218 protein-coding genes, 6 tRNA genes, 1 other RNA gene and 9 pseudogenes (2 of these 234 running past the window's edge) are annotated in these 226907 nt (G+C 61.9%); 167 read left to right on the top strand and 67 right to left on the bottom strand.

Going from position 1 to position 226907, the window contains the following annotated elements:
- The 6 genes from aruF to astE form a co-directional block, all read left to right on the top strand.
- Positions 1 to 667, top strand: partial view of an arginine/ornithine succinyltransferase subunit alpha gene (gene aruF, locus GYA95_RS15825; protein WP_013973652.1) — the 3' portion only. It extends 353 nt beyond the left edge of the window; 667 of the gene's 1020 nt are visible here — the last part of the coding sequence; its start codon lies beyond the left edge, outside the window; its stop codon occupies positions 665 to 667.
- Positions 668 to 745: 78 nt separating this feature from the next.
- A complete protein-coding gene (gene astA / locus GYA95_RS15820) occupies positions 746 to 1774 on the top strand; it encodes an arginine N-succinyltransferase (RefSeq protein ID WP_013973651.1) in 1029 nt (342 codons plus the stop codon).
- Positions 1775 to 3238 carry a succinylglutamate-semialdehyde dehydrogenase gene (gene astD / locus GYA95_RS15815; protein ID WP_015271267.1) on the top strand — a complete coding sequence of 488 codons (1464 nt, stop codon included), beginning with the start codon at positions 1775 to 1777 and terminating at the stop codon, positions 3236 to 3238.
- 23 nt (positions 3239 to 3261) lie between these two features.
- Positions 3262 to 4611, top strand: a complete 1350-nt coding sequence (gene astB, locus GYA95_RS15810) for an N-succinylarginine dihydrolase (RefSeq protein ID WP_015271266.1) — start codon at positions 3262 to 3264, stop codon at positions 4609 to 4611.
- Between the two features lie 14 nt (positions 4612 to 4625).
- Entirely contained in the window at positions 4626 to 4916 is a 291-nt protein-coding gene (locus tag GYA95_RS15805; protein WP_003256592.1) for a topoisomerase II, read from the top strand.
- A gap of 10 nt (positions 4917 to 4926) precedes the next feature.
- Positions 4927 to 5934 (top strand): succinylglutamate desuccinylase, encoded by a 1008-nt coding sequence (gene astE, locus GYA95_RS15800; protein ID WP_015271265.1) that lies wholly within the window; start codon positions 4927 to 4929, stop codon positions 5932 to 5934.
- Between the two features lie 21 nt (positions 5935 to 5955).
- Here astE and GYA95_RS15795 read toward each other — a convergent pair whose 3' ends face one another.
- Positions 5956 to 7236, bottom strand: a complete 1281-nt coding sequence (locus GYA95_RS15795) for a M91 family zinc metallopeptidase (protein ID WP_015271264.1) — start codon at positions 7234 to 7236, stop codon at positions 5956 to 5958.
- Positions 7237 to 7501: 265 nt separating this feature from the next.
- On the opposite strand from GYA95_RS15795, the gene alaS reads away from it, so the two are divergent.
- The 9 genes from alaS to mgtE all read left to right on the top strand — a co-directional run bounded on the left by alaS (position 7502) and on the right by mgtE (position 14566).
- Positions 7502 to 10126, top strand: a complete 2625-nt coding sequence (gene alaS, locus GYA95_RS15790; RefSeq protein ID WP_015271263.1) for an alanine--tRNA ligase — start codon at positions 7502 to 7504, stop codon at positions 10124 to 10126.
- 84 nt (positions 10127 to 10210) lie between these two features.
- Positions 10211 to 11446, top strand: a complete 1236-nt coding sequence (locus GYA95_RS15785; RefSeq protein ID WP_013973645.1) for an aspartate kinase — start codon at positions 10211 to 10213, stop codon at positions 11444 to 11446.
- A 166-nt stretch (positions 11447 to 11612) separates the two neighbouring features.
- On the top strand, positions 11613 to 11801 hold the full coding sequence (csrA, locus tag GYA95_RS15780) for a carbon storage regulator CsrA (protein WP_003254503.1): 189 nt from the start codon (positions 11613 to 11615) through the stop codon (positions 11799 to 11801).
- 72 nt (positions 11802 to 11873) lie between these two features.
- A tRNA-Ser gene (locus tag GYA95_RS15775) sits at positions 11874 to 11964 on the top strand.
- A gap of 106 nt (positions 11965 to 12070) precedes the next feature.
- A tRNA-Arg gene (locus GYA95_RS15770) sits at positions 12071 to 12147 on the top strand.
- 71 nt (positions 12148 to 12218) lie between these two features.
- Positions 12219 to 12295: transfer RNA gene (locus tag GYA95_RS15765), tRNA-Arg, on the top strand.
- 71 nt (positions 12296 to 12366) lie between these two features.
- Positions 12367 to 12443 (top strand) — tRNA-Arg (locus tag GYA95_RS15760).
- A 72-nt stretch (positions 12444 to 12515) separates the two neighbouring features.
- Positions 12516 to 12592 (top strand) — tRNA-Arg (locus tag GYA95_RS15755).
- Positions 12593 to 13123: 531 nt separating this feature from the next.
- Positions 13124 to 14566: a magnesium transporter gene (gene mgtE / locus GYA95_RS15750; protein WP_015271262.1), complete on the top strand. Its 1443-nt coding sequence runs from the start codon at positions 13124 to 13126 to the stop codon at positions 14564 to 14566.
- 81 nt (positions 14567 to 14647) lie between these two features.
- On the opposite strand, the gene GYA95_RS15745 is transcribed toward mgtE, so the two are convergent.
- Positions 14648 to 14974, bottom strand: coding sequence for an Arc family DNA-binding protein (locus GYA95_RS15745; protein ID WP_015271261.1), 327 nt, complete (start codon positions 14972 to 14974; stop codon positions 14648 to 14650).
- Between the two features lie 345 nt (positions 14975 to 15319).
- Here GYA95_RS15745 and phnN point away from each other — a divergent pair, with 345 nt between their 5' ends.
- On the top strand, positions 15320 to 15913 hold the full coding sequence (phnN, locus tag GYA95_RS15740; RefSeq protein ID WP_043935818.1) for a phosphonate metabolism protein/1,5-bisphosphokinase (PRPP-forming) PhnN: 594 nt from the start codon (positions 15320 to 15322) through the stop codon (positions 15911 to 15913).
- A 111-nt stretch (positions 15914 to 16024) separates the two neighbouring features.
- Positions 16025 to 16101: transfer RNA gene (locus tag GYA95_RS15735), tRNA-Arg, on the top strand.
- A 74-nt stretch (positions 16102 to 16175) separates the two neighbouring features.
- Here the strand turns inward: GYA95_RS15735 and GYA95_RS15730 are convergent.
- Both GYA95_RS15730 and GYA95_RS15725 read right to left on the bottom strand, forming a co-directional pair.
- Positions 16176 to 16502, bottom strand: a complete 327-nt coding sequence (locus tag GYA95_RS15730) for an AzlD domain-containing protein (RefSeq protein ID WP_015271259.1) — start codon at positions 16500 to 16502, stop codon at positions 16176 to 16178.
- Positions 16499 to 17233, bottom strand: coding sequence for an AzlC family ABC transporter permease (locus GYA95_RS15725; RefSeq protein WP_015271258.1), 735 nt, complete (start codon positions 17231 to 17233; stop codon positions 16499 to 16501). Before GYA95_RS15725 ends, GYA95_RS15730 begins: the two co-directional genes overlap by 4 nt.
- Positions 17234 to 17354: 121 nt before the next feature.
- Here GYA95_RS15725 and GYA95_RS15720 point away from each other — a divergent pair, with 121 nt between their 5' ends.
- Positions 17355 to 18233 (top strand): LysR family transcriptional regulator, encoded by an 879-nt coding sequence (locus GYA95_RS15720; protein ID WP_015271257.1) that lies wholly within the window; start codon positions 17355 to 17357, stop codon positions 18231 to 18233.
- A 93-nt stretch (positions 18234 to 18326) separates the two neighbouring features.
- Positions 18327 to 19325 (top strand): sensor domain-containing diguanylate cyclase, encoded by a 999-nt coding sequence (locus tag GYA95_RS15715; protein WP_015271256.1) that lies wholly within the window; start codon positions 18327 to 18329, stop codon positions 19323 to 19325.
- Between the two features lie 179 nt (positions 19326 to 19504).
- On the opposite strand, the gene lpdA is transcribed toward GYA95_RS15715, so the two are convergent.
- Genes lpdA through GYA95_RS15695 form a run of 4 tightly spaced genes read right to left on the bottom strand, consistent with a single transcriptional unit; the run spans position 19505 to position 24466 of the window.
- On the bottom strand, positions 19505 to 20884 hold the full coding sequence (gene lpdA / locus GYA95_RS15710; RefSeq protein ID WP_061304395.1) for a dihydrolipoyl dehydrogenase: 1380 nt from the start codon (positions 20882 to 20884) through the stop codon (positions 19505 to 19507).
- A 2-nt stretch (positions 20885 to 20886) separates the two neighbouring features.
- A complete protein-coding gene (locus GYA95_RS15705) occupies positions 20887 to 22173 on the bottom strand; it encodes a dihydrolipoamide acetyltransferase family protein (protein ID WP_015271254.1) in 1287 nt (428 codons plus the stop codon).
- Positions 22174 to 23232 (bottom strand): alpha-ketoacid dehydrogenase subunit beta, encoded by a 1059-nt coding sequence (locus tag GYA95_RS15700; protein ID WP_015271253.1) that lies wholly within the window; start codon positions 23230 to 23232, stop codon positions 22174 to 22176.
- A 1-nt stretch (position 23233) separates the two neighbouring features.
- Entirely contained in the window at positions 23234 to 24466 is a 1233-nt protein-coding gene (locus tag GYA95_RS15695; protein ID WP_013973636.1) for a 3-methyl-2-oxobutanoate dehydrogenase (2-methylpropanoyl-transferring) subunit alpha, read from the bottom strand.
- 198 nt (positions 24467 to 24664) lie between these two features.
- Between GYA95_RS15695 and bkdR the strand changes: the two genes are divergently transcribed.
- Positions 24665 to 25150 carry a Bkd operon transcriptional regulator BkdR gene (bkdR, locus tag GYA95_RS15690; RefSeq protein ID WP_012273540.1) on the top strand — a complete coding sequence of 162 codons (486 nt, stop codon included), beginning with the start codon at positions 24665 to 24667 and terminating at the stop codon, positions 25148 to 25150.
- Between the two features lie 24 nt (positions 25151 to 25174).
- Here the strand turns inward: bkdR and GYA95_RS15685 are convergent, their stop codons facing one another.
- Positions 25175 to 25759, bottom strand: a complete 585-nt coding sequence (locus GYA95_RS15685; protein WP_102059496.1) for a hypothetical protein — start codon at positions 25757 to 25759, stop codon at positions 25175 to 25177.
- 250 nt (positions 25760 to 26009) lie between these two features.
- On the opposite strand from GYA95_RS15685, the gene GYA95_RS15680 reads away from it, so the two are divergent.
- Positions 26010 to 27350, top strand: coding sequence for an MFS transporter (locus tag GYA95_RS15680; protein WP_015271251.1), 1341 nt, complete (start codon positions 26010 to 26012; stop codon positions 27348 to 27350).
- 56 nt (positions 27351 to 27406) lie between these two features.
- Here GYA95_RS15680 and GYA95_RS15675 read toward each other — a convergent pair whose 3' ends face one another.
- The 5 genes from GYA95_RS15675 to flgA all read right to left on the bottom strand — a co-directional run bounded on the left by GYA95_RS15675 (position 27407) and on the right by flgA (position 30676).
- Positions 27407 to 27985, bottom strand: a complete 579-nt coding sequence (locus GYA95_RS15675) for a hypothetical protein (protein WP_015271250.1) — start codon at positions 27983 to 27985, stop codon at positions 27407 to 27409.
- 119 nt (positions 27986 to 28104) lie between these two features.
- A complete protein-coding gene (locus tag GYA95_RS15670; protein WP_015271249.1) occupies positions 28105 to 28848 on the bottom strand; it encodes a flagellar brake protein in 744 nt (247 codons plus the stop codon).
- Between the two features lie 79 nt (positions 28849 to 28927).
- Positions 28928 to 29395, bottom strand: a complete 468-nt coding sequence (locus GYA95_RS15665) for a flagella synthesis protein FlgN (protein WP_015271248.1) — start codon at positions 29393 to 29395, stop codon at positions 28928 to 28930.
- Positions 29396 to 29444: 49 nt separating this feature from the next.
- Entirely contained in the window at positions 29445 to 29759 is a 315-nt protein-coding gene (gene flgM / locus GYA95_RS15660) for a flagellar biosynthesis anti-sigma factor FlgM (protein WP_015271247.1), read from the bottom strand.
- A 164-nt stretch (positions 29760 to 29923) separates the two neighbouring features.
- Positions 29924 to 30676, bottom strand: coding sequence for a flagellar basal body P-ring formation chaperone FlgA (gene flgA, locus GYA95_RS15655; RefSeq protein ID WP_015271246.1), 753 nt, complete (start codon positions 30674 to 30676; stop codon positions 29924 to 29926).
- 77 nt (positions 30677 to 30753) lie between these two features.
- On the opposite strand from flgA, the gene GYA95_RS15650 reads away from it, so the two are divergent.
- The 63 genes from GYA95_RS15650 (at position 30754) to GYA95_RS15340 (ending at position 99824) form a co-directional block, all read left to right on the top strand.
- Positions 30754 to 31683, top strand: a complete 930-nt coding sequence (locus GYA95_RS15650) for a chemotaxis protein CheV (protein ID WP_015271245.1) — start codon at positions 30754 to 30756, stop codon at positions 31681 to 31683.
- Between the two features lie 51 nt (positions 31684 to 31734).
- Positions 31735 to 32562 carry a protein-glutamate O-methyltransferase CheR gene (gene cheR / locus GYA95_RS15645; RefSeq protein ID WP_015271244.1) on the top strand — a complete coding sequence of 276 codons (828 nt, stop codon included), beginning with the start codon at positions 31735 to 31737 and terminating at the stop codon, positions 32560 to 32562.
- A gap of 521 nt (positions 32563 to 33083) precedes the next feature.
- On the top strand, positions 33084 to 33494 hold the full coding sequence (gene flgB / locus GYA95_RS15640) for a flagellar basal body rod protein FlgB (RefSeq protein ID WP_015271243.1): 411 nt from the start codon (positions 33084 to 33086) through the stop codon (positions 33492 to 33494).
- Between the two features lie 2 nt (positions 33495 to 33496).
- Positions 33497 to 33940 (top strand): flagellar basal body rod protein FlgC, encoded by a 444-nt coding sequence (gene flgC / locus GYA95_RS15635; protein ID WP_003257260.1) that lies wholly within the window; start codon positions 33497 to 33499, stop codon positions 33938 to 33940.
- Between the two features lie 15 nt (positions 33941 to 33955).
- The gene (gene flgD, locus GYA95_RS15630; RefSeq protein WP_003257261.1) at positions 33956 to 34660 is read left to right on the top strand and encodes a flagellar hook assembly protein FlgD; all 705 of its coding nucleotides are present in this window, start codon (positions 33956 to 33958) and stop codon (positions 34658 to 34660) included.
- Between the two features lie 31 nt (positions 34661 to 34691).
- A complete protein-coding gene (flgE, locus tag GYA95_RS15625) occupies positions 34692 to 36047 on the top strand; it encodes a flagellar hook protein FlgE (RefSeq protein WP_015271242.1) in 1356 nt (451 codons plus the stop codon).
- A 72-nt stretch (positions 36048 to 36119) separates the two neighbouring features.
- Positions 36120 to 36305 (top strand): hypothetical protein, encoded by a 186-nt coding sequence (locus tag GYA95_RS15620; protein WP_015271241.1) that lies wholly within the window; start codon positions 36120 to 36122, stop codon positions 36303 to 36305.
- 273 nt (positions 36306 to 36578) lie between these two features.
- The gene (locus GYA95_RS15615) at positions 36579 to 37319 is read left to right on the top strand and encodes a flagellar basal body rod protein FlgF (protein ID WP_015271240.1); all 741 of its coding nucleotides are present in this window, start codon (positions 36579 to 36581) and stop codon (positions 37317 to 37319) included.
- A 47-nt stretch (positions 37320 to 37366) separates the two neighbouring features.
- The gene (gene flgG, locus GYA95_RS15610; RefSeq protein WP_015271239.1) at positions 37367 to 38152 is read left to right on the top strand and encodes a flagellar basal-body rod protein FlgG; all 786 of its coding nucleotides are present in this window, start codon (positions 37367 to 37369) and stop codon (positions 38150 to 38152) included.
- A gap of 50 nt (positions 38153 to 38202) precedes the next feature.
- Entirely contained in the window at positions 38203 to 38898 is a 696-nt protein-coding gene (flgH, locus tag GYA95_RS15605; protein WP_015271238.1) for a flagellar basal body L-ring protein FlgH, read from the top strand.
- A 12-nt stretch (positions 38899 to 38910) separates the two neighbouring features.
- On the top strand, positions 38911 to 40020 hold the full coding sequence (locus GYA95_RS15600) for a flagellar basal body P-ring protein FlgI (RefSeq protein WP_015271237.1): 1110 nt from the start codon (positions 38911 to 38913) through the stop codon (positions 40018 to 40020).
- 11 nt (positions 40021 to 40031) lie between these two features.
- Entirely contained in the window at positions 40032 to 41186 is a 1155-nt protein-coding gene (gene flgJ, locus GYA95_RS15595) for a flagellar assembly peptidoglycan hydrolase FlgJ (protein WP_015271236.1), read from the top strand.
- Positions 41187 to 41198: 12 nt separating this feature from the next.
- Positions 41199 to 43232: a flagellar hook-associated protein FlgK gene (gene flgK / locus GYA95_RS15590; RefSeq protein ID WP_015271235.1), complete on the top strand. Its 2034-nt coding sequence runs from the start codon at positions 41199 to 41201 to the stop codon at positions 43230 to 43232.
- 13 nt (positions 43233 to 43245) lie between these two features.
- Positions 43246 to 44829, top strand: coding sequence for a flagellar hook-associated protein 3 (locus GYA95_RS15585; protein WP_015271234.1), 1584 nt, complete (start codon positions 43246 to 43248; stop codon positions 44827 to 44829).
- Positions 44830 to 44905: 76 nt separating this feature from the next.
- Positions 44906 to 48481 (top strand): glycosyltransferase, encoded by a 3576-nt coding sequence (locus GYA95_RS15580; RefSeq protein WP_015271233.1) that lies wholly within the window; start codon positions 44906 to 44908, stop codon positions 48479 to 48481.
- 54 nt (positions 48482 to 48535) lie between these two features.
- Positions 48536 to 51280 (top strand): glycosyltransferase, encoded by a 2745-nt coding sequence (locus GYA95_RS15575; protein WP_043935795.1) that lies wholly within the window; start codon positions 48536 to 48538, stop codon positions 51278 to 51280.
- A gap of 127 nt (positions 51281 to 51407) precedes the next feature.
- Positions 51408 to 52088, top strand: coding sequence for a WbqC family protein (locus GYA95_RS15570; RefSeq protein WP_223997984.1), 681 nt, complete (start codon positions 51408 to 51410; stop codon positions 52086 to 52088).
- On the top strand, positions 52085 to 52720 hold the full coding sequence (locus GYA95_RS15565; protein WP_015271230.1) for a class I SAM-dependent methyltransferase: 636 nt from the start codon (positions 52085 to 52087) through the stop codon (positions 52718 to 52720). Before GYA95_RS15570 ends, GYA95_RS15565 begins: the two co-directional genes overlap by 4 nt.
- Positions 52721 to 52756: 36 nt before the next feature.
- Complete coding sequence (locus GYA95_RS15560; protein ID WP_003257274.1) at positions 52757 to 53524, top strand: class I SAM-dependent methyltransferase; 768 nt, start codon at positions 52757 to 52759, stop codon at positions 53522 to 53524.
- 11 nt (positions 53525 to 53535) lie between these two features.
- Positions 53536 to 54915, top strand: coding sequence for an NAD(P)/FAD-dependent oxidoreductase (locus GYA95_RS15555; RefSeq protein ID WP_015271229.1), 1380 nt, complete (start codon positions 53536 to 53538; stop codon positions 54913 to 54915).
- A 22-nt stretch (positions 54916 to 54937) separates the two neighbouring features.
- Positions 54938 to 56092: a dTDP-4-amino-4,6-dideoxygalactose transaminase gene (gene rffA / locus GYA95_RS15550; protein WP_015271228.1), complete on the top strand. Its 1155-nt coding sequence runs from the start codon at positions 54938 to 54940 to the stop codon at positions 56090 to 56092.
- A 43-nt stretch (positions 56093 to 56135) separates the two neighbouring features.
- Complete coding sequence (locus GYA95_RS15545) at positions 56136 to 59678, top strand: glycosyltransferase (protein ID WP_085721200.1); 3543 nt, start codon at positions 56136 to 56138, stop codon at positions 59676 to 59678.
- A 249-nt stretch (positions 59679 to 59927) separates the two neighbouring features.
- On the top strand, positions 59928 to 60863 hold the full coding sequence (locus GYA95_RS15540; protein ID WP_015271226.1) for a ketoacyl-ACP synthase III: 936 nt from the start codon (positions 59928 to 59930) through the stop codon (positions 60861 to 60863).
- 255 nt (positions 60864 to 61118) lie between these two features.
- A complete protein-coding gene (locus GYA95_RS15535) occupies positions 61119 to 61967 on the top strand; it encodes a flagellin domain-containing protein (RefSeq protein ID WP_015271225.1) in 849 nt (282 codons plus the stop codon).
- Between the two features lie 69 nt (positions 61968 to 62036).
- Positions 62037 to 62396, top strand: a complete 360-nt coding sequence (locus tag GYA95_RS15530; protein WP_015271224.1) for a flagellar protein FlaG — start codon at positions 62037 to 62039, stop codon at positions 62394 to 62396.
- Between the two features lie 78 nt (positions 62397 to 62474).
- On the top strand, positions 62475 to 63893 hold the full coding sequence (gene fliD / locus GYA95_RS15525; RefSeq protein WP_015271223.1) for a flagellar filament capping protein FliD: 1419 nt from the start codon (positions 62475 to 62477) through the stop codon (positions 63891 to 63893).
- 134 nt (positions 63894 to 64027) lie between these two features.
- Entirely contained in the window at positions 64028 to 64423 is a 396-nt protein-coding gene (fliS, locus tag GYA95_RS15520) for a flagellar export chaperone FliS (RefSeq protein ID WP_003257284.1), read from the top strand.
- A 14-nt stretch (positions 64424 to 64437) separates the two neighbouring features.
- Positions 64438 to 64734, top strand: coding sequence for a hypothetical protein (locus GYA95_RS15515; RefSeq protein WP_003257286.1), 297 nt, complete (start codon positions 64438 to 64440; stop codon positions 64732 to 64734).
- Positions 64735 to 64900: 166 nt separating this feature from the next.
- Entirely contained in the window at positions 64901 to 66376 is a 1476-nt protein-coding gene (gene fleQ / locus GYA95_RS15510) for a transcriptional regulator FleQ (protein ID WP_015271222.1), read from the top strand.
- 520 nt (positions 66377 to 66896) lie between these two features.
- The gene (locus tag GYA95_RS15505) at positions 66897 to 68114 is read left to right on the top strand and encodes a sensor histidine kinase (RefSeq protein ID WP_015271221.1); all 1218 of its coding nucleotides are present in this window, start codon (positions 66897 to 66899) and stop codon (positions 68112 to 68114) included.
- Positions 68114 to 69469, top strand: coding sequence for a sigma-54-dependent transcriptional regulator (locus GYA95_RS15500; RefSeq protein ID WP_015271220.1), 1356 nt, complete (start codon positions 68114 to 68116; stop codon positions 69467 to 69469). Before GYA95_RS15505 ends, GYA95_RS15500 begins: the two co-directional genes overlap by 1 nt.
- 224 nt (positions 69470 to 69693) lie before the next feature.
- Positions 69694 to 70026: a flagellar hook-basal body complex protein FliE gene (gene fliE, locus GYA95_RS15495; RefSeq protein WP_013973606.1), complete on the top strand. Its 333-nt coding sequence runs from the start codon at positions 69694 to 69696 to the stop codon at positions 70024 to 70026.
- 15 nt (positions 70027 to 70041) lie between these two features.
- Positions 70042 to 71820: a flagellar basal-body MS-ring/collar protein FliF gene (gene fliF, locus GYA95_RS15490; protein WP_015271219.1), complete on the top strand. Its 1779-nt coding sequence runs from the start codon at positions 70042 to 70044 to the stop codon at positions 71818 to 71820.
- Positions 71813 to 72832 (top strand): flagellar motor switch protein FliG, encoded by a 1020-nt coding sequence (gene fliG / locus GYA95_RS15485; protein ID WP_003257289.1) that lies wholly within the window; start codon positions 71813 to 71815, stop codon positions 72830 to 72832. The genes fliF and fliG overlap by 8 nt, the downstream gene beginning before the upstream one ends.
- A gap of 101 nt (positions 72833 to 72933) precedes the next feature.
- Positions 72934 to 73728: a flagellar assembly protein FliH gene (fliH, locus tag GYA95_RS15480; RefSeq protein WP_015271218.1), complete on the top strand. Its 795-nt coding sequence runs from the start codon at positions 72934 to 72936 to the stop codon at positions 73726 to 73728.
- A complete protein-coding gene (gene fliI, locus GYA95_RS15475; RefSeq protein ID WP_015271217.1) occupies positions 73718 to 75076 on the top strand; it encodes a flagellar protein export ATPase FliI in 1359 nt (452 codons plus the stop codon). The genes fliH and fliI overlap by 11 nt, the downstream gene beginning before the upstream one ends.
- A 6-nt stretch (positions 75077 to 75082) precedes the next feature.
- A complete protein-coding gene (gene fliJ / locus GYA95_RS15470; protein ID WP_015271216.1) occupies positions 75083 to 75535 on the top strand; it encodes a flagellar export protein FliJ in 453 nt (150 codons plus the stop codon).
- Positions 75536 to 75779: 244 nt separating this feature from the next.
- A complete protein-coding gene (locus GYA95_RS15465) occupies positions 75780 to 76085 on the top strand; it encodes an STAS domain-containing protein (protein ID WP_015271215.1) in 306 nt (101 codons plus the stop codon).
- An 8-nt stretch (positions 76086 to 76093) separates the two neighbouring features.
- Positions 76094 to 77785, top strand: coding sequence for a fused response regulator/phosphatase (locus GYA95_RS15460; RefSeq protein ID WP_161551428.1), 1692 nt, complete (start codon positions 76094 to 76096; stop codon positions 77783 to 77785).
- A gap of 48 nt (positions 77786 to 77833) precedes the next feature.
- Positions 77834 to 78181 (top strand): Hpt domain-containing protein, encoded by a 348-nt coding sequence (locus GYA95_RS15455; RefSeq protein WP_043935791.1) that lies wholly within the window; start codon positions 77834 to 77836, stop codon positions 78179 to 78181.
- A 72-nt stretch (positions 78182 to 78253) separates the two neighbouring features.
- Positions 78254 to 79516 (top strand): flagellar hook-length control protein FliK, encoded by a 1263-nt coding sequence (locus GYA95_RS15450; RefSeq protein ID WP_015271212.1) that lies wholly within the window; start codon positions 78254 to 78256, stop codon positions 79514 to 79516.
- A 186-nt stretch (positions 79517 to 79702) separates the two neighbouring features.
- Positions 79703 to 80200, top strand: coding sequence for a flagellar basal body-associated protein FliL (gene fliL / locus GYA95_RS15445; RefSeq protein WP_015271211.1), 498 nt, complete (start codon positions 79703 to 79705; stop codon positions 80198 to 80200).
- A 9-nt stretch (positions 80201 to 80209) separates the two neighbouring features.
- Positions 80210 to 81178 carry a flagellar motor switch protein FliM gene (gene fliM / locus GYA95_RS15440; RefSeq protein WP_013973595.1) on the top strand — a complete coding sequence of 323 codons (969 nt, stop codon included), beginning with the start codon at positions 80210 to 80212 and terminating at the stop codon, positions 81176 to 81178.
- Between the two features lie 47 nt (positions 81179 to 81225).
- The gene (gene fliN / locus GYA95_RS15435; RefSeq protein WP_003257291.1) at positions 81226 to 81696 is read left to right on the top strand and encodes a flagellar motor switch protein FliN; all 471 of its coding nucleotides are present in this window, start codon (positions 81226 to 81228) and stop codon (positions 81694 to 81696) included.
- Positions 81697 to 81708: 12 nt separating this feature from the next.
- Complete coding sequence (gene fliO / locus GYA95_RS15430; RefSeq protein WP_043936227.1) at positions 81709 to 82143, top strand: flagellar biosynthetic protein FliO; 435 nt, start codon at positions 81709 to 81711, stop codon at positions 82141 to 82143.
- Positions 82143 to 82898, top strand: coding sequence for a flagellar type III secretion system pore protein FliP (gene fliP / locus GYA95_RS15425; protein WP_003257293.1), 756 nt, complete (start codon positions 82143 to 82145; stop codon positions 82896 to 82898). The genes fliO and fliP overlap by 1 nt, the downstream gene beginning before the upstream one ends.
- 21 nt (positions 82899 to 82919) lie before the next feature.
- Positions 82920 to 83189 (top strand): flagellar biosynthesis protein FliQ, encoded by a 270-nt coding sequence (gene fliQ, locus GYA95_RS15420; protein WP_003257294.1) that lies wholly within the window; start codon positions 82920 to 82922, stop codon positions 83187 to 83189.
- A 7-nt stretch (positions 83190 to 83196) separates the two neighbouring features.
- Complete coding sequence (fliR, locus tag GYA95_RS15415; protein ID WP_015271209.1) at positions 83197 to 83973, top strand: flagellar biosynthetic protein FliR; 777 nt, start codon at positions 83197 to 83199, stop codon at positions 83971 to 83973.
- Positions 83974 to 83975: 2 nt separating this feature from the next.
- The gene (gene flhB / locus GYA95_RS15410; protein ID WP_015271208.1) at positions 83976 to 85118 is read left to right on the top strand and encodes a flagellar biosynthesis protein FlhB; all 1143 of its coding nucleotides are present in this window, start codon (positions 83976 to 83978) and stop codon (positions 85116 to 85118) included.
- A 462-nt stretch (positions 85119 to 85580) separates the two neighbouring features.
- A complete protein-coding gene (flhA, locus tag GYA95_RS15405) occupies positions 85581 to 87710 on the top strand; it encodes a flagellar biosynthesis protein FlhA (RefSeq protein ID WP_015271207.1) in 2130 nt (709 codons plus the stop codon).
- Between the two features lie 11 nt (positions 87711 to 87721).
- Positions 87722 to 89029, top strand: a complete 1308-nt coding sequence (gene flhF / locus GYA95_RS15400) for a flagellar biosynthesis protein FlhF (protein ID WP_015271206.1) — start codon at positions 87722 to 87724, stop codon at positions 89027 to 89029.
- Positions 89030 to 89122: 93 nt separating this feature from the next.
- On the top strand, positions 89123 to 89956 hold the full coding sequence (gene fleN / locus GYA95_RS15395) for a flagellar synthesis regulator FleN (protein ID WP_003254408.1): 834 nt from the start codon (positions 89123 to 89125) through the stop codon (positions 89954 to 89956).
- Complete coding sequence (gene fliA / locus GYA95_RS15390) at positions 89953 to 90693, top strand: RNA polymerase sigma factor FliA (RefSeq protein WP_003257298.1); 741 nt, start codon at positions 89953 to 89955, stop codon at positions 90691 to 90693. The genes fleN and fliA overlap by 4 nt, the downstream gene beginning before the upstream one ends.
- Before the next feature lie 103 nt (positions 90694 to 90796).
- On the top strand, positions 90797 to 91171 hold the full coding sequence (locus GYA95_RS15385; RefSeq protein ID WP_161551427.1) for a chemotaxis response regulator CheY: 375 nt from the start codon (positions 90797 to 90799) through the stop codon (positions 91169 to 91171).
- Between the two features lie 20 nt (positions 91172 to 91191).
- Positions 91192 to 91980: a protein phosphatase CheZ gene (locus tag GYA95_RS15380; protein ID WP_015271204.1), complete on the top strand. Its 789-nt coding sequence runs from the start codon at positions 91192 to 91194 to the stop codon at positions 91978 to 91980.
- 12 nt (positions 91981 to 91992) lie between these two features.
- Positions 91993 to 94233 carry a chemotaxis protein CheA gene (locus GYA95_RS15375; RefSeq protein ID WP_015271203.1) on the top strand — a complete coding sequence of 747 codons (2241 nt, stop codon included), beginning with the start codon at positions 91993 to 91995 and terminating at the stop codon, positions 94231 to 94233.
- Positions 94234 to 94279: 46 nt separating this feature from the next.
- On the top strand, positions 94280 to 95407 hold the full coding sequence (locus GYA95_RS15370; protein WP_015271202.1) for a protein-glutamate methylesterase/protein-glutamine glutaminase: 1128 nt from the start codon (positions 94280 to 94282) through the stop codon (positions 95405 to 95407).
- Entirely contained in the window at positions 95407 to 96147 is a 741-nt protein-coding gene (locus GYA95_RS15365; protein WP_015271201.1) for a flagellar motor protein, read from the top strand. The genes GYA95_RS15370 and GYA95_RS15365 overlap by 1 nt, the downstream gene beginning before the upstream one ends.
- Before the next feature lie 3 nt (positions 96148 to 96150).
- On the top strand, positions 96151 to 97008 hold the full coding sequence (motD, locus tag GYA95_RS15360; protein WP_013973579.1) for a flagellar motor protein MotD: 858 nt from the start codon (positions 96151 to 96153) through the stop codon (positions 97006 to 97008).
- 216 nt (positions 97009 to 97224) lie between these two features.
- Positions 97225 to 98013, top strand: a complete 789-nt coding sequence (locus GYA95_RS15355) for a ParA family protein (RefSeq protein ID WP_013973578.1) — start codon at positions 97225 to 97227, stop codon at positions 98011 to 98013.
- Positions 98013 to 98906: a CheW domain-containing protein gene (locus GYA95_RS15350; protein ID WP_015271200.1), complete on the top strand. Its 894-nt coding sequence runs from the start codon at positions 98013 to 98015 to the stop codon at positions 98904 to 98906. Before GYA95_RS15355 ends, GYA95_RS15350 begins: the two co-directional genes overlap by 1 nt.
- A 41-nt stretch (positions 98907 to 98947) precedes the next feature.
- Complete coding sequence (locus GYA95_RS15345) at positions 98948 to 99427, top strand: chemotaxis protein CheW (RefSeq protein WP_003254393.1); 480 nt, start codon at positions 98948 to 98950, stop codon at positions 99425 to 99427.
- A 1-nt stretch (position 99428) separates the two neighbouring features.
- Entirely contained in the window at positions 99429 to 99824 is a 396-nt protein-coding gene (locus tag GYA95_RS15340) for a DUF2802 domain-containing protein (protein ID WP_015271199.1), read from the top strand.
- A 56-nt stretch (positions 99825 to 99880) separates the two neighbouring features.
- Here GYA95_RS15340 and GYA95_RS15335 read toward each other — a convergent pair whose 3' ends face one another.
- Complete coding sequence (locus GYA95_RS15335) at positions 99881 to 102745, bottom strand: dermonecrotic toxin domain-containing protein (protein WP_015271198.1); 2865 nt, start codon at positions 102743 to 102745, stop codon at positions 99881 to 99883.
- The gene (locus GYA95_RS15330; protein ID WP_015271197.1) at positions 102742 to 105495 is read right to left on the bottom strand and encodes a dermonecrotic toxin domain-containing protein; all 2754 of its coding nucleotides are present in this window, start codon (positions 105493 to 105495) and stop codon (positions 102742 to 102744) included. The genes GYA95_RS15335 and GYA95_RS15330 overlap by 4 nt, the downstream gene beginning before the upstream one ends.
- A 233-nt stretch (positions 105496 to 105728) precedes the next feature.
- On the opposite strand from GYA95_RS15330, the gene GYA95_RS15325 reads away from it, so the two are divergent.
- The 6 genes from GYA95_RS15325 to GYA95_RS15300 all read left to right on the top strand — a co-directional run bounded on the left by GYA95_RS15325 (position 105729) and on the right by GYA95_RS15300 (position 110887).
- Positions 105729 to 106304 carry a GNAT family N-acetyltransferase gene (locus GYA95_RS15325; RefSeq protein ID WP_015271196.1) on the top strand — a complete coding sequence of 192 codons (576 nt, stop codon included), beginning with the start codon at positions 105729 to 105731 and terminating at the stop codon, positions 106302 to 106304.
- Positions 106305 to 106377: 73 nt separating this feature from the next.
- Positions 106378 to 107100, top strand: coding sequence for a TenA family transcriptional regulator (locus tag GYA95_RS15320; protein ID WP_015271195.1), 723 nt, complete (start codon positions 106378 to 106380; stop codon positions 107098 to 107100).
- Positions 107101 to 107123: 23 nt separating this feature from the next.
- Positions 107124 to 108353, top strand: a complete 1230-nt coding sequence (locus GYA95_RS15315) for an MFS transporter (RefSeq protein WP_015271194.1) — start codon at positions 107124 to 107126, stop codon at positions 108351 to 108353.
- A gap of 50 nt (positions 108354 to 108403) precedes the next feature.
- Positions 108404 to 109669, top strand: coding sequence for an aminotransferase class I/II-fold pyridoxal phosphate-dependent enzyme (locus GYA95_RS15310; protein ID WP_015271193.1), 1266 nt, complete (start codon positions 108404 to 108406; stop codon positions 109667 to 109669).
- A complete protein-coding gene (locus tag GYA95_RS15305) occupies positions 109662 to 109889 on the top strand; it encodes a hypothetical protein (protein WP_015271192.1) in 228 nt (75 codons plus the stop codon). Before GYA95_RS15310 ends, GYA95_RS15305 begins: the two co-directional genes overlap by 8 nt.
- Before the next feature lie 71 nt (positions 109890 to 109960).
- Positions 109961 to 110887 (top strand): dienelactone hydrolase family protein, encoded by a 927-nt coding sequence (locus tag GYA95_RS15300; RefSeq protein WP_015271191.1) that lies wholly within the window; start codon positions 109961 to 109963, stop codon positions 110885 to 110887.
- Positions 110888 to 110899: 12 nt separating this feature from the next.
- On the opposite strand, the gene GYA95_RS15295 is transcribed toward GYA95_RS15300, so the two are convergent.
- The 3 genes from GYA95_RS15295 to fliK all read right to left on the bottom strand — a co-directional run bounded on the left by GYA95_RS15295 (position 110900) and on the right by fliK (position 113859).
- Positions 110900 to 111871 carry a GlxA family transcriptional regulator gene (locus GYA95_RS15295; protein ID WP_015271190.1) on the bottom strand — a complete coding sequence of 324 codons (972 nt, stop codon included), beginning with the start codon at positions 111869 to 111871 and terminating at the stop codon, positions 110900 to 110902.
- 90 nt (positions 111872 to 111961) lie between these two features.
- Complete coding sequence (locus tag GYA95_RS15290; RefSeq protein ID WP_015271189.1) at positions 111962 to 112306, bottom strand: EscU/YscU/HrcU family type III secretion system export apparatus switch protein; 345 nt, start codon at positions 112304 to 112306, stop codon at positions 111962 to 111964.
- Positions 112303 to 113859, bottom strand: a complete 1557-nt coding sequence (gene fliK / locus GYA95_RS15285; protein WP_015271188.1) for a flagellar hook-length control protein FliK — start codon at positions 113857 to 113859, stop codon at positions 112303 to 112305. Before fliK ends, GYA95_RS15290 begins: the two co-directional genes overlap by 4 nt.
- Positions 113860 to 114125: 266 nt before the next feature.
- On the opposite strand from fliK, the gene ccmA reads away from it, so the two are divergent.
- The 16 genes from ccmA (at position 114126) to GYA95_RS15205 (ending at position 126582) form a co-directional block, all read left to right on the top strand.
- On the top strand, positions 114126 to 114758 hold the full coding sequence (ccmA, locus tag GYA95_RS15280; RefSeq protein ID WP_013973564.1) for a cytochrome c biogenesis heme-transporting ATPase CcmA: 633 nt from the start codon (positions 114126 to 114128) through the stop codon (positions 114756 to 114758).
- Positions 114746 to 115423: a heme exporter protein CcmB gene (gene ccmB / locus GYA95_RS15275; protein ID WP_013973563.1), complete on the top strand. Its 678-nt coding sequence runs from the start codon at positions 114746 to 114748 to the stop codon at positions 115421 to 115423. The genes ccmA and ccmB overlap by 13 nt, the downstream gene beginning before the upstream one ends.
- 46 nt (positions 115424 to 115469) lie before the next feature.
- A complete protein-coding gene (locus tag GYA95_RS15270) occupies positions 115470 to 116237 on the top strand; it encodes a heme ABC transporter permease (RefSeq protein ID WP_012273476.1) in 768 nt (255 codons plus the stop codon).
- Complete coding sequence (gene ccmD / locus GYA95_RS15265; protein ID WP_003257324.1) at positions 116234 to 116410, top strand: heme exporter protein CcmD; 177 nt, start codon at positions 116234 to 116236, stop codon at positions 116408 to 116410. The genes GYA95_RS15270 and ccmD overlap by 4 nt, the downstream gene beginning before the upstream one ends.
- Positions 116407 to 116862 (top strand): cytochrome c maturation protein CcmE, encoded by a 456-nt coding sequence (gene ccmE, locus GYA95_RS15260; protein ID WP_015271187.1) that lies wholly within the window; start codon positions 116407 to 116409, stop codon positions 116860 to 116862. Before ccmD ends, ccmE begins: the two co-directional genes overlap by 4 nt.
- A gap of 11 nt (positions 116863 to 116873) precedes the next feature.
- Positions 116874 to 118847, top strand: coding sequence for a heme lyase CcmF/NrfE family subunit (locus tag GYA95_RS15255; RefSeq protein ID WP_015271186.1), 1974 nt, complete (start codon positions 116874 to 116876; stop codon positions 118845 to 118847).
- The gene (locus GYA95_RS15250; RefSeq protein ID WP_015271185.1) at positions 118844 to 119380 is read left to right on the top strand and encodes a DsbE family thiol:disulfide interchange protein; all 537 of its coding nucleotides are present in this window, start codon (positions 118844 to 118846) and stop codon (positions 119378 to 119380) included. The genes GYA95_RS15255 and GYA95_RS15250 overlap by 4 nt, the downstream gene beginning before the upstream one ends.
- The gene (locus GYA95_RS15245; protein WP_003257333.1) at positions 119377 to 119865 is read left to right on the top strand and encodes a cytochrome c-type biogenesis protein; all 489 of its coding nucleotides are present in this window, start codon (positions 119377 to 119379) and stop codon (positions 119863 to 119865) included. The genes GYA95_RS15250 and GYA95_RS15245 overlap by 4 nt, the downstream gene beginning before the upstream one ends.
- Positions 119858 to 121048 carry a c-type cytochrome biogenesis protein CcmI gene (gene ccmI, locus GYA95_RS15240; RefSeq protein ID WP_015271184.1) on the top strand — a complete coding sequence of 397 codons (1191 nt, stop codon included), beginning with the start codon at positions 119858 to 119860 and terminating at the stop codon, positions 121046 to 121048. The genes GYA95_RS15245 and ccmI overlap by 8 nt, the downstream gene beginning before the upstream one ends.
- Before the next feature lie 12 nt (positions 121049 to 121060).
- Complete coding sequence (locus GYA95_RS15235; RefSeq protein ID WP_013973557.1) at positions 121061 to 121477, top strand: hypothetical protein; 417 nt, start codon at positions 121061 to 121063, stop codon at positions 121475 to 121477.
- A gap of 644 nt (positions 121478 to 122121) precedes the next feature.
- Positions 122122 to 122352: a hypothetical protein gene (locus tag GYA95_RS15230; RefSeq protein ID WP_161551426.1), complete on the top strand. Its 231-nt coding sequence runs from the start codon at positions 122122 to 122124 to the stop codon at positions 122350 to 122352.
- 54 nt (positions 122353 to 122406) lie between these two features.
- Entirely contained in the window at positions 122407 to 123345 is a 939-nt protein-coding gene (locus tag GYA95_RS15225; protein WP_015271183.1) for a 2-hydroxyacid dehydrogenase, read from the top strand.
- 50 nt (positions 123346 to 123395) lie between these two features.
- On the top strand, positions 123396 to 124184 hold the full coding sequence (locus GYA95_RS15220) for a PhzF family phenazine biosynthesis protein (protein WP_015271182.1): 789 nt from the start codon (positions 123396 to 123398) through the stop codon (positions 124182 to 124184).
- A 174-nt stretch (positions 124185 to 124358) separates the two neighbouring features.
- Entirely contained in the window at positions 124359 to 124766 is a 408-nt protein-coding gene (locus GYA95_RS15215) for a GFA family protein (protein ID WP_015271181.1), read from the top strand.
- Positions 124767 to 124878: 112 nt separating this feature from the next.
- Positions 124879 to 125217 (top strand): FKBP-type peptidyl-prolyl cis-trans isomerase, encoded by a 339-nt coding sequence (locus tag GYA95_RS15210; RefSeq protein ID WP_003254365.1) that lies wholly within the window; start codon positions 124879 to 124881, stop codon positions 125215 to 125217.
- Positions 125218 to 125919: 702 nt separating this feature from the next.
- Positions 125920 to 126582 carry a hypothetical protein gene (locus tag GYA95_RS15205; RefSeq protein ID WP_015271179.1) on the top strand — a complete coding sequence of 221 codons (663 nt, stop codon included), beginning with the start codon at positions 125920 to 125922 and terminating at the stop codon, positions 126580 to 126582.
- A 138-nt stretch (positions 126583 to 126720) separates the two neighbouring features.
- On the opposite strand, the gene GYA95_RS15200 is transcribed toward GYA95_RS15205, so the two are convergent.
- The 3 genes from GYA95_RS15200 to GYA95_RS15190 all read right to left on the bottom strand — a co-directional run bounded on the left by GYA95_RS15200 (position 126721) and on the right by GYA95_RS15190 (position 129991).
- The gene (locus GYA95_RS15200; RefSeq protein WP_015271178.1) at positions 126721 to 127449 is read right to left on the bottom strand and encodes an aspartate/glutamate racemase family protein; all 729 of its coding nucleotides are present in this window, start codon (positions 127447 to 127449) and stop codon (positions 126721 to 126723) included.
- Between the two features lie 16 nt (positions 127450 to 127465).
- Positions 127466 to 128998 carry an NCS1 family nucleobase:cation symporter-1 gene (locus GYA95_RS15195; RefSeq protein ID WP_015271177.1) on the bottom strand — a complete coding sequence of 511 codons (1533 nt, stop codon included), beginning with the start codon at positions 128996 to 128998 and terminating at the stop codon, positions 127466 to 127468.
- Between the two features lie 555 nt (positions 128999 to 129553).
- The gene (locus GYA95_RS15190) at positions 129554 to 129991 is read right to left on the bottom strand and encodes an Lrp/AsnC family transcriptional regulator (RefSeq protein ID WP_003260363.1); all 438 of its coding nucleotides are present in this window, start codon (positions 129989 to 129991) and stop codon (positions 129554 to 129556) included.
- A 134-nt stretch (positions 129992 to 130125) separates the two neighbouring features.
- Here GYA95_RS15190 and GYA95_RS15185 point away from each other — a divergent pair, with 134 nt between their 5' ends.
- On the top strand, positions 130126 to 131025 hold the full coding sequence (locus GYA95_RS15185) for a DMT family transporter (protein WP_015271176.1): 900 nt from the start codon (positions 130126 to 130128) through the stop codon (positions 131023 to 131025).
- A 246-nt stretch (positions 131026 to 131271) separates the two neighbouring features.
- Complete coding sequence (locus tag GYA95_RS15180) at positions 131272 to 132198, top strand: class I SAM-dependent methyltransferase (RefSeq protein WP_043936224.1); 927 nt, start codon at positions 131272 to 131274, stop codon at positions 132196 to 132198.
- A 124-nt stretch (positions 132199 to 132322) separates the two neighbouring features.
- Here the strand turns inward: GYA95_RS15180 and GYA95_RS15175 are convergent, their stop codons facing one another.
- Together GYA95_RS15175 and GYA95_RS15170 are read right to left on the bottom strand one after the other, a co-directional pair.
- Entirely contained in the window at positions 132323 to 133324 is a 1002-nt protein-coding gene (locus GYA95_RS15175) for a sulfate ABC transporter substrate-binding protein (RefSeq protein ID WP_015271174.1), read from the bottom strand.
- A gap of 216 nt (positions 133325 to 133540) precedes the next feature.
- Positions 133541 to 134362, bottom strand: coding sequence for an ion transporter (locus GYA95_RS15170; RefSeq protein WP_015271173.1), 822 nt, complete (start codon positions 134360 to 134362; stop codon positions 133541 to 133543).
- Between the two features lie 158 nt (positions 134363 to 134520).
- Between GYA95_RS15170 and GYA95_RS15165 the strand changes: the two genes are divergently transcribed.
- Positions 134521 to 135342 carry an RHS repeat-associated core domain-containing protein gene (locus GYA95_RS15165; protein ID WP_015271172.1) on the top strand — a complete coding sequence of 274 codons (822 nt, stop codon included), beginning with the start codon at positions 134521 to 134523 and terminating at the stop codon, positions 135340 to 135342.
- 15 nt (positions 135343 to 135357) lie between these two features.
- Here the strand turns inward: GYA95_RS15165 and GYA95_RS15160 are convergent, their stop codons facing one another.
- From GYA95_RS15160 to gcl, 6 genes are all read right to left on the bottom strand, one after another.
- Positions 135358 to 136233, bottom strand: a complete 876-nt coding sequence (locus GYA95_RS15160; RefSeq protein ID WP_015271171.1) for an urea transporter — start codon at positions 136231 to 136233, stop codon at positions 135358 to 135360.
- 212 nt (positions 136234 to 136445) lie between these two features.
- Positions 136446 to 137861 (bottom strand): pyruvate kinase, encoded by a 1416-nt coding sequence (gene pyk, locus GYA95_RS15155; protein ID WP_015271170.1) that lies wholly within the window; start codon positions 137859 to 137861, stop codon positions 136446 to 136448.
- Positions 137858 to 139132, bottom strand: a complete 1275-nt coding sequence (locus GYA95_RS15150) for a glycerate kinase type-2 family protein (RefSeq protein ID WP_015271169.1) — start codon at positions 139130 to 139132, stop codon at positions 137858 to 137860. The genes pyk and GYA95_RS15150 overlap by 4 nt, the downstream gene beginning before the upstream one ends.
- Positions 139133 to 139390: 258 nt before the next feature.
- The gene (locus GYA95_RS15145; protein ID WP_003259509.1) at positions 139391 to 140284 is read right to left on the bottom strand and encodes a 2-hydroxy-3-oxopropionate reductase; all 894 of its coding nucleotides are present in this window, start codon (positions 140282 to 140284) and stop codon (positions 139391 to 139393) included.
- Between the two features lie 74 nt (positions 140285 to 140358).
- The gene (gene hyi / locus GYA95_RS15140) at positions 140359 to 141141 is read right to left on the bottom strand and encodes a hydroxypyruvate isomerase (RefSeq protein WP_003259508.1); all 783 of its coding nucleotides are present in this window, start codon (positions 141139 to 141141) and stop codon (positions 140359 to 140361) included.
- A gap of 68 nt (positions 141142 to 141209) precedes the next feature.
- Positions 141210 to 142985, bottom strand: coding sequence for a glyoxylate carboligase (gcl, locus tag GYA95_RS15135; RefSeq protein WP_015271168.1), 1776 nt, complete (start codon positions 142983 to 142985; stop codon positions 141210 to 141212).
- A 257-nt stretch (positions 142986 to 143242) separates the two neighbouring features.
- Here gcl and GYA95_RS15130 point away from each other — a divergent pair, with 257 nt between their 5' ends.
- Entirely contained in the window at positions 143243 to 143683 is a 441-nt protein-coding gene (locus GYA95_RS15130; RefSeq protein WP_013973539.1) for a GlcG/HbpS family heme-binding protein, read from the top strand.
- Between the two features lie 139 nt (positions 143684 to 143822).
- On the opposite strand, the gene GYA95_RS15125 is transcribed toward GYA95_RS15130, so the two are convergent.
- Complete coding sequence (locus tag GYA95_RS15125; RefSeq protein ID WP_015271167.1) at positions 143823 to 144434, bottom strand: TetR/AcrR family transcriptional regulator; 612 nt, start codon at positions 144432 to 144434, stop codon at positions 143823 to 143825.
- Between the two features lie 132 nt (positions 144435 to 144566).
- Here GYA95_RS15125 and GYA95_RS15120 point away from each other — a divergent pair, with 132 nt between their 5' ends.
- Positions 144567 to 145481 (top strand): DUF808 domain-containing protein, encoded by a 915-nt coding sequence (locus GYA95_RS15120; protein WP_015271166.1) that lies wholly within the window; start codon positions 144567 to 144569, stop codon positions 145479 to 145481.
- Between the two features lie 137 nt (positions 145482 to 145618).
- On the opposite strand, the gene GYA95_RS15115 is transcribed toward GYA95_RS15120, so the two are convergent.
- The 7 genes from GYA95_RS15115 to puuE all read right to left on the bottom strand — a co-directional run bounded on the left by GYA95_RS15115 (position 145619) and on the right by puuE (position 152649).
- The gene (locus GYA95_RS15115; protein WP_003259506.1) at positions 145619 to 146401 is read right to left on the bottom strand and encodes an outer membrane protein OmpK; all 783 of its coding nucleotides are present in this window, start codon (positions 146399 to 146401) and stop codon (positions 145619 to 145621) included.
- A 351-nt stretch (positions 146402 to 146752) separates the two neighbouring features.
- Positions 146753 to 147538 (bottom strand): outer membrane protein OmpK, encoded by a 786-nt coding sequence (locus GYA95_RS15110; RefSeq protein WP_015271165.1) that lies wholly within the window; start codon positions 147536 to 147538, stop codon positions 146753 to 146755.
- Between the two features lie 140 nt (positions 147539 to 147678).
- A complete protein-coding gene (locus GYA95_RS15105; RefSeq protein WP_015271164.1) occupies positions 147679 to 149034 on the bottom strand; it encodes a nucleobase:cation symporter-2 family protein in 1356 nt (451 codons plus the stop codon).
- 225 nt (positions 149035 to 149259) lie between these two features.
- Positions 149260 to 150588, bottom strand: coding sequence for a urate hydroxylase PuuD (locus GYA95_RS15100; RefSeq protein ID WP_015271163.1), 1329 nt, complete (start codon positions 150586 to 150588; stop codon positions 149260 to 149262).
- Between the two features lie 59 nt (positions 150589 to 150647).
- The gene (locus GYA95_RS15095; protein WP_003259500.1) at positions 150648 to 151151 is read right to left on the bottom strand and encodes an ureidoglycolate lyase; all 504 of its coding nucleotides are present in this window, start codon (positions 151149 to 151151) and stop codon (positions 150648 to 150650) included.
- A gap of 56 nt (positions 151152 to 151207) precedes the next feature.
- Positions 151208 to 151723 carry a 2-oxo-4-hydroxy-4-carboxy-5-ureidoimidazoline decarboxylase gene (uraD, locus tag GYA95_RS15090; protein ID WP_013973532.1) on the bottom strand — a complete coding sequence of 172 codons (516 nt, stop codon included), beginning with the start codon at positions 151721 to 151723 and terminating at the stop codon, positions 151208 to 151210.
- Entirely contained in the window at positions 151723 to 152649 is a 927-nt protein-coding gene (gene puuE / locus GYA95_RS15085; RefSeq protein WP_013973531.1) for an allantoinase PuuE, read from the bottom strand. The genes uraD and puuE overlap by 1 nt, the downstream gene beginning before the upstream one ends.
- Positions 152650 to 152724: 75 nt before the next feature.
- Between puuE and GYA95_RS15080 the strand changes: the two genes are divergently transcribed.
- The 3 genes and pseudogenes from GYA95_RS15080 to GYA95_RS27940 form a co-directional block, all read left to right on the top strand.
- Positions 152725 to 153030, top strand: a complete 306-nt coding sequence (locus tag GYA95_RS15080; protein ID WP_137188562.1) for a hypothetical protein — start codon at positions 152725 to 152727, stop codon at positions 153028 to 153030.
- Positions 153031 to 153047: 17 nt separating this feature from the next.
- Positions 153048 to 153401, top strand: a complete 354-nt coding sequence (gene uraH / locus GYA95_RS15075) for a hydroxyisourate hydrolase (protein WP_003259496.1) — start codon at positions 153048 to 153050, stop codon at positions 153399 to 153401.
- A 179-nt stretch (positions 153402 to 153580) separates the two neighbouring features.
- Positions 153581 to 153823: pseudogene (locus tag GYA95_RS27940) on the top strand (RHS repeat-associated core domain-containing protein); the annotation flags it as partial.
- Between the two features lie 485 nt (positions 153824 to 154308).
- Here the strand turns inward: GYA95_RS27940 and GYA95_RS15065 are convergent.
- On the bottom strand, positions 154309 to 155658 hold the full coding sequence (locus tag GYA95_RS15065) for an NCS2 family permease (RefSeq protein WP_013973528.1): 1350 nt from the start codon (positions 155656 to 155658) through the stop codon (positions 154309 to 154311).
- Positions 155659 to 155940: 282 nt separating this feature from the next.
- Between GYA95_RS15065 and GYA95_RS15060 the strand changes: the two genes are divergently transcribed.
- Positions 155941 to 156696: a GntR family transcriptional regulator gene (locus GYA95_RS15060; RefSeq protein ID WP_015271161.1), complete on the top strand. Its 756-nt coding sequence runs from the start codon at positions 155941 to 155943 to the stop codon at positions 156694 to 156696.
- Positions 156697 to 156930: 234 nt separating this feature from the next.
- Positions 156931 to 157629, top strand: a complete 699-nt coding sequence (gene aqpZ / locus GYA95_RS15055; protein WP_013973527.1) for an aquaporin Z — start codon at positions 156931 to 156933, stop codon at positions 157627 to 157629.
- On the opposite strand, the gene guaD is transcribed toward aqpZ, so the two are convergent.
- The 4 genes from guaD to xdhA all read right to left on the bottom strand — a co-directional run bounded on the left by guaD (position 157626) and on the right by xdhA (position 163804).
- Positions 157626 to 158930, bottom strand: a complete 1305-nt coding sequence (guaD, locus tag GYA95_RS15050; protein ID WP_015271159.1) for a guanine deaminase — start codon at positions 158928 to 158930, stop codon at positions 157626 to 157628. The two genes, aqpZ and guaD, sit on opposite strands and share 4 nt — an antisense overlap.
- Before the next feature lie 10 nt (positions 158931 to 158940).
- Positions 158941 to 159786, bottom strand: a complete 846-nt coding sequence (gene xdhC / locus GYA95_RS15045) for a xanthine dehydrogenase accessory protein XdhC (RefSeq protein ID WP_015271158.1) — start codon at positions 159784 to 159786, stop codon at positions 158941 to 158943.
- Between the two features lie 171 nt (positions 159787 to 159957).
- Positions 159958 to 162357, bottom strand: a complete 2400-nt coding sequence (gene xdhB / locus GYA95_RS15040) for a xanthine dehydrogenase molybdopterin binding subunit (RefSeq protein WP_015271157.1) — start codon at positions 162355 to 162357, stop codon at positions 159958 to 159960.
- On the bottom strand, positions 162350 to 163804 hold the full coding sequence (gene xdhA, locus GYA95_RS15035) for a xanthine dehydrogenase small subunit (RefSeq protein ID WP_161551425.1): 1455 nt from the start codon (positions 163802 to 163804) through the stop codon (positions 162350 to 162352). Before xdhA ends, xdhB begins: the two co-directional genes overlap by 8 nt.
- A 268-nt stretch (positions 163805 to 164072) precedes the next feature.
- On the opposite strand from xdhA, the gene GYA95_RS15030 reads away from it, so the two are divergent.
- From GYA95_RS15030 to GYA95_RS14985, 10 genes are all read left to right on the top strand, one after another.
- A complete protein-coding gene (locus GYA95_RS15030) occupies positions 164073 to 164732 on the top strand; it encodes a GntR family transcriptional regulator (protein WP_015271155.1) in 660 nt (219 codons plus the stop codon).
- 3 nt (positions 164733 to 164735) lie between these two features.
- Entirely contained in the window at positions 164736 to 168224 is a 3489-nt protein-coding gene (gene smc, locus GYA95_RS15025) for a chromosome segregation protein SMC (RefSeq protein ID WP_015271154.1), read from the top strand.
- Positions 168225 to 168429: 205 nt separating this feature from the next.
- Entirely contained in the window at positions 168430 to 169320 is an 891-nt protein-coding gene (gene zipA / locus GYA95_RS15020; protein ID WP_015271153.1) for a cell division protein ZipA, read from the top strand.
- Positions 169321 to 169558: 238 nt separating this feature from the next.
- Entirely contained in the window at positions 169559 to 171889 is a 2331-nt protein-coding gene (gene ligA, locus GYA95_RS15015; protein ID WP_015271152.1) for an NAD-dependent DNA ligase LigA, read from the top strand.
- Positions 171890 to 172219: 330 nt separating this feature from the next.
- An RNA gene (gene ffs / locus GYA95_RS15010) (signal recognition particle sRNA small type) lies at positions 172220 to 172316 on the top strand.
- 265 nt (positions 172317 to 172581) lie between these two features.
- A complete protein-coding gene (locus tag GYA95_RS27680) occupies positions 172582 to 173106 on the top strand; it encodes a hypothetical protein (RefSeq protein WP_170304000.1) in 525 nt (174 codons plus the stop codon).
- 635 nt (positions 173107 to 173741) lie between these two features.
- Positions 173742 to 173984, top strand: coding sequence for a hypothetical protein (locus GYA95_RS15000; protein ID WP_161551424.1), 243 nt, complete (start codon positions 173742 to 173744; stop codon positions 173982 to 173984).
- A gap of 16 nt (positions 173985 to 174000) precedes the next feature.
- A complete protein-coding gene (locus tag GYA95_RS14995) occupies positions 174001 to 174252 on the top strand; it encodes a hypothetical protein (RefSeq protein ID WP_161551423.1) in 252 nt (83 codons plus the stop codon).
- A gap of 74 nt (positions 174253 to 174326) precedes the next feature.
- Positions 174327 to 174746: a hypothetical protein gene (locus tag GYA95_RS14990; RefSeq protein WP_161551422.1), complete on the top strand. Its 420-nt coding sequence runs from the start codon at positions 174327 to 174329 to the stop codon at positions 174744 to 174746.
- Complete coding sequence (locus GYA95_RS14985; protein ID WP_103462245.1) at positions 174743 to 175123, top strand: hypothetical protein; 381 nt, start codon at positions 174743 to 174745, stop codon at positions 175121 to 175123. Before GYA95_RS14990 ends, GYA95_RS14985 begins: the two co-directional genes overlap by 4 nt.
- 231 nt (positions 175124 to 175354) lie before the next feature.
- Here the strand turns inward: GYA95_RS14985 and GYA95_RS14980 are convergent, their stop codons facing one another.
- Together GYA95_RS14980 and GYA95_RS14975 are read right to left on the bottom strand one after the other, a co-directional pair.
- Positions 175355 to 175999, bottom strand: coding sequence for a recombinase family protein (locus tag GYA95_RS14980; protein ID WP_161551421.1), 645 nt, complete (start codon positions 175997 to 175999; stop codon positions 175355 to 175357).
- A 328-nt stretch (positions 176000 to 176327) separates the two neighbouring features.
- On the bottom strand, positions 176328 to 177170 hold the full coding sequence (locus tag GYA95_RS14975; RefSeq protein WP_049275859.1) for a helix-turn-helix transcriptional regulator: 843 nt from the start codon (positions 177168 to 177170) through the stop codon (positions 176328 to 176330).
- Between the two features lie 75 nt (positions 177171 to 177245).
- On the opposite strand from GYA95_RS14975, the gene GYA95_RS14970 reads away from it, so the two are divergent.
- The 4 genes and pseudogenes from GYA95_RS14970 (at position 177246) to GYA95_RS27790 (ending at position 179071) form a co-directional block, all read left to right on the top strand.
- A complete protein-coding gene (locus GYA95_RS14970) occupies positions 177246 to 177821 on the top strand; it encodes a carboxymuconolactone decarboxylase family protein (RefSeq protein ID WP_003464997.1) in 576 nt (191 codons plus the stop codon).
- A gap of 27 nt (positions 177822 to 177848) precedes the next feature.
- Positions 177849 to 178397: pseudogene (locus GYA95_RS14965) on the top strand (cytochrome P460 family protein).
- Positions 178398 to 178425: 28 nt separating this feature from the next.
- Positions 178426 to 178746, top strand: a pseudogene (locus GYA95_RS28485) (uracil-DNA glycosylase family protein); the annotation flags it as partial.
- 61 nt (positions 178747 to 178807) lie between these two features.
- Positions 178808 to 179071 (top strand): uracil-DNA glycosylase family protein, encoded by a 264-nt coding sequence (locus GYA95_RS27790; RefSeq protein ID WP_003830781.1) that lies wholly within the window; start codon positions 178808 to 178810, stop codon positions 179069 to 179071.
- 183 nt (positions 179072 to 179254) lie between these two features.
- Here GYA95_RS27790 and GYA95_RS14955 read toward each other — a convergent pair.
- Positions 179255 to 180138, bottom strand: a pseudogene (locus GYA95_RS14955) (LysR family transcriptional regulator).
- A 114-nt stretch (positions 180139 to 180252) separates the two neighbouring features.
- Here GYA95_RS14955 and argC point away from each other — a divergent pair.
- From argC to GYA95_RS14940, 4 genes and pseudogenes are all read left to right on the top strand, one after another.
- Entirely contained in the window at positions 180253 to 181182 is a 930-nt protein-coding gene (gene argC, locus GYA95_RS14950) for an N-acetyl-gamma-glutamyl-phosphate reductase (protein ID WP_049275860.1), read from the top strand.
- A 413-nt stretch (positions 181183 to 181595) separates the two neighbouring features.
- A pseudogene (locus GYA95_RS27930) lies at positions 181596 to 181751 on the top strand (OmpA family protein); the annotation flags it as partial.
- Positions 181752 to 182165: 414 nt separating this feature from the next.
- A complete protein-coding gene (locus GYA95_RS14945) occupies positions 182166 to 182792 on the top strand; it encodes a DNA methyltransferase (RefSeq protein WP_003465024.1) in 627 nt (208 codons plus the stop codon).
- Between the two features lie 24 nt (positions 182793 to 182816).
- Positions 182817 to 183845, top strand: a complete 1029-nt coding sequence (locus GYA95_RS14940) for an IS30 family transposase (RefSeq protein WP_003465026.1) — start codon at positions 182817 to 182819, stop codon at positions 183843 to 183845.
- On the opposite strand, the gene GYA95_RS14935 is transcribed toward GYA95_RS14940, so the two are convergent.
- From GYA95_RS14935 to GYA95_RS14920, 4 genes and pseudogenes are all read right to left on the bottom strand, one after another.
- Positions 183834 to 184094: a hypothetical protein gene (locus GYA95_RS14935; protein WP_047296649.1), complete on the bottom strand. Its 261-nt coding sequence runs from the start codon at positions 184092 to 184094 to the stop codon at positions 183834 to 183836. The genes GYA95_RS14940 and GYA95_RS14935 overlap by 12 nt on opposite strands.
- 41 nt (positions 184095 to 184135) lie before the next feature.
- Positions 184136 to 184507 (bottom strand): hypothetical protein, encoded by a 372-nt coding sequence (locus GYA95_RS14930; RefSeq protein ID WP_052959448.1) that lies wholly within the window; start codon positions 184505 to 184507, stop codon positions 184136 to 184138.
- Positions 184508 to 184907: 400 nt separating this feature from the next.
- Entirely contained in the window at positions 184908 to 185384 is a 477-nt protein-coding gene (locus GYA95_RS14925; RefSeq protein WP_011711661.1) for a DM13 domain-containing protein, read from the bottom strand.
- A 154-nt stretch (positions 185385 to 185538) separates the two neighbouring features.
- Positions 185539 to 185775 (bottom strand): annotated as a pseudogene (locus tag GYA95_RS14920) (IS3 family transposase); the annotation flags it as partial.
- 99 nt (positions 185776 to 185874) lie between these two features.
- Between GYA95_RS14920 and GYA95_RS14915 the strand changes: the two are divergent.
- From GYA95_RS14915 to GYA95_RS14880, 8 genes and pseudogenes are all read left to right on the top strand, one after another.
- Positions 185875 to 187077: an ISL3 family transposase gene (locus GYA95_RS14915; protein WP_161551420.1), complete on the top strand. Its 1203-nt coding sequence runs from the start codon at positions 185875 to 185877 to the stop codon at positions 187075 to 187077.
- 369 nt (positions 187078 to 187446) lie between these two features.
- A pseudogene (locus GYA95_RS14910) lies at positions 187447 to 187605 on the top strand (MerR family transcriptional regulator); the annotation flags it as partial.
- 91 nt (positions 187606 to 187696) lie between these two features.
- A pseudogene (locus GYA95_RS14905) lies at positions 187697 to 187894 on the top strand (SDR family oxidoreductase); the annotation flags it as partial.
- A gap of 69 nt (positions 187895 to 187963) precedes the next feature.
- Entirely contained in the window at positions 187964 to 188641 is a 678-nt protein-coding gene (locus tag GYA95_RS14900; RefSeq protein WP_016487046.1) for a GntR family transcriptional regulator, read from the top strand.
- 81 nt (positions 188642 to 188722) lie between these two features.
- Positions 188723 to 189313, top strand: coding sequence for a TetR/AcrR family transcriptional regulator (locus GYA95_RS14895; RefSeq protein ID WP_003465041.1), 591 nt, complete (start codon positions 188723 to 188725; stop codon positions 189311 to 189313).
- 90 nt (positions 189314 to 189403) lie between these two features.
- Positions 189404 to 190105, top strand: coding sequence for a cysteine hydrolase family protein (locus GYA95_RS14890; RefSeq protein ID WP_003465039.1), 702 nt, complete (start codon positions 189404 to 189406; stop codon positions 190103 to 190105).
- Between the two features lie 54 nt (positions 190106 to 190159).
- Positions 190160 to 190384 (top strand): DUF2798 domain-containing protein, encoded by a 225-nt coding sequence (locus tag GYA95_RS14885; protein ID WP_003465037.1) that lies wholly within the window; start codon positions 190160 to 190162, stop codon positions 190382 to 190384.
- A gap of 280 nt (positions 190385 to 190664) precedes the next feature.
- Complete coding sequence (locus GYA95_RS14880; protein ID WP_049273834.1) at positions 190665 to 191138, top strand: extracellular solute-binding protein; 474 nt, start codon at positions 190665 to 190667, stop codon at positions 191136 to 191138.
- Positions 191139 to 191140: 2 nt separating this feature from the next.
- Here the strand turns inward: GYA95_RS14880 and GYA95_RS14875 are convergent, their stop codons facing one another.
- Both GYA95_RS14875 and GYA95_RS14870 read right to left on the bottom strand, forming a co-directional pair.
- Positions 191141 to 192343: an ISL3 family transposase gene (locus tag GYA95_RS14875; RefSeq protein WP_003464938.1), complete on the bottom strand. Its 1203-nt coding sequence runs from the start codon at positions 192341 to 192343 to the stop codon at positions 191141 to 191143.
- 290 nt (positions 192344 to 192633) lie between these two features.
- Positions 192634 to 193560: a LysR family transcriptional regulator gene (locus tag GYA95_RS14870; RefSeq protein WP_003464940.1), complete on the bottom strand. Its 927-nt coding sequence runs from the start codon at positions 193558 to 193560 to the stop codon at positions 192634 to 192636.
- 80 nt (positions 193561 to 193640) lie between these two features.
- Here GYA95_RS14870 and GYA95_RS14865 point away from each other — a divergent pair, with 80 nt between their 5' ends.
- A complete protein-coding gene (locus GYA95_RS14865) occupies positions 193641 to 194963 on the top strand; it encodes an MFS transporter (protein ID WP_049273832.1) in 1323 nt (440 codons plus the stop codon).
- Between the two features lie 26 nt (positions 194964 to 194989).
- Positions 194990 to 195919, top strand: coding sequence for a carbon-nitrogen hydrolase family protein (locus GYA95_RS14860; RefSeq protein WP_003464945.1), 930 nt, complete (start codon positions 194990 to 194992; stop codon positions 195917 to 195919).
- A gap of 363 nt (positions 195920 to 196282) precedes the next feature.
- On the opposite strand, the pseudogene GYA95_RS14855 reads toward GYA95_RS14860, so the two are convergent.
- Positions 196283 to 197179, bottom strand: a pseudogene (locus tag GYA95_RS14855) (DEAD/DEAH box helicase); the annotation flags it as partial.
- A gap of 117 nt (positions 197180 to 197296) precedes the next feature.
- Between GYA95_RS14855 and istA the strand changes: the two are divergent.
- The 8 genes from istA (at position 197297) to GYA95_RS28480 (ending at position 204143) form a co-directional block, all read left to right on the top strand.
- On the top strand, positions 197297 to 198796 hold the full coding sequence (istA, locus tag GYA95_RS14850) for an IS21-like element ISPst3 family transposase (RefSeq protein ID WP_110992713.1): 1500 nt from the start codon (positions 197297 to 197299) through the stop codon (positions 198794 to 198796).
- Entirely contained in the window at positions 198789 to 199592 is an 804-nt protein-coding gene (gene istB / locus GYA95_RS14845; RefSeq protein ID WP_071890699.1) for an IS21-like element ISPst3 family helper ATPase IstB, read from the top strand. The genes istA and istB overlap by 8 nt, the downstream gene beginning before the upstream one ends.
- Positions 199593 to 199946: 354 nt before the next feature.
- Positions 199947 to 201068, top strand: coding sequence for an ISAs1-like element ISPa60 family transposase (locus tag GYA95_RS14840; protein WP_076611919.1), 1122 nt, complete (start codon positions 199947 to 199949; stop codon positions 201066 to 201068).
- Positions 201069 to 201350: 282 nt separating this feature from the next.
- On the top strand, positions 201351 to 201794 hold the full coding sequence (msrB, locus tag GYA95_RS14835) for a peptide-methionine (R)-S-oxide reductase MsrB (RefSeq protein ID WP_003464965.1): 444 nt from the start codon (positions 201351 to 201353) through the stop codon (positions 201792 to 201794).
- Position 201795: 1 nt separating this feature from the next.
- A complete protein-coding gene (gene msrA / locus GYA95_RS14830; protein ID WP_003464967.1) occupies positions 201796 to 202335 on the top strand; it encodes a peptide-methionine (S)-S-oxide reductase MsrA in 540 nt (179 codons plus the stop codon).
- A 140-nt stretch (positions 202336 to 202475) separates the two neighbouring features.
- Positions 202476 to 203180, top strand: coding sequence for a glutathione S-transferase N-terminal domain-containing protein (locus GYA95_RS14825; RefSeq protein ID WP_003464969.1), 705 nt, complete (start codon positions 202476 to 202478; stop codon positions 203178 to 203180).
- Positions 203177 to 203830 (top strand): CorA family divalent cation transporter, encoded by a 654-nt coding sequence (locus GYA95_RS14820; protein WP_457852356.1) that lies wholly within the window; start codon positions 203177 to 203179, stop codon positions 203828 to 203830. The genes GYA95_RS14825 and GYA95_RS14820 overlap by 4 nt, the downstream gene beginning before the upstream one ends.
- Positions 203831 to 203951: 121 nt before the next feature.
- Complete coding sequence (locus GYA95_RS28480; protein ID WP_457852355.1) at positions 203952 to 204143, top strand: CorA family divalent cation transporter; 192 nt, start codon at positions 203952 to 203954, stop codon at positions 204141 to 204143.
- Positions 204144 to 204347: 204 nt separating this feature from the next.
- Here the strand turns inward: GYA95_RS28480 and GYA95_RS27750 are convergent, their stop codons facing one another.
- The gene (locus tag GYA95_RS27750; protein ID WP_016487060.1) at positions 204348 to 204515 is read right to left on the bottom strand and encodes a hypothetical protein; all 168 of its coding nucleotides are present in this window, start codon (positions 204513 to 204515) and stop codon (positions 204348 to 204350) included.
- A gap of 75 nt (positions 204516 to 204590) precedes the next feature.
- Between GYA95_RS27750 and GYA95_RS14815 the strand changes: the two genes are divergently transcribed.
- The 3 genes from GYA95_RS14815 (at position 204591) to GYA95_RS14805 (ending at position 206460) form a co-directional block, all read left to right on the top strand.
- Entirely contained in the window at positions 204591 to 205604 is a 1014-nt protein-coding gene (locus GYA95_RS14815) for a zinc-binding alcohol dehydrogenase family protein (protein ID WP_002118279.1), read from the top strand.
- 72 nt (positions 205605 to 205676) lie between these two features.
- Complete coding sequence (locus GYA95_RS14810) at positions 205677 to 206108, top strand: GlcG/HbpS family heme-binding protein (RefSeq protein ID WP_005006001.1); 432 nt, start codon at positions 205677 to 205679, stop codon at positions 206106 to 206108.
- A 58-nt stretch (positions 206109 to 206166) separates the two neighbouring features.
- Positions 206167 to 206460, top strand: coding sequence for a DUF1330 domain-containing protein (locus GYA95_RS14805; RefSeq protein WP_010591688.1), 294 nt, complete (start codon positions 206167 to 206169; stop codon positions 206458 to 206460).
- A gap of 325 nt (positions 206461 to 206785) precedes the next feature.
- Here the strand turns inward: GYA95_RS14805 and GYA95_RS14795 are convergent, their stop codons facing one another.
- A complete protein-coding gene (locus GYA95_RS14795) occupies positions 206786 to 207256 on the bottom strand; it encodes a TlpA family protein disulfide reductase (RefSeq protein WP_003464979.1) in 471 nt (156 codons plus the stop codon).
- A 422-nt stretch (positions 207257 to 207678) separates the two neighbouring features.
- Here GYA95_RS14795 and GYA95_RS14790 point away from each other — a divergent pair, with 422 nt between their 5' ends.
- From GYA95_RS14790 to GYA95_RS14770, 5 genes are all read left to right on the top strand, one after another.
- Positions 207679 to 208326, top strand: coding sequence for a sulfite oxidase-like oxidoreductase (locus GYA95_RS14790; RefSeq protein ID WP_002118288.1), 648 nt, complete (start codon positions 207679 to 207681; stop codon positions 208324 to 208326).
- Positions 208319 to 209065: a ferredoxin reductase gene (locus GYA95_RS14785; protein WP_002118292.1), complete on the top strand. Its 747-nt coding sequence runs from the start codon at positions 208319 to 208321 to the stop codon at positions 209063 to 209065. The genes GYA95_RS14790 and GYA95_RS14785 overlap by 8 nt, the downstream gene beginning before the upstream one ends.
- A 453-nt stretch (positions 209066 to 209518) precedes the next feature.
- Positions 209519 to 209791 (top strand): glutaredoxin 3, encoded by a 273-nt coding sequence (gene grxC, locus GYA95_RS14780; protein ID WP_005005995.1) that lies wholly within the window; start codon positions 209519 to 209521, stop codon positions 209789 to 209791.
- A gap of 67 nt (positions 209792 to 209858) precedes the next feature.
- A complete protein-coding gene (locus GYA95_RS14775; RefSeq protein ID WP_003464986.1) occupies positions 209859 to 210140 on the top strand; it encodes a DUF427 domain-containing protein in 282 nt (93 codons plus the stop codon).
- A 169-nt stretch (positions 210141 to 210309) separates the two neighbouring features.
- A complete protein-coding gene (locus GYA95_RS14770) occupies positions 210310 to 210576 on the top strand; it encodes a hypothetical protein (RefSeq protein WP_003464988.1) in 267 nt (88 codons plus the stop codon).
- An 860-nt stretch (positions 210577 to 211436) separates the two neighbouring features.
- Here GYA95_RS14770 and sdhC read toward each other — a convergent pair.
- Together sdhC and GYA95_RS14760 are read right to left on the bottom strand one after the other, a co-directional pair.
- On the bottom strand, positions 211437 to 211811 hold the full coding sequence (sdhC, locus tag GYA95_RS14765) for a succinate dehydrogenase, cytochrome b556 subunit (RefSeq protein ID WP_005005993.1): 375 nt from the start codon (positions 211809 to 211811) through the stop codon (positions 211437 to 211439).
- A gap of 110 nt (positions 211812 to 211921) precedes the next feature.
- Positions 211922 to 212848 (bottom strand): recombinase family protein, encoded by a 927-nt coding sequence (locus GYA95_RS14760; RefSeq protein WP_004574516.1) that lies wholly within the window; start codon positions 212846 to 212848, stop codon positions 211922 to 211924.
- A 201-nt stretch (positions 212849 to 213049) separates the two neighbouring features.
- Between GYA95_RS14760 and GYA95_RS14755 the strand changes: the two genes are divergently transcribed.
- Genes GYA95_RS14755 through GYA95_RS14745 form a run of 3 tightly spaced genes read left to right on the top strand, consistent with a single transcriptional unit; the run spans position 213050 to position 216699 of the window.
- Positions 213050 to 213289: a ribbon-helix-helix domain-containing protein gene (locus GYA95_RS14755; protein ID WP_004574517.1), complete on the top strand. Its 240-nt coding sequence runs from the start codon at positions 213050 to 213052 to the stop codon at positions 213287 to 213289.
- Positions 213289 to 213699, top strand: coding sequence for a putative toxin-antitoxin system toxin component, PIN family (locus GYA95_RS14750; RefSeq protein ID WP_004574518.1), 411 nt, complete (start codon positions 213289 to 213291; stop codon positions 213697 to 213699). The genes GYA95_RS14755 and GYA95_RS14750 overlap by 1 nt, the downstream gene beginning before the upstream one ends.
- A gap of 3 nt (positions 213700 to 213702) precedes the next feature.
- Positions 213703 to 216699, top strand: coding sequence for a Tn3 family transposase (locus tag GYA95_RS14745; protein WP_004574519.1), 2997 nt, complete (start codon positions 213703 to 213705; stop codon positions 216697 to 216699).
- A 137-nt stretch (positions 216700 to 216836) separates the two neighbouring features.
- On the opposite strand, the gene GYA95_RS14740 is transcribed toward GYA95_RS14745, so the two are convergent.
- From GYA95_RS14740 to merT, 8 genes are all read right to left on the bottom strand, one after another.
- Positions 216837 to 217049 (bottom strand): DUF3330 domain-containing protein, encoded by a 213-nt coding sequence (locus tag GYA95_RS14740; protein WP_004574520.1) that lies wholly within the window; start codon positions 217047 to 217049, stop codon positions 216837 to 216839.
- A 123-nt stretch (positions 217050 to 217172) separates the two neighbouring features.
- On the bottom strand, positions 217173 to 217409 hold the full coding sequence (gene merE, locus GYA95_RS14735; protein ID WP_004574521.1) for a broad-spectrum mercury transporter MerE: 237 nt from the start codon (positions 217407 to 217409) through the stop codon (positions 217173 to 217175).
- The gene (merD, locus tag GYA95_RS14730; RefSeq protein WP_004574522.1) at positions 217402 to 217764 is read right to left on the bottom strand and encodes a mercuric resistance transcriptional repressor MerD; all 363 of its coding nucleotides are present in this window, start codon (positions 217762 to 217764) and stop codon (positions 217402 to 217404) included. Before merD ends, merE begins: the two co-directional genes overlap by 8 nt.
- Positions 217764 to 218180: a hypothetical protein gene (locus GYA95_RS14725; protein WP_004574523.1), complete on the bottom strand. Its 417-nt coding sequence runs from the start codon at positions 218178 to 218180 to the stop codon at positions 217764 to 217766. The genes merD and GYA95_RS14725 overlap by 1 nt, the downstream gene beginning before the upstream one ends.
- A 20-nt stretch (positions 218181 to 218200) precedes the next feature.
- Entirely contained in the window at positions 218201 to 219883 is a 1683-nt protein-coding gene (gene merA / locus GYA95_RS14720; protein ID WP_004574524.1) for a mercury(II) reductase, read from the bottom strand.
- A 12-nt stretch (positions 219884 to 219895) separates the two neighbouring features.
- Positions 219896 to 220327, bottom strand: coding sequence for an organomercurial transporter MerC (merC, locus tag GYA95_RS14715; RefSeq protein WP_004574525.1), 432 nt, complete (start codon positions 220325 to 220327; stop codon positions 219896 to 219898).
- 12 nt (positions 220328 to 220339) lie between these two features.
- Positions 220340 to 220618 carry a mercury resistance system periplasmic binding protein MerP gene (gene merP, locus GYA95_RS14710; RefSeq protein WP_004574526.1) on the bottom strand — a complete coding sequence of 93 codons (279 nt, stop codon included), beginning with the start codon at positions 220616 to 220618 and terminating at the stop codon, positions 220340 to 220342.
- A 13-nt stretch (positions 220619 to 220631) separates the two neighbouring features.
- The gene (gene merT, locus GYA95_RS14705) at positions 220632 to 220982 is read right to left on the bottom strand and encodes a mercuric ion transporter MerT (protein ID WP_004574527.1); all 351 of its coding nucleotides are present in this window, start codon (positions 220980 to 220982) and stop codon (positions 220632 to 220634) included.
- Positions 220983 to 221053: 71 nt separating this feature from the next.
- Between merT and merR the strand changes: the two genes are divergently transcribed.
- Positions 221054 to 221473, top strand: coding sequence for an Hg(II)-responsive transcriptional regulator (gene merR / locus GYA95_RS14700; RefSeq protein WP_004574528.1), 420 nt, complete (start codon positions 221054 to 221056; stop codon positions 221471 to 221473).
- Between the two features lie 152 nt (positions 221474 to 221625).
- Here merR and GYA95_RS14695 read toward each other — a convergent pair whose 3' ends face one another.
- Positions 221626 to 221844, bottom strand: a complete 219-nt coding sequence (locus GYA95_RS14695) for a co-regulatory protein PtrA N-terminal domain-containing protein (RefSeq protein WP_004574529.1) — start codon at positions 221842 to 221844, stop codon at positions 221626 to 221628.
- Between the two features lie 185 nt (positions 221845 to 222029).
- On the opposite strand from GYA95_RS14695, the gene GYA95_RS14690 reads away from it, so the two are divergent.
- The 3 genes from GYA95_RS14690 to GYA95_RS14680 all read left to right on the top strand — a co-directional run bounded on the left by GYA95_RS14690 (position 222030) and on the right by GYA95_RS14680 (position 226727).
- Positions 222030 to 222632, top strand: coding sequence for a recombinase family protein (locus tag GYA95_RS14690; RefSeq protein ID WP_010465829.1), 603 nt, complete (start codon positions 222030 to 222032; stop codon positions 222630 to 222632).
- On the top strand, positions 222616 to 225645 hold the full coding sequence (locus GYA95_RS14685; RefSeq protein WP_024015041.1) for a Tn3 family transposase: 3030 nt from the start codon (positions 222616 to 222618) through the stop codon (positions 225643 to 225645). The genes GYA95_RS14690 and GYA95_RS14685 overlap by 17 nt, the downstream gene beginning before the upstream one ends.
- Before the next feature lie 236 nt (positions 225646 to 225881).
- On the top strand, positions 225882 to 226727 hold the full coding sequence (locus GYA95_RS14680) for an AraC family transcriptional regulator (RefSeq protein WP_003464995.1): 846 nt from the start codon (positions 225882 to 225884) through the stop codon (positions 226725 to 226727).
- A 29-nt stretch (positions 226728 to 226756) separates the two neighbouring features.
- Here GYA95_RS14680 and GYA95_RS14675 read toward each other — a convergent pair whose 3' ends face one another.
- Positions 226757 to 226907 carry the 3' portion of a YkgB family protein gene (locus GYA95_RS14675; protein WP_003464991.1) on the bottom strand. The gene runs 368 nt beyond the window's last position, so the window shows 151 of its 519 coding nt (coding positions 369-519); the start codon falls outside the window, past its right edge; its stop codon occupies positions 226757 to 226759.

The following is a 226907-nucleotide window of genomic DNA, read 5'->3' as shown; positions in this document are numbered from 1 at the left end:
CGGCAACAGCCTGCTGACCAGCTTCTATGTGCTGCCGGAACTGGTGAACAGTGGCTGGGCCGAGCTCAATTCGCGTGGCCGCCTGCTGTTCATGGCCGCTCACCCGGAGCGTTTCGCCGACTCGGTGGTGACCGAGATCGTCGGCTACAGCGACGAGCAGGGCGAATCGCCGTTCTGGGATGCCATCGGTCGCAACTTCTTCGACCTCAACTACGCCGACGCCGAGCGCCTGTGCGGCCTGAAGAGCCGCACCTTCCTCGCCGAACTGATGCCGCACTACCCGATCTACGTGCCGCTGCTGCCTGACCTGGCTCAGGAAGCCATGGGCCAGGTGCACCCGCGGGCGCAGATTACCTTCGACATCCTCATGCGCGAAGGCTTCGAGACCGAGCACTACATCGACATCTTCGACGGTGGCCCGACCCTGCATGCGCGTACCTCGGGTATCCGCTCGATCGCCCAGAGCCGGGTTGTGCCGGTGAGGCTCGAGGAAGCCCCGGTCAAGGGCGGGCGCCCGTACCTGGTGTGCAACGGCCAGTTGCAGGACTACCGCGCGGTGCTGCTGGACCTGGACTGGGTGCCCGGCAAGCCGGTCAGCCTGAGCCCGGCAGCCGCCGAGGCGCTGGGGGTGGGCGAGGGTGCCAGCGTGCGCCTGGTTGCGGTCTGAGGTCTGGCAACAGACGTTTCGGGATTGATGCGTTAGAAGAGTTTCGCGCCGGCCGCCGCCGCCGCAAAAGGAGATAGCATGATCGTTCGTCCTGTACGCAGCAGCGATTTGCCTGCGTTGATCGAATTGGCACGCAGCACCGGTACCACCGGGCTGACCACGCTGCCGGCCAACGAAGAGCGCCTGGGGCATCGCGTTGGCTGGGCGGAGAAGAGCTTCCGCGGCGAAGCCGAGCGTGGCGACACCGACTACCTGTTCGTGCTGGAAAACGACGAAGGCATGGTGGTGGGCATCAGTGCCATCGCCGGTGCCGTCGGCCTGCGCGAGCCCTGGTACAACTATCGGGTCGGGCTGACCGTCAGCGCCTCGCAGGAGCTGAAGATTTACCGCGAAATCCCCACCTTGTTCCTGGCCAACGACCTGACCGGCAACTCCGAGCTGTGCTCGCTGTTCCTGCGCAGCGACTACCGCTCCGGCCTCAACGGCCGCCTGCTGTCGCGGGCGCGCATGCTGTTCATCGCCGAGTTCCCCGAGCTGTTCGGCAAGAAGATCATCGCCGAAATGCGCGGCATGTCCGACGAGCAGGGCCGCTCGCCGTTCTGGGAAAGCCTGGGCCGGCACTTCTTCAAGATGGAGTTCAGCCAGGCCGACTACCTCACCGGCGTGGGCAACAAGTCGTTCATTGCCGAACTCATGCCGAAGTTCCCGCTGTACACCTGCTTCCTGTCCGAGGCGGCGCGCAACGTGATCGGCCGCGTGCACAAGGACACCGAGCCGGCGCTGGCCATGCTCAAGCAGGAAGGCTTCAACTACCAGGGCTACGTCGACATCTTCGACGCCGGCCCCGCCATCGAGTGCGACACCTCCAGGATCCGCGCCGTGCGCGAGAGCCAGACCCTGGTGCTGGCGGTGGGCACGCCGGGCGATGACGCGACGCCTTACATCATCCACAACCGCAAGCGCGACGACTGCCGCATCACGGCCGCACCTGCGCGGCTGGCTGCCGGTACCCTGGTGGTCGACCCCTTGACCGCCAAACGCCTGCGCATGGGCGCCGGCGACAACGTGCGCGCCGTGCCGCTGTCGGCAAGCCGGGAGGCCCAGTAAATGACCACGCATTACATCGCAGGCAATTGGCAGGTTGGCCAGGGCGAAACCCTGCAGTCGCTCAACCCGGTGACGCAAGCCGTCGTCTGGCAGGGGCAGGGCGCTGACGCCAGCCAGGTGGGTGCCGCCGTGCAGGCTGCGCGTCAGGCCTTCCCGGCCTGGGCGCAATTGAGCCTGGAGGCGCGTATCGATGTGCTGGAGAAGTTCGCCGCGCAACTGAAAGCGCATGCCGAAGCCATGGCCCAGTGCATCGGCGAGGAAACCGGCAAGCCCCTGTGGGAGTCGGCGACCGAAGTCACCAGCATGATCAACAAGGTCGGGATCTCGGTGCAGAGCTACCGCGAGCGCACCGGCGAGAAGAGCGGCCCGCTGGCCGATGCCACGGCCGTGCTGCGGCACAAGCCCCATGGCGTGGTGGCGGTGTTCGGCCCGTACAACTTCCCTGGTCACCTGCCCAACGGCCATATCGTGCCAGCGCTGCTGGCTGGCAACTGCGTGGTGTTCAAGCCCAGTGAGCTGACGCCCAAGGTGGCCGAACTGACCGTCAATTGCTGGATTGCCGCCGGGCTGCCGGCGGGTGTGCTCAACCTGGTGCAGGGTGCGCGCGAAACGGGTGTGGCGCTGGCCGCCAACCCAGGTATCGATGGCTTGTTCTTCACCGGCTCCAGCCGCACCGGCAACCTGCTGCACCAGCAGTTCGCCGGCCGCCCGGAGAAGATCCTGGCCCTGGAAATGGGCGGTAACAACCCGCTGGTGGTGGACGAGGTCAAGGACCTCGATGCGGCGGTGTACACCATTATCCAGTCGGCGTTCATTTCCGCCGGCCAGCGCTGCACCTGCGCCCGTCGTCTGCTGGTGCCCCAAGGCGCCTGGGGTGATGCGCTGATCGCGCGCCTGGTCGAGGTGAGCAGATCCATCACGGTCGGGGCGTTCGACCAGCAGCCGGCGCCGTTCATGGGTTCGGTGATCTCGCTGCAGGCGGCGCGGGCGCTGATTGCGGCCCAGGCCGAATTGGTCGCCAAGGGCGCCGTGAAGCTGCTGGAAATGACCCAGCCACAGGCCGATGCCGCACTGCTGACCCCGGGCATTGTCGATGTCACCGCTGTGGCCGAGCGCCCGGACGAAGAGTTCTTCGGCCCGCTGCTACAGGTGATCCGCTATGCCGACTTCGATGCCGCCATCGATGAGGCCAACAACACCCAGTACGGCCTGGCCGCCGGCTTGCTGTCCGACTCCCACGCCCGTTACCAGTACTTCTGGCTGCGCAGCCGCGCCGGCATCGTCAACTGGAACAAGCAACTGACCGGTGCCGCCAGCAGTGCGCCGTTCGGCGGCGTGGGTGCCAGTGGCAACCACCGCGCCAGCGCCTACTACGCAGCGGACTACTGCGCTTACCCCGTGGCTTCGCTGGAGACCGCCAGCCTTGCCTTGCCGGCAACCTTGACGCCGGGCGTCACCCTATAACAACAGGTCACGGAGCCTAGCCGATGAAATCCTACGAAGTGAATTTTGATGGCCTGGTGGGGCCTACCCACAACTATGGCGGCCTGTCCTACGGCAACGTGGCTTCGCAGAGCAACAGCCAGCAGGGTTCCAACCCGCGCGAAGCCGCGCGCCAGGGCCTGGCGAAGATGAAAGCGCTGGCCGACATGGGCTTCAAGCAGGGCGTGCTGGCGCCGCAGGAGCGCCCGGACGTGGCTGCACTGCGCCGCCTGGGCTTCAGCGGCAGCGATGCCGAAGTGATCCAGCGTGCCGCCAAGGAGGCCATGCCATTGCTGGTGGCCAGTTGCTCGGCTTCGAGCATGTGGGTGGCCAACGCCGCCACGGTCAGCCCCAGTGCCGACACTGCCGATGGCCGCGTGCATTTCACTGCTGCCAACCTCAACTGCAAGTACCACCGCAGCATCGAGCACCCGACCACCAGCCGCGTGCTGGGGGCCATGTTCAGCAACGACAAGCACTTTGCCCACCACGCGGCACTGCCTGCCGTGGCACAGTTCGGTGACGAGGGGGCGGCCAACCACACGCGCTTCTGCCGTACCTATGGCGAGGCCGGCGTGGAGTTCTTCGTCTACGGCCGCAGCGCCTTCGACAGCCGCTACCCGGCGCCGCAGAAGTACCCGGCCCGGCAGACCCTGGAAGCCTCCCAGGCCGTGGCCCGGCTGCATGGTCTGGGCGATGACGGCGTGGTCTACGCTCAACAGAACCCGGCGGTGATCGACCAGGGCGTGTTCCACAACGATGTGATTGCGGTGGGCAACGGCGAGGTGCTGTTCTACCACGAGGACGCTTTCCTTGAGACGGACGCGGTACTTGGCCAGCTGCGAGCTAAACTGGCCAGCAAGGGTGGCAACTTCCAGGCCATCTGCGTGCCGCGGGCGGCGGTGACGGTAGAGGACGCAGTGCGTTCATACCTGTTCAACAGCCAGTTGCTCAGCCGCGACGACGGCTCCATGCTGCTGGTGGTGCCGGAAGAGTGCCGCAACAACGAGCGGGTCTGGGCCTATCTGGGCCAGTTGACCAGCCAGGGCGGCCCGGTGCGGGAGGTGAAAGTGTTCGACCTCAAGCAGAGCATGCAGAACGGCGGTGGGCCGGCTTGCCTGCGTTTGCGCGTGGCGTTGAAGGAAACGGAACTGGCAGCGGTCAACCAAGGCGTTATCATGACCGCCTCGCTGTACGACACCCTGTTGCAGTGGGTCGACAAGCATTACCGCGATCGCCTTGGCGAGGCGGACCTGGCCGACCCGCAATTGCTGGTGGAATGCCGTACGGCACTGGACGAATTGACCCAGATCCTGAAGTTGGGCTCGGTGTATCCGTTCCAACGCCAACCTTGAAGAGAGACTTTGCAATGACCGACGCCCTGCGCCTTATCCTGGAAGATGAAGACGGCACTCAGCTGGAAACTTCCTGCACCCGCTTTGCCGTTGTCTGGCAAGGCAAGGAAGTGTGGATTCAGCAGGATGGTCGTGGCCAGCTGCTGATCGGCGTGGATGTCGAGGAAGACGACACCGAGTACGCCAACCTGCTGCTGCGCCCGATGGCCACCAACCTGGTCAGCCTGCAGCTGGAAATGGAACCGGCGGAGGTCGGCGAAGACGACGATCACGTCCATGGCCCCGATTGCGGCCACCACCACTAAGGAAGTACCTATGCTCGCCCTTGGCAAATTGCTTGAGCTGACCCTCACCGATCACGAACCGGCCGAGAAGACCCAAGTGACACCCAAGGGCGCGCGTTTGCGCTGGCTGGGGGAGGGCGCGCTCGAAGTGCGCCCGGCCGAAAACGAGGATTGCGGGCTGGACCTGCTGCTGTCCGCCGGCATCCACGGCAACGAAACGGCACCGATCGAGTTGCTCGAGCGGCTGCTGCATGGCGTGGCCAACGGCAAGATCAAACCCAAGGCCCGGGTGCTTTTCCTGTTTGGCAACCCCGCAGCGATCCGCAAGGGCGAGCGCTTCATCGAGCAGGACATCAACCGCCTGTTCAACGGCCGCCACGAGCTGTCCAGTGGCTTCGAGGCATTGCGTGCCGCCGAGCTGGAACAGTTCGCCCGGGTGTTCTTCAGCAAGGCGGGGCGCAGCCGCCTGCACTACGACCTGCATACCGCCATCCGCGGCTCGAAGATCGAGCAGTTCGCCTTGTACCCTTATAAAGAGGGGCGCAAGCATTCCCGTCGCGAGCTGGCACGCCTGGCGGCGGCGGGCATGGAGGCGGTGTTGTTGCAGAGCAAGTCTTCCATCACTTTCAGCGCCTTCACCTATGAGCAGTTGGAGGCAGAAGCCTTCACCCTGGAGTTGGGCAAGGCCCGCCCGTTCGGCCAGAACGAGGAGGTCAACCTCGACAAGCTGGAGGAGCGGCTGATCAGCATCATCGAAAACACCGAGCCCGAAGGCGAAGGTTCGCTGGATGGCCTGCAGCTGTTCAGCGTTTCCCGCGAGATCATCAAGCACAGCGACAGCTTCCACCTGCACCTGCCTGCAGACATCGAGAACTTCTCCGAGCTGAGCAAGGGCTACTTGCTGGCCGAGGACCTGGCCGAGACGCGTTGGGTGGTCGAGGAGGAGGGCGCGCGCATCATCTTCCCCAACCCCAAGGTCAAGAATGGCCTCAGGGCGGGGATTCTGATCGTTCCCGACTCCGGCCAGCGATTAGGCTGAGCTGGCCCCGATAGCCTGGGTTCACGGCTGTGTGCGCAGCTCCAGTTGCAACGCCTGACGCAGCCCGTTTTCAGTGAAGGCGGGTGGGTTGGTGTTCAGGGCGGTGCTGCCGCCGAATGTGAACCTGCAATCGGTGGGCAAGCCGATGCTCTGTAGCAGCAGGTTGTCCACCGGATAGGCGCCGTTTTTGCCTTGAACCTCGGTCTGGCCCGGAAACACGGTGCCTGACATCGAGTTCCAACCTTGGCACAGGCAGCGGTACAGGTCGAGCAGTGGCAGTTGCGCAGCGGTCGACCAGCCTGGGTTGTATGCCAGTGTGCCGCCGCTGTATCCCCAGCTACTCTGGTTTTCGTCGATGATGAAGTGGCCTTCGTCTTCATCTTCTTCGTGGTCGCTGGGTGTATAGGTCGTGAATTGGTGTCTGGCTGCTTCGATCACGCTGATCGGGGCTCCGGACTGCCCGGCCTTTTTATCCAGGGCCGCCAGTAGCGCCTGGCCACAGGGTAGTTTGCGCAGCAGTTCCAGCGCGTCCTCTGCCGCTTGCCTGAATTGGTCGCTACCCGTCACTTGCACGCCGATATTGCCCAGGGCCTGATGTTCGTCCATCACGGGCCGGGCCAGTCGTGCATCGTTTTCGGCATTGCGGTAGAGCTCGACCCTGGAGGACTCGCGGCCAAGCAGGCGGTGCCCCGTGACGTTGACAACCGCGTCGCCCTTGTCGATGAGTACCGGGCCGCTACCGACCACAATCTGGTGCGTGCCGGTATGGGCGTCGATGTGGACGATACCTGCGCCGGTCTCGATCCTGTTGCCGGTCCCTATCATGTCGATCAGCACCGTCTTCTTCACCTCCGGGGCGATGACCACGTGGTGATTGCCATCGGTGAGGCGAATGGCAATGGCTTGGGCGGTATGCGCGGGGACCATGAATACCGCATCGTTGATGGTAACTTCCAGCAGGCATTCGCGCGGGGCGATACGTACGCGCTTTTGCTGTTCATTCGCGCGCAGCGCACGCGGGGCCACGTTGAAGACCAGCAACTCGCTGTTCGGGGTGCTGCGGCGATAGCGCCGGCCCAATGGATAGGCGCGTTCGAGGGTGATTCGCACATTTTCGTCGGCCTGGATGTACTTGACCTCGGTCTGCTGCCGAGGGTTGTCTTCGTTATTGTCGAAGGCGGTTTGCGAGTGGCCGGGTTCCCGGGCGTCGATGTAGTAGATCGGTCTCGGGTTGGTCTGCATGATGCCGTGGGGTAGCGGATGCGGGTCCGAGTGGAGTTTGGATATGTTCAGCTCAGGCATGGAGTGCTCCGGTAGCGAGGGTGGGTCGGCAGGATCCCGTTCCACTGCCCGGGTCAGGTGTTGCTTATGTACCGCATGGGTGGGCCCGCAGGTCTGCTTTTCCGCCCTGGTCGTGCTAATGAACGGCTTTTCATCCGCCGATTGCTGTTCTGGTGTACAAACACACTGTATCTCCCGTTCAGGCTGGATATAATGGCGCCCTTTGCCGTCGTTTCGTCGATTCGACGTATTAGCCCAAACGGCCGCCGTTTCCGTGGAAGAACCTATGAAAAGCGCAGAAATCCGTGAAGCCTTCCTTCGCTTCTTCGAAGAGCAGGGACATACCCGAGTCGCCTCCAGTTCGCTGATCCCGAACAACGACCCGACCCTGCTGTTCACCAATGCCGGCATGAACCAGTTCAAGGACTGCTTCCTCGGTGCGGAGAAGCGTGCCTACACGCGTGCCGTCAGTAGCCAGAAGTGCGTGCGCGCAGGTGGCAAGCACAACGACCTGGAAAACGTCGGTTACACCGCGCGTCACCACACCTTCTTCGAAATGCTGGGCAACTTCAGCTTCGGTGACTACTTCAAGCGCGACGCGATCACTTTCGCCTGGACCTTCCTGACTTCGGAAAAATGGCTGAACCTGCCCAAGGAAAAGCTCTGGGTCACCGTCTACGCCACTGACGACGAAGCCTACGATATCTGGACCAAGGAAGTCGGCGTGCCGGCCGAGCGCATGGTGCGCATCGGCGACAACAAGGGCGCCCCGTACGCTTCCGACAACTTCTGGACCATGGGCGACACCGGCCCATGCGGCCCGTGCACCGAGATCTTCTACGACCACGGCCCGGACATCTGGGGCGGCCCACCCGGCTCGCCGGAAGAAGACGGCGATCGCTACATCGAGATCTGGAACAACGTCTTCATGCAGTTCAACCGCACCGCCGACGGCGTGCTGCACCCGCTGCCAGCGCCGTCTGTGGACACCGGCATGGGCCTGGAGCGCGTCAGCGCCGTGCTGCAGCACGTGCACTCGAACTACGAGATCGACCTGTTCCAGAACCTGCTGTCGGCCGCGGCCAAGGCCATCGGTTGCAGCAATGAGGGCCAGGCCTCGCTGAAAGTGGTCGCCGACCACATCCGTTCGTGCGGCTTCCTGATCGCCGACGGCGTGCTGCCGTCCAACGAAGGCCGTGGCTACGTGCTGCGCCGCATCATTCGCCGCGCCTGCCGCCACGGTAACAAGCTGGGCGCCAAAGGCAGCTTCTTCTACCAGATCGTTGCCGCGCTGGTCGCTGAAATGGGCGAGGCCTTCCCGGAACTGAACAGCCAGCAGGCGCACATCGAGCGCGTGCTCAAGGCTGAAGAAGAACAGTTCGCCAAGACCCTGGAGCAGGGCCTGCGCATCCTTGAGCAGGACCTGGCCCAGCTCGAGGGTGATGTGGTGCCGGGCGACGTGGTGTTCAAGCTGTACGACACCTACGGCTTCCCGATGGACCTGACCGCCGACATCGCCCGTGAGCGCGAGCTGACCATCGACGAAGCCGGTTTCGAGCGCGAGATGGACGCCCAGCGTGAACGTGCCCGTTCCGCCAGCGCCTTCGGCATGGACTACAACAGCCTGGTCAAGGTCGACAGCGCCACCGAGTTCCTCGGCTACGAGGCCACCGAAGGCCAGGGCAAGATCATCGCCCTGTACAAGGACGGCCAGGCCGTCGACCAGCTGGGTGAAGGCGAGCAGGGCGTGGTCGTGCTCGACCGCACGCCGTTCTACGCCGAATCCGGTGGCCAGGTGGGCGACACCGGCTACCTGCAGGCTGGCGCTGCGCGCTTCGACGTGCGCGACACCACCAAGACCGGTGGTGCCTTCCTGCACCACGGCGTGGTTGCCAGCGGTGCGCTGGTGATCGGCTCCCCGGTCGAGGCCAAGGTCGATGCCGACGTGCAGCACGCCACCTCGCTGAACCACTCCGCCACCCACCTGCTGCACGAAGCGCTGCGCCAGGTACTGGGCGAACACGTACAGCAGAAAGGCTCGCTGGTCGACAGCCAGCGCCTGCGTTTTGACTTCAGCCACTTCGAGGCGGTGAAACCGGAGCAGATCAAGGCCCTGGAAGACATCGTCAACCGTGAAGTGCGCAAGAACACTGCGGTGGAAACCGAACTGACCGACATCGAAACCGCCAAGGCCAAGGGTGCCATGGCGCTGTTCGGCGAGAAGTACGGCGACACCGTGCGTGTGCTGAGCATGGGCGGCGATTTCTCGGTGGAGCTGTGCGGCGGTATCCACGCCAAGCGCACCGGTGACATCAGCCTGTTCAAGATCATCAGCGAAGGCGGCGTGGCCTCTGGCGTGCGCCGTATCGAAGCGGTCACCGGCGCTGCTGCGCTGGCCTACCTGAACGCTGCCGAAGAGCAGGTCAAGGAAGCCGCGCAGCTGGTGAAGGGTAACCGCGACAACCTGATCGACAAGCTGTCGGCTGTGCTCGAGCGCAACCGCCAGCTGGAGAAGCAGCTGGAACAGCTGCAGGCCAAGGCCGCCAGCGCCGCCGGGGATGATCTCTCCAACGCGGCCGTTGAGGTCAAGGGCGCCAAGGTGCTCGCCGCCCGCCTGGATGGACAGGACGGCAAGGCACTGCTGGCGCTGGTCGATCAGCTGAAGAACAAGCTCGGCCACGCAGTGATCCTGCTGGGCAGCGAGCATGAGGGCAAGGTTGTGCTGGTGGCCGGCGTGACCAAGGACCTCTCCAGCCAACTCAAGGCTGGCGATCTGATGAAACAAGCCGCTGCGGCGGTGGGTGGCAAGGGCGGTGGTCGTCCGGACATGGCTCAGGGTGGCGGCGTCGACGTCGCCGCACTGGACCAGGCCCTGGCGCTGGCCGTGCCATTCGCAGAGCAGGGACTTTGAGATGAGGGGGCCGGCGGTCTAGTCGCCGGCCTCTTCATGTTGGATTGTTTTTTGGGGCCCTGTATGGGCTGAGGCACCATTGAAATGGCGTTGATCGTACAGAAATTTGGCGGCACCTCTGTCGGTTCCATCGAGCGGATCGAGCAGGTAGCCGATAAGGTCAAGAAACACCGTGAAGCGGGCGACGACCTGGTGGTTGTGCTGTCGGCAATGAGCGGTGAAACCAATCGCCTGATCGACCTGGCCAAGCAGATCACCGATCAGCCGGTTCCGCGTGAGCTGGACGTGATCGTGTCGACCGGTGAGCAGGTCACCATTGCCTTGCTGACCATGGCCTTGATCAAGCGCGGTGTGCCAGCGGTGTCCTACACCGGCAACCAGGTGCGCATTCTCACCGACAGCGCACACAACAAGGCGCGCATCCTGCAGATCGACGACCAGAAGATTCGTGCCGACCTCAAGGAAGGCCGCGTGGTCGTGGTAGCAGGCTTCCAGGGCGTCGACGAGCACGGCAGCATCACCACGCTTGGCCGTGGCGGCTCCGACACCACGGGTGTGGCCCTGGCGGCTGCGCTGAAGGCTGACGAGTGCCAGATCTACACCGACGTCGATGGCGTCTACACCACCGACCCGCGTGTTGTGCCGCAGGCCCAGCGCCTGGAGAAGATCACCTTCGAAGAGATGCTGGAAATGGCCAGCCTCGGTTCCAAGGTGCTGCAGATCCGTTCGGTGGAGTTCGCCGGCAAGTACAACGTTCCGCTGCGCGTGCTGCACAGCTTCAAGGAGGGTCCGGGTACCCTCATTACCATTGATGAAGAGGAATCCATGGAACAGCCGATCATTTCCGGTATCGCCTTCAACCGTGATGAAGCCAAGCTGACCATTCGCGGCGTGCCGGACACCCCGGGCGTGGCCTTCAAGATCCTCGGCCCGATCAGTGCCTCGAACATCGAGGTCGACATGATCGTGCAGAACGTTGCCCACGATAACACCACCGACTTCACCTTCACCGTGCACCGCAACGAGTACGAGAAGGCGCAGAGCGTGCTGGAAAACACTGCCCGCGAAATCGGTGCCCGTGAAGTGATCGGCGACACCAAGATCGCCAAGGTCTCGATCGTCGGCGTCGGCATGCGTTCGCACGCCGGTGTTGCCAGCCGCATGTTCGAAGCCCTGGCCAAGGAGAGCATCAACATCCAGATGATCTCCACCTCCGAGATCAAGGTTTCGGTCGTGATCGAAGAGAAGTACCTGGAGCTGGCCGTGCGCGCGCTGCACACCGCGTTCGAGCTCGACGCCCCGGCACGACAGAGCGAGTAATACGCTGCCTGGAAGGGCGCGGCTTGCCGCGCCCTTCGCGTTTCTGCTCGCCACGCAGGCCCGTCCTGCCCTGTGTGGCGATCAACCAGGCCCAGGTCGTCGTCCACGACCAGGCCGCGACACCCAAGACTGTTACCCCCTGAATGTTCTGCGTAAGGAGAAAGCTATGTTGATTCTGACTCGTCGGTGCGCCGAGAGCCTGATCATTGGAGACGGCGAGATCACCGTGACGGTGCTCGGCGTAAAAGGCAACCAGGTGCGTATTGGCGTCAGCGCCCCGAAAGAAGTGGCTGTACACCGCGAGGAAATCTACCTGCGGATCAAGAAAGAGAAGGACGAGGAGCCAAGCCTTTAATTTTTTTGAAGTTTTTTTCAAAAAAAGGGTTGCAAACGAGGAAGAGCCTGTTTAATATTCGCCTCGTGTTGCGGTGAGGTGGCCGAGTGGCCGAAGGCGCTCCCCTGCTAAGGGAGTATACCTCATAAGGGTATCGGGGGTTCGAATCCCCCCTTCACCGCCATTATTCGCTTAGGGCGCTGTAAACGGTAAGAACGCTAAGTAGTTGATTTTAAACGAAAAAGTTCTTGCAAAAATGTTTCAGCGACCTATAATGCGCGGCAAGACACGGACTCATAGCTCAGCTGGATAGAGTACTCGGCTACGAACCGAGCGGTCGGAGGTTCGAATCCTCCTGAGTCCGCCACTTTTGAAGTGGCTTTGCTTGCAAGGCTGCTTCAATCAACCAGTGGTAATCTGGTCTAAAACTACCATCGCGGACTCATAGCTCAGCTGGATAGAGTACTCGGCTACGAACCGAGCGGTCGGAGGTTCGAATCCTCCTGAGTCCGCCACTTTTGAAGTGGCTTTGCTTGCAAGGCTGCTTCAATCAACCAGTGGTAATCTGGTCTAAAACTACCATCGCGGACTCATAGCTCAGCTGGATAGAGTACTCGGCTACGAACCGAGCGGTCGCAGGTTCGAATCCTGCTGAGTCCGCCACTTTTTGAAGTGGCTCTGCTTGCAAAGGCACTTCAACCAACCAGTGGTAATCTGGTCTAAAAATACCACCACGGACTCATAGCTCAGCTGGATAGAGTACTCGGCTACGAACCGAGCGGTCGGAGGTTCGAATCCTCCTGAGTCCGCCACACCAAATCAAGAAGCCCGCTCAGTTGAGCGGGCTTTTTGTTTTTCTACGCCAATGAATTGTTGCTGATGTCGATCTACGCTCTTCTGTAATGATTGTGGTGTAGCTTGGGGTCGCCATGCGGCCCATCGCCGGCAAGCCAGCTCCCACAGGTATCGCGCTGCTCTCTGGACTGTGTTGTCCCTGTGGGAGCTGGCTTGCCGGCGAAAGGGCTGCAAAGCAGCCCCGAATTCGATCAGGTATCGCATACACATCCAGGCACACAACAAATGTGCTTTAACCGCCAGACCCACCGTCGCACTGATAGCTTCGAGCGTTGTCCCAGCTTTATCACGCAAACGATTGTTCTGGCCAAAAATTTTAAGCGATCTGACAGCTTTAGCAGTGTATGATTGCGCCCGTCAGCCCCGCCGGGGCTTGTGGAAAACCACCATGGACTTACCCAGTAGTTACTCGCTAACAAGATTCATACAGAAAGATCTGACCGATTGATTCTCCCGGCGTGCTCCGCTGCTGGGAGTGGAGTTCGCCTATGACTGAAGTAGAAGTAAAAAAAGCGCAGGAAAGCCTGCAGGACCGCCTGGCCCAGGTGGTCGAACTGCTGCAGCGCCAGCGCGTGGTAGAAGACCTGACCCACCGTCAGGAAGGCGCCCACCACGACCTGGTGGAAAACCTGGTCCACCGCCAGAACCTCGTCGAGCTGCAGCGCAAACTCGACGACCTGCACCCCGCCGACATCGCCTACATACTCGAAGCATTGCCCCTGGAAGACCGCCTGACGGTCTGGCAGCTGGTGCGCTCGGATCGCGATGGCGACATCCTGCTGGAAGTGTCCGACGCCGTGCGGCAATCGCTGATCGCCGACATGGACGATCACGAGCTGCTCGCCGCCGCCAAGGAAATGGACGCCGACGAGCTGGCCGACCTGGCTCCAGAGCTGCCGCGTGACGTTGTTCACGAGCTGATGGAAACCCTCGATGCACAGCAACGCGAGCGCGTGCGTTCGGCGCTTAGCTACGACGAGGAGCAGGTTGGTGCGCTGATGGACTTCGAGATGGTCACCATCCGCGAAGACGTCAGCCTGGAAGTGGTGTTGCGCTACCTTCGCCGCCTGAAAGAGCTGCCGAACCACACCGACAAACTCTTCGTGGTCGACTATGACGGCATTCTCAAGGGCGTATTGCCGATCAAGCGCCTGCTGGTCAACGACCCGGAGAAGAAGGTGGCGGAGGTCATGGCGACCGATCCGGTCTCCTTCCACCCCGAGGAAGATGCCTATGATGCGGCGCAGGCCTTCGAGCGTTACGACCTGGTATCTGCGCCAGTTGTGGACAAGAACGAACGCCTGATCGGCCGCTTGACCATCGACGAAATGGTCGACCTGATTCGTGAGGAAAGCGAAAGCGAAGTGCTGAACATGGCCGGTTTGCGCGAGGAAGAAGACATCTTCGCCTCGGTCTGGCGTTCGCTGCGCAACCGCTGGGCCTGGTTGGCCATCAACCTGATTACCGCTTTCGTTGCCTCGCGAGTGATCGGCCTGTTCGAAGGTTCGATCGAGAAACTGGTGGCCCTGGCCGCACTGATGCCGATTGTGGCAGGCATTGGCGGCAACTCCGGTAACCAGACCATCACCATGATCGTGCGTGCCATGGCGCTGGACCAGGTGTCACCGGGCAACACCAGCCGCCTGATGCGCAAGGAGCTGGCGGTATCGCTGCTCAACGGCCTGATCTGGGGCGGGGTGATCGGTGCGGTGGCGTTCTGGTTGTATGGCAGCTGGTCGTTGGGCCTGGTGATGACTGCGGCGATGACCTTGAACCTGCTGTTGGCGGCCTTGATGGGGGTGTTGATTCCGATGACCCTGACACGCCTGGGGCGCGACCCGGCGATGGGCTCCAGCGTGATGATTACCGCGGTGACCGACAGTGGTGGGTTCTTCATCTTCCTCGGGCTGGCGACAGTGTTTCTGCTGTAACCCGCGGATCGCGTCTCTTGCAGGGACACCACCTACAAAAAAGCCAGCTTACGCTGGCTTTTTTGTGTTCGGCTGCAAACCTCAGGAGGCGTCGGCAGCCATTTCCACATCGTGAGCGATGAGGGCCACCAGCGCGTTCTGCTGGCGGTGCGACAGTTGGCGGAAGCGTTGCAGCAACTCGCGTTCATGCAGGGACAGTTCGGGGCTGTCCAGGCGCATGCTCAAATCGTCACCCAGCGCACCTTCCTGGATAAGGCTCTGTTCCAGGCGCGCGATGATTTCGGAGTTCATGCTGCGGTGATGGTTGCGCGCTACCTCGGCAATGCGCTCACGCATCCCGTCGGGCAGGCGGACGACGAACTTGTCAGCGGTGCGGCTCGAATAAATAGCCTGTTTCATTGGGCGCATATAAATTGACCGGATTTTGGTTCAGGGGAAGCGGTTCTCAAATTGGCCGCACGGGGTGGTAGTACGACCGTGGCGACGACGAAATGTTCAACCGTCTGTGAAAAATGGATGCTCATCTTGCCTCATGGTCGCCGTTTCCTTGGCGTCAATTCTGTGACAAATAGTGAGCCGGATAAAGGCTTTGTGCCAGTACCAATTATCAGAAATGAGTACTGGTTTGAAAAGTTTTACATGCACCGGCTTGCCCAATCGTCAGACTCTTGCCGTCAAAAACTGGTAAAACGCAGCAAAAGGCTGGGAATATCCCTAGAATGTGCGGGTTTTCCTCCATAGAGCATAGTGGCTATGCAACATGATGCAAGCGACCGCCAATCAGGCACAGGCCGGTTGATATATCTGATAGGACCGTCGGGTTCCGGGAAAGATTCCCTGATTGACGCTTCCCGTCAGCGGCTTTCAGCCGCCGGGGTGGAAATCGCTCGTCGCGTCATTACCCGTTCGGCTGAAGCCAAGGGCGAAGCCGCCCATGGCGTAACGGCCGAACAGTTCGAAGCAATGCGAGCACAGGGCGCGTTCGCCATGCATTGGCGCGCCAATGGCCTGGATTACGGCATTCCACTGCAGGTGGATCAGTGGCTGGCGGCGGGCAGGTCGGTGCTGGTGAATGGTTCGCGGGCTTATCTCGCCGAGGCGCGCCGGCGCTACCCGAACTTGTTGGCAGTGCTGGTGGAGGTCAGGCACGGAGTGCTGCGCGAGCGCCTGTTGGCCCGCGGCCGGGAAAGCGCAGAGGAAATCGAGCAGCGCCTGGCACGTAATGCACGCTTGCAGGCGCTGGCTGATCCGTCGCTGCATGTGCTGGACAACTCCACCACTTTGGAAACCGCAGTCGCGGCATTGTTCACGCTGCTGCATGATGAAGGTGTGCTGCCGCAGGTGTAGCATTGGCAGAAAAGGATTACGCGAAAAAGCCCGCTTTAGGCATGACAAACGCCAGCATGCTGGTTAACATGCTGGCCGTCCTGCTATGCAGCGTTCGCTGCCGGCACTTGCGTCTCAGTAGCTCAATTGGATAGAGCATCCCCCTCCTAAGGGGAAGGTTGCAGGTTCAATTCCTGCCTGGGACGCCATTTCCTTTCGTTCCCTTACCGCGTTCACCCGGTGTTGGTGACGCGAAATCGGGAAGCCTTGAAGCTGCGTATTCCTACATCCCCAGATGCTTCAAGGCCCACAGCACTCCCATGCCTACAATCAGCGTCAGCATCGTGCTGCGCGTACGCCACGCCACCAGCGCGGCAAGTATCGCCGCTGGTATCTGTGGGTTCATCCAGTCGAACCCCGCCTGCCGGTCCGGGAATACCACGGCCGGCAGTACCAATGCGGCCAACACGCTGGCTGGCACATACGCCAGGGCGCGGCGAAACAGTGGGGGGATGCGCAACACCGTGTGCAACTCGATGAACGACAGGCGGATGGCGAAGGTGCCCAGGCCGATCAGAATGAAGGTCATCCACTGGGTCGTTTCGCTCATGATGCTTCCTGCTCGGTATTGGCTTCTGCCGCAGTTTGCTGTTTTTGCCAGTTCTCGATGGCCAGCCCGGCGATGATGCCGCCCAGCGCGCCAGCCAGCAGGCCGAGGTTGTAGGGCAGGTCGACGGCCAGTACGGCGAGCACACCGCCGGTCAGCGCTGCGCCAAGCGTGGCTGCATTGCGAATGCCGGGTATCAACAGGGCCAGGAACGACAAGGGAATGGCAAAGCCGAGCGACCAGTCTTCAGGAATGCTCGCGCCCAGGTACATGCCCGCCAGCACCGAGAGGTTCCAGCCAAAGAACATGGTGATTGCCGTACCGGCATAGTAGGGGTAGGCATACTGTCCCAGCCCGCCCGTGCCCATCTTCAGCATGCACAGGGCGAAGGACTGGTCCGACAGCATGTACGCCATCGGCCACTTGCGGCGGCGGGGCAACTGGCCCAGGTGCGGGGCCAGGCTGGCGCTGTACATCAGGAAGCGCAGGTTGATCACCAGCGCGGTGACTACCATGGTCACCGGCAGGGCGGCGCTTTGCATCAACTGCATCACCACCATCTGCGCCGAACCGGAGTAGAACAGCAAGGTCATGCCGATGGCATCGGTTGGCGACAGGCCCATGCCGATCGCCGTGACCCCGGTGATCAGGCCGAAGGGCACTATGCCGGAGGTCAATGGCAGGGCGCTGTGGGCACCTTGCCTGAACGCTTGGGGCGCGCTTGGATACGGCATTTGAAATCCTTGAAAGTGTGCAGGCGGTACAAGGGCGGCACGTCCACGTTAATGCGCGCGACAGTTGGCCACAACGTCAGATTTCTGAAATAGTAGGCCTAAAAAAAATAGGCCTGAAACCGTGTACCTCGACACCCCTACCCGGCACTCGCTGCAGCTCAATGCCTTGCGTGCCTTCGAAGCGTCAGCCCGCCTGGGCGGTTTTGCCCGTGCCGCACTCGAACTGAAGGTGACACCGGGGGCCATCGCCGCCCTGGTCAAGACCCTGGAGAACGAATACGGCGCGGCCTTGTTCGAGCGCCATGCCAAAGGCGTACGGCTGACGCCCTTGGGCGAAAGCGTGAAAGGCCAGTTCACCGAGGCATTCGACGCCGTGGAAGCCGCTGCGCGCGCACTGCGCCGCCTGGCGGCACCGCAGCGGGTGCATATCGTCACATCGCCTGCTCTGGCGCAGTTGTGGATCGGGCCACGCCTGCCGGAACTGACCCGCTTGCTGGCACCCATCGAGATCTCGGTGACTGCGGTGGATGAGCCGCCCAACCTGAAGCGCAGCCCGTTCGACCTGTGCCTGTTCTACACCGAAAAGCCCGAGCGCTGGCAACGCAGGATAGCCACGGAAGAAATCCTGCCCGTGTGCGTGCCGGCCCTGGCCACCAGCATCACCAAGCCCGAGGACCTTGCCGACGCCCGTTGCATCGCTGACGTGGGCTGGAACGACTGGGCGGTGTGGACGGGGGCGGTGATGCCCGGGCACAAGTTCGTTGCCCGTGGGCCGGGTTTTTCCCTGTACTCGATCGCCCTGCAGCAAGCCTTGCTGGCCGCCGGGGTGCTGATAGGGCGCAAAAGCCTGGTGCAGCGCTACCTGGACAGCGGTGAACTGGTCGCCCCCATCGACCGCGCTGTGCCACTGGGTGTGACCATCGCCGCATGGCGGCTGCCGGGTGCCAAGGGCAACCAGGTGGTTGCCGCGGTGGAGGAGGCGCTGTTGCATCTGGCTTGAGCGTCCTAGATCCATGCCTGCTTTCACAGCGCCGCAAAAACAGGGCGTCGGGGCTATTCTGTTCGGGTGCGCCAGCCGTCAGGGAGAGCGTCAATGAGTCAGGAAACCCGGCCGGTACCTGCCGGCTTCAGTGAGCAGCAGTTGCGTACGTTGTTCGATCTTATCAGCGATGGTATCTGGGACTGGAATGCCAATACCGGCTACGTCTATCGCAACCCGGGCTGGTACGCCATGCTTGGCTACCCCAGCCACTCCATGGCCAACTCGGTGCTCACCTGGGAAAGCGTGATCCACCCGGAGGACTACCCACGGGTGATGGCGCATTTCGAGGCGTACATCAACCAGCGTAACGAGCACTATCAGGTCGAATACCGCTGCCGTTGCCAGGATGGCAGCTATCTGTGGATAGAAGACAGCGGTTACATCATCGCCCATAACGAGGACGGCTCGGTGGCGCGCATGCTTGGTGCCCACCGCAACATTGACGCCAACAAGCGCCTGGTGGCGCAACTGCAGCAGAGGAACCAGTCGCTGGAAAGCCAGGTGGCCGAACGCACTCGCGAGCTGTCCTGGGTGAACCAGCAGTTGCAGCGGCAGCTGGACGAAAACCGCGAGCTGGCCGAGCGTGATGCGTTGACCCGCATTGCCAATCGCTATCGGCTGGAGAAGGCGTTACAACTGGAGTGCGAGCGTGCCCAGCGCTTTCGCCAGCCGTTGTCGCTGATAGCCATGGATCTGGATGACTTCAAACCGATCAATGACCGCTATGGCCATGCCCATGGCGATGCGGCGCTGTTGCGGGTGGTCGACGTCCTGCGTGCCTGCCTGCGGGAGCAGGACCTGCTGGCGCGCTGGGGTGGGGACGAGTTCGTCATCGTATTGCCGCAGGAGTCGCTGGGCGAGGCACTGGAGGTGGCTGCACGCTTGCGCCAGGCGATGGCGCAGATAGAGCCGGTGGGCGATTGCCGGCTGACCATGAGCTACGGTGTGGTGCAACGGGAGGAAGGGGAGGACCAGCATGCACTGCTGGCGCGTGCCGACAAGGCGCTGTACCGGGCCAAGGGGAGCGGCAAGAACGCCATTGCCGAGTAGTCAGTGCCGGCCTCTTCGCGGGTAAACCCGCTCCCACAGGGACATCACTGCCCGTGAGAGCAGTGGCGCACCTGTGGGAGCGGGTTTACCCGCGAAGAGGCCGGCACTGACTCGCCCCTGAAAAAAGACCCGCAACGCCAGGGGCGCTGCGGGCCAAATCGGCCTCGGCCGCTTCAGTGTCAGATATGCAGGGCGTGGCCCAGCGCGCGCAGCGCCGCTTCCTGTACCGCCTCACCCAGTGTCGGGTGGGCATGAATGGTGCCGGCCACATCTTCCAGGCACGCGCCCATTTCCAGCGACTGGGCAAACGCCGTCGACAACTCGGAAACCGCCACGCCAACCGCCTGCCAACCCAGGATCAGGTGGTTGTCACGGCGCGCCACCACCCGCACGAAACCGCTTTTCGATTCCAGGCTCATGGCCCGGCCATTGGCGGCGAACGGGAACTGCGCGACGATGCAGTCCAGCCCTTGCTGGCTGGCTTGCTCCGGGGTCTTGCCGACCACCACCACTTCCGGGTCGGTGAAACACACCGCGGCGATCGCGCTGGGTTCGAAACGGCGCGCCTTGCCGGCGATGATCTCGGCGACCATCTCGCCCTGGGCCATGGCCCGGTGCGCCAGCATCGGTTCGCCGGCCACGTCGCCGATGGCCCAGACGTTGCGCATGCTGGTCTGGCAGCGCTCGTCGATGGCGACGGCGGCGCCGTTCATCTTCAGGTCCAGGCACTCCAGGTTGAAACCTTGCGTGCGTGGCCGGCGGCCCACGGCCACCAGCACCTGGTCGGCTTCCAGGCGCAGTTGGCCGCCCTGGCCATCACGGGCCAGCAGGCAGCCGCCTTCGTAACCTTCGACGCTATGCCCCAGGTGCAGGGTGATGCCCAGCTTCTTCAGCGATTCGGCCACCGGGGCGGTCAGCTCGCTGTCGTAGGTTGGCAGGATGCGCTCGCGCGCCTCCACCACGCTGACCCGGGCGCCCAGCTTGCGGTAGGCGATGCCGAGCTCGAGGCCGATGTAGCCGCCGCCCACCACTACCAGGTGCTGCGGCAGGGTTTTCGGCGCCAGGGCTTCGGTCGAGGAAATGATCGGCCCGCCCAGCGGCAGCATTGGCAGTTCGATGCTGCTGGAGCCAGTGGCCAGCAACAGGTGCTCGCACTGGATACGCTGGCCATCGACCTCGACCTGCTTGCCGTCGAGCACCTTCGCCCAGCCATGGATCACCTTGACTCCGTGCTTTTTCAGCAGGGCTGCGACGCCGGTGGTCAGGCGGTCGACGATGCCGTCCTTCCAGGCCACGCTCTGGCCGATGTCCAGGCGCGGCGAGGCGACGCTGATGCCCAGCTCCGACGGGCCGGCAAAGCGCGAGGTCTGGTGGAACTGCTCGGCCACGTGGATCAGCGCCTTGGACGGGATGCAGCCGATGTTCAGGCAGGTACCGCCCAGTGCCTGGCCTTCCACCAGCACGGTGGGGATGCCCAGTTGCCCGGCGCGGATGGCAGCCACGTAGCCGCCAGGGCCACCGCCGATGATCAACAGGGTAGTCTGGATAGTCTGTTGCATGCTCACTCCACGAACAGGCAGGCGGGTTGTTCGAGCAGGCCGCGCACGGCCTGGATGAACAGCGCGGCGTCCATGCCATCGACCACGCGGTGGTCGAACGAGCTGGACAGGTTCATCATCTTGCGCACGACGATCTGGCCGTCGATCACCACAGGCCGCTCGACCATGCGGTTGACGCCGACGATCGCCACTTCCGGGGTGTTGACCACCGGCGTGCTGACGATGCCTCCCAGTGCGCCCAGGCTGGTCAGGGTGATGGTCGAACCGGACAGCTCATCGCGGCTTGCCTTGTTGTTGCGAGCAGCGTTGGCCAGGCGCGAGATCTCGCCGGCATTGCTCCACAGGCTGCCAGCTTCGGCATGGCGCAGTACCGGTACCATCAGGCCGTTGTCACCCTGGGTGGCGATGCCCACATGCACCGCGCCATGGCGGGTGATGACCTGGGCTTCGTCGTCATAGGTGGCGTTGATCTGCGGGAAGTCGCGCAGTGCCACGACCAGGGCGCGCACCAGGAACGGCAGCAGGGTCAGCTTGCCGCGGCTGTCGCCGTGCTTGCTGTTGAGCTGCTGGCGCAAGGCTTCCAGGGCGGTGACGTCGATTTCTTCCACATAGCTGAAGTGCGCGACGCGGCGCTTGGCGTCCTGCATGCGCTGGGCGATCTTGCGGCGCAGGCCTATCACCGGTACCTGCTCGCTGTCGGTGCGCTTGGCATAGCCGCTCGGCGCTTGCCCGCCAGCGCTGTGCGGCTTGCTCATGAAGGCGTCGAGGTCTTCGTGCAGGATGCGCCCGGCCGGGCCGCTGCCATGCACGTAACGCAGTTCGATACCGGCATCCAGGGCACGCTTGCGCACCGCCGGCGAGGCCAGCGGCTTGTCGCCTGGCTGGCGCGGCACGATCGGGGCTGCTTCGTGGTTGACAGGCGCCTGGCAAGCGGCCGGTCTTGCTTCCTTCTGCGGCTCTGGCTTGGCGGCTACCGGGGCCGCGGGGGCCTCGACCTGTTCGGGCTTTTGCACATCCTTGGTGGGCACATCCACATGGTTGCCGCTGCCTTCCACTTCGATGCGGATCAGCTCGCTGCCGACCGCCATCACTTCACCGGGCTGCCCACCCAGGGCAAGCACCTTGCCGCTGACCGGCGAAGGGATTTCCACGGTGGCCTTGTCGGTCATGACGTCGGCCACCACCTGGTCTTCGGCGATCATGTCGCCGACCTTGACGAACCACTCGACCAACTCGACCTGCGCGATGCCTTCGCCAATGTCAGGCATCTTGATGACGTGCGTGCCCATTCAGACCTCCATGACCTTTTTCAATGCCGCACCTACCCGCGAAGGCCCTGGGAAGTAAGCCCATTCCTGTGCGTGGGGGTAGGGGGTGTCCCAACCGGTGACGCGCTCGATCGGCGCCTCCAGGTGGTGGAAGCAGTGTTCCTGTACCAGCGACACCAGTTCGGCGCCGAAGCCGCAGGTGCGGGTAGCTTCGTGTACCACCACGCAGCGGCCGGTCTTTTTCACCGACTCGACGATGGTCTCCAGGTCCAGCGGCCACAGGCTGCGCAGGTCGATCACCTCGGCGTCGACGCCGGTTTCTTCGGCGGCCACCTGGGCCACGTACACCGTGGTGCCGTAGGTCAGCACGGTCACGTCATTGCCGGGACGGGTAATGGCTGCCTTGTCCAGCGGCACGCTGTAGTAGCCATCGGGTACGGCGCTTTGCGGGTGCTTCGACCAGGGGGTGACAGGGCGGTCGTGGTGGCCGTCGAACGGGCCGTTGTACAGGCGCTTGGGTTCCAGGAAGATCACCGGGTCATCGCATTCGATCGAGGCGATCAGCAGGCCCTTGGCGTCATACGGGTTGGACGGCATGACAGTGCGCAGGCCGCACACCTGGGTGAACATCGCTTCCGGGCTCTGGCTGTGGGTCTGGCCACCATAGATCCCGCCACCGCAGGGCATGCGCAGGGTCAACGGGGCGATGAACTCGCCGGCCGAGCGGTAACGCAGGCGCGCCATCTCGGAAACGATCTGGTCGGAGGCCGGGTAGAAGTAGTCGGCGAACTGGATTTCCACCACCGGGCGCAGGCCATAGGCACCCATGCCCACGGCGGTGCCGACGATGCCGCTCTCGGAGATCGGCGCGTCGAACACACGGGACTTGCCGTACTTGTTCTGCAGGCCTTCGGTGCAGCGGAACACGCCGCCGAAGTAACCGACGTCCTGGCCGTAGATCACCACATTGTCGTCGCGCTCGAGCATGACATCCATGGCCGAGCGCAGGGCCTGGATCATGGTCATGGTAGTGGTGGCCATGGCGGTTTCCGGGTTGATGCTGTTGTTGTGGTCGTTCATCTCAAACCCCCAGTTCCTGGCGTTGACGGCGCAGGTGGTCGGGCATTTCCTTGTACACGTCCTCGAACATCGAGGCTGCACTCGGGATGTGACCGTTGGCCAGCGTGCCGTACTGCTCGGCTTCCTTCTGCGCGGCGATCACCGCGGCTTCCAGTTCGGCAGTGGTGGCCTGGTGTTCTTCCTCGGACCAGTGGCCGATCTTGATCAGGTGCTGCTTCAGGCGGGCGATCGGGTCGCCAAGCGGGAAGTGGCTCCAGTCATCGGCCGGGCGGTACTTGGACGGGTCGTCCGAGGTCGAGTGCGGGCCTGCACGGTAGGTGACCCACTCGATCAGGCTCGGGCCCAGGCCACGGCGGGCGCGTTCGGCGGCCCAGCGCGAGGCAGCGTACACGGCGACGAAGTCGTTGCCATCGACCCGCAGCGAGGCAATGCCGCAACCCACGCCACGGCCGGCGAAGGTGGTCGACTCGCCACCGGCGATGGCCTGGAAGGTGGAGATCGCCCACTGGTTGTTGACCACGTTGAGGATCACCGGGGCGCGGTACACGTGGGCAAAGGTGAGGGCGGTGTGGAAGTCCGACTCGGCGGTTGCGCCGTCGCCGATCCACGCCGAGGCGATCTTGGTATCGCCCTTGATCGCCGAGGCCATGGCCCAGCCGACCGCCTGCACGAACTGGGTCGCCAGGTTACCGCTGATGGTGAAGAAACCGGCCTCGCGCACCGAATACATGATCGGCAACTGGCGGCCCTTGAGCGGGTCGCGCTCGTTGGACAGCAACTGGCAGATCATCTCGACCAGCGACACGTCGCGGGCCATCAGGATGCTTTGCTGGCGGTAGGTGGGGAAGCACATGTCGGTGCGGTTCAGCGCCAGGGCCTGGCCGCTGCCGATGGCTTCTTCACCCAGGCTCTGCATGTAGAAGGACATCTTCTTCTGGCGCTGGGCGACCACCATGCGGCTGTCGAAAATCCGCGTCTTGAGCATGGCACGCATGCCCTGGCGGAGAACCTGCGGGTCGATGTCTTCGGCCCACGGGCCTTGTGCATCGCCTTGCTCGTCGAGCACGCGGATAAGGCTGTAGGACAGGTCGGCGGTGTCGGCAGCGTCGACATCGACTGGGGGTTTACGGGCTTGACCTGCATCGTTCAGGCGCAGGTAGGAGAAATCGGTCTGGCAGCCTGGCCGGCCGGTAGGCTCGGGCACATGCAAACGCAGGGGGGCGTACTCGTTCATGCTTTTTACGCTCGCTCGGGTATTTGTTTTTGTGAGCTCTGAAGCGGCCGCCGCTGAGTACCGGCTTGTGACTGGTAGGTCAGCGTCCCCTACATCTTAGTGGTCCGGCAGGAGAATTTTTCTCTCAAGTTGGTTGCCTTTGCCGAGCAGGGCAGATAAACATTCCGCATAAACACAAAAAACCGGTGATTTTGTCTCATGCGCAAACTCGATCGTACCGATATCGGCATTCTCAACAGCCTGCAGGAAAATGCCCGCATCACCAACGCCGAACTGGCCCGCTCGGTGAACCTGTCTCCCACGCCCTGCTTCAACCGGGTTCGGGCCATGGAGGAGTTGGGGGTGATACGCCAGCAGGTGACCTTGCTGTCACCCGAGGCGTTGGGGCTGGATGTGAACGTGTTCATCCATGTGAGCCTGGAAAAACAGGTCGAGCAGTCGTTGCATCGATTCGAGGAAGAGATTGCCGAACGGCCCGAGGTGATGGAGTGCTACCTGATGACCGGCGATCCGGACTACCTGTTGCGGGTACTGCTGCCCAGCATCCAGGCGCTGGAACGGTTCCTGGATTACCTGACGCGGTTGCCAGGGGTGGCCAACATCCGTTCCAGTTTTGCCTTGAAGCAGGTGCGCTACAAGACGGCCTTGCCGCTGCCGGCCAATGGCATGACCTTGCGGGAGTAGCCGTCCGAGTACTGCACTTGCTGGTCAGGTCAGCTGAATATCGCGCAGGAAGAATTCGAGCACGTCACCGGTACGCTCGCCGGCGTTGAGGTAGTACTGGCGGCCCAGGTCAAGTACCGGGACATTGTCCGAGAGCGACTCCGCAACACGGTAGCCGTTCATGTCCCGCAGGTAGAAGGGAACCAAGCCGGCGCTCTCCACTGTGCCGTCCCATGGCTGGAGCGTTTCGATTTTCCAGTAGGGCCGGGTACGTAGCAGGTTGTACGGATGTGGGGCGTTGAGCACATCCCGGACCCGCCCGGCCACATGCGTACCATACAGGCCTAGCCAGCCATTGGAACTGCTTTCAAGCCTGGCGCCAATATAGGCCCAGTGTTCTGCGCAGGTAATGTAGTAGTGCGTGCGGTCTTCACGGTGCTCGATGAATTCGAAATGGAATGCAAGTCGTTGGAATTCATCCGCACTGCGTGGCACGCTCCTGCGCGCGGCAGTCGTGCACAGCCAGCCGTCTTCATCCAGGCCAAGCACTGGGTGTACGTTGTTGTCTGCAACAACGATCTGGCCACGGTGGACGTTATGAAGTGTAGCGGTGAAATTGGCCCTTATCATGTAAGTCTCCGATGATTGCTGAGGCGGTAGCCCAGGCTAAGGCACTGCCTGTCGACTTGGGACATGGATGCGTTTCAGCCAACGGAAGAGGGTGCCTGTCAGCCTGCTGTACAGGCCTGATCGCGACATGACCTGCACCGGACGCGCCCCGGCAACAGCATTTTACTCGCCACCGCACTCATTCCCTGGCATTTGCCCTTATGCTTGTCTGCAACCCATCGCCACCTGACCCGGGAGCCGCAAGGGACTTATGCGAAATATCTGGAAGCCGTTTCAGTCGTTGTATTTCGCCGCGCTGATGATGTTGATCGGCTCGGGCCTGCTCAGTACCTACCTGGCCCTGCGCCTGGCAGCCGATCATGTCGACAGCCTGTGGGTGGGTGCCTTGATGGCGGCCAACTACTTTGGCCTGGCGGTCGGCGGCAAGGTCGGCCACCGGTTGATTGGCCGGGTAGGGCACATTCGCGCCTACGCCACTTGCGCTGGCATCGTCGGTGCGGCGGTGCTCGGCCATGGTTTGACCAGCTGGTTGCCGGCCTGGGTCGGGCTGCGGATGATCGTCGGCCTGGGGATGATGTGCCAGTACATGGTCATCGAGAGCTGGCTGAACGAGCAGGCCGACGTCAAGCACCGCGGCGCGGTGTTCAGCGGCTACATGATCGCCTCTTACCTGGGCCTGGTGCTCGGCCAGCTGATCCTGGTGGTGCACCCACAGCTTGGCCTGGAGCTGCTGATGCTGGTGGCCATGTGTTTCACCCTGTGCCTGGTGCCGGTGGCCATGACCCGGCGCATTCACCCCGCACCGTTGCGCCCGGCACCGATGGAGCCGAAGTTCTTCATCAAGCGGGTGCCGCAGTCGCTCAGCACGGTGCTGGGTTCGGGGCTTATCGTCGGCTCGTTCTATGGTCTGGCGCCTTTGTATGCCTCCAGTCAGGGCATGACTACCGAGCAGGTCGGTCTGTTCATGGGTAGCTGCATTTTTGCCGGCCTGCTGGTGCAGTGGCCGCTGGGCTGGTTGTCTGACCGCTACGATCGGGCGGTGCTGATCCGCAGCGTGGCCGTGGGGCTTGCGCTGGCCTCGGCGCCACTGGCGATGCTGCCCAGCGTTCCGCTGGAGTTGCTGTTCGGCATAGGCTTCGTGATTTCGTTGCTGCAGTTCTGCCTGTACCCGCTGGCGGTGGCGTTTTCCAACGACCATGTGGAAAGCGAGCGGCGGGTGTCGCTGACCGCGATGCTGCTGGTGACCTACGGTGTGGGCGCGTGTATCGGGCCGCTGGCGGCAGGCGTGCTGATGAAGGTGCTGGGCCCGCAGATGCTGTATGCCTTCTTCGTGTTCTTTGCCCTGGTGCTGGTGTGGCGCATTCGGCCGAAGGCGGTCACCGGGCTGCACCAGGTGCAGGATGCGCCTTTGGGCCACGTTGCGATGCCGGCTGCCGGTTCGCCACTGTCGGCGGCGCTGGACCCACGGGTGGATGAGCAGACGGTACAGGAGGTGATGCAGGCACCGGTGGCGGCGGAGGATACCGAAGACGAGCCCCGCCAGAATGAGGAGCAGGGCAAGCCCCAGGCCGAGATCAACTCTGCGGTCTGACGGCCTGTTGGCCTGCCCCTCGAAGGGTGCCGGTCATGTCCGGTGCCCCTGGCGAGTCAGGCTGGCTTTATGTTCTTCAGGTTGAAGACCAGTATCTCGCCCTCTTTGGTACTGGCATTGAGGAACCAGTAATGGCGCTTGACCTTGTCCCGGGTATAGGTGGACCTGGCCAGCGCCACCCGGTAACCGTTCAGGTCACGCAGGTAGAAGGGCACTTCTTCGGCTGTTTCCAGGCGGCCGTCCCAGGGGCTGAGCGTTTCGATCTTCCATTGCCCTTTGCCCTCTATGGCCTCATAGAAAGCCTCTGCGAGATTGGCGTTGCCGATGATCCGGCCAACGATATGCGTCGCATAAAAGCCTACCCAGCCATTGCGGTTGCGCTCCAGGCTCGAACCAAAATATTCCCAGGTCTCGGCGCCGTTGATCGCATAGTGCGTTCGCTCGCCCTGGTGCTTCAGGAAACGGAACGCGAAAGTGATGGGCTTGAAGCTCGGGCTGTCCCCGCGCTGGTGCTCTGTGCATAGCCAGCCATCCTGATCGAGGGAGAATAGGGGGTGAACGTACAGCGGGGTGTCGACCACTCCCACCTGGCCATGCTGGCAGTGGAGTTCGGCGGTGAAATTGGCTTGGATCATTGTGGGCTCCTCGGCGGTCGCTTGGGTACAAGTACACTAAGCAGCCGCGGAGCCATAGGTAACCTGGAAGCGCACCACGCCCAGGTGCTGTGCGCTACACCCGCACAGTGGGCCTGCACTCAATAATCGTCTTTGTCGAAGCGCCGTGCCTCACGCTGCAGCTGGTAGACAAAGCTCTCGACCTTGCGCTGCGCCTGCCCGGTAAGGTTATGGAAGCGCACGCCGGCAAAGGTGGTGTTGATCCGCTCTTCATAGTGCAGGTGGCGCAGCTCGACCATGGTATCGACCAGGCCCAGCGGGTTGGCCGCCTTGAACCGCTCGTACACCTGGCCCAGTTGCAGGCGATCCTCGACATTGCCCTCGAACCGCAGTTTGCAGCCGGTGGCTGAGATGTCCAGCAGCTTGCCACGCAGGGCGCCGTTGCCCTTGAGGTGGGTGCCATCGAGGATGATATCGACCAGCTGCGACAGCTTCAGCGCGGCGCGGAAGGCATTGCGGCGCTGGTGGTAGGTCATTTCCAGGGGCATGGCGCCGCGGTAGCAGCGGTGACCGTCGACTTCGCTGATCTTCAACTCGTGGTTGCAGTCCCAGGCGATGCGCACACCATCGTGGAAGCCTTCGACGCGGAAGTGTTCGCCGTTCTCGATGAACTTCTCACCGTCGCGCGGGATCATTTCGTCCAGCGCCAGGGTATTGCTTTCACGGTCCACGTGCACCACGTAGCTCTGGAAGCGCTGGCTGCGGTCGTGGAAGGTGATGATCAGGGGGTCGTGGCTTTCCTGCAGCTGCCGCAAGTTGGCCGCAATCTCCAAAGGGGTGTTCAGCACCTTTGGCGGCTGCGGGGCATCGGATTCATTGAACACGGCTTATCGTTCTCCAGGCAAAAGCGACACACGCAATTAACGGCATTTTGCCAGTATGTTCCGTGCCTTGATAGAAAAATCACACTTGGCTGAGCGCCCGTGGCTTGGCCAGCGGCGAGGTGCTGCCGCGGCTGTCGTAGAGCGACGGAGAATCGCCGCCCATGAGGATCCGGATCTGGTTGTTGGTGACGTGCTGCTGCACCTGGATGATCCGGCCATTGGTCTCGTTGAGCTGCTGGCAGGCTTGCATCAGCTGGCTGATCACATCGAGTTGCTGCAGCAGCAGTTCACCGTTCGGCGATTGTGCCGCCACGGCCTCCACTCCGGCGCGATCAGGGCTCAGGCCAAGGCTGGCAAGCAAGTTGTTGCGCCGCAGGCCTTGCTGCTCCAGCAGCACAATCAAAGACTGCTTGCGGGCCAGGATATTCTCCAGTGGCGCCATGTCGCGGCCATGCAGGGCGACCGCTTCCTTTTGCAGAAGGTCCAGCAGTTCCTGCATAGGGGCAATGTCATCTTCGATCAGTTGCAGCAAGGTGGTGTCGTGCATGGCTAACTCTTGGCTTTTCTAGCGTCCGTGAAGTCAGCGCGCCGAACGGTCAGCGCTGGGCTTCGAAATCGAGCAGTTTGCTGGCGACCCGGCCGGCATCGACCTGGTAGCTGCCGTCGGCGATCGCCTGTTTCAACTGGGCCACACGGGCACTGTTGACCACCGGCTCGTCGCGCAGCTTGTCGCTGATCTTCTGCAACTGCTGGGCCTCTTGGCTGAGGTGTACCGCTTCTCCGCTGGCGCTGGTGGCGGTTGCCGCTTCCTGGCTGGCTGCCGGTTTTTCGGCGCTGCCGGACGCGGTGTTGCCGCGCACGCCGCCCGTGACGGACGGAGAGTTATTCAAACGACTGAAGTCGATGACCATGATCAGAAACCTCTGGGTATTTGGACGCTTGCCTTGTTTTCGGCCAACCCGAAAGAAACTTTAGGCACAAATGCATAGCCGCCTGTCAGCAAGCTCGCGAACCCGTTTTCTGACACAGTTTAGGAAAAGCGGTTCCTCACCGCCAGCGCAAATCAGTGGGCTGGCTACATACTTACCTCGACCTGCCCAGGGCCGGTCACCCTGGCCTTGATCACCCGTTTGGAATTGAGGTTGCGCACCCGGATCTGTTCGCTCAGGCCACCCTTGCTCAGGGCTTCTCCGGGCATGCGCACACTCAGGCTGCCACTGCGGGCGATGATCACCACGTGGTCACCCTTGCGCACCACCTCGGCCTGTTCCAGGTGTTGCGGGGTGAGTACCTGGTCGATCACCGTGGGGCGCAGCATCTTCATGCCCACCGCCTGTTCCAGTTCGGTCAGGAAGCCTTGCCCCAGGGTGCCGACATCCCGCTCGCGCAGGGCCACATCGCCTTCGCCCACCACGTTGTCGCGCTTGAGCGGCCGGGTCACCACCACCACGTCGCGGAACAGCCGCACGGTGGCCGGCACGAACACGGTCCAGGGCGCTGAGCCTTCGCAGCGTACCTTCACCGTGACGCGGCCCAACGGCTGAGCCGGGCTTTCCAGCGAGGCGTCCAGCTGCTGGCTGCACAGCGGCATACGCAGGCGCGGGTCCAGCGGATTGACCTGGATCTCGTAACGGCCGGCGGTCTGGGTGGTGGCCAGATAATCTTCGACGCTGAATTCAAGAAACCCTTGAGTGACACCGATAAGCTGTTCAGGCAAGGTAAACGCGTCCGCTACCGTGCGAACGCCGGGCACCAGAAGGCACAGCATGGCCAGCGAGCCAGTCAGCAGGCGCGTCAATCGTCGGAAAAATGTCGTTTTCGTGTACATGGCGCTCAAAAAAGCAAAGCCCGTGCCGACTCGCTACCTGAGTTGCAACGAAAGGCTGAAACATAAAGGAGTCTGGCATGGCAGGTGTTATGGATTCGGTCAACCAGCGCACGCAGCTGGTGGGGCAGAATCGCCTGGAATTGCTGCTGTTCCGCCTCAATGGCGAGCAGTTTTACGGCATCAACGTATTCAAGGTCAGGGAAGTGCTGCAATGCCCTGCGCTGACCCTGCTGCCCAAGGCGCACCCGGTGGTGCGTGGTGTTGCCAATATTCGCGGGGCGACCATCCCGATCCTCGACCTGTCGATGGCCACCGGGTTGCGGCCGCTTCAGGAAGACACGCGCAACAGTTTCGTGATCATCACCGAGTACAACACCAAGACCCAAGGCTTCCTGGTGCATTCGGTGGAGCGGATCGTCAACATGAACTGGGAAGAGATCCATCCGCCACCCAAGGGCACCGGCCGCGACCACTACCTGACCGCGGTCACCCGGGTGGACAACCGCATGGTCGAGATCATCGATGTGGAGAAGGTGCTGGCCGAAGTGGCGCCGTCCTCCGAGTCGGTGTCGGCCGGTGTGATCGATGCCGAGGTGCAGGACAAGGCCGTGCTGCTTCGGGTGATCACCGTCGACGATTCGTCGGTGGCGCGCAAGCAGGTCAGCCGCTGCCTGCAGACCGTGGGGGTCGAGGTGGTGGCGCTCAATGACGGTCGTCAGGCCCTGAACTACCTGCGCCAGCTGGTGGATGAGGGCAAGAAGCCGGAAGAAGAGTTCCTGATGATGATCTCGGACATTGAAATGCCGGAAATGGACGGCTATACGCTAACGGCGGAGATCCGCAGCGATCCGCGCATGCAAAAATTGCACATCTGCCTGCATACTTCGCTTTCCGGGGTGTTCAACCAGGCGATGGTCAAGAAGGTCGGTGCCGATGACTTCCTGGCCAAGTTCAAGCCGGACGACCTGGCCCAGCGGGTGGTCGACCGGATCAAGGCAACGCATTGAAGCAGCCGGGGGCAGGCCCCCGGCACCAGTGATTTAAAAGAGGCGGCAGTAGTGTCTACGGGTAATTTGGATTTCGAACAGTTCCGGGTCTTCCTGGAGAAAGCCTGTGGCATCCTGCTGGGCGAGAATAAGCAGTACCTGGTCTCCAGCCGTCTCAACAAGCTGATGGAGCAACAGGGCATCAAGAGCTTGGGCGAGCTGGTGCAGCGCATCCAGGCCCAGCCGCGCGGCGGCTTGCGCGAGCAAGTGGTCGATGCCATGACCACCAACGAGACCCTGTGGTTTCGCGATACCTATCCGTTCGAGGTGCTGAAGAACAAGGTCATCCCCGAGTTCATCCGCAACAACCCCGGCCAGCGCCTGCGCATGTGGTCGGCGGCCTGTTCATCGGGGCAGGAACCGTATTCCATCTCGATGGCCATCGACGAGTTCGAGCGTAGCAACCTCGGCCAGTTGAAAATGGGCGCGCAGATCGTTGCCACCGACCTGTCCGGCACCATGCTGACCAACTGCAAGACCGGCGAGTACGACAGCCTGGCGATTGCCCGTGGCTTGTCCCAGGAGCGCCTGCAGCGCTACTTCGACACCAAGGGGCCGGGGCGCTGGGCGGTCAAGCCGGCGATTCGCAGCCGCGTCGAGTTCCGCTCGTTCAACCTGCTCGACAGCTATGCCAGCCTGGGCAAGTTCGATGTGGTGTTCTGCCGTAACGTGCTGATCTATTTCTCGGCGCAGGTGAAGAAGGACATCCTGTTGCGTATCCACAGTACCTTGAAGCCGGGTGGGTATCTGTTCCTCGGGGCTTCCGAGGCGCTGAACGGGTTGCCGGACCATTATCAGATGGTGCAGTGCAGTCCGGGGATCATCTACCAGGCGAAGTAGGGGCGGGGTCAAGGTTTGTTGCGTCTGTGAGATCGAGCGCCGCCCGCGCGGCGCTTCGCGGGACAAGCCCGCTCCCACATTTGTTGCAGCGTGCCAAACCTGTCAGGCCATGGTTGTCAGCCTTGTTGCCTTGACGCGGTTTCCGGGCTGGCGCTACAGCCGTCTCGCCAGTCTCAAACACTTCACCAAGGCGGGCAACGCCTATCTCACAGGCATGGCCACGTTGCAACAAATGTGGGGGCGGGCTTGTCCCGCGAAGCGCCGCGCGGGCGGCGCTCGATCTCATAGGCGCAACACCTCTATCGCAAAACACTGACGTCAATTTTTTGTTTTGCCGCTTTTGCCGCCCGGCAATTGCCGCTTTCGCGCCCGAAGGCGGAAGGCCTTTGCCGCTTTTCTGGCATCACTCTGACAGCACCTTGCCCTGCAAGCCCGTATTTCCGGGCTTTCTATTGGTTGGCACAGCCCTTGCTATACCTTGCCCAACGATATTCCGGTCAACCTCCGAAGGTTTCCCCGACATGAGCATCAGCTTCGACAAGGCGCTTGGTATTCACGAAAAGGCCCTGGGCTTCCGCGCCCAGCGCGCCGAAGTGCTGGCCAACAACATCGCCAACGCCGACACGCCCAACTACAAGGCGCGCGACATGGATTTCGCATCGGTGCTCGCTGCCGAGAGCGACAAGCAGCAGAGCGGCGGCCGTTTCAGCCTCGATCGTACCAACAGCCGCCATATCGAGGCCGAGGGCCTGGCCATGGCCGACGATACCCTCAAGTACCGTACGCCAACGCAGCCGTCGATCGACCAGAACACCGTGGACGCGCAGATCGAGCAATCGAACTACACCGAAAACGCCGTCGGCTTCCAGGCCAGCTTCACCTTGCTCAACAGTAAATTCAAAGGGCTGGTTTCGGCCCTGCGGGGAGAATGATCATGTCCCTTTCCAGCGTCTTCAACATTGCCGGTAGCGGCATGAGTGCGCAGAACACGCGCCTGAACACCGTTGCTTCCAACATCGCCAACGCCGAGACCGTATCTTCGAGCATCGATCAGACCTACCGCGCCCGCCACCCGGTGTTCGCCACCACCTTCCAGGACGCACAGGCCGGCGGCAGCCAGTCGCTGTTCGAAGACCAGGGCGAAGCAGGGCAGGGCGTGCAGGTAAAAGGCATCGTCGAGGATCAGAGCAATCTGGAGGCCCGTTACGAGCCCAACCACCCGGCGGCGAACAAGGACGGCTACGTCTACTACCCGAACGTCAACGTGGTTGAAGAGATGGCTGACATGATCTCCGCCAGCCGCGCGTTCCAGACCAACGCCGAGCTGATGAATACGGCCAAGGCCATGATGCAGAAGGTCCTGACCCTCGGTCAGTGATAAGGAAACCAGAGCATGGCAATCGATACCAACGGTGTGAACCTCAACGACGTGCTCGCGGCGTCTGGTGTAGGCACCAGCACCAAGAAGACCACGGACACCGCATCCAAGACCGGCAACGACTCGCTCGGCAAGGACGCGTTCCTGCAGTTGCTGGTCACCCAGATGCAGCACCAGAACCCGCTGGACCCACAGGACAACGGTGAGTTCGTTGCCCAGTTGGCGCAGTTCAGCAGCCTGGAAGGCATTACTTCGCTGAACGAATCGGTCAACTCCATCACCAGCGCCATGGCCTCGTCCCAGGCCCTGCAGGCGTCGTCGCTGGTCGGGCGTTCGGTGGTAGTGCAGAACGACAAGGCCGTGGTCGACACCGCAGAAAGCTTCAATGCGCAGTTCGTCGTGCCGCAAGCCATCGGCGAAGCGAAGATCACCATCAAGGACAAGGACGGCAATACCGTCAAGACCATCGAGCTGGGCGAGCAGAAAGCCGGTTACGCCGATTTCATCTGGGACGGTACCAACAGCAGTGGTGAGAAAGTCGATCCTGGTACTTACACCTTCACTGCCACCACCACGGTGGATGGCAAGTCGGTGCAGATGAACACGCTGTTGCCAGCCAAGGTGACCAGCGTCAGTTTCAGTGCCGCCGGCGAAATGGTGCTCAACCTCGCCGGTGTTGGCAAAGTGTCCCTCTCCGACGTGCAAACCATCGGTATCTAAGGCCCGCTAGAGCGGCAAAAGGAGCGAATTCATGTCTTTCAATATCGGCCTTAGCGGTCTGTACGCAGCAAACAAGCAACTGGATGTCACCGGCAACAACATCGCCAACGTCAACACCAATGGCTTCAAGTCGTCGCGTGCCGAGTTCGCCGATGTCTATGCAGGTTCCAACCGCCTGGGTGTTGGCAAGAACCAGGTGGGTAACGGCGTGCGCCTTGCAGCGGTTTCCCAGCAGTTCACCCAGGGTGACGTCAACACCACCGGCAACGTGCTGGATATGGGGATCCAGGGGCAGGGCTTCTTCGTGCTGTCCGATAACGGCTCGCGCGTGTACACCCGTGCGGGTGCTTTCCAGGCCAGCAAGGACAACTTCGTGGTTACCTCGGACGGCCTGCGCCTGCAGGGCTATGCCGCCGACTCGACTGGCAAGATCCAGAAGGGCGTGCTGACCGATTTGCAGATCGATACGTCGGCGCTGCAGCCAAAGGCAACATCGCTGATCGACCAGGGCATCAACCTGAATTCTTCGGCCGCCGACATCCCGTTGGAAGTGGACGATGGCACTGGCGTGATGGTGCCGAACCTGCCGTTCGATCCTTCCGATCAGACGACTTACACCAAGTCTTTCCCGACCAAGGTGTACGACAGCCAGGGTAACGAGCACACCATGGAGCAGTTCTATCGCAAGACTGGCACCAATGAGTGGACCATGTACACCCTGGTCGATGGGCGCAACCCGTTTTCCCCATCCTCCACCGTGCCGCTGACTGGCACCATCAGCTTCAACAGCGATGGCTCGGTCAAGAGCATGACTGCGGACAATACCGGGCACCCGGCGGGCTCGTCGTTCACCGTGACCAACAACACCTTCACCATGACTGGCTGGGTGCCGGCGGTGGAGGATTCTGCGGGTAACTGGATCTCCAATGGCGCGGTAGGCAATGCCGATGGCATGCGCCTGGCGATGAACAGCACCACTTCCTACAACACCGAGACCGCGCGCATGTCGCAGTCTCAGGACGGCTACGCGACCGGTATCCTGTCGAGCCTGAGCATCGACTCGACGGGTGTGCTGTTCGCCAGCTTCAGCAACCAGCAATCCCGCGCCATTGGCCAGGTGGCCCTGGCCAGCTTCGCCAACGAGCAGGGCCTGCAGCAGATTGGTGGTACCCGCTGGACCGAAACCTACACCTCCGGCATCCCAGGCATCGATGCACCGAAGACAGGTACCCTGGGTAGCGTCGAGTCCAACGCGCTGGAAGGCTCGAACGTGAACCTGACTCAGGAATTGGTCGAGCTGATCAAGGCGCAGAGCAACTACCAGGCGAACGCCAAGACTATCTCCACTGAAAGCACCATCATGCAGACCGTCATCCAGATGGCCTGATGGTTGCTGGCTGAGTGTATGTGGGCGAACCCCTTTGTCATGAAGGGGTTCGTCGTCTTTGCCGGAGGAGTCATGAAAAGGCTGGTTGTCACATTGGTCGCTGCTTTCTGCCTGTACCAGGCCCAGGCCGGTACCGCGCCCTGGTGGCGCTGGGAAAGCCAGGTGGACGGGCGCCTGGTCTGCTCGCAATGGCCGCCGGGGGATGGCTGGAAGAAGTTCGCCGGCCCCTACAGCAACGGCGCTTGCCGCGAGCCTTGAATAAACCTGTACTGGCCTCTTCGCGGGTAAACCCGCTCCACAGGTGTCGCGCTGTGCCTGTGGGAGCGGGTTCACCCGCGAAGAGGCCGGTACAGGTTTGCCGTCATCGGCAACCAAGCGCCGGATAACCGGCGTCCAACACGTCGACTGCCCCCTCGAAAGCCCGTATCCACGGGCTTTTTCATGATTTCGCAAAGTTGGTTCGGAACTTGCTTTCTAGCTCGCATAGCAACGGCGAGCGGCAAACGACCGCCAGTGCAATGGAGGATGACTGTGGACAAGATGCTTTACGTGGCCATGACCGGCGCGAGCCAGAATGCGCTGGCCCAGAAGGCGCACGCCAACAACCTGGCGAACATTTCCACCAACGGTTTCCAGCGAGACCTGGAGCAGGCCCGCTCGATGCCGGTGTTCGGCGACAGCTTTCCGTCGCGCGCCTTTGCCATGACCGAGCGCCCGGCCACCGACTTCAGCGAAGGTCCGATGGTGGAAACCGGCCGCGATCTGGATGTGACGGTGACCGGCAAGGGCTTCATCGCCGTGCAGGCGCCCGATGGCAGTGAAGCCTACGTACGCACCGGCAGCCTGAACATCGATGCCCTTGGTGTGCTGCGTGCCGGCAACGGCATGCCGGTGATCGGCAACGGCGGCCCGATTGCGATTCCGCCAGAGCAGAAGGTCGAAGTCGGCGCCGATGGCACCATCAGCATCCGCTCCATGGGGGAAGACCCGCGCGTGATGGCCGAAGTCGACCGCATCAAGCTGGTCAACCCCGATACCAAAGGCCTGACCAAGGGCCTGGATGGCCTGATCCATACCCGCGACGGCCAGCCGGCAGACGCCGACGTCAACGTGCGGGTGGTGTCGGGCTTCCTGGAAGGCAGCAATGTCAACGCCGTGGAAGAAATGACCTCGGTGCTGGCGCTGTCCCGTCAATTCGAACTGCACGTGAAGATGATGAACGCGGCCAAGGAAGGCGACGAAGCCATGGCGCGTGTTTTGCAAATCGGCTAATCACTTTTGAACGAGTGCCGTAAAACAGGCGCACGAGGAGAACTTACATGCTTCCGGCTCTTTGGGTCGCTAAAACCGGCCTGTCCGCCCAGGACACCAACCTGACGGTCATCTCCAACAACCTGGCCAACGTCTCGACCACCGGCTTCAAGCGTGATCGCGCCGAGTTCCAGGACCTGCTGTACCAGATCAAACGCCAGCCGGGCGCGCAGTCCACCCAGGACAGCGAGCTGCCTTCCGGCCTGCAGGTCGGTACTGGTGTGCGCATCGTCGGCACCCAGAAGAACTTCCAGACCGGCAGCCTGCAAACCACGGAAAACCCGCTGGACATGGCGGTCAACGGCCGTGGTTTCTTCCAGGTATTGCAGCCGGACGGCACCGTTTCGTATACCCGTGACGGTACCTTCCACCTGAACTCCGACGGCCAGATCGTCACCGCCAACGGTTTCGCCCTGGAACCTGCCATCGTCGTGCCGAACGACGCGCAGACCTTCACCGTCGGCCAGGACGGCACCGTGTCGATCACCACCGCGGGCAACCCGGCTGCGCAGGTGATCGGCAACATCCAGACCGCCGACTTCATCAACCCGGCCGGCCTGCAGGCGATTGGCGACAACCTGTTCCTCGAAACCGCCGCCAGTGGCGCGCCGCAAGTCGGCACCCCGGGCCTGAACGGTTTCGGCACCACCCTGCAGCAGACCCTGGAAAACTCCAACGTCAGCACCGTGGAAGAGCTGGTGAACATGATCACCACCCAGCGTGCCTACGAGATGAACTCCAAGGTCATTTCCACGGCTGACCAGATGCTGTCGTTCGTTACTCAACAGCTCTGAAGCAGGCAGCTCTAACCCCGTCACTCCGTTGCACCCGTGAGGTAAGCGTCATGAATCGTCTGTTGTCCGTTTTCGCCCTGGGGGGGGCGGTGTTGCTGGCAGGTTGCGTCGCGCCGACGCCCAAGCCCAACGACCCGTACTACGCGCCGGTACTGCCGCGCACCCCGTTGCCGGCAGCGGCCAACAACGGTTCGATCTACCAGGCCGGCTTCGAGCAGAACCTGTACAGCGACCGCAAGGCGTTCCGGGTGGGTGACATCATCACCATCACCCTCAACGAGCGCACATCGGCCAGCAAGAACGCCGGCTCGCAGATCCAGAAAAACAGCAACGCCAACATCGGCCTGACATCGTTGTTCGGCACTACGCCGAACACCAACAACCCGTTCGGCAGTGGTGACCTGTCGCTGGAGGCCGGCTACAGCGGCGAGCGCGCCACCAAGGGCGACAGCAAGGCCACTCAGGGCAACACCCTGACCGGTTCCATCACCGTGACCGTGGCCGAAGTGCTGCCCAACGGCATCATCGCCGTGCGCGGCGAGAAATGGCTGACCCTGAACACCGGCGAAGAGCTGGTGCGCATCGCCGGCATGATCCGCGCCGACGACATCGCCACCGACAACACCGTGCCGTCCACTCGCGTGGCCGACGCGCGCATCACCTATTCCGGTACCGGCTCGTTCGCCGATGCCAGCCAGCCCGGGTGGCTGGACCGCTTCTTCATCAGCCCGCTTTGGCCTTTCTGAGTACGGATGACCATGTTCAACGTGAGGCAGCTGATTGCCGCAACCCTGCTCCTGTCCTGTGCCTTCGGCGCCCAGGCCGAGCGCCTGAAGGACATCGCCAGCATTTCTGGCGTGCGCTCCAACCAGCTGATCGGTTACGGCCTGGTGGTGGGGCTCAATGGCACGGGTGACCAGACCACCCAGACGCCGTTCACCCTGCAGACCTTCAACAACATGCTGTCGCAGTTCGGCATCAAGGTGCCGGCCGGCTCCGGCAACGTGCAGTTGAAAAACGTTGCGGCAGTGTCGGTGCATGCCGACCTGCCGGCGTTCGCCAAGCCAGGCCAGGTGGTGGACATTACCGTGTCCTCGATCGGTAACTCCAAGAGCCTGCGCGGCGGCAGCCTGCTGATGACCCCGCTCAAGGGTATCGACGGCAACGTCTATGCCGTGGCCCAGGGTAACCTGGTGGTGGGCGGCTTCGATGCCGAGGGCCGTGACGGTTCGAAGATCACCGTCAACGTTCCGTCGGCCGGTCGTATCCCTGGCGGTGCTACCGTCGAGCGTGCAGTGCCGAGCGGCTTCAACCAGGGCAACAGCCTGACCCTGAACCTCAACCGCCCCGACTTCACCACTGCCAAGCGCATCGTCGACAAGGTCAACGACCTGCTCGGCCCGGGCGTGGCCCAGGCCGTGGACGGCGGTTCGGTACGGGTCACTGCGCCGATGGACCCGAGCCAGCGCGTGGACTACCTGTCGATCCTCGAGAACCTCGAGATCGACCCGGGCCAGGCGGTCGCCAAGGTCATCATCAACTCGCGCACCGGCACCATCGTCATTGGCCAGAACGTCAAGGTGTCGCCGGCCGCGGTGACCCACGGCAGCCTGACCGTGACCATTACCGAAGACCCGATCGTCAGCCAGCCGGGGCCGTTCTCCAATGGGCAGACCGCCGTGGTGCCGCGCTCGCGGGTCAACGCCGAGCAGGAAGCCAAGCCGATGTTCAAGTTCGGCCCGGGCACCACGCTGGATGAAATCGTCCGTGCGGTGAACCAGGTGGGCGCAGCGCCCAGCGACCTGATGGCCATCCTCGAAGCCCTGAAACAGGCCGGCGCCCTGCAGGCCGACCTGATCGTGATCTGAGGACGGCGCGGATGAACAGCAAAAGCCTGGTTTCCGGCAGCGCCGACAGCGGCGCCTACACCGACCTCAACCGCCTGAGCTCGCTCAAGCATGGCGATCGCGACAGCGACGCCAACGTGCGCAAGGTGGCCCAGGAGTTCGAGTCGCTGTTCATCAGCGAAATGCTCAAGGCCTCGCGCAAGGCCAGCGACGTGCTGGCCGACGACAACCCGATGAACACCGAAACGGTGAAGCAGTACCGCGACATGTACGACCAGCAACTGGCCGTGAGCATGTCTCGCGAAGGCGGCGGTATCGGGCTGCAGGACGTACTGGTGCGCCAGCTGTCGAAGAACAAGGGCACGCCGGCCAACACCAGCCCGTTTCCGCGCATCGAGGGCAATGCCCCGACGCTGTGGGGCAACAAGGTGGCCGAGCCCATGCATGCCGCCCAGTCGACCGCCACCCGCAACGACGTCGCCGCGCTCAATTCGCGACGCCTGGCGCTGCCGAGCAAGCTCACCGACCGCCTGATGGCCGGCATCGTGCCGTCGGCGGCCAGCACCAATACCGCAGCCGTGCCGGCCCGTGACGGCCAGCAAGTGGCCAAGGCCTTCGCCGTGCCGGACAACGGCCTGCGCATCCTCGGGCGCGCCGTGGCCCAGCCACCGCTGGCACCGAAAAAGGCCTTTGCCGACTGCGACGAGTTCGTCGCCACCATGCTGCCGATGGCCGAGCAGGCGGCCAAGCGCATCGGTATCGACCCACGCTACCTGGTGGCGCAGGCCGCCCTGGAAACCGGCTGGGGCAAATCGGTCATGCGCAACACCGATGGCAGCAGCAGCCACAACCTGTTCGGCATCAAGGCAACCGGCAACTGGGAAGGTGGCGAGGCGCGGGCGATCACCAGCGAGTTCCGCGATGGCCAGTTCGTCAAGGAGACGGCGGCGTTCCGCTCCTACGATTCCTACCAGGACAGCTTCCACGACCTGGTCAGCCTGCTGCAGAACAATTCGCGCTATCAAGATGCGGTGAAGGCCGCCGATAAACCAGAGCAGTTCGTGCAAGAGTTGCAAAAGGCCGGGTACGCCACCGACCCGAATTACGCCAGCAAGATCTCGCAGATCGCAAGACAGATGAAGTCGTACGAGCACTACGCAATGCTCGGTACCGCAACGAAACTTTAAGGGCATGGAACCATGGCGAGTCTGATCAACATTGGTATGTCGGGGCTTGGCGCCGCGCAATCGGGGATGTACACCCTCGGTAACAACATCGCCAACGCCGATGTCGAAAGCTACTCGCGCCAGCAGAACGTGCAGAAGACCAAGGGCGGGCAACAAGTCGGCCAGGTGTTCATCGGCAGCGGTACTACCCTGGCGGATGTGCGCCGGGTCTATAACGCGTTCCTCGAGAACCAGCTGCGCAGCACCACCTCGCTGAGCAGCGATGCCACCTCGTACCTGAACCAGATCACGCCGCTGGATACCGCCCTGTCGAGCAGCGACACCGGTATCACCGCTGCACTGAAAAGCTTCTTCAGCGCCATGCAGGATGCTGCGGCCAAGCCGAGCGAGGACGCCTCGCGCCAACTGCTGCTGACCAGCGCGCAGTCCCTGGCCAAGCGCTTCAATACCCTGTCGGCGCAGCTCAACCAGCAGAACAGCGACATCAATGCCAACATGGCGTCGATCGCTGACAAGGTCAACGCCCTGACCCAGTCGATTGCCGACCTCAACGGCCAGATCTCCAAGATGACGGCCGTCAATGGCCAGCCCAATGACCTGCTCGACCAGCGCGACGGCGCGGTGCGCGAGTTGTCGGCGCTGATCGGTGCCGACGTTGTGGAGCAGAAGAACGGCAACTACGACATCTACCTGAAGAACGGCCAGGCCCTGGTGCTGGGCAACACCACCCAGACCATCGGCGTGCAGCCGAGCGCCACCGACCCGACCCGCATGAGCCTGATCCTCAATCGCGGCTCGACCAAGATGGACATCACCAGCACCACTACCGGTGGTGAACTTGGCGGCCTGATCCGCTACCGCAAGGATACCCTCGACCCGGCGCTCAACGAGCTCGGTCGCGTGGCCCTGGTAGTAGCCGATGCGATCAACAGCCAGCTGGCCCAGGGCATCGACAAGAACGGTGACTTCGGTGCCACCCTGTTCGGCGATATCAACAGCGCCGCTGCCATCAGCCAGCGCAGTGTCGCCAAGACCGGCAACAGCGCCGGCTCCGGCAACCTCGATGTGACCATCAAGGACACCGGCAAGCTGAGCACCAGCGATTACCAGGTGACCTTCACCAGCGCCACTGGCTACAGCGTGCGCAAGTTGCCGGAAGGCACCGACATGGGCAGTTTCGACCTTACCGACACGCCGCCTCCGGTGATCGACGGGTTCACCCTGTCGCTCAATGGTGGCGGCCTGAGTGCTGGCGACAGCTTCAAGATCACCCCGACCCGCAATGCCGCCGCAGGCATCGACACTGTCCTGACCGACCCGAAGCGCCTGGCCTTGGCTTCGCCGCTGACCGCCACCAGTGGATCGGGCAACAAAGGTACCGGCGTCATCACCCAGCCGACGCTGACCTCGGAAATGGACATCTACGATGCCGCCCAGCGTTCGCAATTGCAGACTGGACTGAAGTATTCGACCCCGGTCAAGCTGGTGTTCGGCGATGACACCAGTTCGCCCCAGGCCTACAAGATGTACGACGCCAAGGGCACCGAAATCGGCAGTGGCACCATCGTGCCGGGGCAGGAGAACAAGTTGCAGCTGTCGGTGCCGATGGTCGATGGCAGCGGCAATTCGCTGGGTGGCAATTTCACCTTCGAGATGAGCGTTTCCGGCGCGCCGAAGAACGGCGACAGCTATACCGTGGCGCTGAGCGGCGCAGGTTCGGCGGACAACCGCAACGCCTTGTCGGTGATCGACCTGCAGACCAAGTCCACGGTCGAGGTTGGCGCCAACGGCAAGGGCATCAGCTTCACCGATGCCTACGCCAAGCTGGTCTCCAATGTTGGCGGCAAGGCCGGCCAGGCGCAGATGGACAGCGATGCCACCACTGCCCTGCATGCCTCGGCAGTGGAAAGCCGCAACGGCCTGTCGGGTGTGTCGATCGATGAAGAGACCGGCAACCTGGTCAAGTTCCAGCAGTACTACACCGCGTCGTCGCAGATCATCAAGGCGGCCCAGGAAACCTTCGCCACCCTGATCAACAGTCTTTAAGGAGCCGTAGATCGTGAGCGTACGCATCTCTACTTCGCAGTTCTACAACACCAACCAGGCCAACTACCAGAGCAACTTCGCCAAGACGGTGAAGAGCCAGCAGGAGGCAAGCGATGGCATTCGCGTGCGTTCGGCCAAGGATGACCCGGTGGGTGCGGCGCGTCTGCTGCAACTGGAACAACAGCAGAACATGCTGAAGCAGTACAGCGGCAACATCGTCAACGTACGTAACGCCCTGGGCACTGCCGAAAGCACCCTGAACTCCATCGGCACCATCCTGCAGCGGGTCAACGAGCTAGCGGTGAGCTCTGGCAACGGTACGTTCACCGATGCCGACCGCAAGGCCAACGCCGACGAACTGGCGTCGCTGGAAGACCAGCTGTTCTCGTTGATGAACAGCAAGGACGAGAACGGCAAGTACATCTTCTCTGGCTCCAAGGGCGATACCCCGCCTTACGCGCGCAATGCCGATGGCACCTACAGCTACCAGGGCGACCAGGGCAAGCTCAACCTGCAGGTGGGTGACATGCTCAGCCTGGCGGCCAATGAAACCGGCTACGACGCCTTCGAGCAGGCGCTCAACACCAGCCGTAGCCAGACCAGCCTGACCGCGCCGGCCACCGACGATGGCCGCGTCAGCCTGTCCAACGGCCAGGTCTCCGGCAACAGCCTGTACAACGATCGCTTCCGCAGTGGCGAGCCATACACCATCGAATTCCTCAGCAGCACCGAATACAAGATCACCGATGTCGACGGCAATGACGTCACGCTCGAGGCCAGCCAGGGCGGCAAGTTCGACCCCAATGGCGACAACACCAGCATCAGCTTCCGCGGTGTCGATCTGCGCCTGGACATCACCTTCAAGGACGGCGACAAGGGTAATGAAGATGCCGCTATCGCAGGGCATACGTTCAACCTGAGTTCCAAGGCCGATGAGGTTTCCGGCACCCGCAGCCCTGGCAATACCTCCTCCGAGCAGGTGACGGGCGCGACCATCACCGATCAGGCTGCCTACAAGGCCGCTTTCCCGGGCGGTGGCGCGGTGCTCAAGTTCACCGGCAGCAGCACCTTCGAGCTGTACGCCGCACCGGTCACTGCTGACAGCCGTCCGGTGGCATCGGGTGCGCTGGGCGGGCCGAACGGCACCACCGCTACCGCGGCAGGGGTCAGCTTCGAGCTGTCCGGCGCACCGAATGCCGGGGACTCGTTCGCGGTCAAGGTCGATACCCACCAGACCCAGAACATCCTCGACACCATCGGCAAGCTGCGTACCGCGCTGACCAGCCCGGTCGACAACGACCCAGTGGCACGGCAGAACTTCCTCGCCGCGCTGGATTCGGCCGTTGGCAACATCGCCAGCGCCACCAACCAGGTGTCGTCGTCGGTCAGTGCGATCGGTGGCCGTGGCCAGGCGCTGGATGTGCAGTCCGAAACCAACGAGGCGCTGAGCACCGAGAACACCAAGACCCAGAGCTCGATCCGCGAAAGCGACCCGGCTGAAGTGATGCTGCGCCTGCAGATGCAGACCAACATGCTGCAAGCTTCGCTGCAAGCCTATGCCAAGGTCGCCAGCTTGTCGTTGGTCAACTACATCTGATTCCACCCCTCTCGCGTCATCCGGTGTGTGCCAGCCCGTTCGGTGCTGGCCACGCCACCTCTTCAAGGTCTTCGCCGTGAATCAACAGACCCTCGTCAGCATCGCCATCCCAGCCTTCAACCCCGAGTTCTTCCGCGCCACTTTGCTCAGCGCGCTCAACCAGGATTACTCGACGCTGGAGGTGCTGGTCTGCGATGACAGCCGGGGCCTGGAGATCCAGCGTATCGTCGACGAGGTGGTGCGCGAGACCGGCAAGCCGGTGCGCTATGTGCGCAACCCACAGACCCTTGGGTTCGCCCGCAACGTGCTGGCGTGCCTGGAGCATGCTGAAGGGCCGCTGATCAAGTTCCTCTGTGACGACGACCGACTGTTCCCCGAATGTGTCGGCCTGCAGGCCGCGGTCATGGAACAGCATGCCGATGTCAGCATGACCATCTGCCAGCGCATGCTGTGCGCGGCCGACGATGCCTTGCTACCGCCGCGCATGCTCAATGCGGTGATGTGCCCGGAGGATGCGGTAGTCAAGGGCAGCGACTTGCTGGAAGCGTTGGAGACGAACGCCCCCAACCTGTTCGGCGGCCTCAGCCATGCACTGATGCGCCGTGACCTGGTGGCCGAGTTCCTGCCGGCGTTGGTGCAGGAGGGCAGCGGGTTCGCCGCGCGCCTGGACATGGCGCTGTACATTTGCCTCATGCGCCGAGGCAATCTGGGGCACCTGTCACGCTTTCTCAGCATGGAGCGCCTGCACCCTGCGCGCCTGAGTCACCAGGCAGGCATGACCTTGGCCTTCCCCATCGAGACCGACTGGATAAAGGCAATGCTGGCCGCGCGGGCAAGCGAGGCCGCTCCGGCCAGTGGCTGGGTGCGCTATCTGTCGCTGGAGCGATACCAGGGCGAGCAGGGCGCGCCGTGGGACGAGTACGAACTCAACCGCCTGTACGGGGCTCAGCAGGCCCGCCAGGCGCAGCAGGTTGGCACTGACTGCCTGTCGTTTGAAGAGGTATATGCCCAGTGGCTGGAGTGCCGTGACCTGTCGGCTGCACAGCTCAAGGCGTTGCCCAAGCGCTTCGAGCAGTGGCCCCGGCAGCCGCGTATCGTGCCGGTGATCTGGGCCGAGGCGGGTGAGGAACTGGCCCTGCGCGCGACCCTCGACAGCCTTGCTGCGCAGTCCTGGTCCGCGGCCGGCTGCTGGCTGCTGGCGCCGGCGGCGCTGGAATTGGTGGGCCACCCGGTCGCGGTTGAACGCATGCTCGTGCAGGGCAATGGCCTGGCCCAGCTGCAGGCGCGCCTGGCGCGTGCCGACGATGCCGACTGGATCCTGCTGCTGCGCGCTGGCGACCGCCTGGTGCCCCATGCTCTGGCGATCATGGGCGAGCGCATGGCACTTCGCGAGCGGGCCTGCATCTATGTCGACGAAGGTAGCCATGACGGGCTGCGCCCGACAACACCCATCTTCAAGCCGGACTTCAACCTCGACCTGATGCGCAGCCTGCCGTATGTAGGGCGCGTACTGGCATTCAACTGTGCCGCTCTGCGCGAGGTCGGCGGCTTCGACCCGGACTTCGATACCCTTGCACCCCACGACCTGCTGTGGCGCCTGGCGGAACGCCAGGGCCTGCAGGTCATCGAGCACATCGACGAACTTCTGGTGCATTGCCAGCACGACTTTGGCCAGTGGCTGCACGACCCGCGCTGCACACAGCAGGCGCCACGCGTGGTGCGGGCCCATCTGCAGCGGCTGGGCGTCGATGCCGAGGTTGTCGGTGCCGAAGGCATGTCATTGTGCCAGGTGGCGTACCGGCACCCGGAGCAAGCCCTGGTCTCGATCCTGGTTACGCTCGGGGAAGATCTGAGCGCGGCGATGCGTTGTGTCGAGTCTCTGTTCGAACACACCCGGTATGGCCATTTCGAGGTGCTGCTGATCGCCTCGCCGGATACGCCTGCCGACCTGCGTCAATGGCTGCAGGCCATGCAGGGGCTGGGCAGCAGCCAATTGCGGGTGATCGAAGTGGACAGCGGCAGCCAGCTGGCGCAGTTGAACCAGGCCAGCGAGGCTGCCCGTGGCGACTACCTTCTGATGCTCGACAGCGCCTGCGCCGCCTTCGACCGGTCCTGGCTGGAGCAGTTGATGGCCCAGGCCCAGCGCCCGGAGGTCGGCGTGGCGGCGCCCAAACTATGTACCCAAAGCGGCGAGATCTTTGGCGCCGGGCTGGTCCTGGGGCTGCATGGCGGCGTCAGCAGCCCGTTCGTTGGCATGCCGGCCGACAGCGGCGGCTACATGCTCCGGCTCAATGCCGTGCAGAACTGGAGCGCGCTGAGCCTGGACTGCCTGCTGGTGCGCCGCGAGCTGTTCGCCACGCTGGGCGGTTTCGATGTGCAGGGCCTCAAGGGCGGCCTGCAGGACGCCGACCTCTGCCTGCGCATCCGCGAACAAGGCTATCTGGCGGTGTGGACGCCCCATGCGGTGCTCGTTCGCTTCGCTTCGACCCGCGACGTGCGGACCAACAGCCAGCGCAAGGTAATGGACAAGGACATCTTCCATGAACGCTGGTTGGCCAAGGTTGCCCGCGACCCCGCCTACAACCGCAACCTGAGCCTGAAGATGGCCAGTTTCAACCTTGATGCCGGACAGCGTAGTGGCTGGGACCCGTTCATCAGCCGTGTGCTGCCGTCGGTGTTGGCGTTGCCGATCAACACCTCGGCGGTTGGTCACTACCGGGTGGCACAGCCGTTCACCGAGCTGGAACGCGCTGGCTGGATCCAGGGGCGGCTTGATTACAGTACCCCGGAGATGATCGAGATCGAGCGCGAGAAGCCCGATGTGATGATCTTGCAGTGTCGCTACACGGTCAATTCGATCGATGAAATGACGCGCTTCAAGCGCCTGTCGAACGCCCGGCGCATCTACGAGATCGACGACTACATCATCGAGGTGCCGGAAAAGAACGCCCATGCGCGGAACATACCGGCCAACATGCGCGAGCTGGTCACCCAGGGTATTGCCTTGTGCGACCGCGTGGTGGTGTCGACCCAGCCGTTGGCCGATGCACTGTCGAGCATGCACCACGATATCCGGGTAGTCCCCAACATGCTCGCCGCCCCGCTGTGGGCCGGGCTGGCCAGCGAGCGCCAGACTAGCGCGCGGCCGCGTGTGGGTTGGGCGGGGGGCACCAGCCACCGGGGCGATCTTGAGCTGTTGCTGGACGTCATCAAGACCCTGGCCGACGAGGTCGACTGGGTATTCTTCGGCATGTGCCCGGATGCCCTGAGGCCTTATGTGAAGGAATTCCACAAAGGCGTGCCCTTGGCGTTGTACCCGCAGAAGCTGGCCAGTCTCAACCTCGACCTGGCACTGGCACCGCTCGAACAGAACCTGTTCAACGACTGCAAGAGCAACTTGCGCCTGCTTGAGTATGGTGCGTGCGGCTTCCCGGTTATCTGCACCGACACCAAGGCCTATGACGGCTACCTGCCTTGCACACGGGTGCGCAACAACACCTCGGAACAGTGGCTGGATGCGATCCGCATGCACCTGGCCGACCCCCAGGCCAGCTACCGCCAGGGTGATGCCCTGCGTGAGGCGGTGCTGCGGGACTACGTATTGATGCCGCAACATTTGCAGCAATGGGCGAATGCCTGGCTGGCGGATTGATTTTTTTCGCGTTCGTTGCGAGCGGGCGCCCAACTCTCCCTTCGAAGGTGCTTTATGGTCGATATCGCAAGCGGATCGCGCAGTGACGTTACGGTAGTGTTGCTGGGGCATAATCAGGCCGCTCATCGTGAGCGAGCGTTGCACTACTACCGTCAGGCGGGCATTGCCTGCCTGGCTCTGGAGGCCCTTGAGACCCATAGTCCGGGCGCTCTGTGCAGCGCACGCCTGAGTCAGGCGCTGCAGCAGGTTGCCACGCCGCTGGTCAATATGGCCCTGGATGCTGACTTCGTGCAGGCACCGGCACTGGACAGCGCTGCTGAATGCCTGAGCGCCAATCCGCTGGCGCTCGGTGCCCAAGGCTATGCCTTGGGGTACGTTCCGGGTAATGGTCAGGTGGCCTACTACAAGTTGGGCCACCCTTTTCCGGCGCTGGAGGGAGAGGGGGCCTCGGCGCGCATTCGGTCGCATGCGTTGGCGAACCAGCCGGCCTGGCGCGCCGTGGTCAGGGTCGAGAGGCTGCGTTCGGTGCTGGCCGACTTGCCGGAGGATCTGGATTTCGCCAGTTGGCGGGTTGCGCTGTCGTTGGCGTTGCTGGCCGACGGGGCCATCATCCAGCTCGACCAGACCGACGTCCTCTGTGAATTGGCGCCGCGCACTTTGTCGCTGACAGCCCGGGAAGAGCAACTGGTGCGGACTGTGCGTCTGTTGCGCGCGTGGGACGCCGAACGCCATGGTGTATGCGCCGGCGACGCGGGCTTTGTCGTGCTCAACCGCTTGGTGCGTGGCAGCTACGATGCAGGCGAGCCGACGTTGCTGTTCACCTCGCGCTGGACCAGTGTGATCGGCGACCCGGACCGCCAGTTCGAACCCCGGCAGTACATGGAAATGCCTTACTACCAAAAGGGCCTGTTCCAGCGCCTGGCGCAGTTTGAATTTCTTTGCCACGGCTGGCCAACCGGACGGGAGCATCGTCATGCACTGGAAGGCACCTGGGTGCGTCAGCGTGAACTGCTCGAAGTGCACCCCAACGACACCAAAGAGAGCCTGCAGCAGCGTTATTGGCAGGCCTTGGCATTGGGCTTGTTCAGCCGCGAGGTCTGCGAGCGTCTGCTGGCAACCCTGGAGGTCGAAGTGCACGCGGAAAAAGTCCGCGAATTGAGTGCCTGGCTTGAGCGCCTCGACAGCATTCCGGGTCAGGATGTGCCCGGGTGGCTGGCAACTACCGGCTCGGGCCGGCTGTTGCAGGTGTTGGCGGATGCAACGCCAGGGTCTGAGGTGCGTCAACGCGTGCTTGCGCAACTGGCCAAGCGGCCCGGCCCGCAAATCGGTTTCGTGGTCGCGGACTTGAAGGACGATGACCTTGCCCTGCAGGCGACCTTCGACAGCCTGCTGGCTACCGGGCTGCGCAATTTCAAGCTGGTAGTCCTCAAGGCCGGGAAACCACCGGCTATCACGACGGCGCGGGACACCTTGCATTTTGTCCAGGTGGAACCGGGTAACTGGGTTTCACACCTGAATCAGGCGCTGCGCCAGTTGCCGAGTGAATGGATGATGTTGCTGCAGGCAGGAGACATCCTTGCCGGTGGTGGCCTGCTGCGTCTGCAGTTGGAGCTGGGTGAGTCTCCGGCCTGCGATGCCATTTGTGCCGACGAGATACAACGCGATGAAGAGGGGCGTTTGCTGGGGATCATGCGCCCCGGTAGCGATCTCGACCTGTTGCGTAGCCAGCCGGCCCTGATGTCGCGTCACTGGTTGCTTCGCCGCCAGGCTGTGCTTGACCTGGGTGGCTTCGATAGCCGTTTTGGCCACGCGCTCGAATACGATCTGTTGCTGCGTCTTGTGGAAGAGCGCGGGGTCGGCGGCATGGCGCACATGGATGAGTATCTGGTGATCGGAGGACAGGCGCCGGAGCCGATGCGTTCCGAAGCGCTGGACATTCTCGACCGCCACCTGAAGCGACTGGGCTATCGGGGGCAGGTCAGCGATCAGGGTGCTGCCGGGTTGACCATCGATTTCCGGCACAACTCGACGCCGCTGGTCAGCATCCTGATGGTTCATGAGGGCGACCGCTCTGCGCTTGAGCGCAGCCTGAGCAGTCTGTTCCAGCGTACTCGCTACCCTCGCTACGAGATCGTGCTGGCCTGTACCCAGGATCAACATGGCCTGCTGTCCGACGCGCTTCGATCGTTCGCCGGCCGTCTGCGTCTGATCGTGACCGAGGTGGGAGAGAACCTGTTCAATCAGGCTGCACGACATGCGCGCGGTGAATACCTGGTGTTGCTGAGCGAACGTTGCCAGGTGATCTCCCCGGCCTGGATCGAGGCGATGCTCAACCAGGCACAACGGCCGGAGGTTGGGGTGGTCGGCGCGCGCCTGGTTGGCGCCGATGGCAGTCTCGCGCATGCCGGTTACGATTTGCTTGCAGGGCCGCGGTTGCATGCGCCCTGGACCGGCCTGCCCGGGGAGCACGCCAGCCAGGATCACTGGTCTTGCGTTGTGCGCGGTTGCCCAGCTGTGTCGGGGGATTGCTTGATGGTACGTACCGGCGTGTTCGAGCACTGCGACGGGTTGCAGGGCGGAATGGCGGCCGATGTCGATCTTTGCCTTGCCGCCACCGCTGCTGGCAGCCTGGTGGTATGGACTCCACAGGCGCAACTGATGATTGATGGTGCAGTTGCTCCAGCCCCCGAGGCGGTACAGGGGTTGCTGGCGAAGTGGCCGAGCGCGTTTACCCGTGAAGTGGCAGTCGATGGCCGGTGGGCTGGTGCCGAGGCGGGCTGGTTGACCCCGTTCAAGTAGCTGGCGCGGGAATTGCAAAAGCCGGGCAGGAGCCCGGCTTTTTTGCGCCTGGCGGCAAATAATTGACAGGCGTGGCGCCTGGTTTCACGTGGTGTGGACGAGGTTGTGAATGCAAAAGAAAGTGGCTGTGCTGCAGTCCAACTACATTCCCTGGAAAGGGTACTTCGACCTCATCGGCAGCGTCGATGCGTTCATCCTCTTCGATGATGTCCAGTACACGCGCCGCGACTGGCGTAACCGCAACAAGATCAAGACTGCCCACGGAGAGCATTGGCTGAGCATCCCGGTGAAAAACAAGGGGCGCTACGACCAATTGATCAACGAAGTTGAGATCAGTGAGCCTGGCTGGGCGGCTGCCCACTGGAAGACCATCGAAATGAGCTACCGTCGCGCGGCCTGCTTCCAGCAGATGGAAGGGCCTGTCAGGGCGCTCTTCGAGCAGGCCGCCGAGCTCACTCATCTTTCGCGTATCAATCACCTGTTCATCGCCGGCCTGTGCCCCCTGCTGGGTATACGAACGCCGCTTTATCGTTCCGAAAACCTGGGCCATGCAACCGGCAAGAATGAGCGTCTGATCCAGTTATGCCAAGCAGTAGGTGGTACGCATTACCTGTCGGGACCGGCAGCCAGCTGTTACCTGGACGAGGCCGCGTTCGCTACTGCCGGGCTTGGCCTTTCGTACATGAGTTATGACGGCTATCTCGAATACCCGCAACTGTACGGCGAATTTCAGCACGCGCTGAGTGTCATCGACCTGCTGTTCAACACCGGCGCCGACGCGCCTGCCTTCCTGGAGCGGCGACCATGAGCACGACCATTTTGCGAGAAGTGGAACAGTACTATTCCTCGCGTATTCGCGAGCATGGCGCCACTCCGGAAGGGGTTGACTGGAACGGTACTGCTTCCCAGCATCTGCGCTTCGAACAGCTGCTCAAACTGGTGTCGCAGGAAGAATGGCAGCGGGGTTTCAGCCTGGTCGACGTGGGTTGTGGTTATGGGGCATTGCTCGACTGGCTGCGCGAACGCGGCGGCGTAGTGGACTATCACGGCTATGACCTGTCACCCGAAATGATTGCGTCGGCCCGCGCCACGCATGGTGAGGACCAGTTCACCTGTTTCGAGGTCGCCGACCGGCCCACCCGGACGGCCGATTACGCGGTAGCCAGCGGCATTTTCAACGTGTCCCAGCAGACGCCACGGGAAGCCTGGGAAGAATATATTGCCGAGGTGCTTCGCACCATGGATGCGTGCTCGACCAAAGGCTTTGCCTTCAACTGCCTTACCAGCTACTCCGACGCGCCATTCATGCGCGACTACCTGTATTACGGTGACCCGTGCTTCTACTTTGATCTGTGCAAAAGAACCTACTCCAGGCAGGTGGCACTCTTGCACGACTATGGCTTGTACGAATTCACCCTCCTCGTGCGCAAGGCCCCGTGACCTGCCATTCGACTTCCCTGTTTCCTGGAGATATCCATGCTCAAGAAAGGCTCTACTTCCGTTACCCAGTCCAGCGACAGTCAGCTAGAGGCACGGGAACGACTCTGGCAGTCCTTTGCCAATGCACCGCTCGATGACGCCGAAAAGGAGCGCAACCTCGGCCTGTTCATCCGCTCGGCCTCCCTTGCGCGGATGCTGGCGATTTCCGACCTGTACCGCGAGATCGTCTCGCTGCCCGGCTCGGTGCTCGACTTCGGCACCTGGCGCGGCCAGAACGCCGTGCTCTGCGAGAATCTGAGGGCCATATTCGAGCCGTTCAACAAACAGCGACGCATTGCGGCATTCGATACCTTCGCTGGCTACAAATCGCACGCCAGCGACAGCAAAGTGACCAACGAAAATTTCCAGGACGGTTGCTACGATACCGGCAGCGGTTATGCCGATTACCTGCGCCATCTGCTTGCATTGCACGAGAGCATCAATGCCTTGCCACAGGTTTCCAGCGGCCATCAGGTGGTCGAGGGCGATATCAAGGATACCTTGCCACGTTTCATCGAGGAGAATCGCAATCTGCTGGTGGCGTTGGCCTTTTTCGACATGAACCTGGAAGGGCCGACCCGGTTTGCCTTGGAACAGATCCTGCCGCGCTGTGTGCCGGGTTCGCAGCTGGTGTTCTTCCAGTTGCAGCGTGATTTCCTGCCAGGCGAGGGTTACGCCTACGTAGCTGAAGTGCTGGGCAAGGTTCGTCACGAGATCAAGCGCTCACAGACCTACCCGTCCCTGTGCATCGTCAAAGTGCTGTAAGAGGGCATGCCATGTTCCTGATCATTGGTAACGGCATGGTTGGCCTGGCGATCGCCGCCGGCCTTTCCCGTTCGGTACCCGCCGAGCGCATTACAGTGGTAGGCCCGATGTCGCGGCCCTACAGCGCCTCGATGGCTGCTGCAGCCATGCTCAACTCGTTCGCGGAGCTGGAGCCGGGTGCGTTGGACAAACCGCGAGACCGCCTCAAGTTCGAGTTGAGCCAGGCTTCCGCGCGGTTGTGGGGGGCGTTTGTCGAAGAGTTCGAGATACCCGCCGAGCATTACCGTTTGGGTACCGTGCTGGTCAACAACAATGCCTCCAACAGGTTCGAGGACCAGGCGTTCGACGCCATCGCCGATTATCTCGAAGAGTTTGCCGAGCCGTATGAGCGGATCGAGCCGACCCTGGAACCGGCCTATTCACCGGCTTCGGCCTATCGCAGTCGCAATGCCCTCTTCCTGCCCCGCGAAGGCGTGGTCAACCCAGATGGTGTCATCCAGGCCCTGCAACAGACGCTGGCAAGGCGCGGTGTACGCTTTGTCGAGGGTGTGGTGGAGTCTCTCGACAAGATCGGTGGCCGAACCTGCGGGGCTCGCCTGGCCGATGGTCGGGTGCTGGCTGCGGAGCGTGTGGTCCTCGCCAATGGCAGCAAGGCGACCCGGCTGTGGGCCGAAGACGACTGCATTCGGGTCATCAACGGCGTCGGCGCTACTGTTGTTCTGAAGAACCCGGGGATCCAGGGTCGTTACGTGCTTCGCACGCCAAATCGTGGCGGCGCCTGTGGTATCTACCATGCGCCCTATCAGGACGATCTGTTCGTGGTAGGGGCGACAAACCTGATCACCACTGTCGATGAACAGGTCCCACGTGCCGAGTCCGTGGCGGCCCTGATAAATGGTGCGATCAATCAGGTCAACCAGATGCACCGTGCCAGCGGCTTCGTGCGATACAACTTCGGCTATCGACCGGTGAGCCTGGATGGCTATCCGGTAATCGGCCAGCTCAATGACAACACATTCATTGCGACCGGTACGCGGCGGGATGGCTATCACTTTGCGCCTTGGCTGGCTGACAACCTGGCGGCGCTGTTGCAGGGGGTGCAGCTCTCGCCCCAGGCGCGTGCGTACTTCGAATACACCCGGCCACATCGGCGCGCAATGCTTGATGATTCGGTCGAAGCGTGCTGCCGCAAATACGCGGCAGTCAAATGTTCGGCGCTTTCCCAGCATGGCTATGACGCGGGGCATACCGATGCCGACCAGGCGCTCGAGGGCCACTACTACCAGCGCGCGAGGGATTTCTTTGCCCGTAACGGCCTTGAGAAGGCAGTACAGGTCGAGTTTCTCGATGCGCTCATTGGCGGCTACCTGCCGCTGAGCGATTTCACCTGACCACGTGCTGGAGAATACGAACGTGAGCAAACAGGTCATACCTTTCAACAAGCCTTTCGTCGTTGGCAAGGAATTGTTCTATATCGCCCAGGCAGTGATGAACGGCGGCATCGCTGGCGACGGACAGTTCACTCAATCGTGTCAGCAATGGTTGGAAGACAACCTGGGATGCCCCAAGGCGCTGCTGACCCATTCCTGTACCGCGGCGCTGGAGATGGCGGCGATCCTGGCTGATGTCGGGCCGGGGGATGAGGTCATCATGCCGTCGTTCACGTTCGTATCTACCGCCAATGCTTTCGTGCTGCGCGGTGCGGTTCCGGTATTCGTGGACATACGCCCGGACAGCCTCAACCTTGACGAGCGTCTGGTCGAAGCCGCGATCACCGAGAAAACCAAGGCGATCGTGGCGGTGCATTATGCAGGGCAGCCTTGTGACATGGACGCGCTGCTGCGTATCTGCAACAACCATGGCCTGATGCTTATCGAAGACGCTGCTCAGGCGATTCTCGCCAGGGAAAAGACCCGTGCACTTGGTACCATCGGGCACCTCGGTTGCCTGAGTTTCCATGAAACCAAGAACGTCATCAGTGGTGAGGGAGGGGCGTTGCTGATCAACGACCCGAAACTGATCGAGCGTGCAGAAATCATCTGGCAGAAGGGGACCAACCGCAAGGCGTTCGCCCGGGGTGAAGTCAGCAAATATACCTGGGTCGATGTCGGCTCTTCGTTCCTTCCCAGCGAATTGACGGCCGCCTTCCTCTATGCACAGCTGGAGCAGGGCGAAAGCATCAACTCTCATCGGCGTGGTTTGTACGAGGCTTATTACAATCAGTTGCAGGCGCTGGAAGCCGATGGCTTTTTCCAGCTTCCCCGTACGCCAGGGGGGCGGCCAGCCAATGCGCACATTTTCTACCTGTTGATGCGCAACAACCAGGAACGCAGCGAGCTGATCCAGTTCTTGCGTGAACGGGATATCCATGCAGTGTTCCACTACGTACCGCTGCACGATTCACCTGCCGGCCTGCGGTATTCCCGCAGCATCGGAGAGCTGCCGGTAACCTGTGATGTTGCCCAGCGTCTGGTGCGCTTGCCACTTTACTCGGACATGACTGCTCGCCAGGTTGCCCGAGTGTGCGCAGCAATCGCCCAGTTCTTTGCCGAGCCTCGCGCTGTCTGAGGCCGGCTTGCCTGTATTTTCCTGATTCTGGAGTTTCCAAGCGATGCCCAATTCTGCCGGGGTTGACGCCCATTCGCTCGACCAGGCACTGACGCGCCTGAGGTTGATGTATGCCAAGCCGGAGCATCCGTACTACATCCTGGCACCCGACTACCGGGAAACCTCCTCGGGCGTCGCGTCGCTGCACTATCTTTGCCACGTGCTCAACCTGAACGGGCGCGAGGCTTATATCTGTGGCGGTCAGGTGGTCAATCCGGACCTAAAAACGCCATTGCTGGACCCGCTGACGCAGAAGCGGCATCAGGCCGAAGGCAAGGTGCCGATAGCTGTCTATCCGGAAGTGGTGGTGGGCAACCCGCTTGGCTGCGATGTGGTGGCGCGTTTCCTGCTGAACTTCGAGGGTTTTCTTACCGGCCAGAGCATGCAGGCCGCTGGCAGAGACCTGTTGTTCTATTCCGGCGCCCTGATCGCCGCACGGCATGGCTATCCGGATGGCGACTTGCTGTGCCTGCCGACGATCGATGTCGAGCTGTTCAGCGCGCCGGCACCGGGCACGCTGCGGGAAGGTAAGTACCTTTACCAGAATCGCCACCCGCTGGAGCAGATCGACTATTCGCAGTTGCCTGACGATATCCAGCTGCTGAGCATGGCCAATGCCCTGACATTACCCGAGCTGGCAGTGCTGCTGCGTAAGGCCGAAGTGCTTTATACCCACGAATGGTCGATGACCTGCGTGATCGCGGTCCTTTGTGGCTGCCCGGTGATCTTCATTCCAGGGCACGGCATCGACGAGCAGTTTCTTGAGGCCAGCTTCATCGGCAGCCAGGGTTTCGCCATGCTCGATCGGCCCGGCGCATTCGAGCGTGCCAGCGCAGGGCTGGAAGGTGCCCTGCAGCGTTATGTGGAAAGAACGGCACCCTTCTGGCAACACCTCGAGGTGTTCATCGCCAAGACCCAGTTTGCAGCCCGTCGCGAGGCGGCCGGCAATCACAGCGGTATGCTGGCATGGCTGCGTCAGCGTTACCCGCTGCCGCAGCAGTTACAGTTGATGCAGGACCGGCTGGTGGCGCCCGATGCGCCCTCGATCGCCGTCTTGGTGCGGGATCACGGCGACCCGGGAGCCCTGGCGCGTACCCTGGGCAGCCTGGACGACTTACTGTACCAACGCATCCAGGTCTGTGTGCTGGGTGCGGTGGAGCCGCGTCGCCCGAACGTGCAGTGGTTGCCAGCTGATGCTCGAGCGCCGCTGGCCGCCATCAATGGCCTGCTGGAGAGCAGCCCCTGTGATTGGTGCATGCTGGTAGACGCGGGCGTGGAATTTACCGCCAGTGGCCTGCTGGTGGCGGCTCTCGACCTGGCACAGGCTCCGGTGACGTTTGGTGCGGTGTTTGCCGACGAGGCCGTGCGAGGCGCCGATGACAGCGTTGAAGCCCGTCTGCGACCCGACCTCAATCTGGACATGTTGCTGGCGCACCCGGCCGCATTGTCGCGGCACTGGTTGTACCACATGCGCACGCTCGTGCAGCAGGGTGGGTTCGACCCGGCTGCAGGGGGGGGCTTCGAATTGGCCTACCAGCTGCGATTGATTGTCGACCATGGCCTGGGGGTTGTGGGTCATATCAGCGAGCCGCTGTTGATCTCCAGTCTGCCGGACCTCACTGTATGCGACGATGAGCGCACGGTCATCCAGAAGCATCTGTTGGAGCGTGGTTATCCTGATGCGCAGGTTCGTTCGATCGAGCAAGGGGCGAATTGCTACCAGATCGACTATGGGCATTCGCGGCCAGCCTCGGTGAGTGTGATCCTCTACATCGAAGGCGACCTGTCACGGTTGCAGCGCTGCCTTGAACAGTTGTTGCAGAACACGGCAGTTGTCCCGCATGAAGTGCTGTTGGTAGAACCAGGCAATGACGATCCGGTGCTGCTGCAGTGGCTGGACATGCTGAGCCAGGTTGAGCCAGGACGAGTCCAGGTATTGCGTTTCATGCCGGGGCAGCCTCGTGAGGCCATGCGCAACGCCGCGGCGCAGGAGGCGCAGGGCGAGTTTTTGCTATGGCTGGATGCTACCGCCATGGTCAGTGATGGTGATTGGCTGCCAGCCTTGCTAAACCATGCACAGCGCCCTGAGGTCGGGGCTGTGGGGTGCATGCTGGCGAGCGCCGATGGGGTGATTCAGCAGGCAGGTCTGGTACTTGGGCTGGGTGGCAGCGTCGGTCCTGCATTCGCCGGGCATGTACTCGGCGATGAGGGTGCTCTGTCGGCGCTGGTGACCGAGCGTAACGGTGTAGCCGTGGGGGATCGTTGTCTGATGGTGCGGCGTGAAACCTTCCTTCAATCGGGTGGTTTCTCCGTCGACCCGTTATTGGCGCCCTGGGCTGAAGCCGACCTGTGCCTGCGCCTGCAGCAGGCCGGCTATCTGAATGTCTGGACGCCACGCGCCAGGCTGCTGCTGGAAGCAGCTCCCGCTGCTGCGATCAGTGCTGAACAGGAGGATGCGCTTTACGCTCGCTGGTTGCCGCAACTGGTCAGCGATCCCTCCTACAACGCCAACCAGTCATTGCTCGCCGGCCACAGCCATGCGCGGCAGGACAACGGTCTGTGCTGGCGGCCATTGCAAGGCATTGCTCCGACGGTGCTGGCCTTCGCTGCCGACCAGCAGGCGGCCGGGCAGGCCCGCGTAATACAGCCCCTCATGGCGATGCGCAACGCCGGCTTGATCGATGGTTCGGTAACCATGGGGGTTCTGACCCTGGTGGATATCCAGCGCTATGCGCCCTCGAGTATTGTCTTGCAGCGCCCGCTGGCGGATGCGGGGTTGCAGACCTTGCGTCGTCTGCGCGCATTCTCCCAGGCATTCAAGGTGTATGAGCTGGACGGTTATATCCCGGAATTGGGGTTCGACGCCGGCCTGAGTGCGGATGAATTACTGCAGCGCATGAGCCATGGGCTGATGCAGGCAGACAGAGTGGTCGTTGCTGCCCCGGCGTTGGCGGAGCTGTTGCAAGGACAGCACGATGACGTGCGCTTGCTTGAAAGCGCGCTACCTGCTGCCTGGGGCCAGTTGCAAGGTTTGCGGCGCATGGCGCAAAGGCCGCGTCTGGGCTGGATCGGCAACAAGGATGCTGCCTTGCTGGCCGAGGTGGTTCCGGCGATGGCGCATGAGGTCGATTGGATCGTCCTGGGCGACTGCCCGCAAGCGCTGCGGCCGTTCGTCCGAGAGCACCACCCGCAGGTCACTGGCGAAATGCTGGGCAATAGCCTCGCTGCCCTGAATCTCGACCTGGCGCTGGTGCCGATGGCCGAGACCTTGGGCAGCGCCTGCTCAGCCGATCTGCGGGTGCTCCAGCACGCTGCTTGCGCACATCCTGTGATCTGTAGCCGAGTCGCCGGTTTCGCTGGCGCAGATACCTTGCCGTTGTCGAGGGTGGAAAACCAGACGGCTGACTGGCTACGGGTCATTCGTCTGCATCTGGACGACCGCGACGCGTCGGCAGCGTTGGGTGATGCCTTGCAGAATGCCGTCCGGGCGAACTGGCTGCTTCAGGGGGAGCGCCTGGAGGCGTGGCGCCGGGCCTGGCTGGCCTGAGTCACGGTCGTATGCCGGGTGCCCGCGCGATGCGGGTGCCTGGCAGCGCACGCCGGGTCATGGTTGCGCACGAGGGGCATTGATCTTGTCGGGCGATTGGCCGATCGTATGAACAACCGTGACTTGGCAGTCGAAACGTGCATCTCTAAGCTATCGAGTCTGCGGGCAGTCTCGTCGTCTTTTCACCCGAGGTATCTGAACCCGGCGCGAAAGCCCGCGAATTTTCGCCATATCTATCGGGAAGCCACAATGATTGGCATCAAAAGCATCGCCAGTTACGTACCTGTCGAGGGCGTCGACAATTACGCGCAGGGCGCGAAATTCGGCAAGGACCAGGATTTCATCTTCGGCAAGATCGGTTCGACCTTCCTGCCGCGCAAGGAAGCCTCCCAGGAAACCTCTGATCTTTGCGTGGAGGCAGCAAAAAACCTGTTTGCTGCCAATCCTGGTCTTGATCCTGCGTCCATCGATGTCGTGATCGTCGTGACCCAGAACGGCGACGCCGAAGGCTTGCCGCATACCGCTGCCATCGTGCAGCACAAGCTGGGGCTGACCACCCAGGTCGCAGCTTTCGATATCTCCCTGGGCTGCTCGGGCTATGTCTACGGCCTGTATGCCATGAAGGGCTTCATGGAAGCGGCAGGGCTGAAAAACGGCCTGTTGATCACCGCAGACCCGTACTCGAAGATTGTCGACCCCGAAGACCGTAATACCACCATGCTGTTTGGTGACGCCGCCACTGCAACCTGGATGGGAGAGGGCGCGGTATGGCAGCTTGGCAAGTCGCTGTTTGGCAGCGACGGAGCAGGGGCCGAGCACTTGCGTACTACCGACGGCAAGTTCTTCATGAATGGTCGTCAGGTCTATAACTTTGCCCTGGTCAAGGTGCCTGCTCACCTTCAGCAGTTGCTCGATGCCAGCGGCCTCAAGGCCGGCGACATCGACCTTTATTGCCTCCACCAAGGTAGCGCGGCAATCGTCGACGCGGTGTCGGCGCGCTTTGTAGAGGGCGAGTACAGGCAGCGGTTCGTCAAGGACATGGTCGAGACCGGCAATACCGTCTCTTCGAGCATTCCGTTGTTGCTGGAAAAGCATGTGCTGGGTTCGCAGCACCAGCGGGTTGCCCTGAGCGGTTTCGGCGTAGGCCTTTCCTGGGGTTCGGCAATCATCGAGCGCTGTGATTGACCGGCCCTCATCGATTACAAGACGCCGCCGCTTCAGGGCGGCGTTTTCTTTTCTCTGCTGCGCAGCGAGTGCGCCTGTAATCTGGCGTCAAACCCTTGATTTCATTGGGATGGCCGGATGCCAGCAAAAAAAGTGAGAAAACGCCCTAAAGCAAACTGCCCTGACGACGATAAACATTACGAAGGTTCTCTGTGCCACACCCGGCGAATTGCCAAGGCCGGAAGCCGTAGTACCCAATCCAACGAGGAATTCGTCATGGCTTTGACTGTTAACACCAACACCACCTCTCTGGGCGTTCAGAAAAACCTGAACCGTGCTTCCGATGCGCTGAGCACCTCGATGACCCGTCTGTCCTCCGGCCTGAAAATCAACAGCGCCAAAGACGACGCCGCCGGCCTGCAGATCGCTACCCGCATGACCTCGCAGATCCGTGGTCAGACCATGGCTATCAAAAACGCCAACGACGGTATCTCCATCGCCCAGACCGCTGAAGGCGCGATGCAAGAGCAGACCAACATCCTGCAGCGTATGCGTGAACTGGCCGTTCAGTCCCGAAACGACTCGAACAGCACCAACGACCGTGTCGCTCTGGACAAAGAATTCCAGTCGATGGCTTCGGAACTGACCCGTATCGCCAACAGCACCCAGCTGAACGGTAAGAACCTGCTGGACGGTTCGGCTTCGGTCATGACCTTCCAGGTTGGTTCCAACACCGGTTCCGCCAACCAGATCACCATCGACCTGAGCGCCAAGTTCACCGCTTCGGACCTGGGCGTTACCTCCTCGATCAACATTCAGGGTTCCGACACCACCACCGCCGAAGCCAACTTCAGCGCTGCTGTTTCGGCCATCGACGCCGCTCTGCAAACCATCAACAGCAACCGTGCTGACCTGGGTGCCGCGCAGAACCGTCTGACCAGCACCATCAACAACCTGCAAAACATCAACGAAAACGCCGAAGCTGCTCGTGGCCGTGTACAGGACACCGACTTCGCTGCTGAAACTGCCCAGCTGACCAAGCAGCAGACCCTGCAGCAAGCTTCCACCTCGGTTCTGGCCCAGGCCAACCAGCTGCCGTCGGCAGTACTGAAGCTGCTGGGCTAATCTGCCTGGTTGCTGGCGGGGAAGTGCTGGTAAGGCACTTCCCCGCCTTTTCATTGCGAGGTGGTGGGCATGGACATGAGCGTCAAGCTGAACCTGTCTTATCCGGCCGCACGTCCGGCCGAGCAGGTTGCCGAAAAACCGGTTGCCCGGTCGACGGAAAACGTAAAACCCGAAGACGACAAGAAAGACGCCAAGGCGGTGCAGGATGCCGACAAGGTCAAACATGCCGTTTCGGAGATCGAAAAGTTCCTGAAGGCGTCGCAGCGTAATCTGGAATTTTCCACGGATGAAGAATCCGGCAAGATCGTGGTCAAGGTCATCGCGACCGACAGTGGTGAACTGATTCGCCAGTTGCCCTCGGAAGAGGCCCTGCGGATCGCTCACAGCCTGAGCGATGTCAAAAGTGTTCTGTTCGACGCCAAGGTATAGTTGGCGGCGAACACCAATGAAGTGATGCATGTCTGTCCCGCAGGAGCGGGTTGACGCGTTGATGAGAGGGACTACAGCATGGCAAGCCCGATTACTTCCAGTACAGGCCTGGGTTCTGGTCTCAACATTACCGAGATCGTGACCGCGTTGGTCAAGGCCGATACATCCGCCAAGCAGGCGCAGATCACTCGGCAAACCAGCAACAACACTGCGATGATTTCGGGTATCGGCTCGCTGCGCAGTGCCCTCACGGCATTCCAGGACGCCATGAAGGCGCTCAACAACAAGGATGCACCGTCGTTCAACGCCTATGCAGCGACCTCGGCCAACGAGTCGGTGGTCAAGATCAAGTCGAGCAACTCGGCGGTAGCGGGTAGCTATGACATCGTGGTAGACAAGCTGGCCACCAGCTCGAAAGTGGCCAGCCAGCAGTTCAGCGGTGGGGCCACCAGCCCGATCAGTGCTGGCCAGCTGACCATCAGCCAGAACGGCAAGACCTACAACCTGGACGTGGCCAGTGGTGCGACGCTGCAAAGTGTGCGCGACCAGATCAACAAGGAAATGAGCGCGAACGGCATTTCCGCCAACATCGTCAACGAGGAAGGCGGCTCGCGCCTGGTGCTCAGCTCTACCACCACAGGTGCGGGGACTGACATCTCCCTGAGCGGTATCGCCGAGCTGGCAATCGATGGCACCACGCAGATGTCCGGGACCGGTGCGGGCTTCATCACTGCCAAGGCCCAGGATGCCGAACTGACCATCGATGGCTTGAAGGTCAAGAGTGCCTCCAACACGCTCGATAGCGCCATCAGCGGCATGACCCTGGAGTTGACCGGGGTCAGCCCCAAGGCCAGCGGAGCTACCACTGGTACGCCGACTGCGGTCACCGTTGCAGCGGACAACGATGGCCTGAAGAAGTCGGTGCAGAGCTTCGTCGATGCCTACAATACGCTGCAGAAGGCGATCACTTCGCTGACGTCGACCAGCCGTGATGACGATGACAAGCTGGTGCTCGGCCCGCTCACCAACGACCCTACCACCCGCTCTTTGCTGGGTGATGTGCGCAAGGTACTGAGTGAGGTAGGGGCCGGCGACCAGCTGACCACGCTGAGCCAGTTGGGTATCAACACCCAGAAGGATGGCACGCTCGAATTCAACAGCAGCAAGTTCACCGCCGCGATGAACGACAAGAAGCTCGGCCCGGAAGTGCAGGAGCTGTTCACCGGTACCGACGGCATCTTCGAGCGCATGAACAAGGCCATCGATCCTTACAACAAGACCGATGGCAGCCTTGCAACGCGCAAGTCGAACCTCGACAAGGCGGTCTCGGAGCTGGCGAACCAGCAGGCCGCGCTTGATCGCCGCACCGAGTCCCTGACCGAATCGCTGACCAAGAAGTACGTGGCCCTGGACACCGCCCTGGGCAAGATGAAAGCCCAGGCCGACCAGATCACCTCGATCTTCGAAGCGATCAACGCCCAGGCCAAGAAATCCTGATCGGCTGAGCATGCCAAAAGCCCGGCGGCGTCCGCGAGACGTCCCGGGCTTTTTGCTTTTCCCCTAAAGTTTTTTGACGTACAGGCGATACAGCAGGTACAAGCAACTTTTTACCGCAGCAACGAGGCAGATCCATGAACCCGATGTTGGCCCTTCGGCAGTACCAGAAAGTCAACGGCGCAGCGCAGACGTCCGAAGCCAGCCCGCACCGCCTGGTGCAGATGCTCATGCAGGGCGGCCTTGATCGCATGGCGCAGGCCAAGGGCGCCATTGCCCGCAACGACATCGCGCAAAGGGGCATCCTCATCGGCAAGGCCATCGACATCATCGGCGGCCTGCGTGAAGGCCTGGACCTGGAAAACCATGCCGATAGCCTGGCTGAGCTGGACAGCTTGTACATGTACATGAGCCGTCGCCTGATCGAGGCCAACGTCAAGGGTGACCCGGCCATCATCGACGAGGTCGCGCGCCTGCTGATCACTGTGAAGGAAGGTTGGGACGCAATCGGCGATCAGTCGTCGGCTTCCTGATAAAGGAGGATGACATGAGCGAAGTAATCGCCCGGATCGAGCAGACCCGGGAAATGCTGCTGGCGGCGCTGGCCGAGCGCAACTGGGAAGCGGTGGGGGAGCTGGACCTGGAATGCCGCTTGCGCATCGGTGACATGGTCAGTGAGGCGAAGGGCAATGAGGCCGATGTCAGTGCCAGCCTTGAGCAGTTGTTGGCCGTATACCGTCAACTAATCGATGTTGCAAGTGGCGAACGTCAATCCTTGGTGGATGAAATGACGAAAATCCGTCAGGCGAAGAACGCGGCAAAGGTATACCATTTGTTCACCTGACCACAGATGTTGCCAAAAGCCATGCGCCATTAATTTGACTGGCTGGTGTTTTTTGACTTTACTAGTGGCTGTTTTCGAATTTCAGACGTCCGAACACTGACCATTCAGTCGGAATGATGTCGAGCACGCCCTCGGGCGCCGATATGACTAGGGAAGTTGCTATTGCATGTGGCGTGAAACCAAGATTCTGCTGATCGACGACGACAGCGCACGCCGCCGCGACCTGGCGGTGGTGCTTAACTTCCTCGGCGAAGAAAACCTCGCTTGCTCCAGCCAGGACTGGCAGCAAGTGGTCGAGCCGTTGTCTTCGAGTCGCGAAGTGCTGTGCGTGCTTATTGGCACTGTAAATGCCCCGGGCAGTGTGCTTGGGCTCGTTAAGACAGTGACTGGGTGGGATGAGTTCCTTCCGGTTCTGCTTTTAGGTGAAATTTCTTCTGCGGAGTTCCCGGAAGACCTTCGCCGCCGGGTGCTTTCCAACCTGGAAATGCCGCCAAGCTACAGCCAGCTGCTGGATTCGCTGCACCGTGCCCAGGTCTATCGCGAGATGTACGACCAGGCGCGCGAGCGTGGTCGCCAGCGCGAACCCAACCTGTTCCGCAGCCTGGTCGGCACCAGCCGTGCCATTCAGCACGTGCGGCAGATGATGCAGCAAGTGGCCGATACCGATGCCAGCGTGCTGATCCTGGGTGAGTCCGGCACCGGCAAGGAAGTGGTCGCGCGCAACCTGCACTACCATTCCAAACGCCGCGAGGCGCCGTTCGTGCCGGTCAACTGCGGCGCGATCCCGGCCGAGTTGCTGGAAAGCGAACTGTTCGGCCACGAGAAGGGCGCCTTTACCGGGGCGATCACCAGCCGTGCCGGGCGCTTCGAGCTGGCCAACGGCGGTACCCTGTTCCTCGACGAAATCGGCGACATGCCGTTGCCGATGCAGGTCAAGCTGTTGCGCGTGCTGCAGGAGCGTACCTTCGAGCGCGTGGGCAGCAACAAGACCCAGAGCATCGATGTGCGCATCATTGCCGCGACCCACAAGAACCTCGAGACCATGATCGAGGAGGGCACGTTCCGCGAAGACCTGTACTACCGCCTGAACGTGTTCCCTATCGAGATGGCGCCGCTGCGTGAGCGGGTGGAAGACATCCCGCTGCTGATGAACGAGCTGATCTCGCGTATGGAGCACGAGAAGCGCGGGTCCATCCGCTTCAACTCCGCGTCGATCATGTCGCTGTGTCGCCACGGCTGGCCGGGTAACGTGCGCGAGCTGGCCAACCTGGTCGAGCGTATGGCGATCATGCACCCGTACGGGGTGATTGGCGTTTCCGAGCTGCCGAAGAAATTCCGTTACGTCGATGACGAAGACGAGCAGATGGTCGACAGCCTGCGCAGCGACCTGGAAGAGCGCGTGGCGATCAATGGCCATACGCCGAACTTCAGCAACCACGCCATGCTGCCACCTGAAGGCCTGGACCTGAAGGACTATCTGGGCAGCCTGGAGCAGGGCCTGATCCAGCAAGCGCTGGACGATGCCAACGGTATCGTTGCGCGTGCGGCTGAACGTTTGCGCATTCGCCGCACCACCTTGGTCGAGAAGATGCGCAAGTATGGCATGAGTCGCCAGGGCGGCGAGGAACAGGCGGAGGATTGACGGCTGGGGCGGGGCGTTCGGCTTGGCGTTGATGGTGTCTGTTAGGTCGAGCGCCGCCCGCGCGGCGGTTCTCGAGTGTTTGCCGTTGTACTTTCTGCGCCTGTGAGATCGAGCGCCGCCCGCGCGGCGCTTCGCGGGGCAAGCCCGCTCCCACATTTGTTGCAACGTGCCGAACCTGTCAGGCCATGGTTGTCAGCCTTGGTGGGATGGCTGTATTTCTGGGTTGGCACTACTGCCGCCCCATTGCCTCAAGCCTTGCACCAAGGCTGGCAACGCCTCTCCCACAGGCATGGCCACGTTGCAACAAATGTGGGAGCGGGCTTGTCCCGCGAAGCGCCGCGCGGGCGGCGCTCGATTTCACAGGCGCAGAAAGTGTCAAGGCGTATATACCCGCGGCGGCGCACGATATGCGCCCCACCAAAATCTCAAACCCTGCATTAAACCCCATCTCCGGCACGGCTATTGCTACACCGCTGGCAACACACCGTTTTTATGACGGTCAGCCATGCGAGAGAGCAACATGCCCCAGGCCGCCCACATATCCCTAGCCCCCGGTCCGCAGGGGCAGCCCCCGATCGAGCAGGACAGCCGCCAGGGTGTCGAGCAGGCCTTCGCTCTGTTCAATCAGGTCTCGAGCCAGCTGAGCCAGTCCTATAGCCTGCTGGAAGCCCGGGTCAGCGAACTCAAGGGCGAGCTGGCGGTGGTCAGCGCCCAGCGCATCGATGAACTGAGCGAAAAGGAACGCCTGGCCAACCGCCTGCAGAACCTGCTGGACCTGCTGCCCGGCGGGGTGATCGTGATCGATGGCCAGGGCCTGGTACGCGAAGCCAACCCGGCCGCCTGCGAATTGCTCGGCGAGCCGCTGGTCGGCCAGCTGTGGCGCCAGGTGATCGCTCGCAGCTTTGCCCCGCGCAAGGATGACGGTCACGAAGTCTCGCTGCGCGACGGCCGCCGTCTGTCCATTGCCACTCGCTCGCTGGATGCCGAGCCTGGCCAGTTGGTGTTGCTCAACGACCTGACCGAAACCCGTCGCCTGCAAGACCAGCTGGCTCGCCACGAGCGCCTGTCTTCGCTGGGGCGCATGGTCGCCTCGCTGGCGCACCAGATCCGCACGCCACTGTCGGCGGCGATGCTCTACGCCAGCCACCTGGCTGATCCCGAACAAGACCTGAGCGCGGAAACCCGCCAGCGCTTTGCCGGGACCCTGAAAGAGCGCCTGCACGAATTGGAACACCAGGTGCGCGACATGCTGGTATTCGCTCGGGGCGAGCTGCCGCTGAATGATCGAGTCACGCCAAAAGCCTTGTTCCAGGCCCTGCAGCAGGCTGCCCAGGCGCATGTGCAAGGGCACGCCGTGCGCTGGCAGTGCGACAGCCACCTGGGTGAGCTGCTGTGCAACCGCGACACCCTGGTTGGTGCATTGCTCAACCTGATCGAAAATGCGCTGCAAGCCAGCGACGGCCCGGCGCGACTGAAGGTGCACCTGTTCCGTCGCGAGCGCAGCCTGCACCTGTGTGTAAGCGACGCCGGCAGTGGCATCGATGGCGACCTGCTCGGCCGCCTGGGCGAGCCGTTCCTGACCACCAAGGCCACTGGCACCGGCCTGGGCCTGGCCGTGGTCAAGGCCGTGGTGCGCGCGCACCAAGGTGCGCTGCGCCTGCGCTCCAGGGTTGGCCGTGGCACCTGTGTGCGGGTGGAGCTGCCGTTGATCGACGGGCAGCTGGCGGAGGGCATGTAATGACGATCAAGGTGCTGCTGGTCGAGGACGACCGCGTATTGCGCCAGGCGCTGGGCGATACCCTGGAAATCGGCGGCTTCGCCTATCAGGCGGTGGGCAGTGCCGAAGAAGCGCTGGAAGCGGTGCTGGAGGAGGCCTTCAGCCTGGTAGTCAGCGATGTGAACATGCCAGGCATGGATGGGCACCAACTGCTGGTCCAGCTGCGCCGCCAGCAACCGCAACTGCCCGTGTTGCTGATGACTGCGCATGCCGCGGTGGAGCGTGCCGTCGAGGCGATGCGCCAAGGCGCCGCCGACTATCTGGTCAAGCCGTTCGAGCCCAAGGCGTTGCTCAGCCTGGTCGAGCGGCATGCCGCCGGGCGCGTGGCTGAAGAAGAAGGCCCGGTGGCCTGCGAACCAGCCAGTCGACAGTTGCTGGAGCTGGCCGCGCGGGTGGCGCGCAGTGACTCGACCGTGCTGATTTCGGGCGAGTCCGGCACCGGCAAGGAAGTGCTGGCGCGCTTCATTCATCAGCAATCGTCGCGGGCGGCGCAGCCCTTTGTGGCGATCAATTGTGCTGCCATCCCCGACAACATGCTCGAGGCCACGCTGTTCGGCCACGAAAAGGGTGCCTTCACTGGCGCCATTGCCGCCCAGGCCGGCAAGTTCGAGCAGGCCGAGGGTGGCACCTTGCTGCTTGATGAGATCTCGGAGATGCCGATGGCCTTGCAGGCCAAGCTGCTGCGGGTGTTGCAGGAGCGCGAGGTGGAGCGGGTGGGTGGGCGCAAGCCGATCAGCCTGGATATCCGTGTGCTGGCTACTACCAACCGTGACCTGGCTGGCGAAGTGGCGGCCGGGCGTTTCCGTGAAGACCTCTACTACCGCCTTTCGGTGTTCCCCCTGGCCTGGCGCCCACTGCGCGAACGCCCGGGTGACATCCTGCAACTGGCCGAGCGCCTGTTGGCGCGTCACGTGGCCAAGATGAAGCACGCCCCGGTGCACCTGTCGCCCCAGGCCCGGGCCTGCCTGCAGGCGTATGCCTGGCCGGGCAACGTACGCGAACTGGACAACGCCCTGCAGCGGGCGCTGATCCTGCAGCAGGGCGGGGTGATCGAGGCGGCGGATTTTTGTCTGGCAGGCGCCATTCCATTGTCAGCCGGCATCGAGCCATCACCCGAGGTGGTGGCCGAGCCTGGCGGGCTGGGCGATGACATGCGTCGTCATGAGTACCAGATGATCATCGACACCCTGCGCGCCGAGCGCGGCCGCCGCAAAGAGGCGGCCGAACGCCTGGGGATCAGCCCGCGTACCTTGCGCTACAAGCTGGCGCAGATGCGCGATGCCGGGTTTGACGTCGAGGCCAGCCTGTTCGGCTGACAAAAACCTCAGAGCTTGCGCAGCCTTTGTAGGAGCAGCCTTGTGCTGCGAAGAGGCCAGCAAGGCAGAAGGTGGTCTGTTGCATCAAAGGCCCCTTTCGCAGCACAAGGCTGCTCCTACAGTGAACCAAGGTGCGCGTGCCAAGGCTGGCACCTTTGTTGCTTTAGGTTGGCTATCCGCCGCATCACTGTCAAAAAAATGCGGCCGCAGGAGAGAGAAGGGTCATGAGCCAAGGTGTTGAATTCAATCGTCTGATGCTGGACATGCGGGCCATGCAGGCCGATGCCATGTCGCTGCCCAAGGTGGCCGCCGCTCCCGAGCTGGCACCGGGGCAGAGTACCTTTGCCGACATGCTCGGCCAGGCCATCGGCAAGGTGCATGAGACTCAGCAGGCTTCGACCCAGCTGGCCAACGCCTTCGAGATCGGCAAGAGTGGTGTCGACCTGACCGATGTGATGATCGCTTCGCAAAAGGCCAGCGTGTCGATGCAGGCCCTGACCCAGGTACGCAACAAGCTGGTCCAGGCGTACCAGGACATCATGCAGATGCCGGTTTGAGGACGGACGTAAACCATGGCTGAAGCAGTCGTCGACAACGCCCCTGCCAAGAGCGGCCCGCCCGCGGCCAAGCCGCCGCTGTTCGGCATGGCGTTTCTGGAAAATATCGCGCAGATGCCCATGCTGCGTCAGATCGGCCTTCTGGTCGGCCTGGCCGCCAGCGTGGCGATCGGCTTTGCCGTGGTACTGTGGTCGCAACAACCTGATTACCGTCCGCTGTACGGCAGCCTGGCGGGCATGGACACCAAGCAGGTCATGGATACCCTGGCCGCTGCCGACATCCCCTACAACGTCGAGCCCAACTCCGGGGCTCTGCTGGTCAAGGCCGACGACCTCTCCCGTGCGCGCCTGAAACTGGCGGCCGCCGGCGTGGCGCCAAGCGATGGCAACGTCGGTTTCGAATTGCTCGACAAGGAGCAGGGCCTGGGCACCAGCCAGTTCATGGAAGCCACCCGTTACCGTCGCAGCCTGGAAGGCGAGCTGGCGCGTACCGTGTCCAGCCTGAACAACGTCAAGGGCGCGCGCGTGCACCTGGCCATCCCGAAAAGCTCGGTGTTCGTGCGTGACGAACGCAAGCCCAGCGCCTCGGTACTGGTCGAGTTGTACCCGGGCCGTGCCCTGGAAGCCGGGCAGGTGATGGCCATCGTCAACCTGGTCGCCACCAGCGTGCCGGAACTGGACAAGTCCCAGGTCACCGTGGTCGATCAGAAGGGCAACCTGCTGTCCGAGCAGATCCAGGACACCGCCCTGACCCAGGCAGGCAAGCAGTTCGACTACAGCCGCCGGGTAGAAAGCATGCTCACCCAGCGGGTACACAACATCCTGCAGCCGGTGCTGGGCAATGACCGCTACAAGGCCGAAGTGTCTGCCGACCTCGACTTCAGTGCGGTCGAGTCCACCTCCGAGCAGTTCAACCCCGACCAGCCGGCACTGCGCAGCGAGCAGTCGGTCGACGAACAGCGTGCCAGCAGCCAGGGGCCGCAAGGTGTCCCCGGCGCACTGAGCAACCAGCCGCCAGGCCCGGCCTCGGCACCGCAGACCACCGGTGGTGCCGCTACCCCGGCCGCGGCCATCCAGCCTGGCCAGCCGCTGGTGGATGCCAACGGCCAGCAGATCATGGACCCGGCCACCGGCCAGCCGATGCTCGCGCCGTACCCGTCGGACAAGCGCCAGCAAAGTACCAAGAACTTCGAGCTGGACCGCTCCATCAGCCACACCCGCCAGCAGCAGGGGCGCATGACCCGCCTGTCGGTGGCGGTGGTGGTGGACGACCAGGTCAAGATCGACCCGGCCACCGGCGACGCCACCCGTGCGCCATGGGGCGCCGAGGACCTGGCACGCTTCACTCGCCTGGTACAGGACGCGGTCGGCTTCGATGCCAGCCGTGGCGACAGTGTGACGGTGATCAACGTGCCGTTCGCCGCCGACCGTGGCGAAGAGATCGCCGATATCGCCTTCTACCAGCAGCCGTGGTTCTGGGACATCGTCAAGCAAGTGCTGGGCGTGGTGTTCATCCTGGTGCTGGTGTTCGGTGTGCTGCGCCCGGTGCTGAACAACATTACAGGGGGCGGCAAGCAGGCTGCCTCGGATAGCGACATGGAGCTGGGCGGCATGATGGGTCTGGATGGCGAACTGGCCAACGACCGCGTCACTCTGGGTGGCCCGACAAGCATTCTGCTGCCTAGCCCGAACGAGGGTTACGAGGCACAGCTCAACGCAATCAAAGGCCTGGTGGCCGAAGACCCGGGCCGCGTTGCCCAGGTCGTGAAAGAGTGGATCAACGCCGATGAGTGATAACCGAGCCGTTACCGCCAAGCTGAGCCGCGTCGACAAGGCGGCGATCCTCCTGCTTTCGCTGGGCGAGACCGATGCCGCCCAGGTGCTGCGGCACATGGGGCCCAAGGAAGTGCAGCGTGTGGGTGTGGCCATGGCGCAGATGGGCAATGTGCACCGTGAACAGGTCGAACAGGTGATGAGCGAGTTCGTCGAAATCGTCGGCGACCAGACCAGCCTGGGCGTGGGCTCCGATGCCTATATCCGCAAGATGCTCAATCAGGCCCTGGGCGAGGACAAGGCCAACGGCCTGGTCGACCGCATCCTGCTCGGTGGCAACACCAGCGGCCTGGACAGCCTGAAGTGGATGGAGCCGCGCGCCGTTGCCGACGTGATCCGCTACGAGCACCCGCAGATCCAGGCCATCGTGGTTGCCTACCTCGACCCCGACCAGGCTGGCGAAGTGCTGAGCAACTTCGACCATAAGGTGCGCCTGGACATCGTCCTGCGCGTGTCGTCGCTGAACACCGTGCAGCCGGCGGCGCTGAAGGAGCTGAACCAGATCCTCGAGAAGCAGTTCTCGGGCAACTCCAACGCGGCGCGTACCACCTTGGGTGGCATCAAGCGCGCCGCCGACATCATGAACTTCCTCGACAGCTCGGTGGAAGGTGCACTGATGGACGCGATCCGCGAAATCGACAGCGACCTGTCGGAGCAGATCGAAGACCTGATGTTCGTCTTCAACAACCTGGCCGATGTCGACGACCGTGGCATCCAGGCACTGCTGCGCGAAGTCTCGTCCGATGTGCTGGTGGTGTCGCTCAAGGGCGCCGACGAGCGGGTCAAGGACAAGATCTTCAAGAACATGTCCAAACGTGCCTCGGAGCTGTTGCGCGACGACCTGGAGGCCAAGGGGCCGGTACGGGTCAGCGATGTGGAAACGGCGCAGAAGGAAATCCTCACCATCGCCCGCCGCATGGCCGAGGCCGGCGAGATCGTGCTCGGCGGCAAGGGCGCCGAGGAAATGATCTGAGGTATTCGCGATCTGAAGGCCGACGCCGCCCCTTGTGGGAGCGGGTAAACCCGCTTCCATAAGGACCGTGTCGGCTGAACATGGTTTGAGAACATGACAGCATGCCCACCAAAGAACATCACCCCAGCGACCTGATCCGCGCCCGCGACCTCGAGGGCGTGGACGTATGGGCGCTGCCCAGCTTCGACCCGGAACCCGAGCCTGAGCCCGAACCGGAGCCGGAACCCGAGGTAGTCGAGGAAGAAGTCGAGGAAGTGCCGCTGGAAGAAGTCCAGCCGCTGACCCTGGAAGAACTCGAGGCCATCCGCCAGGAAGCCTACAACGAAGGCTTTGCCACCGGTGAGCGCGAGGGCTTCCATAGCACCCAGCTCAAGGTCCGCCAGGAAGCCGAAGAGGCCCTGAAGACCAAGCTGGAAAGCCTCGACCGGCTGATGACCAACCTGATGGAACCGATCGCCGAGCAGGACACGCAGATCGAGAAGGCACTGGTCCACCTGGTCGCTCACATGACCCGCCAGGTAATCGGTCGCGAACTGCGGAGTGATTCCAGCCAGATCACCCAGGTACTGCGCGAAGCGCTCAAGCTGCTGCCCATGGGCGCTGACAATATCCGCATCCATCTCAACCCGCAGGATTTCGAGCTGGCCAAGGCCCTGCGCGAGCGCCATGAGGAAAGCTGGCGGCTGCTAGAAGACAGCGCGCTGCTGCCGGGCGGCTGCCGTATCGAGACCGCGCACAGCCGCATCGACGCGACCATGGAAACCCGCATCGAGAAAGCCGTGGCGCAACTGTTCGATCAGTTGCACGACCATTCGCTGCACCCGGCAGCGCCGGACATGTCGGTAGACCTGGACAGCCTGCCAGAGCGTGCCGTGGGTAGCCCGGATGCATCTTGAACGCACCAGCTTCGGCAAACGCCTGGGCAGTTATGCCGAGGCCATCGAACTGCCGGCCCAGCCCATCGTCGAAGGCCGCCTGCTGCGCATGGTTGGCCTCACCCTGGAAGCCGAAGGCCTGCGCGCTGCAGTCGGCAGCCGCTGCCTGGTAATCAACGACGACAGCTACCACCCGGTGCAGGTGGAGGCCGAAGTCATGGGCTTTGCCGGGCCCAAGGTATTCCTCATGCCGGTCGGCAGCATTGTCGGCATCGCCCCCGGCGCGCGGGTGGTGCCGCTGGATGACAGCGGCCGCCTGCCCATGGGCATGAGCATGCTCGGCAGGGTGCTCGACGGCGCCGGTCGCGCGCTGGATGGCAAGGGCGGGATGAAGGCCGAGGACTGGGTGCCGATGGACGGCCCGGTGATCAACCCGTTGAACCGCGACCCCATCAGCAAGCCGCTGGACGTGGGAATTCGCAGCATCAATGGCCTGCTCACGGTCGGTCGCGGCCAGCGCTTGGGCCTGTTCGCCGGTACCGGTGTGGGCAAGTCGGTGTTGCTGGGCATGATGACCCGCTTCACCGAAGCCGAAATCATCGTCGTCGGCCTGATCGGCGAGCGGGGTCGCGAGGTCAAGGAATTCATCGAGCATATCCTGGGTGAGGAAGGCCTCAAGCGCTCGGTGGTGGTCGCTTCGCCCGCCGACGATGCGCCGCTGATGCGTCTGCGCGCCGCCATGTACTGCACACGTATTGCTGAGTACTTCCGCGACAAGGGCAAGAACGTGCTGTTGCTGATGGACTCGCTGACCCGTTTCGCCCAGGCCCAGCGTGAAATCGCCCTGGCCATCGGCGAGCCGCCGGCCACCCGGGGTTACCCGCCGTCGGTGTTCGCCAAGCTGCCCAAGCTGGTGGAGCGGGCCGGCAACGGCGAGCCAGGTGGTGGTTCGATCACCGCGTTCTATACCGTGTTGTCCGAGGGCGACGACCAGCAGGACCCGATTGCCGACGCGGCGCGTGGTGTGCTCGATGGCCACTTCGTGCTGTCGCGGCGGTTGGCCGAGGAAGGCCATTACCCGGCTATCGACATCGAAGCCTCGATCAGTCGGGTCATGCCTCAGGTGGTCGATGCCGACCATTTGCGCCAGGCGCAAAAGTTCAAGCAGCTGTGGTCGCGCCTGTCGCAAAGCCGTGACCTGATCAGTGTGGGGGCCTACGTGGCGGGTGGCGACCCGGAAACCGATCTGGCCATTGCCCTGCAGTCGAAGCTGGTGGAGTTTTTGCGCCAGGGCCTGCGCGAGAGCGTGGGCATGGCGCAAAGCCGCGAACAGTTGGGGGCGATCTTTGCGCCCCCGGCGGGCGGTTGATAGGCCATGGCGCTGCCCGGACGTGCCGCGCGCCTGGCGCCGGTGGTGGACATGGCCGAAGAGGCCGAGCGCCAGGCGGCCCAGCGCCTTGGGCAGTTCCAGCAGCAGGTGGCCGCGGCCCAGGCCAAGCTTGCCGAGCTCGAGCGGTTTCGCGAGGATTACCAGTTGCAGTGGATCAACCGCGGCGGGCAGGGGGTAAACGGTAGCTGGCTGGTCAATTACCAGCGCTTCCTCGGGCAGCTGGAAACGGCCATGACCCAGCAGCGCCAGAGCCTGGTCTGGCACCAGAACAACCTCAACAACGCCCGAGGCACCTGGCAGCAGGCCTATGCCCGGGTGGAAGGCCTGCGCAAGCTGGTACAGCGCTATCTGGAGGAAGCCCGGCGGGCCGAAGACAAGCGCGAGCAGCGCTTGCTTGACGAGCTGTCACAACGCCTGCCGCGGCAGAATCACCTTTAAGCTGCCCATTGGGCTTGCGCGGTACCCTGTAGGAGCGGCCTTGTGTCGCGAAAGGGGCGCGCAGCGGCCCCAGGATTTCAGCTTCGCAGCAAATATCGCCGGGGCCGCTCTGCGGCCCTTTCGCGACACAAGGCCGCTCCTACACTGGGTGCACCGCCTGTGGGAATGGCATGCTTGCCACCCCCGGCATCGCCTGCTAAACCTTTAAGGAGTTGCATCCGCCATCATCGAAGGAATCGCTAGCATGGCAGTCGAGACGGATTTTTCGCAGGACGGGAAAAAGCTGACAATAAAGATCAAGGGGCGCTTCGATTTCGGCAAGCACCAGGAATTTCGCGACGCCTACGAACGCCAGCCCAACCGGCCAGATTCGGTGGTCGTCGACCTGAAGGACACTACCTACCTCGACAGTTCCGCGCTCGGCATGCTGCTGTTGCTACGTGACCATGCGGGCGGCGATGAGTCGGATGTGCGTGTGGTGCATGCCAGCTCCGACGTGCGCAAGATCCTCGCCATCTCCAATTTCGAAAAGCTCTTCGATATCAGTTGAGCGCCGACATGCCGGCCGAACAGGCGTTGACCGTGCTGGTGGCTGAAGACGGTGCCGCCGACCTCCTGCTGCTGGCGCAGATCGTGCGCCGTCAAGGTCATCAGGTACTTACCGCGGAAAACGGCGAGCAGGCGGTGGCGTTGTTCGTCGAGCGGCGCCCGCAACTGGTGCTGCTGGATGCGCTGATGCCGGTGATGGACGGCTTCGAGGCGGCGCGGCAGATCAAGGCCCTGGCCGGCGAAGCGCTGGTGCCGATCATTTTCCTGACTTCATTGAACGAGGAGGAAGGCCTGGTGCGCTGCCTGGAGGCAGGGGGCGACGACTTCATGGCCAAGCCCTACAGTGCGGTGATTCTCGGCGCCAAGATCCGCGCCATGGACCGCCTGCGCCGGCTGCAGGCCACCGTGATGGAGCAGCGTGACCAGATTGCCCGGCACCACCACCACCTGCTCAACGAGCAGCGGGTTGCCAAGGCGGTGTTCGACAAGGTGGCCCATTCCGGCTGCCTTGCCGCGCCCAACATCCGCTACCTGCAATCGCCGTATGCGCTGTTCAATGGCGACCTGATGCTGGCCGCGTTCACTCCGTCCGGTGACATGCGAGTGCTTCTCGGCGATTTTACCGGCCACGGCCTGCCAGCGGCGGTAGGGGCGATGCCGCTGGCTGAAGTGTTCTACGGCATGACTGCCAAGGGCTACGGCATGGCGCAGGTCCTGCGCGAGATGAACGCCAAGCTCAAGCGCATCCTGCCGGTGGACATGTTCTGTTGTGCGCTGCTGCTCAACCTGAGCATGCAGCGCGGTTCGGTGGAGGTGTGGAATGGCGGCATGCCTGATGGCTATCGCCTGGCAGTAGATGGCCAGGTGCTGTCGGCGCTGGGTTCGCGGCACCTGCCGCTGGGCATCCTGAACGCCGAGCGTTTCGATGACAGTACCGAAGTGTTGCCGATGGCGCCGGGTGAACGCCTGCTGCTGCTGTCGGACGGCGTGCTCGACACGGCCGACGACCAGGAGCGCCTGTTCGGTGTGCAGCGCCTGCACAGGGTGCTGGCCGACAACCGTGACCCGGCGCGGCTGTTCGACGAAGTGATGCAGGCTCTGGAGCGCTTTGGCGGGCGCCCGCGCGATGACATCAGTCTGTGCGACATTCGTATGTTCAGTGCCGAGGAGCGGGTGCCGGCGCCGATGATCTACTCTGATAGCGGTCGTTCCAGCCCGCTGGACTGGTCGCTGGGGTTCGAAGTGCGGGGCGAGAGCCTCAAGCGCTTCAACCCGGTGCCGTATCTGGTGCAGTTTTTGCAAGAGATTCACGGCCTGCGTGCGCGCACCGGCAACCTGCACAGTGTGCTCAGCGAGCTGTATTCAAACGCCCTGGAGCATGGCGTGCTGGGTCTGGACTCGCAGCTCAAGCGCGATAGACAAGGCTTTGCCGACTATTATCAGGAACGCGCCCGGCGCCTTGGGGTGCTGACCGACGGTTACGTGCGCATCGATTTCAAGGTTGAACCGCATGCCGACGGCGGGCGTCTGATGATCGAGGTCCGTGACAGTGGTGCCGGGTTCGATGTGCAGCGCGTGCTGTCGCGGCCCACGCTGGAGCAGGGGCTGAGTGGGCGTGGCCTGAATTTGGTAAGGCGGCTGGCCAGCAGCGCTTGCTGGAGTGAGGGCGGGCGTTGCGCGCATGTGGAGTTCGTCTGGTGAGCCACGGGTTGGCTCGGGCATAATCTGGCTTGATCAAGGAGTGAACAAGTGACTGACATGCATATTGACCATAAGGTACTCAGCGACCTGCGTGAGGTCATGGAAGATGGCTACCTGCAGTTGGTGCAAACCTTTCTTGACGACTCCGAACGGCGCCTGGGCCAGCTGCATGCGGCCAAAAGTGCCGAAGAGCTCGGTTCTGCGGCCCACAGTTTCAAGGGCAGCAGCAGCAACATGGGCGCGATTGCATTGGCCAGCCTGTGTCAGCAACTGGAGGAGCGCGCGCGGCGGCCTCCGCTGTATGGCATCGAGGACCTGATCAACCGCATCGACCTGGAGTTCGTCGAGGTGCAGCGCTTCTACCGAGGTGAGCAGCAACGCATTTCGGCGGGTTGATACACGACTTGGCGCGAGTCTTGCCTGTCTCTGGCTGGATGATTTTTTTGTTTCTGGCGCGGAGACCGCTCGATGCCTGTCGCACCCAACCCATTGTTGCAAGGCAACGCCATTGCCAACACCTCGCGTTCTGCCGCCGCACAGGCCGACAAGCCGCTGCAGGCGCCGGGCGACAAGGGCGACGGCTTTGGCCAGGTGATGGCCCGGCAGGGCCGCGACAAGGCCGCGGGGCAGGACGACAAGGTCGCTCAGGCCAAGCCCAAGGACAAGCTTGAAGCGGCACAGGGCGGCAAGAAAGGCGCTGCCGACAAACCCGCGGTTGCCGATGACGGCAAACAATTGCCAGCCGACGACCAGACCCAGGCCGACACCGGCTTGCGCGATGCCAGCCTGGTGGCCGGCCAGGTAACCGACGCCCAGCCTGGCGCTCAGCTGATCCAGGCGCAGGCCGAGGCGGTGGCGCCGGTGTTGCAGGCCGCCGCAGCGCAGGTCACCGCCGAGCTGCCCGAGGAGCCGGCCGCCGAGGAAGCCTTCGATCCCGACGCCGACCCTCTGGCCAACCTGCCGACCTTGCGCCTGGCGCTGGAGCAAAGTGCCCAGGCCAAGGGGGCGACCTCGGCACATGCCCTGGATCCTTCGCAGGCTCAGGGCGAGGAGGGTCAGGCCGCCGTCAATACCTTGGCGAATCTGGTCGAGAATGCCGAGGGTGAAACGGGCGAGCCTGGCGACAAGGCCTTTGCTGCCTTGCTCGAAGATGGTCTGAAGGACACCAAGGGCGCTGGCAGCGATACGCGCATCGACGATTTCGCCAACCGCCTGGCCAGCCTGACCCAGGCCGCGACGGCCAAGACCGCCAATGCCGTGCCGGCCAACGCCAGCCCGTTGCGCCAACCGCTGCCGATGAACCAGAACGCTTGGGCCGAGGGCCTGGTCAACCGGGTCATGTACCTGTCCAGCCAGAACCTCAAGTCGGCGGATATCCAGCTGGAGCCAGCGGAACTGGGCCGTCTGGACATTCGCGTCAATGTTGCGACGGACCAGTCGACCCAGGTCACCTTCATCAGCGGCCACGCCGGCGTGCGTGACGCCCTCGACAGCCAGGTGCACCGGCTGCGCGAGCTGTTCGCCCAGCAGGGGCTGGCACAGCCGGATGTCAACGTGGCCGACCAGTCGCGCGGGCAGCAGCAACAGCAGCAGGGGCAGGCGCAGGGCAGCAACCTGTCCGGGGTGGCGGCGCGCCGGGCCGAGCAGGGCGGGGCAGAGGCAGTCGATAGCGCCCGGCCTGTGGAGCAGCAGGTGGTTGTTGGCGACAGTGCGGTCGATTATTACGCCTGATGTTTCTTTTTTCCGAACCGACCTCTTCGCAGCACAAGGCTGCTCCTACAAAGGAATGCGTTCCCTGTAGGAGCAGCCTTGTGCTGCGAAGAGGTCGGTTCAGGCATTCCAGTTCCATTCTGGCATAACACTTGCTCAAGCCAAGCCATCCTCCCTTGAACCCCCGATGGACGACGGATTATTGGCATGGCGAAGAGCGAAGCAGTCAAAGACCCCGCCACTAAAGGCAAACTCAAGCTGATCCTGCTGGCAGTAGTGGGCCTGTTGCTGGCGATCGGCCTTTCGGTGGGCGCTACCTGGTTCATCATGCACAAGAGCGAGCCAGCCCCAGCCGCCGACCCTGCAGCCAGCAACGTCAAGCCAGCGGCCATCTACGAAGCATTGGCCCCGGCCTTCGTGGTCAACTTCAACCAGAACGGTCGCCAGCGCTACATGCAGGTGAGCATCACCCTGCAAGCGCGCAACCAGGCCGACCTGGATGCGCTCAAGGTGCACATGCCGGTCATCCGCAACAACCTGGTGATGATGTTCTCCGGGCAAGGCTTCGACACCCTGGCCGGTAGCCCGGTGGGACAGGAAATGCTGCGCCAGAAGGCCACTGCAGTGGTCCAGGAAGTGGCGCAGAAGGAAGTCGGCAAGCCGGTCGTCGACCAGTTGCTGTTCACCAATTTCGTATTGCAGTAGGAGTCCGCAATGGCCGTACAGGACCTGCTGTCCCAGGATGAAATCGATGCCCTGTTGCATGGCGTCGACGACGGGCTGGTGCAGACCGAGAGTGCATCCGAGCCTGGCAGCATCAAAAGCTACGACCTGACCAGTCAGGACCGTATCGTGCGGGGTCGCATGCCGACCCTGGAAATGATCAACGAGCGCTTCGCCCGTTACACCCGTATCAGCATGTTCAACCTGCTGCGCCGCTCCGCCGACGTGGCGGTGGGTGGCGTGCAGGTGATGAAGTTCGGTGAATACGTGCACTCGCTGTACGTGCCGACCAGCCTCAACCTGGTCAAGATCAAGCCGCTGCGCGGCACTTCGCTGTTCATCCTCGATGCCAAGCTGGTGTTCAAGCTGGTGGACAACTTCTTCGGCGGCGATGGCCGCCATGCCAAGATCGAAGGCCGCGAGTTCACCCCCACTGAATTGCGCGTGGTGCGCATGGTGCTGGACCAGTGCTTCGTCGACCTCAAGGAAGCCTGGCAGGCAATCATGCCGGTCACCTTCGAGTACATGAACTCCGAGGTCAACCCGGCCATGGCCAACATCGTCGGCCCCAGCGAGGCGGTGGTGGTGTCCACCTTCCACATCGAGCTGGACGGCGGTGGCGGCGACCTGCACGTGACCATGCCGTACTCGATGATCGAGCCGGTGCGGGAAATGCTCGACGCCGGTTTCCAGTCCGACCTGGACGACCAGGACGAGCGCTGGGTCAAGGCCCTGCGCGAGGACGTGCTGGACGTGGCCGTGCCGCTGACCGCCACCGTAGCCCGGCGCCAGCTGAAGCTGCGCGACATCCTGCATATGCAGCCTGGCGACGTGATCCCGGTGGAGCTGCCCGAGCACCTGGTGCTGCGTGCCAACGGCGTGCCGTCGTTCAAGGCGCGCCTGGGTTCGCACAAGGGCAACCTGGCGCTGCAGATCATCGACCCGATCGAACGCCGCTGACGGCGTGCCGGTCGCACATAACGAATTGAATGCCTGTCGAGGAAACCATGGCTAACGAAAACGAGATCACCTCCGCAGAGGACCAGGCACTGGCCGATGAATGGGCTGCGGCACTGGAAGAAACCGGTGCAGCCGGCCAGGCCGATATCGATGCACTGCTGGGTGGTGACACCGGAAGCAGCACCGGCGGCGCGGGCCGCCTGCCGATGGAGGAGTTCGCCAGCTCGCCGAAGCCGAACGAAAACGTCAGCCTCGAAGGCCCTAACCTGGACGTGATCCTGGATATCCCGGTGAACATTTCCATGGAAGTGGGCAGCACCGAGATCAACATCCGCAACCTGCTGCAGCTCAACCAGGGCTCGGTGATCGAGCTCGACCGCCTGGCCGGCGAACCGCTTGACGTGCTGGTCAACGGCACGCTGATCGCCCATGGCGAGGTGGTGGTGGTCAACGAGAAGTTCGGCATCCGCCTGACCGACGTGATCAGCCCCAGCGAACGTATCAAGAAGCTGCGCTGAGTGAAGGGCACGATGCGCGCCATCGCGGCGGCTGCCGCGCTGCTCGCCAGCCAGGCTTGCCTGGCAGCGGCCACGCCGGCGGCAACCCCGGCAACCGCGCCTGGCAGCCTGGGTGGGCAGCTGGCGCAGATGGTCTTCGGCCTGCTGCTGGTGGTCGGCCTGATCTTCTTCCTGGCCTGGTTGCTGCGGCGCATGCAAAGCACGGCGGTAAAGGGCGGGCAGGTGATCGAGATCGTCGGCAGCCGGGCCATCGGCCCGCGTGATCGGCTGCTGCTGGTGCAAGTGGGCAAGGAGCAGATCCTGATTGGCCATACCCCTGGCAGCATCGAGGCCCTGCATGTGCTGGCCGAACCCGTGGAAGTGCCTGAAAACGCCCGCCAGGCGACGCCGGAGTTTGCCCAGCGGCTGATGGAGCTGATGGGCAAGGACCCTAAGGACAAGAAGTGATGAGTGGCGCGCTGCGTGTGTTGTTGACTCTGGCGCTGCTGCTGGCTGCGCCGCTGGCCCTGGGTGCCGACCCGCTGTCGATCCCGGCCATTACCCTGTCCAATACCGCGGACGGGCAGCAGGAGTATTCGGTCAGCCTGCAGATCCTGCTGATCATGACAGCGCTCAGCTTCATCCCGGCGTTCGTCATCCTGATGACCAGCTTCACCCGCATCATCATCGTGTTCTCGATCCTGCGTCAGGCCCTGGGCCTGCAGCAGACGCCGTCGAACCAGCTGCTGACCGGCATGGCGCTGTTCCTGACCATGTTCATCATGGCGCCGGTGTTCGACCGGGTGAACCAGGACGCCCTGCAGCCGTACTTGAAGGAGCAGATGACCGCCCAGCAGGCCATCGACAAGGCCCAAGGGCCGCTCAAGGACTTCATGCTGGCACAAACCCGGCAAAGCGACCTCGACCTGTTCATGCGCCTGTCCAAGCGTACCGACATCGCCGGCCCGGACCAGGTGCCGCTGACGATCCTGGTGCCGGCGTTCGTGACATCCGAGCTGAAGACCGCGTTCCAGATCGGTTTCATGATCTTCATCCCGTTCCTGATCATCGACATGGTGGTAGCCAGCGTGCTGATGGCCATGGGCATGATGATGCTGTCGCCGCTGATCATCTCGCTGCCGTTCAAGATCATGCTGTTCGTGCTGGTCGATGGCTGGGCGCTGATCATGGGTACCCTGGCCAGCAGTTTCGGCGGCGTCTGACGCCGTCAAGGAGAGCCGCCGATGACACCTGAAGTCGCTGTCGACCTGTTCCGTGATGCCTTGTGGCTGACCACCCTGATGGTCGCCATACTGGTGGTGCCCAGCCTGCTGGTGGGCCTGGTGGTGGCCATGTTCCAGGCCGCCACCCAGATCAACGAACAGACCTTGAGTTTCCTGCCGCGCCTGCTTGTAATGCTGGTCACGCTGATCATCGCCGGGCCGTGGCTGGTGCAGAAGTTCATGGAGTACTTCACCAGTCTCTATACCAACATTCCTCAGCTGATCGGTTGACGCGCCGATGCTGGAGCTGACCGACACGCAGATCGGCACCTGGGTCGCGACCTTCATCCTGCCGTTGTTCCGGGTGACGGCGGTGCTGATGACCATGCCGATCTTCGGCACCCGTATGCTGCCGGCGCGGGTGCGCCTGTACGTGGCAGTGGCCATCACGGTGGTGATCGTCCCGGCCCTGCCGCCCTTGCCCGAGTTCGACCCGTTGAGCCTGCGCGGCCTGCTGCTGTGTGCCGAGCAGGTCATCGTCGGGGCGTTGTTCGGGTTGTCGTTGCAGTTGCTGTTCCAGGCTTTCGTGATCGCAGGCCAGATCGTCGCGGTGCAGATGGGTATGGCCTTCGCATCGATGGTCGACCCGGCCAACGGCGTCAACGTCGCGGTGATCAGCCAGTTCATGACCATGCTGGTGAGTGTGCTGTTCCTGCTGATGAACGGCCATCTGGTGGCGTTCGAGGTACTGACCGAAAGCTTCACCACCTTGCCGGTAGGCAACGCGCTGGTGGTCAATCAGTTCTGGGAGCTGGCGGGGCGCCTGGGTTGGGTGTTCGGTGCCGGCCTGCTGCTGATCCTGCCGGCTATCGCCGCGCTGCTGGTGGTGAACATCGCTTTTGGCGTAATGACGCGTGCCGCGCCGCAGTTGAACATTTTCTCCATCGGTTTTCCGCTGACCCTGGTCATGGGCATGTTCATTTTCTGGGTCGGCCTGGCCGACATACTTTCCCATTACCAGGCATTGGCCAGCGAAGCGCTGCAATGGCTGCGTGATCTGGCAAGGGCGCGCTGAGCATGGCGGAAAGCGAAAGCGGTCAGGACAAGACAGAAGAACCCACCGACAAGCGCAAGCGCGATGCCCGCGAGAAAGGCGAGATCGCGCGTTCCAAGGAGCTGAACACGGTGGCGGTGACCTTGGCCGGCGCCGGTGGCCTGCTGGCGTTCGGCGGCCACCTGGCCGAGACACTGCTGGCGATCATGCGCATGAACTTCAGCCTGACCCGCGACTTCATCGTCGATGAACGTGCCATGGGTGCCTTCCTGCTGGCCTCGGGCAAGATGGCCATCTGGGCGGTGCAGCCGATCTTGATCCTGTTGTTCGTGATTTCCTTCGTCGCGCCGATAGTCCTGGGCGGTTTCCTGTTCTCCGGTAGCCTGCTGCAGCCGAAATTCAGCCGCATGAATCCCCTGTCGGGGATCAAGCGCATGTTCTCGATGAACGCCTTGACCGAGCTATTGAAGGCGCTCGCCAAGTTTTTCGTGATCCTGGTCGTGGCGGTGGTGGTGCTGGTCAACGACCGCCAGGCGCTGCTTGCGATCGCCAATGAGCCGTTGGAGCAGGCGATCATCCATAGCCTGCAGGTGGTGGGCTGGAGCGCGTTGTGGATGTCGGCCGGGCTGCTGTTGATTGCGGCGGCGGACGTGCCGTTCCAGCTGTGGCAGACGCACAACAAGCTGAAGATGACCAAGCAGGAAATCAAGGACGAATACAAGGACAGCGAAGGCAAGCCCGAGGTCAAGCAGCGTATCCGCCAGCTTCAGCGTGAGGCTTCGCAGCGGCGCATGATGGCGGCTGTCCCCGAAGCCGACGTGATCATCACCAACCCGACGCATTATGCGGTGGCCTTGCAATACGACCCTGAGAAAGGCGGGGCAGCGCCGTTGCTGCTGGCCAAGGGGACGGATTTCATTGCCCTTAAGATTCGCGAGATTGGGGTGGAGCACAAGGTCCAGATCCTCGAATCGCCGGCGTTGGCGCGGGCGATCTACTACTCCACCGAGCTCGAGCAGGAAATCCCTGCCGGGCTTTACCTGGCGGTGGCGCAGGTGCTGGCCTATGTGTTCCAGATCCGCCAGTACAGGGCTGGCAAGGGCAAGCGGCCAGAGCCGCTGAAGGACGACCTGCCGATTCCGCCGGACCTGCGTCGCGATAGTTGACCGGTGTTCGCCATGCCATTTCAGCGCCTGTGAAATCGAGCGCCGCCCACGCGGCGCTTCGCGGGGCAAGCCCGCTCCCACATTTGTTGCAACGTGCCAAACCTGTCAGGCCATGGTTGCCTGCCTTGGTGGGATGACTGGATTTCTGAGTTGGCATTGCTGCTGCATCACCTATCTCAAGCCCTGCACCCCGGCTGACAACACCTCTCCCACAGGCATGGCCACGTTGCAACAAATGTGGGAGCGGGCTTGTCCCGCGAAGCGCCGCGCGGGCGGCGCTCGATTTCATAGGCGCAGAAAGCGTCAAGGCGAACACCCGCGAAGCGCCGCGCGGGCGGCGCTCGATCTCGCAGGCGATAAAACCCTCAGGGTGAACACCATCGAGCAAAGTTGGAAAGCTTCTTGCAATGCCAGCGCCAGGCGCCCCCTGTGCGTCAAAGTTTTGCATCAAGAGGACTCGCGGTGGATCGCACTCAGTTAATCAGCAACGCCCGTAACAACCTGGCCGGGCTCGGTCGGGGCAACCTGGGTGTGCCGCTGTTGCTGCTGGTGATGTTGGCAATGATGATGTTGCCGATACCGCCGTTCCTGCTCGATGTGTTCTTCACTTTCAACATCGCCCTGTCGATCGTGGTCCTGCTGGTCTGCGTCTACGCCCTGCGCCCGCTCGACTTCGCCGCGTTCCCCACCATCCTGCTGGTGGCCACGCTGTTGCGCCTGGCCCTGAACGTGGCCTCCACCCGGGTTGTGATGCTGCATGGCCAGGAGGGGCACGGCGCCGCCGGCAAGGTGATCCAGGCCTTCGGCGAGGTGGTGATCGGCGGTAACTACGTGGTCGGTGCCGTGGTGTTCGCCATCCTCATGATCATCAACTTCGTGGTGGTGACCAAGGGTGCCGGGCGTATCTCGGAAGTGAGCGCGCGTTTCACCCTCGACGCCATGCCCGGCAAGCAGATGGCCATCGACGCCGACCTCAACGCCGGCCTGATCGACCAGGCCCAGGCCAAGCACCGTCGTGCCGAAGTGGCGCAGGAGGCGGAGTTCTACGGTTCGATGGACGGTGCCAGCAAGTTCGTCCGCGGTGACGCCATCGCCGGCCTGCTGATCCTGTTCATCAACCTGATCGGCGGCATGCTGATCGGCATGCTGCAGCACGGCATGAGCTTTGGCGATGCCGGCAAGGTGTACGCCTTGCTGACCATCGGTGACGGTTTGGTGGCGCAATTGCCATCACTGCTGCTGTCGACCGCTGCCGCGATCATGGTTACCCGCGCCTCGGGCTCCGAGGACATGGGCAAGCTGATCAACCGGCAGATGTTCGATTCGCCCAAGGCCCTGGCGGTGTCCGGCGCGCTGATGATCGTTATGGGCCTGGTGCCGGGCATGCCGCACGTGGCCTTCCTCAGCCTTGGCCTGCTGGCCGGGGGTGGCGCGTACCTGGTGTGGAAGAAACAGCAGAAGGCCAAAGCGCAGGCGCTGCAGGAAGCGCAGCGCCAGCAGGACCTGCTGCCATCGCCACAACGCGCGCTGGAAACCAAGGAGCTGGGCTGGGACGACGTCACACCGATCGACATGATTGGCCTGGAGGTCGGCTACCGGCTGATCCCGCTGGTCGATCGCAACCAGGGTGGCCAGTTGCTGGCGCGGATCAAGGGTGTGCGCAAGAAGCTGTCGCAAGACCTGGGCTTCCTCATGCCCACCGTGCACATCCGCGACAACCTTGACCTGCAGCCCAGCGCCTATCGCCTGACCCTGATGGGGGTGATCCTGGCCGAAGCCGAGATCTACCCGGATCGCGAACTGGCAATCAACCCGGGGCAGGTGTTCGGTACCCTCAACGGCATTGCCGCGCGTGACCCGGCGTTTGGCCTTGAAGCCGTGTGGATCGATGTCGGCCAGCGCTCCCAGGCGCAGTCGCTGGGCTACACCGTGGTCGACGCCAGTACCGTGGTGGCCACCCACCTGAACCAGATTCTGCAGAAGCACTGCCACGAGCTGATCGGCCATGAAGAGGTCCAGCAACTGCTGCAGGTGTTGGCCAAGGCATCGCCTAAACTTGCAGAAGAGCTGGTGCCGGGTGTCATTTCGTTGTCGGGCCTGCTCAAGGTGCTGCAGGCGCTGTTATCGGAACAGGTACCCGTACGCGATATCCGCAGTATCGCCGAGGCGATCGCGAACAACGCCGGCAAGAGTCAAGATACCGCCGCGCTGGTGGCGGCGGTGCGCGTCGGATTGTGTCGCGCCATCGTGCAAAGCATTGTCGGCGTTGAGTCGGAGCTGCCAGTGATTACCCTGGAGCCAAGGTTGGAACAGATTTTGCTCAATAGTCTGCAAAGGGCCGGGCAAGGTCAGGAAGACGGTGTTCTTCTGGAGCCGAGCATGGCCGAGAAGCTGCAGCGTTCGCTGATCGAGGCGGCCCAGCGCCAGGAAATGCAGGGCCAGCCGGCCATCCTCCTGGTCGCCGGCCCGATCCGCGCCATGCTGTCGCGTTTCGGCCGCCTGGCTGTACCGAATTTGCATGTTCTGGCGTATCAGGAAATACCGGACAACAAGCAAGTCACCATCATTGCCACCGTGGGCCCTAACGGCTGAGGTAGGGGATAATGCAAGTTAAGCGATTTTTCGCCGCCGATATGCGTCAGGCCATGAAACTGGTCCGTGATGAGCTGGGCGCCGATGCCGCCATCATCGGCAACCGTCGCATCGCCGGCGGTGTCGAGCTGACGGCCGCGCTGGACTACAAGCTGTCCGCCCTGGCCCCCCGTGTGCCCAACGCCGAACTGGAAGAAGAGCTGCGCAAGACCCATACGCGCATCGCCACTGCCCAGGCCGAGCTGGGCCACCGCCAGGATAGCAGCGACAACAACCGCCAATTGTTCGCCGGGCAGTCGCTGACCGCCGCCGAGCCGTTGATCGAACCGCATGTCGATGTTCCCGAGGCTGCTGCAGCGCCTGCGTCGGCGCCGGTCGACCCGCGCCTGTTCGATGCCATGCGCTCCGAGCTGTCGGGCCTGCGCGAGCTGCTGGAAGTGCAGCTCGGCTCGCTGGCCTGGAACCAGCTGCAAGGCAGCAAGCCGCAGCAGGCCACCGTCTGGCGCCGGCTGCAGCGTATCGGCCTGTCCGGGCCGATCGCCCGTGAGCTGCTGGACCTGACTGCCGAGATCGACGAGCCACGCCAGGCCTGGCGCATGTTGCTTGCGCATCTGGCGCGGATGATCGAAATCCCCGAGGTCGAGCCGATCGAAGAGGGTGGGGTGATTGCCATGGTCGGCCCGGCCGGCATGGGCAAGACCACCACCCTGGCCAAGCTGGCCGCCCGCTACGTGCTCAAGTACGGCGCGCAGAACCTGGCGCTGGTGAGCATGGACAGCTTCCGCATTGGCGCCCAGGAGCAGCTCAAGACCCTGGGCCGCATCCTCAACGTGCCGGTGACCTACGTCGACCCGGGCCAGTCGCTTGCTGCGGCGCTGGAGCCGCTGCTGCGCAAGCGCGTGGTGCTGATCGATACCGCCGGCCTGCAGGCCAGCGACCCGGCCCTGCGCATGCAACTGGATACCCTGGCCGGGCGTGGCATTGCCGCGAAGAACTACCTGGTGCTGGCCACCACCAGCCAGAAGCAGGTGCTGACCGCCGCCTACCACAGCTACAAGCGCTGCGGCCTGGCCGGTTGCATCCTGACCAAACTCGATGAAACGGCGAGCCTTGGCGATGTGCTGAGCCTTGCCATCAGTCATGAACTGCCAGTGGCCTACCTGACCGACGGGCCGCGCATTCCTGACGACCTGCACCTGCCTCGGGGGCACCAGTTGGTCTCCCGCGCGGTCAATGTGCAGCAGCAGGACGAGCCCAGCGAAGAGGCCATGGCCGATATGTTCGCTGATCTCTATCACAACCCACGGCGAGCGGGTTGATGATGAAATGTGTGCAAGGTAGCTATGCCAAGGGGTACGCAGAATTGCCCTACGTGTGGCCTGAGTCCCAGCGAGACAAGGTAAAGAACAGACATGGGTAGCATGCATCCCGTACAGGTGATCGCCGTGACCGGTGGCAAAGGTGGCGTCGGCAAGACTAACGTTTCAGTGAACCTGTCCCTGGCGCTGGCCGAGCTTGGCCGCAGGGTCATGCTGCTCGACGCCGACCTGGGCCTGGCCAATGTCGACGTGCTGCTGGGCCTTACCCCCAAGCGGACCCTGGCCGATGTCATCGAAGGGCGCTGCGAGCTGCGCGACGTGATGTTGCAGGGCCCCGGTGGTGTGCGCATCGTGCCGGCTGCCTCGGGCACGCAGAGCATGGTTCACCTGGCCCCGGCCCAGCATGCCGGGCTGATCCAGGCGTTCAGCGAAATCGGCGACAACCTCGACGTGCTGGTGATCGACACTGCGGCCGGTATCGGTGATTCGGTGGTCAGCTTCGTCCGCGCCGCCCAGGAAGTGCTGCTGGTGGTATGCGATGAACCCACCTCGATCACCGATGCCTACGCCCTGATCAAGCTGCTCAATCGCGACTACGGCATGAACCGTTTCCGCGTGCTGGCCAACATGGCGCAGAGCCCGCAGGAAGGCCGTAACCTGTTCGCCAAGCTGACCAAGGTCACCGACCGTTTCCTCGACGTTGCCCTGCAGTATGTGGGCGCTGTGCCGTATGACGAGTGTGTGCGCAAGGCGGTGCAGAAGCAGCGTGCCGTGTACGAAGCCTTCCCACGCTCCAAATGCGCGCTGGCCTTCAAGGCGATAGCCCAGAAGGTCGACAGCTGGCCGCTGCCGGCCAACCCGCGTGGCCATCTGGAGTTCTTTGTCGAGCGTCTGGTGCAACCCACCAGCGCGGGTCCAGTGCTATGAACGCCAGCGGTTTCAAGATGTACAGCCGAGCGTCGAAAGACGCCCAGTACGAGCTGATCGAACGCTACGCCCCGCTGGTCAAGCGCATCGCCTACCACCTGCTGGCGCGGCTGCCGGCCAACGTGCAGGTCGAGGACCTGATCCAGGCCGGCATGATCGGCCTGCTGGAAGTGGCCAACAAGTACGACGCCAGCAAGGGCGCCAGCTTTGAAACCTACGCCGGCATCCGCATCCGCGGGGCCATGCTGGACGAAGTGCGCAAGGGCGACTGGGCACCGCGTTCGGTGCACCGCAACACCCGCATGGTCAGCGACGCGATGCGTGCGGTTGAAGCCAGAACCGGCCGTGACGCTAAAGATCATGAAGTTGCTGCCGAACTCCAATTGAGTCTCGATGATTACTACGGGATCTTGAACGATACCCTGGGCAGCCGCCTGTTCAGCTTCGACGACCTGTTGCAGGACGGCGAGCACGAAGGGCTGCATGAGGATGGCGCCAGTGGCCAGGTAGAACCTGCGCGCGGCCTGGAGGACGAGCGCTTCCAGGCCGCCCTGACCGAGGCCATCTCCAACCTGCCGGAGCGTGAGCGCCTGGTGCTGGCGCTGTACTACGACGAAGAGCTGAACCTCAAGGAAATCGGTGAGGTGCTGGGGGTCAGCGAGTCGCGGGTCAGCCAGTTGCACAGCCAGTGTGCCGCGCGCCTGCGCAGCCGCCTGGGGGAATGGCGGGCGCGTTGAGCCCGCTGTCGTTGCAGTCGTTTTCTACGTTGTACCGAATTGTGAATGCGCGCTCGGGGCCGAGCGCGTTTGAGACTGCTTGGAGGTCTACTTGAACAAAGACATGAAAATCCTCATCGTTGACGACTTTTCGACGATGCGGCGGATCATCAAGAACCTGTTGCGTGACCTGGGCTTCACCAACACCGAAGAAGCCGATGACGGCACCACGGCGCTGCCGATGCTGGAGAACGGCCACTACGACTTCCTGGTGACCGACTGGAACATGCCTGGCATGTCCGGCATCGACCTGCTGCGCAAGGTGCGTGCCCACGATCGCCTGAAAACCATGCCGGTGCTGATGGTGACCGCCGAAGCCAAGCGCGACCAGATCATCGAAGCGGCCCAGGCCGGCGTCAATGGCTACGTGGTCAAGCCGTTCACCGCCCAGGTGCTCAAAGAAAAGATCGAGAAGATCTTCGAACGCGTCAACGGCTGAGTCACGTCAGGGGGCGCGCCATGGATTCATCACAAACGTCTTTGGGCGAGTTCGAATCGACCCTGAAGAAGCATGCCCAGGAGCTGGTCGAAAGCCTGGAGCGGGGCCGTTTCGGCGAGGCGGTGCAGCTGATTCACGAGCTGAACCAGACCCGCGACCGCGGCCTGTACCAGGAAGTCGGCAAGCTGACCCGCGAGCTGCACAGTGCCATTGTCAGTTTCCAGATCGACCCGACCATGCCGCAGGCCGAGGAGGTGTCGCAGATAACCGACGCCACCGAGCGCCTGTCGTATGTCGTCAGGCTCACCGAGGGCGCGGCCAATCGCACCATGGACCTGGTCGAGGAAAGCACCCCGGTGCTCAACGACCTGGCCAGCGAGGCCCAGGCACTGAGCACCGACTGGCAGCGTTTCATGCGCCGCGAAGTGGCTGCGCCGGAGTTCCGTGACCTGGTCAAGCGCGTCGACAGTTTCCTGACGCACAGCGCCGAAGGTAACCGCAAGGTCGCCGGCCACCTCAACGACATTCTGCTGGCCCAGGACTATCAGGACCTGACCGGCCAGGTGATCAAGCGCGTCACCACGTTGGTCACCGAGGTGGAAAGCAACCTGCTCAAACTGGTGCTGATGGCCAGCCAGGTCGACCGCTTTGCGGGCATCCAGCATGACCACGATCAACTGCGTGCAGAAAAAGATCGAGAAAAACATCCGACTCGGGGTGAAGGTCCGCAGATTCATGCCGATAAGCGTGAAGACGTCGTGTCCGGTCAGGACGATGTCGATGATCTGCTGTCCAGCCTGGGTTTTTAAGGAGCACGTTTGATGAGCTTCGGCGCCGATGAAGAAATCCTCCAGGATTTCCTGGTAGAAGCCGGCGAAATTCTTGAGCAACTGTCCGAGCAACTGGTCGAGCTGGAAAGCCGGCCCGACGATGCCGACCTGCTCAATGCGATCTTTCGCGGTTTCCACACTGTAAAAGGGGGCGCCGGCTTCCTTCAGCTGAACGAGCTGGTGGAGTGCTGCCATATCGCCGAGAACGTGTTCGACGTCCTGCGCAAAGGTGAGCGCCGGGTCGACGCGGAACTGATGGATGTGGTGCTCGAGGCACTGGACACGGTCAACAGCATGTTTGGCCAGGTGCGCGAGCGCGCCGAAGTGACCCCGGCTACCCCCGAGCTTTTGGCGGCGCTGTCGCGCCTGGCCGAGCCGGGGGGCGCCGTGGCCGTTGAAGCGCCTGCCGCCGCGGCACCGGCACCGGTTGCCGAAGCGCCTGCCGAGGAGCAGGACATCACCGACAGCGAGTTCGAACAGCTGCTCGATTCGCTCGATGCGGTCAAGGCGCAAGCTGCGGCCGACGAGCAGATGCAGGGCGAGACCGTGAGCGGTGAAGGTGACGAAATCACCGACGCCGAGTTCGAGTCGCTGCTCGACCAGTTGCACGGCAAAGGCCAGTTCAGCGCCGAAGTTGCCGCGCAGCCGGTTGCCGGCGCGCCGGAACCGGCCAGCGACGAAATTACCGACGCCGAATTCGAATCGCTGCTGGACCAGTTGCATGGCAAGGGCACCTTCCAGGCCGATGCCTTGCCCGCTGCCAAGGCGCTGGCGCCTGCTGCAACTGACACCAGTGCAGCCAGCGATGAAATCAGCGAGCACGAGTTCGAGGCGCTGCTGGACCAGTTGCACGGCAAAGGCAAGTTCGGCGGCGACGTGGCCGCCGTCGAAGCCCCGGCTGCAACCAAGGTGCAAGCGCCAGCAGCGGCCAAGGCCGACAGCCCGCCTGTGGCCAAGCCAGCAGCAGCTGCTGCTCCGGCACCGGCGCCGGCGCCTGCCAGCAAACCTGCCGCAGCACCCCGCGCCCCGGCCCCGGCCGCCGACAAGCATGGCGCCAGCGAAGCGGAAACCACCGTGCGGGTCGATACCGCGCGCCTGGACGAGATCATGAACATGGTCGGCGAACTGGTCCTGGTGCGTAACCGTCTGGTGCGCCTGGGCCTTAACAGCGGTGACGAGGCCATGTCCAAGGCCGTGTCCAACCTCGACGTGGTCACCGCCGACCTGCAGACCGCGGTGATGAAAACCCGCATGCAGCCGATCAAGAAAGTCTTCGGCCGCTTCCCGCGCCTGGTGCGTGACCTGGCCCGCCAGCTCAAGAAAGAAATCAACCTGGAGCTGGTCGGCGAAGAGACCGACCTCGACAAGAATCTGGTCGAGGCCCTGGCCGACCCGTTGGTGCACCTGGTGCGCAACGCTGTCGACCATGGCGTGGAAATGCCCGAAGAGCGTGAAGCCTCCGGCAAGGCGCGCACCGGCCGCGTAGTGCTGTCGGCCGAGCAGGAAGGCGACCACATCCTGCTGTCGATCTCCGACGACGGCAAGGGCATGGACCCCAACATCCTGCGCGCCAAGGCCGTGGAAAAGGGCCTGATGGACAAGGATGCCGCCGATCGCCTGAGCGAGTCGGACTGCTACAACCTGATCTTCGCCCCGGGCTTCTCGACCAAGACCGAGATTTCCGACGTGTCCGGCCGCGGTGTGGGCATGGACGTGGTGAAGACCAAGATCTCCCAGCTCAACGGCTCGATCAACATCTTCTCGGCCAAGGGCCAGGGCTCGAAGATCGTCATCAAGGTGCCGCTGACCCTGGCGATCATGCCCACCCTGATGGTGATGCTGGGCAACCAGGCGTTTGCCTTCCCGCTGGTCAACGTCAACGAGATCTTCCACCTCGACCTGTCGCGCACCAATGTGGTCGACGGCCAGGAAGTGGTGATCGTACGCGACAAGGCGCTGCCGCTGTTCTACCTCAAGCGCTGGCTGGTCCAGGGCCAGGTGCACGAAGAGCAGCACGAGGGCCACGTGGTGATCCTGTCGGTCGGCACCCAGCGCATCGGCTTTGTCGTCGATCAACTGGTTGGCCAGGAAGAAGTGGTAATCAAGCCGCTGGGCAAGATGCTGCAGGGCACCCCGGGCATGTCCGGGGCCACCATCACCGGCGACGGTCGCATCGCGTTGATTCTCGACGTCCCGAGCATGCTCAAGCGTTACGCCGCGCGGCGTATTTGATTTCGGTGGCGCACCCTGGCGGGTTGCGCCGCCTAATGGAGTGTTTATGGCAGTCAAGGTCCTGGTGGTGGATGATTCCGGTTTCTTCCGCCGCCGCGTCTCGGAAATCCTCTCGGCGGATCCGACGATCCAGGTAGTGGGTACCGCGACCAACGGCAAGGAAGCAATCGACCAGGCGCTGGCGCTGAAGCCCGATGTCATCACCATGGACTACGAAATGCCCATGATGGACGGCATCACCGCGGTGCGGCACATCATGCAGCGCTGCCCGACGCCGGTGTTGATGTTCTCGTCGCTGACCCATGAAGGCGCCCGTGTCACCCTCGATGCGCTGGATGCCGGTGCGGTGGATTACCTGCCGAAGAACTTCGAGGACATCTCGCGCAACCCCGACAAGGTCAAGCAACTGCTGTGCGAGAAGGTGCATACCATTTCCCGCAGCAACCGCCGTTTTGGCAGCTACGCCAGCCATGCGCCGGTTGCCGCACCCGTACCCGCGCCGGCAGGCAGCGGTCACGCTGCTGCCAGCAGTTTCGCCAGCCCGGCAGCGGTGCGCACGCCTGCGCCTGCCCGTGCAGCGGCCCCAGCGCATTCGCCGGCACCCAAGCGCAAGCCATACAAACTGGTGGCCATCGGTACCTCCACGGGCGGCCCGGTCGCCCTGCAGCGGGTGCTGACCCAGCTGCCGGCCAACTTCCCGGCGCCGATCGTACTGATCCAGCACATGCCGGCGGCATTCACCAAGGCCTTTGCCGAGCGCCTGGACAAGCTGTGCCGCATCAGCGTCAAGGAAGCCGAAGACGGCGACATGCTGCGCCCGGGCCTGGCCCTGCTGGCCCCAGGTGGCAAGCAGATGATGATCGACGGCCGTGGCACGGTGAAGATCCTGCCCGGTGACGAGCGCCTGAACTACAAGCCGTGCGTGGACATCACCTTCGGCTCGGCGGCCAAGTCGTATGGCGACAAGGTGCTGTCGGTGGTGCTTACCGGCATGGGCGCCGATGGCCGTGAAGGTGCGCGCCTGCTCAAGCAGGGCGGCAGTACGGTGTGGGCCCAGGATGAAGCCAGCTGCGTGATCTATGGCATGCCCATGGCTATCGTCAAGGCCAACCTGGCCGACGCGGTGTACAGCCTGGACGAAATCGGCAAGCACCTGGTGGAGGCGTGCGTCTGATGGACGTGCTCAGCCTGATCGGCCTGATCCTCGCCTTTGTTGCCATCGTCGGTGGCAATTTCCTCGAAGGCGGCCATGTCGGTGCCCTGATCAATGGCCCGGCGGCACTGATCGTGCTGGGCGGCACCCTGGCGGCGGCCTTGCTGCAGTCGCCGCTGTCGTCGTTCAAGCGTGCCTTGCAGATTTTGCGCTGGATCCTGTTTCCGCCACGGGTCGACCTGGCGGGCGGGGTAGACCGCGTCGTCAACTGGAGCCTGACCGCGCGCAAGGAAGGCCTGCTGGGCCTGGAAGGGGTGGCCGACAGCGAGCCAGACCCTTATGCGCGCAAGGGCCTGCAACTGCTGGTGGATGGTGCCGAGCCGGAGGCCATCCGCAGCATCCTCGAAGTCGACTTCCTGACCCAGGAAAGCCGTGATATCCAGGCCGCCAAGGTGTTCGAGAGCATGGGCGGCTACGCGCCGACCATCGGCATCATCGGTGCGGTGATGGGCCTGATTCACGTGATGGGCAACCTGGCCGACCCGTCGCAGTTGGGCAACGGCATTGCCGTGGCCTTCGTCGCGACCATCTACGGGGTGGCCAGCGCCAACCTGGTGCTGCTGCCGGTCGCCAACAAGCTCAAGGCCATCGTCATGCGCCAGTCGCGCTACCGCGAGATGCTGCTAGAGGGCCTGCTGTCGATTGCCGAGGGTGAGAACCCGCGCTCGATCGAGCTGAAGCTGCAAGGCTTCATGGAGTAACCCATGCGTCGCCGTCGTCATACCGAGGAGCACGAAAACCACGAACGCTGGCTGGTGTCGTACGCCGACTTCATTACCCTGCTGTTCGCCTTTTTCGTGGTGATGTACTCGATTTCCTCGATCAACGAGGGCAAGTACAAGGTCATTTCCCAGGCCTTGCTCGGGGTGTTCAACGACCCCGAGCGCAGCATGAAGCCGATCCCCATCGGTGAAGAGCGGCCGCTGAGCGTGCGCCCGGCCGAGCCGTTGGTGAAGGACAGCGAGCAGACCGATGCGGGCCTTGGGGCGACCAGTATCGACCCACTGAAAACCATCAGCGATGACGTGCGCGATGCCTTTGGCGACCTGATCAAAAGCGACCAGATGACTGTGCGCGGCAATGAGCTGTGGATCGAGATCGAGCTCAATTCCTCGTTGCTGTTCGGCAGTGGCGATGCCATGCCCAGCGACAAGGCATTTGCGATCATCGAGAAGGTGGCCGGCATTCTCAAGCCGTTCGCCAACCCGGTGCACGTCGAAGGCTTTACCGACAACCTGCCAATCCGCACTGCGCAGTACCCGACCAACTGGGAGCTGTCTTCGGCTCGGGCGGCAAGCATCGTGCGCCTGCTGGCCATGGAGGGGGTCAACCCGGCACGCATGGCCTCGGTCGGCTATGGCGAGTACCAGCCGGTTGCCAGCAACGACACTGCCGAAGGCCGTGCGCGCAATCGCCGCGTGGTGCTGGTGATTTCGCGCAACCTCGAAGTGCGCCGCAGCCTGACTGGCTCGGGCAGTGCCAATGCCACGCCGGATGCTGCATTGCGTCGGGCTGGCACACAAAGTGCACCGGCAACGCCAGCAACGGTGGCGGGGCAGTGATTCGTCAATTCCCCGACGCTGCCAAGTAGTTGAATGTAGCGCGGTCCTCTGTGGGAGCGGGTTCACCCGCGAAGAAGGTGACACGGTGCATGGCACCGGCTGCGCCGGTGTTCGCGGGTAAACCCGCTCCCACAGGGATCGCGCCAGCTTTCCGATGTTGAGCAAGACAGTTGCCCCAGCAGTGTCCCTGCCAAATCAATAGATAGAGTTTGCTTGATGAGAGTCTGGGCAGTAGCCAATCAAAAAGGTGGCGTCGGCAAGACCACCACTACCATCGCCCTGGCCGGCCTGCTGGCCGAGGCCGGCAAGCGTGTGGTCGTCGTCGACCTCGACCCGCACGGCTCGATGACCAGCTATTTCGGGCACAACCCCGATGCCCTGGAGCACAGCTGCTACGACCTGTTCCTGCACAAGGGCGCGGTGCCCGAGGGCCTGCCCGGGCAACTGCTGCTGCCCACCAGTGACGAACGCATCTCGCTGTTGCCGTCGAGTACCGCGCTGGCGGTGCTGGAGCGCCAGTCACCGGGGCAGAACGGCCTGGGCCTGGTGATCGCCAAGAGTCTGGCGCAGCTGTGGCAGGATTTCGACTATGCCCTGATCGACAGCCCACCCTTGCTCGGTGTGCTGATGGTCAATGCCCTGGCAGCCAGCCAGCAGCTGGTGATTCCGGTGCAAACCGAATTTCTCGCGGTAAAGGGCCTGGAGCGCATGGTCGGGACCCTGGCCATGGTCAACCGCTCGCGCAAGCAGGCGCTGCCGTACCAGATCGTGCCGACCTTGTTCGACCGCCGCACCCAGGCCTCGCTGGCCACGCTCAAGCTGCTGCGTGACACCTACGGCCAGCATGTGTGGCAGGGCTACATCCCGGTGGATACGCGCCTGCGCGATGCCAGCCGCAAGGGCGTCACGCCCTCGCAATTCGACAGCAAGAGCCGCGGGCTGGTTGCCTACAGGGCGCTGCTCAAGCACCTGCTGACCTACAAGACTGCGGCGCAGGTGGCCTGATGACCCAGACCCGGCAAACCAGTACCCGGCCACAGATGGCCCTGCAGTCGTACCTCGACGGCCTGCTGCAGGACGCCACCGAAGCCGAAGACCTGTTCGAGGCGCCAGCGGCGGCGGACGAGTTCGCCGAAGCGGTGCGCGAAGAGCAGGTGCGTGATGCCTTGCAGCAAGCCAGGCCGGCGTCAGCCGAAGCAACCGTCAGCCCCGCACCACGGCCGTTCGCCGAGCCCAGGCTGGCGGTGCTGCCACAGGTGATGCCGGTGGAGGCACCGGTAGTGACGGTGGTCGAGCGGGCGGTGGTGGCCGAGGCCAGCATCCCGGTGCTGGTCGAGGAGCAGACCGTGGAGCCGGCAGTGCCGCTGGTGGACGTACACCTGCCGGCGCCGCAGGTACCCGTGCCCCCGGCCACGGTCGATGGCCGCCCGGCCTGGGCCGCCGAGCCGTTCGAATGCCTGCTGTTCGACGTGGCGGGCCTGACCCTGGCGGTGCCGCTGGTGTGCCTGGGCTCGATCTACACCCTGGCCGGCCAGGAACTGACACCACTATTCGGCCAGCCGGATTGGTTTCTCGGCATCCTGACCTGCCAGGCCGGCAACCTGAAGGTGTTGGACACCGCGCGCTGGGTGATGCCCGATCGCTACCGCGATGATTTTCGCCAGGGCCTGCAGTACGTGATTTCCGTGCAGGGCTACGAATGGGGGCTGGCCGTACACCAGGTCAGCCGCTCGCTGCGCCTGGACCCGTCCGAGATCAAGTGGCGCAGCCAGCGTGGCCAGCGCCCGTGGCTGGCCGGCACGGTTATTGAACACATGTGTGCGCTGCTCGACGTCGCTGCACTGGCCGAGCTGATCGCCAGTGGTGCGGTCAAGCAGATGCACGCCAAACAGAAATGACACCGAACACACCGCCTGTGGCGGATTTTGAGGGTAGGGGAATGAAAAAGTCGTCTGCACAAGGTTCCGAAGATCCGATCCTGCAATGGGTTACCTTCCGTCTGGACAATGAGTCCTACGGCATCAACGTGATGCAGGTGCAGGAAGTGTTGCGCTACACCGAGATCGCCCCGGTGCCGGGTGCACCAAGCTACGTGCTGGGCATCATCAACCTGCGCGGCAACGTGGTGACCGTGATCGACACTCGCCAGCGCTTTGGCCTTATGCCGACTGAAGTCACCGACAACACCCGTATCGTCATCATCGAGGCCGACAAGCAAGTGGTCGGTATCCTGGTCGACAGCGTGGCCGAGGTGGTCTACCTGCGCCAGTCCGAGATCGAGACTGCACCGAACGTGGGTAACGAAGAGTCGGCCAAGTTCATCCAGGGCGTGTGCAACAAGAACGGCGAACTGCTGATCCTGGTCGAACTGGACAAGATGATGACCGAGGAAGAGTGGTCCGAGCTGGAGAACATCTGAGTTGATCCTAGAGGTTGCTGTCATCTTCCTGGCGCTGGTCTGGGCGCTGAGCCTGTGGTTTTTCCTCAACTACAGCAAGCGCCAGCGCGAGCTGGCTGCGCAGCAGGCAGCGGGTGACGCGCTGCGTGACCAGCGCATCAAGGACCTGGCCAAGCGCCTGGACGATTACCAGAACGGTACCGTGCGCATGGGCGAGGCGCTGCATGACTTGCGCGTGGCGGTTGCGCCGCTGCCCGACAAGATCCAGCAACTGGAGCAGCGCGACCCGCACAACGTCACCTTCACCCAAGCGGCCAAGCTGGTGGGCATGGGCGCCAGCGTGGCCGAGCTGACCGAAAGCTGCGGCCTGACCCAGGCCGAGGCAGAACTGATGAGCAAGCTGCATCGCGGCAACTGATTGCCATGAGTCTTGTGCGGCCCCAGGCACAGCGGCCGCGCAAGCCCGACCGGCCGTCAGTAACCCTGAGCGTTCCCTGCCATTGCGACCTCTTCCAGGGGTAGCAACCGCAGCTCTGCACGCCGTTGTGCTGCTTCATCCAGCAGCGCGTCGTAGTTCAGGGTGTGCATGTTTGCCAGGTCCGCCACCTGCCTGAAGGTGTAGAGCTCAGGTAGACGTTGGTCGATTACATGGTTGAGCACCGCGGGCCCGGTCAGCGTGTTGAGCCTTTCGGTATAGGCCTGGAATGCCGCCGCATGCTGCCGCGGCGGTTTGGGAGCCTCGTAGAACGCCTGGCCCTCCGGGGTGAGGTAACGGCCCAGGATCTCGTCGGAAATGGCGTTCAGCACCGGATTGCCAGCACGGCTGCCAATCATGCTGGTGTTGTAGCTGGTATACATGCCCAATTGCGCATTGCACACCGGGCTCCTCAACAGCAGCCCGTCGAGGGGCGTGGTGAGCGGTACGCTGTCGATCTTTGCCCGCAGCTGCCCGGTTGCGTCCGGCTCGACCAGCAGATGGTCGTCAATATCCAGGTAGATGCCGCCTTCGCTATGCAGGATGCGGTAGCGCAAAATATCGGAGGCCGAGGAGAAGTTGCTGGCCACACCGCCATTTCCTTCCAGCGCAGCCTGGTACTGGTCGAAGTATTCACTTGCCGCGAATTGATGATAGAAAGTCTGCTGCTCCAGTACTGCAACCTTCAATCCCCTGTCGATGCGGGGCTGCAGCAGGGTCATGTTACGTTCGAATGCCTGAGGGTTGGCGTTGGAGAGGTAGAGTTTGAGCGTGAAATCGCTGTTGCGCAGTGCCTGCACGTTGTTGTCGAGCGCGGCCAGGTAATCACCGGCGATCGTCCTGTCACCCAGCCAGATGTGAAATACCTGCCTGGGGACGGGTATGCCTGGTGCAGTCCCCAGCGCATCGAGGTCGATGGGCAGCTGCAGATCGATACCCAGTGCCCGCAGCGTGCGCGAGCGCGATGCCGGGCTGATTTCCCGCAACGGGTCCGTATCGGGCAGCAGTCGGCTGATCGAGGGCTGCAGCGGATCGGCGCTGGCCACATAGTGCTGGGCGCCGCGTGTGCCGTTGGGGTACTTGAGCACGAAACTGTCCTGTCGGGCGTCGTAGTACAGCGGGTGTGGGCCATTCCCCGCATCGCCGATCAGTTCGTCACCTGTGCCGAATGCCTTGCGCCGCGTTACGCAGCGGGCAACGTGTGAGTCTGCGCCGGGCAAGGTGGTGGCTACTTGGTCACCCGCTACTGCCAAGTCCTGGAAATAGGGTGTCATCGCAGGCCCGGGCCAGCGTGGCGGCGAGACCGGGCTCAGCGGGTAGCCTATGCGGCCATTGAGCCTCACCGGTTTGATGAAGCCAATGGGGCGTTGGCCGAACAGCGCCTTGCTCGCCTTGACCCCGCGCGCCAGCCCCGGGGCTGCGTTCAGCAGGCCGAACACGGCCTGCTCCGCGCCTTCGAGCTGTTGGTTCACATCCTTGCCGTGCAGCGCCTGGTCCAGGCCTACTGTAAATTGGGCCACCCCGGCCACGGCAGCCAGGGGTAGCAGTCCGGGAACCACCAGCAGAAACGGTGTGGCCAGGTTCATGGTCAGGTAGAAATAGCTGCGCCATGCGGCCTTGGTCACTTCACTGTCGCGCGTGATCAGGAAGTCGGCGTCGGATTGGCTGCGTTGACGTTGTGCCACCGTCAATGCCTCGAACAGGTTGTATTCGATGCGTGGGCTGGAGGTGTCTGCCTTGTAGTTGATCAGGGTGTGCGGGTTCCAAACCCTGGCCAGGCGATACACGCTGGTTGCAGGCAGGATGATCTGGCGGGGCGGGAAATCGGCCATGCCCTGAAGTACCCGACGCAACCCCGAGCGGCCAATCCTGTCCGGAATATCGCAGGCCCTGAAGTGGGCAAGCAGGGCTGCCCGTTTGTCGGCGTCGCGGCACTGCCTGGCAAGCCACGCACGCATGGCGCCTGGGTTGGCGAACTCATGCAACGGCGCCGCATTGCCCGGTATGTACAGCAAGGTCAGGCGGCTGCGCATATCGCTCAGGCAGAGGATGTCGCTCGATGGGTAGCCATTGATGTTCAGCAGCCTGGCCTCTACCCCGTTGTCACTGAGGTTGGCGCCGTGGTGCCAGCGTTCCACGCCTGCCGCCCGCCACGCCAGGCTGCGCCCCTGTTCACTGAGGTTGCCCCGCAATGCCTGCCTGTTGCAGGCAGCGAGGAATGCGATGCACGCGCTGACGCTGTACTGGCTGGCGGCATGGGCCCAGAAGTCATCGAGCTGGCGTTTGAATACGCCCTGGAAGTCGAGTTGCCAGATGAAGGACTGGAAGGTCGTGGCGTCGAACTGCACATAAGTGCTGGCGTCGTAGCGCATGGGTGCGGTCTGGCGGAAAAGGCCATGGAATTCGGTGTGCACATCGATGTCGTGGTCCAGGCCACTTCCTGGCAATTCATCGACGATCGTCACCTGGCCATTGCTGAAGGCCTGGGCCCAGGGCGCTCGACCGTGTGGCAGGGAAAGCTCTGGCAGTACACCTAGCAGGTCGACGGTGGCCGTCCCGCCTCTTAGCAGCAGCTGCGCGGTTTGCTCGGCAACCTTGGAGTAGCCGCTTTGCTGCCAGTTGCCAAGCAGCGCTTCGGTCAGGCTCATTTGTTGGACGATCTTGGCCAGCCAGCCCCGCTTGGGAACAAATTTGCAATGCAAGGTCACTGCAAGCGTGTTGTCGGGTTCCACGTCCAGCCGCTGCTGGCTGGCCCATTCGCGGATGGCTGCACTGGCACTGCGGTCAGGGCGAGGCACGGAACCCAGCATTGCCTTGACGTAGTCTTGGCCGGCTGCGCCGACCACAGGTTGGCGCGGGTTCATGTTCGGCTCCAGGAATGGTTGCCACCGACAGTGGCGAAGCGGTTCAGGGGCAGGAGTGTACGCACCGAATCGCGCATGCGTGGCAGATCGACGAACCGGTAGGCATTGATGCGCGGCATCCCATAAAGATTGGTGAGCTGGCGCAGGATGCGCAGGCTCGGCAGTTGCCGATCGACCACGTCGCTGAGCAGGGCAGGGCCGGTGAGGTAGCTCAGGCGGCTGGCATACTCATAGAAATTCCCCGGGTCTTCAGCCAGGCTGGGCTTGCTGTCGTAGAAGTCGCGATTGAGCTGGTAGCGTGCGTACATCTCTTCGGAAATGGCCTCCAGGGTGGGGTTGCCGGGGTGGCTGCCGATAAGGCTGGAGTTGTAGAGGCTGTTCATGCTCATCTTTTCATTGGACATGGGCGGTACCAGCAGCAGCCCATTGGCGTCCGTGCTCAAATCGACCTGATCGATGGGTTCACCGGCGGCACCTACCGGTTGGCCGTCGATGATCAATGAGTATTCGCCTGGCGCGAGCAAGGTGTCATCGACATCCATGTACAGGCCACCTTCGTGGTGCAGCATCGGGTAGCGCAGCACATCGCATGCCGATGCATAGTTGCGGGCAACGCCGCCGTTGCCATCCAGGGCAGCGTCGTACTGCGCGTAGTACCTGCTTTGGCGGAAAGCCCTGAAGAAGGCCTGCTCTTCCAAGGGCAGCACCTGCAAACCCGGGGCATGACTGGCCAGCAGCTCCAGGTTTTCGGCATAGGCCTGCCGGGCAGTGCTGGAAAGGAACAACCGCATGCTGTATTCGCTACCTTGCAACCGCGCTGCGTTCTGGCCCAAGTTGGCCAGCAGCTCCGGGCCGATGATCTGGTCACCGACCCACAGGCAGGAGATGTGCTTGGGTATTGGCCAACTGCCTGGCGCTCTGGCCGGCACCTGTAGCGGCAATGGCAGGTCCACGCCCAGCGCCCGCAGGGTACGACTGCGCATCGCATGGGTAACCACGCGCCCTTGTGGTGCGGGGCGCAGGTTCCGGCTGCCGGGTACCGCCACGAAGCCGACAGGGTCGACCTGGTTCAGGTCTTCGGCCCGAATGAATACGTCCCGCTCCATGTCGTAGATCACCTTGGCGTTGTAGCCATCGATGTTCGCTGCCAGGGTGTCTGGCTCACCATCGTACTGGGGTGTACGAATGACGGCGTCGGCAACTGCCTGGTCAGCGTCCTCCAGTGGCTCTATCGGGTCGGTGATATGGAAGTAGCTTGCGCCCTCGGGCTCCGGGAAGCGCGGTGGCGAGAGCGGGCTCAGGGGGTAGCCGATCTGTTCATTCAGCCGCGTCGGCGGCGCGAAACCTTCGACCTTGAATTCGAACAACGCCTGGGCCCTTGCGGCAGCGCCTGCCGCCAGGGGCAAGGCGTTGAACAGGCCCCAGGTGATGTTGCCGATGCCTTCCTGACGCTGCTGCAGTGACTTGTCGTTGATTGCCTGGTCGAGCCCCAGGCCAAGCTGGGCGATACCGCCGACGGCCAGCAGCGGCCCCAGGCCGGGTACTACCAGGCACAGTGGCGCCAGCAGATTGAGCGTTGTGGCCAGGTAGCCACGCCACCTGGCCTTGATGACTTCGCTGTCAGCCGTGATCAGAAACGCGGCATCGTCGTAGCTGCGCTGACGCTGGCGCTCGGCCAGTGCCTGGAACAGGTCGCCCTTGATTTTGGGGTTGTACTTGGCTGGTCGATAATTGACATAGGTCTGCGGCGGCCAGGTGCCGTCGTCGTTGAAATAGCCGTGTTCGGGCGGCAGCAGGTGCCGTTCAGGGTAGGCGCCCAGCCCCTCCATGGCAGTGTCCAGGCCGCTGAAGTCGAGGCCTTGCGGACAATCTGCCAGGCGAAAGTGCTGTTTCAGGGCCTGGCGCCTGGTCGGGTCTTTGCATTGTTCACCGACCCAGGCCTTCAATTCTCGTTCGCTGCTGAACGTCAGCAACGGTGAGCTGTTGCCAGGTACGTACAGCACCGTCAGGTCGGTGGCGGGGTCGTTCAGGTACAGCAGGTCGGTCGCTGCATAGCCGTAGATGCTCAACGTGCTGCGTCGCAGCCTGTTGCGCCGTGGCATCAGCCCGGCCGCTTGCCAGACCAGTTGCCGTGCAGGTTCGCTGAGGCTGCCCTCGCTGACCTGTCTGTTGCAGGCTGCGATGAAGTTGAGCTTCAGCGCCAGCCTGTGACTGTGCAGATGGTCACGCCAGTAGACATCCAGCGCCGCCTTGAAAGGCTGCTGGAAGTCCAGGTTGTTGATGAACTGCTGGAAGGCTTCGGCGCTTACCGGCAAATGGGTGGAAGCGTCGTAGCGTTGCGCGGTAGTGCGCCGGAACAGTCCGTTGAATACCTCGAAGGGTGCCCCGTAGTGATTGAAGGCGGGGGCCGGGAGGGTGTCCACCAACCGTATCGGACCTGCGGGTAACGCACCGGCCCATGGTGCTTGCAGCAGCTTGCCGAACACGTCACTGGCCGACTCGCCCTGCCAGTTGCCCAGCAGTGCCTGGGTCAGGCTGGTGCGCTGGCTGATCGCGGCCAGCTGGCCACCTGCGCCATCCGAACAGTAGTGGAGGGTAACGACGTCGAGCTGGTCCGGGTCCAGGTCATGGCCTTGCTGCGCAAGCCATTGGCGGATGGCGCGGTTGGCCTCACGATCGGGGCGGGGTACATGGCCAAGGTGGTCTATAACGTAATGCGTGCCCATCACGTTGATGCGGGTCGAATGCATGGGGGGTATACCTTGCGCTGAGATGAGGTCGGCAAGGTTGAAACAGGGGCGCGGGAAAACGGTGGTAGATATTTCGGTACAGGACCTGACCGTTCTCATCGCACCTGGCCACGGTCGCTGATGGCATTTTGCATGTATGTCACTATCCTTCCGCTTCCTGTCCGGTTCCCTTCTTACCCGGGGTCTTACTTAAACGTTTAAATCCCTGCCTGTACGCACAAGGGATTTACGCAATGAACACCCTCTCTTCAAAGCAGTTGGCCCCCGGCGAACCACAGTTGCAGTGGTTGCGCCAGGCTGACAGCCATACCGCGCCAGCCATCATGCAACTCATCAACAGCACGGTTGGCGATGGCGGTGTTCTGGGTTACGAGCACGAGATGTCTGCCGGGCAGAGCGTCGAATTCACGGCCTCGCTGCAAGAGCGCATCCGTGGCGGCGATACCCACGTCCTGCTCGGCCAGGCAATGGCAGGGCCGGCATGCCTGGTCATCCTTTCGCGCAGCAGCATGCCGAACTGCCGGCATATTGCCGACCTTAGCAAGGGCGTGGTGCATCCGGCCTATCGCGGGTCCGGCCTGGTGGCACGGGCTTTCTGCGAAGTCGTGCGCTTGTCCCAGGCCCAAGGTATCGAGCTGTTGACCCTGGATGTGCGCGAGGGCACTCGTGCACACCGGTTATGGCAATCCTTCGGGTTTCAGACCTACGGCGTGCTTGACGACTACGCGCGGGTCGATGGCGTGAAGCATCGCGGCCATTACATGGCCCAGACCGTGGAAAGCCTTGCGCTGCGACTCAACCTGCACTGAATTGCCCTTCATTGACCCCGCCTGCGGTCATCCCCGTCAACGGCAACTGCTCATTCACCCAAGGAACGCCCCAATGGCCTTATCTACTGCAGATTTTCGCGATCAGTTGGAGCAGAAACTGCACCACCATCTGACCTTGTCCCACCCGATATTCGAGGAATTGCTTGCGCCCGAGGGCAACCGGCTGCTGCTGCGCAAGGTCGCGCTGCAAGGCTACCAGCTCACCAAGTATTTCCTGACTTATGTCGAGCACTTGTTCTTTCATTGCCCGCTGCCCGCCCACAAGCGGGCATTGATCACCAATTGCTTCGAAGAAGAAACCGGCCGGCTTTCGCGCACCGATAACCATGTCGTGCTCATGCAGAACTTCCTGCGGGCGCTGGGTATCACCGATGCCGAGCGTGATGCCGAGCAACCGCTGCCAGCCACCCGGGAGTTGATCGATTTCCGCCTGCAGGCGGTACGGGACCCGGCGCGTTATCACATTGGTGCAGCAGCAGTGATGATCGCCAGCGAGGGGCAGAACCTCGAGACCGTCGCTGGAGATGCACGGCACGTGTTGCTGGGGCGAGCCTATGGCCTGACCGAACAGGACCTGCTGTTCTTCTCGGTGCACCAGAAGGAAGACGTGGGCCACGTCAATGAAGGCTTGGACCTTGTCTCGCAGTTGTGCACCACCGCGCAGATGCAGGAAGAGGCGTTGCAGGCGGTAGACCACACATGCCGGCTGTTCTACGCAATGTACGAAAACATGTACCAGGCCTATTGCCGAGCTCCGCAAGCCGAGGCGGTGTAATGCCCACACGATAAGGATTGGCCATGAAACAGAAATTCAGCTCTACCTTGATCGTCTCGGTGCTGGTAGTCGGCTTCGTGGTGATGTTTCTGTCCAGCGCATTGAAAGGGTTGTACCAAGTCTACTTCGTCGACCTGGCCTCGCACTTTGGCGAGGGGCGCGCAGCCTTGGCCACCGCAGGATCGCTGTTCGTCCTGACCATTGGCCTGGTGTCGCCCGTGGTGGGGTGGCTGAGCGACCGGGTTGGCCCCTTGAGCACGGTGGCCCTTGGCAGTCTCAGCGGCGGGGTGGTGCTGCTGGGCGTGACCTTCGCCGGCACGCACCTGCTGGTGTTCACCCTGGTGTATGGCCTGCTTGGAGCCTTTGCCCTTGCGGCGATGACCTATGTACCCATGGGTATTCTGGTCGATCGCCTGGTCGCCGAACGGTTCAAGGCCTTCGCTTTCGCATTCGTCACCAACGGCACGTCCATCGGCTTCATCGTGCTGTCGCCGTTGTGGATCATGCTGCAGCAGAGCGTGCCCTGGCAGTCGGTGTTCTCTTGGGTTGGCCTGATCTTCCTGGTGCCTTTGAGCCTGGCGCTGTATTGGGTATCCCGCACCGTGCCGCTGAAGCCCGACCCGCAGGCGGCAAAGGTCAGGCATCCGGCGATGTTTCTGCTGCGTGACCCGCGCTTCTTCGTGCTGGCGCTCAGTTTCGCCAGTTGTGGTGCCACCATGGCGTTCATCGATGTTCATCTGGTGTCGTTCTGGCAGGGTGAGGCGCTGCCCAGTTCGGTGCAGGCCAGCGGCCTGAGCCTGCTGGGTGTGCTGGAACTGGTCAGCGGCCTGCTGGCGGGTTGGTTGGCCACCCGCTACAACAAGGGCCTGCTGCTGATGATGTTCTACCTGCTGCGAACCGCTGCGGTCATCGTGCTGCTGACCACGCCCGGGCCCCTCGGAACGTACGTGTTCGCTGTGCTGTTTGGCGCCAGTTACCTCGGAACGGTGGTGCTCACGTCTGCCTTCTGCTTCGCGCTGTATGGCGCCGAAATCAAAGGCAAGGTGTTTGGGATGCTGTTCCTGGTACACCAACTTGGCGCTTTGGTAGCCACGCAGCTGGGCGCACTGGATTTCGACCGGCATCAAAGCTACCAGCTGACCTTGGCCGGCCTGGCCACGGCCACGGCGGTGGCTGCCCTGGCGTCCTTGTGGCTGGTAGCGGTTCGCCCTTCAAGCGAAACCCTGGCCACTCAACTCGCCGAACCTGAATAGTCCACCGATCAATTGCGCATTGTTCAATGCAAACAAGGAGGCGCATAACCATGCAATCGACCGTGATTGGCCTGGATGATTTCAACGCAACTGATTTCAATGCAACCAGGGCGTTGCATGCTCACCGGGCCAGCGACCTGTCCGATGTGTTCTGTGAGCCGTTGGCCATGACGTCCGCCTATACCTTCGCTTCAGCCAAAGAGGCATGCGAGCGCTTCAGCGGCCAGCAGCAAGGCAATGTATACAGCCGGTTCACCAACCCGACCGTCCAAGCGTTTGAAAGCCGTGTGGCAGCGCTCGAACGCGCTGAAAGCGCAGTGGCGTTCGCTTCTGGTATGGGCGCTTTCACCGCGCTTTGTCACGCCTTTCTCCAGCAAGGCGACAACATCGTCTGCAGCCGGGACGTGTTCGGCACTACGGTCAATGCCTTCAGCTACTACATGGCCCGCTTCGGGATCGAGGCCCGATTCGTCGATTTGACAGACCTGGCGCAGTGGAAGTCAGCAATTGACGGCAGGACCCGCCTGGTGGTGTTGGAGTCGCCATCCAACCCGCTGCTGAAAATCGGTGATATCCGCGCCATAAGCATGCTGGCACATGAAAAAGGGGCATTGCTGGTGGTGGACAACACCTTGCTGACCCCTGTTTTTCAGCGGCCACACACACTGGGAGCGGACCTGGTCATCCACTCCGCTGGCAAGTACATGGATGGCCAGGGGCGTGCATTGGCGGGCGTCGTGACCGGTTCGCAAAGCCTCCTGCAGGTGTTGCGGGGTGTTCTGCGTACCTTGGGCATTTCTTGCAGCCCGTTCAACGCCTGGCTGCTGCTCAAAAGCCTGGAAACCCTCGAAGTCAGAATGATGCGGGCGCAGGAGAGCGCCTTTGAGCTGGCACGCTGGCTTATGGATCAGGACCTGGTGACTGCAGTCCATTACACCGGCCTTGAACACCACCCCCAGCATGCATTGGCATGCCGCCAGCAGGACGGCCATGGCGGGCTATTGGCTTTCGAGATCGTCGGGGGCCAGGCCGCAGCCTGGCAATGGATTGACGAACTGCGTTGTGTGGCGCGCTGTACCAACATCGGCGACACCCGCAGCATGGTCACGCATCCGGCCACAACCACACACGGGCGGTTGGACGCACAGGCACGCCAACAGGCGGGTATCACGGATGGTTTGATCAGGTTGTGTGTCGGCCTGGAGCGTGTTGACGATATCAAGGCCGACCTGCAACAGGCCTTCCGGGCCGTGTCCTCGCAAAGGTCCATGGCAGCGACGGCCGGCCGTCCCTGGAACGCGGTGTTCAATGGCTGAACTGCTCGCTTCAGGATTCGGCATCGGCGTGTTCGCCGTGGGGGTGCAGATCCTTGCATTGATCGCGGTATATGGCACGGCCTGCGCGAAGGAAGTGCGTTTTTATGCCGTGGCTTTTGTGCTGGCGAGTTGCGTGATGACAGGCATGGCGATGCTCGACCCGTTGGCATTCACCCAATGGCATGTCGATGGCCTGGCAGTAATGACGATGTGCGGCTGATGCCAGGCGCCGCCAATTTTCGATAACGGGTGAAGGTTCAACACCCGCTCATGACGTTCAGGGGTAACCAGATGTTCAAAGTAATGGCCATCAGCTTGGTGCTGGGCTGTGCGCTTCCGTTCGCAACGGCCCGGGCTGAGGTCGCCGCCACCGATAGCGGCACCGTTGCCACTGTCAGCAAACGATTGGTTTCTTTCTATAGTCAGCCCCTGCCATCCGCCGGCAAGGCGATACCAATTCGGGTTCCGGCTGTATTGTCGCTGCCGGCCAACGGTGCGGGCCCGGTACCGGCGGTGATCATCCTGCATGGCTCGGCGGGCATGGATTCGCGCGGCCCGTTGCATGGCGGCGACCTCAATGCCCGCGGCATCGCTACGCTGGAGTTGGATATGTGGGGCGCGCGCAGGCTTGCGGGCGGTGCACAAGGGCGGCCACCACGTGTGCACGATACCCTGCCGGACCTGGCAGGCGCCCTGGCTTACCTGGCCAAGCAACCCGGTGTCGATGACAAACGCGTGGGCGTGCTCGGGTTTTCCTGGGGTGGCGTACAGGCCATGCTCGCCGCCTCTGCTCCCATCAATGACGAACTGGAGAAAGCCTCAGGTGTTCGTCCCATCTCGATGGCCGCGTTCTACCCCGTGTGTTGGGGTTACAACCGTGTGCCAGGTTATACCTTCAAGCATCTGGCCCCGGCGCGCTTGCTGGTGCTGGTGGGCGAAAACGACCAGTACGACGATGACCCGCGTGCCTGTTCGTCGTTGATTTCAAACCTGCCCAGCGAAGACCAGGCGCGGGCGCAGGTGCTGGTGTACCCCGGCGCAGAGCACGGCTTCAATGGGTTGGAGGCTGCACAGGAGTATCAGGACCCGTTCCTGCACCGTGGCCAGGGAGGCGTGGGGCGTTCGGCACCTGACCCGGCAGCGCGCGACGCTTCGCGCCGGGCCGTGGTGGAGTTCTTCACCGAAAGCTTCGCCCCGACTGCGATAAGCGAGCGGTAGCAGCACAAAGATCTAGGCGCCCTCGTTAGCCAGAGCATGGCGAAACTGCAGTGGCGGCTGCGGCATTTCCTGGCGCCATGCCAGGCGAAAGGCATGGCTGCTGCCGTAGCCGCAACGCTCGGCGATCTGTTCCACGTTGAGATGGCTGCCGCGCAAAAGCTCACGGGCCAGGTCGATGCGTTGGGCGCGCAGGTAGTTCTGCAGCGTTTGGCCGGTATTATCGCGGAACAGCCGCGCCAGGTGCCGGTAGCTCACATTGAACTGGCTGGCCAGTTGTTCGAAGCTGAAGTTGGTACCCAGGTGTGCATCCATGTAGTCCTGGGCTGCATGCACCAACGGGTGGATGTGGTTGCGCGCCAGGTCTGCCGCGCGCAGTTGCACATCTTCGCCGGCGCGGCGACGGTAGATGACCAGTTCCTGCGCCACCTGGTTGGCTACTACCTTGCCAAATTGCAGGCTGACGATGTGCAGCGCCAGGTCGGTTCCGCTGGACACGCCTGCCGAGGTGAACACGCCATCATCCTCGACGAACAGGCGGTTCTCCAGCACCTTGGCTGCTGGGTAGCGCGTTCGCAGCAAGTCGACGTAACGATGGTGCGTGGTGCATTGCCGGCCATCCAGCAAGCCAGCTTCGCCCAGCAGAAACGCACCGGTGCATATGGAGCACAGTTGTATATCCGGCGTTTGCCTGACCACCTGCGCCAGCCACCGGGCTGTGGCGGTCAATATCGCGGTATCGGCGGGTGTCGCAGAGAGCTTGTTGCCCACCACGAACAGCAAGTCCTGCGGTGCCAGCCGGTCAGGCAACTGGTGCAGGCCACTCAGTGTCACGCCCTGAAAACTGCTGACTTGTTGTCTGGCGGCTATGCAACGTACGTTGACCGGAGCCAGCTGGAGTTCTTCAAGGCTCGCCATGATTTGTAACGGGCCGCCGAGATCAAGGATGTGGGTGCCCGGAAGCAGCAAGAACCAGATGGTACGCATTACAGTATTCCTTACATCGCCAAGCGCCTGACCTTGAGCGGCACGTTACCAATATGGCGCAAAAAGGCAATTTGCATGAATACCAGGTGGTCAGGTGCCTTCGCCTTCTGGCAGCAGCCTTCCCAGGAGCGGTGGCACAGGCCCTGGGGCGGCAGGTTCGTCATCGAAGCCCGCGGGCACCTTGCCCCGCAGGTGCCAGGCAAAGGCGATGATTTCGGCGATGGTCAGATACAGCGCCTCCGGTATCTGGTCCCCCAGCTCCAGGCGCGCCAGCAGACGCACCAGCTCGGCATTTTCGTAGATCGGCACCTCGTGTTCCCGGGCCAATGCCAGGATGGCCTCGGCCAGCGCATCGTCACCCTTGGCGGTGAGGGTCGGAGCTTGCTGCCCGTCGTAGAACAGGGCAATCGCCTGGCGTGCAGGTTGGTGCGTCATGCGTTCTCATCCACCCAACGTTGTTCTACCCGCGTACGCGGGCCTTGTGGTGGGATACCAGGATGGCATTCCAGATCACCCACATCCAGGCCCCGCGCCAACAGGCGTTCGCGCAAGCTGCCGAGCTGGCTGTCGATCAGCCGGGCTGTCGCCTCGCGTTCCGCCCAAAGCTGGCCACCCAGGCGGCCTTGGCTCAGTTGTGCCTGGACCTGCACCGGGCCAAGGGGCGAGAGGTCGAAAGCCAGCTCGATACGCCACAGGGCTTGCAGCGGGTCGGCTGACTCCTGCTGGCGGTCGGCCTGCTGTTGTGGCGTTTCCTCGCGCTGCAGCTTGACCTGCAACGGGATGAACTCCTGGCCGTGACGGATCGGCACTTCGGTTTGCCAGGTGGTCTGCAGGTTGCCGTTTTCCAGGGTACCGGTTTGTTGCAGGCTGCTCATGGCATGGCTTTGCAGGCGCGATACGGCAGCGGCGGCCAGGCGTAGCAATTGTTGCAGGTCGCCTTCGTCCTCCATGGCCTTGAGCAGGCGCGACGGCAGCGGGAATGCGCCCGGCTGCGGCTTGGGGCTGACCCGTTCGAGCATGCCCAGCGCGCTGCGGGCCAGGACCGGCATGGTAACGGCCAGGCTGGCGGGCGCCAGGTTGGGCGCCCCGGGTACGCTTGCCGGCGTGATGGTGATCAGCCGCAGCAAGTGGGCCTTGAGGTCGGTGGCGACGCTGGCCGGGAAACCGCCCAGCAGTTTGGCTTCGAGAAAGGCACCGCTGTTGTTCAGGGCCTGCGCCACTGCCTTGGCATCACCCAGTTGCCGGGCTTCTGGCAGGCTCGCCAGCAGGCGTTCGGCGCTGGCTCGCAATTCGCCATCGGCGCCCGGGTCGCGGGCCACCTGTTGCAGGGCATTGAGCAGGCCGGGCAGCGAAGCCTGGCGGTTTTGTTGGGTCAGCAGCTGCTGGGCAATGCTGAGCTGGTCCTGGCGGCCGCTGAGCGGTACGAAACGCAGCGACTGGTCGCCCTGCACCAGCGCGCTGAGCAGGCTGCCAACGGCCAGCGGGCGCGGGCTGTCCACGCTCAGGGTAGCGCCGGCCTGGGCGCTGTTGAGCAGGCTGACCAGCGCCCGGTAGACGGCTGGCTGGCCGGGCGCCTGGGCCAGCGCCTGGTTGGTCAGGACCTTGCCCTGCAGCAGGGTGCCGACCGGCACTTTGCTGGTGTCCAGGCGGGTGAGGGTGGCGACCTGGCTGGCGCTGGCCTGCTGCAGCATGATCGCCAGGCGGTTGCTTTCGGTCTGGCTGACCGTGACCTGGCTGCCCTGGGGCAGGGGCTGGCTGGCGCTGGCTTGCAGCTGGGTCTGGGTGCCGTTGGCCTGCATCAGCCGCAGCACCAGCTGAAAATCCTGGCCCACCTGGCGCAACGACATGACTTCGGCCTGGGCGGTCTCGCCGGGGGCCATCAAGCCGGGTTGCGGTTGTGTCAGGCGCAGCAGTTCGCCGGTCATGCCCGCCTTGATGGCCTGGGGGCTGATTGCGGTTTGTGCGCCGAGACTATTGATTTCAGTCATGATTGTATACAACCTGTCGAACCCGCCCTCTTGGCAGCGCGGCGGCGCGTGTAATAATGCCGACCGTCCGTCGTTGCCAGTATAACGGCAGCGAGGGGGGCGACTTGAGATACAGGGCTCCAGGGCCGTGTCGCCTGCTTCGCGGGTGAACCCGCTCCTACAAGGGGTTGCGCAGCTTTCAAGCCTTGCGTGAAACCTTGTGGGAGCGGGCGTGCCCGCGAAGCAGGCGACACCGCTCCGGAGCCCTACAAAGATAAGGCGAAACCGTGACCCTTCACCTCCAAGCCGCGGGCCTGGCCTGCGAGCGCGACTGGCGCCTGCTGTTCGAGCACCTCGCTTTCGAGCTGCGGCCCGGCGACATGCTGCAGATCAGCGGCCCCAACGGCAGCGGCAAGACCAGCCTGCTGCGCTTGCTGGCCGGCCTGATGCAGCCGACGGCCGGGCAGATCCTGCTGGGTGGCAAGCCACTGGCCGAGCAGCGCCACGCCCTGGCCAGCATCCTGTTGTGGATCGGCCATGCAGCGGGCATCAAGGACCTGCTCACCGCCGAGGAGAACCTCACCTGGCTGTGCGCCCTGCACCAGCCGGCCAGCCGCGAGGCGATCTGGGCGGCACTGGCGGCCGTCGGCCTGCGTGGTTTCGAAGACGTGCCCTGCCACACCCTGTCTGCCGGCCAGCAGCGCCGCGTGGCCCTGGCCCGGCTGTACCTGGCCAGCCCGCCGCTGTGGATCCTCGACGAACCCTTCACCGCCCTCGACAAGCAGGGCGTGGCGCAGCTCGAGGCGCACCTGGCGGCCCACTGCGAGCAGGGCGGCACCGTAGTGCTGACCACCCACCACACGCTGGAACGCAAGCCCTCCGGTTACCGTGAACTGAACCTGGGGCAATGGGCGGCATGAGCGTATTCATCCTGTTGTTGCGCCGCGAAGCGCGCCTGCTGTTCCGCCGCCCGGCCGAGCTGGCCAACCCGTTGGTATTCTTCGCCATCGTGGTTGCGCTGTTCCCGCTGGCAGTCGGCCCGGAAAGCCAATTGTTGCAAACCTTGTCGCCAGGCTTGGTCTGGGTGGCGGCACTGCTGGCGGTGCTGTTGTCGCTGGACGGCCTGTTCCGCAGCGATTTCGAGGACGGCTCGCTGGAACAGTGGGTGCTGTCGCCGCACCCGTTGGCGCTGCTGGTGCTGGCCAAGGTGCTGGCACACTGGATCTTTTCCGGGCTGGCGCTGGTATTGTTGGCGCCGCTGCTGGCGCTGATGCTGGGGCTGCCTAGCCATTGCCTGCCGGTGCTGCTCGGTTCGCTGCTGCTGGGTACGCCGGTGCTGAGCCTTTTGGGCGCGGTGGGCGCGGCGCTGACAGTCGGTCTGAAACGCGGCGGTTTGCTGCTGGCATTGCTGATTCTGCCGTTGTATATCCCTGTATTGATCCTGGGCAGTGGTGCGTTGCAAGCGGCGTTGCAGAATATGCCGGCAACCGGCCACTTACTCTGGCTCGCCAGCCTGACGGCCCTGGCCGTGACCCTGGCACCCTTTGCGATAGCGGCCGGCCTGAAGATCAGCGTCGGCGAATAACGAGTCCCGGGCTTCCAAGCCCGGCCAATACCCTGGATGTACCCTGATGAAAATAAGCTGGACGTGGTTCCACAAGCTGGGCTCCCCCAAATGGTTCTATGCCATCAGCGGCCGCATGCTGCCGTGGCTTGCCGGCGCTGCCGTGCTCCTGCTGCTGGTCGGCATCACCTGGGGCCTGGCCTTCGCCCCCCAGGACTACCAGCAAGGCAACAGCTTCCGCATCATCTACATCCACGTACCGGCGGCGATGCTGGCGCAGTCCTGCTACGTGCTGCTGGCAGTGGCCGGGGTGGTGGGGCTGGTATGGAAGATGAAACTGGCCGACGTCGCCTTGCAATGCGCCGCCCCCATCGGTGCCTGGATGACCGCCGTGGCACTGGTCACCGGGGCCATCTGGGGCAAGCCCACCTGGGGAAGCTGGTGGGTCTGGGATGCCCGGCTGACGTCCATGCTCATCCTGTTGTTCCTGTACTTCGGCATTATTGCGCTGGGCCAGGCAATCAGTAATCGTGACAGTGCAGCCAAGGCCTGTGCGGTACTGGCGATCGTCGGCGTGGTGAACATCCCGATCATCAAGTACTCGGTGGAGTGGTGGAACACCCTGCACCAGGGCGCCACCTTCACCCTCACCGAAAAGCCGGCGATGCCCGCAGAAATGTGGTTGCCGCTGCTGTGCACGGCGCTGGGCTTCTACTGCTTCTTCGGCGCGGTGCTGTTGCTGCGCATGCGCCTTGAAGTACTCAAGCGCGAAGCGCGCGCCAGTTGGGTCAAGGATGAAGTATTGAACAGCCTGGGGCGGAGGGCCGCACAATGAGTTTCGCCACCTTCGGTGACTTTCTCGCCATGGGCCACCATGGCCTGTACGTGTGGACGGCCTATGGCATCTGCCTGGCGGTGCTGGCGCTGAATGTCGCCACGCCCGTGCTGGCCCGCCGTCGCTACCTGCAAGATGAGGCGCGCCGTTTGCGCCGGGAGAACAACCAGTGAATCCGCAGCGCAAGAAACGCCTGTTGCTCATCGTCGGCCTGCTGGTCGGCGTCGGGGTTGCCGTCGGCTTTGCCTTGAGCGCATTGCAGCAGAACATCAACCTGTTCTACACACCGACCCAGATCGCCAACGGCGAAGCGCCGCTGGACACCCGCATCCGCGCCGGCGGCATGGTCGAGAAAGGTTCGGTACAGCGTTCGTCCGATTCGCTGGACGTGCGTTTCGTGGTCACCGACTTCAACAAGTCGGTGCCGATCACCTACCGTGGCATCCTCCCCGACCTGTTCCGCGAAGGGCAGGGCATCGTCGCCCTCGGCAAGCTCAACGCCGATGGCGTGGTGGTGGCCGATGAAGTACTGGCCAAGCACGACGAGAAGTACATGCCGCCCGAGGTTACCAAGGCCCTGAAGGAAAGCGGCCAGGCCGCCACCGGCGGGGAGGCCAGGCCATGAACGCGGCGCTGGTGATCCCCGAACTCGGCCAGCTGGCGATGATCCTGGCCATCTGCTTTGCTGCCGTGCAGGCCAGCGTGCCGCTGCTCGGCGCCTGGCGTGGCGACAGCCTGTGGATGAGCCTGGCGCGACCGGCTGCCTGGGGGCAGTTCGCCTTCCTGGCCTTTGCCTTCGCCTGCCTGACCCATGCCTTCATGACCGACAACTTCTCGGTCGCCTATGTGGCCAGCAACTCCAACAGCGCCTTGCCCTGGTACTACAAGTTCAGTGCCGTGTGGGGGGCGCACGAAGGTTCGCTGCTGCTGTGGGCGCTGATCCTCGGCGGCTGGACCTTCGCCGTGTCGGTGTTCTCGCGGCAGTTGCCGCAGGTGATGCTGGCCCGCGTGCTTGCGGTAATGGGCATGATCAGCGTGGGCTTCCTGAGCTTCCTGATCATCACTTCCAACCCGTTCCAGCGCCTGCTGCCGCAGGTGCCGACCGATGGCCGCGACCTCAACCCGCTGTTGCAGGACTTTGGCCTGATCGTCCACCCGCCGATGCTGTACATGGGCTACGTCGGGTTCTCGGTGGCCTTCGCCTTCGCCATCGCCGCCTTGCTCGGTGGCCGCCTGGACGCCGCCTGGGCGCGCTGGTCGCGGCCCTGGACCATCGTTGCCTGGGCCTTCCTCGGTGTCGGCATTACCCTGGGTTCGTGGTGGGCCTACTATGAACTGGGCTGGGGTGGCTGGTGGTTCTGGGACCCGGTGGAAAACGCCTCGTTCATGCCTTGGCTGGTGGGTACGGCGCTGATCCACTCGCTGGCGGTGACCGAAAAGCGCGGGGTATTCAAGAGCTGGACCGTGCTGCTGGCGATTGCCGCGTTCTCGCTGAGCCTGCTGGGTACCTTCCTGGTGCGCTCCGGTGTCCTGACCTCGGTGCATGCGTTTGCCGCCGACCCGTCGCGGGGCATTTTCATCCTGATCTTCCTGCTGTTCGTGGTCGGTGGTTCGCTCACTCTGTTCGCCTTGCGCGCACCGGTGGTCAAGAGTCAGGTCGGCTTTGCCCTGTGGTCGCGCGAGACGCTGCTGCTGGCCAACAACCTGGTGCTGGTAGTGGCGGCCTCGATGATTCTGCTCGGCACCCTCTACCCGCTGGTGCTCGATGCGTTGACCGGTGCCAAGCTGTCGGTCGGCCCACCGTATTTCGATGCCTTGTTCCTGCCGCTGATGGCACTGCTGATGGTGGTGCTGGGCGTGGGCGTGGTGGTGCGCTGGAAAGACACCCCCGGCAAATGGCTGGCCAGCATGATGACCCCGGTGCTGCTCGGCAGCGCCATCCTCGCGCCGGTGGCAGGCTTTATCGTCGACGACTTCGACTGGCCGACCCTGACCGCCTTCGCCCTGGCCGCCTGGGTGGTGCTTGGCGGGCTGCGCGACATTCTCGACAAGACCCGTCACAAAGGCCTGCTCAAGGGCCTGCCTGGCCTGGGTCGCAGCTACTGGGGCATGCAGCTGGCGCACCTGGGCCTGGCGGTGTGCGCGCTGGGCGTGGTGCTGTCGAGCAACAACAGCGCTGAACGCGACCTGCGCATGGCTCCGGGCGAGAGCGTGGAGCTGGGCGGCTACCACTTCCTGTTCCAGGGGGCCAGGCATTTCGAAGGGCCGAACTTCATCTCCGACAAGGGCACCGTGGTGGTCAGCCGCGATGGCCGTGAAGTGACCACCCTGCACCCGGAGAAGCGCCTGTACACCGTGCAGCAGTCGATGATGACCGAAGCCGGCATCGACGCCGGCTTTACCCGCGACCTGTACGTCGCCCTCGGCGAGCCGCTGGAGAACGGCGCCTGGGCAGTACGCGTGCATATCAAGCCTTACGTCCGCTGGATCTGGCTGGGCGGTCTGCTGACCGGCCTGGGCGGGTTGCTGGCGGCCCTCGACCGGCGCTATCGCGTCAAGGTCAAGACCCGGGTGCGTGATGCCCTGGGCGTGTCTGGAGCAGCTGCATGAAGCGTTGGATCATGGTAGTCCCCCTGGCGGTATTCCTGCTGGTGGCGGTGTTCCTCTACAAAGGGCTGTTCCTCAAGCCCGACGAGCTGCCCTCGGCAATGATCGGCAAGCCGTTCCCGGCGTTTTCCCTGGCCTCGACCCAGGGCGACCGTACCCTGACCGAGGCCGACTTGCGGGGCCGCCCGGCACTGGTCAACGTGTGGGCCACCTGGTGCCCGTCGTGCAAGGTAGAGCACCCGTACCTGAACCAGCTGGCCCAGCAGGGTGTGGTGATCCACGGCGTCAACTACAAGGACGACAATGCGGCGGCCCTGAAGTGGCTGGCCGAGTTCCACAACCCGTACCAGCTGGACATTCGTGACGAGCAGGGCAGCCTGGGCCTGGACCTGGGCGTGTATGGCGCGCCGGAAACCTTCCTGATCGATGCCAAGGGCATCATCCGCTACAAGCACGTGGGCGTGGTCGATGCCACGGTCTGGCGTGAGCAGCTGGCGCCGCTGTACCAGGGCCTGGTCGATGAGGCCAGGCCATGAAGCGGGGGCTGGCAGCTGCGGTGCTGGGGCTCTTCATGGGGTTGAGCCTGGCAGGCGTGGCCAAGGCGGCCATCGACACCTACCAGTTCCGCGACGATGCCGAGCGTGAGCGCTACCAGCAGCTGACCAAAGAGCTGCGCTGCCCCAAGTGCCAGAACCAGGACATCGCCGACTCCAACGCGCCGATTGCCGCCGACCTGCGTCGGGAAATCTTCCGCATGCTCGGCGAGGGCAAGAGCAACCAGCAGATCGTCGACTTCATGGTCGACCGCTATGGCGACTTCGTGCGCTACAAGCCGGCGCTCAGCGGGCGTACCTGGCTGCTGTGGTTCGGCCCGGGGATTTTGCTGGCTGGTGGTTTCGTGGTGCTGGCGCTGATCGTGCGCCGGCGCCGCAGTGCGGCCGTGCAGGGCGCCAATGAGTTGTCCGCCGAAGAACGCGAGCGTCTCGCCAAATTGCTGGAAAAAGAACAGACCCATGATTGAATTCTGGCTTAGCGCGGGCCTGCTGCTGCTCGCTGCCCTCAGCTTCCTGCTGATCCCGATCCTGCGTGGCCGTGGCCGCCAGCAGGAAGAAGACCGCACCGCCCTGAACGTGGCCCTGTACCAGGAACGCGTCGCCGAACTGGCTGCCCAGCAGGCCGCCGGTGTGCTCGATGAGGCGCAAATGGCCAAAGGCCGTGACGAGGCCGCCCGTGAGCTGCTGGCGGATACCGAAGGTGCCGAGGCCCCGCGTCAGGGCCACTTGGGCAAGGCCCTGCCGTTGCTGGCGGCGCTGCTGGTGCCGCTGCTGGCATTGGGGCTGTACCTGCATTTCGGCGCGGCCGACAAGGTTGAGCTGACCCAGGAGTTTGCCGAAGCGCCCAAATCGATGGAAGAAATGACTGCCCGCCTGGAGCGGGTGGTGCAGGCCCAGCCGGATTCGGCCGAGGCCGTGTACTTCCTGGGCCGAGCCTACATGGCCGAGCAGCGCCCCGCCGATGCCGCGCGTACATTCGAGCGCGCCGTGGCCCTGGCCGGTCGCCAGCCCGAATTGCTCGGGCAATGGGCACAGGCGCTGTACTTCGCTGCCGACAAGAAATGGAGCCCGCAGCTGCAGGCGCTGACTGACGAGGCGCTGAAAGCCGACCCCAACGAAGTGACCAGCCTGGGCCTGCGTGGTATCGCTGCCTTCGAGGGCGAGCGTTACCAGGAAGCCATCGATTACTGGAAGCGCCTGCTGGCGCAACTGCCGGAAGGTGATACCTCGCGTGCGGCGCTACAGGGCGGTATCGACCGCGCTGCCGAGCGCCTGGGCGGTTCGCCGGGGCAGGCTGCGGCGCCCGTGGCGGCTCGCTTGAAGGTGCGCGTGGAACTGGCTGCGGCCTTGAAGGACAAGGTCAAGCCGGACGACACGGTATTCATCTTCGCCCGCGCCAGCAATGGCCCACCCATGCCGCTGGCGGCCAAGCGGGTGACTGTGGCGCAGTTGCCGATCGAGGTGGAACTGTCCGATGCTGACGCCATGATGCCGCAGATGAAACTGTCGGACTTTGCCGAAGTCCAACTCGTTGCACGTGTATCACGCGCTGGCCAGCCAACCCATGGCGAGTGGATTGGCCAGGGCACGCCATTGCCCAGCGCCACCCAGGCCATCCAGCACCTGACCATCGACAGCCCCGACCCGTAAGAGAGCAATGCCATGCACAGCATCGTCCGCCTGACCCTGATCACCCTGGCCCTGGGTTTGTCTGCGTGTACGGTGCATGAGCCGTACGAGCAGCCCGAACCACCGATCGAGCGCCTGCCGCCGCCGGGGCCGGCGGTCAAGCCCTTGCCGGACAGGCAGCCGGCCCCCGCGCCGAGCAAGCCTGCGGCCACGCCCAAGCCGATGCCACGCACCTCGGCCAGCTTCGCGCCGCCGCCTGGCGGGGCGAGCCATTGGGACCCGAAGCTGGGTGTGTATGTGCTGGAGAAGAAGCCCAATACCTTCTACCGCCAGCGGACCTACTACCGCTTCAACAACGGCTGGAGCTGGTCGCTGAGCCCGGATGGACCGTGGCAGGAGACTGACAGCAGCGGTGTGCCGGGTGGTCTGGGGCGTGCGTTCGCCCAATAATTGCAAGGTTGCCGTTGCCGTTGCCGTTGCCGTTGCTTTTGCTTTTGCTTTTAAGCGCGCGGTAGTCCAGGCGCCACCGATTGCGACTTCAGGAGGCCGAGCGAAGGGACTGCGGAGGGAGGTGACGGGCATGGATGCCCGTCAAGCGCTGAGGCCCCATGGATGGGGCCTGCAGCGCGTACTCCCGGGAGCAGGCCCGTAGCGAGGGAACCCCGGAGCGCAGCGTAGGGGCCGGATGATAGGAGCCAGCGTTTTTTGGTTACTTTTTGTCGCGTTTGACAAAAAGTGACCCGCCGTAAGGGCGGAAAGGTGAATAAGCGCCACCTTCGAAAATGAATGTTAACCTTGTTGTTGATGCCCACGCTTGAAAGCGGAGAGCGGAGAGCGGAGAGCGAAGAGCGAAGAGCGGAAAAGTACTGGTCTTGATCTCGCGCATAGTCCATTTACGATGGCGACGCATACTCACCTTTTCGCCCTTACGGCGAGTCACTTTTTGCCAAACGCGGCAAAAAGTAACCAAAAAACGCTGCGCTCCCATCATCCGGCCCCTCCGCTGCGCTCCGGGGTTCCCTCGCGCCGGTCTTGCTCCCGGGAGTACGCGCTGCAGGCCCCATCCATGGGGCCTCAGCGCTTGACGGGCATCCATGCCCGTCACCTCCCTCCGCAAGACCTCTGCTCGGCCTCCTGAAGTCGCGAAGATCAAGATCAAGATCAAGATCAAGATCAAGATCAAGATCAAGATCAAGATCAAGATCAAGATCAAGATCAAGATCAAGAGCAAGAGCAAGAGCAAGAGCAAGAGCAAGAGCAAGAGCAGAGCAGAGCAGAGCAGAGCTAAGCAGAACAGTGCAGTTTCACCTCTTTATTTCGGTTGACTGTACTGGCCGGTGACTCCGCATAATGTCGCCTCGAACTGACCCGGAGGTGGCATGCACAAGACAGTCCTGGTGCTGGTGGAAACCGTCGATGATTACCTGCCCATGCTGGAGCAGGCCGGCTACCGTTTGATCCGTGCCCCTTCGCCGCAACTGCGGGCCGAGGCCATCCAGCGCCATGCCCATGAAGTAGATGCTGTGCTCACCCGCGGCCCGCTGGGCCTGACTGCCAGCGAAATCGACACGCTGTCCAAACTGCAGATCATCTGCGTGATCGGTGCTGGCTACGAACAGGTTGACCTGGCCGCGGCCGCTGCGCGCGGCATCACTGTCACCAACGGCGCCGGGGCCAATGCCGAAGCGGTCGCCGACCACACCCTCGCCCTGCTGCTGGCGCTGTTGCGCGACATTCCCCGCGCCGATGCCAGTACCCGCCGGGGCGAATGGAACCGGGTGATCAGCCCCTCGGTGAGTGGCAAGCGCCTTGGCATTCTCGGCCTTGGTGCGGTGGGCCTGGCCATCGCCAGGCGCGCCCATCTGGGCTTCGCCATGCCCGTCAGCTACCACAGCCGCACGCCGCGCCAGGATGTGCCCTACACCTGGTACGACAGCCCGCAGCACCTGGCCGACGCCGTCGACATCCTGGTGGTGGCAACCCCCGGGGGAGCCAACACTCGTCACCTGGTCGATGCACAGGTGCTCGAGGCCCTGGGGGCCGAGGGCTACCTGGTGAATATCGCCCGAGCCAGCGTGGTCGACACCCAGGCCCTGGTGGCCGCGCTGCAGCATGGCCAGCTGGCTGGTGCGGCACTGGATGTGTTCGACGACGAGCCGGCTGTACCCGATGCTCTCAAGGCCCTTGGCAACACCGTGCTCACCCCCCACGTGGCCGGCCAGTCGCCGGAGGCGGCGCGCGATACGGTGACCCTGGTGCTGCGCAACCTGCAGGCGTTCTTTGCCGGCGAAGCCGTATTGACTCCGGTACGCCAGTAACCCTTTTCATACATCTGCCTGGCAGCGATCGGGCAACAAGGAGTGTGTGCATGCAACTTGAAATCTTCCAGGTCGATGCGTTTTCCGCCGAGCCGTTCGGGGGCAACCCGGCGGCAGTGATCCCACTGCAAAGCTGGCTGCCGGACGACGTGCTGCAGCGCATTGCCGAAGAGAACAACCTCTCGGAAACCGCCTACTTCGTGCGCAACGGCGAAACCTTCGACCTGCGCTGGTTCACCCCGACCGTGGAAGTCGACCTGTGCGGCCATGCCACCCTGGCCTCGGCCTATGTGCTGTTCGAACAGCTGGGCGAGCAGGCGCAGGTGCTGCGTTTCAACACCCGCAGTGGCGAGCTGCGGGTCAGCCGCAACGCTGACGGGCTGCTGGCCATGGACTTCCCGGCCAAGCAGCCGGTCGCCGTGGACATGCTGCCGGGCCTGTTGCAGGCGCTGGGCCTGGGCCAGGCACAGGCGCTGTACCGCAGTGACGACTATGTGGTGGTGATCGATGACGCCCTGTTGCTCGACACCCTGAAGCCGGATTTCGTTGCGCTGTTGGCCTTCGATGTGCGCGGTATCGCCGTTACCGCGGCAGGCCGTGGCTTTGATTTCGTCACCCGCTGGTTCGGCCCGCGGGTCGGCGTGAACGAAGACCCGGTGACTGGCTCGGCGCACACCTCGCTGGCGCCGATATGGGCCGAGCGTCTGGGTAGGAACGTGCTGAGCTGCGAGCAGGGTGGGGTGCGCAAAGGGCAGCTGCAGTGCGAAGTGCCGGGTAACGGCCGGGTGATCATCAGCGGGCGGGCGGCGTTGTACCTGCGCGGTACGGTGTACATCTGACCTTGGGCAACTGTCTTTTGCTGCCTGTGCCTGCCTCATCGCCGGCAAGCCAGCTCCAACAGGTACTGCACTGGCCTTAGAACGGCGCGGTCGGGGTGGGAGCCGGCTTGCCGGCGATGAGACCGGTACAGGCATCTATACTTGCTGGCCCATCTTCCGCTCAAGGAGCCAGCCATGGCCCTGGAAAAACACGGCACCTGCCTGTGCGGCGCCACCCGGCTCAAGGTCACCGTCGACAATACCCATATCAGCGCCTGCCACTGCAGCATGTGCCGCAAATGGACCGGCGGCCCATTGCTGGTGGTGCATTGCAGCCAGCCACCGGTGATCGAAGGGCGCGCGCCCAGCATCTATGAGTCTTCCGATTGGGCCCAGCGCGGCTTCTGCGGCCAGTGCGGCACGCACCTGTACTACCGGCTCAAGGCCAATGACTTCCACGCCGTGCCGGTCGGCCTGCTCGACGGCGACCAGGAATGGCATTTTGACTTGCAGATCTTCGTCGAACAGAAACCCGCCTGGTATTGCTTCGCCAACCAGACCAAGGAACTGACTGGCCAGGAAGCCTTCGAGCAGCTCGGCTGATTCAGGCGGCGTGCTGTGATCGATGCGCCAGCACGAAACGCCACGCGAACTTGCCAAACCGTTGCATTCCTGAGAAAAGGGCGGCTTTGTTTCCAGCGTTGGAGTATGCCCCGTGAGCCAAGAACTGCAGATCATCGACCTTGTGGAGGGGGATGGCAAAGCCGCCGTCAAAGGCGCCCTGATCACCACCCAGTACACCGGCTGGCTGGCCGACGGCAGCGAGTTCGACTCGTCCTGGTCGCGCGGCAAGCCGTTCCAGTGCGTGATCGGCACTGGTCGGGTAATCAAGGGGTGGGATCAAGGCCTGATGGGTATGCGCGTTGGCGGCAAGCGCAAGTTGCTGGTACCGGCGCACCTGGGCTATGGCGAACGCAGCGTGGGGGCGATTCCGCCGAATTCGGATTTGACCTTCGAGATCGAATTGCTGGAAGTGCTGACACGGGATGATTGAGGAAAAGGACTACACGCGCTGTCGGCCAGTGTCTGATTGAGGTGCCTCCCGGGTACGGCTAACCTTGCAGACTCACTGAGTGAAGAGGGTAGCCTATCCATGAAATCGCATTTTTCCTCACGGGTGGTACGCAAAGCGAACGCGCTGTTGGTGGCATCAGGCGCGCGAATGGAAATCTCGTTACCACGCGAACTGGCGAGTGTGGTTACCAACTCCCGAAAGACCCGTTCGGAACTGAAGGCAGCATTCGAGGCTGCGTATTCCCGCCTGCGCAAAGGGTAAGAGCCATATGGTCGGGTGTGGCACAAAGTCTCGTGGGCTCGATTCTCTTCGTGTTCTTGCTGGGCTTTCTGGTGTTCTTCACCTGGAGTCTGAATCAAGGCCCAAAGCAGGTTATCGAGCAGGTATTTGATGTAACCATTCTCGACTCTGTCTCTATGGAACAAGCAGCTGGGCCACCGTAACGGTAATCAGCGAGAGCAACGAGTAACGAACGGACACATTTCAGCAACACCCATCCTCTAATCTAAGCCTTGCCTAGGGAACGGCATCCACCTCCAGGGAGGAACCAAACGGGTTCAGGGCACTCTCACCCTCACTCGTTGCCAAGGATGGCATTCACTACAAGGATGCCCCGCGGTGCTGTTGGCGGGGTGATGTGGCGGGTCTACCCGATTCTTTCTGCCACATGGGCCTGTTTTGATGAAGTTGCCAACATTCTTCCGCCGTCGTCGTCACTGGTTGCTGAGCCTGACGCTTACAGCCATAGCCGTACCGCTGGCGCTGGAAGCAGTCGAAAGCCGGGCGCAACCGGTGGATGGCACCCAGACCCTTGTGTTCCTGCGCCACGCCGAGAAGCCGGGCGAGGGGCTGGGCCAGTTGAACTGCCAGGGCCTCAACCGTGCGCTGGACCTGGCTACCCTGCTCCCCGAGCGCTTTGGCAAGGCCGACTACGTGTTCGCTGCCAACCCCTCGCGGCATGTCGAGGAAGGCAGCAAGGACCAAAGCTACAGCTACATTCGCCCGCTGATGACCATCAGCCCCAGCGCCATTCGCCTGGGCCTGCCGGTAAACATCGACTATGGCGCCAACGACACCGACGCGCTGGCCGAAGAGCTGCTGCGCGACAAGTACCGTAACGCGACCGTGTACACCGCCTGGTCGCATGGCTACCTCCCTGACCTGATCAATGCCGTGGCTGGCAAGGCCCTCGGTGAAAAGCGGGTGATCACCGAGGACTGGAGCGGCGACGACTTCGACACCCTCTACGTCCTGACCCTGACCTGGCACGACGGCAAGGCCAGCCTGCTCAGCCGCAACGTGCGTCAGGGCCTGAATGATGGTGCGCATAGTTGCCCGACCTGATCCGCTGGTGATGGTTTGCCTGTACCGGCCTCTTCGCGGGCTTGCCCGCTCCCACAGGTACAGCGCAGCCCTTGAGAGCGGTGGGGGCCTGTGGGAGCGGGCAAGCCCGCGAAAGGGCCGGCACAGGCAAATAGAAGGTTAGCGCCCGAACCGCATCGGCCAACCCACCACTTTCTTCACCCGTGGCGTGGCATAGGTACGGACCTTGGAGGTACTCAAGCCCATGCGCACCAGCGATTCGGCCATGGTCACCGCCGCACTCACACCATCCACCACCGGCACGCCGGTGCGCTGGCGGATCTGCTCGTCCAAACCGGCCATGCCGCCGCAACCCAGGCAGATCACCTCGGCCTTGTCGTCACGCACGGCGCGTTCCGCCTGCTCGACAATCGCCTCCACGGCGCGCTGTGGGTCGGCTTCAAGCTCCAGCACCGCCAGCCCGCTGGCCCGCACCGATGCGCAGCGGTCATACAGGCCGGAGAGCTTCAGGCGGTCTTCGATCAGCGGCACGGTGCGGTCCAGGGTGGTCACCACCGAGTAGGCATGGCCCAGGTACATCGCCGTGCTGGCGGCTGCATCGGTGATGTCCACCACCGGCACGTTCAGCAGTTCCTGCAAGCCTTCGCGGCCATGTTCGCCGTAACCCGCCTGTATCACGGCATCATAAGGGCCTTCGTAGGCCAGTACCCGGTCCATCACCGCGATGGCGGCCAGGTAGCTTTCGAAGTTGCCTTCCACCGACTCGGCACCGAACCATGGGGTGAGGCCGATGATTTCCGTGCCGGGCGCTGCCACCGCACGGGCCTGTTCGGCAATGGCTTCGGTGATGGCTTCGGTGGTGTTGACGTTGGCGATCAGAATGCGCATGGGTAGTCCTCCCTGGTCAATGGCTGCTGTGGTCCACGGCGATGCATTCGCCGCTGACGTCCTGGTATTGGTGTTTGCGTGGGGCGATCAGCAGGTAAAGTGCGGCGGCGATGCCGGCACCGATCAGCCAGGAGAATGGCGCCACGCCATGGAAGTTGGGCACCAGGGCCAGGACGATGGCCAGCAGGGCGGCCGGCACGAAGGCGGCCACGGCGCGCAGGTTGATGCCCTTGGTGTAGTGGTAGGCGCCAGCCGGGTCTTCGCTGTACAGCTGCGGCACGTTGATGCAGCCTTTGCGCAGCAACCAGTAGTCGGACATGATCACCCCGTACAGCGGGCCGAGCAGGGCACCCAGGCCGGACAGGAAATACACGATCACCAGTGGGCTGTTGTACAGGTTCCACGGCAGGATCAGCACCGCCAGGGTGGCGCTGATCAGCCCGGCGCGGCGGAAGTTCAGGTGACGCGGTGCCAGGTTGCTGAGGACGAAGGCCGGGGCGACGAAGTTGGCCATGATGTTCACCGCCACCGTCACGATCAGGAAGGCCAGGCAGCCCAGTACCAGGAACGCTGTACTTGGGATGGCCGCGACGATCTGGGTCGGGCTGTCGATGATCTGGCCGTTGATCTGGAACTGCGCGCCGCACAGCACCACGGTGATCACGGCGAACACCAGGATGTTCACCGGCAGGCCCCAGAAGTTGCCGACGCGGATGGTCTTGCGGCATGGCGAGGAGCGGGCGAAGTCACAGAAGTTCAGCACCAGGGTGCCGTAGATCGCCAGCCACAGCGCGCCGCCGGCAAATATGTTGCGCCACATCTCGTAGCCGGCCAGCGGTTCGGCCACCGACCAGGCGATGCGGGCGTCGGCCTTGAAGTACATGAACACCGCCAGGGCGGCGACGGTCAGCAGGATCACCGGGCCGGCAAAGGCCTCGTAGCGGCGCACCATCTCCATGCCATAGGCCAGGATCACCAGCTGCACCAGCCAGATCGACACGAAGCACACCCAGCCCAGGCTCGACAGGCCGAGGATGCTGTCATGGTCATAGGCTGCCATCTGCGGCCATACAGCGGTGAGCAGCACGCGCAGCACCACCGAAGCCAGGTAGGTCTGGATGCCGAACCAGGCGATGGCGATGACCGCACGAATCAACGCCGGAATCTGCGCGCCGTGGATGCCGAAGGCGATGCGGCTGATGACCGGGAATGGTACGCCGGTCTTCTGCCCCATGTAGCCGGACAGGTTCATGAAGAAGTACACCAGCGCCGCGCCGATGGCCAGCGACAGCAGGATCTGCCAGCCACCCAGGCCGAGGGCGAACAAGCCCATGGCGAACGAGTAGTTGGCGATGTTGTGCACATCATTGGTCCACAGCGCAAAGATGCTGTAGCCGCCCCAGCGGCGACCTTCGATGCGCGTCGGCGCGAGGTCGCGGTTATGCAGGCGCGGGCTCAGGGCGAGTTCCGGCTGGCTGCCGGCGAGAGTGGACGCGGGGTGGGTGCTGGCGACGGATAGTTCAGGGGCAAGGTCGAAGCTGGTACTCATTCCGGCGGGCTCCTGATGCACGTGGACTGCGATGAGCGGGCATGCGCACGGGCTCGCCATCTCGTCGGTGCAGCGTTGGCATCTCAGGGTTTGGGGCGCGGCGGCCGATGTTGGGTCGGCGTCGCGGGTTCTTGTGTATTTATGTTTTGCTTGGTTTGTATACAAAACACGAACACGCAAAAGCGAGTTCCATGCCAAGGAAAAAGCAAACTTCAGTTGGCCATCATTTTGAACTTACCTTGTTGAGTTGTAAGTTCATGAAATGAAGAGAGTATAAGTTGACCAAATGAACAGATTTAAATTTCCCGAAGGTAATTTTGTTGATCGTTTGGTCAGAATAATTTGTGGGAAGTGTGTAACCTATTGGGGCGCAATCTTGAAAAGTGCACACAAAAACGGCACTTAAGGTGACATTCTTGTGTACAAAAATTGGTCAACTTTTTCCTGTGCTGGCCTCTTCGCGGGTAAACCCGCACACAAGTACCCCGTAGCATTCAGGTCGGTCGAAATCCTGTGGGAGCGGGTTTACCCGCGAAGAGGCCCGCACAGGCAGATTCAATCCATCGGCGGCAACCGCCGCTTGACCGGTGTCTTCTTGATGATCGCCGTATTGGTTTCGGCCACCGTATAGAGGCGGTCGAGCAGGGTGTCCAGTTGCTCCATCGAGCGAACATGCAGGCGGGCAATGAAGCAGTCTTCGCCAATTACCTTGTCGCACTCGGTGAATTCGGGAATGGCGATGATCTGCCGTTCCACCTCCTGCAGCTTCCCGGGTAGCGGGCGGATGCGCACGATGGCCTGCAGTTGGTAGCCAAAGGCGCGTGGGTCGACCTCTACGGTGTAACCGCGCAACACGCCGCGTTCCTCCAGGCGACGCAGGCGTTCGCTGACGCTGGGTGAAGACAGCCCGCTGATCTGCGCCAGGGCCTTGAGCGAGCGGCGCGAGTCTTCCATCAGCGCGTTGATCAGCAGTTGGTCGATGGCATCGGTCATGGTCACCTCAATCAGGTTATTCGCGTTATTTGCCTTGATAGTAAAGGCAAACTGGCCAATCTTCCTTCGTTATGCGCTGGAAGGCTCGCCGACAACCTTTGCATACTGTTGCCATCGTCAACAGGAGGTTTGAGATGGACAGTTCATTGCGTCGTGGCTCGCTGGAAATGGTTGCCGCCATGCTGATTTCCGGGACCATCGGCTGGTTCGTGCTGGTATCTGGCCAGCCGGTGCTGGAGGTGGTGTTCTGGCGTTGCGTGTTCGGTGCCGTGACCTTGCTGGCGATTTGCGCGGGGTTCGGCTTTCTGCGGCCTGGCGCGATAAGCCGTACGGCGTTCCTGTTGGCGATTGCCAGCGGTGTGGCCATTGTCGGCAACAGGGTGTTGCTGTTCGCCTCCTACTCGCGGGCATCGATTGCCATCGGCACGGCGGTGTACAACGTGCAGCCGTTCATGCTGGTGGGGCTGGCGGCGGTGTTCCTGGGCGAGAAGATCACCCTGGCCAAGGTCACCTGGCTGAGCGTGGCGTTCCTCGGCATGCTGGCCATCGTCAGTGCCCATGGCGCGGGGCAGGGTGGCGGCGAGGACTATTTGCTGGGCATTGCGCTGGCGCTGGGGGCGGCCTTCCTGTATGCCATCGCGGCGTTGATCATCAAACGCCTGAGTGGCACGCCACCGCACCTGATCGCGCTGATCCAGGTGGCCACGGGTGCGCTGTTGCTGGCGCCGTGGGTCAAGCTTGGCGGGTTGCCGGGTGAAGTGCCGGCGCTGGCCAGCCTGGTGACCTTGGGCATGGTGCACACCGGCTTGATGTATGTGTTGCTGTACAGCGCCATCCAGCGCTTGCCCACGGCGTTGACCGGGGCGCTGTCGTTCATCTACCCGATTGCGGCGATTCTGGTGGACTGGGTGGCGTTCGGGCACCGGCTGGCACCGTTGCAGTGGCTGGGGGTGGCGTTGATCCTGCTGGCGGCGGCGGGGATGCAGCAGGGGTGGTGGTTCCGGCCCAGGACGATAGCGGTCAAGGGCCATTGAGGCCGCTTTGCGGCCTATCGCCGGCAAGCCAGCTCCCACTTCGACCGCATCGGGCTCGAGCCATGCGCAGTACCTATAGGAGCCTGGCTTGTCGGCGATGAGGCCAGTACAGGCAGTACAAGTTGCTCCCAGGTAATGCACAGTTCTCAAAGCTTGCGCAGGACCTGTGGGAGCTGGCTTGCCGGCGATAGGGCGCGAAGCGCCCTCTGGAGGTAGAATGCCGCTTTTGCCAGCTTGCGACCCATGATGACTTCGCCGATCCAGACTCTGGAGCAACACCTGCTCGCCGCCCTCGACCCTGCCCCGCAGGAAACCCGCCGCCTGTTCCACGGCCGCGGCCGCTGCTGGGCGGGCCTGGAGCAGGTCACCGTGGACTGGCTGCAAGGCGTGCTGTCGGTCGCCCTGTTCCGTGAGCCGCCTGACGGCCAGCTAGCCGAACTGGAATCCATGCTGCTCACGCTCGCCGAGCGTCCACAGTGGACTGGTCAAGCCATCCTTCTCCAGCATCGCTACCTGCCCGACAGCCCGGGCCAGTGGCTGCTGGGCGAACCGTGCCAGCAGCGCGAGGTGGTCGAGGATGGGCTGGCCTACCTGCTGGACCTGGGCGTGCGGCAGAACAATGGCCTGTTCCTCGACATGCGCTATGGTCGGCGCTGGGTTCGCGAGCAGGCGGCGGGCAAGCGCGTGCTGAACCTGTTTGCCTACACCTGCGGTTTCTCGGTGGCGGCGATTGCCGGTGGCGCCCAGCAGGTGGTTAACCTGGACATGGCCAAGTCGGCGTTGTCCCGGGGCCGCGACAACCACCGCCTCAATGGCCACGATGCGTCGCGGGTGGCCTACCTGGGGCACGAGCTGTTCAAGTCGTGGGGCAAGGTGCGCAAGTACGGGCCTTACGACCTGATCATCATCGACCCACCGACCTTCCAGCGCGGCAGTTTTGTGCTGACCCAGGATTACGCGAAGATTCTGCGGCGCTTGCCGGAGTTGTTGAGCGAGGGCGGGACGGTGCTGGCATGCGTGAACGACCCGGGCATCGGGCCAGAGTTTCTGATCGAGGGGATGGCGGAGCAGGCGCCGTCGCTGGCATTTGTCGAGCGGCTGGAGAACCCGCCGGAGTTTCCTGACGTGGACCCGGCGGGGGGCTTGAAGGCTCTGGTATTCCGCCAGGTCTGATGTTGCCTGTACCGGCCCTATCGCCGGCAAGCCCGCTCCCACAGGTACTGCACAGGTCTTGAGTACTGTGGAGTCCCTGTGGGAGCTGGCTTGCCGGCGATAGGGCCGGACCTGCATGCATCAATTACTGATTGTTGGTGTAGATCTGGTCAAACACCCCACCATCATTGAAGTGGGTCTTCTGCACGGTGCGCCAGTCACCAAAGGTCTTCTCCACCGACAGGAAGTCCACTTTCGGGAAGCGGTCGGTGTACTTGGCCAGTACCGTCGCATCACGCGGGCGCAGGTAGTTCTGTGCGGCGATTTCCTGTGCGGCTGGCGACCACAGGTACTTCAGGTATTCCTCGGCCGCTGCCTGGGTGCCTTTCTTCGCCACCACCTTGTCGACCACGCTGACCGGCGGCTCGGCTTCGGCCGACACGCTCGGGTAGACCACTTCGAACTGGTCGCGGCCGAACTCGCGGGCGATCATCTCGGCTTCGTTCTCGAAGGTCACCAGCACGTCGCCGATCTGGTTGGTCATGAAGGTGGTGGTGGCGGCGCGGCCACCGGTGTCCAATACCGGCGCCTGCTTGAACAGCTTGCCGACAAAGTCCTTGGCCTTGTTTTCATCACCGCCTTGCTTGAGCACATAGCCCCAGGCCGACAGGTAGGTGTAGCGGCCGTTACCCGAGGTCTTGGGGTTGGGTACGATCACCTGTACGCCATCCTTGAGCAGGTCGGGCCAGTCTTTCAGCGCCTTGGGGTTACCCTTGCGCACGATGAACACAGTGGCCGAGGTGAACGGCGCGCTGTTGTTCGGCAGGCGGGTTACCCAGTTGTCCGGCACCAGCTTGCCGTTGTCGGCCAGGGCGTTGATGTCGGTGGCCATGTTCATGGTGATGACATCGGCCGGCAGGCCATCGATCACCGCTCGCGCCTGCTTGCTCGAGCCGCCGAAGGACATCTGCACGTTGACCTTCTCGTTGTGCTCGGCTTCCCAGTGCTTCTGGAAGGCCGGGTTGTAGTCCTTGTAGAAGTCGCGCATCACGTCGTAGGAAACGTTGAGCAGGGTGGGGGCAGCCTGGGCGAAATTGCCCAGGGCAAGGCCTGCGGCGAGCAGCGAGGCGGTGAAGAGTTTTTTCACGTTGCTTCCTTGTTATCGAGAAGGTGTTGGCAGTTTGCCTGCGACTATAGCGGGTGGGTTTGTGGGGGTTAAAGAACAAAAAACACTTTGGTTATGCTTCTGCCTGTGCCGGCCCTTTCGCGGGTAAACCCGCTCCTACAGAGACAGCGCAGGGTTCGGGCCTGTGGTGATCCTGTGCGGGCGGGCTTGCCGGCGACAGGGCCGGAACAGGCGGAATCATTGTTTGGGAAACAGCACATTCCCGCACCGCGAACAGAACGCCGCGCCATGCTCATGGCTTTTCTTGCTGCAAGTCGGGCAATCATGCTGCAGCTGCTCCCCGCGCATGGCATTGGCCAGCTCGGCGGTAAAGATCCCGGTCGGTACGGCGATGATCGAATAACCGGTAATCATCACCAGCGACGACAGCACTTGCCCCAGCGGGGTCTTCGGCACGATGTCGCCGAAGCCCACCGTGGTCAGGGTAACGATGGCCCAGTAGATGCCCTTGGGAATGCTGGTAAAGCCATGCTCAGGCCCTTCGATCACATACATCAAGGTGCCGAACACCGTAACCAGGGTCGATACCGTCACCAGGAACACGATGATCTTCTGCTTGCTGCCGCGCAGCGCCTCCATCAGGTAATGGGCCTGCTTGAGGTACGGGCTGAGCTTGAGCACACGGAAGATCCGCAGCATCCGTATCACGCGGATGATCAGCAGGTACTGGGCGTCGATGTAGTACAGCGCGATGATCCCCGGCACGATCGCCAGCAGATCGACCAGGCCATAAAAGCTGAATGCGTAGCGCAAAGGCTTGGGCGAGCAGTACAGGCGGGTGAGGTACTCGGCCAGGAAGATCGCGGTAAAGCCCCACTCGATGCCGGCCAGCAGGCCGGCGTAGCCCTGGTGCACTTCGTCGATGCTGTCGAGGATGACGGTAACCAGGCTGGCCAGGATGATCAGCAGGAGGATCTTGTCGAAGCGCCGGCCGGCTACGGTGTCGGTCTGGAAGACCATTATGTAGAGGCGTTCACGCAGGGATTGTGGGGTGGACATGGGCTCGGGTTCCGCGGGTAAAAAATGCCAAGCCTAGAGGGTCTTGGTAAGTAACGGGAGTGGGGGCACATGGCAGACCTGATAGAACTGATAGTTTTCCTCAGTTACGCCAGTGGGCATCATTGGGCGCAAAATCGATCGAGTATGGAGCGAACACTATGTCCGATGTCCCGCTTTCGCTGCTGAGTCCGGGCAAGACAACTCTGCTGCAGGTTGATGAGGTTGGTAGTATCGTCGCCGAGCGAGGCTCGCGCCAAGGGGAATGGTCTTTTCTGCCCTACGGACAGCTTTCCTCGCAGCAGGCTGTCGGCGCACTGCGGTTCGTGGGGCAGTGGTTCGACCCAGTAGTACAGGGTTACTTCCTGGGCAACGGGCTCAGGTTGTATATCCCGGCCATCATGCGGTTCCTGAGCCCTGACAGCCTGAGCCCATTCGCTGCGGGCGGAGTCAATTGCTATGTGTACTGTTCTGGCGATCCCGTTAATTTTCGCGACCCTTCTGGCCGTGCCAGGACTGGCCTTACCAAGCTGTTGAAAGATTTAAAGCTGCCGAAGCGGCCGCTACGGGGTTATCTTAAACCGCTGGGTCGACCCGAGAATTTCGAGCAGAAACGTATCGTATTTCGAGCCACGAAGAATGCCGATTTCGAACAATTCGTGTTCAAAGGGGCGGCGAAGATCACCGGTGAAAAACTAGACGCCAATTATTCCGGCATGAACAGTTTCCTGGGCACCGAGCATTTTTATCGCTTCGGCGAGTTGTATATCCCGGAGCGGACTGTTCCCCCCGAAGCAGTCAAGGGGCTCAAGAGGGCTGGTTTTGAATTGATCCGGTTCGATCTTGACGGCTACTTGAGCACCTTTTACACAGGAGCATCGAGCGACGAATCCGAGGGCGAAGACAATCCCCATCCCCCTCGGAACAGCAACCTTTACGTCGCCGACCCGGTCGCAGCAGGGGCCGGGATCAGACGCTCGTAGCAGAATGAGTAAACTTCAGCTATGTAGCGTCAAGTCTTGATTCGATGAATGTTGTTTCAACCGAGCCAGTCCGACGCCAAGGATCCAGCAGGCGACGACGAAGGGCGCGGTCAGGCCGGGCACCGGTAGCAGCTTGAACAGCGGTTGCAGCAGCAGGGCCAGGGCGATGGCCAGCAGCGTCACCCACGGCTTCTCACCTTGCCTGCTGAACGCCAGTGCTGCCAGTGCAGCGTTGAAACCGTACAGGCCCAGCCAGGCGGCTTGCGCCTGGTCGGCGAACAGTGCCACGCCGCCGCCGATGGCCGAACCGATCACCGCCCACATTGCGGCATAGGGGTTGGCGATGAACATGCCAATGCTGATCAGCAGGCCGGCCAGGGGCTGGTCGAGCAGGAAGATCTGGCCCACGCCGCGCGCCAACGCGTACAGCGGGTCGGCTTCGACGAAGCCGCTGGGCGAGGGGCTGGCGATCAGCAATACGGCCCAGCCAAGCAGGACGAAGGGTGCGGTGTAGGCGATCAGCAGCTTGCCGCCGCGCTTGCGCCACTGGTGGGTGATGATGCTGGACAGGCCGCCAGCGGCGATGATCAGTGGCGGCAGGATGACCGACCAGGGCAGCACGGCGCTGATCAGGATGCCGATCAGTACGCCGTTGTAGCTGTACAGGCCTGCCTGGCGGTCGGCACGGTCGTAGCCACGAGCCTGGGCGGTGAGCAGGCCGGCCAGGGCGCCGAGCAGGGCGCCACCGACCAGGCCGGGGGCGGTCAGCAGGATGGCCAGCAGGCAGCACAGGCCGCACAGAGGGTTGCGCAGCAGCAGCACCTGGCTGAAGCCGTTGAGTAACGCCGTGGCCCAGTCAGGGCACGGGTTGACGAAATTTTTGGTGTACATCGGGGCAGTCAGTGAGGTTGATGGGGCGCGGTGGGCCTCTTTGGGCCTCGGGTTTTCCGCAGTTGTGGTGTTTCTGTGTACGAGGAGGGCTTTGCCCTCCATTCGCAGCACAAGGCTGCTCCTACAAAGGGACCGCGCAGCGGGAGGTTTTCGCGGTCCCTTTGTAGGAGCAGCCTTGTGCTGCGAATGGGGCGCAAGGCGCCCCCGAAATCTCAGATCAAGGTCTCGATCCGCAGCGTGTTAGTCGACCCTGGTTTGCCGAAAGGCACACCGGCGGTGATCAGTAGCGTGTCGCCACGGCTGGCCATGCCTTGTGCCTGGGCAATCTCCAGTGCGGTGGATACAACCTCGTCCACCTGGCGCAGGCGGTCGTTGACTACCGAGTGCACGCCCCACGCCACGCTCAGGCGACGCGCGGTGGCCAGGTTCGGGGTGAGGTTGAGGATCGGTGCCCGTGGCCGCTCGCGTGCCGCGCGCAGGGTCGAGGCGCCCGACTCGCTGTAGTTGACCAGCACCGCCACCGGCAGAATGCCGCTGATACGGCGGATGGCGCAGCTGATGGCGTCCGATACGGTGGCCTCGGCCTTCGGCCGGCCAACGTCGAGCTGGGCCTGGTAGTCCGGGCCGTTCTCCACCTGGCGGATGATCTTGCTCATCATCTGCACGGCTTCCAGCGGGTACTCACCCGAGGCAGTCTCGGCCGACAGCATCACCGCATCGGCACCTTCGGCCACGGCGTTGGCCACGTCGGTGACTTCGGCGCGGGTCGGCGCTGGCGAGAAGCGCATGGATTCGAGCATCTGGGTGGCCACCACCACCGGTTTGCCCAGTTGGCGGCAGGTGCCGATGATGCGTTTCTGGATTTGCGGCACGCTTTCGGCCGGCACTTCCACGCCCAGGTCGCCACGGGCCACCATGATCGCATCCGCAAGCTCCGCGATGGCTTGCAGCTGTTCGACTGCCGATGGCTTTTCGATCTTCGCCATCAGGTAGGCACGGTCACCGATCAGCTGGCGTGCTTCGGTGATGTCTTCGGGGCGCTGTACGAACGACAGGGCCACCCAGTCCACGCCCAGCTCCAGGCCGAAGGCCAGGTCGCGGCGGTCTTTCTCGGTGAGCGGGGAGAGGTCGAGCACCGCTTGCGGCACGTTGACACCCTTGCGATCGGACAGCTCTCCACCGGCCAGCACTTCGGTGTCGATGGCGTCGCTGTGCTTGGCGGTGACGCGCAGGCGCAGCTTGCCGTCGTCCAGCAGCAGGTCCATGCCCGGCTCGAGGGCGGCGATGATCTCGGGGTGCGGCAGGTTGACCCGGCGGCTGTCGCCCGGGGTGTTGTCCAGGTCCAGGCGCAGGGCCTGGCCGCGTTGCAGCTGCACCTTGCCGTCGGCAAGGCGGCCGACGCGCAGCTTCGGCCCTTGCAGGTCCATGAGGATACCCAGTGGGTAGTTCAGTTGCTGCTCGACTTCGCGGATCCACTGGTAGCGCAGGGCGTGGTCGGCATGCTCGCCGTGGCTGAAGTTGAGGCGGAAGATATTCACCCCGGCTTCTACCAGTTGGCGGATGTCGTCGATGCCTTTGATCGCAGGGCCGAGGGTGGCGAGGATCTTTACTTTTTTATCAGGCGTCATGATTGGGCAGTCTCGAGGATCAGGATGGCGCGGAAGTCGTTGACGTTGGTGCGGGTCGGCTCGGTGACGATCAGCGCATCCAGGGCGGCGAAATAGCCGTAGCCGTTGTTGTTGTCCAGTTCGTCGCTGGCCGACAGGCCCAGGGCTTCGGCACGGGCGTAGCTGGCCGGGGTCATGAAGGCGCCGGCGTTTTCTTCCGAGCCATCGATACCGTCGGTGTCACCGGCCAGGGCGTACACGCCCGGCAGGCCTTTCAGGCTTTCGGTGAGGCTGAGCAGGAACTCGGCATTGCGCCCGCCACGGCCATTGCCGCGCACGGTCACGGTGGTTTCGCCGCCGGACAGGATCACGCAGGGCGCTTTCAGCGGCTGGCCGTGCTGGACGATCTGCCGGGCGATACCGGCGTGCACCTTGGCCACTTCGCGTGATTCGCCTTCCAGGTCGCCGAGGATCAGCGGGCTGAACCCGGCCTGGCGGGCTTTGACCGCGGCGGCTTCGAGCGACTGCTGGGGCTTGGCGATCAGCTGGAAGTGGCTGCGGGCCAGGGCCGGGTCGTCGGCCTTGACGGTTTCCGAGGCTGGGTTGTTGAGCCAGTCGATAACGGCCTTGGGCGCTTCGATGTTGTAGCGCTTGAGGATGGCCAGGGCATCGGCCGAGGTGCTCGGGTCGGCCACGGTAGGGCCGGAGGCGATCACCGTGGCGAGGTCGCCCGGGACATCGGAAATGGCATAGGTGTACACCGTGGCCGGCCAGCAGGCCTTGGCCAGGCGGCCGCCCTTGATCGCCGAGAGGTGCTTGCGCACGCAGTTCATCTCGCCGATGGTGGCGCCGGATTTCAGCAGTGCCTTGTTGATCTGCTGCTTGTCGGCCAGGGTCAGGCCTTCGGCGGGCAGGGCCAGCAGTGCTGAGCCACCGCCGGACAGCAGGAAGATGACGCGGTCGTCTTCACTGAGGTTGCTGACCAGTTCCAGCACGCGTTTTGCCACAGCCAGGCCGGCGGCATCGGGGACCGGGTGGGCGGCTTCGACCACCTCGATCTTTTGGCAGTTGGCACCGTGACCGTACCGTGTGACAACAAGCCCGGAGACTTCGCCCTGCCAGCACTTCTCGACCACTTCGGCCATGGCGGCTGCGGCCTTGCCGGCACCGATGACGATGACCCGGCCGCTGCGGTCGGCGGGCAGGTAGGGTTCGAGGACTTGACGAGGGTGGGCGGCGGCGATGGCTGTGTCGAACAGCTCGCGGAGAAGTTTTTGCGGATCGACCGACATGGCAGGCTCCCAATTATTGTTGTTCTGCAGAATCAAAAACGCCCCTGGAACTGCCTCCGTGCAGGCCGAACCAGGGGCGGGTGTTGCTCGGTGCCACCCTTGAAGCTGTGGTCGCAGGTTCAAAGGTGTTGGATCTGAGATTTTGGGGGCGCTTTGCGCCCCTTTCGCGACACAAGGCCGCTCCTACAGGGGACCGCGATCCGTTGTAGGAGCGGCCTTGCGTCGCGAAAGGGCTGCGCAGCAGCCCCCGGATCTAGATCATTTGTCGTCGCGGATCGAGAAGTTGGCCATGTGCTCCAGGCCTTTGATCAGCGCCGAGTGGTCCCAGTTGCCGCCGCCCAGGGCCTGGCAGGTGTTGAACACTTGCTGTGCATTGGAGGTGTTGGGCAGGTTGATGCCCAGTTCCTTGGCGCCTTGCAGGGCCAGGTTCAGGTCCTTCTGGTGCAGGTTGATGCGGAAACCTGGGTCGAAGGTGCCCTTGATCATGCGCTCGGCGTGCACTTCGAGGATCTTCGACGAGGCGAAGCCGCCCATCAGGGCTTCACGTACCTTGGCCGGGTCGGCACCATTCTTGGCGGCGAACAGCAGGGCTTCGGCAACGGCCTGGATGTTCAGGGCAACGATGATCTGGTTGGCCACCTTGGCGGTCTGGCCGTCGCCATTGCCACCGACGCGGGTGATGTTCTTGCCCATGGCTTCGAACAGCGGCAGGGTGCGCTCGAAGGCTTTCGGGCAGCCACCGACCATGATGCTCAGGGTCGCGGCCTTGGCACCGACTTCGCCGCCGGACACCGGGGCATCCAGGTAGGCAGCGCCGGTAGCCTTGATCTTCTCGGCGAAGGCTTTGGTAGCGGTAGGGGAGATCGAGCTCATGTCGATCACGACCTTGTTCGGGCCCACGCCTTCGGCCACGCCGTTGTCACCGAACAGGACGCTCTCGACCTGCGGGGTGTCGGGGACCATGACGATGATGAACTCGGCTTCCTGGGCAACTTCCTTCGGGTTGGCCAGGGCCACGGCACCGGCGGCGATCAGGTCGGCCGGGGCAGCGTCGTGGTGGGTGGAAATGAAGATGCTGTGACCTGCTTTCTGCAGGTTCTGAGCCATGGGCTTGCCCATGATGCCGGTGCCGATGAAACCGATTTTAGCCATGAGAGATTACCTCGTTGTATTTGTTGAATCTCGATGGAGCAGACAACGCGGCCCCGTGTAGGAGCGTGTGGTCCTTAAATAGCGTTATGGGTCTTCAGCCAGCCCAGGCCCGCTTCGGTGGTGGTCAGTGGCTTGTACTCCGCGCCCACCCAGCCCTGGTAGCCGATGCGGTCCAGGTGTTCGAACAGGAAGCGGTAGTTGATCTCGCCGGTGCCTGGCTCGTTGCGGCCGGGGTTGTCGGCCAACTGGATGTGGTTGATCAGTTTCAGGTTGGCTTCCATGGTGCGAGCCAGGTCACCTTCCATGATCTGCATGTGGTAGATGTCGTACTGCAGGAACAGGTTGTCGCTGCCAACCTCGGCCTGGATTTCCAGGGCCTGTTTGGTGGTGTTCAGGTAGAAGCCAGGGATGTCGCGGGTGTTGATCATTTCCATGACCAGGCGGATCCCGGCGGCTTTCAGCTTGTCGGCGGCGTAGCGCAGGTTTTCCACGAAGGTCTTGCGCACGGTGGCGCAGTCCGGGCCTTGTGGGCGAATGCCGGCCAGGGCATTGACCTGGGTGTTGCCCAGCACCTTGGCGTACTCGATGGCCTTGTCGACACCGGCGCGGAACTCCTCGACGCGGTCAGGGTGGCAGGTGATACCGCGCTCACCCTTGGCCCAATCGCCCGCCGGCAGGTTGAACAGCACCTGGGTCAGACCGTTGGCGTCCAGCTGCTGCTTGATCTCGGCAGCGCTGAAATCGTACGGGAAGAGGTACTCTACGCCGCTGAAACCAGCATCGGCGGCAGCCTTGAAGCGGGCCAGGAAGTCCTGTTCGGTGAACAGCATGGACAGGTTGGCAGCGAAGCGAGGCATGTTGTGTCTCCTAGCGATGAAGGCCCCCGGCGCCCTGAGGTAGGGGCCGGCACGGGGGCGTCAGGCGATCAGTCCAGCAGCGAGATGGCGGTTGGCGCGTCGTTGCCGACCAGGGCCAGGTCTTCGAACTCGTTGACCGCGTTGATCTCGGTGCCCATGGAAATGTTGGTCACACGTTCGAGAATCACTTCGACCACCACCGGTACGCGGAACTCTTCGGCCATTTTCTGTGCCTTGAGCAGGGCAGGGGCGATCTCGGCCGGCTCGAATACACGGATGGCCTTGCAGCCCAGGCCTTCGACCACGGCGACATGGTCGACACCGTAGGTGGCGGCGTCGGTCGAGTTGATGTTCTCGAACGCCAGTTGTACACAGTAATCCATGTCGAAGCCACGTTGCGCCTGACGGATCAGGCCCAGGTAGGCGTTGTTCACCAGTACGTGCACGTACGGCAGGTTGAACTGTGCGCCCACCGCCAGCTCTTCGATCATGAACTGGAAGTCGTAGTCACCCGACAGCGCGACCACCTTGCGCTTCGGATCGGCCTTGACCACACCGAGGGCGGCAGGGATGGTCCAGCCCAGCGGGCCGGCCTGGCCGCAGTTGATCCAGTGGCGTGGCTTGTACACGTGCAGGAACTGCGCACCGGCGATCTGCGACAGACCGATGGTGCTGACGTAGCAGGTGTCCTTGCCGAATACCTGGTTCATTTCTTCGTAGACGCGCTGCGGCTTGACCGGCACGTTGTCGAAGTGGGTCTTGCGCTGCAGGGTGGCCTTTCGCTCCTGGCAGTCTTCCAGCCAGGCCTTGCGGCACTTCAGCTTGCCAGCGGCTTTCCACTCGCGGGCCACTTCGAGGAACACGTCCAGTGCCTTGCCAGCGTCGGAAACGATACCCAGGTCCGGGGTGAACACGCGGCCGATCTGGGTCGGCTCGATGTCCACGTGCACGAACTTGCGGCCTTCGGTGTAGACGTCGACGGAACCGGTGTGGCGGTTGGCCCAGCGGTTACCGATACCGAACACCAGGTCGGATTTCAGCAGGGTGGCGTTGCCATAGCGGTGCGAAGTCTGCAGGCCGACCATGCCGACCATCTGTGCGTGGTCGTCCGGGATGGTGCCCCAGCCCATCAGGGTCGGGATTACCGGTACACCGGTCAGTTCGGCAAACTCGACCAGCTTGTCGCTGGCGTCGGCGTTGATGATGCCGCCACCGGCTACCAGCAGCGGGCGCTCGGCGTCATTGAGCAGGGCCAGGGCTTTTTCGGCCTGTACGCGGGTGGCGGACGGCTTGTGCACTGGCAGCGGTTCGTAGGCGTCGATGTCGAATTCGATTTCGGCCATCTGCACGTCGAACGGCAGGTCGATCAGTACCGGGCCTGGGCGGCCGGTGCGCATTTCATAGAAGGCCTTCTGGAAGGCGTAAGGCACCTGGCCTGGCTCCAGAACGGTGGTGGCCCACTTGGTGACCGGCTTGACGATGTTGGTGATGTCGACAGCCTGGAAATCTTCCTTGTGCAGGCGGGCACGTGGGGCCTGGCCGGTGATGCAGAGGATCGGGATGGAGTCGGCGGAGGCACTGTACAGGCCGGTGACCATGTCGGTGCCGGCTGGGCCGGAGGTGCCGATGCACACGCCGATGTTGCCCGGGTTGGCACGGGTGTAACCCTCGGCCATGTGCGAGGCGCCTTCGACGTGACGAGCGAGGACGTGATCGATGCCACCGACTTTCTTCAGGGCCGAGTACAACGGGTTGATGGCAGCCCCCGGGATGCCGAACGCGGTATCTACACCTTCACGGCGCATGACCAGAACGGCTGCATCGATTGCTCTCATTTTGCTCATGGTTTGTGCCTCATCGATTTTGTAATTGTATACAACTTGCTTTGTGCCAGAGTGTATTCACGGCTGGCCGCTCAGGTCAACGGGTTTTCGTCGGACGAGGCCGCTTTCGTTCAAGCGCCCGTGAAAACGGGCGTTTGCAATCTCGCATACGATCGTTTCAATTTATTGTATACAAAAAAAGATTCAGTTGTGTTCTATTGGCTTATCGGTTTTTCACCTGCCCTCAGGGCTTCTCACAACAAGAAGAGGACCTTTCCATGAACGCTTTGAACCTGAAAGTCGCGGTCAGCCTGGTGAATGCCGCGCTGGCGGCGGGCCGCAAGATCAACGCCGCGCCACTGACCGTGGCGGTGCTGGATGCCGGCGGCCACTTGCTGGCGCTGCAGCGCGAGGATGGCGCCAGCCTGATCCGGCCGGAGGTGGCTACCGGCAAGGCCTGGGGGGCGATTGCCCTGGGCAAGGGGTCGCGCCTGCTGGCGCTGGACGCGCAGCAGCGGCCGGCATTTTTTGCCGCGCTGAACGGGTTGGGCGAGCGACCGGTGGTGCCGGCGCCGGGTGGTGTGCTGGTGCGTGATCAGGACGGCAAGGTGTTGGGTGCGGTAGGGATCAGCGGGGATACGTCGGATATCGACGAGCAGTGCGCGATCAGTGCGATCGAGGAGGTGGGGTTGAAGGCGGATGCCGGGGTAGCGGCGTAAGGCTGAAGATGGCTGGGGCCGCTTTGCGGCCCTTTCGCGACACAAGGCCGCTCCTACAAGGGATCGCAGGTAGTACGCGATCCCTTGTAGGAGCGGCCTTGTGTCGCGAAAGGGCTGCAAGGCAGCCCCACTGGCCCTGTCAGGCTAGCTCAGGCTCACACCCCTTGAGCACCATGCGGATGATGGTCTCCGCCGCCGCGTCATAGTCGCTGTCGGCCAGCTTGGCCTTGCCGGTCACGGCAGAGATCTGCCAGTCGAAATCGGCATAGGTCTGGGTCGCTGCCCAGATGCTGAACATCAGGTGATGCGCATCCACATGGGCGATTTGCCCGCGGTCGATCCAGCGCTGGATGCACTCGATGTTATGTCGCGCCTGCTCGTTCAGCTGCGCTACCTGGTTCGGCGACAGGTGCGGGGCACCGTGCATGATCTCGCTGGCGAACACCTTGGACGCATGCGGCAGGTCGCGCGAAATGCGGATCTTCGAGCGGATGTACGCACTCAGCACTTCCTTCGGGTCACCGTCGGCATTGAACGGGGTCGACGCCTGCATGATCGGCGCGATGATACTTTCCAGGACCTCGCGGTAGAGGTTGTCCTTGGATTTGAAGTAGTAATACACGTTCGGCTTGGGCAGGCCGGCCTTGGCCGCGATATCGCTGGTCTTGGTGGCGGCGAAGCCCTTGTCGGCGAATTCCTCGCTGGCCGCGCGCAGGATCAGTTCCTTGTTGCGCTCGCGAATGGTGCTCATGGTCAGGGATCTTCCTCGTGTCTGGCCACCTCTAAGAGGGATCGGGCATGGTAGCACCGGGCTCGACGGGCGCTCAAGGCAGCGGCTTTGGGCTAGAATCCTGGGCACTCACTCTTCTGGATGCAGGCAAACATGGCAGGAAGCAGTCTACTGGTACTGATCGACGACATCGCCACTGTGCTCGATGACGTCTCGGTGATGACCAAGGTGGCGGCGAAAAAGACCGCAGGCGTGCTGGGCGATGACCTGGCGCTGAATGCCCAGCAGGTCACCGGGGTACGTGCCGAGCGCGAGATCCCTGTGGTGTGGGCAGTAGCCAAGGGCTCGATGGTGAACAAGGCCATCCTGGTGCCGGCGGCGCTGCTGATCAGTGCGTTCATTCCCTGGGCGGTGACGCCGTTGCTGATGCTGGGCGGTGCCTACCTTTGCTTCGAGGGCTTCGAGAAGCTGGCGCACAAGTTCCTGCACAGCAAGGCCGAGACTGACGCCGAGCACGAAGCGCTCAAGGAGGCGGTGGCCGATGCCAATGTCGACCTGGTGGCGTTCGAGAAAGCCAAGATCAAGGGCGCTGTACGTACCGACTTCATCCTGTCGGCAGAAATCATCGCCATCACCCTGGGCATCGTTGCCGACTCGCCGTTGACCCAGCAGATCGTCGTGCTGTCGGGTATTGCGGTGGTCATGACCATCGGCGTGTACGGGCTGGTGGGCGGTATCGTCAAGCTCGATGACCTGGGGCTGTGGATGACCCGCAAGGCATCACGCCTGGCCAGGGCGGTGGGTAACGGCATTCTGCGTGCCGCGCCATACATGATGAAGAGCCTGTCGGTGATCGGCACGGCGGCCATGTTCCTGGTTGGTGGCGGGATCCTGGTGCATGGCATCGCACCTCTGCATCATGCGATCGAGGCATTTAGCGAAGGGCGTGGCGGGGCGTTGACCGTGGCACTGCTGAACGGCGGTGTTGGGGTTGTGGCCGGTGCGGTGGTGCTGGCCGTGGTGGGCATTGCGGGGAAATTGTGGCGTGCGGTTCGGCCGGCCACCTGATTTGCATGGCCGGGGCTTTGCCCCGGTTCGCGGGCAAGCCCGCTCCCACAGGGAATACACAGTTTCCGAAACCTGTGCCGTACCTGTAGGAGCGGCCTTGTGCCGCGAGGGGCTGTGCAGCAGCCCCTATGCTCCGATCAGAAGTGAACCTTGAGCAGGAAGCTCATGGTGTTCTGGTCGGTGGTGAAGGCATCGGAATCCTTGATGCCGTACTTGTTCTTCCAGTAGTCGTACTCCACACCCACATACAGCTGCTTCTCGCCCAGGTGCAAGGCCTTGCCCAGGTCATACTTGATCTGCGGGTTGAAGTGCAGGTTGGCCTGGTAGGTGCCGCGGCGGTTCTCGTCGTTGTCCACCACCCAGTCCATGAAGCCGTCGATCAGCACATCGGACGAACCGACCGGAATGGTGTACGACCACACCGGGGTGATCTGCCACACGTTGTCGCCGGCGCGGCTGCCGTCGGTGGTGCGGTTGTAGAAGTTCAGCTGGAAGTAGTCGAAGCCTGGGATGTCCAGGTCGAAGCCAGGGCCGATCAGGTAAGACTCGGTATCACCTTCACCGAACTCGTAGGTCATCGCCAGCAGTACGTCCTTGACCGGGCCAAACCCGATCTTCTGGTCGAAGATCTTGCCGAACGACAGGCGCGGGCTGATTTCGCCGTAGTAGGTGTTCGGGCCGTTGCCCTCATCTTTCTGGCCTTGGTAGAAGATCTTGTCGACAAAGATGAAGTTATCGCCGTACTTCCAGCCATCAGCGTGCTCGAAGGTCACGGTTTGCTGGATCGACGGGTTGACCTTGAAGTTCTTGCCCCACAGGTAGGTCAGGCTGTTGTTCTGCCATTGCAGCAGGTCGCCGCCGAAGGTGGTGCCACAGGCCAGCAGGCCGCCGGCGAGGATCAGGCTGTTGATGGTACGCATTGCGAATGTCGCTCCCTTGATTGATCTGTTGTCAGCGCTCGTTATTGGCGCTTTTTGTCTTTTGAGTCAGCTTTTTTCGATAGGCCACAGCTGTTTGGCAAGGGTTGAGCCAACTTTCCTGGGCTGGCAAAACCTTCCTGCTCGACTTCGTTCTGAACGGATGAAAAGGGTCTTTCAGGCTGGCAACACGTTGGCCAACCGCCCGTATTCATTGACTGAGCGGTCAGTAAACGCAGGCAGAATCCGTTCTGCCCTGATCGAGGGGGCGCGCAGATTACTGGCTTGCGCGCCTTGCCTCAAGTGCTCCGTCCTGGAGCAGAGTGGAACAAACTTGTGCGTTTGGTCAGTTTTCTAGAAGTGCACTTTGATCAGCGCACTGGCGACACTCTGGTTGCTTTCCAGATTGCCGCGGCTGTCGATGCCGTACTTGTCCTTCCAGTAGCTGTACTCAAAGCCCACGTACAGCTGCTTGGCGCCCAGGTTCAGCGCTTTGCCCAGGTCGTACTTCACCTGCGGGTTGAAGTGCAGGTTGGCGTGGTAGGTGCCACGGCGGGTCTGGTCATTGTCGGTGACCCAGTCCATGTAGCCGTCGATCAGAATGTCGGACCTGCCCACGGGGATGGTGTAGGACCAGCCGGGGGTGATCTGCCAGACGTTGTCACCCGGGCGGCTGCCCTCGGTGTTGCGCACGTAGAAATTCAGGGTGAAATAGTTGAAGCCGGGGACGTTCAGGTCGAAACCTGGGCCGATCAGGTAGGCCTCGTTGTCGCCTTCGCCGCGCTCGTAGGTCATTGCCAGCAGTACGTCCTTGATCGGGCCGAAGGCCAGCTTCTTGTCAAAGATCTTGCCGAATGACAGGCGTGGGCTGAACTCGCCGTAGTAGGTGGTGACGCCTTTGCTGGCGTCGGCCTTGCCGTTGTAGAAGATCTTGTCGACGAACATGAAGGTGTCGCCGTACTTCCATTTGTTGGCGTGCTCGAACGTGATGGTCTGCTGGATATCAGGGTTGACCTTGAAGTCCTTGCCGTACAGGTAGGTCAGGCTTTCGCCGTGCCATTGCAGCCATTCGCCTGCATGCGAGGGGAGGGTGGCCAGCAGGCTGCTGCCCAGCAACAGGGACGTGGTGATGCGCTTCATGTTGTGATTCCCGGACTTATTGTTTTTGTTGGCGGTTTATTTGGCGCGCAGGCGCCCCGGGCGGCCCATTCCGGCGGGCCGACGGTGTTGCGTTTACTGCCTGTGTGAATGCGGGGCGGCCATGCGCCGCCCCGTCTGGCTCAATGTTGGTGACAGGCTTCGTTGTGCACCGCGCGGTCGGCACCACCAAGGATGTTGAACAGCACGTTCAACACCAGGGCACTAACCGTGGCCATGGCGATGCCACTGTGGGTGATGGGCTCCATCCACTGGGGCATCTGGGCGAAGAACTCCGGACGTACCACGGGGATCAACCCGAAGCCGACGCTCACTGCAACCAGCAGCTGGTTGCGACGGTCGCCGATGTCCGTCTCCTGGAGAATCTTGATCCCGGTGGCGGTGACCATGCCGAACATGGCGATGGACGCGCCGCCCAGTACCGCAGGCGGGATCGAGGCGATCAGGAAGGCCGCCTTGGGCAGCAGGCTGAGCAGGATCAGCAGTGCACCGGCCACGATGGTGACATAGCGGCAGCGCACCCCGGTCATCTGCACCAGGCCGATGTTCTGGGCGAACGAGGAGTGGGTGAAGGTGTTGAAGAAGCCGGCGATGAACGACGCACCGGCATCGCACAGCAGGCCGCGACGCAGCATCCCTGGGGTAACTTCACGATCGGTCACCTTGCCCAGGGCCAGGAACATGCCGGTGGACTCGACGAAGATGATCACCACCACCAGGCACATGGACAGGATCGGCGCCAGGCTGAAGGTCGGCATGCCGAAGTGCAGTGGGGTCACCACTTGCAGCCACGGTGCGTCGTTCAGGCCCGACAGGTCGACCATGCCGATGGAGCCGGCCAGGATGTAGCCCAGGCCCATGCCCACCAGCACCGACACGTTGACCCAGAAACCGCGCATGAAACGGTTGATCAGCAGGATTACCGCCAGTACCAGGCCGGCCACCAGCAGGTAGATCGGCGAGCCGAAGGTATCTGCCTGTTGGCCACCACCGGCCCAGTTGACTGCCACCGGGAACAGCGACAGGCCAATCGAGGTGATCACCGTGCCGGTAACCAGGGGTGGGAAGAAGCGTACGACCTTGGACATGAACGGCGCGATCAGCATGCCGAAGAACCCGGCGGCGATGGTCGCGCCGAAGATCCCCTGCAGGCCCACCCCGGGCATGCCGGCCATGGCCACCATGCTGCCGACGGCAGCGAAACTGGCACCCATCATCACCGGCATGCGGATGCCCACCGGGCCGATACCGAAGGACTGGATGATGGTGGCGACGCCAGCGACCAGCAGGTCGGCGTTGATCAGGAAAGCGACTTCTTCACGGGACAACCCGGCGGCCTGGCCGATGATCAACGGCACGGCGATCGCGCCGCCGTACATCAGCAGAACGTGTTGCAGGCCAACCAGGATCAGTTGGAACAGGGGCAAGGGCTCGCGCGGCGGCGCAACAGGGATGTACGCCTTGCGTGACTCGGACATGCAGCACCTCGAGTTTTGTTTTTATTCTCGGATCCAAGCGCCGGGCTCAGGCGGCAGGCCCGGTGGAGGCAGCCTGGGGTTCCCGCTAGAGGTCGAACGCTCGATGCTTGCTTGTTGCGTAATACATGAAGCCTGAGGCTGGCTTTGCCGGCCTCTTCGCGGGCACGCCCGCTCCCACAGGGGGAGGTGATCCCCCTTGGGAACGGGTTGCCTGGCGAGGTGCTATCAGTTGACCGGGGCGCCTTTGGCGATCCAGTCACCGACCAGCTTGCGCTCTTCGGTGGTCATCTGGGTGATGTTGCCCAGCGGCATGATCTGGCTGGCGACCGCTTGCGCCTGGATGCGCGCGGCCTGGGCCTGGATCTGCTGCGGGGTGTCGAACATCACGCCGGCAGGGGCGGCGCTGAACAGTGGGCTGGTCGGCTTGGACGAGTGGCACACGGTGCAGCGTTCCTGGATGACATTGTGGATCTTGTCGAAGCTCTCGCCGCCAGCCTGGGCGTTGGCCTGGGCAGGGGCTTCGGCCGGCGCGGCCGGCGCTGCGGCAGCCTTGGCGGCGTCTTCGGCGCGTTGCTCGGCGGCGGTCTTGCCACCTACAGCGGTCGCGGGCAGTGGCTGGTACTCGACCTTCGCCGCGGCTTGCTCAGGGCTGACGGCCATCGGTTTCGGACCGGTGACATAGGCCAGGCAGATCATCGCCAGTGCGCCGACCGGCAGGGTCCAGGCGTACTTGTTGCTGTCGTGGCGGGTGTTGAAGTAGTGGCGGATCAGGACCGCGGCTACTGCGATACCGGCCAGGATCAGCCAGTTGTACTGGCTACCGTAGGTGCTCGGGAAGTGGTTGCTGATCATGATGAACAGCACCGGCAGGGTGAAGTAGTTGTTGTGGCGCGAGCGCAGGAGGCCCTTGGCCGGCAGTACCGGGTCTGGGGTCTGGTTGTTCTCGATCGCCGCAACCAGCTGGCGCTGGGCCGGCATGATGATGCGGAACACGTTGCCGACCATGATGGTGCCGATGATCGCGCCGGTGTGCAGGTACGCACCACGGCCGCTGAACACCAGGCTGAAGCCCCAGCATGCCGCGATGATCAGCACGAACAGTACTGCACCGAGCAGCGCTGGCTTCTTGCCCAGGGGCGAGTCGCACAGGAAGTCGTAGATGAACCAGCCGGCGATCAGCGAGCCGATACCGATGGCCACGCCTTCGGCACCGCTCAAGGTGCTGCCAGGGGCCAGCAGGTACAGGGTCGGGTTCCAGTAGAACACCACGCACAGCAGGGCAATACCGGACATCCAGGTGAAGTAGGCCTCCCATTTGAACCAGTGCAGGTTCTCGGGCATTTTCGGGGGGGCGAGCTTGTATTTCTCCAGGTGGTAAATACCACCGCCGTGAATTGCCCAGAGATCACCCGACAACCCATCGCGCGGGTTGCTTCGGTTCAGGTGGTTCTCCAGCCAGACGAAGTAGAACGATGCACCGATCCAGGCGACACCGGTGATCATGTGAACCCAGCGAATGCTCAGGTTCAGCCATTCGTGAAGGTGTGCTTCCACAGTATGTACCTCTTGCCGGTCACCCGCTCGGGCAATGCCCTTGAATGACCGACCTTTTCTTATTGGTGGGGATTGAGGACCAGCATCTGTTCCTCGGTGAAGTAATGCTCGTCGCAGTTGTTGCCGGAACCACTGCGATCAACCACCAGGAAGTCATCCCGCTTTTCGATCGTCAGCACCGGGTGGTGCCAGACGCCGCGATGGTAATTAACGCCCTGCCTGCCATTACTGCGGAAGGCTCGGACCAAACCTGATACAGGTGCATCGCCAACTGGCGCGACCACGATCAGAAAGGGGTTGCCGAGCAGCGGGATGAAAGCCTGGCTGCCCAGCGGATGGCGTTCCAGCATGCGCACGGTCAGCGGCATGTCCAGCGCGTCGGCGCGGAAGATGCTGATGATCGCCTTGTCTTCAGGCTCGGCGGTTTCGACCGTGGCGAGCTTGTGGAAGCGCATGGTCGAGCCGTTGTTGATCATGAAGTGGTCGCTGCCGTCGGTTTCGATCACGTCTCCGAAGGGGGCGAAGGCTTCTTTGGTCAGGGGCTCGATCATCAGGGTGCGCATGCGGATATCTCTTCTATGTTCGTTGTTCTGGATAAGGCTCAAGCGTTGCGGCGGCTTTACAGCTGCAGCAGGCGGAACAGGGCGATCAGGTTGATCTGCGCCAGGGCTTCCTTGAATTCGGCATCGGCATCGTTGTGGATGCGTTTTTCGAAGGAGGCGAGGATCTGGTGCCGGTTGCTGCCTTTTACCGCCATGATGAACGGGAACTGGAACTTGGCCTTGTAGGCGTCGTTCAGTTCGGTGAAACGGGCGAACTCTTCGGCGGTGCACTGGTGAATACCGGCGCCGGCCTGCTCGTTGGTGCTCGATTCGGTCAGCTCGCCCTGGATGGCGGCCTTGCCGGCCAGGTCCGGGTGAGCGTTGATCAGCGCCAACTGGTCGGCGTGGTTGGCGCTGAGCAGGATGTCGCTCATGCGCTGGTGCAGCGCCTCGATCTCGTCCAGTTCGCCCAGTTGGCCCAGGTCATAGGCTTTTTCGGCTACCCACGGCGAGTGCTCGTAGATGTCGGCGAAGGCCTTGACGAAGGCGTCGCGGTCCAGGGCGGATGGCTTGAGGGTCTTGAAGGCGGTCATCAGGCGTTCTCTTTCTTGTACGGGTGGGTGGCGTGCCAGTGGCGGGCGATGTCCACGCGACGGGCGAACCAGACCTGGTCATGGCTTTTTGCGTAATCGACGAAGCGCTTCAGTGCGGCCAGGCGCGCCGGGCGGCCGACCAGGCGGCAGTGCAGGCCGATGGACAGCATTTTCGGTGCTTCGGCGCCCTCGGCGTACAGCACATCGAAGGCGTCCTTCAGGTACTGGAAGAACTGCTCGCCGCAGTTGAAGCCCTGTACCTGGGTGAAGCGCATGTCGTTGGTGTCGAGGGTGTAGGGGATCACCAGGTGCGGCTTGCCGGTAGGGTTGTTCGGCTCCCAGTAGGGCAGGTCGTCGTCGTAGGTGTCGCTGTCATACAGGAAGCCGCCTTCCTCCATCACCAGGCGACGGGTGTTCGGGCCGGTGCGGCCGGTGTACCAGCCCAGCGGGCGCTCGCCGGTGATTTCGGTGAGGATGCGGATGGCTTCGAGCATGTGCTCGCGCTCCTGGGCCTCGTCCATGTACTGGTAGTCGATCCAGCGGTAGCCGTGGCTGCAGATTTCATGACCGGCCTCGGCCATCGCACGGATCACGTCGGGGTGGCGCTGGGCGGCCATGGCCACGGCGAAGATGGTCAACGGCACGCCGCTGTCCTTGAACAGCTTCAGCAGGCGCCACACGCCGGCACGGCTGCCGTACTCGTACAGCGATTCCATGCTCATGTTGCGCACGCCCTGCAGTGGCTGGGCGGCGACCATTTCCGAGAGGAACGCTTCGGACTCCTTGTCACCGTGCAGGATGTTGCGTTCGCCACCTTCCTCGTAGTTGAGGACGAAAGACAGCGCGATGCGAGCGTTGCCCGGCCATTGCGGGTGAGGAGGGTTGTTGCCGTAACCGATCAGGTCGCGAGGGTAGTCAGCGCTCACTGCAGTCTTCCTTCTTGTGCGTTTGTGCGGGGGTGGGCGGACCGCGTCGGGATGTCGCACCACCGGATGGGCTGATTGTATACAACTTCTGAAATCTTTTGTAAGCCTGTTTTTCCGCATTTCTTCCCTTTTGTCGCCTCGCAGCGACCTGGAAAAACAGTGCAAGAAACCTGCCTGATTGGTCAGCTAATGACGTTGGTGTCGTTACCAGGCCTGTCTTTGCGATCGGTGGGTCGCTCAGGGGCAAGAATCGCTGCGGGCGACAGATGGGTTGAAAAAATTGTGTACAATCTTGGCTCGGAATGTCTTAATGACGTCATTCCCGCCTGCCGCAGGCGCTATGCTGGTGCGACGGCTGAGTATTTTTTGCCCACAGATTGAACAAGAGGCGACAAGCAATGGGACGTTTGACCACACACGTACTGGATGCCGCGCATGGCTGCCCGGGCAGCTCGATCAAGGTCGAGCTGTACCGTGTCGAAGGCCAGCAGCTTGAGCTGGTGAACACCGCCCTGACCAACAGCGATGGCCGCGTCGATGCGCCGCTGCTGCAGGGTGACGACTACCGTACCGGCGTCTACCAGCTGCAGTTCAGCGCCGGTGACTACTACCGTGCCCGCGGCGTGCAGTTGCCGGCCCAGGCGTTTCTGGATGTCGTCGTGCTGCGCTTTGGTATCGACGAGCAGCAGGAGCACTACCACGTGCCGCTGCTGATCTCGCCGTACAGCTATTCGACCTATCGTGGAAGCTAGTTGGTCGCTAGAAGAATCTTCGTAGGTCCTTTGGCCCGCTCTCACACTGGCGGGCTTTTTTTCGTCTGCGTTTTTTATATCAGGTCAAATCACTCACATTTCTGCCAGTACTCTCTTTTTGGTTCATCTGGGATGATCAGCTACCAAGTTGAGGAGCCAGCCTGATGGACACAAAAAATGCGTATGCGCCCTATGGCTACCATCTGCCTGATCAGGGTGTACTCGGCTTCAACGGTGAACAACTGGACCCAGTCACCGAGCATTACCACTTGGGTAATGGTTATCGAGCATTCATTCCCTCTTTGATGCGGTTCAACAGCCCGGACAGCTTGAGTCCGTTCGATCAAGGTGGTTTGAACGCGTATGCCTACTGCCAGGGCGACCCAGTGAATTACCAGGATCCAAGCGGTCATAGCCTTTGGAAAAGGCTGATGGGGGTTGCAAAGCCGCCCAAGCGAGTAGAGGTTCTGGCTGCAGTTGCTAACAAGGGGGTATTTACAAAACTGGTAGGCTGGCACGGGACGAGCCGAAAAAATATTCCTTCATTGGCTAAGGGGCTATCGCCAGTGTATTCAGAGCCTCATAGGCAAGCCCAAGGGCAAGGCTTCTATGTCGCGCCAACCCCTGAACACGCCAAAACATACGCTAATGCCTACGACGATGGTGTTGTCCTGCCGGTACTCGTGCGCAAGGATCTTAATCTGGTCCCCGGTGTAGGTTATAAAAAGGATGTATTTGATGTAGTAGCGATCTTGCCGGCGGCATTTGAGGTTGTAAGCGTGCGGGAAACCGTTCCTTCAGGCGTGACGCCAGCTGAACTCCCTCGAACGGGCATCTTCGCGAAAAAACCAGCACCGGCTAAATAAAAGAGAAGGGCGCCGGAGCGCCCTTTTTGGATGTGGAGGGTTCAGAGGAACACGAACTTGGCAATGAAGATTGCGCACAGCACCCACAGGCTGGCGGAGATTTCCTTGTACTTGCCGGTACCTGCCTTCAATGCCACATAGCTGATGAAGCCCAGGGCAATACCATCAGCGACCGAGAAAGTCAGCGGCATCATGATCACCGTGACGATCGCCGGAATGCTGTCGGTGGCCTCGTCCCAGTGGATATGCGCCATGCTGCCCATCATCAGCATTGCCACGTAGATCAGTGCGCCCGCGGTGGCATAGGCCGGAATCATTCCGGCCAATGGCGCAAAGAACATGGCGGCAATGAACAGCAGGCCGACCACCACCGCCGTCAGGCCGGTACGGCCACCAGCGGCCACACCGGCAGCACTTTCCACATAACTGGTCACCGGCGGCACACCGACCACGGCACCGAACACACTCGAAGCGCTGTCAGCCTTCAGCGCCTTCGACAAGTTCTCGATACGCCCGTCCGGTGCCACCAGGTTGGCTCGCTGCGCCACGCCCATTAGCGTGCCGGCGGTGTCGAACATGTGCACGAACAGGAACGCCAGCACCACGCTGATCATGCTGACGTTGAACACGCCAGCCACGTCCATGGCCATCCAGGTCGGCGCTAGGCTCGGCGGCATCGACATCACCCCGCCAAACTTGACCAGCCCTAGACCCCAGCCGGCCAGGGTGACACCGATGATGCTGATCAGGATCGCGCCGAACACCCGCTTGTAGCTGAGGATGGCGATCAGCAGGAAGCACACCGCCGCCAGCAGCGGCCCTGGCTCATGCAGCGAGCCCAGCTTGATCAGCGTGGCGGGGCTGTCGACGATGATGCCTGCCGTCTTCAGGCCGATCAGCCCGAGAAACAATCCGACGCCGGCCCCCATGGCATGGCGCAGGCTGACCGGGATGCTGTTGAGCAACCATTCGCGCACTTTCGACAAGGTCAGGAACATGAACAGCACACCCGAGACGAATACTGCGCCCAGTGCCGTTTCCCAGTTGTAGCCCATGGTGCCGACCACGGTGTAGGTGAAGAAGGCGTTGAGCCCCATGCCCGGCGCCAGGCCCACCGGCCAGTTGGCGTACAGGCCCATCAGCAGGCAGCCCAGCGCGGCGGCGATGCAGGTGGCGACGAAGGCGGCACCGTGGTCGATGCCTGCGTCGGCCATGATGTTGGGGTTGACGAAGATGATGTAGGCCATGGTGATGAAGGTGGTCACGCCGGCGATCATTTCGGTTCTGACGGTGCTGCCGTGTTGCTTGAGTTTGAAAATCCGCTCCAGCCAGCTCGTTTCGAGCGGTGGAGCAAGATCCAGCGTAGGGGCTTCGGATTTGCGGCTTTCCACAGCGAGTACTCCTCAAGTCTTTCTTGTTGTTCTGGAACCATGGGCCTGCGCAATGCACTTGGCGGCTCCGCGAGGGAAGGCAGACGTCTGACCGGTTTGTTGACTTGTGGGTCAAGAAGTTGCTCGGTGGATTATGCTTTTGTGTACAAATAAAGCAAATAATGTTTTATCTTTTGTGTGCGCAATACGTCGTACAACGGCTATATAGGTAAAAGGCCACCTGCAGAAACGGCTCAGCCTGTGTACAATGGCGCCATACTTTCCTTCGTGCCTCGAGAGCCCATGAACGAACAGCTGCAACCTCTGAAGAAACCTGCGCGTACCGGCAAGGCTGGCCGCAGTGGTACCCAGGACGACATCGTCTACGCGCATATTTTCGAGGCGATCCTCGAGCAGCGTCTGGCACCGGGTACCAAGTTGAGCGAGGAAGCGCTGGGCGAGATCTTCGGCGTCAGCCGCACCATCATTCGCCGCGCGTTGTCGCGGCTGGCCCATGAAAGCGTGGTGCTGTTGCGGCCGAACCGCGGCGCAGTGGTGGCCAGCCCTACGGTGGAAGAAGCCCGTCAGGTGTTCTTCTCCAGGCGCATGGTCGAACGGGCCATTACTGAACTGGCCGTGCAGCACGCTACCCTCGAGCAGCTCAACGAGCTGCGGCAGATGGTGCGGGAGGAGCGCGACAGCTTCTCGCGTGGTGACCGTGGTGCCGGCATTCGTCTTTCCGGCGAATTCCACCTCAAGCTGGCCGAGGCTGCGGGCAATGCGCCGCTGGTCAGCTTCCAGCGCAGCCTGGTGTCGCAGACTTCGTTGATCATCGCCCAGTACGAAAGCGGCAACCGCTCGCATTGCTCGTATGACGAGCACATGCAGCTGATCGATGCCATCGAGGCGCGCGATGCCGAGCAGGCGGTGAGCCTGATGATGCACCACATGGACCACATCGACAGCAAGCTGAACCTGGACGAGGAGAGTGCCTCGGACGACCTGCACGCGGTGTTCTCGCACTTGCTGAAAAAGCCCAAGGTTTCTGCCAAGGGTTGATCGTTTGCCTGGTTGACTGAAGGGGGCTGCTTTGCAGCCCATTCGCAGCACAAGGCTGCTCCTACAGGCATCGCATAACCCCTGTAGGAGCAGCCTTGTGCTGCAAATGGGGCGCGAAGCGGCCCAGCCATTTCTGGCCATTAGCCTGGTGTCTGCTAAATTCTTGTGAGCAAACCTTCATCAAGCAGTTGGGCTTGCGCATTCGTTGCGTTCAACTTCTTGAGGAATGGACTCATGAGCATGTCCCTCGGTAAACGCATGGGGGCCGAGCTGGTCGGCACCTTCTGGCTGGTGCTTGGCGGCTGCGGCAGTGCGGTACTCGCCGCCAGCTCCCCCATCGGCATCGGTGTACTTGGCGTCGCCTTCGCCTTCGGCCTCACCGTGCTGACCATGGCCTTCGCCATCGGCCATATCTCCGGCTGTCACCTCAACCCCGCGGTGTCGTTCGGGCTGGTGGTGGGCGGGCGCTTTCCGGCCAAAGAGCTGCTGCCCTACGTGATCGCCCAGGTGATCGGCGCCATTCTGGCGGCAGGTGTGATCTACCTCATCGCCAGCGGCAAGTCAGGTTTCGAGCTGTCTGCGGGATTGGCTTCGAACGGCTACGCCGACCACTCGCCTGGCGGCTACACGCTCGGGGCGGGCTTTGTCAGTGAAGTGGTGATGACGGCGATGTTCCTGGTGGTGATCATGGGCGCTACCGACGCCCGGGCGCCGGCGGGGTTTGCGCCGATCGCCATCGGTTTGGCTTTGACCCTGATCCACCTGATCTCGATCCCGGTGACCAATACCTCGGTCAACCCCGCGCGTAGCACGGGGCCGGCCTTGTTCGTCGGTGGCTGGGCCCTGCAACAGCTGTGGCTGTTCTGGGTGGCGCCGCTGATTGGTGCTGCGATCGGCGGCGCACTGTACCGGGGTCTGGCAAAAGAACCTTAGCGCTGGTGCACGCAACGCCCAGCGGCGTAGGTTTCACGCACGGTGCGGTCGTCGCCGAGGGTGGTCAGCACGAACAGGGTTTCCTCGATGCTGTTGGACTGCTGAATGCGGTAGTCCAGCAGTGGCGTGGCCTTGTAGTCCAGTACCACGAAGTCGGCATCGTTGCCCGGGCGCAGGCTGCCGATGCGGTCGTCCAGGCGCAGCGCGCGGGCGCCGCCGAGGGTGGCCAGGTACAGTGACTTGTACGGGTGCAGGCGTGCGCCCTGCAGTTGCATCACCTTGTACGCCTCGTTCAGGGTGTTGAGCAGCGAGAAGCTGGTGCCGGCGCCAACGTCAGTGCCCAGGCCCACATTGACCTTGAAGCGCTCGGCCTGGGGCAGGTTGAACAGGCCGCTGCCGAGGAACAGGTTGGAGGTGGGGCAGAAGGCCACCGCCGAGCCGGTTTCGGCCAGGCGCTGGCATTCGTCATCGCACAGGTGCACGCCATGGGCGAATACCGAGCGTTCGCCCAGCAGCTCGAAGTGGTCGTATACGTCCAGGTAACCCTTCTGCTCGGGGAACAGCGACTTGACCCAATCGATTTCCTTGAGGTTTTCCGACAGGTGCGTGTGCATGTACACGCCCGGGTGTTCCTTGAGCAGTTGGCCCGCCAGCGCCAGCTGTTCAGGCGTACTGGTCGGGGCGAAGCGCGGGGTGACTGCATAATGCAGGCGGCCCTTGCCGTGCCAGCGCTCGATCAGTGCCTTGCTTTCGGTATAGCCGGACTCTGCGGTATCGGTCAGGTAGTCCGGGGCGTTGCGGTCCATCATCACCTTGCCGGCGATCAGGCGCAGGTCCAGGCGTTCGGCTTCTTCGAACAGGGCATTGACCGATTCCGGGTGCACACTGCCGAACACCAGGGCGGTGGTGGTGCCGTTGCGCAGCAGTTCCTTGAGGAAGATCTTGGCCACCTGGTCGGCGTGGCCCTTGTCGGCGAACTGCTTTTCGCAGGGGAAGGTGTAGGTGTTCAGCCAGTCCAGCAGCTGCTCGCCGTAGGAGCCGATCATGCCGGTCTGCGGGAAATGGATATGGGTGTCGATGAAGCCTGGGGTGATCAATGCGTCCTGGTAGTGCTCGACCGGGATATCGGCGTCCAGGGTCGGCAACAGTTCGGCGGCGTGGCCTACGGCGCTGATGCGGCCATTGTCGACCACCAGCAGGCCGTCCTCGAAGTATTCATGGGAAGCCTCCAGGCCCACCTCGGCCGGGTCGGCGATGCTGTGCAGGATGGCGGCACGGTAGGCTTTGCGGGTAACGGTCATAACACACTCGTCAAATGGCTTGGCTGCGCCGGGAGGGCGGCAGCAACTGGGCAATGGGGCCGGCATTGGCGGCAGCGTCGTGCTGGCCGAAGCAGGCGTTGTAGGTGGCGATGATTTCACCGGCGATGGACACGGCGATCTCGATGGGCAGCTTGCCCTTGACCTCGGCCAGGCCCATCGGGCAGCGCATGCGCGCCATCACGGCCTCGTCATAGCCGCGCTCGCGCAGGCGGTGTTCGAACTTGACCCGTTTGGTCTTCGAGCCGATCAGGCCGAACCAGGTGAAGTCGTTGCGCTTGAGAATGGCGGCGGTCAATTCCAGGTCGAGCTGGTGGTTGTGGGTCATGACGATGCAGTAGCAGCCTGGCGGCAGCTCTGCCACTTCGTCGACCGGATCCTCGCTGACCACCTTGGTCACCCCGTCGGGGATCAGGGCGGGGAATTCCTGCTCGCGCGAATCGATCCAGCGCACCCGGCAGGGCAGCGCGGCGAGCAAGGGTACCAGAGCCCGGCCGACATGGCCCGCGCCGAACACCGCGATCTGCGCCTGCACCGCGGCCATGGGCTCGAACAGCAGCACAGTGACGCCGCCGCAGCACTGGCCAAGGCTGGCACCGAGGCTGAAGCGCTCCAGATGCGGGGTGGTGCGGTGCTCTTCGAGCATTTGCCGGGCGATGTGCAGGGCCTTGTATTCCAGGTGGCCGCCGCCGATGGTGTCGAACAGGCCGCTGGCGCTGACGACCATTTTCGAGCCGGCATTGCGCGGGGTCGAGCCGCGCTCCTCGATGATGGTAACCAGCACGCAGGCTTCGCCACGGGACTGATGGTCGGCGAGGGCGTTGATCCATTGGTGCATGATGCAGATCCTCTTCAGGACAACGCGGTCCGCTTTGTGTAGGAGCGGCCTTGTGTCGCGAAAGGGCTGCGCAGCAGCCCCAGAAATCCATGTTGCTGTACAGTTTTTTGGGGCCGCTGCGCGGCCCTTTCGCGACACAAGGCCGCTCCTACAAAAAGCGGGCCGGCGGAGTTACTGGGTGACGGTTTCCAGCTCCGGCTCGGCAGGTTGCGCTGCAGCCACCGCCTTGCGCATCTGCTCGCAACCCCACAACACCCGCTCCGGCGTCGCCGGTGCATCCACCTGTGGCTGCACGCGGTAGTCGGCGATGCTGGCCACGGCGTCCTTGATCGCGCACCAGGCGGCGATGCCGAGCATGAACGGCGGTTCGCCCACGGCCTTGGAGTGGAACACGGTGTCCTCAGGGTTCTTGCGGTTTTCCACCAGCTTTACCCGCAAATCCAGCGGCATGTCCGCCACTGCCGGGATCTTGTAGCTGGCCGGGCCGTTGGTCATCAGCTTGCCCTTGGCGTTCCACACCAGTTCTTCGGTGGTCAGCCAGCCCATGCCCTGGATGAAGCCGCCTTCCACCTGGCCGATGTCGATGGCCGGGTTCAGCGAATCACCCACATCGTGCAGGATGTCGGCGCGCAGCATCTTGTATTCGCCGGTCAGGGTGTCGACCACCACCTCCACGCAGGCGGCGCCGAAGGCGAAGTAGTAGAACGGCCGGCCACGTGCCTGGCTGCGGTCGTAGTAGATCTTCGGCGTGCGGTAGAAACCGGTGCTGGACAGCGACACTTGGGCAAAATAGGCCTGCTGCACCAGCTGCTCGAAGCTGACGATCTGGTCGCGCACGCGCACATGGCCGTTGCGGAACTCGACGTCTTCCTCGGTCACCTGGTAGTGCCGCGCGGCGAACTCGGTCAGGCGCTTCTTGAGGATCTCCGCAGCGTTCTGCGCTGCCTTGCCGTTCAGGTCGGCACCACTGGAGGCAGCGGTCGGTGAGGTGTTGGGCACCTTGTCAGTATTGGTGGCGGTGATCTGGATACGGCTGAAATCGACCTGGAAGATCTGCGCCACCACCTGTGCCACCTTGGTGTTCAGGCCCTGGCCCATCTCGGTGCCACCGTGGTTCAGGTGGATGCTGCCGTCGGTGTAGATATGGATCAGCGCACCGGCCTGGTTGAGGAAGGTGGCGGTGAACGAAATACCGAACTTGACCGGGGTCAGCGCCAGGCCCTTCTTCAGGATCGGGCTGTTGGCGTTGAAGCGGCGGATCGACTCGCGGCGCTCGGCATAGTCACTGCTGGCTTCCAGTTCGGCGGTCATCTCTTCGAGCATGTTGTGCTCGACGGTCTGGTAGTAGTGGGTGACGTTGCGCTCGGTCTTGCCGTAGTAGTTGGCCTTGCGCACCGCCAGCGGGTCGCGGCCCAGGTGGCGGGCGATGTGGTCCATCACCTGCTCGATGGCGACCATCCCCTGCGGGCCGCCGAAGCCGCGGTAGGCGGTGTTGGAGGCGGTGTTGGTCTTGCAGCGGTGGCCGTGCACGGTGGCATCGCCCAGGTAGTAGGCATTGTCGGAGTGGAACATGGCGCGGTCGACGATCGAACCGGACAGGTCGGGCGAGTAGCCGCAGTTGCCGGCCAGGTCGAAGTTGATGCCGTGCAGGCGCCCGTCGTCGTCGAAGCCCACGTCGTACTCGACGTAGAACGGGTGGCGTTTGCCGGTCATGGTCATGTCTTCGACCCGTGGCAGGCGCATCTTGGTCGGCTGGCCGGTCAGGCGCGCCACCACGGCGCACAGGCACGCCGGGCTGGCGGCCTGGGTTTCCTTGCCACCAAAACCGCCACCCATGCGGCGCATGTCCAGCACCACCTTGTTCATTGGCACGTCGAGTACTTCGGCGACCAGTTTCTGCACTTCGGTGGGGTTTTGCGTGGAGCAGTAGACGATCATGCCGCCGTCTTCGGTGGGCATCACCGAGGAAATCTGCGTTTCCAGGTAGAAGTGCTCCTGGCCACCGATGTGCAGGGTGCCCTGGATGCGGTGCGGTGCACTGGCCAGGGCAGCGGCGGAATCGCCACGCTGGTGGGTGTGGCTGTCGAGCACGAAGTGCTTCTTGCGCAATGCCTCGACCACATCCAGCACCGGTTCCAGGTCTTCATACTCGACGATGGCGGCCATGGCCGCACGGCGTGCGGTGTCGAGGTCGCGGGCGGCCACGGCGAGCACCGGCTGGCCGAAGAACTCGACCTTGTCGATGGCCAGCAGCGGGTCGCCGGCCACCACCGGGCCGATGTCCTTGAGGCCAGGGATGTCTTCGTGGGTGATGGCGATACGCACGCCCTCGAAGGCATAGCACGGCGTGGTGTCGATGCGCAGGATGCGCGCGTGGGCGCGGTCGGCGGTGCGCGCATAGACGTGCAGCTGGTTGGGGAATTCCAGGCGGTCGTCGATATACACCGCCTCGCCGGACACATGCTTGTCGGCGCTGTCATGCTTGACGCTGCGGCCGACCCCGGTGGTCAGGTCTTGGCTGAACAGTTCGGCCATCTCGGCCTGGCTCTTGGCTACGTGATGGTTAGACATAAGCGGTCACCCGGGTTTCGATGTACGGCGTTTGCTGTTCGATGAAGTACTTGCGCAGCAGGTTCTGGGCGGTCAGCAGGCGGTATTCCTTGCTGGCGCGGAAGTCGCTGAGCGGGGTGAAGTCTTCCGCCAGGGCCTGGCAGGCGCGCTCGATGGCAGCCTGGTTCCACGGCTTGCCGCGTAGCGCTGCTTCGCAGGCACGGGCCCGTTTGGGGATTGCCGCCATGCCGCCGAAGGCGATGCGCACACCGCTGACCACGCCGTCTTCGATGCTCAGGTTGAAGGCGCCGCACACGGCAGAAATGTCATCGTCCAGGCGCTTGGACACTTTATAGGCGCGGAACGCCCAATCGCTGGTGGCGCGCGGCACGATGATTTTCTCGATGAACTCGCTGTCCTGGCGGGCGGTGATGCGGTAGTCGATGAAGTAGTCTTCCAGTGGCATCACCCGCTGGCGATCGCCCTGGCGCAGGACGATCTGCGCATCCAGGGCAATCAGCAGGGGTGGCGAGTCACCGATTGGCGAAGCGTTGCCGATATTGCCGCCCAGGGTGCCCTGGTTGCGGATCTGCAGCGAGGCGAAGCGGTGCAGCAGGGCACCGAAGTCCGGGTATTCCTCGTTCAGCGCACCGTAGCAGTCGGTGAGCGGTGTGGCGGCGCCGATTTCCAGGTGGCTGGCGGTTTTCTCGATGCGCTTGAGCTCGGCCACATGGCCTACGTAGATCATCACCGGCAAGGTCTTGTGAAACTGGGTGACTTCCAGTGCCAGGTCGGTACCGCCGGCCAGCAGCCGCGCTTCGGGGTGCGAGCTGTACAGGTCGGCCAGGTCGGCCACGGTCAGTGGCACCAGGCAGCGCTTGTCGCCACTGTTCAGTTCGCCGGTCTGGGTTGGGGCAATGGCCTTGAGGCGGCTGATGGTCTGTGCCTGCTGGGCATCGAACTGGTCGCGGCAGGGCTGGCGGCAGCTCTGCTCGGCGACGTCGAGGATCGGCCGGTAGCCGGTGCAGCGGCACAGGTTGCCGGCCAGGGCTTCCTGGGCCTGGTGCAGGTCGGGGCCGCTGCTGTTCTTCTGCAGGGCGAACAGCGACATGACGAAGCCGGGTGTACAGAAGCCGCACTGCGAGCCATGGCAATCGGCCATGGCCTGTTGCACGCTGTGCAGCTGGCCCTGGTGCTTGAGACCCTCGACGCTGATCAGTTGCTTGCCGTGCAGCGACGAGACGAAGGTCAGGCACGAGTTGAGGCTACGGTAGCGGATGCTGTCGTTGCCTTGGTCGTCCTGGGTCAGTTCGCCGACCACCACGGTGCAGGCACCGCAGTCACCACTGGCGCAGCCCTCCTTGGTGCCAGGTTTGCCCAGGTGCTCGCGCAGGTACTGCAGCACCGTCATGTTCGGGTCCAGGGCATGCTCACTACGCAGCTCCTGGTTTACGAGAAACTGGATCACGGGGATGGCCTCGCAATGGTTTTATTGTTGTTGGGCGGACTCTAAGCAAGAGCTGTCCAGCTGGTCAATATTTTTCTGACTCAAAGGTCAAGAAATTGCTCATGTCCAAGCCCGGCCGCACACATTGCCCATATTCCAAGCATAGAACGCGCCGGGCGTGTGGTTGCCTTGCAGGTCAAATAAACCGCCAGGCCCCTCTGCGCGATCAGCGGCCAAGTACGCTACAATCCGCTCCTTGTGCCCAGTTCAATGATTTTGAAGGAAAACCATGACGTTCAAGGCCCCGGACAGCCTCTCCGAGCAGATTGCCGATTACCTGGCCGAACGCATCATCCGTGGCGAGCTGGCGCCAGGCGAGCGTATCCAGGAGCAGAAGGTCACCCAGGCACTCAACGTCAGCCGCGGCTCGGTGCGCGAGGCGCTGCTGATCCTCGAACGCCGCCACCTGGTGGCGATCCTGCCGCGCCGGGGTGCCCATGTGACCGAGCTCGACGAGCGCAGTGTGCGCAGCCTGTGTGCACTGATGGGCGAGTTCTACATCCTGCTGGGTAACGCGGTTGCGCAAAAATGGCGCACCGATGCCGACCTGCGCCCGTTCCTGGAGATCCAGCAGCGCCTGCAGCGAGCCCATGACCAGCTGGACATCAAGGCCTTCGTCGCCGACAGCTTCGCGGTCATGCGGGCGGCCTATCCGTTCGCTGACAACCCTTTCCTGCAGGAAACCGTGGAAAACCTGCAGCCGGCGATGAGCCGTGCCTACTACCTGTCGCTGGACCAGCGCCAGGCCAACATGATCGATTACCTGGACCTGTTCGCCCGCCTGCTCGACGCCGTGATCGCCCGTGACCTGCCGCGCATTCGCGAGGTGCTCACCGCCTATGGCCAGCGCAGCTGCGAACTGGTGCTGGCGGCGTTGGCCCGAGGCTGACCGATGCGCCTGAAGTGCATTCGCCTGGCCGGGTTCAAGTCGTTCGTCGACCCGACCACGGTCAACTTCCCCAGCAACATGGCGGCCGTGGTCGGCCCCAACGGCTGTGGCAAGTCCAACATCATCGATGCCGTGCGCTGGGTGATGGGCGAAAGTTCGGCGAAGAACCTGCGCGGCGAGTCGATGACCGATGTCATCTTCAACGGCTCCAGTGGCCGCAAGCCGGTCAGCCAGGCCAGCATCGAGCTGGTGTTCGACAACAGCGAAACCACCCTGGTCGGCGAATACGCCGCCTACGCCGAGATCTCGATCCGCCGCAAGGTCACCCGCGACGGGCAGAACAGCTACTACCTCAACGGTACCAAGTGCCGCCGGCGCGATATCACCGACATCTTCCTCGGCACCGGCCTGGGGCCTCGCAGCTACTCGATCATCGAGCAAGGCATGATCTCCAAGCTGATCGAGGCCAAGCCCGAGGAGCTGCGCAACTTCATCGAGGAAGCCGCCGGTATTTCCAAGTACAAGGAACGCCGCCGGGAAACCGAGAGCCGCATCCGCCGCACCCAGGAAAACCTGGCGCGCCTGACCGACCTGCGCGAAGAGCTGGAACGCCAGCTGGAGCGCCTGCACCGCCAGGCCCAGGCAGCCGAGAAGTACCGGGAATACAAAGCCCAGGAACGCCAGTTGAAGGCGCGCCTGTCGGCCTTGCGCTGGCGTGATCTGGACGAACGGGTGCGCCAGCGCGAGGCGGTGATCGGCGACCAGGATGTGTCCCATGAGGCGCTGGTGGCCGAGCAGCGCAATGCCGATGCCAGCATCGAGCGCTTGCGCGATGGCCATCACGAATTGTCCGAGCGCTTCAACCAGGTGCAGGGCCGCTTCTACTCGGTGGCCGGTGACATCGCCCGGGTCGAGCAGAGCATCCAGCACGGCCAGCAGCGCCTGCGCCAGTTGCAGGATGACTTCAAGGAAGCCGAGCGCACGCGCCTGGAGACCGAGTCGCACCTCGGGCACGACCGCACCCTGCTGGCTACCTTGGGCGAAGAGCTGGCAATGCTCGAACCCGAGCAGGAAATGACCCTGGCCGCTGCCGAAGAAGCCGCCGCTGCCCTTGAAGAGGCCGAGCTGGGCATGCACGGCTGGCAGGAACAGTGGGACAGCTTCAACAGCCGTTCCGCCGAGCCGCGCCGCCAGGCCGAAGTGCAGCAGGCGCGTCTGCAGCAGCTGGAAGCCAGCCTGGAACGCCAGGCCGAGCGCCAACGCAAGCTGGGCGAGGAGCGCGAGCTGCTGGGCAGCGACCCGCAGGATGCGGCCATGCTCGAACTGGCCGAGCAGCTGGCCAGTAGCGAAATGTTGCTGGAAGAGTTGCAGTTGTCCGAAGAGCAGGTGGTCGAGCGCCTGGAAGGCGCGCGTGAACAACTGCAGCAGGCCACCCAGGCCCAACAGCAGGCGCAGGGCGACCTGCAACGCCTGGGCGGCCGCCTGGCCTCGCTCGAAGCCTTGCAGCAGGCTGCCCTGGAGCCGGGTGCAGGTGCTGCGGACTGGCTGCAGGGCCAAGGCCTGGCGCAACGGCCGCGGCTGGCTGAAGGGTTGCGGGTTGAGCCGGGCTGGGAGCTTGCGGTAGAAACCGTGCTTGGCGCCGACCTGCAGGCTGTACTGGTGGACGACCTCGGTAACCTCGATTTTGCCGGCCTGGAGCAGGGCGAGTTGCGCTTGCTGCTGGCGAGCGGTACCGGCTCGTCGCTGCCTGGTAGCCTGCTGGAAAAGGTCGAAGGCCGTGTCGACCTGTCGCCCTGGCTAGGCCACGTCAAACCCGTGGAAGACCTTGCCCAGGCGCTGGCACAGCGCGCGTCGCTCGGTGAAGGCCAGAGCCTGGTCAGCCGCGATGGCTACTGGGTTGGCCGACACTTCCTGCGGGTGCGCCGTGGCGGCGAAGCCGAAGGCGGCGTGCTGGCACGCGGCCAGGAGATCGAGCGCCTCGGCCAGGAGCAACTGGAGCAGGAAGCGGCGCTGGAGCAGTTGGAACAGCAACTGCAGGCCCTGCGCGAGCAGCAGCTGGACCTTGAAGAACAGCGTGAACAACTGCGCCGTCGCACCCAGGAAGAAAGCCGCCTGCATGGCGAGCTGAAGGCCAACCTGTCGGCTGGCCGCGCACGTGCCGAGCAGGTCGAACTGCGCCGCCGGCGCCTGCAGGAAGAGCTGACCGAGCTGGAAGAACAGCGCGCTCTGGAACATGAGCAACTGGGCGAAGCCCGCCTGCTGCTGCAGGAGGCCCTGGAGCTGATGGCCCAGGACACCGAGCAGCGCGAGCAGTTGATGGCCCGCCGCGACACTTTGCGCGAAAGCCTCGATCGCGTGCGCCAGGAGGCCCGCCAGCACAAGGATCACGCCCACCAGCTGGCTGTCCGCCTGGGCTCGCTGCGTGCCCAGCACGACTCCACCCGGCAGGCACTGGAGCGCCTGGAGCAGCAGGCCGCGCGCCTGATCGAGCGCCAGGAGCAACTGAGCCTGAACCTGGAAGAGGGCGAGGCCCCGCAGGAAGAACTGCGCCTGAAGCTGGAAGAGCTGTTGGAGCGGCGCATGAGCGTCGACGAGGAAATGCGCCAGGCCCGCCTGCACATGGACGAAGCCGACCGCGAACTGCGTGACGCCGAAAAGCGTCGTACCCAGGCCGAGCAGCAGGCCCAATTGCTGCGTGGCCAGCTGGAGCAGCTGCGCCTGGAGTGCCAAGGCCTGGATGTGCGGCGCAAGACCTTGCAGGAGCAGTTGCTGGCCGATGGCTACGACCTGCAAGGTGTGCTCGCCACTCTCGAGGCCGAGGCCAGCGAGCAGGGTACCGAACAGGAGCTGGAGCAGCTCGAGGCGCGTATCCAGCGCCTGGGGGCGATCAACCTGGCGGCCATCGAAGAGTACGAGCAGCAGTCCGAGCGCAAGCGCTACCTGGACGCCCAGGACGCCGACCTGGTCGAAGCCCTGGAGACCCTGGAAAACGTCATTCGCAAGATCGACAAGGAAACCCGCAACCGCTTCAAGGATACCTTTGATCAGATAAATGCCGGATTACAGGCACTTTTCCCAAAAGTTTTCGGTGGTGGCAGCGCTTATCTGGAACTGACGGGCGAAGATCTACTCGATACAGGGGTAACGATCATGGCGCGGCCACCGGGCAAGAAGAACAGCACCATCCATCTGCTGTCCGGCGGCGAGAAGGCACTGACCGCATTGGCGCTGGTGTTTGCCATCTTCAAGTTGAACCCCGCACCGTTCTGCATGCTCGACGAAGTCGACGCGCCGCTGGACGATGCCAACGTCGGGCGCTACGCCCGTCTGGTCAAGGAAATGAGTGAAAGCGTGCAGTTCATTTACATCACCCATAACAAGATTGCCATGGAGATGGCGGATCAGTTGATGGGGGTGACCATGCATGAACCGGGCTGTTCACGTCTGGTTGCCGTCGACGTGGAGGAGGCCATGGCCATGGTCGATGCCTGATGCTCGACGATAAGGGCATATTCCGTAGCGAAATGCCCCCGCCATGTGCGACAGACGGTGTAAAGTTGTCTTTGGTCGTGCTAGCTTAATGTCACTCGTTTTTTGCGTGGGTAAAACGCCTGTCAGAACATAGAGTTGGCGCCACGTGTTAAAGGGCTTTGAACCCTTTGTTTTCAAGCATATTTTTATAGAGGCACGGGATTACATGGAAATCGGTCTGCGCGAGTGGCTGATCGTCATCGGCATCATTGTCATTGCCGGGATTCTTTTCGACGGCTGGCGCCGCATGCGCGGCGGGAAAGGCAAGTTGAAATTCCGTCTGGATCGCAGTTATTCCAACCTGCCGGACGAAGAGGGCAATGCCGAAGTGCTTGGCCCGTCGCGGGTGCTGGATACCCACAAGGAGCCTGAGCTGGACGAAAGCGACCTGCCGTCGCTCAGTGCTTCTGCGCGAGATCGCGAGCGCGAGCCCAAGCCGGCCAAGGCTGCCAAGCGCGGCAAGCGCGCCACCGCTGCTGCGGATGCACAGCAGGGCGACCTGAACCTCAGCGCCGAGCCACGCGAGCCCGACCTGTTTGCCGACAGCGATGACGACTTTGCCGCGGAAAATACCCGCAGCAACGGTGCTGCGCCTGCCAGCAGCAGCGTCAAGGAGCTGCCGCCGGCCGAGGAAGTGCTGGTGATCAGCGTCATCTCCCGCGACGAGGGTGGCTTCAAGGGCCCGGCGCTGCTGCAGAACATTCTGGAAAGCGGCCTGCGCTTCGGCGAAATGGACATCTTCCACCGTCACGAGAGCATGGCCGGTCACGGCGAGGTGCTGTTCTCCATGGCCAACGCCGTCAAGCCCGGCGTGTTCGACCTGGACGACATCGACCACTTCAGCACCCGCGCGGTGAGCTTCTTCCTCGGCCTGCCGGGCCCGCGTCATCCGAAGCAGGCCTTCGACGTGATGGTGGCTGCGGCACGCAAGCTGGCGCACGAACTGAACGGTGAGCTCAAGGACGACCAGCGCAGCGTGCTGACCGCCCAGACCATCGAGCACTATCGCCAGCGCATCGTCGAGTTCGAGCGCCGTGCGCTGACCCAGAAGCGCTGACAGATCCAGACGAAAGAGCAGCCTCAGGGCGTGCTGGTCGGTTCGGGTGTTGTTATCGCCTGTTCCGGCCCCTTCGCGGGTAAACCCGCTCCTACAGGGACACCACAGCCCTTGAGGTTTGTGGTGTCCCTGTAGGAGCGGGTTTACCCGCGAAGAGGCCGGCACAGGCAATAAATACCTCAAACCCCCGGCACCACCCCCAGGCTGCTCTTTTGCTTTGCAAGAGAAGACAAATCCCATGACCGCCGAAACCCGTATCCACGAACTGCGTGCCGAGCTCGACCAGCACAACTACCGCTACTACGTGCTCGATGAGCCAAGCGTGCCCGATGCCGAATACGACCGCCTGTTCAACGAGCTCAAGGCGCTTGAAGCCGAATACCCACACCTGGTAACCCCCGACTCGCCCACCCAGCGCGTCGGTGGCGCAGCCCTGGCCGCGTTCAGCCAGGTCCGCCACGAAGTGCCCATGCTCAGCCTGGGCAACGCTTTCGAAGAAGCCGACCTGCGTGAGTTCGGCCGCCGCGTGGTAGACGGCCTCGACCAGCCCGGTGCGGTCGACTACAGCTGCGAGCCCAAGCTCGACGGCCTGGCCGTGAGCTTGCTGTACCGCGACGGTCTGCTCGTACAGGGCGCCACCCGTGGCGACGGCACCACCGGCGAAGACATCAGTGCCAACGTACGCACCGTGCGCAACATCCCGCTCAGGCTGCAAGGCGAGGGATGGCCTGCGGTGCTGGAGGTGCGCGGCGAGGTGTACATGAGCAAGGCCGGTTTCGACCGGCTCAACGCCGCCCAGGCCGAAGCCGGTGGCAAGACTTTCGCCAACCCGCGCAACGCCGCAGCCGGCAGCCTGCGTCAGCTGGACTCGAAAATCACCGCCAGCCGGCCGTTGGAGTTCTGTTGCTATGGCGTCGGCCAGGTGTCTGCGAGCATTGGCGACAGCCACATCGGCATCCTCGAACAGCTCAAGGCGTGGGGGTTGCCGATCAGCCGCGAACTCAAGCATGCCGCCGGTATCGAAGAATGCCTGGCCTACTACCGCGACATCGGCGAGCGACGCAACAGCCTGCCCTACGGAATCGACGGCGTGGTGTTCAAGGTCAACAGCCTGGCCGCCCAGCGCGAACTGGGCTTCCGTGCTCGTGAGCCGCGCTGGGCGATTGCCCACAAGTTCCCGGCCATGGAGGAGCTGACCGAGGTGCTGGATGTCGAGTTCCAGGTCGGCCGCACCGGCGCGGTAACGCCTGTGGCGCGCCTTAAGCCGGTCAAGGTGGCCGGTGTGACCGTGTCCAACGCCACCCTGCACAACATGGACGAAATCGCCCGCCTGGGCCTGCGCATTGGCGACACGGTGATCATCCGCCGCGCCGGTGACGTGATTCCGCAGGTGATGCAGGTGGTGCTGGAGCGCCGCCCGGAAGATGCGCGCCCGGTGCAGGTGCCGAGTGAGTGCCCGGTATGCGGCTCGCAGGTCGAGCGTACCCAGTTGGTCAAGCGTAGCAAGGGCAAGGAAACAACCAGCGAGGGGGCGGTGTACCGCTGCGTCGGTCGCCTGGCCTGTGGCGCCCAGCTCAAGCAGGCAATCATCCACTACGTGTCGCGCCGCGCCATGGACATCGACGGCCTGGGCGAGAAGAGCGTCGAGCAACTGGTGGACGAAGGCCTGATCGGCTCGCCGGCCGACCTGTACAAGCTGGAATTCGACCAGATCGTCGGCCTGGAAGGCTTTGCCGAAGTGTCCAGCAAGAAGCTGCTGGATGCCATCGAAGCCAGCAAGCGCCCGGGCCTGGCGCGCTTCATCTACGCCCTGGGTATCCCGGACGTAGGCGAGGAGACCGCCAAGGTGCTGGCCCGCTCGCTGGGCAGCCTGGCGCGCGTGCAGCAAGCGCTGCCGCAGGTGCTCACCTACCTGCCGGACATCGGCCTGGAGGTGGCGTACGAGATCCACAACTTCTTCGAGGACGAGCACAACCGCAAGGTCATCAAGCAGCTGCTCGACAGCGGCATGCAACTGCAGGACGAAGGCGAGCTGGCTGCCGAATTCGCCGCCAGCACCACCCTGGCCGGCATGATCGCCAAACTCGACATCGCCTCCGTTGGCCCGACCGGTGCCGAGAAGCTGGTGGCCAAGCTAGACAGCCTGGGCAAGATCATCGCCGCCGACGGTATCGACCTGCGTCAGGCCCTGGCGGCCAAGCAGGCCGAAGCCGTGCGCGAGTTCTTCAAGGATGAAGCCAACCAGAAGCTGGCCCGGGACATCGAGGCACAGTTGCTGGCGTTCGGCATGCACTGGAGCAGCGAGAAGAAAGTGGCCGAAGGCTTGCCGCTGGCTGGCCAGACCTGGGTGCTGACCGGCACCCTGGAGCGCATGAGCCGCGACATCGCCAAGGAAAAGCTGGAAAGCCTGGGGGCCAAGGTGGCGGGTTCGGTATCCGGCAAGACCCACTGCGTGGTGGCGGGGCCGGGGGCGGGGTCCAAGCTGGCCAAGGCCAGTGAGTTGGGCGTGAAGGTGCTTGATGAAGATGCCTTCGTCACCTTCCTGGGCGAGCAGGGCATCGCTGTCTAGCAGGCCAATGGCAGATGTTGCTGCTTGCACAGTCCTTGTGGGAGCGGGCATGCCCGCGAACACGGGCGAAGCCCGTGCCATCCACCGCGGCGCCTGCTTCGCGGCGGTTCGACGCCTCGGCACGCCCGCTCCCACAAGTCCTGCGCTGGTCTTGCTGTCAGCGCTAACCCTGTAGGAGCGGGTTCACCCGCGAATTGGCAGCTCCAGGCCACCCCGGCCCGGACAAGTCATTGAGAAATGATGACTTTTTCTCCTCCAGAGGTTGTATCTGCCCCCAAGACCGGTACAATGGCGCCACTCGCTGTTCAGCGAGCCTTGTAGTGGTGGCCCCATCGGTCCCCCCGCATTGATTACCCGTTAACCTGGTCAGGCCCGGAAGGGAGCAGCCATAGCGGGAACATCGAGTGCCGGGGTGTGGCTGGTGGGGCCGCCTCCATTACGTAAGTCCTTAATTCTAAAGGGCTTTTCTCGCTCAAAATCTCAAAGTGTGACAGCGTTTAGGTACACCTGAGTGGTGCACTGTAAGCGGCATGTTAGCTTGTCTCTGGCTTTTCTCCAATCCACCGGCCAATCCCATCTTCCTCACCTGTTGCTGAGTGGCATTCTGCCGTCTACTGTATATGTGTACATGCAGGGGTGGTAGTTTGCATGTCGTAACGCACTACCGGCGAAAGCAGTCAGGAGGGGGTGGAATGAGTTGGGAGCAAAATGTGGCGGACGCAGTGAATGGCATGGCTGAAGAGATTGCTGAGATTAGAAAATTTCAAGCGGCCTGTGAGAGAGATAGGGATATTGGGACGCTAATGCAGCTCAACGAGAAGCTGATGACTCAGGCCTCAAGCTACACGAACCTAATCATGGTGGCGGGGTATGCGGGGCTCTTTGGGCTATGGTCGACCGTGGTTGAGCGTCTGCCTCAATGGCTTTATGCCCTGTGCGGTCTGCTGGCGTTGCTATCTCTTCTCCTCTTCGTTTCTTGGGAAATTATCAAGATGGTGTGGGGCAGCCTGTACGTTAAGCGTACCAACCAGATGATAACAACGATCGCCAGAGGGGCAAATCAGATAGATATGTATCAAGCGGCAATGTCCCTCTACAGCGTCAAGGTGCATAAGGTTTGGTTGTGGTTTTTCGTACCAACCGTAGCGTTGGGAATGGGGGCTGGGCTTTTGCTTGTCGGTTACTTCAGTTATGAGGTGTGGTGCTCGGTGAGCTGATATGCACAAAGTAGAGCTATAGAAATGGTTGGCGAATGGGGTGGCTCTGGGTGGAGTTCATTCGACGTTTATGACAAAGGTGGCCCACGACAGAAGCGGGATGCTATCAAAAACTGCCACTGGGTTAGCCGCACCTTGATTGCTGCGGATCATCTTGCAGGCATAGTCGTCAAGGTGAGCAGCCGATTCAAATTCCGCTACAGTTCGCACCCGAAAAAATCTGCTCCGGGCGGCAAGACGCAGAAAAATACTGCAAACCACTTGGCACAAGGCCTACAGCGAATACCCACCATTCACTCACAAAGTACGCACAAGTTATCCACAGGCGCTCGCCTTGCAAAGCCCCCAATACCGCATTATCTTGTATCCCGAACACGAAGAAGGCACTACATATAGTGCGCGTGTCAGCTGCTGACCTCGAATGAGGTAGGAAGAAGTGTCTGCGAGTGATTGCGTTCTAAGTTGTAGGAGACCGAAGCGCAACCACTCGCACCATCCGAAGCCGACAGTAGCTACTGAAAGCGTCCGGGGGGAGTGCATTGGGCCAAAGTTTGACGACTCCGTCAACCGCTGGCTGCTGGGCGGCATTCCCTCTTAGGGCTGGTAAACCATCCAACCTTAGAGAAACAAATCTTATGAACACCAAGAAATCATCCGCAAACGCAGCCACTCTGGCCTCGGAAACTCTCCGCGACCCAAACGCATCGGCAATCGCAAAAAGCTTAGCAGCATCCGTGCTCTCGCAATCGTCCTCGACCAAGGAGACGGGCAAGGCCATGGAAGCTAAAGCGTCTCAGGTGCTCCAGTCCGAGAAGTACAGCGAGACGACCAAAAGCCTCGCTGGCTCCGTCCTCTCTCAGTCCAACAAGCAACGCTAAGGGGTGAGACGCGATCATGGCCCTGTATTTCATCGAATACGACCTGCGAAAGCAGCGGAACTACCAAACCTTGTACGACGAATTGGCCAGCTTCAGAGCTGTCCGGATTCTGGAATCGCTGTGGTGCTTCAACCGTGTGAACACGACCGCCGCTAACCTACGCGATCACTTCAGACGGTTCATTGATAATGACGATGGGATCATGCTCTCGGAGGTATCGAACTGGGCGAGCTGGGGCGCTAAAGGAAACCCGAACAATCTGAAGTAGATGCGATGAGGCGAGCACTGAATCTCAGTGCTCGCTTCGCAACCTGTAACCCCCAGATTGAATTCGAGGTCGAAATGAAAACGCCTACTGATTTGGTGATCCTCCGACTCATCTACAAGCTCTACTACGAAGAGTTCAAGAACTTCTCAATGGAGGCTGGCGTCGAGAATGGACGAAAGAGCAAGATCTTCGTTCCTATAGACTGCAAGCTGATAGCCACGCAGCTGAAAGTCGATGCCGACATTGTCTTCGGTAGGCTCTATTACCACATGGAGGAGAAATACGGCTACAGGCGAGATGACGGCAGCAAAGTTGCCTTCTACACGCCACTAGAGGGAGAAGCTAATCGCTGCGTCAATTTTCCTATGCTCGCTTCAGTACTCGCGGGATTAGAGGAGGAGAACAGCAAGGCACAGACGGCGATCTACCTCTCTCTTTTCGCTACGGCTGTAGCAATTATCGCCGTTGTCGTCACATGGCTGACAGCTAAATGAAAATTGCCACGGCAGTGCTTGCCATCGCTATTACCAGCTCTTCCTCCGCAAGTGCGGCCTTCTACACAGAAGAACCTGACCCGGCCTACGAGAAAGCGAGCATTGCCCTTTTCTGCATGAACCACTTCTACAACCGCACAAAGGGGCATCTAGGCACGCAGGCGGGAATGGCAGCACAGGCGGATCTGGCTGGACGACTATCTTCCTTGCCAGACGGCGAGAAGCTAGCAGACAACCTGCGGCTAGCTCTGGACTCGATTACGAAGGATGAAGGGAGTAAGGCAGTTTCGCCCTTCTGTTGGCAATACATCCCACAGGACCACGGTTTGACGACTGAGCAGATCGAACACTTCCTGAAACACAGCTCCCTAGATTGATATTTTCTGCCCCGCCGCCGGCAGGGAATTGCATGGGGTGGGGGTGATCTGTCCGCCAGTCCAGAAAATAACTCTGAGCCGTCTGTACCGGAATCAGTCAGAAACCGCTGCACTGCTAAGCGCCCCGCTCTACACCTCACCGGGAGCGCTAAGAATGTGTAAATAAGTTGAGAGGCCGTCTAGGTACGACGAGGCTTGCACTGAGACGAACTGTAGGCATCGATGACTTGGTTAGTTCTTCATCTCGCGCTTGATCCTGTAGACAGTGGCGACACCACACTCAGCGAGCTTGGCCACATCATCTGCTGACATGGTAGGGTGCTTGGTCATGATGGTAATCACCTTCTCCCACATTGCAACGTTCTTGCCCTTACCGGTTGGTCTCCACTCAGGATCAGCTGCACGCTTGTTCTCCAAGCCCTGCCTTATCCGCTCCACGCGTTTCTCTTGGTCGAGCCTTGCCATTGTCGCCATCAGGTCGAGAAGCATGTTGTTGATCACTTCCATGATCTGGCCCGTGATCCCCTTGTCTTCAACCATCATGTGGCTTGTGGGCAAATCAGCAATGACCAGACGTAGCCCCTTACCTTTGATCGTGGCCTTGAGCGTTTCCCAATCAGCCTGAGACAGACGGCTCAGTCGGTCTACCGACTCAACCAGTAACACCTCTCCTTTCTGAGCGGTTTCGAGCAGACGCATCAGCTCGGGGCGGTTGAGCTTGGTGCCACTAATGTTTTCACTGTAGGTGCCGACGACTGCCAAACCCTTGTCAGCAGCGAACACCTCAAGTAGCGACTTGGCACGAAGCGCATCCTGATCCTTGGTAGATGCACGGAGATACAGATGGGCCTTGTCGTTTTCAGAAGACGGCTGCACTGAACGTCAGAAGCCGACTGCACTATAGCAGCGGAGGGGTTGGATCCATCAGGCAACGACGGGCTGCTGCCGGCCAATAGCCGACAATGACGACACTGGAAATCCCCGCCTGTGAGCGTCGGCTCAGGGCGGGACAGCGTCATCCAGCTACCTGCGCCACTGACTCAGCCTTGTCCAGCCGGCCGCGCCGCACGAACAGACTGACCAGCCGTTGACGGATCGCCACCTGGAGTTCCGCCAGTTGTTCCGGCGTGATGCGAATTTCACCCGCTCGACGAGCGCAACACCGGCGCCGCCTACGCCAAGAACCGGCGAATCGAACTCAAACTCACGAACCGCTGAGCGCCGCGTCACCGCGCTGCTGCGCCAGCCAGTCGCGCGGGGCGCAGCCCATGCGCACGCGGAAGGCGCGCGCCAGAGCGTTCGGGCTGCCGTAGCCGACGCGGTCGGCCACCACCGCCACCGGCCGCCCCTGCTTGAGCAGGGTGCAACTGACGTTCATCCGCCAGTCGGCCAGATAGTCGCCCGGCGTGACGCCCACCGCGTCCTTGAACGCGGCGGCGAAGCGCGCGCGTGACATGCCCGCCTTCGCCGCCAGCGCCTCGAGCGACCACGCGGTCTGCGGCGCATCGTGCATGGCGGTTATGGCGCGCGCGAGTTTCGGGTCGGCCAGGCCCGCCAGCAGTCCGGTGGCGCCAAGCCGCCCATCCATCAGATAACGCAGCAACTGGATCAGTAGCAACTCGCACAAGCGGTCGATGGCGGCCTGCCGACCGCACTGGTCGCGCTCGGCTTCGGCAAACAGCAACTCTAGCGTCGGCCCGAGGCCGGGCAAGTCCGCCAACGGAATCAGCAGCATCGACGGCAAGGCCATGGCCAACGGATTGCCCGTCGAAGCGCCCAGGTCGACCTCCGCACACAACCGCTCAGCGGTATCGCCGGGGGCGGCGACAAAACGATGCGACGCCACGCGCGGATAAAACAGCAGGCTCGGCTCGGTAACCAGCAGATCTTCATGCACGGGCGAACGCACCGTAATCGGGCCGCGCCGCACCAGATGGATATAGCCATGCGGCGCCGCGTAATGATGCTGCCCACAGAAGGCGCCGCTGTGAAAAACGCGCGCCGAAAGCGAGTAGTGCCGGAGCAAGCCGGCCAGTCGATCCGCCATTCCACTCTCCATATAAGACGATAGGTTACGTATTTGATACTTTACGTGCCATATCGTACCAAACAAAGGGCGATCATGCCCACGTGCTCTTGCACCTCACCCACTACGGAGATAGACATGACCCAAATCGCCCCCCTGACCATCGACACCGCTGACGCCGCTACCGCTGCCACACTCAAGGCCGTCAAAGCCAAGCTTGGCATGGTGCCGAACCTGTTCGCCACGCTGGCCCACGCGCCGGCGGCGCTCAATGGCTACCTCGGCTTGTCCGAAACGCTGGGCACCGGCCGCCTGAATGCCTCCCAGCGCGAGATCGTTGCGCTCGCTGCCGGTCAAGCCAATCGCTGCCAGTATTGCCTGAGCGCACACACCCTGATCGGCAAAGGTGCCGGACTGTCGGCAGAGGCCATCGCCGCGGCCCGCACCGGCCAGGCGGCCAACGCACTTGACGATGCAATCGCCGGCTTTGCCCGCGCGCTGGTCGAGCAACGCGGCGTGGTGTCGGCCGACGCCATGGCCAACTACCGCCGCGCGGGGCTCGACGACGGCCTGATACTGGAAGTGATCGCCAACGTCGCGCTGAACACGCTCACCAACTACACCAACCACATCGCCGACACCACGGTGGATTTCCCCGTGGTCGCCGTCTGATCTCCATAGGCATATAAGGAGAACACGATGAAAATCGCACTCACCGGCGCTCTGCTCGCCAGCGCCCTCGTCCTGCCACTGGCCGTCACGGCCGGCGACTTTTCGCCCTATGTGGACAGCCAGGGCGGCATCAGCCGCCCCACAGACTTCCGCACAAACTTCGTCCACCTGGGCTCATATGCGGTGTTGGACGAAAAATCCGCCTCTCGCGGCTTGCACGATGTGTACACCGAAAAGGCCTCGGCCGAGCACTACCGCAAGACCGGCAAGTTCTTGGACGGCGCCACGCTGGTGAAAGAGATCCGCAAGCTCGAAACCAGCGCCATGACCACTGGCAACCCTGTGGTCTGGGGTTCCGATGCGGCCGTGTGGTTCGTGATGGTCTAGGACGCCAAAGGCCGTTTCGCCAGCAACCCCTTGTGGGGCGACGGCTGGGGCTGGGCGCTGTTCAAGGCCGACGCCCCCGCCAAGAATGTCGCCGTCAGCTACGAAGCCGACTGCATGGGCTGCCATGTGCCGGCGGCCAAGACCGACCGCGTATTCATCCAGGGCTATCCGACACTGACCCAGCACTGACTTGCTGCCGGGTTACGCTTCGCGCAGGATGGCACCTCCGTCCTGCGCGAGCCACCCTTTCCGGAAGCGCGCCATGCCGACACTCGACGCCTTTCTGACCGACGTCCGCGCCTGCACGCGCTGCGCACCGCATCTGCCACACGGCGTGCAGCCGGTCTTCCAGTTTCACCCGAGTGCGCCCATCCTCATCGCCGGCCAAGCACCGGGGGCCCGGGTCCATGCCTCAGGCGTGCCCTTCGACGACGCCAGCGGCGCGCGTCTGCGCGCCTGGCTGGGCGTGGACCGCGACACCTTCTACGACCCTACCCGCATCGCCATTCTGCCCATGGGCTTCTGTTATCCGGGCACCGGCAAAAGCGGTGACCTGCCGCTACGCCCGGAGTGCGCCCCCCGCCTGGCGCGAAGCCTTCATGCAGCGTTTCGAGCGCCTGTCGCTGGTCATCGTGCTGGGCAGCTACGCCATGGACTACCACCTCGGTACTGGCAAGACGCCGCTCACCCGGGTGGTCGAAGCCTGGCGCGAGCACTGGCCGCAAGCGTTCCCCCTGCCTCACCCTAGCCCGCGCAACAATCGCTGGCTGGTGCGCAACCCCTGGTTCCAACAAGACGTGCTGCCCGCGCTGCAAGCACGCGTCCAGGCAGTCCTCACCGCCAACCCCAAGGAAACCCCATGACCGACGACACCGCCGCCATTACCGAGCTGCTGCACAAGTACTACGACACCCTGGCCTGGGCGAACGGAGACAGGCACCGGCTTTGGAGCGATGAACGACGGCTTCAGGTGCGGTAGCTGACGCCTGGGACCTCAATCACCGTATGACCGGGTCGAAAGCGGTCCTTTCTCTGACAACATCGCCCTAGCCCGCACTCAACCCCCACAACACATCCAGCACATGTTGCGTAGGCCGCTCGACGTCCCCACCACGGTGGGCAATACCAAGTTGACGCCACAATAAGGGCTGTAATGGCCGCATGACGATCCTGGTATCGGGCAATGGCGTGGAGGCTTCATGCGGCAACAACGTCGCACCATAACCGGCCGCCACTAGGCTTTTGATCGCATCGTTGTAGTTCAGTTGAATACGCGGCGTGGGCTGCCGTCCATCACTGGCGAACCACTCCGAGGTCAAGCGCGAAAGCCGAGTAGTTTTGTCATTCAGAATTAATGGCTGGGCGGCCAGCCAACCGGGGGTCACAACATCCGGGCATTCCCAGCGAGCCGGCAAGAAGGCCATGACCGGGTCCCGCCGCCATGGCTCGATCCGCAATTCCTTCACCGGGGTCTGTGGCAGCGCGACCAGACCGATCTCCAAAGAGCCCTCGGCAAGCTTCTTCAAAGTTTCCTGCGACGTGAGCACCGCGACCTGCACATCGATAGCGGGTGGCGTTGGCCCAACGTCTCCAAAGCTTGCGGCATCAACTGTGCGATGGCCCCTGTGGAGGCACCCAGCCGCACACGCCCGGCCAAGCCCTGCACCTGACGCTCCACGTCCTCAAGCGCCTGCTCCGCATCCGCCAACAGGCGCCGCGCGCGCTCCACCAGCGTTTCTCCAATCGCCGAAGGCTGAATGCGCCCACGTGTGCGCGACAACAGCTTTCCGCCAACCCGCGACTCCAGGTCGGCAATATGCAAACTGACCGTGGGTGGCGCGAGGTGCAGCACACGGGCCGCCTCGGCAAACGAACCCAGGTCGGCAATGGCCACCAACGTGCGCAGACGGTCCAGGCTGATTTCGCGCATGAGTCACTCCTTGTTCAGAAAAGCTGAATTTCATCGTTTAGAAATTCAACTTTTCCTATCTTAGCCCCTCACTGAAGATTGGAACTCCTGATTTCCTATGTCCGAGAGCATTCCATGGCAAGTCCTCTTATATTCATCGACGGCGACCAAGGCACCACCGGGTTGCAAATCCATCAACGTCTACGCGACCGGACCGATCTGCGGCTTATCACGCTCAGCCCCGAACATCGCAAGGATCCGCAACGTCGCGCCGAAATCATCAACGCCTGCGACATCGCGATTCTCTGCTTGCCCGACCAAGCCGCACGCGACGCTGTAGCGAGCATCGAAAACCCCGCCGTTCGGGTGATCGATGCGAGTTCGGCGCACCGCACCCATCTAGACTGGACCTATGGTTTCGCGGAGATGAACTCGCAGCAGGCCCAACGCATCGCCACGGCACGGCGGGTCAGCAATCCCGGTTGCTATCCCACGGGGGCGATAGGGCTGCTGCGCCCATTGCTGGAGGCCGGGTTGCTGCCCAGGGACTATCCGACGAACATTCATGCTGTGTCGGGCTATTCCGGAAAAGGGCGCGTTGGCGTGCAAGAGCATGAGGGAGAGGGCGCATCACAGGCGCCCGCGTTTCAGGTTTATGGTCTGGGGCTGGCACACAAACATATTCCGGAGATTCAGCAGCAAAGCGGTCTGATGGAGCGGCCGATGTTTGTGCCGGCTTATGGGGCTTTTCGGCAGGGGATCGTGCTGACCATACCGTTGCAACTTCGCTTGTTGGCGCCGGGCGTGGATGCGGTGCGGTTGCATGCGTGTCTTATGCAGCACTACGTCGATGCGGACCATGTACAGGTGATGTCGATGCAGGAGGCCAAAGGGTTGACGTGCCTTGATCCTCAGGCGCTTAACGGGACTGATAGTTTGCGATTGGTGGTGTGTGAAAATGATGAGACGGGGCAGGTTTTGTTGGCTGCGGTGTTTGACAATCTTGGGAAGGGAGCCGCTGGAGCGGCGGTGCAGAATCTGGATTTGATGGTTGCAGGAACATGACTCCGACTACCCACTGGCTCTAGAGTCTATGGCTCGAATTTTCGAGCGGTTGTTTCCTCTCTGTTTATGGCCTGGCATCGACGGCATTAAACGAGTCGAAAACAGAATCTACGCGTGTCAGCAGTTTGCAATCCAGTCAGGCTTTGAAGTTAAACGGTCGTCCACGACAGGCAGCAATCGGCCAACAGCGGCCGTTTTAGAGTAGGGAAAATAAATCCCCTTTTCTGCTGTCTACGCTTCGCAGCGCCGGTTACCCGGTCACCACGCAAGACTCGCTTCCGGTCGGTGGCTAACCTTTACCGGGCGGGGGTCATACCCGCTGGGTTTCTTACGCCATTTCGTGACGGCTTGCGCCGTCATTCCCAGGCGACCAAGCTTTGCCTGGCGCACATAAATCAGTCCCCTTTTTCTCTTTGCGCAGCAATGGCGTCGATCCTTCGCGCCTGCAAACCTTTGGTGCAGGCTCCAGCTCGCCCATTGCCCCCAACGACACCGCCGAGGGTCGCGCCCAAAATCGCCGCGTTGAAATCAAACTGGTGCCCCGTAGCGGCGCTGTAGCTCAAGGGTAATGGTGCCTTGGTGCTCTTTTCGTCGGATGCCCAGCTATCTTTTAATGGGTTACGGGCGATTTGCAGTGGGCTCCAAAACCTGGCCTCAGGAGGTGCAAGCTCCCGTGGCACCGGCTTTGGACTGGGCAGACCAATACGCCGGCCCATAAGCCCATAAGGATCCCGGCCTCGGCCGGGTTCTTTATGCCCGCTTCGCGGGCTTGAGCCCAGAAGGGAGCGGCGTGCGCCGGATTCGCATCTGCCAGCCAGTACGCAGCCCGTTTGGAACTCAGTTGATCCGTCTTTTTCAACGGTTTAACAGCCAAATCAATACGTTCACAAGTACACTCGCCACCCTAGGGATGGTGAAGCATCCACGAGCGGTACTAGAATTTTCAGCTTTTCGGTGCCGCCGCACGAATTCAAGGGGCAAGCATGGATTACGAACAACTGCCGAGGGCCGCCTTGGTCCGTATGCTGCAGGAGCATGATGCGGCGCTTGCCGATGCTGGCAAGAATGGCATCGTTATGAGTTACACCGGGCGGGCTGCTCCCTGGCAGATCATCCGCCAGGTCAAGCCGAAGCTGCATCGTATTATCAAGAAAGTATCCTTTGGAGAGGAAACCGCCCAGTCAGAGAATGAGATCTGGGACGGTGAAAACCTTTCTGCGATGGTCACGCTCTATAAATATCGTGGTCAAGTTGATCTTGTAGTAACAGACCCGCCGTACAACACCGGCGAGGACTTCCGCTATAACGACAAGTGGGACAAGGATCCAAACGATCCAGATCTCGGCGATGTAGTTCCTAAAGATGATGGGTCCAAGCACAGCAAATGGTTGCGCTTCATGACACCCAGAATCTGGATGATGCGTGAGATGCTAACCCCAGGCGGGGTTATGGCTATCTGTATTGATCATAGGGAACTATTTAGACTTGGCATGCTCATGGACGAAATCTTCGGCGAAGAGAATCGCATTGGCATAATCAATTGGCAGAAAAGCTATTCACCTCGCAGTGATAATAAGGGGGCGGCGGCGAAAACTGAGTGCAACACCTGACCTTTCCGGTACGGTGCTGTCCCTATGTCTTATTCCGAACTCAGCGTTGAAGAGCGCGCCACCATTCAAATCGGTCATGCCCAAGGTTTCAGCCTGCGCGGGATCGCCTGCTTGATCAACCGATCCCCTTCGACCATCAGCCGGGAGCTGCGCCGCAATCGAGATGCCTGTGGCGGCTACTCGGCCCGCGTGGCCCAGCAGCAGATGCAGGCCCGCCGTCAGGTGTGTCGACCGAAGCAAAAGCTGTTGCCGGGTAGCGAGCGCTTCGAATTGGTGGCGCATATGCTGCGTGAGCGTTTGTCTCCCGAGCAGATTGCCGGCAAGCTGCGCAGCATGAATATTCCCAGCCTCAGAGATGCCTACGTCTGTCGCGAGACGATCTATAACGCGATCTATGCCTTGCCAGTCGGCGAGCTGCGTAAAGAGCTGATCATCTGCCTGCGCCAAAGCAAGACGATGCGCAGGCCGCGCTCTGGCGGCGTGGATCGGCGCGGTCAGATCCCTGAGAGGGTCAGTATTCATGTACGTCCGCCGGAGATCGAAGACCGACTGATGCCAGGGCATTGGGAAGGCGACCTGATCAAGGGCAAGGCCAACGCCTCGTCTGTAGGTACGCTGGTGGAGCGCACCAGTGGCTACCTGATGCTGGTGAAGATGAACGACGCGACGGCGACCTCGGCGATGGAAGGCTTCAGTGCAGCGCTCAATGGCATGCCGCTGGCGATGCGCAAGAGCATGACCTACGACCAGGGCCGAGAAATGGCGCGGCATGCTGAAATCACCCAGCAGACCGGGGTGGCGATTTACTTCTGCGACCCGCACAGCCCTTGGCAGCGCGGCAGTAACGAAAACATCAATGGCCTGATCCGCCAGTACCTGCCCAAGGGCACGGACTTGTCGGTGCATAGCCAGGAGGAACTGGATGCCATCGCACTGCAACTGAACATGCGCCCCCGTAAGCGCTTCGACTTCAAGTGTCCGATCGAGGTTATGGACGAGGTGATGCAGGAAGCTATGGCTATGCGGCATGATGCTCCAGCTTCAATTCAATAACCGTGTTGCACTCAGCTCCTGTAACCGCCCTGTGTAATTTCTTACATTGGCTCTATAGTGTGCATAATTTTTATGGAATGAATTGAGTATTTCTATAACCTTATCCAGCTGCAGTTGTTTTTTAGTGATATGAAGTTTTTTGGTCTCTGCCGAAGTATTGGTCAGCGCGACGAGATAGCCAAACATTCCAGCGATCAACGCTCCCATACCAATTTTCACGGCATCCGAGGCAATATTTATCCACTCCACGCTCCCTCCATTGCGCTTATCACGCCAGCTATTTTTGACACTTAGTCCATGCTTGGAGTACTGGCATGTCTTCCTATATGACCATCAGGCCCTCGCGCGCAAACACACATCCGAGACAGGCCTGCATCGGAGTAACATACGAGGGTTGTTTGCGCTTCAATGCGGTTTTCTTTTAAGTAACTTTCTTTAATCGGCCTGATCCACTGTTCGCGCCCATCCACATCGGTTGTTTCCAGAAGCACCTCATCTTCTTGTAGATCAAAGTGTTTGTGCAGTAGTGCCACGCCAAATCTGTCTATGCAGTTGTGCTTTTTCAATATTTCAAATATTTCATTTAGACATGGCAGGTCCTCATCGTCTATGGGTCTAACATTGTCGATATGGTTAATTTCACCCCACAGTAAAGAAATCATTTTATTTATCTCCACTATGAACGTTTAACTAGCGAAATGTTACAGATTTAATAGGGGTCTTAGTCTGCGAATCTTCATGGGAGACGGGACTAATCAGAGCCCTCGCTCTTGGATAACATTAGACGCTCGCGCGCAAAATTCCACCCATTCCGATAAGGCGGCGTATAGAGCCTTAGCGGCATCTGAGGTTGGCGCGTACTTATCTCTGTCGCAAGCCCATCTGGTGAACCGCTTCAGGGTATGCAGGCATCGTAGTCAGTGTCTGAGGGTCGGTTGAGGTCAATTTTGACTTCAAGAATCTAGACGTGGAGGGGAGGCCTCATGCCCGGCAAGACTTTAATTTCCATTGGCATGAGGCGCATGTTATTCGTGAACAGGCAAGATCCAAGTTTAAGCTTGTTTACTGATATTTTGCGGAGCCGATGAACTTAGAGAAATGCTCGCACCATATTTGGACCGTTGTAAACTCGTTGACGTTGACGCTTGCAGGAATGGTTTTCTTGAAATTCCCGAAGTTTTTCAATTCGCCAATCAGAATTGCTTCTTTCTTTATGTCCAAAAACGATTCTTTGTCGGTGGCTTGTTTCTTTGTCAGGTAAATTTTGTAGTCTGGACCAGGTGCTACATCACCTTTAAATACAATTTCGTTATCCGTAACAAAAAGTTGTCCATTCGCCCAGTGAAGGGCGTCGCTGCCTTTCTGATCTTTCTTGAACTCTCCGCTATACTTTGCCACCTTTTGCACTTCTTCAATTTCGGCGATGGTGGCGTTTTCTTGTGCTGTCAAAATCGGAAGTATATAGATCCCTAGCCCAACTCCCGCGCCAAACAGAGCCAGGTGGGACGCGAGCAGAATTATTTTTAATTGCTTTTTCATGGGTTGCCTCATACAGTGAGTTATTTGGTGTGTCCATCACAATCCATTAGTTCGAACAGGGTGCGGTATGTGCTGATAGCGATATTGTTAGTGGGGTGCTAGCTTAGCTACCATGACGGCATTTTTCAAGGTAGTTGTCGCGTCAACCGTCTAACTATGCCGCCATTTTCTCGTTCTGTTGCTCTCGATCCTGGTTCAACAACACGGTGCCGATCGGTTCCCAGTTACGCGTCCGGCCTGACCACCGCTCCGGTTTGTTTTCCTTGGCTCGTTCGTACAACTCATGTCGCCGGGCCAAGACCTGATGGTCCAGCCCTCGATGCCGCTCAGCCGGTGTGACGAACCGGATGCGGCTATGTCGGTGCTCGTTGTTGTACCACCGCATAAAATTGGTTCTTCGCGGAGTCTGGGGGAAGAGCGAGTTGACAGTCAGGGAAGCAGGTAAATTGGCAGTCGCCAAACACACCCTTCACCTGTCCCTGCTGTCGCCGTGCATCCTATTGATCTTGCCGCTTTCTGGCCAGGCTACGACGCCGTTACCTGTCGCCCATCTACCGATAACACCCTCCTCATTGAGCTTGAACCTCAAGCCGGCTCTCTTCCTAAGTGCGGGCGTTGTGGCCAGTTCAGCCCGTTGATTCACGATCGCCGGATTCGTCTGGTGCGTGATCGTGATCTGTTCGATCAGCGCGTCCTGCTTCAACTACCAGTGCGCCGAGTCGATTGCCTGAGTTGTGGGCGGGTGACCGAGCGGATCGACTGGTTGGAGCCAGCATCTCGGCTGACCCAGCGGTTACGGATATGGCTCGAAAGCTTGCTGCGGCTGCTGCCGATCAGCCACGTCAGCCAGCTCACCGGCCTGCATTGGCACACCCTCAAAACGCTCGATAAACGACGCCTTCAAGCCGAGGTAGGCAACTGCGATTCAACCGGTGTCCGCCGCCTGGTGATGGACGAGTTCGCCCTGCACAAAGGGCATCGCTATGCCACGGTCATCATGGATGCCGAGCGAACGCGGGTATTGTGGGTCGGCCACGGCAACAGCCGCGAGGCGGTCCGCCCGTTCTTTGAATTGCTCGGCAAGCACTGCCAGCAGATAGAGGCGGTGGCCATGGACATGAACACGGCTTTTGATTTGGAGGTGAAGAAGCATTGCCCGCAAGCCGAAGTGGTGTACGACCTGTTTCACGTCGTCGCGCGCTACGGTCGGGATGTGATCGACCGTATCCGGGTTGACCAGGCCAACCTCCTGCGCGAAGACAAGCCGGCACGAAAGGCGGTCAAGCAAAGCCGCTGGCTGCTGCTGCGCAATCGCAACAACCTGAAGGACGGACAAGCCGTGCAGCTTCAAGAACTACTCGCGGCCAACCAGCCGCTGGCTACGGTCTATGTCCTCAAGGATGCGCTGAAGGATGTCTGGTTCGCCCCCAGCGTACGAGAGGGCTGGCGCCGCTGGCGAACCTGGTTGCGGCACGCCCGGGACAGCGGCCTCGCGCCGCTACAGCGCTTCGCTCGCAACCTGCGCAAATACGCCCGAGGCATCCTCGCCAGTGCCAACTTCCATATGCATACCAGCGTCCTTGAGGGCGTCAACAACCGCATCAAGGTGATCAAGCGTATGGCCTATGGTTTTCGGGACTCGGAATACTTTTTCCTGAAAATCAAGGCTGCCTTCCCCGGGAAAGCGCGATGAACCTTTTTTTTGGCGATCACGCTCGGCCTGATGGTTGGCTGCTCGTCGAGTTCAAGTGCGATCTGATCAGTGAGCGGTAGCGCAAGTGGATCGCCTCAGCCAAGCAGCGTTGTTGCCGGCGGCCGGAAGAAAGCGGCGGGAAAGCCTTGAACTAGTAGCGGAAAGGATGAAACTTTATTTTTACGATTCTCAGCATTTTCCAAGGTTGAGCGAAAATTAGGATGATACTTTAATGATTCCGGCCTCCATCCCCACAAAACGCTTGCAGATGGCAGAATTGAAATAAGTCATTGTTTTAAATGGATTTTTGCAGGAATTGCTACGTTGCAGGGTCCTGTAGTTAGGATGACACTTTATTTTCCTCCCACAGAAACGCGAGCACGGGCTGCACGCAAGCTCGCGTTGATCGAGCAGAAGATGGCCGACTTGGTCGTCATGCAGCAACTGTTAGGCGAACTGGTGCAGCAATGTGATGCGGGAGACGGCGGAACGATCTGCCCGATCATCGAGGCACTGATCAGAGAGTAATGCCTGGCGGGTGAGCTGGAGATCGGAAAGCCCCTTTACGGTGGGATTCAGAGCTTACGTTGGTTTTTGGTTCCATTGCTCCCCAAACCCCGTCAATGCGATTGCACCGGGTGAGATCGAGACGTCGATCCTGTCTGCCGGGACCGAACTGATCGTCGATCAGCAGATCCCCATGCACCGCTTGGGCAAGCCGGAAGAAGTCGCATCCCTGGTGCATTTCCTCTGCACCCGAGGCGCGTCGTACATCAACGGTTCGGAGATTCATGTCAACGGTGGTCAGCACGTCTGAAATAATCTGGAAATCCCGGCCGGAAACTTCCATCATTCGGGCCGGGCATCCGCCGCAGATGAGCGATCAATGAGCAACCCCTACCCTATTCAAACCCTCAATCACTCTTACCTGGGCAGTGGCATCTACGAGTTGCTGCGCGAGGCACTGATCACCGGGCGTTTCCAGCCCGATGACCGCCTGCGCATCCGCGACCTGGCCGAACAACTGGGCACCAGCGTCACACCGGTGCGCGACGCGATCCTGCAACTGGCCAAGGAACAGGCGCTGATCCTCAAGACCCCGCGTGACATCCGCGTACCCATCCTCACCGCCGCGCAATACGGCGAGATCCGCAGCATCCGCCTGGCGCTTGAAGGCCTGGCTGCGGAGACGGCCGCCGCGCTGGTGACCGACAGCGAACTCGCAGACCTGCAAGCCTGCATCGAAAACAACATCGCCGCGATCAACGCCCAGGACTTGCAAGCCGCTCTCAAGTGCAATCAGCAATTTCACTACGCGCTGACCACCATCGCGCGCATGCCGGTGCTGGCGGGTTTGCTCGATAGCCTGTGGATGCGCACCGGCCCACTGATCGCCCGTGCCTATGGCAACTTCAACGAGCGCATGGCCATCGACCATCACTGGGAAGTGCTCGACGCACTCAAGCGCCGCGATGGCGCGGCGGCACGGGCGGCCATCTGCCGTGACATTCTCGATGGCAACGAGAAGATGCTCGAGTACATCGAGATGGCGCAGGCGGACTGATTGGCAGTCAATTCGACTGTTGACGAAACATAGATGACCAGTTAGTTTATTAAAACTTTCTCATCACTGGATGTCTCTGTCATGGCTCGCCCGGTCAACCTCGAAGTCAGATCCCGTTTGCTGTCGATTGGCCGCCAGGTGGTTCACAACCGTGGCTTCAACGGCTGCGGCGTCCAGGACATCACCGCCGCTGCCGAGATTCCCAAGGGCTCTTTCTACAACTACTTCGCCAGCAAGGAAGACTTCGCGGCAGAGATCCTCGAGGAATACTGGACCTCGATCGAAACCCGCCACGGGCCGATCTTCTACGACGCCCGGGTCAAGCCGCTGGAGCGCATCGGCCAGTTCTTCCAGGCCCTGGTGCTCGAGCACGGCGAGCATGAATACAGCCTGGGTTGCCTGATTGGCAACCTGTCCCTGGAAATGTCCAATGGCAGCGAACAAACCCGCAAGCGTCTGGCCGATGTGCTGGCGCGCTGGGAAGGTTTGCTCGCGAGCTGCCTGCGTGAAGCGCAGCAGCGCCGCGAACTCTCTGAAACTCACGACGCCGAAGCGCTGGCCAGTGTCATCGTCGAAGGCTGGGAAGGTGCGGTCATGCGCGGCAAGGTCCTGCGCGACGGTGCACCTCTGCAGCGTTTCGTATCGATGGTCTTGCCTCGGCTATTGGAGTGAGTTTTTTTTCCTCATTAATAAGACGACTGGTCATTTATATAAAGCAACATTCACGTCTCATCCACGCAAGCACCCAAGAGGTAAATCGTCATGAGCCATCTGTACGCCGACCCCGCCGAACCCGCACTGCCTGCCACTGGTTTCAAGCTCGACCTGAGCAAAGCCGCCCTGGTGGTCATCGACCCACAGAACGACTTCCTCAGCCCTGCCGGCGCCAGTTGGGCGGTGTTCGGTGAGAGCATCGTCGAGAACAACACCGTCGAAAACCTGGAAAAACTGTTCAAGGCCTTCAAGGCTCACGACCTGCCCGTGGCCGTGTCGCCACACTATTACTACCCGCACGACCACGACTGGCATTTTGGCGGTCCGCTGGAAAAGGTCATGCACAGCATCTGCATGTTCGATCGCAAGGGACCGAACACCCTGGAAAACTTCGAAGGCTCCGGCGCCGATTTCCTCGAGATCTACAAGCCGTACATTCTCGACGGCGAGACCATCATCGCCTCGCCGCACAAGGTCTACGGCCCGGAAACCAACGACCTGGCGCTGCAATTGCGCAAGAAAGGCGTGTCGCAGATCATCCTCGCCGGCATGGCGGCCAACCTTTGCGTGGAATCACACCTGCGCGAACTGCTCGAACAGGGCTTTGAAATAGTCGTGGTACGCGACGCCACCGCCGGCCCGCGCCTGCCGGATGGCGACGGCTACCTGGCGGCCATCATCAATTACCGCTTCCTCGCCCACGGGCTGTGGACCACCGAAGAGACTATCGCGCAACTGCAACCGGCTTGATCGTGCCCGAGCGGCCGGGCATCGCGCCCCCCCGCTCTTTCTCGAGAACCCCCGATGAAAATCCCCGCCCGTTATGAGCATTTCGTTTTCGGCGTCGTTCAATCCGGCCTGACCTGCGCGGTCGCGGCCGCCATCGCCACCACACCCCATGCGCTCGACCTGGCCTTTGCCGGCCGCTGGTTGAACGCGTGGGCGCTGTCGTGGGTATCGATGTTGCCGGTGGTGGTGCTGGCGGCGCCGATGATTCGGCGCGTGGTGAGGCGGATGACGGTGGGCTGAATGACTTGGCTATGACTCACCCAACACACCGCCATCGCGAGCATGCTCGCTCCTACCGGGGGCTTCGGGGCTGCTCGCGACAGGCGCGCAAGCCCGCACCCGACGCACGAAATACTGTGCCCGTTCGCATTTTCGCAATAAACCACTTTTCATCCGCGCATTTGTAGCCGCTTCGTTCACGGACAAGCCGGTACATTAGACCTCCATGGTCCCGCAGAGCGACCGACAACAAAACCTACAGCTCGCCCAAGAAAATCTGCCAACCATTCGGAGTCTTTCCATGAGCACATTGCGCACTACAGCTTTCCAACTCGCGAGTCTGGCCCTGTTCATCGGTAGCGCCACCCAGGCCATGGCCGAGGACATCACGTTCGTATCCCAGGGCGGTGCTTATCAGGAAGCCCAGAGCAAGGCGATCCTGGAGCCTGCGGCGAAAAAGCTCGGTCTGACGCTCAAACAGGACAGCTCGCCCAAGGCCTACCCGATCATCAAGACCCAGGTCGAGAGCGGCAAGGTCACCTGGGACGTGGTGGACCTGCCCACTGGCGACTGCATCCGTGGCGAAGCCGAAGGGCTGTTCGAGAAGCTCGACCTTGCGCTGATTCCCAATGCCGCGCAAATACCCGACAGCCTCAAGGACGAATACAGCGTCGGCTACATCAGCTACTCCACGGTGCTGGCGTATCGCACGGACGCGTTCAAAGGCGCGGACGTACCCAAGACCTGGGCCGACTTCTGGGACACCAAAAAATAGGTTCATCGCGCTTTCCCGGGGAAGGCAGCCTTGATTTTCAGGAAAAAGTATTCCGAGTCCCGAAAACCATAGGCCATACGCTTGATCACCTTGATGCGGTTGTTGACGCCCTCAAGGACGCTGGTATGCATATGGAAGTTGGCACTGGCGAGGATGCCTCGGGCGTATTTGCGCAGGTTGCGAGCGAAGCGCTGTAGCGGCGCGAGGCCGCTGTCCCGGGCGTGCCGCAACCAGGTTCGCCAGCGGCGCCAGCCCTCTCGTACGCTGGGGGCGAACCAGACATCCTTCAGCGCATCCTTGAGGACATAGACCGTAGCCAGCGGCTGGTTGGCCGCGAGTAGTTCTTGAAGCTGCACGGCTTGTCCGTCCTTCAGGTTGTTGCGATTGCGCAGCAGCAGCCAGCGGCTTTGCTTGACCGCCTTTCGTGCCGGCTTGTCTTCGCGCAGGAGGTTGGCCTGGTCAACCCGGATACGGTCGATCACATCCCGACCGTAGCGCGCGACGACGTGAAACAGGTCGTACACCACTTCGGCTTGCGGGCAATGCTTCTTCACCTCCAAATCAAAAGCCGTGTTCATGTCCATGGCCACCGCCTCTATCTGCTGGCAGTGCTTGCCGAGCAATTCAAAGAACGGGCGGACCGCCTCGCGGCTGTTGCCGTGGCCGACCCACAATACCCGCGTTCGCTCGGCATCCATGATGACCGTGGCATAGCGATGCCCTTTGTGCAGGGCGAACTCGTCCATCACCAGGCGGCGGACACCGGTTGAATCGAAGTTGCCTACCTCGGCTTGAAGGCGTCGTTTATCGAGCGTTTTGAGGGTGTGCCAATGCAGGCCGGTGAGCTGGCTGACGTGGCTGATCGGCAGCAGCCGCAGCAAGCTTTCGAGCCATATCCGTAACCGCTGGGTCAGCCGAGATGCTGGCTCCAACCAGTCGATCCGCTCGGTCACCCGCCCACAACTCAGGCAATCGACTCGGCGCACTGGTAGTTGAAGCAGGACGCGCTGATCGAACAGATCACGATCACGCACCAGACGAATCCGGCGATCGTGAATCAACGGGCTGAACTGGCCACAACGCCCGCACTTAGGAAGAGAGCCGGCTTGAGGTTCAAGCTCAATGAGGAGGGTGTTATCGGTAGATGGGCGACAGGTAACGGCGTCGTAGCCTGGCCAGAAAGCGGCAAGATCAATAGGATGCACGGCGACAGCAGGGACAGGTGAAGGGTGTGTTTGGCGACTGCCAATTTACCTGCTTCCCTGACTGTCAACTCGCTCTTCCCCCAGACTCCGCGAAGAACCAAAAAAAACGGATCATGCGAAATCCTTCGTTGAGTTTGGCGCGGGTTTTTAGCAAATCAGCTGGCCCGCGATCCGGTTGAGAGTGATCCGAAGCGGTCCTTGACGACCGGCACAAATCGGTCAGAAGCGGTCGATGATTCCAATAAATCCGCCCCCTTTTTCCCGTAACTCCTGGCTACCTGCGACCAAGTCTAAGCAAGCTTCTGTGTCAGCTGCCCGATGAATAGCCGCAGCCATTCGTGCTGAGGCTTACTGTTCTTGGCAATGTCCCAAACCATGAAGCATCGAAATGATGGAACCGGAATCGGCGCCGGACAAATACTTAGCCGAGTCATGGCCGAATAGCTCTCGGCGGCGAACGTGGGAATTGTGGCTATCGCGCCGCTGCTGATCAACGTGGTGAGCGCGCCACTGAAGTGGGTGAATGAGGCTATAACACGCCTCGAATAGCCCGCCGCTTCGAACATGTCGTCGATAAAGCCGCGGCGGCCGTCATAGGAAACTCGCACATGGCTTGCCTCGAAGTACTCCTCCAGGCCGATAGGTGTGCCTGCGTTGTCTGCGCCAGGCAGGTACAAGCAGGAGTATGACGAGGAAAACAGCACCTTGGATGAATACCCGCTGCTGAAGTCTTTCGGCTCGCTGCAAATCACTAGATCCATGTCCGGATCTTGTAGCGACTGTTTCCACAGTGAGCTGTTGCTCTGATGGAACGAAAAGCTCACTCCCAGCCCCTGATCCGCTGCGGCGTTAACGATCCGCGGAGCGAGATAGGCCTCAATATCATCGGACAGACCGATGTTGAAAATGTAGCTCGAGTCGTGTGCGGAGAAATCCGGCTCTGCCCCAAGCACGCCTGAGATAGACGTAAGGGCCTCGGCGATCTTCGGCGCCAGCTCCATCGCCCTACGGGTTGGCTGCATTCCGGAAGCGGTGCGGATAAAGAGCTCATCTCCGAAATGCTCACGCAAACGACGCAACGCCGAGCTAACTGCCCCCTGGGTCACATGCAGCATGGCCGAGGCTCGGGTGGCACTGCGCTCGGTCATCAGGCAGTGGAACGTCAGCAGCAGGTTCAGATCAATTCTCGAGATATTACGTACACTAATCCGGCTCATATTTTCTAATCGTTTGCTCTGCGGCCGAGAGGATTCATAGTCTGCTGCCCATACACACCTAAGAAAAGCTGGGGAGCACCGTGGACGCAATTAATAAAAAAGTAAATCCAAGCAGTATCCATACCAAGGGTGAGCAGTCAGACATTCGCAAGCGTGCAATCGCGGTGGGTATCGGCAACTTCATGGAGTGGTTCGACTTCGCCATCTACGGCTACTTCGCTGCCGTGATCGGTATGTTGTTCTTCCCCTCTAGCGCCCCAGGTGTATCGCTGCTGTCGTCGCTGGCAGTGTTCGCCGTAGGCTTCGTATCGCGACCATTTGGAGCATTGATTCTGGGGCCCATCGGTGACCGCCTCGGTCGCCGCGCGGTGCTTATCATCACTGTCTTCGGTATGGGTGTGTGCACCACGATCATCGGACTTTTGCCCACCTATGAGGCAATCGGTATCGCTGCACCTGTCTTGCTGATCGTCATGCGTTTCGTGCAAGGCATGATGGTAGGGGGCGAATGGTCTAGCGCAGGTATCTACATCGTAGAGAGTGCTCCGTCCAACCGCCGCGCGACGGCAGCCAGCGTTATCACTGGAACGGCTGGCTTGGCCTTCTTGTTTGGTACGTTCACCGCCGCGAGCCTCACCTCAACACTCGATGACCAGCAACTGGCGTCCTGGGGCTGGCGGATCCCATTCGTTGCCTCCATCGTGATGACCGGTATCGCCATCTTCATCCGCCGGAAGCTGGGTGATACCCCCGTGTATGAAGAGCTGGTACGTCAACGCGATTCACAACAGTTCGAAGCACCGAGCAAGTCTGTACACCGTCGCGCCTTCATCACTACTTTCGCCTTCTCAGCGCTGTTCGGCGTCTCGCTCTACTACTTCATCACCTACGCCAATAACCACCTGGTCACTACCGTTGGGCTACCACGAAGCAATGCACTATGGCTGTGCAGCATCGCGCTGGTTGTCTATGTCATTGCCAATCCACTGATCGGCCGGCTCAGCGACAGCATCGGGCGACGCAAGCTGCTGCTCAGTGCTGCTGCCGCACTCTCTGTACTGGCCTATCCAATCTTCCTGCTGCTCAACACCGGCAACCCAGTGGCAATCCTCGCAGGATTGATCGTTCTGGGACTACTTGTGGCTGTAACTGCGGTGATGGATGTGGTGCTGCTGGTTGAAGTCTTTCCAGCGTCCATCCGCTCCACGGGAGCAGCGCTCGGTCACAACCTGGCCCTGGCGACACTCGCAGGCCCAGGCCCCTTCATTGCCGCCGCCCTGATTAGCCAGGCTGGCGACGCGAACATCCCTGCCGCCTATCTAGCAGCCGTCTCGCTGGCATGCCTCATCGTGCTGTGGAAGACCTTGCCGGAAACCCGCGACAACGACATCACACGTTTCTAGGTTCTTACTGCCCTCAGGAGTTTTTCATGACCAAAATTGCAGTCATCCAGGCCGCCTCTGTTCCTTATGATCCTGCAGCCAGCGTTGAAAAGGCTTCCACAATTCTGCGGCGCGTAGCAGATCAAGGTGCAAGGCTGGCCGTATTCCCTGAAGCGTTCATTGGCGGATATCCCAAGGGGATAGCTTTCGGTAGCGTAGTGGGTAATCGCAGCATCAGCGGGCGTGAGCTGTACCAACGCTATGTCGATGGGGCTGTGACGCTGGATGGGCCGGAACTGGCATTGCTTGCTGAAAGTGTCGAGCACACAGGGGTTACCACTGTGATTGGTGTAATCGAGCGCTTCGGTCGCACCCTTTACTGCACCGCGGTCACCATCGCCCCAGGCCGGGGTATTGCCGGTTACCACCGCAAGCTGATGCCCACCGGCCAGGAACGACTAATTTGGGGCTTCGGTGATGGCTCGACAATCGAGCCTGTAGAAACTGATTTTGGCGTCCTGGGGAGCGTGATTTGCTGGGAGAACTACATGCCAGCACTACGCCAGGCCATGTATGCCCAGGGTGTTCAGATCTACTGCGCCCCGACAGCAGATGACCGTCCGTCCTGGGCCAGCTCCATGGTGCACATTGCTCTTGAAGGGCGTGTTTATGTGTTGTCAGCCTGCCAGGCAATCCGTCTTGGTGAATACCCACAACAGCACCGCGATGCATTCGGCCTGGAGTTCAACGAGGACGATTACGTGATGCGAGGGGGCAGCATGGTTGTAAGTCCGCTCGGAGAAGTACTGGCAGGGCCGGTGTTCGACTGCGAGACAGAAATCTATGCAGACCTCAATATGGATCTGCTTAGCCAAGCCAACTTGGACTTTGATGTCGTCGGCCATTATGCCCGGCCGGACATCTTTGAACTCAAGGTGAACATTGCCCCGCAGGCCCCGGTAACCCTGGAGCGATAAGTAGAGCCTGTTTAGTGAAATCCTCCCTTTGACCGTCCAGTTTGGGCATGACTGCTTTAGGGATAGAGCCGCCGCAAGGCGGCTTTTTATTGCTGGCCAGGTTGTTGCCGCCATTTCCTGTGTAGCGAGGGCTTAGGCCCAAACCGATTTGCCAAGACAGATAACTCACCGACTTAACGTCCGCTTGTGGCACAAAGCGGACCAGCTATCGGCCAAGAGATGCCTTTCGCGAATAGCTGAACGCCCCGAGAGCGCATTGGGCCGCTCGGCGCGGAATTGGTGAAAGGCTGGTGACTGGCCTGTGTTGGCTCGGTCAGACTTCGGGCAGCCTCACCCTAGTTGGGGCTAACTGCTTACCGACCATCAGAGGCAAGCCAACAACAACTGCCGATAGTGCTGAGAAAAACTGACCTGATAGCTCGGCTCAGCAGCAAAATCCCCCAGCGAGTAGGCACCCGCCAAACCTGCACCAAGACTTTGCCCGGCCTCGCCTCCACCGCAGCCATCGATATCGCAGGTAGCCCCCATCCCACCAGCCATCGAACCAGAAGAGGCAGCGGGCATCTTCACCCGGCTCAGCACTGCCAGGTCATCCGGCAGATCATCCGCAATGCGCTCCGCAAAGCGCCGCAATGTTGGCTCCGCCAGCATGAACAGCCAAGCCTGATCATCGGACTCGCCCATCCGCCGCAGCACGCGCCCCAGGACTTGCCGGTAGTGCAGCTCAGTACGGATGCGGCTGAGGTAGCAGCACACCTGCAGGCGGGGGATATCCGTACCCTCGCTGATCATCCCAACAGCGACGATCCAGCGGCAATCACTGTGCCTGAACGCATTGATCACCTGTTGGGCATTCGGAGTCCGGTTGGTCACTACGCGGCAACCTTCCCCGCTGGCTTCCAGAGCCTGGACAATCTGCTGGGCGTGCTCAATATCGGTGGCGACCACCAGGCCGGCTGCATCCGGCTTGATCTGGCGAAGCTCATCCAGCTTGGCGCATCCCAGGCCGAGCAGTTGGTCGATCACCTCGTCATGGCGCAACAGCTCTTCGAAGGTGACGGGGGATTCACCAAGCAGCTTGGCGATGCTGGGGAACAGCCTGACGGTGCTCTCGGTCTCCAGTTCTTCAGTTAGCTTCACCTTCTGGTTATCGAGAAGGACGATGCGGGGCGCGCGGCACACCCCGTCGGCAATGGCCTCCCTCAGGCCATAGCGGTAGTCGCAGATCAGGTGTCCCTCGGGGGACGAGTAGCGGGCCAGGGTGTTGCCGCTGACCGAAAACTGACCCAGTAGAGGCTGTTCTGCCGACTGAAAACTGACCCAGGTGTTCAACTGCTTCTGCTCAATTTTTGAGCAGGAGAACACAGGGTGATCAGTATGGAAATGATGGGCAAAATTCGGCGGATGTATTTCCGCGACAAGCTGTCGCTGCATGAGATAGCCAAGCGCACCGGGCTGGCGCGCAACACGATTCGCAAGTGGGTCAGAGCACCTGAGGCCAAGCAGCCGGTGTACCAACGCCGCGCGATCTTTAACAAACTCAGCCCTTTTCACGCCACGCTAGAGCAGGCGCTAAAAGCCGATTCGCTGCGCCCCAAGCAACAGCGGCGCAGTGCCAAGGCGCTGTTGGCGCAAATCAAAGCCGAAGGTTATGACGGTGGCTACAGCCAGCTCACCGCGTTTATCCGTGCCTGGCGAGGGGGACAGGGCAAGGCGTCGCAGGCCTTTGTGCCGCTGACCTTTGCTCTTGGCGAGGCGTTTCAGTTTGACTGGAGCGAGGAAGGCTTGCTGGTCGGCGGCATTTACCGGCGTATGCAGGTGGCACATCTGAAGCTGTGTGCCAGCCGTGCGTTCTGGCTTGTGGCGTATCCGAGCCAGGGCCATGAGATGTTATTTGACGCCCATACACGCTCGTTCGGCGCCTTGGGCGGCGTGCCGCGCCGGGGCATCTACGACAACATGAAGACGGCCGTCGACAAGGTCAATAAGGGCAAAGGCCGGGCGGTGAATGCACGCTTTGCGGTGATGTGCGCGCATTACCTGTTCGATCCGGACTTCTGCAACGTCGCCGCTGGTTGGGAAAAGGGCATCGTTGAAAAGAACGTGCAAGACAGCCGCAGGCGTATCTGGCTAGACGCCCAGGACTGCCAGTTTCACTCCTTCGAGGAACTCAATGCCTGGCTGGGCCAGCGCTGCCGCGCGCTTTGGAACGAGCTGACGCACCCTCAATACAGCGGGCTGAGTGTGGCCGAAGTGCTGGAGTTGGAGCGCGCTGAACTGATGCCTGTGCCAGCGCCATTCGACGGTTACGTCGAGCGGCCTGCGCGGGTCTCCAGCACCTGCCTGGTCAGCGTCGGGCGCAACCGCTACTCGGTGCCGTGTGAGTACGCGGGTAAGTGGGTCAGCAGCCGTTTGTATCCGACGCGAATCGAGGTGGTGGCTGACGACGCGCTGATCGCCAGCCATGTCCGCTTGCTGGATCGCGACCAGGTCAGCTATGACTGGCAGCACTACCTCCCGCTGATCGAACGCAAGCCCGGTGCGCTGCGCAACGGCGCGCCCTTTGCTGATCTGCCGGCGCCGCTGCGTCAGCTTAAGCACGGTCTGGGGCGTCATGCCGGCGGTGACCGGATCATGGCGCAAGTCCTGGCTGCCGTACCGGTCGCCGGACTCGATGCCGTGCTGGTAGCCGTTGAGCTGGTACTGGAGAGCGGCAGCCTGAGCGCCGAACACATCCTCAATGTCGTGGCACGGCTGACAGCATCCGAACCACCACCCAGCGTCGAAACCCACTTGTCGCTCAAGGAAGCCCCCGTCGCTAACACGGCGCGCTACGACCGCCTGCGTGGCCAGGCCGAGGAGGTCGGTCATGCGTGATTTGATGGCGGAACTCAAGGAGCTGCGCCTGCACGGCATGGCCACGGCCTTGGCGGAGTTAACTGCACAGGGTGAGTCGAACACAGCCTCGTCCAAGTGGCTGCTCGAACACCTGCTGGAACAAGAGCACACAGATCGCGCCATGCGCTCGGTGAGCCACCAGATGAACATGGCCAAGCTGCCGATGCACCGCGATCTGGCCGGCTTCGACTTCAGCGCCTCCAGCGCAGACGCTCGTTTGATCAGCGAACTGGCCAGTCTGGCCTTTACCGACACCGCGCAGAACGTGGTGCTGATCGGTGGGCCTGGCACCGGTAAAACCCACCTGGCCACTGCGCTGGCCGTGTCCGGCATCACCCGGCACGGCAAGCGCGTGCGCTTCTACTCCACGGTCGATCTGGTCAATCTGCTGGAGCGCGAAAAGCACGACGGCAAAGCCGGGCGGATCGCCCAAGCTCTGCTGCGCATGGATCTGGTCATCCTCGACGAACTGGGTTATCTGCCCTTCAGCCAGGCCGGCGGTGCGTTGCTGTTTCACCTGCTATCCAAGCTGTACGAACACACCAGCGTGGTGATCACCACCAACCTGAGCTTCGCCGAATGGTCGAGCGTGTTCGGCGACGCCAAGATGACCACCGCCCTGCTGGATCGGCTGACCCACCACTGCCACATCGTCGAAACCGGTAACGAGTCCTATCGCCTGCAACACAGTAGCTTGGCGGCCCAGGCCAAGATCAAATCACGGGAGCGAAAGCGTAAGGGCGGCCAGGAACCGGAGGACGATGAGCCGTTCTGATTTCATGGCGACGACGGCCTGCTACATGGCTGCGTGTGGCAGGTCTTAAACAACTGAACTGGGCTAGCGAAGGAGTGGGGGCAACAGCAGCTGCGCTGGTAGACTTATCCACAGTTGCTGGTAACAAAATCAGCAATCCGCCCTGGGTCAAATTTCAATCGGCAGGGTGGGTCAATTTTCCATCAGCGCCAACACACTAAGCAACCATCAGAAAATTTTGACTGTACGCCAAAAAATTCGCATCTACCAGCATCTAAACAGGCGTTGCAGGGCAATCGCATGAACGCCTGCCGATTTGAATGAGTCCTTTCCCAGCGGGCATCCTGAGCGCCTCTCTACTCAGGATGCCCTGCAATGTCGCATCACATACCAATCTCCGATGTTCTGGTCGCCATCAATGATCCCCGTCAGCAGGGCAAGATTCGTCACGACCTGGTCGAAACACTGGTCGTGGCTATCTGCGGCGTGCTTGCCGGCGCTGACACCTTCATCGAAATCGAACTCTGGGCTGAGCAGCGGCTGGACTGGTTCCGCCGTATTCTGAAACTACCCCACGGCATTCCCTCACACGACACCTTTGGACGGCTATTCAGCCTGATCGATCCAGAGGAGTTCGAGCAGGCCTTCCGCTGTTGGGTTGCGGCGATCCTACCGGCCCTTTCTCCGCAAGTGGTTGCCCTAGACGGCAAGACCAGTCGCCGCTCCGGCAAGAAAAACACGGCCCCGTTGCACCTGGTCAGCGCTTTTGCGGCTGATTCAGGGCTGATTCTCGGGCAGAGGGCGACCTCCCAGAAGTCCAACGAGAAGACCGCCATTCCTGAGCTGCTGGCCACACTGGCGCTTGAGGGCTGCACCGTGACGATCGATGCCATGGGTACCCAGCCGGACATTGCACAGGCCATTCTCGATCGCGGGGCGCACTATCTGCTGGCCATCAAGGGAAACCAGCCGAAGCTGGCCGAAGCGATCGATGACTTCGCTGACACCTTTTTGGACGGCGATCCTGCCCGGGTACCCCATGCGCACTTCGAGCATGTCGAGAAGGACCATGGCCGGCTGGAGGTTCGTCGCAGCCATGTTTTCGACCAACTCCAGTGCCTGCCACAGCCAGAACGCTGGCCAGGACTGCGCACTTTCGTGATGCTGGAGTCCGAGCGGACTGTGGGCAACCAGACCAGCCTGGAGCGCCGTTACTACATCAGCAGTCTTGCTCCGGATGCAGAGCGCATCGCACATGCCATCAGGGCGCACTGGGGCGTGGAGAACCGCGTCCACTGGTGCATGGATGTCATTTTTGGTGACGATCAGATGCGGATCCGAACCGGGCATGCTGCCCACAACATGGCCGTTCTCAAGCAACTTACATTGAATTTGATCCGGTTGGATCCGGTCAAGCGCAAGGGTGGCATCAAGGCACGAAGGCTGATTGCTGCAACCTCTGATGATTATCGGGCTGAACTATTAGGTCTCAGGTGAGCTTCATGCGATTGCCTTGACAGGCGTTGTTGATTATCATAAAACACTGACACTGTATTATATAATCGTGCTTTTGTGTTATTTTTTTAATATTTACTGATTACGTACTTGCTTAACCACTCAGTTGCGCTAGAACTAATAGACGCGAAATTTAAATCTCTAATTTTCCAACACTTAGTAAAACCTCGTTTGCCATCCCACTACCATTGTAGGAGCAAATCAGGAGACATAAAAAATTAGCGGTAGCGTGCCTGGCCCTCTAGATAAGTATTGGAGACTGTAATGAAGTTTGAAAAGTCACAGACAGCAATCGACCACCTGACTCCCGAGCAACACCGAATTACCCAGGAGGCGGGCACCGAAAGGCCCTTCACGGGCGAGTACAACGACAACAAGGAGCCTGGCATCTACGTCGACATAGTGTCGGGAGAGCCACTGTTCGCTTCGACGGACAAGTTCGATTCGGGTACTGGCTGGCCCAGCTTCACCAAGCCGATCGTTTCGGCAAACGTGAACGAGGTGCGGGACAGCGCACACGGCATGGTCCGGACGGAGGTCAGGTCAGTACACGCAGACAGTCATCTCGGCCATGTGTTCCCCGATGGTCCTTCCGACCGCGGCGGTCTGCGGTACTGCATCAACTCAGCGTCCCTTCGCTTCATCCCGCGCGACGAGATGGAGTCCGAGGGATACGGTGAATATCTCGATCAAGTAGAGGAGGCTTAACATGCATCAGCGCGCTGTTCTCGCAGGAGGATGTTTCTGGGGCATGCAGGATCTGATCCGCAAGCGGCCCGGCATCATCTCGACCCGTGTGGGTTACACGGGCGGCGATATTCCGAACGCCACGTATCGTAATCACGGCACGCATGCCGAGGGGATCGAGATTGTCTTCGACCCGACAGTGACGAGCTACCGGAACATCCTGGAATTCTTCTTCCAGATCCACGATCCGACGACGCTGAACCGCCAGGGCAATGATCGTGGGCTCTCCTACCGGTCGGGCATCTATTATGTCGACGAGGAGCAGAAGCGCGTCGCCGAGGATACGATCGCCGATGTGGATGCCTCGGGGCTGTGGGATGGCAAAGTGGTGACCGAGGTCCAGCCGGTCGGCGAGTTCTGGGAGGCCGAGCCCGATCACCAGGATTATCTGGAGAAGCGCCCGGGCGGCTACACCTGCCACTTCGTCCGTCCCGGCTGGGTGCTTCCGAAGCGCCAAAAGGTTGACGACGTACAGCCAGCGGCCGGGACCGCGGCGGAATAGGCTTCACTGCCGTTGCCACTGCGCCGATCCGGTCCGCAATCTTCGTGACCGCGTCGTTCAGCGACGCGGTCATCGAACCCTACTTCAGAGTGACGGCTCGTTCCAGTCAGTCGCCATCGCAACACCAGGATCGCAGATTTATGCCAGACCTCTCGTCCTTTCCGATCACGCAGCGCTGGCCGGCATCTCATCCCGATCGCCTGCAACTCTACGCAGCCCCTACGCCCAATGGCGTCAAGGTCTCGATCATGCTTGAGGAGACTGGCCTGGCGTACGAGCCCCACCTGATCGACATCTCGAACAACGAGTCGAAGGATCCGGCGTTCGTGTCGCTGAACCCGAACGGACGCATACCGGCGATCATCGATCCGGCTGGCCCTGACGGTAGACCCATCGCCTTATGGGAATCCGGTGCGATCCTCCTCTATCTGGCCGACAAGACGGGTCAGTTCATCTCCACCGAACCAGGCCAGCGTTACGAGACCCTAGCGTGGGTGTTCTTTCAGATGTCGGCCATCGGGCCGATGTTCGGTCAGCTCGGCTTCTTCCTGCGATTTGGCGGCAAGGACTATGAGGACAAGCGGCCGCAACAGCGCTTTATCGACGAATCCACGCGTCTGCTGGGGATTCTGGATCGCCGGCTGGAAGGCCGCGACTGGATCGTCGACGACTATTCGATCGCGGACATCGCGACGCTCGGCTGGGTGAATGCGCTGGTGGAATTCTACGCTGCGGGTGACATCCTTGGCCTCAGCAGCTTTTCGAACGTCCGCGCATGGCTTGGACGCGGGCTGGCTCGACCGGCCGTCCAGCGTGGCCTCCACATTCCCGCGAGGCCAGCATGAGCATCATCGCCGCCTATTATTACAACGAAGGCAAGCGAGTTCGCGAAATCGCGCTCGATGAGCACGTCAAGTTGGGCGAGAGTCGCTCGGGCTTCTGCTGGATCGCGCTTAGCGAACCCACCCCCGAGGAACTACTCGCGATCCAAAGGACATATAATCTTCATCCGTTGGCGATCGACAACGCGATGCACCCGCTGTGCCCGCCCAAGCTCGAGGTCTACAACGATGAGTTGTACGTCGTCGCGCAGACCGCCGAGCTGGTCGGCGACCGGATCAGCTACGGCAAGATGGCGATCTTCACCGGTCACAATCACCTTATCACCGTGCGGCACGGCAATGCCGGAGCGCTGGGCAAACTTCGGGAGCAACTCGAGGCATCGCCGACGCAGTTCGGCAAGGGTGTCGACTATGTGCTGCACGCGATCTTGCATCGCGTGGTCGACCAGTATCTGCCCATCTTCGAAATGATCGAGGACGACGTCCTGGCGATGGAGCGACGGTCGCTGCACGATTTCCTCGGGCCAGAAGAGGTGGCGCGAATCTTCGAACTAAGGTCCGAACTCACGCGGTTCCAGCGCACGCTCGGGCTATGGCCGAGCTGGTGCGAAAGCTCGTTCGCGGCCACTTTCCCTGCATCAGCGCCGAAATGACACCATATTTCCACGACGTCGCGGACCATGTCCACCGCGTGCAGTCCATGGTCGACGGCCTCCTGCTTGTCCTGTCCACGGTCTTTGAGGCCAGCAGCCTTCTTGAAGCGCAAAGGACGGGGTGATCACCCGCCAGCTGGCGGCTTGGGCGGCAATACTGGCAGTCCCGACGGCGATCGCTGGAATATACGGCATGAACTTTAAGCACATGCCGGAGCTGGACACGGCCTACGGATACTTTGTCGTGCTCGGAGTGATAGCGATATCGTGCGTTTTCCTATTTGTGCGCTTCAAGAAGGCTAAGTGGCTGTGAATACTGCCCATCGTTTTCTTCGCCGTCATCTGACGGTTACAGCGGGCCTTATACGGAAGCTTGTCCAATCCAACTCAAGATGAAGGTGCGTCCATGACATAGCAGCTGACCGACGCTCTACAAGCAGTTCAGTCCTTCATCGCCAAGGGCTAAGACCGCGAATAGCGCGTCAAGGACAGCAATCTCGTCGATCTCGAGCCAGGATCAACCATCGGTCCGTGCGGCATCTGCGTCGACGCGGCGTTTCGCCTCGGAAGCGGTGATGATGGCGATAACGCCTCCACCCTCTACGCGATCACCGATCCGGCGACCGAGCATAAGGGCCTGTTGATCGACGTGTTCGATGAAATCTGCTACCGCGACCCAGTTCAAGAGTCGGGACCTCAATGTAGAAGAAGTTGACTAACGAGCATTCGCGTCATCCGATCAAGCAAGCTGGAGACATTTATGAAAGCCATTGGTTACAAGGTTCCGGGACCCATCGCCGCGGATGCCGCGCTGGTCGACATCAATCTGCCTCGGCCTGTCGCTGCAGGATACGATATCCTGGTTGAGGTGAAGGCCGTCTCGGTCAACCCGGTCGACTACAAGGTCCGCAACAGCACGCCGCCGGCAGATGGCGATTGGAAGGTGCTGGGATGGGATGCCGCCGGGATTGTGCGCGAGGTCGGCCCCGACGTCACGCAGTTCGAGTTAGGCGACGAGGTCTATTATGCCGGATCGATCACACGGCCCGGTACCAATGCGGAGTTCCATCTCGTCGACGCCCGGATTGTCGGTCACAAACCTGCGTCGCTCTCCTGGGCGGAAGCGGCGGCGCTGCCGCTGACGACGTTGACGGCCTGGGAGGCGATGTTCGACCGCCTGGACGTGGCGAAGCCCGTACCCGGTGCGGCGGAGGCGATCCTCATCATCGGTGGCGCGGGCGGGGTTGGGTCGATCGCCGTCCAGATCGCGCGACAGCGCACGGACCTCACCGTCATCGCCACAGCCTCTCGACCGGAAACCCAAGAGTGGGTAAGAGGGCTTGGAGCTCACCACGTCATCGACCATTCTCGTCCGCTCGCGCCACAGATCGCCGAACTCGGCATCGGTGCTCCCGCTTTCGTCTTTTCGACCACACATACCGAGCAACATGTCGCCGACATCGCCGAACTGATCGCCCCACAAGGACGGTTCGGACTGATCGACGATCCCAAGGCATTCGATATCATGGTTTTCAAGCGCAAGGCGGTGTCGATCCACCACGAGCTGATGTTCACGCGGTCGATCTACGGCACGCCCGACATGAATGAGCAGGGCGAGATTCTGGATGCGATGGCAGCGCTGGTTGACGACGGCAAAATCCGCACGACGCTGACCCGGCGACTGTCGCCGATCAATGCCGCCAATCTGAAGACGGTGCATGCACTGATCGAAAGTGGCGCGGCTAAAGGCAAGATCGTCCTCGAAGGCTTCTAACGACCGCGATCGCCAAACATCTTGTCCAACCTCAAAAAGCCGAACGGGTTATGCCCCAGCGATGAGAATCCCATGACCAAATCTATTGCCACCGCCTCGATCAACCGCGAAACCGCAGTCGCCCTCATCGACGCGGCGCTCGCTGCGGCCCGTGCCATCGGCATCCCGGCTGCCGTCGCCGTCGTCGACGCCACCGGTAACCTGCGCGCGTTCGAGCGCACCGACGATGCGCCGTTCCTTACCGTCGATGTTGCCATCGACAAGGCCTGGAGTTCCGCCTCGTTTGGGTTCCCGACCCATGTCTGGAACGACTATGTGACCAACGATCCAAAAGTGGCGCCGCTAGCCTATCGCCCTCGGATGGTCGCTGTCGGCGGCGGTTATCCGATTCTGGAGGATGGGAAGTTGATCGGCGGCATAGGCATCTCCGGAGGCAACTATCAGCAGGATCAGGATGCGTGCGTCGAGGCACTCATGAAAATCGGGTTCCAGTTGCCAGCCTGACGACTGTGAGGCCATCACCGGTGGTAATGGCCAACAGATCCAACCTTTGAGAGGCCTAATGATGGAAGCGTTCGTCGTCTTTACGCGGGAAGAAACCAGCGACCCACATGCACTCGCAACCTATTCTGCAGGCGTCGGACCATCGTTCGATGGTCACGACGTTACCTTTCTCGCCGCTTATGGCGCGATCCAGCATTTGGAGGGGCCGCCCATCGAAGGGGCCGTAATCTTGCGTTTCCCGACGATGCAGGCCGCTCGCGACTGGTATGACAGTCCCGCCTACCAAACCATCGCTGCTCAACGCTTTGCCGGTTCCCGTTACCGCGCCTTTATCATTGAAGGGCGGCGGTGACATACCGACAGAAGCACTTCGGCGCTGACCACGAGGTATCGGCGTGTGAACTCGCATCTTGGGAATCTGTGGGGGGGACCAAGACAGCGGCGCTAGGGGCTCATATCGTCGATCGGATCAGAGAGTTGCTCGGCGAGAATGGGTTATCTATTGCCGAGCTGACGGAGCGGAGCCGCCCTCTCCCAACGGATTGATTCAATCGTTGACGCTCCTCCTATCCGGATCCGGGTTTTCGCACGCTGATCAACAGAGTTACAGCGCGCAACGCCTGTAGTGGGCATCAGGGGATGGGTGGCAATCAGGATGATTGCCCACCTTCCAACGATTAACCTTGCTCAAGTTGCTTCACTAGTCGCTCCGCGTCGAGATGGAAGTCCGAGAAAACAATGCTACCGCCAGCGTCGATAACCGTAAACCACGGAGTTCCTCGTGTGCGGTAGTCTTCCATGAAGGTTGGAAACGGCGAGCCGGTCGGTTGCTCGTCGTGACCGAAAACGATAGGAAGCTCATACTTGAGCTGGTTCACGCGCAACTTCTCGAAGGTATTCTCATGCGTTCCTTCGAAGACGGTCTGGATCACTGCGAACCCCACGTCTTTTGAGCTCAACGCTGCATGCAACTTTTGTAGCGTCGGAAACCCATGCAAATGGCAACCTTGGCACCAATGCTGGAAGGCAAACAAGATTTTCGGGCCGGGCCCGATATCTGACAGTTTGAACGGCGCGATACTTTCCCCATCTTTGCCAATCCATTTTTGCACCCGCAGCTCAGGCGCTTGTCGTTCGATCTCGTTCATCTGATCCTCCAACCCCGATACAGAAGCTTAGTGGATGATCGCGCGTCGCGACGGTGCGCGAACGTCCGACCTTATTTTCCCTATTTCCTGAAGCCAGAATAGATCAGATCGACATTTCGTCCTTAATATACTCAAGCTGCCGGCGAGCGCGAACTGGGCAACCATGCGCTGGTGAGCCTTGAGCTTTGCACGCTGCCCATCCGTTTGAGAGCGAACCTGCAACTTCCGCTCCGCATACCGCAGATCAGCGTACGCAGCCTTGGGGTTATCTACCCTATAGCCATTGGGTATTGGGAATCATGCTGGCCTGACGCTATGTTCGATACGCGATTTTTTACGATGATAGAGCATCTGTATCTGATTTTTAGTCGATTGGCTTATTCGGCGGATGTGCGGGCAAATGCTTTACGCAGAGTACTGAAATGAAGGCCGGCTTCGGTCTGCCGTATCGAGCAAGAGGGGTCACTATGGTCACCAGAGGTTTCACCGGTCGCGGTTCAGGCGACCAGTCCGATCGGATTCCGCCAGGTCAGCATCTGGTGGAGGATTTCCCTGTTCTGTCGGCCGGCCCTACGCCGAGGGTAGAGCCCTCCGACTGGAAATTCACAGTCAAAATTGGTCCGAAGCCCGTCAAAACGTGGAATTGGGGCGAATTCAACACTCTACCAAAGACCCAGGTGACAAAGGATATTCACTGCGTCACCTCTTGGTCCAAACTGGATACCGTTTGGGAGGGTGTACTCATTGAAGACATCCTTGCAGATGCAGAGCTTGATCGGCCTACCGATTTCGTCTTGGCGCACTGCTACGATAATTATTCGACAAACGTCCCTCTGACGGATCTGCTTTCCGGGAAAGCGATGGTCGCCCTCAGTTATGCGGGCAAGCCACTTTCCCGCGATCATGGGGGGCCGGCGCGTCTTCTAGTGCCGCACCTTTACTTCTGGAAATCCGCCAAATGGGTGAATGCGCTGCAATTCACGACGCGTGACGAGGCCGGCTTTTGGGAGCTGCACGGCTATCACATCTACGGCGATCCGTGGCGCGAACAACGATACACCCATGACTGAAAACGAAGCGCAAGTCCGTTCGTGGCAATCATGCGTGATCGACGACATCATCCAGCAAACACCGAGTATCAAGAGCTTCTTCCTTCGGTTGAGCAAGCCGTTCGCGCACACCGCAGGTCAGCACGTCGATATCCGGCTGACCGCGCCCGACGGCTACAGTGCAATGCGCAGCTACTCGATCGCGTCATCGGCAGTTTCGACCCCGATCGTCGAGATAGCTATCGAGCGCATGCCGGATGCCGAAGTTTCGCCGTTTTTTCACGACATCGCGGCGATTGGTGACGAAATCGAAGTTCGCGGTCCGCTCGGTGGCCATTTCCTTTGGCCTGAGCCTGCCATAGATCCGGTTCTGTTGATCGGGGGAGGCTCCGGCCTCGTGCCGTTGATGGCAATGATCCGGCAGCGCCGCGCATTGGCCCAAGCCGTTCCGACAGCGTTGCTCCTGTCCGCACGAACCGCCGAGGACGTTCTCTTCTCAGAAGAACTTCATTGCATCGAAATCAGCGATCCGGCGTTCGTCCTGGCGCTCGCGATTACGCGCGAGAAACCGGTTCGCGCATCGGACTTTGCGCGACGGATCGACGGCATGATGGTCCAAGAAATTCTAACCAGGCTTCAGGGAAAGCCGACGCAAGTGTTCGTCTGCGGGTCTAACGGATTCGTCAACATCGCAACCGATAGCGCGCTGCTGGCGGGCTTGGACGCCTCCATCATCAAGACGGAGCGCTACGGGGGCTAGCGGCGCGAGCTATCTCACGTCGCGCCGATCGTAGACGTGCGCCCTGGGAAGCTTTGGCGATCAACGTGAACCGTTTTGCCGAACACAGTCTTCGTACCCCCCGGCCTCTAGAACGCCTTCGCTCGCGATACCTGGCTCGACATCAAGCTCAATTTGAAAGTTCCTGCACTATCCGTCGTCCTGATATGCTCGACCAGCATGATGGGCGATTCGAGCGGGACCGCTTCCGTCCCAATCGAGGCTCGGTTACCTTAGAGCATCGGCTCGGCGCTACAGGAGGCGCGTGCGGCCTCTGCCTGGCGGTGAAAGCACTTTGGGCCATGTCGCCTGGATAGCGGCCAATCGTCAGCATCTGCTCCGATGTCGGCCAAGGTGCAGTCGCCATCTTTGAACGCCGCGAATTGGAGATCAACGCCATGACAGCGATCCGCGTGCAACTGCCGGAGATGCAATATGACAACTGATGTATTGCTGTACACCACGAATTGGTGCCCGTTCTGCCGCCGAGCGAAGGCGCTCCTCAAGGAAAAGGGCGTGCGATGGAAGGAGCTCGATATTGAGGCGGATCCGGCTCACCGGCAGGCCATGGCGGAAGCGTCGGGGCGAAGCTCCGTGCCGCAGATCTTCATCAATGGCACCCTTATCGGTGGCTCCGATGAGCTATTCGCGCTCGATGTCAGAGGCGAGCTCGACAAACTTCTCGGACGCAACCCGCCTGCCACCTGAGGAGGTGCGGCTTGGGGCAGCCAGCCCGCGAGCCTTCGCCGGTTGATGAATACAAAAGGAGAGTCCGTTGGTCTCAGCCATCTGGAAAGACACTACTATCGCCACAAGCGACGAAACAGTCATCGTCGAGGGAAATCACTACTTCCCACCGTCAGGAGTCGACCTGAGCCTGCTTGAGATGAGCCCGCACACATCTGTCTGTCCGATCAAAGGCGCCGCGCGCTTCTTTCATGTTCGCGCGGGTGACGCGCTCAACGTGAACGCCGCTTGGACCTATCCCGCCCCCACTCCGGATGCCGAGGGTATCCGGGATTACATCGCTTTCTGGAAAGGCGTGGACGTTGCCTAGCAGACTGGACGGACGACTTCGCTGATAGCCATGCGGGCGCCGACATCTCAATTATCCTGCCCACCCCGGGCCTCGTCGGCTGCAGGAATCTGCCCGGCACCTTAGCGCGACCCGGCACTGGCGGTCTCGCACCCGCCGCGCCTCTGTTCTATCAATAAGGATGGATGACATGGAGCATTCCGAGTTCGATGCCGCTTTCGCGAAGCTTGCGGAGGGATACAGAGAAGGGACTTATGAAGGCCGGCGTTTCAGCTTGATCGTCCGGCGATCTGGGGACGGACGTCGCAACAGTCTGTTCGCCAGGGAGTTGGACGGGACTGACATTGTCAGCTTCAACCTCTTCCGCGTTACATCAGATAGGACATTGTTGAAGCCGTGCGAAATGTCCGCCGAAAAGGTCGTAGCGTTCGTGCTGGAGTTCCGACCGGACACCTGACGGGCAGAAGAAGATCCCGGCCAACCGGCGCGCCTGCGACGGCCGGCTATCTAAGGCTGCGCAAGCCTATAGCCGCAGCTCATTGCACTTCGTCTGGCGAGGAATTCAACATCGATACGTCGCCATCCGCGGGGATATCGGTACAGGCGCCCGTGTAAGCCAGATTGAGAAATCCTAAGCGATGACTAACACCAATGACGCCACCCTTCCGACACATTCTATTCTTGAGGAATGCACAGCGATGGCTGTCGTCAACGCTCTGAAGATTATTCTGAAGAACAGCTACGCGATCTACCTTAAGACAAAAAATGCCACTCGGGCGCATCCCGCCCCTACTTCAGGGACTTTCACTTGCTTCTCGCTCTGTCACTCACAGCATCGGCACGCCCATGACGCATGGTATCCAGGCCTCATAATTTTCCCATATAACCTTCTTGTCTTTTGCGCACCCAGAAAGACTCGAGGCTTTAACTGGACAGATGAGCCCTCGAGGGTAGTGTTCACCTGATTGGCTTTCTCATATCTGATGTTGATTCGCACAGTGTGCCAACCAGGTGATAGTTTCAAAAAACCTGCGCTTCAGAGCGAATTAGACGATCTTCGATAAGAGCGATCCGCCTCAAAATCCAAAACATCTAACATTGTCCTAGAGCCATATTTGTACCTAGTACTATGGCGCTCCCATTAACACATTTGATGATGCACAGAAAACTTAGCTCATGATAGCTTTCAGCTAACAGCTATTCGGAAGCCCGAAAGGATTCAACCGTTTAAGCGTGAACCGTCGATTATAAATACTTTCGTAAGTTAGCTTTAAAGGACGCTTTTAGTCCTTGTAAATACGCATTACGACTCCACAGCTACCAAATCCATACGGCGCCAGCAACCATTAAAACACCCGACACTACTAAAACAATAGTAGAGGCGCGATTGCTGCCTTTCAAAGTATGACCAACACCCACATCCATAACTAGGTGTCGAATTCCGGCTACGAGATGATAAATAAATGAAGAGTATACCAACCAGAAACTAACTTTGCCGAAAGGTGAAGAAAAAATCTCCTTGACTTCATTAAAACCCTTTTCTGACTCCAACGATTTGCTCAGCATATACAGTATCAGTCCCAGAAAAATAAAGAGCATAATTCCTGAAATCCGGTGCAGAATCGATGTAAGCGCCGTGAGAGGAAGCTGAATGGTTCGAATATCAAGATTAACCGGCCGCTTTTTATTCATTTTGACTCCAGTCAACAATTCTAGTGGGGGATTTCAGTTTTCGATCTCATTCATCATAGCAGCTGTAACTGGGGTTTGGGGAGCAATGGAACAGAAAGTGCACTTAAGCCCTACCAGCGCCGTTCAGAGCCTTCTTCCCAGGCATCGGCTTCGATAAAGCAGTTGCGCATGTCGGCTTCCTGGCTGATCTCGGTCAGCAAGTCATGCACGGTCTTGTCCAGCTCATCGTCGCTCCGATACGGAATGGCCAGTTCGTAGTTGCCCGACTCCAGCCGTTTCATACTGTAGGGCTCCAAGCAGTAGCGCTCGATATTTTCCTTGGCCCGTTTCCGGCCGCGAACGAACTTGCTGTTGTTCACCACCGCCAGGCGCAGCGTGACGGTGGCCACCTGCTCGGCGGCGGGCTCTGCCGGCGACGCGACATTGCGTTGCTGACCTCGCGGCTGGGCGCTCTTCTGGTGTGCGCCGATCTCAACACCACGATGGCGCAGGTAGCTGTACAGCGTGCTCTTGGAGATGTGTAACTTCTCGCCGATGGCGCTGACGCTCAGGCGGCCCTCGCGGTACAGCGTCTCGGCCGCCATGGAGGTGGCCTCGGCCTTGGCTGGGAGGCCCTTGGGACGGCCACCGATCCGGCCCCGCGCCCGCGCGGCCGACAAACCCGCCTGAGTCCGCTCGCGGATCAGCTCGCGCTCGAACTCGGCCAGCGAGGCAAACAGGTTGAACACCAAGCGACCTTGGGCGTGGGTGGTGTCGATTGGGTCATTCAGGCTCTGCAAGCCGACCTTGCGCTCTGCCAGCTCGCCGACCAGCTCGACCAGGTGTTTGAGGGAGCGCCCGAGGCGATCCAGCTTCCAGATCACCACGGTGTCGCCCGCTCGAACATGGGCTAGCAACTTGTCCAACTCCGGCCGGGCGCTTTTCGCGCCGCTGGCGATGTCTTGATAGATGCGTTCGCACCCGGCCTGTTTCAGGGCATCGACCTGGAGGTCGGCGTTCTGATCCCGAGTGCTCACCCGCGCATAACCGATCTTCATCAAAAGTACCGTTTACTCGACTACGTTAGTAATAGTTGAACTTTGATTAAGCGTACCAGTTATTTGAACCGTAGCGCAGGTAGGTTAACCAGCCGATTCCTGTCCACTTAAAGTTCGGCAAAACGAAGGTTTTTTTGAACCATTGCATAGCCCTTTGTGATTGGCGTATAAACACACAAACACCTACTAGCGGGGAACGCCATGAATACGATTCGCTGGAATGTCGCCGTCTCGGCCGACACCGACCAGTCGCTTCGGATGTTTCTGGCCAGCCAGGGCGGTGGCCGGAAAGGCGACCTGTCGCGCTTCATTGAAGAGGCGGTGCGGGCCCACATCCTGGAACTGACGGCCGAACAGGCCAAGGCCGCTAATGCCCATCTGAGCGAGGCAGAGCTGACCGAAGCGGTTGACGAAGCGCTCGACTGGGCACGTAAGCGCTGATGCGGGTCGTGTTGGATACCAACATCCTGTTCAGCGCACTGATCTCGCCGCATGGCGCGCCCGATGCGATCTACCGTGCCTGGCGGGCGGCGCGTTTCGAGGTAGTGACCTCGCGGATGCAGCTCGATGAAATCCGCCGAGCCAGCCGCTACCCCAAGCTCCAGGCCATCCTTCAGCCCGCCAAAGTGGGAGCCATGATCAATAACCTGCAACGGGCTGTGGTACTGGAGCGTCTGACCATCGAGGTCGAAGCCGATGATCCGGATGACTCGTTTCTGCTGGCCATGGCCCTGGCAGGCGATGCGGACTACCTGGTGACCGGTGATCGCCGCGCCGGCCTGCTGCAACGCGGGCACATCGAACGCACGCGGATTGTCACGCCCGCCGTGTTCTGCGCCGAGGTGCTGTGATCGATGCCGGTCGGTTTTCTGACCCAGGAGCAACGCGACGGTTTTGGCCGCTATGTCGATGCCCCCAGTCGTGAGGAGCTGGAACGCTACTTCCACCTGAGCGACGACGACCACAAAATCCTCCTACCGCTGCGCGGCGAGCACAACCGCCTTGGCTACGCCACCCAACTGACCAGCATCCGCTACCTGGGCACTTTTCCCGACGACTTTTCAGCCGTCCCCCAAGAGGTGCTGCAAGCGCTCAGTCGCCAGTTAGGCATTACCGATCCAACTTGTATCCTGGCCTATGCCGAAACCCGCCAACGTCAACGTCATGCCGCCGAGATTCAGGAGCGTTACGGCTATCGGGTGTTTGCTGATTCCAGCGTCGGCTTTCGACTTGCCCGCTGGCTGTATGCGCTCTGTTGGACAGGGACAGATCGTCCTGGCGAGTTGTTCAATCGGGCGACGACCTGGTTGCTGACGCACAAGGTTTTACTGCCCGGCGTCACCGTTCTGGAACGGTTCATCGCCCAACTGCGCAGCCGGGTCGAAGAACGCCTCTGGCTAACCCTTGGCCGCAGTGTGAGCGAGGCGCAACGGCAGCAGCTACAGGACTTGCTGCTGGTCGCCGAAGGCAACCGCAGTTCCCGGCTGGATCAACTGCGCTCCGGCCCGGTGATGGTCAGTGGCCCCGCACTGATTCGGGCGCTGCGCCGGCTTGATGACGTGCGCGGCATCGGCATCGCCTTGCCAGCGGCGGCGCACATCCCGCCCAGCCGTATCGCGGCCCTGGCTCGCTTCGCCAACACCGCCAAGGTCACGGCGATCAACCGGCTGCCGGCGTCGCGGCGGATGGCGACACTGGTGGCGTTCGCCCTGTGCCTGGAGGCCACCGCGCACGACGACGCCCTGGAGGTCCTGGAAGCGCTGTTACGCGACCTGTTCAGCAACGCGGAGAAGGCCGACAAGAAAGCCCGCATGCGCAGCCTGAAAGACCTGGATCGCTCGGCGGCGACGCTCGCCGCCGCGTGCAAGGTCGTGCTGGACAGCTCAATCAGCGATGACAACGTGCGCGCCCGGCTGTTCAACGACCTGCCGAGGGCCTCGCTGGAGAAAGCCCTGGAAGATGTCAATGCGCTGATCCGCCCGGTTGACGATGTGTATTTTCTCGCCCTGGAGGCGCGCTACCGCAGTGTGCGCCGTTTCCTGCCCGACCTGCTCAAGCACATCCGCTTCGGCTTCAGCCCGGCCGGCAAAGGCGTGGTCGCCGGCCTGGATTGGTTGCAGCTGAACCTGCCCCGCCGGAAACCGGAGGATGACGCGCCGCAGGAGATCGTGGCCAAGGCTTGGCAGAAGCACATTACCCGCGAGGATGGCTCCCTCGACATGGGCGCCTATGTGTTCTGCACGCTCGATGCGCTGCGCACGGCCCTGCGCCGGCGCGACGTGTTCGTCTCGCCCAGTTGGCGCTATGCCGACCCGCGTCTCGGCCTGCTCGACGGTGCCGAATGGCTGGCGGCGCGGCCGATCATCTGCCGCTCGCTGGGCCTGACCATTGACGCCGGCACCACCTTGGATGCGCTGAGCGCCGAGTTGGATGCGACCTGGCAGGCGGTCGCGGCCCGCCTACCCGACAACCCCGCGATCCAGCTGAGCGAGAACGCCGAGGGCAAGACCGAGCTCTCGCTCGGCACACTGGACAAGCTGGAGGAGCCGAACTCGCTGCTGCAACTGCGAGCAGCCGTGGCTGATCTGATGCCGCGTGTCGATCTGCCGGAAATCCTCTTGGAAATCGCCGCTCGCACCGGCTTCGCCGAGGCCTTCACCCATGTGTCCGAGCGCAATGCGCGGGCCGACAACCTGGTCACCAGCCTCTGCGCGGTGCTGCTGGGTGGGGCCTGCAACACCGGCCTGGAGCCGCTGATCCGCACCGACAATCAGGCGCTACGCCGCGACCGGCTGTCCTGGGTCAGCCAGAACTATATCCGTGACGACACGCTGTCAGTGGCAAACGCCATTCTGGTGGGGGCGCAGAGCCAACTGGAGCTGGCCCAGGTCTGGGGCGGCGGCGAGGTCGCCTCCGCCGATGGCATGCGCTTCGTGGTACCGGTGCGCACCGTGCATGCTGGCCCCAACCCGAAGTATTTCGGCACCGGCCGGGGCGTCACCTGGTACAACTTGATTTCCGATCAGTTCTCCGGCCTCAACGCCATCACCGTGCCCGGCACCCTGCGCGACAGCCTGGTGCTGCTGGCCGTGGTGCTGGAACAGCAGACCGAGTTGCAGCCGACGCAGATCATGACCGACACCGGGGCCTACAGCGATGTGGTGTTTGGGCTGTTCCGCCTGCTCGGCTACCACTTCAGCCCGCGCCTGGCCGACGTCGGCGGTACCCGTTTCTGGCGCACGCGCCCGGAGGCGGATTACGGCAAACTCAACGGCCTGGCCCGGCAGTCGGTCAAGCTCGATCTGATCGCCGAGCACTGGGACGACCTGCTACGCCTGGCCGGCTCGCTCAAGCTCGGCCGAGTGCCGGCCACCGGCATCATGCGCACCCTGCAAACAGGGGATCGTCCCACCCGCCTGGCCCAGGCGCTGGCTGAGTTCGGTCGCATCGAGAAGACCTTGCACACCCTGACCTACATCGACGACGAGTCCAAGCGCCGCGCCACCCTGACCCAGCTGAACCGGGGCGAAGGCCGCCACAGCCTGGCCCGCGCCGTGTTCCACGGCAAACGCGGCGAGCTGCGCCAGCGCTACCGCGAAGGCCAGGAGGACCAGCTCGGCGCCCTCGGCCTGGTGGTGAACATCATCGTGCTGTGGAACACCCTCTACATGACGGCGGCCGTAGAACGGCTCAGGCAGCACGGCTACCCGGTGCTGGAGGAGGATGTCGCGCGGCTCTCGCCACTGATCCACGAGCACATCAACATGCTGGGCCGTTACTCCTTCGCGGTGCCGGAAGAGGTTACCCGCGGCGAACTGCGGCCGCTGCGCAATCCGGACGACGACCAGTAGGTGTAACGGCCTGGGTTCGAAATCGGCCGGGCACCGCACTCGATGCCACTTCCAGCTCAGACGGATTGCGACTGACGGAGTCCTCGGGCTCACGCTTTCTGCGACCAGCAAGAGCCACTTTTCCGGTGCAGCGCGAATTAGCCGTCCTGACGGGTACTGACCTTTTGTGTGCAGGGGTGATCAGGCTCGGATGCCGCCCTCTTATCTGCTCGCGACATGAAACGCTGATAGCACTCCAGGCCACAGAAGTGCACGACATACTCGGAACCTTCCGGCGTCAGTGCGGCGTCAAGGGGAATGTCCTTGCAGCATTCGCAGCAGCTGATGGTGGAGGTGTTGTTTGTGTTCATGATGGGGGTTCCTCCATCGTCCAAGAAAACCTAGCAACGCTTTCCCCCCGTGACTGAGCGCCGATCGACCTGCAGCCTCCCTGCCCAACTCGGCAGTGGTGGTCGCGCCGTGCTCCGAGCGGGTCACGGTCGCTTCCGAAAGGCCTGCAATGCCGCTCGCAGGAAGAGGATGAAGAAAACCGCCAGCACGAGCGTCGCGAGGCTCCACTGCTCGCTGACGAACGCGCCGGCCGCTGTCCCCGAAAGCAGCAATGCCAGCACCGGCAGATGGCAAGGGCAGGTGAGCGCGGCGAGCACGCCCCAGGTGTAAGCACGCCAGCGGAAGACCTTGCTTGACTCAACGTGATCGGCGTTACGCATAGGCAGAACCTTCGCCGGCGCAATGAGTCAGCCCGGCCAGCTGGGTTGCCACTGCGGCTAAGGCCGCCTGCCGTGCCGTGACTAGCCGGAGCAGGCACTCGACGCAGCCGATCAAGTCGGCGCCATCGTCCGCATCGAGCGCCCGGCAGAGCCGTGCCAATTCGTCGAGCCCGATACCAGACTCGAAGGCGGCGCGCACGAAGCGCAGACGCGCCAGGGACCGCTCATCGAAAATGCCGTAACCGCTCTCCGTGCGCCGCGCGGGGTGCAGCAAGCCACGCAGCACATAGTCGCGCACCACATGCACGCTGACGCCCGCGTCCTCGGCCAGTCTGGATATGGTGTAGGCATTCATCACCGACACTCCCGGTCTTCCCCGCAAACTAGGGCGCTCAGATATTTCCTTCCGGCTAGGCGTTCAGGTAGCCAGATGAGCAATGGCGTAACCCCTAGTGCCAGGAGCAACCACAGCCGGGAGTGATACTCGCCGTTTGGGGCAAACCCATAAGCCAGCAGCGCACCCAGCGCGAGCATCAGGAAATACGGCCCGGTGATGTAGCAGTGAAGGCGGCGACAGCGCGCGGCGTTGACCAGGCAGGCGCCGCCCATCACGAGTAGCGCGGCGCTCGCTGCCAGGAACAACGCAGGGCGTCGATCCGCCAGAACAAGCGCTATGGTCGCCACGACGGCAGGCAGCCCCCATAAGCTGATTACCTGCCAGGTCTTGCGCAGGCTGTCGCGACTGCCGAGATCGCTTGCCGTGTCGTTCATGCTTCAACCTCGCGCGCTCATTACCCGGCGCAGCAGGACAGCTGCTTGACGTCCTTGGCGAAGGTTTGCGCCGCGAGCTTCAGCCCCTCGACCATCGTCAGGTAGGGGAACAACTGGTCGGCCAGTTCCTGCACCGTCATCCGCGCCCGGATGGCGATGGCGGCGGTCTGGATCAGTTCGCCCGCCTCCGGGGCCACCGCCTGCACGCCGATGAGCCGTCCGCTACCTTCCTCGATGACCAGCTTGATGAAACCCCGCGTGTCGAAGTTGGCCAGTGCGCGTGGCACGTTATCCAGGGTCAAGGTGCGGCTGTCGGTCTCGATGCCGGCGTGGTGCGCCTCCGCTTCGCTGTAGCCCACGGTGGCCACCTGCGGATCGGTGAACACCACGGCCGGCATGGCGTCGAGATTGAGCTTCGCCTCGCCGCCGGTCATGTTGAGCGCCGCACGGGTGCCTGCGGCCGCCGCCACGTAGACGAACTGCGGCTGGTCGGTACAGTCGCCGGCCGCATAGATATCCGGGGCACTGGTGCGCATGCCCGAGTCGATCTGGATGGCACCGCGTTCGTCCAGCTTCACGCCGGCGCCTTGCAGATTCATGCCTTGGGTGTTGGGCGTGCGGCCGGTGGCGACGAGTAGTCGGTCGGCATGCAGCTCGCCATGATTGGTGCTCAGGATGAACTCGCCGTCGACGTGGGACACCTGGCTGGCTTGCGTGTGTTCCAGCACTTCGATGCCCTCCATACGGAAGGCTGCCGTCAGCGCTTCACCGATGGCCGGATCTTCGCGGAAGAACAACGTGCTGCGTGCCAGGACCGTGACCTTGCTGCCCAGCCGGGCAAAGGCCTGCGCCAGTTCCACCGCCACCACCGAGGAGCCGATCACGGCGAGCCGCTTAGGAATGGTGTCGCTCGCCAGCGCCTCGTCCGAGGTCCAGTACGGGGTGTCCTTGAGTCCGGGAATCGGTAGAACGGCCGGGCTCGCGCCGGTGGCGATCAGGCAGCGGTCGAAGGCGACGATGCGCTCGCCGCCCTCGGCCAGTTCCACGCTGAGCGTGCGGCCGTCCTGGAAACGGGCGGTGCCGCGTACCAGGGTGATCGCCGGCGTGCTCTCCAGAATGCCTTCGTACTTGGCGTGGCGCAGTTCGTCGACACGACCCTGTTGCTGGGCGAGCAACCGCTCGCGCAGGACGGTCAGGCTCGTGGTGGACAGTCCGGCGTCGAACGGGCTCTCGCGCCGCAGATGGGCCACATGCGCGGCGCGAATCATGATCTTGGAGGGCACGCAGCCAACGTTGACGCAGGTGCCGCCGATGATGCCGCGCTCGATCAGGGTGACGCGCGCACCGCCTTCCACCGCCTTGAGCGCGGCCGCCATGGCGGCGCCACCGCTGCCGATGACCGCCACGTGGAGCCTGTCGCCATCTTTCCCGGCGCCAATGCTGCCGCTCAACCAGCCCCGCGCCTTGTCGAGCAGGCCTGAGCGGGTAGGTGCCGTGGCGTCTTCGAACGCCGCTCGATACCCCAGGGCCTCGACGGCGGCCTGCATCTGTTCACGGCTTACGCCCTCGTCGACCTTCAGTTCGGCCTTCCCGCTGGCGTAGGAAACATCCGCCCGATGCACGCCGGGGATCTTCTCCAAGGCCTCTTTCACATGCTCGACACAGGAGGCGCAGGTCATGCCGACGATTTGTAGTTTGGTCATAGTGTTATTCCTTCATTTTGGCGGAGTCGGACAGGACGTCGGGGAGCAACGGCGGTGGGCGGGCGACACGAGATCCCAGATGGACACCCCAAACATGAGGGCCAGGCCGATATAGAGCAGCCAGCCGCTCCGCCAGCCGTGAGCCAGCATCAAATACACCGCTATCAGCACCAGGGCCGGGCCGATCAGGCCAGGCGCAGCGCGTCGCCACTGCCGGTGACTGAACCCGCCGAGGGCATTGACGAGCAGGGCCAGCCCGGCAAATAACGGCAGCAGCGTGGTGATGAACAGGCCTTCCCACTGGCTCAGAAAGCCCAGACCGATCGCGGCCCCCAGACCGGCAAGGGCGGGGAAACACGAGGCACAGCCTATGGCAGAAATCAGCACGCCAACGGACCCGGCTTTGTCACCGATCCGCGTGAACAAATTGAAAGGGTTTGCCATCGGAATGCCCGCCTACTGCTTGACGCTGGACGGGTAGCCGGCGTCCTCGGTCGCCTTAGTCAGCGCCTGGACATTGGTCTTGGCATCATCGAAGGTGACGATGGCCTCGCGGTTCTCATAGCTCACCTCGGCCTTGGTCACGCCCTCGACCTTGGTCAGCGCCTTCTTCACCGTGATCGGGCAAGCGGCGCAGGTCATGCCCGGCACCGCCAGAGTGACGGTCTGCGTGGCCGCCCAGGCAGGTGCGGCGACTAGGGTGGCGAGGGCGAAGGATGCAAGCAGTTTTTTCATGGCGGACTCCTGATCAGTAGAACAAGGGAAGGATGTAGGGGAAGCCGAGCGCGACCAGCACCAAGGCCGTTACCAGCCCGAACAGCAGCTTGTAGGTGGTGCGTACCTGGGGCACGGCGCAGACCTCACCCGGTTTGCAGACTTGAGCCGGGCGGAAAATGCGTCGCCAGGCGAAGAACAGCGCGACTAACGCCGCACCGATGAAGAGCGGGCGGTAAGGTTCCAGCACGGTCAGGTTGCCGATCCAGGCCCCGCTGAATCCCAGTGCGATCAGAACCAGCGGCCCAAGACAGCAAGTCGAGGCGAGAATCGCCGCAAGCCCCCCGGCGACAAGAGGGGCGCGCCCGTTTGATGGTTCAGACATGCATTTCTCCTTTCGAGCATGTGAGCGATGGTTTAAGGTTACTTCCGTAGTCAAGTACGGAGTCAAGCAGTATGGAAAACACTGTGGAAAGCCTGACCATCGGCGCCTTCGCCAAGGCGGCCGGGGTCAACGTGGAAACCATCCGGTTCTATCAACGCAAGGGGCTGTTGCCCGAACCGGACAAGCCCTACGGCAGCATTCGCCGCTACGGCGAGGCGGACGTGGCCCGGGTGAAATTCGTCAAATCCGCGCAACGACTGGGCTTCAGCCTCGATGAGGTGGCCGGGCTGTTGCGATTGGATGACGGCGCTCACTGCGACGAAGCGCGCGTGCTCGCCGAGCAGAAGCTCGAGGATGTGCGGGGGAAACTCGCGGATCTGCGGCGGATCGAGTCGGTGTTGGCGCGGCTGGTTCACGATTGTTGTGCGAGCCACGGGACGGTTTCCTGTCCGCTGATCGTTTCGCTGCAGGGGGAAAAGGAACTGCGCTGACTCCGCGCGTTAACCGAGGATTTCCCGATGCGTGAGGCACCTCCGGGGTCGGCTTGCGCTTGGCAAAACAGCGGCGCTCATTGAGCGCCGCTGAATGGCCAAAGGAGCACTTGCATAGGCCACAGGTTAGTACTGCATCAGCAGCTCATGTTCTACTTTGCAGGCGGACAGCCGGGCTGCGCCTCGACCCGGCCAGCCGCCGTGGCCCCCAGTTGCTCAATCTTCTTGGCGGTTTCCGCCACCAAGGCCGCCTCAGCCTTGTCGCGCATAGCGGCGATTCGCTCGATTGAACGGTCGCTCCCGCTCTCGGCCCATACGGTGGATGACAGCAGAGTCGCACCAACTATCAGCAGTAGTCTTAGGTATTTCATAACAGCCTCCTCTCGGGTTTTCTACCCACGAGCCGACTCTATCTCCGTAGTTAAGTACGGAATCAAGGAGAGATGGAGATGAAGGTCCTGGATTATGGCGCTGAGAGGAAATGGCAGGGCTTAAGTGCACTTTCTGTTCCGTTGCTCCCCAAACCCCGAAACCTGTTTTTGATGGTTATCCGCCTATGTTGGTTGGCTACATGCGCGTGTCGTCGGACTCCGACCGCCAGAGCACGGACTTGCAGCGCGACGCGCTGCTCGCCGCCGGCGTCGATCCGCGTCACCTGTTTGAGGATCGTGCCTCTGGCGCGAAGGATGACCGTGCCGGCTTGGCGCGGGCGCTTGAGTTCGTTCGAGCCGGCGATGTGCTGGTGGTGTGGAAACTCGACCGGCTCGGTCGCTCGCTGTCGCACCTGCTCGCCATTGTGACTTCGCTCAAGGACAAGCGGGTGGCGTTCCGCTCGCTGACAGAGAACCTGGACACTACGACGCCCTCGGGCGAATTCCTGTTCCAGGTGTTCGGTGCGCTCGCGCAGTACGAGCGCGCCTTGATTCAGGAGCGCGTCGTCGCGGGCTTGGCCGCCGCACGCAAACGCGGCCGGATCGGCGGCCGGCCGCAGGCGATCACTGGTGAGAAGCTGGACGCCATCGTCGCCGCGCTCGATGGCGGCATGTCTAAGGCGGCGGTGTGCCGCAACTTCAATGTCAAGCGCACTACGTTGATCGAAACATTGACGCGAGCAGGTTGGCGTGGTGCGGGAAGGACGGTCGATGAGCAACAAGAATAAGCTACTCACCGTCTTTTCTGACGCAGAGCAGGAAGCCTTGTACGGCCTACCGGACTTCGACGATGCTCAGCGGCTGGAATACCTGGCGTTGGCCGAATCTGAACTGGCGTTCGCCAGCAGCCGGCCTAGCCTGCAGGCCCAAGTCTATTGCGTCTTGCAGATCGGCTACTTCAAGGCCAAGCATGCTTTCTTCCGCTTCGATTGGCATGAGGTCGAGGACGATTGCGCCTTCGTGCTGAGTCGCTATTTCCACGGCGAAGCGTTCGAACGCAAGGCGATCACCAAGCATGAGCACTACAGCCAGAGGGGTCAGATCGCCGAACTGTTCGGCTACCGGTCGTGGGCGGCTAGCTTCCTGCCGCAACTGGCACAGCAGGCTGAACAGATCGTGCGGCGCGACGTAATGCCAGGATTCGTGGCCGCCGAACTGATCGTTTGGCTCAGCGAGCACAAAATCATCCGGCCCGGCCACACCACCTTACAAGAGCTGGTCAGTGAAGCCCTGTCCACCGAACGCAGGCGCTTGGGCGGCTTGCTGGCAGAAGTGTTGGACGAATCGGCCAAAGCTGCGCTGGGCCAGCTCCTGGTGCGTGACGACACCCTGTCTCAACTGGCAGCGCTCAAGCAGGACGCTAAAGATTTCGGCTGGCGTCAGATGGCAGGGGAGCGCGAGAAGCGCGCCACGCTGAAGTCCTTGCACGGGATCGCCAAGGCGCTGCTGCCCAAGCTCGGCATCTCGCAGCAGAACCTGCTGTACTACGCGAGCCTGGCGAACTTCTATACCGTCCATGACCTGCGCCACCTGAAGGCGGAGCAGACCCGGCTCTACCTGCTGTGCTATGCCTGGGTACGTTACCGGCAGCTCACCGACAACCTGGTCGACGCGATGGCCTTCCACATGAAAAAACTTGAGGACGAGAGCCGCACGGGTGCGAAACAGTCCTTTGTCGCCGAACAGCTGCGACGCCATCAGGAAACGCCGCAGGTTGGCCGCCTGCTGTCGCTGTACGTGGACGACAGCGTGGCCGATCCGACGCCGTTCGGCGAGGTGCGCCAACGCGCCTACAAAATCATGTCCAGGGAATTGCTGCAAAACACGGCGCAGCGCATGAGCGTCAAGCCACTGAACAAACTGGCGCTGCACTGGCAGGCGGTGGACGGCCTGGCCGAACGCATTCGACGCCATCTACGGCCGCTGTACGTCGCGCTCGACTTCGCCGGCACGGCCCCCGATAACCCATGGCTCGCGGCGCTGACTTGGGCCAAGAGCGTGTTCGCCAAGCAGCAGCGCCTATCACAACGGCCACTCGACGAATGTCCGGCGGCAACGCTGCCGAAACGCTTGCGTCCGTACCTGCTGATGTTCGATGCCGAAGGCACGCCGACAGGCCTGCATGCCGATCGTTACGAATTCTGGCTTTACCGTCAGGTCAGGAAACGCTTCCAGGCGGGCGAGCTCTACATTGACGATAGCTTGCAGCACCGGCATTTGTCCGACGAGTTGGTTTCGATGGACGAGAAAGCCGCCGTGCTCGCGCAGATGGACATCCCCTTCCTGCGGCAGCCGGTCAGTGCCCAGCTCGATGCACTGGCGACCGAGTTGCGTGCGCAATGGGTGGCGTTCAATCGCGAGCTGAAACAGGGCAAGCTGACGCACCTGGAATACGACAAGGACACGCAGAGACTGACCTGGCGCAAGCCCAAGGGGGAGAACCAGAAGGCGCGCGAGCAAGCTCTCTACGAGCAACTGCCATACTGCGATGTCGCCGACGTGTTTCGCTTCGTCAACGGCCAGTGCCAGTTCCTGTCGGCGCTGACACCATTGCAGCCACGCTATGCGAAGAAGGTAGCCGACGCCGACAGTCTGATGGCGGTGATCATTGCCCAAGCCATGAACCACGGCAACCAGGTTATGGCACGTACCAGCGACATCCCGTACCACGTCCTGGAGAGTACCTACCAGCAGTACCTGCGCCAGGCGACGCTACATGTGGCCAACGATTGCATCAGCAACGCCATCGCCGCACTGCCGATCTTCCCGCATTACTCGTTCGACCTCGATTCGTTGTACGGTGCCGTTGATGGGCAGAAATTCGGCGTCGAGCGACCAACTGTGAAGGCGCGCTACTCGCGCAAATATTTCGGCCGCGGCAAGGGCGTCGTCGCCTACACGCTGCTGTGCAATCACGTGCCGTTGAACGGCTACCTGATAGGCGCACACGAGTACGAGGCTCACCACGTGTTCGACATCTGGTACCGCAACACGTCGGACATCGTGCCGAGCGCGATCACCGGCGACATGCACAGCATCAACAAGGCCAACTTCGCCATCCTGCACTGGTTCGGACTTCGTTTCGAGCCGCGCTTCACCGACCTCGACGACCAGTTGCAGGAGCTGTATTGCGCCGATGATCTGGCATTGTACGAGAAATGCCTGATCCGGCCGGCTGGCCAGATCGACCGGCAACTCATCGTCGGTGAGAAGGCGAACATCGACCGAATCGTCGCCACACTGGGCCTGAAGGAAATGACGCAGGGCACGCTGATCCGCAAGCTGTGCACCTATACGGCGCCGAACCCGACGCGGCGCGCAATCTTCGAGTTCGACAAGCTCATCCGCAGTATCTACACACTGCGCTACCTGCGCGACCCGCAACTGGAGCGTAATGTTCACCGCTCGCAGAACCGCATTGAGTCCTATCACCAGCTACGCTCGACCATCGCCCAAGTCGGTGGGAAGAAGGAATTGACCGGCCGCACCGACATCGAAATCGAGATCAGCAACCAGTGCGCCAGGCTGATCGGCAACGCGATCATCTTCTACAACTCGGCGATCCTGTCCCTGCTGCTGACGAAGTACGAGGCAGCTGGCAATGCCAAGGCGCTGGCGTTGATCACGCAGATGTCGCCAGCGGCCTGGCGGCACATCCTGCTGAACGGGCATTACACCTTCCAGACTGACGGCAAGTTCATCGACCTGGATGCGCTCGTGGCGGGACTGGAGCTGGGCTGACGGAAATTTCTGGGATTCCGGCGTACAACCCCGTAAAATAGAAGAGTGAGCACTTGATTTGCTGGTGCTTTCAAACAACGGTGTTGTTTTTTTAACAGCCGAACTGGAAAGGGAGGCTGAGCTGCTCAGTGATCACTTTATCCGTTGGCTGATTTACGCCGGCATGTTCGCTACAGGCACTGAACGACAACGCAGATGGTATGGTCTGTGCGTTCTGACTCGTCAAGGATCGGCCAATGGATCGTTTGTCTAATTTGCTCTCGCGGTTCGGCGTGCGGGCCAATCTGTTCTATGACGGCGACCTATGCGGCTCTGCATCTTACGATGGCGCCGAGCGGCGAGGTTATATCCATCTGCTTCAGGCCGGCAGCGTGACGTTGCTTGGTCCCGATCGCAAGGATTTGCAGCTCACTCGCCCTAGCTTGATTTTTATGCCACGCCCCGCCAAGCATCAATTGTTTGCGGGTGAGTCCGATGGCGCAAAGTTGTTGTGTGCTTCCATGGAGTTTGAGGGCGGAATTGATAATCCTTTGTCGGCTTCATTACCGGACTGTTTGGTGCTCGCACTCGATGATCTGCCCATGCTGGCAGACACGTTGGAGTGGATGTTTGCCGAGGCGGCAAATGTGCATTGTGGAAGGGAAGCCGCGCTTGAGCGCTTATTTGAGCTCCTAATCATTCTGTTGCTCCGTTACCTGCTCGATCATCACCAGTTGCGCACCGGAATGATGGCTGGACTGGCCGACATGCGGCTTGCCCGATCGCTTTTACAGATGCACAACTCCCCGGAACATGCCTGGTCAATAGCAGAGCTGGCCAGTGAGTCAAATATGTCACGCGCTGCGTATGCCGTGCATTTCAAGAGTGTCATCGGACAGACGCCTGCTGATTATTTGTTGAGTTGGCGAGTTAGCCTGGCTCAGAAGCTGATGCGAGAAGGGCGCTCGATTACGCTGATTGCAGCTCAAGTCGGCTACGAAAGTCCTTCGGCGCTGTCTCGCGCATTTAGACGCAAGACGGGGTTGAGCCCTCGTGACTGGTTGAAAGATCTGGCGGGGGAAAATGATGGCAAAAAGGCCTAAGGCATTACTGCCTTAAGCCATTGAAAAAATTATGCATTAATTTTACGTTTTTCCAGTTCAACCAGCGAATGGCCTGCCACAAATATCGAAACAGCAAGCAACCCTAAGTCTTTAAGCAGAAACTGACCTGGCGCAACGGAAATCGCCGGAAACCCTAAACTAGGCTCAATGACGCCCGGA

Source organism: Pseudomonas asiatica (assembly GCF_009932335.1).
In the GTDB taxonomy this organism is placed as follows: domain Bacteria; phylum Pseudomonadota; class Gammaproteobacteria; order Pseudomonadales; family Pseudomonadaceae; genus Aquipseudomonas; species Aquipseudomonas asiatica.
This window is presented reverse-complemented; position numbering and strand designations above follow the sequence as displayed.

Excerpts from the sequence above, each read along its gene's own strand:
- fliL (WP_015271211.1), top strand. The coding sequence starts at position 79,703 with ATGGCGAAGAGCGAAGCAGTCAAAGACCCCGCCACTAAAGGCAAACTC.
- GYA95_RS15345 (WP_003254393.1), top strand. The coding sequence starts at position 98,948 with ATGAAAAAGTCGTCTGCACAAGGTTCCGAAGATCCGATCCTGCAATGG.
- GYA95_RS15115 (WP_003259506.1), bottom strand. The coding sequence starts at position 146,401 with ATGCGTACCATCAACAGCCTGATCCTCGCCGGCGGCCTGCTGGCCTGT.
- GYA95_RS15725 (WP_015271258.1), bottom strand. The coding sequence starts at position 17,233 with ATGCCGTATCCAAGCGCGCCCCAAGCGTTCAGGCAAGGTGCCCACAGC.
- flhF (WP_015271206.1), top strand. The coding sequence starts at position 87,722 with ATGCAAGTTAAGCGATTTTTCGCCGCCGATATGCGTCAGGCCATGAAA.
- ccmB (WP_013973563.1), top strand. The coding sequence starts at position 114,746 with ATGGGCGGCATGAGCGTATTCATCCTGTTGTTGCGCCGCGAAGCGCGC.
- GYA95_RS14975 (WP_049275859.1), bottom strand. The coding sequence starts at position 177,170 with ATGGCGGATCGACTGGCCGGCTTGCTCCGGCACTACTCGCTTTCGGCG.
- istA (WP_110992713.1), top strand. The coding sequence starts at position 197,297 with ATGGAAATGATGGGCAAAATTCGGCGGATGTATTTCCGCGACAAGCTG.
- GYA95_RS27790 (WP_003830781.1), top strand. The coding sequence starts at position 178,808 with ATGCAGCGTTTCGAGCGCCTGTCGCTGGTCATCGTGCTGGGCAGCTAC.
- GYA95_RS15355 (WP_013973578.1), top strand. The coding sequence starts at position 97,225 with ATGAGAGTCTGGGCAGTAGCCAATCAAAAAGGTGGCGTCGGCAAGACC.
- GYA95_RS14940 (WP_003465026.1), top strand. The coding sequence starts at position 182,817 with ATGTCTTATTCCGAACTCAGCGTTGAAGAGCGCGCCACCATTCAAATC.
- GYA95_RS15270 (WP_012273476.1), top strand. The coding sequence starts at position 115,470 with ATGAAAATAAGCTGGACGTGGTTCCACAAGCTGGGCTCCCCCAAATGG.
- GYA95_RS15130 (WP_013973539.1), top strand. The coding sequence starts at position 143,243 with ATGAACGCTTTGAACCTGAAAGTCGCGGTCAGCCTGGTGAATGCCGCG.
- GYA95_RS15745 (WP_015271261.1), bottom strand. The coding sequence starts at position 14,974 with ATGCGCCCAATGAAACAGGCTATTTATTCGAGCCGCACCGCTGACAAG.
- GYA95_RS15310 (WP_015271193.1), top strand. The coding sequence starts at position 108,404 with ATGCAATCGACCGTGATTGGCCTGGATGATTTCAACGCAACTGATTTC.
- GYA95_RS14745 (WP_004574519.1), top strand. The coding sequence starts at position 213,703 with ATGCCGGTCGGTTTTCTGACCCAGGAGCAACGCGACGGTTTTGGCCGC.
- fliM (WP_013973595.1), top strand. The coding sequence starts at position 80,210 with ATGGCCGTACAGGACCTGCTGTCCCAGGATGAAATCGATGCCCTGTTG.
- GYA95_RS14945 (WP_003465024.1), top strand. The coding sequence starts at position 182,166 with ATGGATTACGAACAACTGCCGAGGGCCGCCTTGGTCCGTATGCTGCAG.
- GYA95_RS15685 (WP_102059496.1), bottom strand. The coding sequence starts at position 25,759 with ATGATAAGGGCCAATTTCACCGCTACACTTCATAACGTCCACCGTGGC.
- GYA95_RS15700 (WP_015271253.1), bottom strand. The coding sequence starts at position 23,232 with ATGAACGACCACAACAACAGCATCAACCCGGAAACCGCCATGGCCACC.
- GYA95_RS15465 (WP_015271215.1), top strand. The coding sequence starts at position 75,780 with ATGGCAGTCGAGACGGATTTTTCGCAGGACGGGAAAAAGCTGACAATA.
- fliG (WP_003257289.1), top strand. The coding sequence starts at position 71,813 with ATGAGTGATAACCGAGCCGTTACCGCCAAGCTGAGCCGCGTCGACAAG.
- GYA95_RS15150 (WP_015271169.1), bottom strand. The coding sequence starts at position 139,132 with ATGTCGGTCGATCCGCAAAAACTTCTCCGCGAGCTGTTCGACACAGCC.
- GYA95_RS14840 (WP_076611919.1), top strand. The coding sequence starts at position 199,947 with ATGTCGCATCACATACCAATCTCCGATGTTCTGGTCGCCATCAATGAT.
- GYA95_RS15250 (WP_015271185.1), top strand. The coding sequence starts at position 118,844 with ATGAAGCGTTGGATCATGGTAGTCCCCCTGGCGGTATTCCTGCTGGTG.
- ligA (WP_015271152.1), top strand. The coding sequence starts at position 169,559 with ATGACCGCCGAAACCCGTATCCACGAACTGCGTGCCGAGCTCGACCAG.
- GYA95_RS15200 (WP_015271178.1), bottom strand. The coding sequence starts at position 127,449 with ATGCGCATTCTGATCGCCAACGTCAACACCACCGAAGCCATCACCGAA.
- GYA95_RS15515 (WP_003257286.1), top strand. The coding sequence starts at position 64,438 with ATGAGCGAAGTAATCGCCCGGATCGAGCAGACCCGGGAAATGCTGCTG.
- merT (WP_004574527.1), bottom strand. The coding sequence starts at position 220,982 with ATGTCTGAACCATCAAACGGGCGCGCCCCTCTTGTCGCCGGGGGGCTT.
- mgtE (WP_015271262.1), top strand. The coding sequence starts at position 13,124 with ATGACTGAAGTAGAAGTAAAAAAAGCGCAGGAAAGCCTGCAGGACCGC.
- merE (WP_004574521.1), bottom strand. The coding sequence starts at position 217,409 with ATGCGTAACGCCGATCACGTTGAGTCAAGCAAGGTCTTCCGCTGGCGT.
- GYA95_RS15600 (WP_015271237.1), top strand. The coding sequence starts at position 38,911 with ATGTTCAACGTGAGGCAGCTGATTGCCGCAACCCTGCTCCTGTCCTGT.
- GYA95_RS15450 (WP_015271212.1), top strand. The coding sequence starts at position 78,254 with ATGCCTGTCGCACCCAACCCATTGTTGCAAGGCAACGCCATTGCCAAC.
- GYA95_RS14860 (WP_003464945.1), top strand. The coding sequence starts at position 194,990 with ATGACCAAAATTGCAGTCATCCAGGCCGCCTCTGTTCCTTATGATCCT.
- GYA95_RS15120 (WP_015271166.1), top strand. The coding sequence starts at position 144,567 with ATGGCAGGAAGCAGTCTACTGGTACTGATCGACGACATCGCCACTGTG.
- GYA95_RS15235 (WP_013973557.1), top strand. The coding sequence starts at position 121,061 with ATGCACAGCATCGTCCGCCTGACCCTGATCACCCTGGCCCTGGGTTTG.
- GYA95_RS14685 (WP_024015041.1), top strand. The coding sequence starts at position 222,616 with ATGAGCAACAAGAATAAGCTACTCACCGTCTTTTCTGACGCAGAGCAG.
- GYA95_RS14900 (WP_016487046.1), top strand. The coding sequence starts at position 187,964 with ATGAGCAACCCCTACCCTATTCAAACCCTCAATCACTCTTACCTGGGC.
- GYA95_RS14785 (WP_002118292.1), top strand. The coding sequence starts at position 208,319 with ATGACTGAAAACGAAGCGCAAGTCCGTTCGTGGCAATCATGCGTGATC.
- fliI (WP_015271217.1), top strand. The coding sequence starts at position 73,718 with ATGCATCTTGAACGCACCAGCTTCGGCAAACGCCTGGGCAGTTATGCC.
- flgD (WP_003257261.1), top strand. The coding sequence starts at position 33,956 with ATGGCAATCGATACCAACGGTGTGAACCTCAACGACGTGCTCGCGGCG.
- GYA95_RS15165 (WP_015271172.1), top strand. The coding sequence starts at position 134,521 with ATGTCCGATGTCCCGCTTTCGCTGCTGAGTCCGGGCAAGACAACTCTG.
- GYA95_RS15680 (WP_015271251.1), top strand. The coding sequence starts at position 26,010 with ATGCGAAATATCTGGAAGCCGTTTCAGTCGTTGTATTTCGCCGCGCTG.
- msrB (WP_003464965.1), top strand. The coding sequence starts at position 201,351 with ATGAAGTTTGAAAAGTCACAGACAGCAATCGACCACCTGACTCCCGAG.
- astD (WP_015271267.1), top strand. The coding sequence starts at position 1,775 with ATGACCACGCATTACATCGCAGGCAATTGGCAGGTTGGCCAGGGCGAA.
- GYA95_RS15335 (WP_015271198.1), bottom strand. The coding sequence starts at position 102,745 with ATGAACCCGCGCCAACCTGTGGTCGGCGCAGCCGGCCAAGACTACGTC.
- GYA95_RS15330 (WP_015271197.1), bottom strand. The coding sequence starts at position 105,495 with ATGCATTCGACCCGCATCAACGTGATGGGCACGCATTACGTTATAGAC.
- fliR (WP_015271209.1), top strand. The coding sequence starts at position 83,197 with ATGCTGGAGCTGACCGACACGCAGATCGGCACCTGGGTCGCGACCTTC.
- GYA95_RS15060 (WP_015271161.1), top strand. The coding sequence starts at position 155,941 with ATGAACGAACAGCTGCAACCTCTGAAGAAACCTGCGCGTACCGGCAAG.
- GYA95_RS15105 (WP_015271164.1), bottom strand. The coding sequence starts at position 149,034 with ATGTCCGAGTCACGCAAGGCGTACATCCCTGTTGCGCCGCCGCGCGAG.
- csrA (WP_003254503.1), top strand. The coding sequence starts at position 11,613 with ATGTTGATTCTGACTCGTCGGTGCGCCGAGAGCCTGATCATTGGAGAC.
- phnN (WP_043935818.1), top strand. The coding sequence starts at position 15,320 with ATGCAACATGATGCAAGCGACCGCCAATCAGGCACAGGCCGGTTGATA.
- GYA95_RS15195 (WP_015271177.1), bottom strand. The coding sequence starts at position 128,998 with ATGAGTACCAGCTTCGACCTTGCCCCTGAACTATCCGTCGCCAGCACC.
- GYA95_RS15805 (WP_003256592.1), top strand. The coding sequence starts at position 4,626 with ATGACCGACGCCCTGCGCCTTATCCTGGAAGATGAAGACGGCACTCAG.
- merP (WP_004574526.1), bottom strand. The coding sequence starts at position 220,618 with ATGAAAAAACTGCTTGCATCCTTCGCCCTCGCCACCCTAGTCGCCGCA.
- GYA95_RS14795 (WP_003464979.1), bottom strand. The coding sequence starts at position 207,256 with ATGAACGAGATCGAACGACAAGCGCCTGAGCTGCGGGTGCAAAAATGG.
- fliE (WP_013973606.1), top strand. The coding sequence starts at position 69,694 with ATGAGCCAAGGTGTTGAATTCAATCGTCTGATGCTGGACATGCGGGCC.
- flgA (WP_015271246.1), bottom strand. The coding sequence starts at position 30,676 with ATGTACACGAAAACGACATTTTTCCGACGATTGACGCGCCTGCTGACT.
- flgK (WP_015271235.1), top strand. The coding sequence starts at position 41,199 with ATGGCGAGTCTGATCAACATTGGTATGTCGGGGCTTGGCGCCGCGCAA.
- merD (WP_004574522.1), bottom strand. The coding sequence starts at position 217,764 with ATGAATGCCTACACCATATCCAGACTGGCCGAGGACGCGGGCGTCAGC.
- GYA95_RS15560 (WP_003257274.1), top strand. The coding sequence starts at position 52,757 with ATGCTCAAGAAAGGCTCTACTTCCGTTACCCAGTCCAGCGACAGTCAG.
- ccmI (WP_015271184.1), top strand. The coding sequence starts at position 119,858 with ATGATTGAATTCTGGCTTAGCGCGGGCCTGCTGCTGCTCGCTGCCCTC.
- fliH (WP_015271218.1), top strand. The coding sequence starts at position 72,934 with ATGCCCACCAAAGAACATCACCCCAGCGACCTGATCCGCGCCCGCGAC.
- GYA95_RS15325 (WP_015271196.1), top strand. The coding sequence starts at position 105,729 with ATGAACACCCTCTCTTCAAAGCAGTTGGCCCCCGGCGAACCACAGTTG.
- GYA95_RS14760 (WP_004574516.1), bottom strand. The coding sequence starts at position 212,848 with ATGAAGATCGGTTATGCGCGGGTGAGCACTCGGGATCAGAACGCCGAC.
- fliD (WP_015271223.1), top strand. The coding sequence starts at position 62,475 with ATGGCAAGCCCGATTACTTCCAGTACAGGCCTGGGTTCTGGTCTCAAC.
- msrA (WP_003464967.1), top strand. The coding sequence starts at position 201,796 with ATGCATCAGCGCGCTGTTCTCGCAGGAGGATGTTTCTGGGGCATGCAG.
- astB (WP_015271266.1), top strand. The coding sequence starts at position 3,262 with ATGAAATCCTACGAAGTGAATTTTGATGGCCTGGTGGGGCCTACCCAC.
- sdhC (WP_005005993.1), bottom strand. The coding sequence starts at position 211,811 with ATGAATAAAAAGCGGCCGGTTAATCTTGATATTCGAACCATTCAGCTT.
- flgG (WP_015271239.1), top strand. The coding sequence starts at position 37,367 with ATGCTTCCGGCTCTTTGGGTCGCTAAAACCGGCCTGTCCGCCCAGGAC.
- GYA95_RS15540 (WP_015271226.1), top strand. The coding sequence starts at position 59,928 with ATGATTGGCATCAAAAGCATCGCCAGTTACGTACCTGTCGAGGGCGTC.
- fleN (WP_003254408.1), top strand. The coding sequence starts at position 89,123 with ATGGGTAGCATGCATCCCGTACAGGTGATCGCCGTGACCGGTGGCAAA.
- flgB (WP_015271243.1), top strand. The coding sequence starts at position 33,084 with ATGAGCATCAGCTTCGACAAGGCGCTTGGTATTCACGAAAAGGCCCTG.
- GYA95_RS15575 (WP_043935795.1), top strand. The coding sequence starts at position 48,536 with ATGGTCGATATCGCAAGCGGATCGCGCAGTGACGTTACGGTAGTGTTG.
- GYA95_RS15320 (WP_015271195.1), top strand. The coding sequence starts at position 106,378 with ATGGCCTTATCTACTGCAGATTTTCGCGATCAGTTGGAGCAGAAACTG.
- GYA95_RS15675 (WP_015271250.1), bottom strand. The coding sequence starts at position 27,985 with ATGATCCAAGCCAATTTCACCGCCGAACTCCACTGCCAGCATGGCCAG.
- GYA95_RS15000 (WP_161551424.1), top strand. The coding sequence starts at position 173,742 with ATGAACACCAAGAAATCATCCGCAAACGCAGCCACTCTGGCCTCGGAA.
- GYA95_RS15300 (WP_015271191.1), top strand. The coding sequence starts at position 109,961 with ATGTTCAAAGTAATGGCCATCAGCTTGGTGCTGGGCTGTGCGCTTCCG.
- fliS (WP_003257284.1), top strand. The coding sequence starts at position 64,028 with ATGAACCCGATGTTGGCCCTTCGGCAGTACCAGAAAGTCAACGGCGCA.
- GYA95_RS15500 (WP_015271220.1), top strand. The coding sequence starts at position 68,114 with ATGACGATCAAGGTGCTGCTGGTCGAGGACGACCGCGTATTGCGCCAG.
- GYA95_RS15350 (WP_015271200.1), top strand. The coding sequence starts at position 98,013 with ATGACCCAGACCCGGCAAACCAGTACCCGGCCACAGATGGCCCTGCAG.
- ccmD (WP_003257324.1), top strand. The coding sequence starts at position 116,234 with ATGAGTTTCGCCACCTTCGGTGACTTTCTCGCCATGGGCCACCATGGC.
- GYA95_RS15245 (WP_003257333.1), top strand. The coding sequence starts at position 119,377 with ATGAAGCGGGGGCTGGCAGCTGCGGTGCTGGGGCTCTTCATGGGGTTG.
- GYA95_RS14680 (WP_003464995.1), top strand. The coding sequence starts at position 225,882 with ATGGATCGTTTGTCTAATTTGCTCTCGCGGTTCGGCGTGCGGGCCAAT.
- GYA95_RS15695 (WP_013973636.1), bottom strand. The coding sequence starts at position 24,466 with ATGAACGAGTACGCCCCCCTGCGTTTGCATGTGCCCGAGCCTACCGGC.
- GYA95_RS14815 (WP_002118279.1), top strand. The coding sequence starts at position 204,591 with ATGAAAGCCATTGGTTACAAGGTTCCGGGACCCATCGCCGCGGATGCC.
- GYA95_RS14930 (WP_052959448.1), bottom strand. The coding sequence starts at position 184,507 with ATGATTTCTTTACTGTGGGGTGAAATTAACCATATCGACAATGTTAGA.
- GYA95_RS14805 (WP_010591688.1), top strand. The coding sequence starts at position 206,167 with ATGATGGAAGCGTTCGTCGTCTTTACGCGGGAAGAAACCAGCGACCCA.
- GYA95_RS15650 (WP_015271245.1), top strand. The coding sequence starts at position 30,754 with ATGGCAGGTGTTATGGATTCGGTCAACCAGCGCACGCAGCTGGTGGGG.
- alaS (WP_015271263.1), top strand. The coding sequence starts at position 7,502 with ATGAAAAGCGCAGAAATCCGTGAAGCCTTCCTTCGCTTCTTCGAAGAG.
- guaD (WP_015271159.1), bottom strand. The coding sequence starts at position 158,930 with ATGACCGTTACCCGCAAAGCCTACCGTGCCGCCATCCTGCACAGCATC.
- fliA (WP_003257298.1), top strand. The coding sequence starts at position 89,953 with ATGAACGCCAGCGGTTTCAAGATGTACAGCCGAGCGTCGAAAGACGCC.
- GYA95_RS15795 (WP_015271264.1), bottom strand. The coding sequence starts at position 7,236 with ATGCCTGAGCTGAACATATCCAAACTCCACTCGGACCCGCATCCGCTA.
- flgJ (WP_015271236.1), top strand. The coding sequence starts at position 40,032 with ATGAACAGCAAAAGCCTGGTTTCCGGCAGCGCCGACAGCGGCGCCTAC.
- GYA95_RS15380 (WP_015271204.1), top strand. The coding sequence starts at position 91,192 with ATGGATTCATCACAAACGTCTTTGGGCGAGTTCGAATCGACCCTGAAG.
- GYA95_RS14690 (WP_010465829.1), top strand. The coding sequence starts at position 222,030 with ATGTTGGTTGGCTACATGCGCGTGTCGTCGGACTCCGACCGCCAGAGC.
- GYA95_RS14770 (WP_003464988.1), top strand. The coding sequence starts at position 210,310 with ATGGAGCATTCCGAGTTCGATGCCGCTTTCGCGAAGCTTGCGGAGGGA.
- GYA95_RS15095 (WP_003259500.1), bottom strand. The coding sequence starts at position 151,151 with ATGCGCACCCTGATGATCGAGCCCCTGACCAAAGAAGCCTTCGCCCCC.
- GYA95_RS14885 (WP_003465037.1), top strand. The coding sequence starts at position 190,160 with ATGAAAATCCCCGCCCGTTATGAGCATTTCGTTTTCGGCGTCGTTCAA.
- GYA95_RS15665 (WP_015271248.1), bottom strand. The coding sequence starts at position 29,395 with ATGCACGACACCACCTTGCTGCAACTGATCGAAGATGACATTGCCCCT.
- GYA95_RS14880 (WP_049273834.1), top strand. The coding sequence starts at position 190,665 with ATGAGCACATTGCGCACTACAGCTTTCCAACTCGCGAGTCTGGCCCTG.
- GYA95_RS14740 (WP_004574520.1), bottom strand. The coding sequence starts at position 217,049 with ATGAACACAAACAACACCTCCACCATCAGCTGCTGCGAATGCTGCAAG.
- GYA95_RS15565 (WP_015271230.1), top strand. The coding sequence starts at position 52,085 with ATGAGCACGACCATTTTGCGAGAAGTGGAACAGTACTATTCCTCGCGT.
- GYA95_RS15730 (WP_015271259.1), bottom strand. The coding sequence starts at position 16,502 with ATGAGCGAAACGACCCAGTGGATGACCTTCATTCTGATCGGCCTGGGC.
- GYA95_RS14895 (WP_003465041.1), top strand. The coding sequence starts at position 188,723 with ATGGCTCGCCCGGTCAACCTCGAAGTCAGATCCCGTTTGCTGTCGATT.
- GYA95_RS15290 (WP_015271189.1), bottom strand. The coding sequence starts at position 112,306 with ATGACGCACCAACCTGCACGCCAGGCGATTGCCCTGTTCTACGACGGG.
- GYA95_RS15785 (WP_013973645.1), top strand. The coding sequence starts at position 10,211 with ATGGCGTTGATCGTACAGAAATTTGGCGGCACCTCTGTCGGTTCCATC.
- flhB (WP_015271208.1), top strand. The coding sequence starts at position 83,976 with ATGGCGGAAAGCGAAAGCGGTCAGGACAAGACAGAAGAACCCACCGAC.
- istB (WP_071890699.1), top strand. The coding sequence starts at position 198,789 with ATGCGTGATTTGATGGCGGAACTCAAGGAGCTGCGCCTGCACGGCATG.
- GYA95_RS15545 (WP_085721200.1), top strand. The coding sequence starts at position 56,136 with ATGCCCAATTCTGCCGGGGTTGACGCCCATTCGCTCGACCAGGCACTG.
- fliJ (WP_015271216.1), top strand. The coding sequence starts at position 75,083 with ATGGCGCTGCCCGGACGTGCCGCGCGCCTGGCGCCGGTGGTGGACATG.
- GYA95_RS15110 (WP_015271165.1), bottom strand. The coding sequence starts at position 147,538 with ATGAAGCGCATCACCACGTCCCTGTTGCTGGGCAGCAGCCTGCTGGCC.
- flgH (WP_015271238.1), top strand. The coding sequence starts at position 38,203 with ATGAATCGTCTGTTGTCCGTTTTCGCCCTGGGGGGGGCGGTGTTGCTG.
- GYA95_RS15620 (WP_015271241.1), top strand. The coding sequence starts at position 36,120 with ATGAAAAGGCTGGTTGTCACATTGGTCGCTGCTTTCTGCCTGTACCAG.
- astE (WP_015271265.1), top strand. The coding sequence starts at position 4,927 with ATGCTCGCCCTTGGCAAATTGCTTGAGCTGACCCTCACCGATCACGAA.
- GYA95_RS14985 (WP_103462245.1), top strand. The coding sequence starts at position 174,743 with ATGAAAATTGCCACGGCAGTGCTTGCCATCGCTATTACCAGCTCTTCC.
- argC (WP_049275860.1), top strand. The coding sequence starts at position 180,253 with ATGGCAAGTCCTCTTATATTCATCGACGGCGACCAAGGCACCACCGGG.
- GYA95_RS15315 (WP_015271194.1), top strand. The coding sequence starts at position 107,124 with ATGAAACAGAAATTCAGCTCTACCTTGATCGTCTCGGTGCTGGTAGTC.
- GYA95_RS15030 (WP_015271155.1), top strand. The coding sequence starts at position 164,073 with ATGACGTTCAAGGCCCCGGACAGCCTCTCCGAGCAGATTGCCGATTAC.
- GYA95_RS14925 (WP_011711661.1), bottom strand. The coding sequence starts at position 185,384 with ATGAAAAAGCAATTAAAAATAATTCTGCTCGCGTCCCACCTGGCTCTG.
- GYA95_RS14890 (WP_003465039.1), top strand. The coding sequence starts at position 189,404 with ATGAGCCATCTGTACGCCGACCCCGCCGAACCCGCACTGCCTGCCACT.
- GYA95_RS15145 (WP_003259509.1), bottom strand. The coding sequence starts at position 140,284 with ATGGCTAAAATCGGTTTCATCGGCACCGGCATCATGGGCAAGCCCATG.
- fliQ (WP_003257294.1), top strand. The coding sequence starts at position 82,920 with ATGACACCTGAAGTCGCTGTCGACCTGTTCCGTGATGCCTTGTGGCTG.
- GYA95_RS15305 (WP_015271192.1), top strand. The coding sequence starts at position 109,662 with ATGGCTGAACTGCTCGCTTCAGGATTCGGCATCGGCGTGTTCGCCGTG.
- fliK (WP_015271188.1), bottom strand. The coding sequence starts at position 113,859 with ATGACTGAAATCAATAGTCTCGGCGCACAAACCGCAATCAGCCCCCAG.
- GYA95_RS14695 (WP_004574529.1), bottom strand. The coding sequence starts at position 221,844 with ATGAAATACCTAAGACTACTGCTGATAGTTGGTGCGACTCTGCTGTCA.
- GYA95_RS15185 (WP_015271176.1), top strand. The coding sequence starts at position 130,126 with ATGGACAGTTCATTGCGTCGTGGCTCGCTGGAAATGGTTGCCGCCATG.
- GYA95_RS15215 (WP_015271181.1), top strand. The coding sequence starts at position 124,359 with ATGGCCCTGGAAAAACACGGCACCTGCCTGTGCGGCGCCACCCGGCTC.
- uraH (WP_003259496.1), top strand. The coding sequence starts at position 153,048 with ATGGGACGTTTGACCACACACGTACTGGATGCCGCGCATGGCTGCCCG.
- merA (WP_004574524.1), bottom strand. The coding sequence starts at position 219,883 with ATGACCAAACTACAAATCGTCGGCATGACCTGCGCCTCCTGTGTCGAG.
- GYA95_RS14990 (WP_161551422.1), top strand. The coding sequence starts at position 174,327 with ATGAAAACGCCTACTGATTTGGTGATCCTCCGACTCATCTACAAGCTC.
- merR (WP_004574528.1), top strand. The coding sequence starts at position 221,054 with ATGGAAAACACTGTGGAAAGCCTGACCATCGGCGCCTTCGCCAAGGCG.
- motD (WP_013973579.1), top strand. The coding sequence starts at position 96,151 with ATGCGTCGCCGTCGTCATACCGAGGAGCACGAAAACCACGAACGCTGG.
- uraD (WP_013973532.1), bottom strand. The coding sequence starts at position 151,723 with ATGACCGCCTTCAAGACCCTCAAGCCATCCGCCCTGGACCGCGACGCC.
- GYA95_RS15375 (WP_015271203.1), top strand. The coding sequence starts at position 91,993 with ATGAGCTTCGGCGCCGATGAAGAAATCCTCCAGGATTTCCTGGTAGAA.
- fliO (WP_043936227.1), top strand. The coding sequence starts at position 81,709 with ATGCGCGCCATCGCGGCGGCTGCCGCGCTGCTCGCCAGCCAGGCTTGC.
- GYA95_RS15365 (WP_015271201.1), top strand. The coding sequence starts at position 95,407 with ATGGACGTGCTCAGCCTGATCGGCCTGATCCTCGCCTTTGTTGCCATC.
- GYA95_RS15385 (WP_161551427.1), top strand. The coding sequence starts at position 90,797 with ATGAAAATCCTCATCGTTGACGACTTTTCGACGATGCGGCGGATCATC.
- GYA95_RS15460 (WP_161551428.1), top strand. The coding sequence starts at position 76,094 with ATGCCGGCCGAACAGGCGTTGACCGTGCTGGTGGCTGAAGACGGTGCC.
- GYA95_RS14820 (WP_457852356.1), top strand. The coding sequence starts at position 203,177 with ATGAGCATCATCGCCGCCTATTATTACAACGAAGGCAAGCGAGTTCGC.
- hyi (WP_003259508.1), bottom strand. The coding sequence starts at position 141,141 with ATGCCTCGCTTCGCTGCCAACCTGTCCATGCTGTTCACCGAACAGGAC.
- GYA95_RS15555 (WP_015271229.1), top strand. The coding sequence starts at position 53,536 with ATGTTCCTGATCATTGGTAACGGCATGGTTGGCCTGGCGATCGCCGCC.
- GYA95_RS14810 (WP_005006001.1), top strand. The coding sequence starts at position 205,677 with ATGACCAAATCTATTGCCACCGCCTCGATCAACCGCGAAACCGCAGTC.
- merC (WP_004574525.1), bottom strand. The coding sequence starts at position 220,327 with ATGGCAAACCCTTTCAATTTGTTCACGCGGATCGGTGACAAAGCCGGG.
- GYA95_RS15530 (WP_015271224.1), top strand. The coding sequence starts at position 62,037 with ATGGACATGAGCGTCAAGCTGAACCTGTCTTATCCGGCCGCACGTCCG.
- fleQ (WP_015271222.1), top strand. The coding sequence starts at position 64,901 with ATGTGGCGTGAAACCAAGATTCTGCTGATCGACGACGACAGCGCACGC.
- GYA95_RS15230 (WP_161551426.1), top strand. The coding sequence starts at position 122,122 with ATGCCCGTCACCTCCCTCCGCAAGACCTCTGCTCGGCCTCCTGAAGTC.
- GYA95_RS15125 (WP_015271167.1), bottom strand. The coding sequence starts at position 144,434 with ATGAGCACCATTCGCGAGCGCAACAAGGAACTGATCCTGCGCGCGGCC.
- GYA95_RS15170 (WP_015271173.1), bottom strand. The coding sequence starts at position 134,362 with ATGTCCACCCCACAATCCCTGCGTGAACGCCTCTACATAATGGTCTTC.
- GYA95_RS27680 (WP_170304000.1), top strand. The coding sequence starts at position 172,582 with ATGAGTTGGGAGCAAAATGTGGCGGACGCAGTGAATGGCATGGCTGAA.
- aqpZ (WP_013973527.1), top strand. The coding sequence starts at position 156,931 with ATGAGCATGTCCCTCGGTAAACGCATGGGGGCCGAGCTGGTCGGCACC.
- pyk (WP_015271170.1), bottom strand. The coding sequence starts at position 137,861 with ATGACGCCTGATAAAAAAGTAAAGATCCTCGCCACCCTCGGCCCTGCG.
- GYA95_RS15180 (WP_043936224.1), top strand. The coding sequence starts at position 131,272 with ATGACTTCGCCGATCCAGACTCTGGAGCAACACCTGCTCGCCGCCCTC.
- GYA95_RS15160 (WP_015271171.1), bottom strand. The coding sequence starts at position 136,233 with ATGTACACCAAAAATTTCGTCAACCCGTGCCCTGACTGGGCCACGGCG.
- zipA (WP_015271153.1), top strand. The coding sequence starts at position 168,430 with ATGGAAATCGGTCTGCGCGAGTGGCTGATCGTCATCGGCATCATTGTC.
- GYA95_RS14790 (WP_002118288.1), top strand. The coding sequence starts at position 207,679 with ATGAAGGCCGGCTTCGGTCTGCCGTATCGAGCAAGAGGGGTCACTATG.
- GYA95_RS15715 (WP_015271256.1), top strand. The coding sequence starts at position 18,327 with ATGAGTCAGGAAACCCGGCCGGTACCTGCCGGCTTCAGTGAGCAGCAG.
- GYA95_RS15205 (WP_015271179.1), top strand. The coding sequence starts at position 125,920 with ATGAAGTTGCCAACATTCTTCCGCCGTCGTCGTCACTGGTTGCTGAGC.
- xdhB (WP_015271157.1), bottom strand. The coding sequence starts at position 162,357 with ATGTCTAACCATCACGTAGCCAAGAGCCAGGCCGAGATGGCCGAACTG.
- fliP (WP_003257293.1), top strand. The coding sequence starts at position 82,143 with ATGAGTGGCGCGCTGCGTGTGTTGTTGACTCTGGCGCTGCTGCTGGCT.
- GYA95_RS14750 (WP_004574518.1), top strand. The coding sequence starts at position 213,289 with ATGCGGGTCGTGTTGGATACCAACATCCTGTTCAGCGCACTGATCTCG.
- bkdR (WP_012273540.1), top strand. The coding sequence starts at position 24,665 with ATGCGCAAACTCGATCGTACCGATATCGGCATTCTCAACAGCCTGCAG.
- GYA95_RS15190 (WP_003260363.1), bottom strand. The coding sequence starts at position 129,991 with ATGACCGATGCCATCGACCAACTGCTGATCAACGCGCTGATGGAAGAC.
- fliN (WP_003257291.1), top strand. The coding sequence starts at position 81,226 with ATGGCTAACGAAAACGAGATCACCTCCGCAGAGGACCAGGCACTGGCC.
- astA (WP_013973651.1), top strand. The coding sequence starts at position 746 with ATGATCGTTCGTCCTGTACGCAGCAGCGATTTGCCTGCGTTGATCGAA.
- GYA95_RS15370 (WP_015271202.1), top strand. The coding sequence starts at position 94,280 with ATGGCAGTCAAGGTCCTGGTGGTGGATGATTCCGGTTTCTTCCGCCGC.
- grxC (WP_005005995.1), top strand. The coding sequence starts at position 209,519 with ATGACAACTGATGTATTGCTGTACACCACGAATTGGTGCCCGTTCTGC.
- flgM (WP_015271247.1), bottom strand. The coding sequence starts at position 29,759 with ATGGTCATCGACTTCAGTCGTTTGAATAACTCTCCGTCCGTCACGGGC.
- fliF (WP_015271219.1), top strand. The coding sequence starts at position 70,042 with ATGGCTGAAGCAGTCGTCGACAACGCCCCTGCCAAGAGCGGCCCGCCC.
- GYA95_RS14725 (WP_004574523.1), bottom strand. The coding sequence starts at position 218,180 with ATGAACGACACGGCAAGCGATCTCGGCAGTCGCGACAGCCTGCGCAAG.
- lpdA (WP_061304395.1), bottom strand. The coding sequence starts at position 20,884 with ATGCAACAGACTATCCAGACTACCCTGTTGATCATCGGCGGTGGCCCT.
- GYA95_RS15295 (WP_015271190.1), bottom strand. The coding sequence starts at position 111,871 with ATGCGTACCATCTGGTTCTTGCTGCTTCCGGGCACCCACATCCTTGAT.
- GYA95_RS14970 (WP_003464997.1), top strand. The coding sequence starts at position 177,246 with ATGCCCACGTGCTCTTGCACCTCACCCACTACGGAGATAGACATGACC.
- GYA95_RS14995 (WP_161551423.1), top strand. The coding sequence starts at position 174,001 with ATGGCCCTGTATTTCATCGAATACGACCTGCGAAAGCAGCGGAACTAC.
- GYA95_RS14870 (WP_003464940.1), bottom strand. The coding sequence starts at position 193,560 with ATGAGCCGGATTAGTGTACGTAATATCTCGAGAATTGATCTGAACCTG.
- flgC (WP_003257260.1), top strand. The coding sequence starts at position 33,497 with ATGTCCCTTTCCAGCGTCTTCAACATTGCCGGTAGCGGCATGAGTGCG.
- GYA95_RS15535 (WP_015271225.1), top strand. The coding sequence starts at position 61,119 with ATGGCTTTGACTGTTAACACCAACACCACCTCTCTGGGCGTTCAGAAA.
- gcl (WP_015271168.1), bottom strand. The coding sequence starts at position 142,985 with ATGAGCAAAATGAGAGCAATCGATGCAGCCGTTCTGGTCATGCGCCGT.
- GYA95_RS15705 (WP_015271254.1), bottom strand. The coding sequence starts at position 22,173 with ATGGGCACGCACGTCATCAAGATGCCTGACATTGGCGAAGGCATCGCG.
- GYA95_RS15225 (WP_015271183.1), top strand. The coding sequence starts at position 122,407 with ATGCACAAGACAGTCCTGGTGCTGGTGGAAACCGTCGATGATTACCTG.
- flgE (WP_015271242.1), top strand. The coding sequence starts at position 34,692 with ATGTCTTTCAATATCGGCCTTAGCGGTCTGTACGCAGCAAACAAGCAA.
- GYA95_RS14755 (WP_004574517.1), top strand. The coding sequence starts at position 213,050 with ATGAATACGATTCGCTGGAATGTCGCCGTCTCGGCCGACACCGACCAG.
- GYA95_RS15505 (WP_015271221.1), top strand. The coding sequence starts at position 66,897 with ATGCCCCAGGCCGCCCACATATCCCTAGCCCCCGGTCCGCAGGGGCAG.
- smc (WP_015271154.1), top strand. The coding sequence starts at position 164,736 with ATGCGCCTGAAGTGCATTCGCCTGGCCGGGTTCAAGTCGTTCGTCGAC.
- xdhC (WP_015271158.1), bottom strand. The coding sequence starts at position 159,786 with ATGCACCAATGGATCAACGCCCTCGCCGACCATCAGTCCCGTGGCGAA.
- GYA95_RS15220 (WP_015271182.1), top strand. The coding sequence starts at position 123,396 with ATGCAACTTGAAATCTTCCAGGTCGATGCGTTTTCCGCCGAGCCGTTC.
- GYA95_RS14825 (WP_003464969.1), top strand. The coding sequence starts at position 202,476 with ATGCCAGACCTCTCGTCCTTTCCGATCACGCAGCGCTGGCCGGCATCT.